181 protein-coding genes, 3 tRNA genes and 6 pseudogenes (2 of these 190 cut by a window edge) are annotated in these 230686 nt (G+C 74.0%); 71 read left to right on the top strand and 119 right to left on the bottom strand.

Annotation, left to right across the window (positions count from 1 at the left end; genetic code table 11):
- A protein-coding gene (locus STTU_RS23455) for a hypothetical protein (RefSeq protein ID WP_007827485.1) crosses the window boundary here: on the top strand, window positions 1–550 show its 3' portion. The gene continues 68 nt to the left of window position 1, outside the view; 550 of the gene's 618 nt are visible here — the last part of the coding sequence; the start codon falls outside the window, past its left edge; the stop codon is at window positions 548–550.
- 376 nt (window positions 551–926) lie between these two features.
- Here the strand turns inward: STTU_RS23455 and STTU_RS23450 are convergent, their stop codons facing one another.
- Entirely contained in the window at window positions 927–4673 is a 3747-nt protein-coding gene (locus STTU_RS23450; RefSeq protein WP_007827475.1) for a S8 family serine peptidase, read from the bottom strand.
- A 560-nt stretch (window positions 4674–5233) separates the two neighbouring features.
- On the opposite strand from STTU_RS23450, the gene STTU_RS23445 reads away from it, so the two are divergent.
- Both STTU_RS23445 and STTU_RS23440 read left to right on the top strand, forming a co-directional pair.
- Window positions 5234–6265 carry a rod shape-determining protein gene (locus tag STTU_RS23445; protein WP_029396752.1) on the top strand — a complete coding sequence of 344 codons (1032 nt, stop codon included), beginning with the start codon at window positions 5234–5236 and terminating at the stop codon, window positions 6263–6265.
- 156 nt (window positions 6266–6421) lie between these two features.
- The gene (locus STTU_RS23440; RefSeq protein ID WP_043256089.1) at window positions 6422–6928 is read left to right on the top strand and encodes a GNAT family N-acetyltransferase; all 507 of its coding nucleotides are present in this window, start codon (window positions 6422–6424) and stop codon (window positions 6926–6928) included.
- Window positions 6929–7098: 170 nt separating this feature from the next.
- On the opposite strand, the gene STTU_RS23435 is transcribed toward STTU_RS23440, so the two are convergent.
- Entirely contained in the window at window positions 7099–7659 is a 561-nt protein-coding gene (locus tag STTU_RS23435; protein ID WP_007827467.1) for a glycoside hydrolase family 25 protein, read from the bottom strand.
- Window positions 7660–8061: 402 nt separating this feature from the next.
- Here STTU_RS23435 and STTU_RS23430 point away from each other — a divergent pair, with 402 nt between their 5' ends.
- On the top strand, window positions 8062–9906 hold the full coding sequence (locus STTU_RS23430; protein WP_007827465.1) for an AfsR/SARP family transcriptional regulator: 1845 nt from the start codon (window positions 8062–8064) through the stop codon (window positions 9904–9906).
- A gap of 32 nt (window positions 9907–9938) precedes the next feature.
- Here the strand turns inward: STTU_RS23430 and STTU_RS23425 are convergent, their stop codons facing one another.
- Both STTU_RS23425 and STTU_RS23420 read right to left on the bottom strand, forming a co-directional pair.
- Window positions 9939–10448, bottom strand: a complete 510-nt coding sequence (locus STTU_RS23425) for a hypothetical protein (protein WP_007827463.1) — start codon at window positions 10446–10448, stop codon at window positions 9939–9941.
- A gap of 69 nt (window positions 10449–10517) precedes the next feature.
- Window positions 10518–11357, bottom strand: a complete 840-nt coding sequence (locus STTU_RS23420; protein WP_007827461.1) for a 4'-phosphopantetheinyl transferase family protein — start codon at window positions 11355–11357, stop codon at window positions 10518–10520.
- A gap of 182 nt (window positions 11358–11539) precedes the next feature.
- Here STTU_RS23420 and STTU_RS23415 point away from each other — a divergent pair, with 182 nt between their 5' ends.
- A complete protein-coding gene (locus STTU_RS23415; protein WP_007827460.1) occupies window positions 11540–12595 on the top strand; it encodes a TauD/TfdA family dioxygenase in 1056 nt (351 codons plus the stop codon).
- Window positions 12596–12771: 176 nt separating this feature from the next.
- On the opposite strand, the gene STTU_RS23410 is transcribed toward STTU_RS23415, so the two are convergent.
- The 24 genes from STTU_RS23410 to sbnA all read right to left on the bottom strand — a co-directional run bounded on the left by STTU_RS23410 (window position 12772) and on the right by sbnA (window position 48917).
- A complete protein-coding gene (locus tag STTU_RS23410; protein ID WP_007827458.1) occupies window positions 12772–15330 on the bottom strand; it encodes an ABC transporter permease in 2559 nt (852 codons plus the stop codon).
- On the bottom strand, window positions 15330–16109 hold the full coding sequence (locus STTU_RS23405; RefSeq protein WP_007827456.1) for an ABC transporter ATP-binding protein: 780 nt from the start codon (window positions 16107–16109) through the stop codon (window positions 15330–15332). Before STTU_RS23405 ends, STTU_RS23410 begins: the two co-directional genes overlap by 1 nt.
- Window positions 16110–16368: 259 nt before the next feature.
- A complete protein-coding gene (locus tag STTU_RS23400; protein WP_007827454.1) occupies window positions 16369–17217 on the bottom strand; it encodes a 4'-phosphopantetheinyl transferase family protein in 849 nt (282 codons plus the stop codon).
- A gap of 31 nt (window positions 17218–17248) precedes the next feature.
- Window positions 17249–18604, bottom strand: coding sequence for an alkaline phosphatase family protein (locus STTU_RS23395; RefSeq protein WP_007827452.1), 1356 nt, complete (start codon window positions 18602–18604; stop codon window positions 17249–17251).
- Between the two features lie 29 nt (window positions 18605–18633).
- On the bottom strand, window positions 18634–19794 hold the full coding sequence (gene eboE / locus STTU_RS23390; protein WP_007827450.1) for a metabolite traffic protein EboE: 1161 nt from the start codon (window positions 19792–19794) through the stop codon (window positions 18634–18636).
- Window positions 19795–19804: 10 nt separating this feature from the next.
- The gene (locus STTU_RS23385) at window positions 19805–20662 is read right to left on the bottom strand and encodes a TatD family hydrolase (RefSeq protein ID WP_007827448.1); all 858 of its coding nucleotides are present in this window, start codon (window positions 20660–20662) and stop codon (window positions 19805–19807) included.
- Between the two features lie 25 nt (window positions 20663–20687).
- Entirely contained in the window at window positions 20688–21377 is a 690-nt protein-coding gene (locus tag STTU_RS23380) for an EboA domain-containing protein (RefSeq protein ID WP_043256087.1), read from the bottom strand.
- On the bottom strand, window positions 21374–22321 hold the full coding sequence (locus tag STTU_RS23375; RefSeq protein WP_043256086.1) for a sugar phosphate isomerase/epimerase family protein: 948 nt from the start codon (window positions 22319–22321) through the stop codon (window positions 21374–21376). Before STTU_RS23375 ends, STTU_RS23380 begins: the two co-directional genes overlap by 4 nt.
- Complete coding sequence (locus tag STTU_RS23370; RefSeq protein WP_078519110.1) at window positions 22318–23460, bottom strand: SCO3242 family prenyltransferase; 1143 nt, start codon at window positions 23458–23460, stop codon at window positions 22318–22320. Before STTU_RS23370 ends, STTU_RS23375 begins: the two co-directional genes overlap by 4 nt.
- Window positions 23457–24674: an inositol-3-phosphate synthase gene (locus tag STTU_RS23365; RefSeq protein WP_007827441.1), complete on the bottom strand. Its 1218-nt coding sequence runs from the start codon at window positions 24672–24674 to the stop codon at window positions 23457–23459. The genes STTU_RS23370 and STTU_RS23365 overlap by 4 nt, the downstream gene beginning before the upstream one ends.
- 67 nt (window positions 24675–24741) lie before the next feature.
- Window positions 24742–25557, bottom strand: coding sequence for a hypothetical protein (locus STTU_RS23360; RefSeq protein WP_007827440.1), 816 nt, complete (start codon window positions 25555–25557; stop codon window positions 24742–24744).
- A 236-nt stretch (window positions 25558–25793) separates the two neighbouring features.
- A complete protein-coding gene (locus tag STTU_RS23355; RefSeq protein ID WP_052862404.1) occupies window positions 25794–27371 on the bottom strand; it encodes an MFS transporter in 1578 nt (525 codons plus the stop codon).
- Window positions 27368–28387, bottom strand: a complete 1020-nt coding sequence (locus STTU_RS23350; protein WP_009064949.1) for an ornithine carbamoyltransferase — start codon at window positions 28385–28387, stop codon at window positions 27368–27370. The genes STTU_RS23355 and STTU_RS23350 overlap by 4 nt, the downstream gene beginning before the upstream one ends.
- Window positions 28384–34947, bottom strand: a complete 6564-nt coding sequence (locus tag STTU_RS23345) for a non-ribosomal peptide synthetase (protein ID WP_043256085.1) — start codon at window positions 34945–34947, stop codon at window positions 28384–28386. Before STTU_RS23345 ends, STTU_RS23350 begins: the two co-directional genes overlap by 4 nt.
- Window positions 34944–40037 carry a non-ribosomal peptide synthetase gene (locus STTU_RS23340; protein ID WP_007827434.1) on the bottom strand — a complete coding sequence of 1698 codons (5094 nt, stop codon included), beginning with the start codon at window positions 40035–40037 and terminating at the stop codon, window positions 34944–34946. Before STTU_RS23340 ends, STTU_RS23345 begins: the two co-directional genes overlap by 4 nt.
- 39 nt (window positions 40038–40076) lie before the next feature.
- Window positions 40077–40334, bottom strand: coding sequence for an MbtH family protein (locus tag STTU_RS23335; RefSeq protein ID WP_007827432.1), 258 nt, complete (start codon window positions 40332–40334; stop codon window positions 40077–40079).
- A 188-nt stretch (window positions 40335–40522) separates the two neighbouring features.
- Window positions 40523–41818: an FAD-dependent monooxygenase gene (locus STTU_RS23330; RefSeq protein ID WP_043256083.1), complete on the bottom strand. Its 1296-nt coding sequence runs from the start codon at window positions 41816–41818 to the stop codon at window positions 40523–40525.
- A complete protein-coding gene (locus STTU_RS23325; protein WP_043256081.1) occupies window positions 41815–43266 on the bottom strand; it encodes a condensation domain-containing protein in 1452 nt (483 codons plus the stop codon). The genes STTU_RS23330 and STTU_RS23325 overlap by 4 nt, the downstream gene beginning before the upstream one ends.
- Window positions 43263–43967 (bottom strand): 2-hydroxychromene-2-carboxylate isomerase, encoded by a 705-nt coding sequence (locus STTU_RS23320; RefSeq protein WP_007827427.1) that lies wholly within the window; start codon window positions 43965–43967, stop codon window positions 43263–43265. The genes STTU_RS23325 and STTU_RS23320 overlap by 4 nt, the downstream gene beginning before the upstream one ends.
- A gap of 150 nt (window positions 43968–44117) precedes the next feature.
- On the bottom strand, window positions 44118–44861 hold the full coding sequence (fabG, locus tag STTU_RS23315) for a 3-oxoacyl-ACP reductase FabG (protein ID WP_007827425.1): 744 nt from the start codon (window positions 44859–44861) through the stop codon (window positions 44118–44120).
- Between the two features lie 129 nt (window positions 44862–44990).
- Window positions 44991–46085, bottom strand: coding sequence for a beta-ketoacyl synthase N-terminal-like domain-containing protein (locus STTU_RS23310; protein ID WP_029396779.1), 1095 nt, complete (start codon window positions 46083–46085; stop codon window positions 44991–44993).
- Window positions 46086–46118: 33 nt separating this feature from the next.
- Entirely contained in the window at window positions 46119–47420 is a 1302-nt protein-coding gene (locus STTU_RS23305; protein WP_043256079.1) for a beta-ketoacyl-[acyl-carrier-protein] synthase family protein, read from the bottom strand.
- Window positions 47417–47680 (bottom strand): acyl carrier protein, encoded by a 264-nt coding sequence (locus STTU_RS23300; protein ID WP_009064967.1) that lies wholly within the window; start codon window positions 47678–47680, stop codon window positions 47417–47419. The genes STTU_RS23305 and STTU_RS23300 overlap by 4 nt, the downstream gene beginning before the upstream one ends.
- Before the next feature lie 142 nt (window positions 47681–47822).
- Window positions 47823–48917: a 2,3-diaminopropionate biosynthesis protein SbnA gene (sbnA, locus tag STTU_RS23295; protein WP_043256077.1), complete on the bottom strand. Its 1095-nt coding sequence runs from the start codon at window positions 48915–48917 to the stop codon at window positions 47823–47825.
- Window positions 48918–49169: 252 nt separating this feature from the next.
- Between sbnA and STTU_RS23290 the strand changes: the two genes are divergently transcribed.
- From STTU_RS23290 to STTU_RS23280, 3 genes are all read left to right on the top strand, one after another.
- The gene (locus STTU_RS23290; RefSeq protein WP_043256075.1) at window positions 49170–50771 is read left to right on the top strand and encodes a tryptophan halogenase family protein; all 1602 of its coding nucleotides are present in this window, start codon (window positions 49170–49172) and stop codon (window positions 50769–50771) included.
- Between the two features lie 129 nt (window positions 50772–50900).
- Window positions 50901–51596 carry a flavin reductase family protein gene (locus STTU_RS23285; protein ID WP_007827418.1) on the top strand — a complete coding sequence of 232 codons (696 nt, stop codon included), beginning with the start codon at window positions 50901–50903 and terminating at the stop codon, window positions 51594–51596.
- Entirely contained in the window at window positions 51583–52926 is a 1344-nt protein-coding gene (locus STTU_RS23280; protein WP_234019305.1) for a cation:proton antiporter, read from the top strand. Before STTU_RS23285 ends, STTU_RS23280 begins: the two co-directional genes overlap by 14 nt.
- A 60-nt stretch (window positions 52927–52986) precedes the next feature.
- Here the strand turns inward: STTU_RS23280 and trpD are convergent, their stop codons facing one another.
- The 9 genes from trpD to STTU_RS23235 form a co-directional block, all read right to left on the bottom strand.
- A complete protein-coding gene (trpD, locus tag STTU_RS23275) occupies window positions 52987–54081 on the bottom strand; it encodes an anthranilate phosphoribosyltransferase (protein WP_007827414.1) in 1095 nt (364 codons plus the stop codon).
- A 29-nt stretch (window positions 54082–54110) separates the two neighbouring features.
- On the bottom strand, window positions 54111–54470 hold the full coding sequence (locus STTU_RS23270; protein WP_052862403.1) for a hypothetical protein: 360 nt from the start codon (window positions 54468–54470) through the stop codon (window positions 54111–54113).
- A 147-nt stretch (window positions 54471–54617) separates the two neighbouring features.
- Window positions 54618–55232 (bottom strand): anthranilate synthase component II, encoded by a 615-nt coding sequence (locus tag STTU_RS23265; RefSeq protein WP_010268395.1) that lies wholly within the window; start codon window positions 55230–55232, stop codon window positions 54618–54620.
- On the bottom strand, window positions 55229–56740 hold the full coding sequence (locus STTU_RS23260) for an anthranilate synthase component I family protein (RefSeq protein ID WP_043256074.1): 1512 nt from the start codon (window positions 56738–56740) through the stop codon (window positions 55229–55231). Before STTU_RS23260 ends, STTU_RS23265 begins: the two co-directional genes overlap by 4 nt.
- Before the next feature lie 201 nt (window positions 56741–56941).
- Window positions 56942–57979 carry a 2,3-diaminopropionate biosynthesis protein SbnB gene (sbnB, locus tag STTU_RS23255; protein ID WP_007827406.1) on the bottom strand — a complete coding sequence of 346 codons (1038 nt, stop codon included), beginning with the start codon at window positions 57977–57979 and terminating at the stop codon, window positions 56942–56944.
- Window positions 57980–58055: 76 nt separating this feature from the next.
- The gene (locus tag STTU_RS23250) at window positions 58056–61034 is read right to left on the bottom strand and encodes an AfsR/SARP family transcriptional regulator (protein WP_267881233.1); all 2979 of its coding nucleotides are present in this window, start codon (window positions 61032–61034) and stop codon (window positions 58056–58058) included.
- 674 nt (window positions 61035–61708) lie between these two features.
- Window positions 61709–61782: transfer RNA gene (locus STTU_RS23245), tRNA-Ile, on the bottom strand.
- Window positions 61783–61916: 134 nt separating this feature from the next.
- Window positions 61917–61989 (bottom strand) — tRNA-Asn (locus STTU_RS23240).
- 5 nt (window positions 61990–61994) lie between these two features.
- A tRNA-Asn gene (locus tag STTU_RS23235) sits at window positions 61995–62067 on the bottom strand.
- 224 nt (window positions 62068–62291) lie between these two features.
- Between STTU_RS23235 and STTU_RS23230 the strand changes: the two genes are divergently transcribed.
- The 4 genes from STTU_RS23230 (at window position 62292) to STTU_RS23215 (ending at window position 68083) form a co-directional block, all read left to right on the top strand.
- The gene (locus STTU_RS23230) at window positions 62292–62585 is read left to right on the top strand and encodes a hypothetical protein (RefSeq protein WP_043257680.1); all 294 of its coding nucleotides are present in this window, start codon (window positions 62292–62294) and stop codon (window positions 62583–62585) included.
- Window positions 62586–62856: 271 nt separating this feature from the next.
- Window positions 62857–64308, top strand: coding sequence for an FGGY family carbohydrate kinase (locus STTU_RS23225; RefSeq protein ID WP_078519030.1), 1452 nt, complete (start codon window positions 62857–62859; stop codon window positions 64306–64308).
- 113 nt (window positions 64309–64421) lie between these two features.
- Window positions 64422–66155 carry an ABC transporter ATP-binding protein gene (locus STTU_RS23220; protein WP_007827392.1) on the top strand — a complete coding sequence of 578 codons (1734 nt, stop codon included), beginning with the start codon at window positions 64422–64424 and terminating at the stop codon, window positions 66153–66155.
- Between the two features lie 20 nt (window positions 66156–66175).
- Window positions 66176–68083 carry an ABC transporter ATP-binding protein gene (locus STTU_RS23215; protein ID WP_007827390.1) on the top strand — a complete coding sequence of 636 codons (1908 nt, stop codon included), beginning with the start codon at window positions 66176–66178 and terminating at the stop codon, window positions 68081–68083.
- A gap of 163 nt (window positions 68084–68246) precedes the next feature.
- On the opposite strand, the gene STTU_RS23210 is transcribed toward STTU_RS23215, so the two are convergent.
- The 3 genes from STTU_RS23210 to STTU_RS23200 all read right to left on the bottom strand — a co-directional run bounded on the left by STTU_RS23210 (window position 68247) and on the right by STTU_RS23200 (window position 72621).
- On the bottom strand, window positions 68247–69263 hold the full coding sequence (locus STTU_RS23210) for an RNA polymerase sigma factor (protein ID WP_007827388.1): 1017 nt from the start codon (window positions 69261–69263) through the stop codon (window positions 68247–68249).
- A 398-nt stretch (window positions 69264–69661) separates the two neighbouring features.
- Window positions 69662–71575: a DNA primase gene (gene dnaG, locus STTU_RS23205; protein ID WP_007827386.1), complete on the bottom strand. Its 1914-nt coding sequence runs from the start codon at window positions 71573–71575 to the stop codon at window positions 69662–69664.
- Between the two features lie 272 nt (window positions 71576–71847).
- Complete coding sequence (locus STTU_RS23200; protein WP_007827385.1) at window positions 71848–72621, bottom strand: hypothetical protein; 774 nt, start codon at window positions 72619–72621, stop codon at window positions 71848–71850.
- Between the two features lie 137 nt (window positions 72622–72758).
- Here STTU_RS23200 and STTU_RS23195 point away from each other — a divergent pair, with 137 nt between their 5' ends.
- Window positions 72759–73199 carry an Hsp20/alpha crystallin family protein gene (locus STTU_RS23195; protein WP_007827383.1) on the top strand — a complete coding sequence of 147 codons (441 nt, stop codon included), beginning with the start codon at window positions 72759–72761 and terminating at the stop codon, window positions 73197–73199.
- Between the two features lie 184 nt (window positions 73200–73383).
- Window positions 73384–73803 carry a DUF2267 domain-containing protein gene (locus STTU_RS23190; protein ID WP_007827380.1) on the top strand — a complete coding sequence of 140 codons (420 nt, stop codon included), beginning with the start codon at window positions 73384–73386 and terminating at the stop codon, window positions 73801–73803.
- Between the two features lie 42 nt (window positions 73804–73845).
- Here the strand turns inward: STTU_RS23190 and STTU_RS23185 are convergent, their stop codons facing one another.
- The 3 genes from STTU_RS23185 to STTU_RS23175 all read right to left on the bottom strand — a co-directional run bounded on the left by STTU_RS23185 (window position 73846) and on the right by STTU_RS23175 (window position 77352).
- On the bottom strand, window positions 73846–74391 hold the full coding sequence (locus STTU_RS23185; RefSeq protein ID WP_007827379.1) for a hypothetical protein: 546 nt from the start codon (window positions 74389–74391) through the stop codon (window positions 73846–73848).
- 66 nt (window positions 74392–74457) lie between these two features.
- Entirely contained in the window at window positions 74458–75729 is a 1272-nt protein-coding gene (locus STTU_RS23180; RefSeq protein ID WP_007827378.1) for an NAD(P)/FAD-dependent oxidoreductase, read from the bottom strand.
- Window positions 75730–75999: 270 nt separating this feature from the next.
- Window positions 76000–77352, bottom strand: a complete 1353-nt coding sequence (locus STTU_RS23175) for a deoxyguanosinetriphosphate triphosphohydrolase (RefSeq protein ID WP_007827377.1) — start codon at window positions 77350–77352, stop codon at window positions 76000–76002.
- Between the two features lie 255 nt (window positions 77353–77607).
- Here STTU_RS23175 and STTU_RS23170 point away from each other — a divergent pair, with 255 nt between their 5' ends.
- From STTU_RS23170 to STTU_RS23155, 4 genes are all read left to right on the top strand, one after another.
- Window positions 77608–78243 (top strand): DinB family protein, encoded by a 636-nt coding sequence (locus STTU_RS23170; protein WP_007827375.1) that lies wholly within the window; start codon window positions 77608–77610, stop codon window positions 78241–78243.
- A gap of 137 nt (window positions 78244–78380) precedes the next feature.
- Window positions 78381–78851 (top strand): GNAT family N-acetyltransferase, encoded by a 471-nt coding sequence (locus STTU_RS23165; RefSeq protein WP_007827374.1) that lies wholly within the window; start codon window positions 78381–78383, stop codon window positions 78849–78851.
- A gap of 331 nt (window positions 78852–79182) precedes the next feature.
- Complete coding sequence (locus STTU_RS23160) at window positions 79183–80013, top strand: aminotransferase class IV (protein ID WP_007827373.1); 831 nt, start codon at window positions 79183–79185, stop codon at window positions 80011–80013.
- A 143-nt stretch (window positions 80014–80156) separates the two neighbouring features.
- The gene (locus STTU_RS23155) at window positions 80157–80714 is read left to right on the top strand and encodes a hypothetical protein (RefSeq protein ID WP_007827371.1); all 558 of its coding nucleotides are present in this window, start codon (window positions 80157–80159) and stop codon (window positions 80712–80714) included.
- 115 nt (window positions 80715–80829) lie between these two features.
- Here the strand turns inward: STTU_RS23155 and STTU_RS23150 are convergent, their stop codons facing one another.
- Window positions 80830–81612: a sulfite exporter TauE/SafE family protein gene (locus STTU_RS23150; protein WP_029396786.1), complete on the bottom strand. Its 783-nt coding sequence runs from the start codon at window positions 81610–81612 to the stop codon at window positions 80830–80832.
- A gap of 168 nt (window positions 81613–81780) precedes the next feature.
- Here STTU_RS23150 and STTU_RS23145 point away from each other — a divergent pair, with 168 nt between their 5' ends.
- The gene (locus tag STTU_RS23145) at window positions 81781–82740 is read left to right on the top strand and encodes an oxidoreductase (protein WP_043256070.1); all 960 of its coding nucleotides are present in this window, start codon (window positions 81781–81783) and stop codon (window positions 82738–82740) included.
- Window positions 82741–82866: 126 nt separating this feature from the next.
- Here STTU_RS23145 and STTU_RS23140 read toward each other — a convergent pair whose 3' ends face one another.
- Window positions 82867–83457 carry a hypothetical protein gene (locus tag STTU_RS23140; RefSeq protein WP_007827364.1) on the bottom strand — a complete coding sequence of 197 codons (591 nt, stop codon included), beginning with the start codon at window positions 83455–83457 and terminating at the stop codon, window positions 82867–82869.
- Between the two features lie 230 nt (window positions 83458–83687).
- On the opposite strand from STTU_RS23140, the gene STTU_RS23135 reads away from it, so the two are divergent.
- A complete protein-coding gene (locus tag STTU_RS23135) occupies window positions 83688–86027 on the top strand; it encodes an N-acetylmuramoyl-L-alanine amidase (protein WP_234019303.1) in 2340 nt (779 codons plus the stop codon).
- A 310-nt stretch (window positions 86028–86337) separates the two neighbouring features.
- Here the strand turns inward: STTU_RS23135 and ppdK are convergent, their stop codons facing one another.
- The gene (gene ppdK / locus STTU_RS23130) at window positions 86338–89133 is read right to left on the bottom strand and encodes a pyruvate, phosphate dikinase (protein WP_007827360.1); all 2796 of its coding nucleotides are present in this window, start codon (window positions 89131–89133) and stop codon (window positions 86338–86340) included.
- 612 nt (window positions 89134–89745) lie between these two features.
- Between ppdK and STTU_RS23125 the strand changes: the two genes are divergently transcribed.
- The 5 genes and pseudogenes from STTU_RS23125 (at window position 89746) to STTU_RS23105 (ending at window position 93869) form a co-directional block, all read left to right on the top strand.
- Window positions 89746–90444: a HemK2/MTQ2 family protein methyltransferase gene (locus STTU_RS23125; RefSeq protein WP_007827357.1), complete on the top strand. Its 699-nt coding sequence runs from the start codon at window positions 89746–89748 to the stop codon at window positions 90442–90444.
- Window positions 90428–90721: a CDGSH iron-sulfur domain-containing protein gene (locus STTU_RS23120; RefSeq protein WP_043256067.1), complete on the top strand. Its 294-nt coding sequence runs from the start codon at window positions 90428–90430 to the stop codon at window positions 90719–90721. The genes STTU_RS23125 and STTU_RS23120 overlap by 17 nt, the downstream gene beginning before the upstream one ends.
- Window positions 90718–91737 (top strand): iron-containing redox enzyme family protein, encoded by a 1020-nt coding sequence (locus STTU_RS23115; protein ID WP_043256064.1) that lies wholly within the window; start codon window positions 90718–90720, stop codon window positions 91735–91737. Before STTU_RS23120 ends, STTU_RS23115 begins: the two co-directional genes overlap by 4 nt.
- A 47-nt stretch (window positions 91738–91784) precedes the next feature.
- Window positions 91785–92239 (top strand): annotated as a pseudogene (locus tag STTU_RS23110) (SRPBCC family protein).
- Window positions 92239–93869 (top strand): annotated as a pseudogene (locus STTU_RS23105) (phytoene desaturase family protein). Before STTU_RS23110 ends, STTU_RS23105 begins: the two co-directional pseudogenes overlap by 1 nt.
- 142 nt (window positions 93870–94011) lie before the next feature.
- On the opposite strand, the gene STTU_RS23100 reads toward STTU_RS23105, so the two are convergent.
- Window positions 94012–95274 (bottom strand): ROK family transcriptional regulator, encoded by a 1263-nt coding sequence (locus STTU_RS23100; protein ID WP_199785037.1) that lies wholly within the window; start codon window positions 95272–95274, stop codon window positions 94012–94014.
- A gap of 382 nt (window positions 95275–95656) precedes the next feature.
- Between STTU_RS23100 and STTU_RS23095 the strand changes: the two genes are divergently transcribed.
- From STTU_RS23095 to STTU_RS23085, 3 genes are all read left to right on the top strand, one after another.
- Window positions 95657–96940: an MGH1-like glycoside hydrolase domain-containing protein gene (locus STTU_RS23095; RefSeq protein WP_007827343.1), complete on the top strand. Its 1284-nt coding sequence runs from the start codon at window positions 95657–95659 to the stop codon at window positions 96938–96940.
- Window positions 96937–98883: a glycogen debranching N-terminal domain-containing protein gene (locus tag STTU_RS23090; RefSeq protein ID WP_043256062.1), complete on the top strand. Its 1947-nt coding sequence runs from the start codon at window positions 96937–96939 to the stop codon at window positions 98881–98883. Before STTU_RS23095 ends, STTU_RS23090 begins: the two co-directional genes overlap by 4 nt.
- 298 nt (window positions 98884–99181) lie before the next feature.
- The gene (locus STTU_RS23085; protein ID WP_007827340.1) at window positions 99182–100363 is read left to right on the top strand and encodes a macrolide family glycosyltransferase; all 1182 of its coding nucleotides are present in this window, start codon (window positions 99182–99184) and stop codon (window positions 100361–100363) included.
- Window positions 100364–100483: 120 nt separating this feature from the next.
- Here the strand turns inward: STTU_RS23085 and STTU_RS23080 are convergent, their stop codons facing one another.
- From STTU_RS23080 to dusB, 4 genes are all read right to left on the bottom strand, one after another.
- Window positions 100484–100894, bottom strand: a complete 411-nt coding sequence (locus STTU_RS23080; RefSeq protein ID WP_007827338.1) for a VOC family protein — start codon at window positions 100892–100894, stop codon at window positions 100484–100486.
- 10 nt (window positions 100895–100904) lie between these two features.
- Window positions 100905–101390 carry a helix-turn-helix transcriptional regulator gene (locus STTU_RS23075; RefSeq protein ID WP_010268504.1) on the bottom strand — a complete coding sequence of 162 codons (486 nt, stop codon included), beginning with the start codon at window positions 101388–101390 and terminating at the stop codon, window positions 100905–100907.
- Between the two features lie 88 nt (window positions 101391–101478).
- Window positions 101479–102261: an SAM-dependent methyltransferase gene (locus STTU_RS23070; RefSeq protein WP_007827329.1), complete on the bottom strand. Its 783-nt coding sequence runs from the start codon at window positions 102259–102261 to the stop codon at window positions 101479–101481.
- A 238-nt stretch (window positions 102262–102499) separates the two neighbouring features.
- Entirely contained in the window at window positions 102500–103705 is a 1206-nt protein-coding gene (dusB, locus tag STTU_RS23065; RefSeq protein ID WP_007827328.1) for a tRNA dihydrouridine synthase DusB, read from the bottom strand.
- 97 nt (window positions 103706–103802) lie between these two features.
- Between dusB and STTU_RS23060 the strand changes: the two genes are divergently transcribed.
- Window positions 103803–105251 (top strand): MFS transporter, encoded by a 1449-nt coding sequence (locus STTU_RS23060; RefSeq protein WP_043256060.1) that lies wholly within the window; start codon window positions 103803–103805, stop codon window positions 105249–105251.
- Window positions 105252–105495: 244 nt separating this feature from the next.
- Window positions 105496–107022, top strand: coding sequence for an alpha/beta hydrolase (locus STTU_RS23055; RefSeq protein WP_007827324.1), 1527 nt, complete (start codon window positions 105496–105498; stop codon window positions 107020–107022).
- A 22-nt stretch (window positions 107023–107044) separates the two neighbouring features.
- On the opposite strand, the gene STTU_RS23050 is transcribed toward STTU_RS23055, so the two are convergent.
- Together STTU_RS23050 and STTU_RS23045 are read right to left on the bottom strand one after the other, a co-directional pair.
- Window positions 107045–109270: an APC family permease gene (locus tag STTU_RS23050; RefSeq protein ID WP_043256057.1), complete on the bottom strand. Its 2226-nt coding sequence runs from the start codon at window positions 109268–109270 to the stop codon at window positions 107045–107047.
- 166 nt (window positions 109271–109436) lie between these two features.
- Window positions 109437–110495 carry a helix-turn-helix transcriptional regulator gene (locus STTU_RS23045; protein ID WP_007827314.1) on the bottom strand — a complete coding sequence of 353 codons (1059 nt, stop codon included), beginning with the start codon at window positions 110493–110495 and terminating at the stop codon, window positions 109437–109439.
- A gap of 146 nt (window positions 110496–110641) precedes the next feature.
- Between STTU_RS23045 and STTU_RS23040 the strand changes: the two genes are divergently transcribed.
- Window positions 110642–112105, top strand: a complete 1464-nt coding sequence (locus tag STTU_RS23040) for an MFS transporter (RefSeq protein WP_199785086.1) — start codon at window positions 110642–110644, stop codon at window positions 112103–112105.
- A gap of 83 nt (window positions 112106–112188) precedes the next feature.
- Here the strand turns inward: STTU_RS23040 and STTU_RS23035 are convergent, their stop codons facing one another.
- A complete protein-coding gene (locus STTU_RS23035; protein WP_007827310.1) occupies window positions 112189–112467 on the bottom strand; it encodes a DUF6243 family protein in 279 nt (92 codons plus the stop codon).
- Window positions 112468–112670: 203 nt separating this feature from the next.
- On the opposite strand from STTU_RS23035, the gene STTU_RS23030 reads away from it, so the two are divergent.
- Window positions 112671–113858, top strand: coding sequence for an acyl-CoA dehydrogenase family protein (locus STTU_RS23030; RefSeq protein ID WP_007827308.1), 1188 nt, complete (start codon window positions 112671–112673; stop codon window positions 113856–113858).
- Between the two features lie 72 nt (window positions 113859–113930).
- On the opposite strand, the pseudogene STTU_RS23025 reads toward STTU_RS23030, so the two are convergent.
- Window positions 113931–115139: pseudogene (locus tag STTU_RS23025) on the bottom strand (ThuA domain-containing protein); the annotation flags it as partial.
- Between the two features lie 5 nt (window positions 115140–115144).
- Complete coding sequence (locus STTU_RS23020; protein ID WP_399046905.1) at window positions 115145–117607, bottom strand: PQQ-dependent sugar dehydrogenase; 2463 nt, start codon at window positions 117605–117607, stop codon at window positions 115145–115147.
- 484 nt (window positions 117608–118091) lie between these two features.
- Between STTU_RS23020 and STTU_RS23015 the strand changes: the two genes are divergently transcribed.
- Window positions 118092–122372, top strand: a complete 4281-nt coding sequence (locus STTU_RS23015; RefSeq protein WP_007827302.1) for a discoidin domain-containing protein — start codon at window positions 118092–118094, stop codon at window positions 122370–122372.
- A 107-nt stretch (window positions 122373–122479) separates the two neighbouring features.
- On the opposite strand, the gene STTU_RS23010 is transcribed toward STTU_RS23015, so the two are convergent.
- Together STTU_RS23010 and STTU_RS23005 are read right to left on the bottom strand one after the other, a co-directional pair.
- Window positions 122480–123268 (bottom strand): pentapeptide repeat-containing protein, encoded by a 789-nt coding sequence (locus STTU_RS23010; protein ID WP_007827300.1) that lies wholly within the window; start codon window positions 123266–123268, stop codon window positions 122480–122482.
- 84 nt (window positions 123269–123352) lie between these two features.
- Window positions 123353–124735: a glycine--tRNA ligase gene (locus STTU_RS23005; RefSeq protein WP_007827298.1), complete on the bottom strand. Its 1383-nt coding sequence runs from the start codon at window positions 124733–124735 to the stop codon at window positions 123353–123355.
- A 211-nt stretch (window positions 124736–124946) separates the two neighbouring features.
- Here STTU_RS23005 and STTU_RS23000 point away from each other — a divergent pair, with 211 nt between their 5' ends.
- The 5 genes from STTU_RS23000 to STTU_RS22980 all read left to right on the top strand — a co-directional run bounded on the left by STTU_RS23000 (window position 124947) and on the right by STTU_RS22980 (window position 129145).
- Window positions 124947–125918 carry a metal ABC transporter substrate-binding protein gene (locus STTU_RS23000; RefSeq protein ID WP_043256052.1) on the top strand — a complete coding sequence of 324 codons (972 nt, stop codon included), beginning with the start codon at window positions 124947–124949 and terminating at the stop codon, window positions 125916–125918.
- A gap of 117 nt (window positions 125919–126035) precedes the next feature.
- Window positions 126036–126851, top strand: a complete 816-nt coding sequence (locus tag STTU_RS22995) for a metal ABC transporter ATP-binding protein (RefSeq protein WP_007827294.1) — start codon at window positions 126036–126038, stop codon at window positions 126849–126851.
- 25 nt (window positions 126852–126876) lie between these two features.
- Window positions 126877–127827: a metal ABC transporter permease gene (locus STTU_RS22990; RefSeq protein ID WP_007827292.1), complete on the top strand. Its 951-nt coding sequence runs from the start codon at window positions 126877–126879 to the stop codon at window positions 127825–127827.
- Between the two features lie 11 nt (window positions 127828–127838).
- Entirely contained in the window at window positions 127839–128264 is a 426-nt protein-coding gene (locus tag STTU_RS22985) for a Fur family transcriptional regulator (protein ID WP_043256049.1), read from the top strand.
- Window positions 128265–128371: 107 nt separating this feature from the next.
- Window positions 128372–129145, top strand: coding sequence for a VOC family protein (locus tag STTU_RS22980; RefSeq protein ID WP_043256046.1), 774 nt, complete (start codon window positions 128372–128374; stop codon window positions 129143–129145).
- Between the two features lie 156 nt (window positions 129146–129301).
- Here the strand turns inward: STTU_RS22980 and STTU_RS22975 are convergent, their stop codons facing one another.
- The 4 genes from STTU_RS22975 to STTU_RS22960 form a co-directional block, all read right to left on the bottom strand.
- A complete protein-coding gene (locus tag STTU_RS22975; RefSeq protein WP_007827279.1) occupies window positions 129302–130144 on the bottom strand; it encodes an isoprenyl transferase in 843 nt (280 codons plus the stop codon).
- A 71-nt stretch (window positions 130145–130215) separates the two neighbouring features.
- Entirely contained in the window at window positions 130216–130965 is a 750-nt protein-coding gene (gene recO, locus STTU_RS22970; protein ID WP_007827277.1) for a DNA repair protein RecO, read from the bottom strand.
- A 24-nt stretch (window positions 130966–130989) separates the two neighbouring features.
- On the bottom strand, window positions 130990–131418 hold the full coding sequence (locus STTU_RS22965) for a hypothetical protein (protein WP_063894620.1): 429 nt from the start codon (window positions 131416–131418) through the stop codon (window positions 130990–130992).
- A 13-nt stretch (window positions 131419–131431) separates the two neighbouring features.
- Window positions 131432–132073: a TetR/AcrR family transcriptional regulator gene (locus tag STTU_RS22960; RefSeq protein ID WP_007827273.1), complete on the bottom strand. Its 642-nt coding sequence runs from the start codon at window positions 132071–132073 to the stop codon at window positions 131432–131434.
- A 75-nt stretch (window positions 132074–132148) separates the two neighbouring features.
- Between STTU_RS22960 and STTU_RS22955 the strand changes: the two genes are divergently transcribed.
- On the top strand, window positions 132149–133060 hold the full coding sequence (locus STTU_RS22955; RefSeq protein ID WP_007827270.1) for an aldo/keto reductase: 912 nt from the start codon (window positions 132149–132151) through the stop codon (window positions 133058–133060).
- 150 nt (window positions 133061–133210) lie between these two features.
- Here the strand turns inward: STTU_RS22955 and STTU_RS22950 are convergent, their stop codons facing one another.
- Together STTU_RS22950 and STTU_RS22945 are read right to left on the bottom strand one after the other, a co-directional pair.
- Window positions 133211–134149, bottom strand: a complete 939-nt coding sequence (locus STTU_RS22950; RefSeq protein WP_007827268.1) for a LysR family transcriptional regulator — start codon at window positions 134147–134149, stop codon at window positions 133211–133213.
- Between the two features lie 96 nt (window positions 134150–134245).
- Window positions 134246–134932, bottom strand: a complete 687-nt coding sequence (locus STTU_RS22945) for an SDR family NAD(P)-dependent oxidoreductase (RefSeq protein WP_043256040.1) — start codon at window positions 134930–134932, stop codon at window positions 134246–134248.
- A 121-nt stretch (window positions 134933–135053) separates the two neighbouring features.
- On the opposite strand from STTU_RS22945, the gene STTU_RS22940 reads away from it, so the two are divergent.
- The gene (locus STTU_RS22940; RefSeq protein WP_007827265.1) at window positions 135054–135689 is read left to right on the top strand and encodes a TetR/AcrR family transcriptional regulator; all 636 of its coding nucleotides are present in this window, start codon (window positions 135054–135056) and stop codon (window positions 135687–135689) included.
- 359 nt (window positions 135690–136048) lie between these two features.
- Window positions 136049–137284, top strand: coding sequence for an MFS transporter (locus tag STTU_RS22935; RefSeq protein ID WP_078519029.1), 1236 nt, complete (start codon window positions 136049–136051; stop codon window positions 137282–137284).
- 28 nt (window positions 137285–137312) lie between these two features.
- Here the strand turns inward: STTU_RS22935 and STTU_RS35640 are convergent, their stop codons facing one another.
- The 8 genes from STTU_RS35640 to STTU_RS22895 form a co-directional block, all read right to left on the bottom strand.
- The gene (locus STTU_RS35640) at window positions 137313–138713 is read right to left on the bottom strand and encodes an NADase-type glycan-binding domain-containing protein (RefSeq protein WP_420713560.1); all 1401 of its coding nucleotides are present in this window, start codon (window positions 138711–138713) and stop codon (window positions 137313–137315) included.
- 344 nt (window positions 138714–139057) lie between these two features.
- Window positions 139058–139630: a phage tail protein gene (locus STTU_RS22925; RefSeq protein WP_007827262.1), complete on the bottom strand. Its 573-nt coding sequence runs from the start codon at window positions 139628–139630 to the stop codon at window positions 139058–139060.
- 55 nt (window positions 139631–139685) lie between these two features.
- Window positions 139686–141644: a putative baseplate assembly protein gene (locus STTU_RS22920; RefSeq protein WP_007827261.1), complete on the bottom strand. Its 1959-nt coding sequence runs from the start codon at window positions 141642–141644 to the stop codon at window positions 139686–139688.
- Entirely contained in the window at window positions 141644–142078 is a 435-nt protein-coding gene (locus STTU_RS22915; RefSeq protein ID WP_007827260.1) for a GPW/gp25 family protein, read from the bottom strand. Before STTU_RS22915 ends, STTU_RS22920 begins: the two co-directional genes overlap by 1 nt.
- Before the next feature lie 60 nt (window positions 142079–142138).
- Entirely contained in the window at window positions 142139–144043 is a 1905-nt protein-coding gene (locus STTU_RS22910) for a VgrG-related protein (protein WP_007827259.1), read from the bottom strand.
- A complete protein-coding gene (locus STTU_RS22905; protein ID WP_007827258.1) occupies window positions 144043–144762 on the bottom strand; it encodes a LysM peptidoglycan-binding domain-containing protein in 720 nt (239 codons plus the stop codon). Before STTU_RS22905 ends, STTU_RS22910 begins: the two co-directional genes overlap by 1 nt.
- Before the next feature lie 22 nt (window positions 144763–144784).
- Window positions 144785–145210 carry a phage tail protein gene (locus STTU_RS22900; protein ID WP_007827257.1) on the bottom strand — a complete coding sequence of 142 codons (426 nt, stop codon included), beginning with the start codon at window positions 145208–145210 and terminating at the stop codon, window positions 144785–144787.
- A 145-nt stretch (window positions 145211–145355) separates the two neighbouring features.
- On the bottom strand, window positions 145356–146075 hold the full coding sequence (locus STTU_RS22895) for an extensin (RefSeq protein WP_234019302.1): 720 nt from the start codon (window positions 146073–146075) through the stop codon (window positions 145356–145358).
- 1884 nt (window positions 146076–147959) lie between these two features.
- On the opposite strand from STTU_RS22895, the gene STTU_RS22890 reads away from it, so the two are divergent.
- A complete protein-coding gene (locus STTU_RS22890; protein ID WP_043256037.1) occupies window positions 147960–148964 on the top strand; it encodes a hypothetical protein in 1005 nt (334 codons plus the stop codon).
- Between the two features lie 330 nt (window positions 148965–149294).
- Here STTU_RS22890 and STTU_RS35015 read toward each other — a convergent pair whose 3' ends face one another.
- From STTU_RS35015 to STTU_RS22875, 4 genes are all read right to left on the bottom strand, one after another.
- Entirely contained in the window at window positions 149295–149450 is a 156-nt protein-coding gene (locus STTU_RS35015) for a DUF6760 family protein (RefSeq protein ID WP_010271180.1), read from the bottom strand.
- Window positions 149447–149941 carry a hypothetical protein gene (locus tag STTU_RS22885; RefSeq protein ID WP_007827254.1) on the bottom strand — a complete coding sequence of 165 codons (495 nt, stop codon included), beginning with the start codon at window positions 149939–149941 and terminating at the stop codon, window positions 149447–149449. Before STTU_RS22885 ends, STTU_RS35015 begins: the two co-directional genes overlap by 4 nt.
- Window positions 149941–150384: a phage tail protein gene (locus tag STTU_RS22880; RefSeq protein WP_007827253.1), complete on the bottom strand. Its 444-nt coding sequence runs from the start codon at window positions 150382–150384 to the stop codon at window positions 149941–149943. Before STTU_RS22880 ends, STTU_RS22885 begins: the two co-directional genes overlap by 1 nt.
- Before the next feature lie 190 nt (window positions 150385–150574).
- Complete coding sequence (locus STTU_RS22875; protein WP_007827252.1) at window positions 150575–152155, bottom strand: phage tail sheath subtilisin-like domain-containing protein; 1581 nt, start codon at window positions 152153–152155, stop codon at window positions 150575–150577.
- 267 nt (window positions 152156–152422) lie between these two features.
- On the opposite strand from STTU_RS22875, the gene STTU_RS22870 reads away from it, so the two are divergent.
- A complete protein-coding gene (locus tag STTU_RS22870) occupies window positions 152423–153838 on the top strand; it encodes a hypothetical protein (RefSeq protein ID WP_007827250.1) in 1416 nt (471 codons plus the stop codon).
- A gap of 167 nt (window positions 153839–154005) precedes the next feature.
- Entirely contained in the window at window positions 154006–155448 is a 1443-nt protein-coding gene (locus STTU_RS22865) for a hypothetical protein (protein WP_007827249.1), read from the top strand.
- 83 nt (window positions 155449–155531) lie between these two features.
- Here STTU_RS22865 and STTU_RS22860 read toward each other — a convergent pair whose 3' ends face one another.
- From STTU_RS22860 to STTU_RS22850, 3 genes are all read right to left on the bottom strand, one after another.
- Window positions 155532–157532, bottom strand: coding sequence for an ATP-binding protein (locus tag STTU_RS22860; RefSeq protein WP_043256034.1), 2001 nt, complete (start codon window positions 157530–157532; stop codon window positions 155532–155534).
- Window positions 157529–158194 (bottom strand): DUF4255 domain-containing protein, encoded by a 666-nt coding sequence (locus STTU_RS22855; protein WP_007827246.1) that lies wholly within the window; start codon window positions 158192–158194, stop codon window positions 157529–157531. The genes STTU_RS22860 and STTU_RS22855 overlap by 4 nt, the downstream gene beginning before the upstream one ends.
- A gap of 185 nt (window positions 158195–158379) precedes the next feature.
- Window positions 158380–159033, bottom strand: coding sequence for a response regulator transcription factor (locus tag STTU_RS22850; RefSeq protein WP_050794888.1), 654 nt, complete (start codon window positions 159031–159033; stop codon window positions 158380–158382).
- Window positions 159034–159389: 356 nt separating this feature from the next.
- Here STTU_RS22850 and STTU_RS22845 point away from each other — a divergent pair, with 356 nt between their 5' ends.
- Window positions 159390–162206, top strand: coding sequence for an AAA family ATPase (locus STTU_RS22845; protein ID WP_007827243.1), 2817 nt, complete (start codon window positions 159390–159392; stop codon window positions 162204–162206).
- 291 nt (window positions 162207–162497) lie between these two features.
- Window positions 162498–163700 (top strand): M23 family metallopeptidase, encoded by a 1203-nt coding sequence (locus STTU_RS22840; protein WP_007827242.1) that lies wholly within the window; start codon window positions 162498–162500, stop codon window positions 163698–163700.
- A gap of 82 nt (window positions 163701–163782) precedes the next feature.
- Here the strand turns inward: STTU_RS22840 and STTU_RS22835 are convergent, their stop codons facing one another.
- The 3 genes from STTU_RS22835 to STTU_RS34720 all read right to left on the bottom strand — a co-directional run bounded on the left by STTU_RS22835 (window position 163783) and on the right by STTU_RS34720 (window position 165933).
- The gene (locus tag STTU_RS22835) at window positions 163783–165189 is read right to left on the bottom strand and encodes a DUF7507 domain-containing protein (RefSeq protein ID WP_007827235.1); all 1407 of its coding nucleotides are present in this window, start codon (window positions 165187–165189) and stop codon (window positions 163783–163785) included.
- A gap of 298 nt (window positions 165190–165487) precedes the next feature.
- Window positions 165488–165703: a hypothetical protein gene (locus STTU_RS22830; protein ID WP_043256031.1), complete on the bottom strand. Its 216-nt coding sequence runs from the start codon at window positions 165701–165703 to the stop codon at window positions 165488–165490.
- Window positions 165700–165933, bottom strand: coding sequence for a hypothetical protein (locus STTU_RS34720; protein ID WP_009065115.1), 234 nt, complete (start codon window positions 165931–165933; stop codon window positions 165700–165702). Before STTU_RS34720 ends, STTU_RS22830 begins: the two co-directional genes overlap by 4 nt.
- A 118-nt stretch (window positions 165934–166051) precedes the next feature.
- Here STTU_RS34720 and STTU_RS22825 point away from each other — a divergent pair, with 118 nt between their 5' ends.
- The 4 genes and pseudogenes from STTU_RS22825 (at window position 166052) to STTU_RS22815 (ending at window position 168227) form a co-directional block, all read left to right on the top strand.
- A complete protein-coding gene (locus tag STTU_RS22825) occupies window positions 166052–166918 on the top strand; it encodes a helix-turn-helix domain-containing protein (RefSeq protein WP_043256029.1) in 867 nt (288 codons plus the stop codon).
- Window positions 166893–167096 carry a DUF397 domain-containing protein gene (locus tag STTU_RS22820; protein ID WP_007827230.1) on the top strand — a complete coding sequence of 68 codons (204 nt, stop codon included), beginning with the start codon at window positions 166893–166895 and terminating at the stop codon, window positions 167094–167096. Before STTU_RS22825 ends, STTU_RS22820 begins: the two co-directional genes overlap by 26 nt.
- Window positions 167097–167255: 159 nt before the next feature.
- A pseudogene (locus STTU_RS35635) lies at window positions 167256–167429 on the top strand (aminoglycoside phosphotransferase family protein); the annotation flags it as partial.
- A gap of 27 nt (window positions 167430–167456) precedes the next feature.
- Window positions 167457–168227 carry a YqjF family protein gene (locus tag STTU_RS22815; RefSeq protein ID WP_007827226.1) on the top strand — a complete coding sequence of 257 codons (771 nt, stop codon included), beginning with the start codon at window positions 167457–167459 and terminating at the stop codon, window positions 168225–168227.
- A 10-nt stretch (window positions 168228–168237) separates the two neighbouring features.
- Here STTU_RS22815 and STTU_RS22810 read toward each other — a convergent pair whose 3' ends face one another.
- On the bottom strand, window positions 168238–168612 hold the full coding sequence (locus tag STTU_RS22810; RefSeq protein ID WP_043256025.1) for a hypothetical protein: 375 nt from the start codon (window positions 168610–168612) through the stop codon (window positions 168238–168240).
- 449 nt (window positions 168613–169061) lie between these two features.
- On the opposite strand from STTU_RS22810, the gene STTU_RS22805 reads away from it, so the two are divergent.
- From STTU_RS22805 to STTU_RS22790, 4 genes are all read left to right on the top strand, one after another.
- Entirely contained in the window at window positions 169062–169502 is a 441-nt protein-coding gene (locus STTU_RS22805; protein WP_007827223.1) for an SRPBCC family protein, read from the top strand.
- 74 nt (window positions 169503–169576) lie between these two features.
- Window positions 169577–170611 carry a hypothetical protein gene (locus STTU_RS22800; protein WP_007827221.1) on the top strand — a complete coding sequence of 345 codons (1035 nt, stop codon included), beginning with the start codon at window positions 169577–169579 and terminating at the stop codon, window positions 170609–170611.
- Between the two features lie 156 nt (window positions 170612–170767).
- Window positions 170768–171256: a DinB family protein gene (locus tag STTU_RS22795; protein ID WP_009065133.1), complete on the top strand. Its 489-nt coding sequence runs from the start codon at window positions 170768–170770 to the stop codon at window positions 171254–171256.
- An 88-nt stretch (window positions 171257–171344) separates the two neighbouring features.
- Window positions 171345–171764: a hypothetical protein gene (locus STTU_RS22790; protein ID WP_007827219.1), complete on the top strand. Its 420-nt coding sequence runs from the start codon at window positions 171345–171347 to the stop codon at window positions 171762–171764.
- Window positions 171765–171826: 62 nt separating this feature from the next.
- Here STTU_RS22790 and STTU_RS22785 read toward each other — a convergent pair whose 3' ends face one another.
- A complete protein-coding gene (locus STTU_RS22785; RefSeq protein ID WP_234019301.1) occupies window positions 171827–173122 on the bottom strand; it encodes an MFS transporter in 1296 nt (431 codons plus the stop codon).
- Window positions 173123–173177: 55 nt separating this feature from the next.
- Here STTU_RS22785 and STTU_RS22780 point away from each other — a divergent pair, with 55 nt between their 5' ends.
- Window positions 173178–173954, top strand: a complete 777-nt coding sequence (locus STTU_RS22780; protein WP_043256023.1) for an AraC family transcriptional regulator — start codon at window positions 173178–173180, stop codon at window positions 173952–173954.
- Here STTU_RS22780 and STTU_RS22775 read toward each other — a convergent pair.
- Window positions 173951–175216 carry an MFS transporter gene (locus STTU_RS22775; protein WP_007827216.1) on the bottom strand — a complete coding sequence of 422 codons (1266 nt, stop codon included), beginning with the start codon at window positions 175214–175216 and terminating at the stop codon, window positions 173951–173953. The two genes, STTU_RS22780 and STTU_RS22775, sit on opposite strands and share 4 nt — an antisense overlap.
- 76 nt (window positions 175217–175292) lie before the next feature.
- On the opposite strand from STTU_RS22775, the gene STTU_RS22770 reads away from it, so the two are divergent.
- On the top strand, window positions 175293–175676 hold the full coding sequence (locus tag STTU_RS22770; protein WP_007827215.1) for a MerR family transcriptional regulator: 384 nt from the start codon (window positions 175293–175295) through the stop codon (window positions 175674–175676).
- Between the two features lie 4 nt (window positions 175677–175680).
- Here the strand turns inward: STTU_RS22770 and STTU_RS22765 are convergent, their stop codons facing one another.
- Window positions 175681–176295 carry a histidine phosphatase family protein gene (locus tag STTU_RS22765; protein ID WP_007827213.1) on the bottom strand — a complete coding sequence of 205 codons (615 nt, stop codon included), beginning with the start codon at window positions 176293–176295 and terminating at the stop codon, window positions 175681–175683.
- 157 nt (window positions 176296–176452) lie between these two features.
- Entirely contained in the window at window positions 176453–177211 is a 759-nt protein-coding gene (locus tag STTU_RS22760; protein ID WP_007827212.1) for a DeoR/GlpR family DNA-binding transcription regulator, read from the bottom strand.
- Window positions 177212–177294: 83 nt separating this feature from the next.
- Here STTU_RS22760 and STTU_RS22755 point away from each other — a divergent pair, with 83 nt between their 5' ends.
- Window positions 177295–177957, top strand: coding sequence for an NUDIX domain-containing protein (locus STTU_RS22755; RefSeq protein ID WP_007827211.1), 663 nt, complete (start codon window positions 177295–177297; stop codon window positions 177955–177957).
- Window positions 177958–178016: 59 nt separating this feature from the next.
- Here STTU_RS22755 and STTU_RS22750 read toward each other — a convergent pair whose 3' ends face one another.
- From STTU_RS22750 to leuA, 4 genes are all read right to left on the bottom strand, one after another.
- Window positions 178017–178985 carry an SDR family oxidoreductase gene (locus tag STTU_RS22750; protein ID WP_007827210.1) on the bottom strand — a complete coding sequence of 323 codons (969 nt, stop codon included), beginning with the start codon at window positions 178983–178985 and terminating at the stop codon, window positions 178017–178019.
- Between the two features lie 156 nt (window positions 178986–179141).
- Entirely contained in the window at window positions 179142–180995 is a 1854-nt protein-coding gene (locus STTU_RS22745; RefSeq protein WP_007827209.1) for a S1 family peptidase, read from the bottom strand.
- 304 nt (window positions 180996–181299) lie between these two features.
- Window positions 181300–182052, bottom strand: coding sequence for a TerB family tellurite resistance protein (locus STTU_RS22740; RefSeq protein ID WP_007827207.1), 753 nt, complete (start codon window positions 182050–182052; stop codon window positions 181300–181302).
- 438 nt (window positions 182053–182490) lie between these two features.
- Entirely contained in the window at window positions 182491–184188 is a 1698-nt protein-coding gene (gene leuA / locus STTU_RS22735) for a 2-isopropylmalate synthase (protein ID WP_043257667.1), read from the bottom strand.
- 463 nt (window positions 184189–184651) lie between these two features.
- On the opposite strand from leuA, the gene STTU_RS22730 reads away from it, so the two are divergent.
- Genes STTU_RS22730 through STTU_RS22720 form a run of 3 tightly spaced genes read left to right on the top strand, consistent with a single transcriptional unit; the run spans window position 184652 to window position 186944 of the window.
- Window positions 184652–185701: a M4 family metallopeptidase gene (locus tag STTU_RS22730; protein ID WP_007827201.1), complete on the top strand. Its 1050-nt coding sequence runs from the start codon at window positions 184652–184654 to the stop codon at window positions 185699–185701.
- A gap of 60 nt (window positions 185702–185761) precedes the next feature.
- Complete coding sequence (locus tag STTU_RS22725) at window positions 185762–186037, top strand: protealysin inhibitor emfourin (protein ID WP_043257664.1); 276 nt, start codon at window positions 185762–185764, stop codon at window positions 186035–186037.
- A gap of 37 nt (window positions 186038–186074) precedes the next feature.
- On the top strand, window positions 186075–186944 hold the full coding sequence (locus tag STTU_RS22720) for a GNAT family N-acetyltransferase (RefSeq protein ID WP_043256022.1): 870 nt from the start codon (window positions 186075–186077) through the stop codon (window positions 186942–186944).
- A gap of 230 nt (window positions 186945–187174) precedes the next feature.
- Here STTU_RS22720 and era read toward each other — a convergent pair whose 3' ends face one another.
- From era to STTU_RS22705, 3 genes are all read right to left on the bottom strand, one after another.
- On the bottom strand, window positions 187175–188125 hold the full coding sequence (gene era / locus STTU_RS22715) for a GTPase Era (RefSeq protein WP_007827198.1): 951 nt from the start codon (window positions 188123–188125) through the stop codon (window positions 187175–187177).
- 288 nt (window positions 188126–188413) lie between these two features.
- Complete coding sequence (locus STTU_RS22710) at window positions 188414–188767, bottom strand: hypothetical protein (protein ID WP_043257662.1); 354 nt, start codon at window positions 188765–188767, stop codon at window positions 188414–188416.
- Complete coding sequence (locus STTU_RS22705; RefSeq protein ID WP_007827196.1) at window positions 188764–189759, bottom strand: helix-turn-helix transcriptional regulator; 996 nt, start codon at window positions 189757–189759, stop codon at window positions 188764–188766. The genes STTU_RS22710 and STTU_RS22705 overlap by 4 nt, the downstream gene beginning before the upstream one ends.
- A gap of 92 nt (window positions 189760–189851) precedes the next feature.
- Between STTU_RS22705 and STTU_RS22700 the strand changes: the two genes are divergently transcribed.
- The gene (locus tag STTU_RS22700; protein ID WP_007827195.1) at window positions 189852–191336 is read left to right on the top strand and encodes an MFS transporter; all 1485 of its coding nucleotides are present in this window, start codon (window positions 189852–189854) and stop codon (window positions 191334–191336) included.
- Between the two features lie 63 nt (window positions 191337–191399).
- On the opposite strand, the gene STTU_RS22695 is transcribed toward STTU_RS22700, so the two are convergent.
- The 4 genes from STTU_RS22695 to STTU_RS22680 are packed head-to-tail and all read right to left on the bottom strand — an operon-like array spanning window position 191400 to window position 194698.
- Window positions 191400–191756, bottom strand: a complete 357-nt coding sequence (locus STTU_RS22695) for an MmcQ/YjbR family DNA-binding protein (RefSeq protein ID WP_009065177.1) — start codon at window positions 191754–191756, stop codon at window positions 191400–191402.
- Complete coding sequence (locus tag STTU_RS22690) at window positions 191753–193075, bottom strand: hemolysin family protein (RefSeq protein WP_007827193.1); 1323 nt, start codon at window positions 193073–193075, stop codon at window positions 191753–191755. The genes STTU_RS22695 and STTU_RS22690 overlap by 4 nt, the downstream gene beginning before the upstream one ends.
- Window positions 193076–193109: 34 nt before the next feature.
- Window positions 193110–193607: an rRNA maturation RNase YbeY gene (gene ybeY, locus STTU_RS22685; RefSeq protein WP_007827192.1), complete on the bottom strand. Its 498-nt coding sequence runs from the start codon at window positions 193605–193607 to the stop codon at window positions 193110–193112.
- Window positions 193608–193621: 14 nt separating this feature from the next.
- Window positions 193622–194698, bottom strand: a complete 1077-nt coding sequence (locus STTU_RS22680; RefSeq protein WP_007827191.1) for a PhoH family protein — start codon at window positions 194696–194698, stop codon at window positions 193622–193624.
- 175 nt (window positions 194699–194873) lie between these two features.
- On the opposite strand from STTU_RS22680, the gene STTU_RS22675 reads away from it, so the two are divergent.
- A complete protein-coding gene (locus STTU_RS22675; RefSeq protein WP_007827190.1) occupies window positions 194874–195494 on the top strand; it encodes a hypothetical protein in 621 nt (206 codons plus the stop codon).
- Between the two features lie 49 nt (window positions 195495–195543).
- Here the strand turns inward: STTU_RS22675 and STTU_RS22670 are convergent, their stop codons facing one another.
- Complete coding sequence (locus STTU_RS22670) at window positions 195544–196653, bottom strand: carbohydrate kinase family protein (RefSeq protein ID WP_234019410.1); 1110 nt, start codon at window positions 196651–196653, stop codon at window positions 195544–195546.
- Between the two features lie 193 nt (window positions 196654–196846).
- Between STTU_RS22670 and STTU_RS22665 the strand changes: the two genes are divergently transcribed.
- Both STTU_RS22665 and STTU_RS22660 read left to right on the top strand, forming a co-directional pair.
- A complete protein-coding gene (locus STTU_RS22665) occupies window positions 196847–198148 on the top strand; it encodes a 6-phospho-beta-glucosidase (protein WP_007827188.1) in 1302 nt (433 codons plus the stop codon).
- Window positions 198149–198760: 612 nt separating this feature from the next.
- The gene (locus STTU_RS22660; protein WP_007827187.1) at window positions 198761–200086 is read left to right on the top strand and encodes an MFS transporter; all 1326 of its coding nucleotides are present in this window, start codon (window positions 198761–198763) and stop codon (window positions 200084–200086) included.
- 234 nt (window positions 200087–200320) lie between these two features.
- On the opposite strand, the gene STTU_RS22655 is transcribed toward STTU_RS22660, so the two are convergent.
- Window positions 200321–201328, bottom strand: a complete 1008-nt coding sequence (locus STTU_RS22655) for an adenosine deaminase (RefSeq protein WP_007827186.1) — start codon at window positions 201326–201328, stop codon at window positions 200321–200323.
- Between the two features lie 458 nt (window positions 201329–201786).
- Here STTU_RS22655 and STTU_RS22650 point away from each other — a divergent pair, with 458 nt between their 5' ends.
- Window positions 201787–202272 carry a hypothetical protein gene (locus tag STTU_RS22650; RefSeq protein ID WP_007827185.1) on the top strand — a complete coding sequence of 162 codons (486 nt, stop codon included), beginning with the start codon at window positions 201787–201789 and terminating at the stop codon, window positions 202270–202272.
- Here the strand turns inward: STTU_RS22650 and STTU_RS22645 are convergent.
- From STTU_RS22645 to STTU_RS22630, 4 genes and pseudogenes are all read right to left on the bottom strand, one after another.
- Window positions 202265–202836 (bottom strand): annotated as a pseudogene (locus tag STTU_RS22645) (transposase); the annotation flags it as partial. The gene STTU_RS22650 and the pseudogene STTU_RS22645 overlap by 8 nt on opposite strands.
- A gap of 567 nt (window positions 202837–203403) precedes the next feature.
- Window positions 203404–204309, bottom strand: coding sequence for a ribonuclease Z (locus STTU_RS22640; RefSeq protein WP_007827178.1), 906 nt, complete (start codon window positions 204307–204309; stop codon window positions 203404–203406).
- 9 nt (window positions 204310–204318) lie between these two features.
- Complete coding sequence (locus STTU_RS22635; protein WP_009065191.1) at window positions 204319–204675, bottom strand: histidine triad nucleotide-binding protein; 357 nt, start codon at window positions 204673–204675, stop codon at window positions 204319–204321.
- 199 nt (window positions 204676–204874) lie between these two features.
- Window positions 204875–208099 carry a S41 family peptidase gene (locus STTU_RS22630; protein ID WP_043256020.1) on the bottom strand — a complete coding sequence of 1075 codons (3225 nt, stop codon included), beginning with the start codon at window positions 208097–208099 and terminating at the stop codon, window positions 204875–204877.
- A 185-nt stretch (window positions 208100–208284) separates the two neighbouring features.
- Between STTU_RS22630 and STTU_RS22625 the strand changes: the two genes are divergently transcribed.
- Complete coding sequence (locus STTU_RS22625; protein WP_007827175.1) at window positions 208285–208677, top strand: pyridoxamine 5'-phosphate oxidase family protein; 393 nt, start codon at window positions 208285–208287, stop codon at window positions 208675–208677.
- Window positions 208678–208688: 11 nt separating this feature from the next.
- Here the strand turns inward: STTU_RS22625 and STTU_RS22620 are convergent, their stop codons facing one another.
- From STTU_RS22620 to hrcA, 5 genes are all read right to left on the bottom strand, one after another.
- On the bottom strand, window positions 208689–209474 hold the full coding sequence (locus tag STTU_RS22620) for a class I SAM-dependent methyltransferase (RefSeq protein ID WP_007827174.1): 786 nt from the start codon (window positions 209472–209474) through the stop codon (window positions 208689–208691).
- Window positions 209475–209534: 60 nt separating this feature from the next.
- On the bottom strand, window positions 209535–210290 hold the full coding sequence (locus STTU_RS22615) for a 16S rRNA (uracil(1498)-N(3))-methyltransferase (protein ID WP_007827173.1): 756 nt from the start codon (window positions 210288–210290) through the stop codon (window positions 209535–209537).
- Between the two features lie 113 nt (window positions 210291–210403).
- Window positions 210404–211465 carry a nitronate monooxygenase gene (locus tag STTU_RS22610; RefSeq protein ID WP_043256019.1) on the bottom strand — a complete coding sequence of 354 codons (1062 nt, stop codon included), beginning with the start codon at window positions 211463–211465 and terminating at the stop codon, window positions 210404–210406.
- A gap of 140 nt (window positions 211466–211605) precedes the next feature.
- A complete protein-coding gene (dnaJ, locus tag STTU_RS22605; RefSeq protein WP_007827171.1) occupies window positions 211606–212751 on the bottom strand; it encodes a molecular chaperone DnaJ in 1146 nt (381 codons plus the stop codon).
- Window positions 212752–213768, bottom strand: a complete 1017-nt coding sequence (gene hrcA, locus STTU_RS22600) for a heat-inducible transcriptional repressor HrcA (RefSeq protein ID WP_007827170.1) — start codon at window positions 213766–213768, stop codon at window positions 212752–212754.
- Between the two features lie 301 nt (window positions 213769–214069).
- Between hrcA and STTU_RS22595 the strand changes: the two genes are divergently transcribed.
- The 3 genes from STTU_RS22595 to STTU_RS22585 all read left to right on the top strand — a co-directional run bounded on the left by STTU_RS22595 (window position 214070) and on the right by STTU_RS22585 (window position 216541).
- On the top strand, window positions 214070–214798 hold the full coding sequence (locus tag STTU_RS22595) for an MBL fold metallo-hydrolase (protein ID WP_007827169.1): 729 nt from the start codon (window positions 214070–214072) through the stop codon (window positions 214796–214798).
- 152 nt (window positions 214799–214950) lie between these two features.
- Window positions 214951–215775, top strand: coding sequence for a DUF3097 domain-containing protein (locus STTU_RS22590; protein ID WP_007827168.1), 825 nt, complete (start codon window positions 214951–214953; stop codon window positions 215773–215775).
- Window positions 215776–215935: 160 nt separating this feature from the next.
- Window positions 215936–216541, top strand: a complete 606-nt coding sequence (locus tag STTU_RS22585; protein ID WP_007827167.1) for an HAD family hydrolase — start codon at window positions 215936–215938, stop codon at window positions 216539–216541.
- A gap of 41 nt (window positions 216542–216582) precedes the next feature.
- On the opposite strand, the gene hemW is transcribed toward STTU_RS22585, so the two are convergent.
- The 4 genes from hemW to lepA all read right to left on the bottom strand — a co-directional run bounded on the left by hemW (window position 216583) and on the right by lepA (window position 222497).
- Window positions 216583–217815, bottom strand: a complete 1233-nt coding sequence (gene hemW, locus STTU_RS22580; protein ID WP_007827166.1) for a radical SAM family heme chaperone HemW — start codon at window positions 217813–217815, stop codon at window positions 216583–216585.
- A 45-nt stretch (window positions 217816–217860) separates the two neighbouring features.
- Complete coding sequence (locus STTU_RS22575) at window positions 217861–218079, bottom strand: hypothetical protein (RefSeq protein ID WP_007827165.1); 219 nt, start codon at window positions 218077–218079, stop codon at window positions 217861–217863.
- A gap of 202 nt (window positions 218080–218281) precedes the next feature.
- Entirely contained in the window at window positions 218282–220171 is a 1890-nt protein-coding gene (locus STTU_RS22570) for an AMP-dependent synthetase/ligase (RefSeq protein ID WP_043256018.1), read from the bottom strand.
- Window positions 220172–220631: 460 nt separating this feature from the next.
- The gene (gene lepA / locus STTU_RS22565) at window positions 220632–222497 is read right to left on the bottom strand and encodes a translation elongation factor 4 (RefSeq protein WP_009065207.1); all 1866 of its coding nucleotides are present in this window, start codon (window positions 222495–222497) and stop codon (window positions 220632–220634) included.
- A gap of 256 nt (window positions 222498–222753) precedes the next feature.
- Between lepA and rpsT the strand changes: the two genes are divergently transcribed.
- On the top strand, window positions 222754–223020 hold the full coding sequence (gene rpsT / locus STTU_RS22560) for a 30S ribosomal protein S20 (RefSeq protein ID WP_007827162.1): 267 nt from the start codon (window positions 222754–222756) through the stop codon (window positions 223018–223020).
- A gap of 345 nt (window positions 223021–223365) precedes the next feature.
- Window positions 223366–223569, top strand: a complete 204-nt coding sequence (locus STTU_RS36105) for a hypothetical protein (protein WP_324607898.1) — start codon at window positions 223366–223368, stop codon at window positions 223567–223569.
- A 365-nt stretch (window positions 223570–223934) separates the two neighbouring features.
- Here STTU_RS36105 and holA read toward each other — a convergent pair whose 3' ends face one another.
- From holA to STTU_RS22525, 6 genes and pseudogenes are all read right to left on the bottom strand, one after another.
- Complete coding sequence (holA, locus tag STTU_RS22550) at window positions 223935–224915, bottom strand: DNA polymerase III subunit delta (RefSeq protein WP_007827159.1); 981 nt, start codon at window positions 224913–224915, stop codon at window positions 223935–223937.
- A gap of 102 nt (window positions 224916–225017) precedes the next feature.
- Window positions 225018–225278 (bottom strand): hypothetical protein, encoded by a 261-nt coding sequence (locus STTU_RS22545; protein ID WP_007827157.1) that lies wholly within the window; start codon window positions 225276–225278, stop codon window positions 225018–225020.
- 64 nt (window positions 225279–225342) lie between these two features.
- Window positions 225343–226227, bottom strand: a complete 885-nt coding sequence (locus STTU_RS22540; RefSeq protein WP_007827155.1) for a YceI family protein — start codon at window positions 226225–226227, stop codon at window positions 225343–225345.
- A gap of 205 nt (window positions 226228–226432) precedes the next feature.
- Window positions 226433–227226 (bottom strand): annotated as a pseudogene (locus STTU_RS22535) (SDR family oxidoreductase).
- A gap of 128 nt (window positions 227227–227354) precedes the next feature.
- Window positions 227355–229817 carry a ComEC/Rec2 family competence protein gene (locus tag STTU_RS22530; protein ID WP_007827144.1) on the bottom strand — a complete coding sequence of 821 codons (2463 nt, stop codon included), beginning with the start codon at window positions 229815–229817 and terminating at the stop codon, window positions 227355–227357.
- Between the two features lie 155 nt (window positions 229818–229972).
- On the bottom strand, window positions 229973–230686 hold the 3' portion of the coding sequence (locus STTU_RS22525) for a helix-hairpin-helix domain-containing protein (RefSeq protein WP_007827143.1). 255 nt of this gene lie beyond the right edge of the window; the window shows 714 of its 969 coding nt (coding positions 256–969); its start codon lies beyond the right edge, outside the window; it ends in the stop codon at window positions 229973–229975.

Raw genomic sequence — 230686 nt, 5'->3', positions numbered from 1 at the left:
GCTCGTCGAGCGCGCGCGGCGCGAGCTGGGCGCGGACGCCGCGCGGATGCGCGAGGCGAACCGGCTCTGGCAGGCGAGCGCGCACGGGCGGTACGGGCGGGGCGAGGCGGCCCGCTACCGCGCCGCGCTCGGCGAGCCCGCGACGCGTGCCCGCGTGCGCCTCGGCGACCTGGAGTGCGAGGCGCTGCGCTGGCCGCTCCCGCTCTGGCCCGGACTGCGCTTCGAGGTGCTGCTCGGCCCGGACGGCCGGGCCTGGAACGCGTGGCTCGTACGGGCCCCGGGGCACCCCGCGCCCGTCCTGCGCACCGCCGCCGACCTCGTCCCGTGGGCCGCGACGGTGGACGAGGTCGCCGCCGCGTTCCCGCCCGCGCGCCCGCTGGAGGGCACGGCGCCGACGCGGACGCGGCTCCTGGTCGAGGTCCCCGAGGACGGCGGCCCGGTCCCGTACCTCGTCGACTTCACGTGGGGCCTGCTCCAGACCGCCACGCGCCGGGGCCTAGGGGGCCCAGGTCGGACCGATTCGAACGCGGGGCCGGACACTCGCCCGTAAAGGTGATCAATCCCGTTCAAGTTGCCTCGGGCTACCGGTACGTCGGATGCTTACGGGGCGCGAGCGACGGGATGCATACCGTGAGCGAGCGCCGAAGTCCCCGGCGGACATGTCCCTTTGCGCACCGGGGAGTTCGTGTCCCAAGGGCCCCTGATCCACAGGGGTCCGACAGTCCCAAGGCAGTACCGAAAGAGAAGGCAGTAACACGATGAACTTCCTCACCGACATCCTCGCCGGCCTCGTCCACGTCGTGGGCTGGCTCGTCTGACGTCGGCCACCAGGCACAGCGCGGCGCCGTCTCCCCCGGTCCCACGGGGAGGCGGCGCCGCCGCGTTGCGCCCCGGGGGTGGCCGCCGCGCGCCCACCCCCGGGGGTCTCACTTCACGTTCAGGGCGTCCGTGAGGACCTGCGTCGCCGAGCCGCCCTTGTCGTCGCGGACCGAGGCCCGCAGCGAGACGGTCTTCGCGGCACGCGGCACGCTCAGCCGGCCCTTCCAGGTGTCGCCCTTCTTCGCGAGGTCGACCTGCTGCCACGTCTTCCCGGCGTCGTACGAGACGGAGAGCGCGCCGGTCGTGAGCCTCCCGGTGCCGCTCGCGCCCGCCACGTACGCGGCCGTGAGCGCGATCGGCAGCGCCTTGCCGGCCCGCACCGAGCCGTCGAGCGCGGTGTCGACGTCGTAGTTCAGGTTGATCATCGGCAGGGTCGTCTCGGTGTCGGCGGGCGTCTCGGCGGAGCGGACCTCCCAGGCGGAGTGGCCCTTGACGCCCGTGCCCCACACCTTCGGGTCGAGGGTCGTGTCGGTGATGACCTTGTAGGTGTGCTCGGCGGGATCGGCGTCCCAGACGTAGGCGCCGGAGCTGGTCGCCTTCGTGACGGTCTCGCCGTCGACCTGGACCTGCGTGGTCTGGGTCTGCGAGTCGTCGTTCCACACGTCGCCGAAGCCCGTGTGGTCGGGGCCCGAGTCGCCCCAGCCGGGTGTGTTGAAGGCGAGGTCGTTGCCCCTGCGGGTCTGGCCCCAGCCGAGCCCCGTGCCGAGGTAGGGGTGCAGGACCGGCTTGAACCAGTTCAGCTCCGTCTTCCTGCCCGCCGGGTAGTCGGCGAGTCCGCCGCGCTCCTCCAGGGTCAGTTCGGGCCCGGCCTGCACGGTCTCGTGCCAGCGCAGGTCCTTGCCCGTCGAGACGTAGTCGGTCCGCGTCCCGGGGAAGGAGGCCCGCTCCAGGAAGCCCACGCCGATCGGGAAGGCGTCGGCGATCGAGTAGCGGAACTCGCCGCCGGTGAGGGCCTTCGCGCCGTAGTACGTCGTGTCGACCGTCGCGAGGTCCTTGGCGCGCGGGGCGATCGTGAGGTCCTTGTCGGGGATCGCGCCGGGGTGTCCGGCCGAGAGGTCGTAGACGTACGGGGCCTGCGGCGTGCCCGTGAGCTTCAGCTTCCCGCCGCTCTTCGCCGCCCGCGCGAGCACCTTGCCGTCGGCGGCGTTCACGGTCGCGACCGGGAAAGAACGGTCGGTGCCGTCCTCGGTGCCGAAGGAGGCCATGAGCCGGCCCGGTGCGTCGTCGGTCACGAGCAGCGCGGCGGCGCCCGCGTCCTCCGCGTACCGCGCGAGATCCGCGGGGGCGACGGTCTTGTCCGCGTGGACGAGGACCGCGCGGCCCTTGGCGTCCTTGCCCTCGTACGCGGCGGCCGAGCCGTCGCCCACGTCGAGGAGCTTCGCGCTCAGCTTGCCGTCGAGGCGGCCGGAGCCGGGCTGGAGGGTCAGCTCCGAGATCTTCTTGCCGTCCGCCTTGCCGGTGAGCGGCGGCGTGCCGAGCCGCCACACCGTGCGGTACTCGAAGGTGCCGCTCCTCGGCTTCGCGGTGGGCGCGGCGAAGACGCTGTCGTACGTGAGCGGGACCTGGAGCGCGGCGGAGTACGTCGAGCCGTTCGCGGTGCGCGTGGCCTCCATGAGGAGCTGCCGGGTCTCCGCGGCGCGCGGGAGCTTCGTGCTGATCTCGCGCAGCGCGCGGCCGTCGAGGGTGACCTCGCGGTCGCGGTCGAGGGTGATCTCGGGCGCGGTGAGGTAGCCGAGGCCGAGCGAGTCCTTGCCGTGCGAGCCGCGCACGTCGAGGAAGGTGCTCAGCGCGTAACTGCCCGGCTTGAGGCGCAGCTCGACGGTGCCGGACGCGCCGACCGTCTCCGGCACGGTGTCGGCGCCCTTGCTGAGCGTCTGGAGGGCGAGGTTCGCGGGCGTCGCCGCTCCGTCGCGGTCCTTGACGTGGACCGTGAGCGTGTAGCGCTCCTCCTCCTTGACGAGGCCGAAGGCGGTGTGGGCGAGGAGCGTGCCGTCCGCGTCCTTCGCGAGGACCTGCCCGGAGAGCTGCCCCACGGGGGCGTCCGTGCCGTCGCCCGTGACGGTCGTCCGCGCGCTGCCGTGCGCGGGGACGGTCAGTTCGGTGTCCGCGAGCGTGACGGTTCCGGCGGGCACGTCGCTCGTGGAGAGGCGGACGGTGAGGGGGCTGCCGGAGTCGTTCGTGTACGTGAGGGTCTTCGTGACCGGCTTGTTGTCCTCGTACGGCCAGGAGTAGAAGCCGAGGTCGGCGCTCCCGGTCGCGGTGAGCGGGCTCGTCGTCGCGTCGGGGACGCTGACGCGGCCGGCGCCGAGGTCGTACGCGGAGGCGTCGAGGGTCTTCGACGTGGACATGAGCGCGTTCTTGAGCCGCGCGGCGTCCCAGTCGGGGTGCTCCTGGGCGAGCAGGGCCGCGACGCCCGCGACGTGCGGCGTCGCCATCGACGTGCCGCTCATCGTCGTGTACGCGCCCTCGCCGGCGACGAGCGAGGAGCGGGCCGCGAGGATGTCGACGCCGGGCGCGGAGATGTCGGGCTTGAGCCCGTTGTCGAGGTAGCGCGGGCCCTTGCTCGTGAAGTACGCGGCCTGGTCGGAGGAGTCGACGGCGCCGACGGTGAGGGCGTCGTCGGCGGCGCCCGGCGAGCCGATCGAACCCGGGGAGCCGTAGTTCCCGGCGGCGATGACGAAGAGCGCGCCGGTCTCCTCGGTGAGGGTGTTGACGGCCTGCGCCATGGGGTCGGTGCCGTCGCTGGGCTCCTGCGAGCCGAGGCTCATCGAGACGACCTTGGCGTCGATGTCCTTCGCGGCCCACTCCATGCCCGCGATGATCTGCGACTCGCTGCCCTCGCCCTCGTCGCTGAGCACCTTGCCGACGGCGAGGTCCGCGTCCGGGGCGACGCCCTTCTCCTTGCCGTCCGAGGCCGCGCCGCTGCCGCCGACGGTCGAGGCGGTGTGCGTGCCGTGGCCGTTGCGGTCGGCGACCTCCTGGCCCTCGATGAAGCTCTTGCTCGCGACGACACGGCCCTTGAGGTCGGGGTGGTCGGGGTCGATGCCCGTGTCGAGCACGGCGACCTTGACGCCCTTGCCCGTGAGCCCGGCCTCCCACGCCCGCGGGGTGCCTATCTGCTCGTTGGACTCGGCCATGTCGGCCTCGACCCTCGCGTCGAGCCAGACCTTGCCGACGCCGGTGCTCGCGGAGAAGGAACGCGTGGTGCCGCTCGTCCGCGCGTGCCCGGTGAGGCTCTCCCAGAAGGCCGCGGGCTTCCGCGCGGTCACGGCGGTCGCGCCGATGCTCGGCAGCGCGCGGACGCGGCTGGTACCGGCCGGAGTCGTCGGCGCGGTACGGGACCGGGCCTTCGCGGCCGTCCCCGTGACGATGAGCGGCAGCGGCGCGGGCGCCTTGCCGCCCTTGCCCGCGAGCCCCTGGGCGACCAGCTCGGTGACGTCGAAGAGCCGGGGGTCGAGCTTCCCCTGCGCGAGGTACGGTTCCGCCTCGGCCGGGACGACCCTGACGTGCCCGTTGACCTCCTCGGTGCGGACGGTGCCGGTCGCGCCGGGGGCGCGGTCCACGGTCACGGTCTGCTTGCCGCCGGGGAGCGCGGTGAGGGTCACCCGGTCGCCGGTCACGAGGGTGACGGTCGCGGTGGCCTGAGCGGTGCGGGTCCGGGCGGCGGCAGGCGGGGTGGTGTCCGCCGTCGCCGGGCCGGTGGCGTGGGCGAGCGCGGTGCCGGGGAGCAGGGCGAGCGCGAGCCCGGCCGGCAGCAGCCCGGCTCTGCGCCACAGGGGAGCGGATCTGGTCATGAAAGCCCTCTCTTCATCAGCGCGGCCAGGGGGTGGGACGCACTGCCGAAGAGTGTGAAGTGCACTGTGTTGCGAGAGAGTTGCCGAGCCCTGGCGGAAAGCGGCCATGGCACATTGCCGCCAACGGGCAGGTCAGCGGCGGTACGGGACTTTCGGCCATATCGCGCGGGGGCGCTCGTCGCGGGGTACGGGGACGCGCGTGGCGCCGTACGGGGCCGGTCGTGGCGGCGTGCGCGGGCGGCTTCCCCGGTGCGTACGGGTCCGGGACGGCCCGGCGGGCGCGGAGGCCCGGCCCGGACGGGACCGAAAAGATCAGGCCACCCGCGTCCCGTACCGCCGACGCGATCTTGACAGCCGCCCCGGGACCGGCAGGTAATGCCCGGTCACGGTACGGGCCCGTTACCGGGCCCCTCGTCCGGCGCAAGCCGGCCCGCTTCACCCCTTCCGTCGCGACCCGATCGGCGCAGTCCGGCGGGCAGCCGGGGCGGGGGGCGGCCACCCTCGTGCACAGGGGCGCCGACCGGTGGCTCCTTCCGGTCCGTACCTCGGGAGGCAAGGCCGTGACCGTCAGCCTGGAGCAATTGCGCCGCTGCCACATCGCCGTCGATCTGGGCGCCGCCCGGACGAGGGTGTTCGTGAAGGGCCAGGGCGTCGTGGTCGACGAGCCGAGCGTCGCGGCCGTCAACACGCGGACCGGGGGGCTCATCGCGGTCGGCGCCTTCGCCCAGCAGATGACGGGCCGCACCCCCGAGTACATCCGCGTCGTGCGGCCCGTGTCGGGCGGCACGGTCGTCGACGTCGACATGGCGCAGCGGATGCTGCGGCACCTGCTCGGCGACAAGCTGCGCCGGGCGCTGCGCCGCAAGCCGCGGCTGCGTGCCGCCGCATGCACCCCGCACGAGTCCGACCCGCTCGCGCGCCGCGCGACCGTCGAGACGCTGGTCGGGCTCGGCGCGCGGCGCGTCGAGCTCGTGGACACGCTCATCGCGGCGGCGGTCGGCTGCGGGCTGCCCGTGGAGCGGCCCGAGGCGACGATGATCATGGCGTGCGGCGCCGCGACGACGCAGATCGCCGTGCTCTCGCTGGGCGCGATCGTCACGGCGCAGCGGCTCCCCGTCGGCGGCGACGCGATCGACCACGCGATCGTCTCGCACCTGCGCCACCGTCACGACCTGCTGCTGCCCGCGCAGTCGGTACGGCCGCTGCAACTCGCCGTGGACGCCGCCGACCCGCGCACCGGGACCACGGAGATCCACGGCCGCGACGCGGCGACGGGCCTGGCCCGCTCGGTCACGGTGGACACGGCGGCGCTGCGCGAGGCGATCAGCGCCCCGTTCACGACGATCCTCGACGGCATCGGCCGCGTCCTGCGCACCTGCCCGCCCGACCTCGTCGCCGACCTCGCCGAGGGCGGCCTCACGGCGGTCGGCGGCAGCGCGCTCCTGCCCGGACTCGACCGGATGCTCAAGGAGGCCACGGGCATGCCGATCCGCATCGCGGAGAACCCCGGCATGTGCGCGGTCCAAGGGCTCGGCGCGATGCTGGAGGGCCGCGTGGGCCCGATGACGCTGAGCCCGCTCCCGGCACGCTGAGCGGGCGCGGGGGCGGGGGCGCGGGGGCGCGGGATGGTCGTAGCGGGAGCCCGGCGGGGCGCCGACCGTTCCCGGGCTGCCGAAAACCGCTGGTCAGCCCCCCGGTGGACGCGGTACAACGGCGTGCGACCGCCCGTCCCCCGCCCGGAGCCCGCCATGACCTGGTCCACCCGCCCCGAGACCCCCGCCGACGTCGCCGCCGTGCACGCGCTGAACGCCGCCGCCTTCCCGACCCCCGCCGAGGCCGATCTCGTCGACGCGCTGCGGGCCGACCCCGGCGCGTGGCTCGACGGGCTCTCGTACGTGTCCTGCGATGCGGACGGGCGGCCCACCGGGTACGCGCTGCTGACCCGCTGCCACATCGGCGGCACACCGGCGCTGTGCCTCGCGCCCTGCGCCGTACGCCCCGACCGGCAGCGGGAGGGCGCGGGCTCGGCCGCGATCCGGGCCGTCCTCACGGCCGCCGCGGCGCGCGGCGAGAAACACGTGGTGGTCCTCGGGCACGCCTCGTACTACCCCCGCTTCGGCTTCACGCGCGCCTCCGCGCACGGCATCCGGCTCGGCATCGACGTCCCCGACGACTCCCTCATGGCCCTGAGCCTCGACCCGGCGGTCCCGCTTCCCGCGGGCACGGTCCGCTACGCGGCGGCATTCGGCATCTGAGGCGACGGCACCCCGGGAACGGCACACCGGGTGCGGCCCGGCGAGGCGTCCGGCCGCGCGCGGTCACCGTCCGTCGTACGGGCCGTCATGGGCGCCGATCCGCCGACGACCACCGGTCCGGCCGGGCGGCCGGGGGGGTCGGCGGACCGGCTGACGGTCCGTCCGCCGGGTCAGTCCTTCGCCCACTTCTTGAGGGCGGCCCTGTCCTCCCAGTTGCCGATGTTCGTGTCGATGGGCTCGGAGGTGTACTGGTGGATGCGCCAGGGGGCCTTGATCCCCGGCTTGCCGGGCTTGCCGTTGTAGTCGGCGATCCACAGGCCGTCCGCCGCGAAGGACGTCGTGTCCCTGTTGAGCCAGAAGTCGCGGTTGCAGTAGAGCAGTACGCGGTGGTTGGACCCGCGCAGCTTCTGCACCGCCTTGAGGAACTGGTCCTTCTCCTTGTTGCTCGCCGCCGTCCCGTCGCCCGTGTACTCCCAGTCGCAGGCGAGCAGGTCGTACGGGACGCTCGCGCACTGCTCGACGAAGTACTCGGCCTGCGCCTGGATGTTGCCCGGCCACAGGAAGTGGTAGAAGCCGACGACGGCACCCGCGTCCCTCGCCCGCTTCGCCTGGGCCCGCTGACGCGAGCTGGTGTAGGTGCGCCCCTCGGTGGCCTTCACGAAGACGAAGGCCATGCCGTCCGCGTCGAACGACTCCTGGTGGCTGCTGACATCGATCCCTTTGACGGCCATGCGTACTCTCCCTGTCGCGGGCCCGCTCTCCGGTGGGCCCGGCGGGCGGCCCTCGGAGTCGCCCGCCGGACTGCTTAGCCTGCCCACGTCCGCCCGGGGCACTCCAGCCGGAACCCGGTCTTCAGCGATCCGGGCGACACCCCGCACGGGCGTACGAACAAAGCCCCCTGAAGTGGGGCGAGCGAGCAGGAATCGCGTACTCGGGGACCACCACCCCACCCGCCCCACCTCCACCGGGAGGGAGGCGGCCGGGCCCTTCAGGCCGTGAGCGCGCGTCCGGTCCCCGCCGGTACGCGCCCCCGGTCCCGCGCGGAGGGAGCGGAGGGAAGCGATAACCCATGGATAACTGCGTCTCCTACCTTCTGGACCGTGGAGCTGAACCGCGCCAGATGGGGGTGTCGCATGGAGTTCAGGGTCCTGGGGCCGGTCGAGGCCGTGCGAGCGGGCGAACGGGTGGCCCTGTCCGGGTCGAAGATTCACACGGTGCTCGCCGCGATGCTGCTCGACCAGGGCCGGGTCGTCTCCGACACCCGGCTGAGCGCGCTGTTGTGGGGCTGGCATCCGCCGGCCACCGCGAGCGCGCAGATCTACACGTACATGTCGCGGCTGCGCAAGCAGCTCGGGGACGAGGCCGAGATCGTGCGGCAGCCGCCCGGCTACACGCTGCGCGCCCCGCACGCCCGTATCGACCTCGTCGACTTCCGTGCGCTGGTGCGCGCGGGGCGCGCCGCGCTCGGCGAGCAGCGGCACGAGGAGGCCGCCGGGCTGCTCGGCGACGCGCTCGGGCTGTGGCGCGGACCCGCGCTCGCCAACACGACGGAGGAGCTGCGCGAGGCGGAACTCGCCCCGCTGGAGGAGGAACGCCTGCTCGCCCTGGAGGCGCGCATCGACGCGGACCTCGAACTCGGCAGGCACGACCTCGTGACCGCCGAACTGACCGGGCTCGTCGCCGAGTACCCGGTGCGCGAGCGCGTACGGGCGCAGCTCATGACGGCGCTGTACCGGGGCGGCAGGCAGGCCGACGCGCTCCAGACGTACTACGAGGGCCGCTCCGTCCTCGCCGAACAACTCGGCGTCGACCCGGGCGAGGCGCTCGGCTCGACGTACCAGGCGGTGCTCGGCGGCGCCCTCGACCTCGGGCGGGGCAGGCAGGCGGAGACGCACACCGTGCCGTCGACGCTGCCCGCGCCCGAGGGCGACCTCGTCGGACGGCACGCGGAACTGGCGGGACTGGCGCGGCGCCTGACCGACGCCTCGCCCGTACCGCGCCGCGTCCTCGTGACCGGGATGGCGGGCATCGGCAAGACGGCGCTCGCCGTGCGGGCGGCGGCCGAGAACGCCGCCTCCTTCCCCGACGGTCTCCTCTTCGCCGAGCTGTGCGGCTTCGACGGCACGCCCCGCGCCCCGCGCGCGGTGCTCGCGCAGCTCCTGCGCGCGCTCGGCGAGAGCGAACCCGTACCGGCCGCGGGCGACCTGGACGAGCTGGTCCGGCGCTACCGCGAGAGCACGGCGGGACGCAGGCTCCTGCTCGTGCTCGACGACGCGGCGGACGACCGGCAGTTGGCGCCGCTCCTGCCGTCCGGGCCTTCGGCCGTGCTCGTCACGAGCAGGCGGCGGCTCGCCAGGGTCGGCGCGCGGGAGACGTTCGCGCTCGGTGCGCTCGGCCACGAGGCGAGCTTCGAGATGCTCGCCGCGCGGGCGGGCCGCGCCCGGCTGCTCGACGACCCGGACGCGACCGACGACGTCATCGCGTACTGCGACGGGCTGCCGCTCGCGCTCGCCGTGGCGGGCGCCCGGCTCGCCGCACGGCCGCACTGGGGCGCCGCCAGGCTCGCCGCGCGGCTCGCCGCTCCGGAGCGCAGGCTCGCCGAGCTCTCCTTCGGGGACATGGACGTCGCCCGGGTCCTGCGCTCCGCGACCGAGGGGCTGCGCCCGGTGGAGCTCGCGGTGCTCGCCTCGCTCGCGGACACGGAGGGCGAGCCGTTCTCGGCCGCGTGGGCGGCGGCCCGCGCGGGGCTCGACAGGGACACGGCGGAGTACGCGCTGGAATCCCTCGTGGACGCGGCGCTGCTCGCGCTCCCGGGCGGGCTCGACGAGGAGGGGCTGCCGCTCTACCACTGCCACGCGCTGCTGCGCCTGTTCGCGGGGGCGGAGGCCGGGGCGGGAGCGGGGCCCGGGGCGGGAGCGGGGCCCGGCACGGGGCCGGAGTCCGGCTTCGCGCCCGCCGTCGTCGGGGCCGCCCGGTGAGCCGGGCCGCCGGGCGCCCCGCGCCGGGGCGCTCACCACGCGGAGCGGGCACGGGGCCGGTGAGCGGCCGTGCCCGGCTGCTCCGGGCCCAGCAGTTCCCGTACGACCGTCCAGGCGTCGAGCACGACGCGTTCGCGGGGCGGGCGGTGCTCCTCGGCGAGCGCGTGCCGGGTGACCGCCCAGACGGCGGCGACGGCGGCCTCGGCCCGTACGCCCGGCGCCGGGCGTACGGGGCGCAGCCCGGTGCCGTGGGCTTCGAGGCGCAGGGCGAGCGAGCGGGCCTGGCGACGTTGCGCCGCCCGGCCGCTCGCGCCGATGTCGCCGCCGAGCACGGCGGGCGCGAGGGGGTGCTCGTAGGCGGCGCGCACCCAGGCGGAGATCCGCAGGCGCTCCCTCGCCTGCCACTCGCCCGCCCAGCCGGGGCCCGGGTCGCCGCGCTCGACGGCGGCGTCCAGGCAGGCGTGGAAGGCGGTCACGGCGGTCTCGTCGGGGCGGGCGGTGTGCCGGGGGGCGGGCGCGTGCCCGGTGGCGTGCGGTGCCATGGTGACGGGGGTCCTTTCCGGTACGGGTGCACGGGGATGGTCCTGGGGCGGGCGCGCGGAGGCGCCGGGTCAGGCGGGCGGGTGGAGGTGGACGGGGCCGCGCGCGGCCGGGCCCTCGGGGCGGGCGAGCGCGACGGCGAGGCGCGCGTCGACAGTGAGGTCCTCGACGTGCCAGCGCGTCGTGCGCCCCGTGCCGTGGTGCGTCAGCCGCACCGGGCCCGCGCGCTCGGGGCGCGTCTCCAGGCGGTCCAGCGCGGTGCCGACGAGACCGACGCCGACGGCCTTGACGACCGCTTCCTTCCGGGTCCACGCGCGGTGGAAGGCGGCCTCGCGCCGCGCGCCCGCCGGGTGGGCCCGCAGGTGGGCGCGTTCCGCCTCGGTCAGGACGGAGCCGGTCAGGAGCGAGGCGCCGACCGGGCGCAGCGCCTCCGCGTCCACGCCGATGCCGGGGCCCGCGCCGAGCGCGAGAACTCCCCAGCCCGCGCTGCGGCTCAGGCTGATCGCGAGCGGCAGCGCGGGGCGGGCGAGCCGGGGCGGACCGTGGTCCTCGGCGCCGCAGCCGGGACAGCGGCCCCGGCCGAGGACGATGCCCTGCGGCGCGAGGCCGAGGAGCGCGCCGATGGCGCGGCGCGCGCGGGCGCGCGTCGTGACGAACTCGGCGGCGTCCCGCTCGGCGAGCATCGACAGGGCGCGCCGGAACTCCTCCGTACTGAGCAGCTCCAGGTCGGCCGGATCGACGCGGCTCCCGCAGCGCCACCACCACACGTGCGCGGCGCCCTCGGCGACGAGGTGCTCGGCGGCCGTCGCCGCCGCCGCGTCCGGTGTGTCCTCGTCCCTGCCGCGCGGCGGCGCGTTCCCGTACCGCGCGCGCGGCGGCGTGTGCTGGTGCTGTTCGCGCGGTGAACCCATAGTGCCTCCTCGGCTGCGCCCGGTGACCGGCGCGGGGCCGGGCCGGCCGTGCGTACAGTCACCGTCGTCAGCCTGCGCCCGCCCGCTATCGGGGGCCTATACGGAATTCCCATAGGGGAGAGATAGACCGGACCCGAACAATTTCCCGCGCCAGCAATCCGACAAGCCGGGGAATTCTTCCTATGCCACACACGCACACGCTGCCCGCCCTCGGGAACGCCACCGCGGGGAACGCTCCGTCAGAGAACCCTCCGTCCGGGAACACCCTGGCCGAGAACGCCGTCGAGGGGCACGAGACGCGGGAGCGCGACAGGGCGGACCTCGTCGCGCTCACCGAGCGGATCACCGGCGCGGGCCACCCGCTCATCGACACGCCCGAGTGGCTCGCGCACACGCTCGACGCCTCCTCGCGGCTGCCGCTCGCCCTCCGGGCCCTGTTGCGGTCCTTCCGCCACGATCCGGGCCCCGACGGGGTGCTGCTGCTGCGCGACCTGCCGGTCGCGGGCGCGGAGCCGCTGCGCGAGACGCCGACGGTGCCGGGTTCGGTGGAGCGCGTCCCGACGACGGCGGCCGCGGTCGTCTCGCTCCTGATGATCCACCTCGGCGAGGTCATCTCCTTCCGCAACGAGAAGGGCGGGGCGCTCGTGCAGAACGTCGTCCCCGTGCCGGGCAAGGAGGACTCGCAGAGCAACGCGGGGTCGGTACTCCTGGAACTCCACACGGAGAACGCGTTCCACGACAACCGTCCCGACTACGTGGGCCTGTTGTGCCTGCGCGGGGACCCGACGGGCGACGCGAAGCTCTGCACCTCGTCGATCCGGCGGGCGCTCCCGCTGCTCTCCGCCGCGACGCGGCACGTGCTCGCCGAGCCGCGCTTCCTGACCGAGCCGCCGCCCTCCTTCGGGCGGCTGGGCGGGGTCCGCAGCGCCCACCCCGTCCTGCTCGGCGCGAGCGAGGACCCCAACGTGCTCGTCGACTTCGCCGCGACGCACCCCCTCGACGAGGGGGCCAAGGCGGCGATGGCGGAGCTGCGCGAGGCGTTCGTCGCGACGATGACGCCCCACCGGCTGCGCGTGGGCGACCTCGCGATCGTCGACAACCGGGTCGCCGTGCACGGCCGTACGTCCTTCACGCCGCGCTACGACGGCGCGGACCGGTGGCTGGAGCGGGTGTACGCGCACCTGGACAATCGCCGCAGCCGGGTCTCGCGCACCGGTGGGGGCGCGGTCCTGGATTGAGCGCGGGCGGTGAGTGACGGGTGAAGGGCCGGCCCCCGGGGGCCGGCCCTTCACCCTTTCCCCCGTTCCCCGCAGGGACGTTCCGCCCGCGGACAGCGGAATGCCCGGCGCTTGCCTCGCGCCGGGCATGTCCCGCTGGGGTGCCCCCGGTCACTGCCGGTGGCTGGTGCCGGTGGTCACTGCCGGGAGCCGATGACGTCGGCGGGCCGCCCGGTGAGCGAGAGGCGGCCGGGGACGACGGTCGCGACGAGGGCGAGCAGGGCGGCGAGGGCGAGGACGCCCACGTACCACCACGGCTCGACGGCCGGGGCCGCCGCGCCCGTCATGCCGATGCTGAACGCGGTGAGGACGGCGAAGGCGATGCCGCTGCCGAGTACGGCGGCGGTGAGCACGACGACCAGCGACTCGGTGCGGAGCATGCTCATGACCTGGCGTCGGGTGGTGCCGACGAGGCGGAGCAGGGCGAACTCGCGGAAGCGGTCCGAGACGGACATGGCGAGGGTGTTGACGACGGCGATGGCGGTGAAGGCGATGATGAGGCCCATCGCGACGTAGTTGACCTCGGCGTTGGACTGCTGCACCTCGGCCTGGAGGTCCTCGACCTGGCCGCGGTCCATGACCCCGACCCCCGGGAACGCTTTGACGGCGGACTGGAGTTGTTCGCGGCCCGCCTTGCCGTCCCCCGCCGTCCTGACGAGGACCGAGGAGGCGAGCGGGTTGTCGACGTGCCGCACGACGAGCTGGTGCGCCATCGTGAGGTCGCCGAAGCCGAGGCCGCGCGAGTAGACGGCCCGCACCTCCAGAGTGCGCACCGTGCCGTCCCCGAGCGTCACCTTGAGGGTGTCGCCCGGCTTCTTGCCGAGGTGGTCGGCCGCGACCTCGCTCAGCGCGAGGCTGTCGGCGCCGAAGCCCGCCAGGGAGCCCTTGGTGACGTCCGGGTCCCAGTTCTGCCGCAGCCCTTCGGTCGACAAGCCCTGGGCCGGGTACTTGTCGAGGCCGACGCGGACGCTCGTGCGGACGACCTCGGTGACGGCCGTGACGCCCGGCGCGGAGCGCAGCTCGCTCGCCGCCCGCGCGGGGACACCGGGGCCCGCCGAGGCGACCACCCAGTCCGCCTTGTTGCCGTCCTCGGCCTGGTGCGACGAGGCGTTGTTCATCGTCGTCTGCACGAACAGGACCGTGCAGGCCATGCCGATGAGCAGCGCGAGCGGCGTGATCGCGGACGCCATGCGCTTGGTGTTGGCGCGCACGTTGGCCGCCGCGAGGTAGCCGGCGACGCGCGAGGCGCGCAGCGGGATGCCGAGCAGGGCGATCGCGAGGCGCGCGATGAGCGGGCCGAGGAGCGAGACGGCGACGGCGAGGACCACGACGGACAGGAACGTGACGGGGGTCGAGGCGGGTTCGGTCTTGAGGACGCTGAGCACGACGAGGAGGACGATGCCCCCGGCGAGCGTCACGACGCCCACGACGAGCCTGCCCCACGCGAAGCGCTGCTCCACCGCGGACTCGGCGAGCGCCTCGGCCGGCCGGATGCGGGCGGTGCGGCGCGCGGAGATGCGGGCGGCGGCCCAGGCCCCGAGCAGCGCCGCGCCGATCGCGGCGAAGAACGGGAAGACGCTGAAGGTCACGTTCAGGGTGTCGGGGATCGCCCCGAAGTCGATGAACTTGCCGTGCAGCCAGTACGCGATGGGCAGCCCGGCGACCGAGCCGACGAGGCCCGCGAGGAGCCCGACGATGAGGGCCTCGCGCCCGATGAGCTGGCGCACCTGCTTGGGGGTCGCCGCGATCGCGCGCAGCAGGGCGAGTTCGCGGTGGCGCTGCTGGATGGAGAGGGCGAAGGTGCCGACGACGACGAGGATCGCGACGAGCAGCGAGGTGCCGCCGATCGCCCCGCCCATCGAGACGAGCTTGACGCGCGCCTTGGAGGCGTCCAGGAACTCCACGGGGCCCCGGTCGCCGCCCGTGGCGACCTGCGCGGTCGTCCCGTCGAGCGCCTTCTTGACCTGGCCCGCGAGCGCCTCGGTGGAGACGCCCGGCTTCGGCAGCACGCCGAGCACGGTCACCTGGCCCTCGCGCCCGGAGAGGCGTGCGGCCTCGCCCGTGGAGAAGAAGAGCGAGGACTGCTGCTTGAGGTCGCCGCCACGCGGTGCGGCGATGCCGCTCACCCGGTACGTGCGCGGGGAGCCGGTCGACTGGACGGTGAGCTTCGCGCCGGTCGCGACGCCCGCGCGGCGGGCGAGTTCGCGGTCGAGGACGACCTGGTCGTCGGCCGTGGGCGCGGCGCCGTCGACGAGCGCGAACGGGGTCAGCGCGGCGGAGGCCCACGCGTGCCCGTAGGAGTCCTTGCCGTCGACGCCGTCCACGATCCGGCCGCCGGAGGCGACGGCGTAGGCGGGGAAGGTGATCTCGGGGACGACGGAGCGGACCCCGGGGAGCCCGGAGAGCTTCCCGGCGGTCGAGGCGGGCAGCCAGGCGCGCTCGGCGATGGGCTTCGCCTTGTGCTTGACCTTGGTCTTGCCCTTCTTCTTCTTGACCGTGGTCTGGTGGACGTTCTGGTCACCGCCGACGACGACGGGCGCGGCGGCGTACCGCTCGGTGCCGATCGTGCCGCGCAGTCCCGTCTCCAGGAGGATGCCGCACGCGGTGACGAGGGCGGCGGCGCACAGGAGCGCGAGGAACGCGCCGATGAAGCCGCCCTTGCGGGCCCGCAGGGTCTGGAAGGCGTAGCGCAGCATCAGGCCCACGCTCCGAGTCGGGTCATGCGGTCCGCGACGCGGTCCGCTGTCGGGTCGTCCATGCGGCCGACGAGCCTGCCGTCGGCGAGGAAGAGGACGGTGTCGGCGTAGGAGGCGGCGACGGGGTCGTGCGTGACCATGACGACGGTCTGCCGCGTGTCGTCGACGCAGGAGCGCAGGAGCGAGAGGACCTCGCGGGCCGTCACGGTGTCGAGCGCGCCGGTCGGCTCGTCGCCGAAGATGACGTCGGGGCGGGTGATGAGGGCGCGCGCGATCGCGACGCGCTGCTGCTGGCCGCCGGAGAGTTCGGACGGCCGGTGCGAGGCGCGCCCGGCGAGGCCGACGCGGGCGAGGATCTCCTCCAGCCAGTGCTTGTCGAGGTGTTCCCCGGCCAGGCGCAGCGGCAGCTCGACGTTCTGGCGCACGGAGAGCGAGTTGATGAGGTTGAACGCCTGGAAGACGAAGCCGATGCGCTGCCTGCGCAGCTTCGTGAGCTGGGTCTCGTTCATGCCGGTGAGTTCGGTGTCCCCGATCCAGGTGCGCCCCGACGTCGGCTGGTCGAGACCCGCGGCGCAGTGGAGGAAGGTGGACTTCCCGGAGCCGGAGGGCCCCATGACGGCGGTGTACGAGCCGCGTGCGATGTCGACGCCGACGCTGTCCAGGGCTTTCACGCCGCGGCCGTTCCTGCCGTAGACCTTGGTGACCGCGTCGAGCCGCAGCGCGGTGCTCCCGGCCTCGGTACCGCCGCGCGTCTCGGTGTGGGTCCGCTCGGTCCTCATGCGTGACCAGTCCTCTCCATCCAGCGTGTGTGGGGCCGTGATCCGTCCGCGCGGCGACGCGGACGCATCCCGTCGAACCTGAACCGGCGATCTATACGGTGCCTATGTGCGTCACTCGTCCGAGGGCACAAGCGCGTTTTTCGGCCGTGCGCGGCGGCAGAACGGCCGAAAAGGGGACCCACCGGCCGGAGGTGCCGGTGGGTCCCCGGGGCGGTCGGCGCCCGACGGGGGGCGGGACGCCGACCGGGTCGGGGGCGGGTCAGGCGGGGGCGTGCACGCGTACCTCGCCGGGTGCGGCGTCCGCCGGGCGGGCGAGCGAGGCGGACCAGGGGCCGGGGAGCGGGATGTCCTCGACGCGCCACCGCGTCGTACGCCCCTCGTGCACGTGCCCCACGGTGAGCGGGCCCGCCTCGCCGGGGGCGACGTCGAGCGCGTTGAGCGGCATCCCGAGCAGGCCGAGCCCGACCGCCTTCACGACGGCCTCCTTGCGGGTCCACGCGCGGTGGAAGACCTCCTCGCGCGCCGCTCCCGGCGCGACGGCGCCCAGTTGCCGCCGCTCGGCCGCGGTGAGCACGGTCTCGGCGAGCGCGTCGGAGCCCAGCGGGCGGTACGCCTCGACATCGACGCCCACCCAGTCCCCCGCCCGTACCGCCAGCACCCCGCAGCCCGTCGTGCGCGACAGACTGACGGCGAGCGGTACGGGGGGCCGCACCACGGCGGGCGGCCCGTGCTCGCTGTCACCGCAGCCGGGGCAGATCCGGCGCCCGAAGCGCACGCTGTGCGCGGGCAGGCCGAGCAGCGCGGCGACGGCGCGGCGGGCGCCGGCCCTCGTCGCGGTGAACGCCGCGGCGTCGCGGGCGGCGTGGAAGCGCCGGGCCCGGCCGCGTTCCACCTCGTCCAGGAGCGCGTAATCGGCCGGGTCGACCGCTTCGCGCAGTCGCCACCACCACACGTGGGTCTCGTGGTCCGCGCGCAGCCGCTCCACGGCGGCTCGCGCCGACGCGGGGACGTAGACGTCCCTGATGTCCGCCGCGTGATCGATGTGCGCCCCGTGATCGGTGTGCGCCGCGTCGTCGGTGTGCGTGCCGGGGCTCGCGGGTGTCGCCATCTTTCCTCCTCTCCACTCGTCACGGCCGGTCTCAGGCCAGTCCGTTGAGGCCGAGCAGCAGCTCCTTGACCTCGGTGGCGTGGTAGCGGTCCCGCTCCTTGGCCGGGTCCGAGCACAGCAGCAGCGGCCCGTCCCTGTCCTCTGCGGGCAGCCGTCCGTGGCTGCCCCTGACCAGTCCGGGATCGAGGGGCACGACCGTGAGGGGTGCCCGCATCCCGGCCTTCTTCCGCAGGACGCCCAGCGCGGCCTTCGCCCGTACCGCCGGTACCGACGGGTCGAAGAAGAGCTCGGCCGGGTCGTACCCGGGCTTGCGGTGGATCTCGACGCCGTGCGCGAAGTCGGGCGCGCGGGCGTCGTCGAGCCAGTAGTAGTAGGTGAACCAGGCGTCCGGCTCGGCGACGGCGACGAGTTCGCCCGCGTGGGGGTGGTCGATGCCGTAGGCGGCCTGCTCGGTGCGGTCCCAGATCTCGTCGACGCCGGGGAGCCGCTTGAGGAGGTCGCGCACGCGGGGCACGTCGGCCTCATCGGACACGTACACGTGGGCGGCCTGGTGGTCGGCGACGGCGAAGGCCCGCGAGGTGGGCGCATCGAGGTACTCCATGCCGCGCTGCGTGTACACCGAGAGCAGGCCCTCGCGGCGCAGCGCCCTGTTGATGTCGACGGGCCTGCTGACCGGCGTGATGCCGTACTCGCTGAGCGCCACGACGGTCGTACCGCTCGCCTCCAGGTCCGCGAGGAGCGGGGCGAGCGCGGCGTCGGCCTCGCGCGCCGCGGTGACGGCCCGGGGGCTGTCGGGGCCGTAGCGCTGGAGGTCGTAGTCGAGGTGGGGCACGTAGACGAAGGTGAGGTCGGGGCCGCGGCGGTCCAGGACGTAGCGGGCCGCGCCGGCGATCCACCGCGTGGCGGTGAGCGAGGCGGTCGGGCCCCAGTACTGGAAGAGCGGGAACTCGCCCTGCAGTGCGGTGAGTTCGTCACGCAGGGTAGCGGGGACCGTGTAGCAGTCGGGGGACTTGCGGCCGTCGTAGTGGTAGACGGGCCTGGGGGTGAGGATCGTGTCGACGTCGGCACCCATCGCCCACCACCAGCACAGGTACGCCGTGGAGTGCGCGGGATCGCGTTCGCGGGCCGCCTGCCACACCTTCTCACCGCGTACGAGAGCGTTGTGCTGGCGCCACATCATGACCTCGCCGTGGTCGCGGTGGTACCAGCCGTTGGCGACGGCGCCGTGCTCGCGCGGGAGGGTGCCGGTGGTGAACGTGGCCTGCACGGTCGCGGTGACGGCGGGGAAGACGGTGTCGAGCGAGGCCGTGAAGCCGCGCTCGCCGACGGCCTTGACGTGCGGCATCTCGTCGAGCAGGCGGCGGGTGAGGCCCACGGTGCACAGCACGGCGACCGGCCTGCGCCCGCTCCCCGCGCTCACGACTCCTCCTCTTCGAGGCCGAGGGCGAGCAGTTCGCCCCGCATCCAGTCGAGTTCGGCGGCGAGCCCCTCGACGAGGGAGTCCTCGCGCGCGCCGGGCAGGACCGACCACGTGTACGTCTCGACCTCGACGTGCCCCGTGCCCGCCCGTTCCCCGCCGAGGAGTCCGCGCAGCGTCGCGCGCAGGACCTCGCGGGTCCCGGCGAGCGGCGCCTCGGGCTCCTCGTGCAGCGGTACGTGGTAGTGGACGCGCCACGGTTCCACGCCCGGCAGTTCGCCCGCGAGGGCCCCGCCGAGGTCGTCGCTCGCGAGGACCGTGCCCCCGGGGCCCCGCTCGCGGGTCTGGTGCAGGAAGCGCGGCTCGGCGAAGGCCTCCAGGGCGGCGCGCTGTCCGGCGAGGGCCGGTTCGGGCGCCTCCAGCGCCGTGGACGCCTGGAGCTTGACGACGGCGCGCCCGGAGGAGCGGAGGAGGGCGAGCGCGCTGTCGGGGTCCTCGTGGGCGACGGCGAGGTGGCAGGCGTCCAGGCAGACGCCGAGCCACTCGGGGTCGGTGCCCGTGAGGATCTCGACGGCCTGCTCGACGGTCTCGGCGACGCAGCCCGGCTCGGGCTCGATGCCGACCCGGACGATCTTGCCGGTGTCGGCGGCGAGTTGCTTGAGTCCCTCGGTGAGGGCGGTGAGCTGGCGCGCGGCCGTACGGCGCTGCGCGGAGGTCCACACGGTGCGCCAGGCGAGCGGCAGCGTCGACACGGAGCCGTGCGTCACGTCGTCGGGCAGCAGACCGGCGAGGACGCGCGCGAGGTGCAGGGTGTACTCCAGGCGGGCGGGCTCCGACCAGTCCGGGTAGTACACCGCCCGCTTGACGACGGGCGCGTGGAAGCCGTGGTACGGGAAGCCGTTGAGGGTCACGGTCTCCAGGCCCCGGGCGCTCAGCTCCCTGCGCAGCCTGGCGACGGCGCCCTCGTCGGCCGCGAGCGTCGCCGCGGTCTCGGCGGGCAGCCACAGGCCGAGGCCGAGCCGCTTGCTGCCGAGCCGGACCCTGACGGGCTCCGCGTAGGCGTCGAGCTGCGCGGTGATGCCCTCGATGGTCTCCGCGGGGTGCACGTTGGTGCAGTACGAGACGTGCACGGTGCTGCCGTCCTTGTGGCGGAAGCGCATGGCGATGTCCTCAGCTCTCCCCGCGGGCCACGGAGTTGCCCGCGAACAGCCCCGCGGCCCGGGTCTCGTCGGCGCACTCGGTGCGGAGGCGCCCTGACTGCCCGTAGAAGGCGACGGGATTGCGCCACAGCACGCGGTCGACGTCGTCCTCGTCGAAGCCGGCCGCGAGCATGGCCTCACCGGTGGCCCGGGTCAGGAGGGGGTCGCTGTGCCCCCAGTCGGCGGCGGAGTTGACGAGGACGCGTTCGGTGCCGTACGCGCGCAGGATCTCGACCATGCGGCCGGGAGTCATCTTCGTGTCGGGGTAGATGGAGAAGCCCATCCAGCAGCCGGAGTCGGCGACTTCGCCGACGGTGACCTCGTTGAGGTGGTCGAGCACGACGAAGGCGGGGTCGATGCCGCTGTCGCGGACGACGCCGAGCGAGCGCCGGGTGCCGCCGGCCTTGTCGCGGTGGGGGGTGTGCACGAGGGCGGGCAGGCCGTGCTCGACGGCGAGTTCGAGCTGCCGTGCGAAGGCGTGCTCCTCGGCGGCGGTGCCGGTGTCGAAGCCGGTCTCGCCGACGCCGACGACGCCGTCCTTGACGAGGTAGCGGCCGAGGAGGTCGAGCACCGGGGCGCAGCGCGGGTCGTTCGCCTCCTTCGGGTTGAGGCCGATCGTGCAGTGGTGGCTGATGCCGTACTGGGCCGCGCGGTACGGCTCCCAGCCGAGCAGCGCGTCGAAGTAGTCGGTGAAGCTGACCGGACCGGTACGCGGCTGCCCGAGCCAGAAGGCGGGCTCGACGAGGGCCCGGACGCCGGCGGCGTGCATGGAGCGGTAGTCGTCGGTGGTCCGCGAGGTCATGTGGATGTGTGGGTCGAAGATGCGCATCGCCGTGGCTCCGCTCGGTGGGTGGTCAGTGCTCGTACGCGCGCGCGGCGCTCTGCTCGCCCGCGACGAGCCACAGGTCGTCGGGTACGGTCCGTCCGGCGGCCCGGCGCTCCGCGGCGAAACCGGCGGCCATCCGCGCGAGTTCGGCGTCCTTGCGCTCCTGGAGCCCGGCGACCCGGTGCAGCGGCACGCCGGTGAACAGGCACTTCAGGACGGCCTGGCGCCAGCGGTACTGGTCGAGGTGGGCGCGGGCGTAGGGGCCGAGGGCCGCCGCGATGAGCCGCGTGTCGTTGGTGCGCAGCCCGTCGTCGACGAGCGGGAGCGCGGCGTCGCCGAGCGGCAGGAACGGCAGGGCGCTGAGCACCCCGCGCCGTTCGGCCGCGTCGCCGCCGCCGTAGCGCGCGGTGGCCTCGGCGGCGAGCCGCCTGCCGCTGAGCGGGAGGGCGAGGAGGAGCAGGGTGCGCACGGCGTCGGCGACGTGCCACTCGTACCAGCCGGGGAGCCGGTCGCGTCCGTAGTGCCGTCCGGCGGCGGCGAAGGGCAGTGCGAGGGCGGCGGCGCCCCGGGCGCCGACGGCCTCGGTGTCGGCGCGGAGCCGCGCCTCGCGGTCCTCGTCGAGCGCGGCGGCGAGGGCCTCCTTGAGGGTGCGCAGGGTCAGCGCGTCGTGGACGGCCGCGTGGGCGGGGGCGGGCTGCGTCGTGGTCGTGAGGGTCATGTCGGGACGGCCTCCTTCGGCGGGGGTGCGGTCGGGGCGGTGGCGGGCGGGGCCGCGGGGGCCCGCGGCGCCGGGCGTGATGCCGCCTCGCGCAGGAACGCGATGCTGTGCCTGGCCTGGTCCACGGCGGCGTGACTGTGCCGGGGCAGTTCCACGGAGACGAGTCCCGCGTACCCGGACGCGCGCAGCGCCGCGAGGATCGGCGGGAAGTCCATCTCGCCCTCGCCGAAGGGAAGGTGCTCGTGCACCCCGCGCCGCATGTCCTCGATCTGCACGTGCGCGAGCCGCCCACCCGCCCGCGCGACGCACTCCGCCTCGGACCGCGGTTCCAGGCACCGGCAGTGCCCGAGGTCGAGTGTCAGGCCGAAGGTGCCGGGCGCGCCGACGGCCTCGGCGAGCGCCTCGTAGCCCGCGAGGTCGGCGACGAGCATGCCGGGCTCGGGCTCGAAGGCGAGCCGCACCCCGGCGGCGTCGGCGTCTTCGACGGCCCGCGCGCAGCCCTCCTCCAGCCGGGCCCACGCCTGGGCGCGCGTCGTGCCCGGCTCGGGGGTGCCGCTCCAGAAGTGCACGGCCTCGGCCTCCAGTTCGGCCCCGATCCGCACGGCACGCCGCAGCAGGTCCTGCCGGGCGGCGCGTTCCTCGGGCGCGGCGCTCAGGAGCGTCGGGCGGTGCTTGCGGAACGGGTCGAGCAGGTAGCGCGCACCGGTCTCGACGACGACGGCGAGTCCCGCCGCGCGCAGTGCCCTCGCCGTGCGCCGCGTGCGGGCGCCGATCTCGCGGTCGTACGGGTCCAGGTGGTGGTGGTCCAGGGTCAGCGAGACGCCCGCGTACCCGAGGTCGGCGAGTACCGCGACGACATCGCTCAGGCGGTGGTCGGCGAAGCCGTTGGTGCCGTAGGCGAAGCGCGGGCCGTCCGTGCTCGGGAGGGGCACGGGTGCGGTCATGTCGGGGACACCTTCCGCGCGAGGGAGAGCGCGGGCGGGAGCGCGGCGACGAGGCCGAGCGCGGCGCGCGGGGCGCCCGCGCGGGCCACGAGAGCGGCCTGCAGCGGTACGAGGGCGTGGATACCGGCGCCGACGGCCGCCCGCACGTGTGCCGCGTCGGGGGTGCGCAGCGCCGCCCACTGGGCGCGCCCGGCGAGGGCGAGCGCGCCCGCGGCGAGCGCGGGGGCGGTCCAGCGCGTACGGAGGCGACCGGCGCTCTCCCGCCCGGGGTGCCGGGCGGGCAGGGCCGCCGCGAGCGCGGACGCCGCTGTCACGGCGAGCGCGAGTGCCGGTTCGTCGCCCGCTTCGCCGTCCACCTCGTGGCGGCTGAGGCGCGTCACGGCGAGGGTGTGCGCGGCGACGGTGAGGGCGGCGCCGAGGGCGGGGCGCGCCGGGCCCGTACCCGTGCCGTGCAGGACGTCGAGCCCGCGTGCCGCGGCCATGGCGAGCGGTCCGAGGCGCGTGCGCTTGACGCCGAGGTCGTAGGCCCAGACGGCGGCGGCCAGGGGCAGGGTCCGGCGCAGCAGGACGCGCCGGCCGCCCGCGAGGGCGCCGAGTGCGAGGGCGCCCGCCGTCAGGCCGGTGGCCGTCGCGAGGGCGGCACCGGGCGAGAGGCGGCCCGAGGGGATCGGGCGTGCGGGCCGCTCGCGCGCGTCCTCGGCGCGGTCGGCCCAGTCGTTGAGGGCCATCCCCGCCCAGTACAGGGCGACCGAACCGGCCGCGAGGAGCGCGGTCCTGCCGGGGCTCACGCGCGCGGTGCGGGCGCTCGCGAGCGCCCCGGCGACGACGTCGCCCGGGACGGTGAGCGCGGCGGGCGCGCGGACCAGCTCGGCGAGGGTCTTCGTGGTCCTGCGCAGGGTCAGGGTCCTGGGCCGGTAGCCGGTGTCGAAGGCGCGGGCGCGGGGAGCGGAGGGCGCGGGTGCCCCGGTGGGCGGGGGCGGCGCGGCGGGCCGGGACGGCCCGGGGTGCGTGGGGGCCTCGCACAAGGGGGTGTCGGGGGCGGGGCGGCGCAAGGCGGGTGGCCGGGAGCCGAGTTCGGCGTGCGCCGCTCTCAGTCCCTCCCGGAAGGCGCGCCGCACCCGGGTCAGGGTGAGGGTCATCGCGCGACCTCTCGCGCGGGCCGCTCCGCGGCCTCGCGTACCGGCGTCCCGGCCGCCCACCGCGTGAGCGTCCCGTACTGGAGCGTCAGGTTGTGCTCCGTCGAGGCGGCCGGGTCCTTGAAGAAGAAGCCGAGGGCCGGGAGGGCGCCGCTCTCGCCGCGCGTGTGGGCGAGCGCCGCGAGGCGGACGAGGTCGAGGACGAGGGGTGCGGCGAGCGCGGAGTCGCAGCCCTGCCACGTGAACTGGAGCGACATCCGCACGCCGAGGAAGCCCTCGAAGGAGACGTGGTCCCAGGCCGTCTTCCACTCCCCCATCTCCGGCACGTTGTCGATGTGCACGTGCCCTTCGACGGGGTGCCCGACGGTGTCCTCCAGGGAGCGCTGCTTCGACTCCGTCTTGCTGCGCGCGGCGGCCGGGTCGGCGAGGGTCGCGCCGTCACCGCCGCCGAGCAGGTTGGTGCCCGACCAGGAGCGCAGCCGCAGGGCGCGCTGCGTGAACATCGGGGCGAGCGCGCTCTTGACGAGGGTCTCGCCGGTCTTGCCGTCGCGGCCGGCGTGCGGGACGCCGCGCAGGTGGGCGAGTTCTTCGAGCGCCGGAAGCGCCGCGCCCGTGGAGGGGGTGAAGTTGACGAAGGCGCAGCCGGCGTGGAAGGCGGCGTAGGCGTAGAGGCTGCTCGCGGGGAGCAGCGTCCCGGACGCGGCGAGGGCCTTGTCCAGCTCCGGGAGGGAGAGGAACGCGGGGTCGGGCGCGGGCAGCGGCTCGGTCGAGGAGACGTTGACGACGACGACCCGGTCGAGGCCGTGGCGCTCGCGGAAGGCGGTGATGTCGGCCGCGAGGCGGCGCGCGGTCGTGTACTGCGGCTCCCCGGCGGACGCCGCGCCGTCCCGTACCTCGCGCTCGGCGGCCTCCAGGGCCGGGCGGACGGCCTCGGCGAGCCCGGCGGGCAGGACGCCGTCGCGCACGAGCGCGGCGGCCCGCTCCACGAGGGGCGTGGCGACGACGTCGTGTCCGCCGAAGACGAGCCCGGCGAAGGGCGTGAGCCCGGCGTCGGCGAAGTCGGGACTCTCGGTCACGCAGCCGGTCGGCGCGGCGAGTCCGGCCGCGAGGGCGGCGGCTCCGGCGACGGCGGTGGTCGCGACCGAGCCGCGGGCGCCGACCAGCCAGACGCCGGTGCGCGGGGCGGGTGCCGTCTGGGAGCGGGCGGTGTGCTGCATGGCTGCGTGCCTCCTGGGGTGGTCGGGCGCGCGGGCCGCCCGCCGGGGGCGGCCCGCGCGGGCGGTGCTACTTGCCGAGGTCGGCGGGGTAGGGCCAGGCGTCGAAGGCCCTGTCGAGCGCCGCGCGGTCGCGGCGCAGCCACTTGACGGTGAGGCGGTCCACGGTGCGGCGCGGCAGCGGCGGGTTGTCGTCGCGGTCGATCTGCGGCTGTGCGAGGGACTGCAGCTCCCAGGCGGCGCCCGCGAGCCGGTTGATGTGCGTCCACCAGGCGGTGTCGATGCCGAGCAGGACGAAGCCGGCGAGGAAGGGGTGCCAGCGGTGGTAGGCGTGGGTCGGGTCCGGCGGCGTGAAGTTCATCATGTGCACGCGCTCGCCCTCGGGGCGGCGCGGGTCGTACAGCGTGCCCTGCCCGAACTGCTGGAAGGCGTCGACGAGTCCGCGCGGGTCGCCGCCGTAGTACTCGTCGTAGATCTTGCGCTGCTCGCGCGACAGGACGACGAACGCGTCCTTGTTGGGCTTGATGAGGTCGAGGTACGGGCGCGGGTAGGAACCGCTTCGGCGGGTCGCCTCCCAGGCGTCGTAGATCTTCTCGAAGCCGCCGAAGGGCGTGATGATCGCGCCGACGGCGGCGGTCATCTCCGGGGTCGGGTTGAAGTACGAGACCTCGTCGTACTGGTACCAGAACTCGTTGTGCCAGCGGTCGCCGGTCATGCCGGGCACCACGGGCAGGTCCGCCGCGTTCCGGCGCGGGGGGCGCGCCGGGCGCCCGCGGCCGTGGGCGGCGGCGGGGCCCGCTCCGGCGAGCGAGACGGCGGTCGCCGCGCCTGCCACGCCGAGGGCGGCACGCAGCACGCTCCTGCGGTCGATGGTGTTGAGCGACATCTGGATCTCCTTACGGGGAAACGGGGTTACGGGGCGGGCGGGGCGGATGGGGATGCGGTGCGGGAAGGCGGTGCGGCGGTCCGGTGCGGTGCTTCCCGGCCTTCGGACTCGGGGCCTCGGGTACGGGGCCTCGGCTGCGGGGCTTCCGGGGCGGTGCTGCCGGGGCTTCCGGTGCGGTGCTTCCGGCGCGGTGCGGATGCCGCGGTACGACTGTCGCGCGGCGCCCTATCGGTGACCTATACGGCGTCCGCGCCGTCCTCCGGCGGGGTGCGCAGCCCCGGCGCCACGCACGCGACGAGCGCCGTGAGGGCCATGACACCGCCGAGCACGAGCACGGCACGGCTCGCGTCCGTGGCCTCCAGGAGGTACCCGGCGGCGACGGGCCCGAGGGCCATCGCACCCGAACCCACCAGGTTGGCGAGCGAGTTGGCGCGTCCGCGCATCCGGTCGGGCGCCGAGCGCACGATGAGGACGCCGCCCGCCACGTTGAAGACGCCGCCGACGTAGCCGCTCGCGGCGAAGAGCGCGCCGAGCGCGAAGGGCTGGTGGAGCACGGCGGCGACGGGCAGCATGAGCGCCGTCCAGGCGAGGAGTCCGCCGAGTACGAGGGCGCGCAGCGAGACGCGGGTGTTCCACCAGCCGCCCGAGAGGGCGCCGACGAGGCCGCCGGCTCCGCTGAGCGAGAGGATGAGGCCGACCTGGAACTGACTGCCGTGGTGGTCCAGGACCGCCGCCATCACGGCGAGATTGAGGCCCTGGAAGAGGACGTTGGTCACGGCGACCGCGCTCATCACGGCCCGCAGGAAGGGCCGGTGCCACATCCAGACGAGGCCCTCGCGGATCTCCGCGCCCACGTGCGCGCGCGGACCGGTCCGCTCCTGCTGGAGCCTGCCCCGTACGCGCGAGAGCGAGAGCGCGGCGAGGAGGTGGAGGACGGCGGCGGTCCCGAAGGGCAGCGCGGAACCGGCGGCGGCCAGGCCGCTGCCCAGGGGCTGCCCCGCGATCGCCGCGCCCCGCGTGCGGGCCTCGTTGCCCGTGAGGGCCGTGGGGAGCTGGGAGCGCGGGACGACGGCGGGCACGGCGGCGCGTTCGGCGAGCTGCTGGAGGACGCCGAGCGCGCCCTCGACGAAGGCGGCGCCGAGCAGCGCCCACAGCCAGGGCCTGCCGGAGAAGAAGAGGAAGGCGACGAGGCCGCCCACGAGCGCCTGCCCGATACCCGCGAGCACCATGATCCGCTTGCGGTCGTAGCGGTCGACGAGCACTCCGCCGGGCAACTGCACGAGCAGTTGCGGCAGGAGCAGCGCGGTGCCGACGAGCCCCGCGTCGGACGGCGACCCGGTGGCCCACAGCACGACGATCGGGTACGCCACGGTCGTGGCCCGCCCGGCGAGCAGCGAGAGCCCGGCGCCGCCCCACAGCCGCGTGAAGTCCCGGTTCCCGCGCAGGGGCGGGGGCGGGGACGCCCCGTCCTCCGGCTCCGCGCCGGACGCCGGGTCCCGCGGGGGCGCGGGGGGCGCCGCTGCGCGCACGGACGCCGACGCGGGCACGGGGGCCGACGCGGGCACGGGGGCCGACGCGGGCACGGGGGCCGACGCGGGCACGGACGCCGACGCGGGCACGGGGGCCGACGCGGGTACAGAGGCCCCCTCACGTACGGCGGCCTCCTCACGTACGGGCGCCTCCTCGCGTACGGCGGCTTCCTCCCGTACCGGCGCCGCTTCCCGCACCGCGGCGCCCTGCTTCGCGCACGTCTCCTCGGCGAGCAGCCAGGGCACCTCGGCCGGGCTCGCCGGGGGCTGCCGTGCGGCGCTCATCGGGCGGCCACCGGGCGCGGGCGGGCGGCGACGCCCAGCGGGCTGCCCGCCGGGACGTCCACCGGGGTGTCCGCCGGGGCGCTGACGTGCTCCAGGACGGCCATCGCGCTGTGCATCTTGTTCTCGGCCTGCGCGAAGGCGATGCTCGCGGGCCCGTCGAGCACCTCGGCCGTGACCTCCTCGCCCCGGTGGGCGGGCAGGTCGTGCAGGAAGACGGCCCGCGGACTCGTGTCCCACAGCCGCCGGGTCACCTGGAACGGGGCGAAGATGTCCCGCCAGTTCGCGTCCGGCTTGCTCGTGCCGGTGGTCTGCCAGCGGGTCGTGTAGACGACGTCGTAGTCGCCGCCGAGCGCGGTCATGTCGTGGTGCTCGGTGAGCGTGGCGCCGCTGCGCTCGGCGTGGGCGGCGGCGCGCGCGGCGATCGAGGCGGTGAGGCCGTAGCCGGGCGGGGTGCGCAGGTCGAGGGTGACGCCCCGGTAGCGGCTGAGGGCGAGCGCGAGGGCGGCGGCGGTGTTGTTGCCCTCGCCGACGTACAGGACGCGCAGCCCCTCGATGCGCCCGAAGTGCCGGGTGAGCGTGGTGAGGTCGGTGAGCGCCTGCGTCGGGTGCTCCTCGGCGCTCATCGCGTTGACGACGGCCATGCGGTCCTGCCCGGCCCAGCCGCGCAGTTCCGCCTCGGGCCCCGCCGTGCGCGCGACGAGCACGTCGAGCATCCCGGAGAGCACCCGCCCCGTGTCCTCGGTCGTCTCGCCGGTGTTGAGCTGGAGGTCGCCGGGGCCGTAGGCGAGGAGCGAGGCGCCGAGGCGCAGCGCGCCCGCCGAGAAGGCGGTACGGGTCCTGGTGGAGGTGCGGGCGAAGTAGATGCCCGCGACGCGCCCGGCGAGCGGGCGGACGGGCCCGGCGAGGCCGGCCGAGAAGAGGGCGCCGCGCGCGACGACCGCGCGCAGTGCGGAATCGGTGAGGTCGTCGATCGAGACGAGGTGGCGCACGGGGCGCCCTTCGTGCGGCGTGCTCATGAGGTGGCCTCCAGCCTTGCGGCGGTGGTGTCGAGCGCGGCTGCCTGCCGCGCGACGGTCGGTTGGCGCAGGGCGGTCGTCAGATCGAGGGCGATCCCGGCGCGGTGGGCGGCGAGCAGCAGGGGCGGTACGAGGAGCGAGTCGCCGCCGAGGTCGGCGAAGTCGTCGTCGGCACCGACCCGCGTGAGTCCGAGCACTTCGGCCCAGACGGCGGCGAGCGCGCGTTCGGTCGGGGTGCGGGGCGCGGTGTACGGCCGGTCGGCGGCCTGGGTCGCGGACCGGGCCACGAGGGCTGCGCGGCCGCGCTTGCCGTGCCCGGTCAGGGGCAGCGCGGGCACCGCCGTGACCGTCGAGGGGACGAGCGCGGTGGGCACGACGGCGCGCAGGCGTGCCCGCAGCGCCCGCACGTCGACACGCGCGCCCGCGTCCGGGACGACCCAGGCGGCGAGCCGGTGGCCGCCGTCGGCCGCGGGCACGGCGACGACGAGCGCTTCGCGCACGGCGGGGTCGGCGGCGAGCGCCGCCTCGGCGGCGCCCGGCTCGACGCGGTGCCCCCGGACCTTGACCTGCTCGTCGGCGCGCCCGGCGAACTCCAGGGTGCCGTCCGGCAGGTGGCGCGCGAGGTCGCCCGTGCGGTAGAGGCGGGCGCCGGGCGGCCCGTACGGGTCGGGCACGAAGCGGGCGGCGGTCTCGCCGGGCCGCCCCGCGTAGCCGCGCGCGAGTCCGTCGCCGCCGAGGTGGACCTCGCCCGTGACGCCCTCGGGAACGGGGCGCAGGCGGTCGTCGAGAAGGCGCACGACGACGCCGGGGAGCGGGGCGCCGAGCGGCACGAGGGGCCGCTCCGGGTGCGCGCCGCGCTCGTCGTGCCCGCCGGTCGGCGCGGTGGCGCGCACCCGCGTGAACGTCGCGGCGACGGTCGCCTCGGTCGGCCCGTACTCGGCGGTCAGCGCCATCCCCTCGCCCGCGCCGCGTCCGGCCCGTACCCTGCGGGCGACCCGTGCGGCCTGCGCGGCCGGGTAGGCGTCGCCCGCGCACACCGCGAGCCCGGCGAGCGAGGCGAGTTCCTCGTCGGTCAACTGGCCCTCGAGCAACCGGAGGTGGCCGGGCGTGAGGCCGACGAAGGCGTACGGGGCGCCCGCGAGGAGCCGTGCGCCCAGGTCGCCGGGGGCGAGTTCCTGCGGCAGGACGCGGACGGCCTGCCCGGTCATCAGCGGGGCCCACAGCGCGGGCATCCCGAGGTCGAAGCCGACGGGGGTGAACCAGGGCGCGCCCCCGGTACCGGCTGTCGTGTAGCGCGTGACGGCCCAGTCCAGGTAGTGCGCGAGCGCCCGGTGGCTGATCTCGACCGCCTTGGGCCCTCCGGTGCTGCCCGAGGTGTGCAGGACGTAGGCGAGGCGGTCGGGGTCGAGCGGTACGGCGTCGAGCGCAAGGGCGTCGTGGTGAACGGCGTCGAGCGCAACGGCGTCGAGCGCGGCGCCCGGCCCGTCACCGGCCTCCTGGGTCTCCGCCGCCGGGACGTACGGCACCCCCGGCAGCCGTCCCGCGTACGCCGCCTCCGTGACGGCGAGCGCGATCCCGGCCTCCTCCGGCCGGGGCGCGGGCGTCCCGGGGTCGAGCGGGACCTGCGCCGCACCCGCCTTCCAGACGCCGAGCAGCGCGGCGACGAGATCGGGGCCGCGGTCCAGGAGAACGGCGACGCGTGTCTCCGGCCCGGCCCCGAGCGCCCGCAGGCGCTGGGCGATACGGGCGGCGCGCGCGTCGAGTTCGCCGTAGGTCAGCGCGAAGCCGTCGCCGTGCAGGGCGAGCGCGTGGGGGGTACGGGCCGCCTGCGCGGTGACGGCGCGGCACACGTCGAGCGGCGTCGTGGCGTGCGGCGCGGGGGGCGCGGTGAGCCGGTCGCGTTCGGCGGTCGTCGGGTAGGCGCCGGTGCTGTCGCCCTCGGCTCCGGTCCGGGCCATGTCACCGAGGACGGCGCGGTACAGGCCGAGGAGCCGGTCGGCGGCGGCGCGGCTCAGGGTGCGGGTGCGCGAGGCGAGCGAGAGGTGGCCGCGCACGGGCGTGCCGACGACGACGGGGAACTCGTTGGGGCTGTCGTCGCGGCTGGCCATGATGTCGATCAGCTCGGTGTCGACCTGGTGGAAGTCGAGGTAGTGGAAGAGGACGTCGATGAGGTGGCGTTCGCCCCCGGGGCGCCGCATCGCGGGCATCGGGTACCGGCGGTGCGGCCACAGCGCGACCTCGTGCGCGAAGACCTCGCGGGCCAGGTCGCCCCACGTGCGGGCGGTGTCGGCGCGGTAGGGGAAGGGCACCGAGTTGAGGTACATCCCCGAGACCGACTGGGCGCCCGCCTCCTCGGGCCGCGCGTCGGCGACCATGCCGCCCCGGAAGGCCGTGGAGCGGGTCAGGAGTGAGAGGACCTTGCTGTGGGCGGCGTGCAGGACGCTCTTGTACGGCACCCCGGCGGCGCTCGCGAGGGCGCGCAGTCCCGGTTCGAGCGAGGTGAGCGGGAGGTCGACGCGGTAGCGCTCGTCGGGCGCGGCCGGGTCGCCCGCCCACCCGGGCGGCACGGTGAACTTCTCGTATTCGTCGACGACGCCGCGCCAGTACTCCTGGTCGGCCGGGTCGGCGAGGGAGCGCACCTCGCCCGCGATGAAGTCGGCGTAGCGCACGGCGGGCGCGGGCGGCGCGGGCTCGGGCTCGGCGCCGATGCGCAGGGCGCGGTAGGCGCGGAGCAGTTCCATGAGCTGGGAGTGGTAGCTCCAGCCCTCGATGACGGGGTGGCACTCGGTGATGGAGAGCCACCAGCTCTCGTCGTCCAGGAGGTGCACGGCCATCCGCATGAGCGGGGCGCTGCCGAGGTCGAAGAGCTGGGCGCGGTCGCGGTCGGCGAACTCCCACAGGGCCGGTTTGCGGTTCTCCGGGGGCAGGTGGCGCAGGTCCTCGTGGTGGAAGGGCATGGTGCCCGCGGCGTGCACGAGCTGGAGGGGCTGGGAGTGGCCGGTGAGCGCGAAGGAGGTGCGCATGACCTCGTGGCGCTCGACGACGAGGTCGGCGGCGCGCTGGAAGCAGGCGGGGTCGAAGGGGAGTTCGTCGCGGATGCGGAAGGAGGTGATGTTGTGGTAGCGGTTCTCGCCGCTGTCCCCGTGCATCTCGACGAGCATCCCGGCCTGGACGCGCGAGAGCGGGTAGGCGTCGGTGACGTCGGCGGGGAGCGCCGCGCGGTCGGCCGCCGCGATCAGCGCGAAGCGGGCGACGGCGCGCGAGGCGGCCTCCTGGCCCGTACCGCCGCGCGGGACGGCCGCGGCGAGGCGTGCGACGGTGCGGTGCTGGAAGACGTCGCGGACGGAGGTCTCCCAGCCTGCCCCGCGCAGGGCGCCGACGAGTGCGACGGCGCGCAGCGAGTCGCCGCCGAGGTCGAAGAAGTTGTCGTGCACGCCGACCAAGTCGACGCCGAGGACGTCGGCCCACAGCGCGGCCATGGCCCGCTCGGTGTCGTCGCGCGCGGCGACGTGCTCCCCGACGGCGGTCGCGGCCCGCCCGGGGGCGGGCAGGGCGCGGCGGTCGAGCTTGCCGTTGGCGGTGAGCGGGAGCGCGTCGAGCGTGAGGTAGGCGGCGGGCACCATGTACGGGGGCAGGGCGGTGCCCAGGTGTGCGCGCAGCGCGGCGGGGTCGAGCGCTTCGGCCGGTGCGCCGGGCGCGGGCACGAGGTAGGCGACGAGCCTGCGACCGCCGGGGGTGTCGTCGCGCACCACCACGACGGCCTCGGCGACGGCGGGCAGTTGGGCGAGCGCGGCCTCGATCTCGCCGGGCTCGACGCGGTAGCCGCGCACCTTGACCTGGTGGTCGGCGCGGGAGACGAAGTCCAGGTCGCCGTCCGGCAGGACGCGCGCGATGTCGCCCGTGCGGTAGAGCCGCGCGCCCGGTTCGCCGTACGGGTCGGGCACGAAGCGCTCGGCGGTCAGCGCGGGCTGGCCCGCGTAGCCGCGCGCGAGTCCCGTGCCGCCGATCCACACCTCCCCGGGGACTCCGGTGGGCAGCGGGCGCAGTTCCTCGTCGAGGACGTACATCGTGGTGTGCGGGATCGCCTGCCCGATGGGCACGAGTTCGGTCGTGAGGGGGCCGTCGACGAAGTACGCGGAGTTGCCGACGGTGATCTCGGTGGGCCCGTACTCGGCGGCGAGCCGGGTGCCCGTGGGACCGGCCGCCTCGGCCCAGCGTTCGGCGAGGCGCGCGGTGAAGGAGTCCCCCGCCGCGATGACGAGCCCGGCGAGGTCGCGGATCTGCGGGGCGCTGAGCTGCTGCGTGAGGAGGTCGAGGTGGCCGGGCGTGAGCTTGATGAAGGAGTACGGGCCGCCCGCGACGAGGTGTGCGCCGAGGTCGGCGGTGTCGAGGTCCTGCGGGAGCAGGTGGACGGGCTGCCCGGTCATGAGCGGGGCGTAGAGGTCGGGGACGCCGAGGTCGAAGGCGATCGAGGAGAACAGCGGCGCGCCGCCGGTGCCGGCGCCCGCGTACGCCTGGACCGTCCAGCCGAGGTAGTTGGCGAGGCCCCGGTGGCTGATCAGGACGCCCTTGGGGCGCCCGGTGGAGCCGGAGGTGTGGATGACGTAGGCGAGCTGGTCGAGGTCGTGCGCGGCGGGGAGCGGTGCGTCGGCGGCGGCGAGCGCGGCGCGCTCGGCCGGGTCGTCGACGACGACGAGGTGCCGCCCGGCGAGCCTCGCGGCGTACCGGCGCTCGGTGACGACGAGGCGCGTGGGCCCGGTGGCGAGGACGGCGGCGACGCGCTCGTCCGGGTAGCCGGGGTCGACGGGGACGTACGCGGCGCCCGCGCGCCAGATGCCGAGGAGCGCGGCGAGCAGCTCGGGTCCCCGGTCGAGGAGCACTCCGACGGTCGTGTCGGGGCCCGCGCCGAGCGCGGCGAGCCTGCGGGCGTAGCGGTCGGCGGCGGCGTCGAGTGCGGCGTAGGTGAGGTGGGTGTCGCCGTGCCGGACGGCGATCGCGTCGGGGGTCGCGGCCATCTGGGCGCCGATGGTGTCGACGACGGGGCGCAGGGTGCCCTGGTCGAGCGGTGTGCCGGTGCCCACGGGCGTGGCGGGCCCGGCGAGGAGGCGGGCGCGTTCGGCGGGGCCGAGGCAGTCGAGCGCGGACACGGGGCTGTCGGGGGCTTCGACGGCGGAGCGCAGGAGCGTCGTCCAGTGCCGGGCGACGCGCTCGGCGGTCGCCGCGTCGAAGAGCGCGGTCGCGTACTCCAGGCTGCCGCGGAGGCTGCCGTCGGCGCGCTCGCCGAGGTGGAGGGTGAGGTCGAAGCGTGCGACGCGGGAGCGGGCGGGCACGGGAACGCTCGTCAGTCCCGGCAGTGCGAAGGGGTCCTGGTCCGCGTCGGGCGCGAGGTCGAACATGACCTGGAAGACGGGGGTCGTGGACAGGTCGCGGTCGGGCTCGACGAGGTCGGCGAGCCGGTCGAAGGGCGCCGACTGGTGGTCGAAGGCGCCGAGGACTCCGGCGCGTGTCGCGGTGACGAAGTCGCGCAGGCGCGTCGTGGGCCGCCATGTGCCGCGCAGGGCGAGCGTGTCGTAGGCGTACCCGGCCATGCGGCGCAGCTCGGGACGGGTGCGCGCGGACGCGGCGGTGCCGACGCAGACGTCCGTGGTGCCCGCGTACCTGCCGAGGAGCAGTTGCCATGTGCCGAGCAGGACCATGAAGGGCGTGCAGCCGCTCTCGCGGGCGAGTGCCCGCACGCGCTCGGCGAGGTCCCTGTCGACATCGAACTCCCAGGCGGCGCCCGCCGCGTCGCGCACGGCGGGGCGCGGCCTGTCGGTGGGCAGCGACAGGGGCGCGAGCGCGGCGAGCCGTTCCCGCCACCAGTCGAGGTCGGCGCGCGCCTCGGGGGTGTCCTCGCGGCGGGCGAGGTGGGCCGCGTAGTCGGCGTACTGGACCGGCAGCGGGGGCAGCGCGCTCCCCGGGTCGCGGCCGTCGGCGAGCGCGGTGTACAGGACGCGCAGCTCCTCCAGGAGGAGCGGGCGGGTCAGGGCGTCGCACGCGATGTGGTGGACGAGGACGACGAGGACGTGGTCGTCGGGCGCCAGTCGCAGCAGGCGCACGCGCAGCGGGGCCTCGCGCGCGAGGTCGAAGGGGCGCGCCGCGTGGAGCTCGGCGAAGGCGACGGCGGCGTCCGTGCGCCCGCCCGTGCCCGTGGGCGCGTCGGTGACGGTGAGGTCGACGCGTCCCGGCGGGTCGATGTGCTGGTGGGGCGCGTCCTGGTCGAGCCGGTAGCGGGTGCGCAGGATCTCGTGGCGTGCGGCGAGCGCGTCGAAGGCGCGGTGCAGCAGCCCGGTGTCCAGCGGGCCCTGGAGGCGGTGGACGAGCGGGAGCACGTACTCGGGGCTCTCCGGGTCGAGCTGGTGCACGAGCCAGAGCCGGCGCTGGCCCGGCGAGAGCGGGAGCGGCGCGGTGCGGTCGGCGCGGGGCAGGGCGGCGCTGCCGCGCCCGGCGCGGGCCGCGCGGCGGCGGCGCCCCAGCTCGGCGAGGAGTGCTTCCCTGGACGGCGCTGTGGGTGTGGTCACGGCTGGTACTCCCCCTGGGCGAGGACCTGTTCGGCCTCGGTGAGCGTGGCGATCTCGGCGCACACGGCCTCTTCGACGGCGGTGGCGAGGCTGCGGACGGTGGGCCGTTCGAAGACGGCGCTCAGCGGCAGGAGCACGTCGAACTCCTCCTGCACGCGGGCGATGACGCGGGCGGCGCGCGCCGAGTCGCCGCCGATGCGGAAGAAGCTCTGCCGGGCCCCGACGGGTTTCGTGGCGTCCCCGTACAGCTCCTCGGCCCAGATCTCGGCGAGTGCTTCCTCGACCGGACCCGTCGGTGCCGTCCACGGCTCGTCGGCGAGCGCGGCGGAGAGGTCGGGCACGGGCAGGGCGGCGGTGTCGACCTTGTTGTGCGCGGTGAGAGGCAGCGCGTCGAGGCCGACGAGGAGGGCGGGGAGCATGTAGTCGGGCAGCCGGCGCGCGCAGTGGTCGAGCAGTTCGCCGTCGGTGACGGGTGCGGCGCCCGGCGCGGGCGTCCAGTAGCCGACGAGCACGGCTTCTGCGCCGCTGCCGTGCGCGTTCACGAACACCTGGGCCACGGCGGGGTGTTCGGCGAGCACTCCCTGCACCTCGCCGGTCTCGACGCGCCTGCCGCGGATCTTGACCTGGCCGTCGGCGCGCCCCGCGAACTCGATCGTGCCGTCCGGGCGCACGCGCGCCTGGTCCCCGGTGCGGAAGAGCCGGGCGCCGGGCGGCCCGTACGGGTCGGGCACGAAGGCGGCGGCGGTGAGCGCGGCCCGGCCGTGGTAGCCGAGCGCGAGCCCTTCTCCCGCGACGCAGAGTTCGCCCGTCACGCCGTAGGGCACGGGCCGCAGACCGGCGTCGAGCACGAGCGTGCGCACGTGCGGGTAGGGGCGTCCCACGGGGACGACGGCGGCGCGCTCCTCGGCCTCCCAGCGGGTCGCCGCGATGGTCGTCTCGGTGAGCCCGTACTCGTTGACGAAGCGGCGCAGTCTCCTGGACAGCTCGTGGGCGAGCGCGGGCGGGCAGGGCTCGCCCCCGGTCTGGCCCACGAGGGGCCGCCGCCCGAGCCCCGCGTCGATGAGCAACTGCCAGTGTGTGGGCGCCACTTGCAGGTGGCTCACCTCGGCCTGCTCGATGAGCGCGAGCTGCGCGGCCGGATCGCGCTGCTCGGTCTCGTCGGCGAGGACGACACGGCCCCCGGCGAGGAGCGGCATGAAGAGTTCGGTGCAGGAGATGTCGAAGGTGACCTGCGCGAGCGCGAGCCACGCGTCGTCGGGTCCCTCGCCGAAGTCCAGGTGGGCCTGCGAGGCGCGCAGCATCGCGAGGAGCGCGCCGTGCTGCACCGCGACGCCCTTGGGCCGGCCCGTGGAGCCCGAGGTGTACATGAGGTAGGCGAGCCGCGCGGGGTCGTCGAGTGCCGGGGCGTCGTGCGGGAAGGACGCGGTGTCGGGGTGCGGCTGTTCCTCGGCGGTCCCGTCGAGGACGAGGACTTCGCCCGCGAACCGCCCGGCGAGGCGCCCGGCGCCCTCGCGGTCGGTGACGAGCACGCGCGCGCCCGCGTCCTGGAGGATGTGCAGGGAGCGCTCGTCGGGCGCGGCCGGGTCGAGCGGGACGTAGGCCGCGCCGGTGCGCCAGGTGCCGAGGAACGCGGCGATCAGCTCGGGCGTGCGGCCGAGCCGTACGGCGACGACGCCGCCCTCGCGCGCGCCGCGCTCGCGCAGGTGCGCGGCGAGCGAGGCGGCGCGGAGCGCGAGCCGCTCGTACGACCAGTGCTCGCCGCGGCTGACCACGGCGGTGTCCCCGGGGGCGCGCCGTGCCCTCGCGCGGATCGCCGCCTCGACGGTGCGCTCGGGGCCGCTGACGGTGCCGGGCTCGGGGCGGCCCGCGCTGTGCGCGAGGAGTTCGGCGCGCAGCGCGGGCGGCAGGAGGTCGGCGTCGGCGAGCCGGACCCCCGGATCGGCGGTGACCGTTTCGAGGAGCCGGACCCAGCAGGCGGTGAGGCGCTCGATGGTGGCGGCGTCGAAGAGCGAGGTGGCGTACTCGGTGAGGCCGATGAGCGAGCCGTCGGGGCGGCGCTGGAGCATGAGCGTGAGGTCGGTGCGCGCGGTGCGCCAGGCGGCGCGGAAGGCGTCCGCGTCGCCGTCGCCGACGGCCGTGCCCGTGCTGCCCTCCTCGTGGACGTCGAACATGACCTGGTAGAGCGGGGTCCGGCCGGGGTCGCGCGTGTCGTCGAGCGCGTTGACGAGCCGGTCGAAGGGCAGCGCCTGGTGCGCGAACGCGGTCCGCGCCCGCTCGCCCACGTGCTGGACGGCCGCGCGGAAGCTCTGTTCGGGCCGCGCGTCGCAGCGCAGCACGAGCGTGTTGAGGAAGTAGCCGGCGACGTCGGCGGTACGCGGGTCGTCGCGCCCGGCGACGGGGACGCCGACGGGGACGTCCCACTGCCCGGTGAGCCGGGCGACGAGCGTGGCGAACGCGGTGAGCAGCGTCTGCTGGAGCGTCGCGCCGCACGCGCGCCCGAGCGCGGCGGCCCGCTCGGCCAGCTCGGCCGGGACGGTGAAGACGTGCGCGGCCCCCACGCCGTCCCTGACGGCGGGGCGCGTCCGGTCGGCGGGCAGGTCGGCGGGCTCGCAGCCCGCCAGGACCTCCGTCCAGTGCGCGAGTTCGTCCCGCACCCGCTCGTCCGTGAGCCGCGCGCGCTGGTGCACGGCGTGGTCCGCGTACTGCACGGGCAGCTCGGGCAGCCGCGCCTCCGTACCGGTGTGGGCGGCCTCGGCGAGCGCGCGCAGTTCGCGCTCCAGGACGACGGAGGTCCAGCCGTCGCACGCGATGTGGTGGATGCTCAGGACGACGGTGAGGACGCCGCGCCCGCGCACGGCGAGCGCGCGACGCACGGGACCGCACTCCAGGTCGAAGGGGCGCGCGAACTCGGCCTCGACGAGGGCGTTCAGTTCCTCGGCCGTCTCGGCGCGCGCGCTCGTGAGCGGCCACGCGGCGGGCAGGTCCGCGAGCTGGACGGGTTCGGCGCCGCGCAGCGCGTAGCGGGTGCGCAGGATCTCGTGGCGCTCGGCGAGCGCGGTGAGCGCGGCGGTGAGCGCGGCGTCCTCGTAGACGGCGGGCAGGGTGAGGAAGAGCGGCGCGTTCCACTCGGCGCTCCCGGGGCGCAGCCTGTCCAGGAGCCACAGGCCGCGCTGGCCCGGCGAGAGCGGCAGGCCCTCGGGGGTACGGGGGACGGGCACCACACCCTGAGCGCCGGGCGCGGCACCGTCCGCCGCCTCACCGCCCGCCGTCCCGCCGGTCAGGAGCGCCGCCTGTTCCTCGACCGTCGTGGCGTTGAGCAGTGCGGTGGCCGGGATGTGCCGCCCCGCCGCCTGCGAGAGCCCGGCGGAGAGCCGGTTGAGCATGAGCGAGGAGCCGCCGAGCTGGAAGAAGTTGTGCGTGGCCCCGATCTCCTCGGCGGGCGTCCCCGTCAGGCGCGCCCACTCCTCGGCGACGGCGCGCTCGGCGGGCGTGCGGACGGGCACGAGCGGCCCCTCGGCGGCGGCGTCGGCCGGGTCGGGGAGCGCGGAGCGATCGATCTTCCCGCTGGGGGTGAGCGGGAACTCGGTGACGGGCACGAAGGCGCCCGGCACGAGCGGGTCGGGGAGCGAGCGGCGCAGGAAGGCGCGCAGTTCGCGCGCGCCGAGCGGCTCGCCGCGCGACTGCACCCAGGCGACGAGGCGGTGCCCGCCGCTCCCGTCGGGTGTCGCGGCGACGACGGCCGCGCGCACCCAGGGGTGCGCCGCGAGCGCGGCCTCGACCTCTCCGGGCTCGATGCGGACCCCGTTGACCTTGACCTGCTGGTCGAGCCTGCCCAGGTATTCGAGGACGCCGTCGGCACGCCAGCGCACCCGGTCGCCCGTGCGGTAGAGGCGGGCGCCCGGCCGGTGCGGGTCGGGCACGAAGCGCTCGGCGGTCTGTCCGGGGCGCCCGAGGTAGCCGAGCGCGAGACCGACGCCGCCCGCGTGCAGTTCGCCGGGGACGCCGAGCGGCACGGGGTGCCCCGCCCGGTCGAGGACGACGACCCGCATGTTGCCGATCGGGCGGCCGATCGGGACGGCGCCCGTGTCCCGCTCCGGGTCCCAGCGGTGTTCGGTGATGTCGACGGACGCCTCGGTGGGCCCGTAGGTGTTCCAGATCTCGGCGCCCGGCGCGCGCTCGCTCAGGGCGCGGCACAGCTCGGCGTGGAGCGGTTCGCCCGCGCTGAACAGGAGCCGCAGCGCCGTGGCGTGCTCCCAGCCGGGCTCTTCGACGAGCCGCCGGTAGACGGAGGGCACGCCCTGGAGGACGGTGACGCGGTGCTCGCCGACGGTACGGAGCAGGGCCGCCGGGTCGCGCTCGGCGCCCTCGGGCGCGAGGACGACGGTCGCGCCCGCGACGAGCGGGGCGAAGAGTTCGAGTCCGGCGGCGTCGAAGCCGACGGTGGTCTTGAGGAGCATCCGGTCGCCCGGCCGCAGTCGGCGGGCGAGCCAGCGCACGCGGTTGGCGATCCCGCCGTGCGGCACGAGCACGCCCTTGGGGCGCCCGGTGGAGCCCGAGGTGTGCAGGACGTACGCGGGCCGCTCGGCGTCGGCGTGGAACTCCACGGCACCCTCGGCGCCTCGGGACGCCGCGTCGGCGGGGTGCCCATCGGCGGGCGGGTCGGCGGGCGGCTCCGCGAACGTGTCGGTGAACAGCGGGCGCACCCCGCCGGGCAGGCTCGCCGCCGTCCCCGCCTCGGTCACGACGGGCGGCTGCCCGGTGTCCGTGAGGACGGCCGCGATGCGCGCGGCGGGGTGGTGCGGGTCGATCGGCACGTACGTACCGCCCGCGAGCCACACGCCGAGGAAGGCGGCGAGCAGGTCGGGGCCGCGGCGCAGGCAGACGCCGACGTGGTCTCCCTCGCGCACACCCGCGCGGCGGAGTCCGGCGGCGAAGCGGTCGGCGCGCGCGGCGAGTTCCGCGTAGCTCAGGACCTCGCCCCGCGCCCCGATCACGGCGGGGGCGTCGGGCGTGCGGGCCGCGCGGGCGCGGAAGAGCGAAGGGATGAGCAGGTGGCCGGGTACACGTCCCGACGTGGCGGGGTCGTTCACGAGTTCTCCTCCATCGGGATAGCGGGAGCGGCGGTCGGCTCAGCTGCCGGACACGGCCTCGGCCATCCGGCGCCGCAGGCTCAGCGGGCGCAGGTCGGTCCAGACGGTGTCGATGTGGGCGAGGCAGTCCTCACGGGTCCCCTCGGTCCCCTCGGCGTGCCAGCCGGCGGGCAGTTCGCGCCCCGCCCACCAGATCGAGTACTGCTCCTCGTCGTTGCGGACGACGCGGTACGCCGGCTCCTCGCCGGACGGCCCGTTCGCCTGCTCGCCCGCGGGTTCGCTCGTGTGTTCGTTCATGGAATGGCCCTTCTACTCGGTGGGACGGGCCCATGCTCCGCCGCGGCCCTATCGGCGGTTTATCGCTCGCCTATACGGGGGCGGCGCACCGGGCCCGGGACAGGGCGGAGCCCCCGGCGCGCGAGGCGCCGGGGGCTCTCCGGGTGCGGTCGGACGGACCGCCGCGGGGGGTGGTGGGGTGGCGGTGCTCAGGCCGCGACGTTGGCGGCGAGCGGGTTGAGGTTCGCCTCGACGTCGTTGGCGAGCACCCAGGCCGCGTTGTTCACCTGGTTGTTGAGGTTGTTGTTGTTCAGGTCGTTGTTGCGGTTGTTGTTGTTCCGGTTGTTGAGGTTGTTGACGTTGTTGTTGTTCCGGTTGTTGTTGAGGTTGTTCGCCATGGTGGTGTTCCCCTTCTCGGTGGTGTCCCCGCGCTCGGGTGAGCGCCGGTGGTGGGTACCGTCCCGCGAGCCGTCGCGCACCCGGGTGGTGTGCGGCCTGCGGACGCTTTCGTACCGGGCGAGTGCGGCGGCCACACCCGCCGCGCCCGGTCTCTCCTCATCGAGGCAGACGGCGAGTGCGACGCCGTCCTCGATGGCCTGGTTGGCTCCCTGCCCGTGGTGCGGGAGCATCGGGTGGGCCGCGTCGCCGAGGAGCGTCGTGCGCGCCGTGCTCCAGCGCTCCAGCGGCTCCCTGTCGTAGAGCGCCCAGCGGCGTACGTCGTGACCCGCGCCGAGGAGCGCGCGCACGGCGGGCGGCCAGGCGGCGAGCGCCTCGTCGAGCGCGGCGGGCGTGGCCCCGCTCGTCCACGACTCGGCGGGCCCCTCGGGCGTCGGGGCGACGACGACGTAGGTGAAGGCGCGACCGCCGTTCACGGGGTAGAGCAGCAGCTTCGTGGGGCCCGCGTACATGTACATGAGGCGCGGGTCCAGTTCGGGCACGTCGGCGGCGTCCACGAGGCCGCGCAGCGCGCTGTCCCCGGAGTAGACGGCCGGGGCGGCGCCCGCGAGGCGCCTACGGACGAGCGAGTGCACGCCGTCCGCGCCGATGAGCGCGGAGGCCCGCGTGAGGGTCCCGTCGGCGAAGTGCAGCGTCACGCCGCGCGCGCCCTCCTCGTAGCCGGTCAGCTCCCGGCCCGTGTGCACCCGGTGGTCCGGTACGAGCGAGCGGAGCACGCGGTACAGATCGCCCCGGTGGACGGTGAGGTACGGGGCCCCGAACTCCTCCTCCCAGGCGGCGCCCATCTCCTGGCGCGCGACGGTCCGCCCGTCGGGGAAGGCCCGTATCTCCAGGGCGTCGGGGCGCACGGCGACCTCGGCGAGCCGCTCGGCGAGCCCCATGCGGTGCAGGAGCCGGGTGGCGTTCGGGCCGAGGTGCATCCCGACGCCCTCCTCGCGCAGCGTCGTGGCGCGTTCGTACACGTGGACGTCGATACCGCGCCGGTGCAGCGCCGCGGCGGCGGTGAGTCCGCCGATCCCCGCGCCGGTCACCGCGATGGTGGTGGTCATCCGTGGCTCCATGCCGTCTCGAAGGAGTCGAAGTCGTCGTGACCGCCGAAGTCGTCCTGCCCGTCCGCCCCGCCCGCGCCGAGCGCGAGGAGCGCCTCCAGCTCGGCCGCGTCCGAGAGCGAGACGTCGGCGATCCTCGTGTCGGGGTCGTCGACGGCGGCGGCGAGCAGCACCGCGTAGCCGTCGGCGAGGCGTTCGACGCTCGCGCGGTCGAGGACGTCGGTGTCGTAGGAGAAGACGGCCGTGACGCCCCCGGGCGTCTGCTCGATGCGCAGCAGCACATCGAGCTGGCCCTCCTGCTGCGGTACGTCGACGAGGGCGATCTCGACGCCCCCGTACGCGACGAAGGGCCCGACCGCGCTGCCCGGCGGGACGTTGGGCACCGGCGGTTCCATCCGGTCCATCTGGACGAGGAAGAGCGCGGCGCGGAAGAGGGTCGCGCCCGGGAAGGCGACCCCGGCCGGGCAGCGCACCCCGAGCATCCCGCGCATGACCCGCTCCCCCGCCCGTTCGGCGGCGGCGCGGAAGGTCGTGGCGGGCGCGAACTCGGCCCGTACGGGGATGGTGTTGAGGAAGCAGCCGATGAGGTCGCGGGTGCCGCGCCCCGAGCGGCTGGACGCCGGGACCCCGAGCAGGAAGTCGTCCTGCCCCGTCCAGCGGTGCGTCAGCGCCTGGAAGGCCGCGAGGAGGTACGCGAAGGGGGTGACCCCCACCGCGTGCGCCGCCCCGGCCAGTCCTTCGGCCGTACGCCCGGGGAGCTCCCGTACGACGGTGTCGCCGCGCAGCGAGCGCACGGCCGGTCTCGGCCGGTCCAGCGGCAGTTCGGCCGGGGCCGAGCCCGCGACGGCGGCACGCCACTCCTCGGCGGCGAGCCTGCCCCGCTCCGACGCGACGAACTCGCCCTCGGCCTCGGCATGTTCACCGTAGGAGCCGCGCAGCGGACGCCACGCGGGCGCGGTCCCCGCGAGGCGCGCGGTGTAGGCGTCGAGGAGATCGCGGACCAGGAGCCAGCGCGAGGTGAAGTCGCTGACGATGTGGTGCGCGGAGGTGACGAGCGCCCAGTCGTCCTCCGCGCGGCGCAGCAGGACGACCCTGAAGGGCCCGTCCTCCAGGCGGAAGGGGCGGGCCCCCGCCTCGCGCGCCGCCTCCAGGAACGCCGCCTCGTCCGTGCCCGAGAGATCGGTGAACTCCAGGCGCACGAAGGGGGATGCGGAGGCGTAGCGCACCGGGCGCCCGTCCCGCTCGGTGAAGACCGAGCGCAGCAGTTCCTGGCGCAGGCCGACCGCCGTGACGGCAGCCGCCATCGCCGCCGGGTCGAGGGGGCCGCGGACGCGCAGCGGCATGACGACGTTGTAGGCGCTGGAGCCGGGGGCGATGCGGTAGGCGGTCCACATCTCTTCCTGGATCTTGGTCAGCGGCAGGGCCCGGGGCCCCGTGGCGGTGCTCATCCGCAGCCTCCCGCGTGGCTCAGGTCGAAGGAGCGCGGCTCGGCGGCCGGGACGCTCGCGGGCGCGGGCGGCGCGGGCGCCGCGGCCGGGCCGAAGGAAGCGGCGAACTCCTCGACGCGGTCCAGGCCCCAGAAGGGCTGCGAGCCGTTGACGAAGTACGGCACCCCGAAGACGCCGTCGCGCACGACGTCGAGCAGCGCCTTGACGCCCCGCTCCCGCAGCTCCGCGTCCTCGGGGGCGCCCGCGACCGCCTCGGCGTCCAGGCCGACCTCGGCGGCGAGTTCCCGTACGACCGCCGGGTCGCAGATGTCGCGGCCCTCCAGCCAGCGGGCCTCGGACGCGCGCTCGATCCAGGCCCGCCCGAGCCCCGCGTCCCGCGCGAGGAACCACGCCAGGTGGACGGGCTCCCACCAGGGCCCGGCGTCCACGGGCCACGTGAGCGCGATGCCCTCGGCCGCGGCGAGGCGGCGCACGTCGTGCAGGATGTAGAACTGCTTGGCACGGTTCATGGGCGTGTACGGGAACGTGGCACCGGCCTCGGCGAGTGCCTTCTCGCTGCGCGCGTCGGGCTCCCAGAAGGGCCGGAACTCCAGCCGGTCGAGCAGTCCTGGGTGCCGCTCGCGCAGCCGCTTGAGCGCGAGGAAGTTGTACGGGCTGCGGAGGTTGAAGTAGAACCGCGGCGGCCTGGGTGCGCGAGGCATGGCCGGCTTCCTTTCTCGATGCGTCTTCGTGCGGACGGACGGGCGTACGGGTGCGTACGGGGCCGTCCGGGCGGGCGTACGGGGGCTGCGTACGAGAGCGTCCGGTCGCCGCCGGAGGGGGCGTGTCCCGGGGTGCGGTGCGGTGGCCGGTCAGACGACGAGTCCGCCGTCGACCGCGAAGACCTGGCCCGTGATGTAGGCGGCGCGCGGCCCGGCCAGGAAGGAGACGAGTTCGGCGACCTCGCGCGCCTCGCCGAAGCGGCCGAGCGGGATGCGCCGCGTCATCTCCCCGATGTGCTTCTCGGAGAGCCCGCCCGTCATGTCGGTGCGGATGAAGCCGGGGGCGACCGCGTTGGCGCGGATGCCCGAGCGGCCCGCCTCCTTGGCGAAGGCTTGCGTGAAGCCGATGATCCCGGCCTTGGACGCGCTGTAGTTGGACTGCGTCGCGTGTCCCCGCGCGGCCACGGACGAGAGGGTCACGACGGTGCCCCTGCGGCGCTTGAGCATCGGGAAGGCGAGGGTGCGCACGACGTTGTAGGTGCCGTCGAGGTTGGTGCGCAGCACGGCGTCCCAGTCCTCGTCGGCCATCATCGCGAGGTGCGCGTCGCGGACGATCCCCGCGGCGGTGACGAGGACGTCCACCGGACCGAGGGTCTCCTCCGCCTCGGCCGCGAAGGCGGCCACGGCCGCGCGGTCGGTCACGTCGACGCGGCGGGCGAGCGTGCGCGCGCCGTGCGCGGCGGCCGACTTGGCGGCGAGCGCCCCTGCCTCGTCGTTCGACTGGTAGCACAGGGCGACGTCGTGGCCGTCGCGGGCGAGGGTCTCCACGACGGCCCGCCCGATCCCGCGTGAACCGCCGGTGACGAGGGCGACCGGCCTCGGTGTCTCGGACATCAGACTTCTTCCCTCTCCTGGGGTGGTGCGGGGTGCGTACGAAGGGCGTACGGGGTGGTGTGCGGGTGGGTACGGACGGGGTGCCGCCGTCGGCCGGGGTGGTGGGTGGTCGGGTGCCGTGGCAGGGTCTCAGGAGAGCCGGAGCAGGAGTGCGCCCACCGTGCCGTCCCTGTCGACGGCGGTGACGAGGGCGAGCCGGTCCACCAGGGTGGGGCAGGCCGCCGCCTCGGCGAGCGCGGCGGCGAGCTGGAAGGCGGCGGAGGCCGCGCCCGCGTCACCGATGAGGGAGCGCAGCGGGAGGCGGTTGCCGGTGAGCCCGTCGAGCGCGTGTTCCTCCTGCTTGCCGAGGAGCCCCGGCGGCGTGCCGGGCACGAGCAGTTCGACGTCGTCGGCGCGCGCACCGGCCCCTGCCAGTACGTCCGCGACGCACCGGGCCAGCACCGTGCCGGCCCGCCCCGTCTCCTGGAAGGCCCGGAAGCGGGAGCCGAGCACGCGGGCGAGCACGGGCCTGCCCGACTCGCGGGCGCCCTCCTCGTCCTCCAGGAGGAAGAGCGCGCCGCCCTCGCCGAGCGGCTGCGGGTCCGCGCCGCCGTGCTCGGCGACCCGCTCGATCCTGGCGCGCTGCACCGAGAACTCCTCGACGGCGCCCGCGAGCAGGGCCGTACCGTGACCGCCGCGCAGCAGCCGGGTGGCGTACTGGAGGGCGAGCAGGGCGGTGGCCGCGCCGCCCGAGACGGTGACGTTGGGGCCCTTGAGGCTGTGCCTGATCGCGCTCTGTCCGGTGGGGCAGTTCATGACGGTGTTGGGGAAACGCGCCGGGTCGACGAGGTAGGGCTTGTCGCCGGTGAGCGCGTCCCGCGTGAAGTCCATGATCGACTGGACGCTGCCCGAGGTGCCGAGGACGAGCCCGGTCGACTCGGGGGCGGCGGCGAGGCCGGCCCCGTACTCGTCCAGGAGCATCCCGACGGTCGCCGCCGCGATCCCCGTGACGCGGTCCATGGAGCGCGTGCCCTTGCGGCCGAGCACCGCCCTGACGTCGAAGCCGGGGACGAGCGCCGCCGACTCGTAGGGGACCGGCCAACTCGCCTTGTCCACGGGGGCGATGGCCCGTTGTCCGTGCCGCAGTCCCTCGGCGAACTCGTGTCTGCCGAGGCCGTACGGCGAGGACACGGCCCAGCCGGAGATCACCGGCCCTGGGACGGGCGCGCCCGCTGCTGCTGCCATGCCCTTCCTCTCCTCTCAGTTCCAGCGGCCTGTTCAGGCCGCCTGTTGCCAGGCGCCGAGCACCAGGACGGCGTTGTTGCCGCCGAAGGCCAGTCCGTTGTTCTGCACGACCTTCAGCTCGGCCGTGACGGCTTCGTTGGGTACGCAGTCGACCGCGCACTCGGGGTCGGTGGAGCGGTGGTTGATGGTGGGCGGGATGAAGCCGTCCCGCAGCGCCAGGGCGCACGCGGCCGAGGCGAGGGCGCTGGCCGCGCCCATGGTGTGGCCGATCATCGACTTGATCGAGACGGTGCGCGGCAGGTCCTCGCCGAAGACCTGCCGGATCGCGCCGACCTCGGTCACGTCGTTGGCCCGCGTGCCGGTGCCGTGCGCGGAGATGAAGTCGACGTCCGCGGGCTCGATCCCGGCGTTGCGGTGCGCGGCGGTGATGCAGCGCGCGATGGAGTCGCGGTCGGGGGCGACCGGGTGGCTCGCGTCGCAGGACAGCCCGTAACCGAGCACTTCGGCGTAGATCGTGGCGCCCCTGGCCCGCGCGGACTCCAGCGACTCCATGAGGAGGATGCCGGCGCCCTCGCCGGTCAGGATGCCCTGCCGGTCGGCGTCGAAGGGACGGCACACGTCGGGTGCGATGGTGCCGAGCCGGTAGAAGCCCGTGAAGGTCTTGCGGCACAGCGCGTCGGCGCCGCCGCACAGGGCCATGTCGACGTCTCCCGAGCTGATCGCGTCGTAGCCGTAGCCGACCGCGTAGTTCCCGGCCGCGCAGGCGGTGGGGACCGTGACGGTCTCGACGTCCTCCAGCCCCAGCTCCCTGACGATGCCCGCCGAGAGCCGGTTCGGCCACACGCGCCGCGCGGCGACCGGGTCGAGCGCGTCCTCGCCCTCGGCGACCTGGAGGGCCGTGAGGTGGTCGAGGTCGCGGGACTCCCCGTCGGTCGTGCCGACCGAGACGAGGGAGCGCACGGCCCGTACCCGCTCGGCGGTGAGCCCCGCGTCCGCGACCGCCATCCGGCTCGCGGCGGCGGCGAACTGCGCGGCCCGGCCGAGGTCTTCGGGCTCCTGCGCCTCGAGCCAGTCGGCCGGCTCGAAGTCGGTGATCTCGCACGCGTTGGCGTAGGCGAAGCCCGTCGTGTCGAAGGCGCTGATGGGCTTGGCGCCGCTGCGCCCGGCCCGCAGGCTGTCCGCGAAGGCGTCCACCCCGGTGCCCACGCTCGTGACGACGCCGAGCCCGGTGATGACCACCCGGTGCCTGGCCGCGCGATCCGCCCCCGCGCGCGGGGCCCCGGTCGCCGGGCCGTCCGCCGGGTGGTTCGCCCGGCCGTCCGCCGGGCTTCTCACTGGGCCTTCGCCTCGGCGACCACGGCGTAGACGCCGGTGAGGTTGACCATGCGGCTCAGCTCGGACTGCTTGAGCGTGATGCCGAAGGTGCGCTCCAGCGAGGCCAGGATCTCGATGGTGCGCAGCGAGTCCGCGTCGTGCTCCTCCTTGAAGAGGCTCACGTCGCTCACCTCGTCCAGCTCCAGTTCGAGGATGTCGCAGACGATGTCCTTGATCTCGGCCTTCTGCGCGTCGTTCAGGGCGGGAACCTGCGTGGTCATGGGTGCCTCCGTGCGTGACTGGGCCTCGGGGCCCGGGACGTGGTGCGGGGTGGGGTGCGGTGGTGCGGTGGTGCGGGGAGAGCGCGAGGCGGGGAATCGAAGCGGTGCCTCAACGTGCTTTCGATGGTGGGGGCTTGGGCTATCAACGCCCTATATCCGCCAAGGTGGCCCCCGGCGATCCCTGCTCGCCGGCCCACTCGTCCTGCCAGAGCTTCGCGACGTCGCCGAAGTGCGCGCTGACCCAGTCGTCGTCGTAGATCGTGTCGAGATAGCGGTCGCCGCCGTCGGGCAGGATCACGACGACGGTCGCGCCGGGCTCGACGAGGGGCGCGATCCGGTCGAGCGCGGAGACGACCGCGCCCGAGGAGCCGCCCGCGAGTATCGCCTCGCGCCGTACGAGCCTGCGGCAGCCGACGACGCAGTCCAGGTCGGTGACCCGGACGACGTGGTCGGCGTCCGCGGGCCGCAGCAACTTCGGCCGTACGGAGGCGCCGTGGCCCGGAATGAGCCGGGTGCAGGAGGCGGTGGCCCCGAAGAGCACGCTGCCGACCGCGTCGACCGCGTGGACCGTCGTACTGAGCCCGGCCTCGCGGATGTACTGGGCGCAGCCCCCGAGCGTGCCCCCGGTACCGGCGGCGAGGACGAGGTGGTCGACCTTGCCGTCGAGCGCCTCGGCGATCTCCCGCATGGTCGTGAGATGGGCCTGCCTGTTGAGCGGGTTGGCGTACTGGTCCGGCCAGTACGAGTCGGGTGTCGCGGCGAGGAGTTCGGCCACGCGGCGCAGCCGCATGGGCAGCAGCTCGCCGGTGGCCGGGTCGGGCGTGGTCACGACGTCGACCTCGGCCCCGTAGGCCCGCAGGATCGCGAGGTTCTGCGGGGTGGTGCGGCTGTCGACCACGCAGACGAGGCGCAGCCGGAAGTACGCGCAGATCTGCGCGAGGCCGATCGCGAGGTTCCCGGAGCTGGACTCGATCACGGTGGAGCGGCCCGGCACCAGCTCACCGGTGCGCACGCGGTGCAGCACCATCGAGAGCGCCGAGCGGTCCTTGACACTGCCACCGGGGTTGAACCGCTCGGCCTTGGCGACGAGCCGCACCGGCAGGTGGGGCGCGAGCCGTTCCAGCTCGATGAGCGGGGTTCTCCCCACGGTGGCGAGAATTCCAGGGAGTTCGGCCGGCGGCGTTCCGGAGAGTCCGCCCGGCCCCGGGACAGCGGAGTTCCCGTCTTCGTACGGCATCTGAATGCGGCCATCCTCTGCTGGGACTGTGCGGGGAGAATTACGACGCATCGAGAATGAACCGGCCATCTATACGGCGCCCATACGGCGAGTTAGCGCCGAAGTACCGGAAAACGCTTGCGCTCAGCGCTATAGAAATGGCATAGCGCGGCGTCCGAGTCTCTGTCTCATTCGCACCGCGGCCCCCGGGTGAAACAGCCCCGGAAAGTGCCGGTCAGGGACGACCCGACGAGTGAGACGAGAAGAACTCCCATGCCAGAAACCGACAACCGCATCCGCAAGGTCGTCATTCTCGGCGGTGGCACCGCCGGCTGGATGACCGCCTCCTACCTGGGCAAAGCGCTTCAGGGCACGGTCGACATCCAGGTCCTCGAAGCCCCCGCGATCCCCCGTATCGGGGTCGGCGAGGCGACCGTGCCGAACCTGCACCGCGTGCTCTTCGACTACCTCGGGATTCCCGAGGAGGAGTGGATGCGCGAGTGCAACGCCAGCTTCAAGATGGCGGTCAAATTCGTCAACTGGCGCACCCCGGGCCGCGGCGAACCGGACTCCCGCACCCGCCCCGACGGAAAGCCGGACCACTTCTACCACCCGTTCGGCATTCTCCCCGACCACGACAACACGCCACTCTCGCACTACTGGTTCAAGAACAAGTACGAGGGCGTCACGGACAAGGCGTTCGACTACTCCTGCTTCCGCGAGCCCCCGGTGATGGACGCCAAGAAGTCGCCGAAGTGGATGGACGGCGAGAGCTCCACGCGGTACGCCTGGCACTTCGACGCCGCGCTCGTCGCCGACTTCCTGCGCCGCTTCGCGACCGACAAGCAGGGCGTCGAGCACATCCAGGACGAGATGGTCCGGGCCGAGCAGGACGAGCGCGGCTACGTCACCGCGCTGCACACCAAGAGCGGCCGGGTCCTGGACGCGGACCTCTTCGTGGACTGCTCGGGCTTCCGGGGGCTGCTCATCAACAAGGCGCTCGGGGAACCGTTCATCGACATGAGCGACCACCTCATGTGCGACCGCGCGGTCGCCACGGCGGTCCCGCACGACGACGACGCGAACGGCATCGAGCCGTACACCTCGGCCATCGCGATGTCCTCCGGCTGGGCGTGGAAGATCCCGATGCTCGGCCGCTTCGGCTCCGGCTACGTCTACTCCAGCCGTTTCACGACGCAGGAGGAGGCGACGCGCGAGTTCTGCGAGCTGTGGAACCTGGACCCGGAGACGACGAAGTTCAACCACGTCCGCTTCCGCGTCGGCCGCAACCGCCGCGCCTGGGTCAACAACGTCGTCAGCATCGGCCTCTCCTCCTGCTTCCTGGAGCCCCTGGAGTCGACCGGCATCTACTTCATCACGGCCGCCATCCACCAGCTCGCCAAGCACTTCCCCGACCGCACCTTCCCGCAGGCCCTCGTGGACAGCTTCAACGAGGAGATCGAGGTGATGTTCGACGACACCCGCGACTTCATCCAGGCGCACTTCTACTACGCGCCGCGCGACGACAGCGAGTTCTGGCGCGCGCAGAAGACGCTGAAGCTGCCCGAGAACATCCAGCGGAAGATCGCCGCGTACAAGGCGGGGCTGCCCATCAACTCGCCGATCACCGACGAGAGCACGTACTACGGGAACTTCGAGGCCGAGTTCCGCAACTTCTGGACCAACGGCAGCTACTACTGCGTCTTCGCCGGTCTCGGCCTGGAGCCGGACGCCCCGCTCCCCGCGCTCGCCCACAAGCCCGAGTCGGTCGCGGGCGCCCAGCCGCTCTTCACCAAGGTCGCACAGGAGCAGCGGCACCTCCTGGACACGCTGCCCAGTGCCCACGACTACCTGCGCCGGCTGCACGCCAAGTGACGTCGCCAGTGACGCGCCCGGTGGCGGTCGGCCCGCCACGCCCCGCCACCGGGCCCCCGTCCCGCGCCCCCTCCCGCTCGCAGAACCGCGGGGAACCCTCCCGCACCGCCGAAAGGACCTCGTCCGCCCATGACGGACACACCCATGACGGACACCGCGGAGCCCACCGCCCACCGCGCCACGCCGCCCACCGCCGTACGCACCCCGGTGGCAGCACCTGCCGCCACCACCGCCACCACCGCTTCCGCCACCGCCCTGCCCGCGCAGCCCCCCGGCCCCGCCCCGCTCACGCCCCCGGCCGCCGACCTCCGCCCCCTCATGTCCGCGTTCCCCTCCGGGGTCAGCGTCGTCACGGCGCTCGACGAGAACGCCGTGCCGCGCGGGATGACGTGCAGTTCGCTCGCGAGCGTGGCACTCGACCCGGCCGTCCTCGTGGTCTGCCTGCGCGCGGGCGGGCCGACGTCCGACGCGGTGCTCGGCTCGGGCAGGTTCACGCTCAACCTGCTCCACGAGGACGCCCGCGACGTCTCCGACCTGTTCGCCTCGCAGCGCCCCGACCGCTTCGAACGGGTCGTGTGGCGGCTGCCGCTCGGGGCCTCCGGGCCCCACCTCACCGAGGCGGCGCTCGCCACGGCCGACTGCACGGTCGTCAGGGCCGTCCCCTTCGGCGACCACACGGCCGTCTTCGGCCACGTCACCCGCGTCGCGCACACCGACACCGCGGCGCCGCTCCTCTACGGCCGCCGCCGCTACGCCCGCTGGAGCGCCGCCGCCGCCGCGCCCGAACCCCGCCGCACCGAAGGAGAACCCCGTGTCCGCCCCTGACCCGCTGCCGCACCTGCTCGTCGCCGTGCCCGTCGTCATCGCCGCCTGCCGCGCCGGCGCGGTCCTCGTCCGGCGGATCGGGCAGCCGCCCGTGATCGGCGAGATCACGATCGGCATCCTGCTCGGCCCCTCGCTTCTGGGCTGGATCTCGCCCGGAGCGGCGGCGTGGCTCTTCCCCGCGCAGACGCTGCCCTATCTCTCCGTGCTCGGCAACATCGGCCTGCTGTGCTTCATGTTCCTCGTCGGGCTCGAGCTCGATCTCTCGGCGCTGCGCGGCAACAGCCGCACGGCCGTCGCGGTGAGCCAGGTCGGCATCTTCGTGCCCCTCGCACTCGGCGGTCTCCTCGCGGCGGGGATGTACGGGTCCTTCGCGCCACCGGGCGTCGGCAGATTGCCGTTCGTCCTCTTCGTCGCCGTGTCGCTGAGCATCACGGCCTTCCCCGTACTCGCCCGCATCCTCACCGACCGCGGCCTCTACGCGACCGGGCTCGGCTCGCTCGCGATGGCCAGCGCCGCCGTGGACGACGTCGCCGCGTGGTGCCTGCTGGCCCTCGTGACGGCGGTGAGCGTGAGCGGTTCCCCCGGCCAGGCGGTCGTGACGGTCCTGTGGTCGCTCGTCTTCGTCGCCGTGATGGCCTCCGTCGTGCGCCCGCTCCTGTCGCGGCTCTCGCGGCGGGCCGAGCGCCTCGCCGAGAGCACGGTGCTCGCCGCCGTCTTCACCGGGCTGTGCGTCTCCGCCTGCATCACGCAGGAGATCGGCATCCACGCCCTCTTCGGTGCCTTCCTCTTCGGCGTCGTCACCCCCCGCCACTCCCGGTCCGTCGAGGTCTCGGCCGCCCGGCTCCGCGCCTTCGCCGTCCCGCTGCTCCTCCCGCTCTTCTTCGTCAGCACCGGCCTCAACACGGACATCTCCCTGCTCGGCTCGGACGTGACGCAGTGGCTGTGGGCCGGTGCCGTGCTCGCCGTCGCCGTGCTCGGCAAGTTCGGCGGCGCCACCTCCGCGGCACGGCTCTCCGGCCGGGGCTGGCGGGACAGCCTCTCGCTCGGCGCGCTCATGAACTGCCGGGGCCTCACCGAGCTGATCGTGCTCAACCTCGGCCTGGAGCTGGGCGTCATCGGCCCCGACCTCTTCACGATCCTGGTCCTGATGGCACTCGGCACGACCGCGATCACCTCCCCCGCCCTCACCTGGTTCCGTCGCTCGGCGGAACCAGGGCCCGCCCCCGCGACGGGTACGGGTGGGGACGACGCCCTCGGGAAGGACGCCGGGCCCGCTCCCGGGGACGGCGATTCCCTGCCCGGGGACCGCGAGCCCGCCACGGCCGCTTGATCCCCGTACGTAGGAACCGGGCTCCGGGGAGGCGCGCGCCTCCCCGGAGCCCGGGGTCTGTCAGGCCGCGACGCCCACCGGCGGCACGGGGCTGTGCGGCGTGCCGCTCCGCGCGCTCCAGCGGGACAGGGTCTGCCGGGCGGCCCCCGAGTCGATCGCGGCACGGGCCGCCGGGAGCGCAGCGGCGATCCGTTCCGTCACCGTACGGTCCCCGGCCGGCTCGCCGACCGCGAGCGTCGCCGCCGCCGAGAGGAGTACCGCGTCCCGCACGGGGCCCCGCTCCCCCGCGAGGACCCGCAGCGCGACCGCCGCGTTCGTCCCGGCGTCGCCGCCGCGCAGCGCCTCCACGGGCGAGTACGGGATGCCCAGGGCACGCGGGTCGAAGCGCTCCTCGCGCACCGTGCCCCCGGTCACCGCGCACACCCGCGAGCTCGTCGTGACGGTCAGTTCGTCGAGCCCGTCGTCGCCGCGGAAGACGAGCGCCTCCACGCCGCGCCGGGCCAGTACCCCGGCGACGAGCGGCAGCAGCCGGGGGTCGGCGACCCCGACCGCCTGCGCCGAGGGCCGGGCCGGGTTGCTCAGCGGACCGATCGCGTTGAACACCGTCGGGATGCCGAGCGCCTTGCGGGCGCCGACCGCGTGCCGCATCGCCGGGTGGAAGTCCGGCGCGAAGCAGAAGGCGATCCCCACCTCGTCGACGGACCTGGCCACTTCCTCCGGCGTGAGCCGGAGCCCGACCCCGAGCCGTTCCAGGACGTCCGCCGAGCCGCACGCCGAACTCGCGGCCCGGTTCCCGTGCTTCACGACCCTCGCCCCGGCTCCCGCCGCGACGATCGCCGCCATCGTGGAGATGTTCACGGTGTGCGCCCCGTCCCCTCCGGTGCCGACGACGTCGACGGTCCGGCCCGGTACGTCCACCGTGACGGCGTGGTCCATGAGCCCCCCGACGAGACCGTCGAGTTCGGCGACCGTCTCACCCTTGGCCCGCAAGGCCACGAGGAACCCCGCGATCAACGCGTCGGGAACGTCGCCCCGCATGATCCGGTCCATGACCCAGGCGGTGTCCTCACCGTCCAGGTCCCGCCCCTCGATCACCGCACCGATCAGGCCCTGCCAGTGCCGCTCGGGGCGCCGCGCTTCCTGCCGCTGCTCCACGCTCCCTCTCCTTCGCTCGCCGTCCGGTGTCAGTTCCAGGGGTCCTGGCCGTCGGTGTGCCGGACGACGACCGTGAGGCCGGCCGTGGCCCCGACGGGGAGCAGGTTCCAGGGGTCCTGGTCGTCGGGGCCGCTGTTCCAGGGGTCCTGGTCGTCCGTGCCGTCCATGCCGTCCGCGGCCGGCGCGATGTTCCACGGGTCCTGGCCGTCCTTGCCGTCGCTCGCCCCGGCCACCACGCGCACCGTTCCCGCGCCCGCCGCCCCCGCGGCCCCCGCCGCGTGCGCCGTGCCGCCGACCGCGACCGTCGCGAGGAACGCGCCGCTCGTCATGACCGCGATCACGAGCGCCTGAACCGTGTTCTCTCTGGCGCCGAATACGATGCTCCGCATTTTTCTTCCCCCTGGAAATTCTGCTTCTCGCTGCTTGTCTTTCCGACACCGAGAAAATTACGGAGCAGCGGCTTCGCCTTGTTATCGCCGCGCTTCCCCCCTCCACCGGAAAACGATAACGACGATATACCCGCAGGCCGTGGACGCTTAACGTCGCACGGAATCTGTGAATCCGCCGCTCGGAATCGTTGAATCCGCCGCGCGCGCGAGGAAGTTCGCAAGAAGTTCCTCCCCCGATTGCGTGGTGATGGACTCCGGGTGGAACTGCATCCCCTCGACGGCGTGCTCGCGGTGCCTGAGACCCATGACGCAGCCGTCGTCCGTGGCGCGCGCCGTGACCTCCAGGGCCGCGGGCAGCGGCTCGCGGACCACGAGGGAGTGGTAGCGGGTCACCGTGAGGGGCCCGTCGAGCCCCGCGAAGAGACCGCGCCCGTCGTGGTCGACGGGGCTCGTCTTGCCGTGCCGCAGCCGCGGCGCGACCCCGGCCTCGCCCCCGTACGCGAGGGCGATCGCCTGGTGCCCCAGGCAGATCCCGAGGAGCGGCACGCGCCCCGCGAAGGCGTGGACCAGCTCCACGTGCCCGGAGTCCGCCGGGTGGCCGGGCCCCGGCCCGAGCACGACCGCGTCCGGTGCGAGCGCGAGCAGTTCCCCCGGCTCGCGGGTCCGCGAGCGCACGACGCGCGTGCGGGCGCCGAGCGTGCGCAGGTACTGGTCGATGAGGTGCGTGAAGCTGTCGTAGGCGTCGATGAGAAGGACGTTCACGGGGCCAGCTCCCGCCCGGTCAGCGCCCAGTAGGCGGCACCCATCTTGTGCAGCGTCTCGCGCCACTCGGCGGCGGGCTCGGAATCGGCCACGATGCCGGCGCAGCTCTGCGTGGAGTAGCCCGTACCGTCGTGCGTGACCGTCCTGATGCACAGCGCGAGCCGGGACCAGCCGCGTACGTCGACGAGGCCGACCGCGCCCGCGTACATCCCGCGCGGCGCGCTCTCCATGTCGGCGATCAGCTCCATGGCACGGATCTTGGGCGCCCCGGTGACGGTCCCCGCGGGGAAGGTCGCGCACAGCGTCGACCACGCGTCCTGACCGGCCGCGAGCCGCCCCTCGACGGTCGAGACGAGGTGGAAGACGTGCGAGTAGGTCTCGACGGTCATGAGCGAGGGAACCGCGAGGGAGCCGGGCACGGCGACCCTGCCGATGTCGTTGCGGCACAGGTCGACGAGCATGACGTGCTCGGCGCGCTCCTTCTCGCTCGCCCGCAGTGCCTCGATCCTGGGCCCGTCGACCGCGGGGTCGCCCGAGCGCGGCGCGGTCCCCGCGATGGGCCGCATCATCAACTGCCCGCCCTCGGTGCGGTACAGCACTTCGGGGCTCGCCCCGATGAGGGTCGTGCCCTCGCGCGGCACGAGGTACATGTACGGGGAGGGGTTGCGGTGCCGCAGCCGCCGGTACACCTGGAGCGGCGTCAGCTCGGTGTCGACCTCGATGCGGTGACCGATCTGGATCTGGTAGACGTCGCCGACGCCGATGTGCCGCAGGCAGCGCGCGACCGACTCCAGGTACGAGTCCCGGTCGGTGCTGTCGCGCACGGCGCGCGGCTCCGGTGCCCGCGGCAGCGGCCCCGCCGGGCGCAGCGCGGCGAGCCCCTCCTCGACCAGGTCCTTCGCTACGGGTGGGAAATGCTCGCTCGTCGCGGCGAGCCGTTCGGCCGTGCCCGCGTCGAGGTCGTAGCGCACGACGTCGCGGAAGAGCGCGAGCACGAGGTCGGGGCCGCTCTCGCCGGTGCGCTCGGGCAGCCGCTCCATGTGCCACGCGGCGCCGTAGCCGACGGTCGTGAGGAAGCCGAAGGCGTACGTGTCGGGCGCCGCGTCGGTCTCGACGCGGAAGACGGACTGCACCGCGCGCAGGACGTCCCACACGTCGGTGTCCGCGCCGAGCGCGCGCGAGCCGTCGGGCAGCGGCGCGAGCCCGGCCGTGTCGACGGCGGCGAGGAGCGGGGCGGCGAGTGGGGCGGGCGCGTCGACGGCGATCCGGTCGGCGTGCACGCGTATCTCGGCGAGCCGCCCGCAGCCCACGACGGCGGTGCCGCCGTCCTGTGCGGGCGCCTCCAGGCTCTCCAGGAGGAACACCTCGGTCTCGCCCGCGCGTTCGCGCAGCGCGGTGAACAGCTCCAGCGGGTCGTGCGGGGGCAGGGGCAGCGTCGCGACGCGGACGGCGACCGCGGGCGGCGCCGCCGCGCCCGCCTGGGCCGGTGAGTCGAGCAGGGTGGTCACGGTGATCCCATTCCTCTTCCTCGGGGGTGGTGGGGCGGTGCGGGGTGCGGTGGTGCGGCTGGGGGACACGGGGTGCGGTGGGCAGGACGGGTGCGGGCGCCGGTACGGGGAGTACGGCCGTACCGGCGGCGGGCCGGGGTGCCGGGCCCCCGCGCGCGGGCGCACGGGTCCGGCCGTCCCCGGCCCTTCGCCCGCCCGGCGTCAGCCGTAGCGCCGCATCTCGTGGAAGAAGTCCGGCACGACGGAAAGGGCCTCGCGCGCGGCGAGCGTGTCGTAGACGTGCCGGCCGACGGCGAGGTCCAGGACGCCGAGGCCGAACGGCGAGAAGAAGACGGGGCGCCCGGCGGGGACGGGCGCCTTGCCCGTCAGCACGTCGTAGAGCGTCCCGTCGATGAACTCCCGTCCCCCGGTGAGCTGTTCGGCCAGGTGCGGGGAGGTCTGCGCCTTGAGGCAGTGCTCGATGTCGTCCACGAAGTTCGCCCCGGTCAGGAGGACTTCGGGCGCCAGGTCGCGCAACGAGACGTGCAGGACGAGGGGGTTGTGGGCGAACCAGCCGGGCTCGGTGAGGTGCGGGCGCGCGGCGACGGTGGCGAGGACGAGGAGGTCGCTGTCGCGTACGAGGCTTTCGGCGCTCGCGTGCACGGTCACCTTGCCGCCGGTCCCGCTGCGGTCAAGGTAGTCGGCGAATCCGGCCGCGTGCTCGGCGGCCGTGTCGTGCACGCCGACTTCGTCGAAATCCCAGCCGGTCGCGGCGAGATAGTGGTGCACGAAGCGCGCGATGAGGCCGGTCCCGATGAAGCCGACGCGGCGCGGGCGGCTCCCGCGCGCCTCGCTCAGCCGCGCCGCCGCGAGCGCGGCGGACGCGGCGGTGCGGGCCGCGCTGATGACGGAACTCTCCAGGCAGGCGAGGGGGTAGCCGGTGCGCGGGTCGTTGAGGATCAGCACGGCGGAGGCGCGCGGGATGCCCGCGGCGACGTTGCGCGGGAAGCTGGAGATCCACTTCATCCCGTCGACGCCGTGCTCGCCCCCGAGCGAGGCGGGCAGCGCGATGATCCGCGAGTCGGGGCGGTCGGGGAAGCGCAGGAAGTAGGACGGCGGGTTCACGGTCTCGCCGCCCCCGTGCAGGCGGTACGCCGCCTCGACGATGCGCACCACCTCGCCCTCGTGGCCGTCCAGGACCTCGTGGACCTGGGCACCGGGGATCACGGCGAAGAACGGCGCCTCGGCAACAGGCGGCATGAGTCAACTCCACTTCGGGCTGAGGATTGTCCCGCCCGAAAGTAGGAGTCAGCCTTATCGCCGGATTATTGAGCTTCTACACCGAGTCCTCCTGGAGCGCCGCGAGAGCGGCCTCCGCCTGCGCCGTCCAGCGGCGCGCCTCGATCGTCGCGAAGGCCCGGTGCGCCGCGGCGATCTGCTCGCGCGCCTCGTCGATGCGGCCCTGCCTGCGCCGCGCCTCGGCGAGCGCGAGGTGGACGCGCCCGTCGACGAGCGGGCTGGCGATGTGCGCGACCTCGGCGAGCGCCGTGCTCAGCGTCCGCGCGGCGCCCTCGACGTCGCCCGCGCCGAGCCTGCTCTCGCCGAGCCCCAGCGTCGCGTACACGAGCCCGACCTGGTCGCTCTTGACCCGCACGAGTTCGATGACCCGCAGGAACGCCTCCTCGGCCTGTACGTGGCCGCCGAGCGCGAGGTGGACCTGACCGAGCCGGTGCAGGGCCTGGGCGAGGCCGCGCTCGTTGCCGCCGCCGAGCCGTACGGCCTCCTCGGCGAGCTTGAGCGCGTCGGCGTTGTTGCCCCGCTCCAGCTCGATCTGCGCCATGCCGCTGAGCGTGAACGCCTCGCCGGGGCCGTCCTGGGCCGTGCGGCAGATCTCCAGGGCGGTCTCCAGGCGGCCCATCGCGGTGTCGAGGTCGCCGCGGAAGCGTTCGAGCATCGAGAGGTTCCGCAGGTTCACGGCCTGGCCGGTCGCCTCGCCGAGTTCCCCGCACAGTTCCAGCGCCCGCGCGTAGTGCGCGTGCGCGGTGTCGAGGCGGCGGTGGGCCTGCTCGACCGCGCCCAGTTCGTGGAGCATCGCGGCCTGCCCGCGCAGATTTCCCGTTTCGCGGCACACGTCGAGCGCGGCGTGCGCGCAGATCCGGCAGTCGTCGAGGTAGTTGCGGGTGTCGAAGAGCACGGACGCCGAGGCCGTGATGCCCCAGGCCAGTTCGTCGAAGCCGAGTCGCGCGGCCTGCACGACGGCGGCGACGAGCGAGAGCCGCTCCGCCTCCAGCCATTCGAGCGGCGAGTCGAGCAAGCCGTCGAGCTGGACCGCGCCGATCTCGCGGCGGGGTGCCGTGCAGCGCAGGACGCCGCTGTGGTGCCCGTAGTCGCGCGCGTACGCCTCTTCGGCGATCGTCAGGAAGGAGCTGAACACCCGCTCGCGCGCCGCGCGTTGCTCCTCCTCGCTCTCCTCGGCGTAGACCCGCTCGCGGGCGTAGAGGCGCAGCAGGTTCTGGAGCCGGTAGCGCAGTTGCCCGGTCGCGTCGACGCCGACGACGTCGAGGAACTGGGCGTCGACGAGGCTCTCCATGAGCCGTTCGGCGTCCAGTGTGTCGATGTCGAGGAGCGCGCCGCCGACCCAGGCGGCGAAGTCGGGCACGTCGAGCAGGCCGAGCCGCCGGTAGAGCAGCGCGGCCTGCGGGGGCAGGTACCGGTACGACAGCTCGAAGCTCGCGCGCACCTGCGCGCCGCCCTGGCTCAGCTCGTCCAGGCGGCGGCGCTCGTCGGCGAGGCGCGAGACGAGGTGGCCGACGGTCCAGTGCGGTTTGGAGGCGAGGCGTGCAGCGGCGATCCGCAGGGCGAGCGGGAGCCGGTCGCACAGTTCGGCGAGGCGCACGGCGTCGGCGGGCGCGGCGGTGACGCGTTCCTCGCCGACGACCCGGCCGAGCAGGTCGACGGCCTCGGCGGGCGGGAGCACGCCGAGGTGCACGCGCGCGTTCTGCGGCCAGGCGACCAGTTCCTCCAGTTGCTCGCGGCTCGTGAGCAGCACGACACTGCCGCCGCTGCCGGGCAGCAGGGACTCGATCTGCGCGTAGCTGCGGACGTTGTCGAGTACGAGCAGGACGCGCCGCTCGGCGAGCACGCTGCGGTACATCGAGACGAGGTCGTCGACATCGGGCGGCAGTTGCTCGGGCGGCACCCCGAGCGAGCGCAGGAAGCGGCTGATGACGTCGGCGGCGGGAGTCGGCTCGTACTCCTCGTCGTAGCCGCGCAGATCGGCGAAGAGCCGCCCGTCGGGGAAGTGCGCGGCGGCCCGGTGCGCCCAGCGCACGGCGAGGCCGGTCTTGCCGACTCCCGCTATCCCCGTGATGATGCCCAGGGCGGGCCCGTGGCGACGCTCACCGCCCGCGAAAAGACCCTCCAGGCAGTCGAGTTCACGCTGCCTGCCGGTGAATCCCGGGATGTCGGGCGGTAGTTCGAAGGGTACGAGGAGAGGCGCGGAGCGCGCCGCCGGGCCGGGGGCGGGCGGTGCGGGGGCGAGCGAGGGGTCGTCGCGCAGGATCGCGTCGTGCAGCTCGCGCAGGTCGGGGCCCGGCTCCATGCCGAGTTCCTCGATGAACTGCTCGCGCGCCTCGCGGTAGGTGGCCATCGCCTCGGCGCGCCGCCCGGAGCGGTACTGCGCGAGCATGAGGTGGTACCTGGACCTCTCGCGCAGCGGCTGTTCGCGTACGAGCGCGGCGAGTTCGGGCACGAGCGTCTGGTGGTGGCCGAGGGCGAGCCGGACGGCGGTGGCGTCGTCGTAGGCATTGAGCCTGTGCTCCTCCAGGCGGGCCGCCTCGTCCTCGACGACGGTCCCGCCCACGCCGGCGAAGGCGGGTCCCGACCACAGCGCGAACGCCTCGTCGTACCGTGCGGCGGCCTCCGCGTACCGCCTGCCGCCCGCGTGGGCCTCCGCCTCCTTCAGGAGCCTGGCGAACTCCAGCGAGTCCACGAGGTGCCCCTCGGCGCGCAGCGCGTAGCCGGGGTGCGCCGTGACGATGACGTCTTCCCTCACGTTTTCGGCCTTGAGCGCCTTGCGCAGAGCCGCGATCACGATCGCGATCTGGGTGCGCGCGGTGGCCGGAGGCGCACTGTTCCAGACGGCGTCGACGAGCGTGTCCACCGGCACGATCCGGCCGGGATTGAGCAACAGGAGGGCCAGAACGGTACGCTGCCGTGCCCCACCGATCGGAACAGCCCGTCCGTCCACCGTCACGGAGAGCGGTCCGAAAACACGGAATCTGAGCCTCTCCCCCACAGGATGCTCCCCCTTCATCCACCGCCTCTTCCGAAGCGCCGGACCGACCCTACCGGAGCATTCCACCCTCCCCGGTGTCGATTTCAAGCCGCCCCGCCCACCCCCTCGCCCCTCCCGCGCGGAACTCCCCGGTCCCCTTCGCCTCCCCACCACGCGCAACACCGACTGGCGAGATCCCGCCCAACGATTTCCAGTCGACTCCCCCTCCCCCCGGAACCACCCTCTCCAGCCCCCACCGACACCCCCACCCCGGCCGAAGAAGGCCCCCTGAGCACGCCCGCCCACCGCGGCGCGACCCCCCGGGCGGCCACCGCGGTCCGGCGCCGGCCAACGAGGGACGGCTTCGCCGGAGAGCGTGGCCGCGAGCGCGGAGCGAGGCGGAAAGTCCAGGCCGCGCGGAGCGGACTGTCCGGTACGCGGGAAGGACCGGCGACCAGGCCACCGGCGCTCGGCTCCCCGGCACAAGCGGACCGCCGCCACGGAACGGCCATCACTGCCGCGCATGCGCCGCGTGGTAGCCGCCAAGCCGACCTCGGAGGAGGATCGCATCCCTCAGGGCGAGCGGAACACCGCACGTACGCGTCGGGAGAGCAGCGGGCGGGCGAACGGCCCTGGCGGTTCGGAGGAAGGGTTGCGCCGAGCGCACCCCACGCGAAAACCCGGGGCGAGAAAGTCCCCCGGCGACTTCACGGTGGGGCGGCTGGGACTCGAACCCAGGACCGACGGATTATGAGTCCGCTGCTCTAACCGGCTGAGCTACCGCCCCGTCGCGGCGCGTCGGGTGGACCCCGTCTGTGCCGTCTGCCGCAGCATAGCCGGTCATACGATCTCTCGCCTCGGATGGGGCCGACCTGCTGTGACACGCAGAAGGACCCCGGCGAACCGGGGTCCTTCGCTGTGCTCTCCCGACTGGACTCGAACCAGTAACCTGCCGGTTAACAGCCGGCTGCTCTGCCAATTGAGCTACAGGAGACCGAGCTCCCCCGACTGGACTCGAACCAGTAACCTGCCGGTTAACAGCCGGCTGCTCTGCCAATTGAGCTACAGGGGATCGACCTGCCGCAGCGGACACGGGGCCCGCTGTGTGCGGTGCGCGCTCGCTGCGACTCATACATTAGCGCAAGCAGGGGGGTGCTTTGCCAATCGGTTGGGGCTGTCGCCCGGCTCACGGGGAACCCTCTTCGGGACAGGCCGGTGCGCCGGGCGATGATCGGGCAAGATCACGTACGGGCAGACCGACGCAGACCGAACACGAGGGAAAGGGTGGCCGCCATCATGCGCTACCGGATCGCATTCGCCGCGGGCGCGGCCCTGGGCTACGTCCTGGGGACCAAGGCCGGACGCGAACGCTACGAACAGCTCGCCAAGTACGCCCGCCAGGTCTCGCACAATCCGGCGGTGCGGAACGTGACCGAGACCGCCACGCAGCAGGGCCGGGTCGTGGCGGGGAAGGCGGTGCACGTCGTCTCGGTCAAGGTCGGCGACCGGCTTCCCGACTCCGTCTCGCGGCGGGTACGGGCCTTCTCCGGCAACAACCACGGCGACGACTTCGGCTCCGGCACGGTCTGAGCCGGAGGTCCGAGGGGCGGCTTCGCAAGCGACTCACGCGAGTCGCTTGCGAAGCCGCCCCTCACTCGTACGCCGAACCATCCGCCGGACGCGTACGCCCGCAGGCGTATAGCCGGACTCGTCCGTCCCGGGCTCGTCCGCCGACCGCCCGCACGGCCGGACTCGTCCACCGACCGCCCCCGCCCCTGCCCCGTACACCGACAGGCCCCCGCCCCTTACGCCGTACGGCCGAGTGCCGCTCCGTCGGCCGCGTGCGGCACAATCCCCTGTCATGGGGATAGTCGCGGGACTGGACAGCTCGGCAGAGGCGACCCGGATCGTGGTGTGCGACGCGGACACCGGCGCCGTGCTCAAGCAGGGGTACGCCCCGCACCCCTCCGAGGGCGCCGAGCCGCACGAGACCGATCCGCAGTCCTGGCTGCTCTCGCTCGGTGAGGCGGCCGGGGGCGGGGTGCTCGAAGGGGTGCGGGCGATCGGGGTCTCGGCGCAGCAGCACGCGCTCGTGCCGCTCGACGCCCAGGGCACGACGGTCCGGCCCGCGCTCGTCGGCTCCGACAAGCGCATGCAGGCGACCGCCGCCGACCTCGCCGACGCGCTCGACGGCGGCCGGGCCGCCTGGGCCTCCGCCGTCGGCACCGTCCCCGGCCCCGCGCACCAGGTCACCAAGCTGCGCTGGCTCGCCCGCAACGAACCCGAGAACGCGGCGAGGACCGCGGCCGTGCTCCAGGCGCACGACTGGCTCGTGTGGCAACTGCTCGGGCGGCCCACGCGGCGTACGACGGACCGGGGCGGCGCCTCGGGGACCGGTTACTGGTCGGCGGGCGAGGGCGTGTGGCGTCCCGACCTCGCGGAACTCGCGCTCGGGCACCCGGTCGCGCTGCCCGAGGTGCTCGGTCCCTCGGAGGCGGCCGGGACGACGCCCGAGGGGCTGCTCATCGCGCCGGGGACCGGCGAGACGATGGCCGCCGCCTTCGGGCTCGGGGTCCGCGCGGGCGACGCGGTCGTCTCGCTCGGCGGCTCGGGCTCGGTCATGGCGATCCACCACGAGGCGATCGGGGACGCGGCCGTGACCGCGTTCGCCGACGCGACCGGGATGCACCTGCCCGTGGTGCGGCTGCTCAACGCCGTACGGGTCCTGCGCGGCACCGCGGAACTGCTCGGCACCGACCTCGACGGGCTCTCCGCGCTCGCGCTCAAGTCGACGCCCGGCGCGCACGGCCTCGTCCTGCTGCCGTACCTCGCGGGCGAGCGCACCCCCGACCTGCCGTACACGGCGGGCACGCTCAGCGGGCTGCGGCGCGAGTCGATGCGGCCCGAGCACCTGGCACGCGCGGCCTTCGAGGGGATGCTGTGCTCCGTCGCCGACGCGCTCGGCGTGCTGCGGGCGCGGGGTGTGGAGGTGGAGCGGGTCTTCCTGCTCGGCTCGGCGGCGGAGCTGCCCGCCGTACGGGCGGTCGCCGCCTCGCTCTTCGGCGCGCGCGTCGTCGTGCCGCAGCCGGCCGACTACGCGGCGCTCGGCGCGGCGCGGCAGGCGGCGTGGGCGCTCGGGGTGCACGAGGGGCGGCTCGACCCGGCGCGGCCACCGGCGTGGCAGGGGGCCGCGGCGCAGGTGATCGAGGCCGACGAGGAGGAGCGGCTCGTGGGGGCCGCCGTGCGCCAGCAGTACGCGGCGGTGCGGGAGGAGACGCACCCGGGGGCCTTCGGGGAGCGCGCGCCGCTGTGACCCCAAACCGGGGGCGGGCGGATTTGACCCGGCCTTGAATTAATCGGTTGGTCGTCACCCGGGCGTATCGCTCAGGATAGGGAGGCTCCCGACCCCTCTCCGACAGGCGCAGTGTGCTCATACGACTTCTGCGGGCCTCGCTGGCCCCCTACAAACGGCCCATCGCCCTTCTCGTCCTGCTCCAGTTCGTCCAGACCTGCGCCGCGCTCTATCTGCCCACGCTCAACGCCGACATCATCGACAACGGTGTCGTGAAGGGCGACACGGGCTACATCATGGAGTTCGGCGGGCTCATGCTGATCGTCGCCGTCGTGCAGATGGCGGGGAACGTCGGCGCGGTGTTCTACGGGGCGCGTACCGCCGCCGCGCTCGGGCGGGACGTGCGCGCGCGAATATTCGACCGCGTGCAGTCCTTCTCGGCGCGCGAGGTCGGCCAGTTCGGCGCACCGACGCTCATCACGCGGACGACGAACGACGTGCAGCAGGTGCAGATGCTCGTCCTGATGTCGTTCACGCTCATGGTCTCGGCGCCGATCATGTGCGTCGGCGGTGTGATCCTCGCGCTCGGCCAGGACGTGCCGCTCTCCTCGATCCTGCTCGTCGTGATCCCCGTGCTCGGCGGCTCGGTCGGGCTCATCGTGCGCAAGCTGCGCCCGCTGTTCCGTACGCTCCAGACCCGTCTGGACACCGTGAACCGGGTGCTGCGCGAGCAGATCACCGGGAACCGCGTCATCCGCGCCTTCGTGCGCGACGAGTACGAGGGCACGCGCTTCGACGGCGCGAACGGTGAGCTGACGGAGGTCTCGCTCGGCACCGGGCGGCTCTTCGCGCTCATGTTCCCGACCGTCATGACCGTCGTGAACCTCTCCAGCGTCGCCGTCGTGTGGTTCGGCTCGCACCGCATCGAGAGCGGCGGGATGCAGATCGGGGCGCTGACCGCGTTCCTCTCCTACCTCATGCAGATCGTGATGGCCGTCATGATGGCCACCTTCATGTTCATGATGGTGCCGCGCGCCGAGGTGTGCGCCGAGCGCATCGAAGAGGTCCTCGACACCGCGTCGAGCGTCGTGCCGCCGCGGGCCGGGATCACCGAGCTGCGCCGGCACGGGCGGCTCGAACTGCGCGGCGCCGGCTTCCGCTTCCCGGGGGCCGAGGAGCCGGTCCTGCGCGGGATCGACCTCGAAGCGCTCCCCGGCGAGACGACGGCCGTGATCGGCTCGACGGGCAGCGGCAAGACGACGCTGCTCGGGCTCGTGCCGCGCCTGTTCGACGCGACCGAGGGCGAGGTCCTGGTCGACGGCGTGGACGTGCGCGAGGTCGATCCCGCGCTGCTCGCGCGCACGGTCGGGCTCGTCCCGCAGAAGCCGTACCTCTTCTCGGGGACGGTCGCGAGCAATCTGCGCTACGGGAACCCGGACGCGAGCGACGAGGAGCTGTGGCACGCGCTGGAGGTCGCGCAGGCCAAGGGCTTCGTGGAGAAGCTGGAGCACCGGCTGGAGGCGCCGGTGGCGCAGGGCGGCTCGAACTTCTCGGGCGGGCAGCGGCAGCGGCTCGCGATCGCGCGCACGCTCGTGCAGCGCCCGGAGATCTACCTCTTCGACGACTCCTTCTCGGCGCTCGACTACGCGACGGACGCGGCGCTGCGCGCGGCGCTCGGCCACGAGACGGCGCGGGCGACGGTGGTGATCGTGGCGCAGCGCGTCGCGACGATCCGCGACGCGGACCGCATCCTCGTGCTCGACGAGGGGCGGATCGTGGGCGTGGGGCGGCACCACGAGCTGATGGAGACCAATGAGACCTACCGGGAGATCGTGCTCTCCCAGCTGACGGAAGCGGAGGCCGCGTGATGGCCGGTCCCGGTGGACGAATGGCGGCCGGAGCCGCCGCGGCGCAGGGTCTCGACGACTTCAAGGGAACGGCGAAGCGGCTCGCACGCCGCTTCGCCCCGTACAAGGCGCTCCTGACGGGGATGCTGGCGCTCGGGATAGTGAGCGTGGCGGCGTCGGTGTCGGGGCCGAAGATCCTCGGGCACGCGACCGACCTGCTCTTCGGCGGGGTGATCGGCGGGCAGTTGCGCGCCGGGCAGACCAAGGAACAGGTCATCGAGGCGGCGCGGGAGCGCGGTGACGGCGGTTTCGCCGACCTCCTCAAGGGGGTGCACTTCACGCCGGGCCAGGGCATCGACTTCGGGGCGATCGGCGAGGTGCTGCTCATCGCGACGCTCGTCTTCGCGGTCGGCGGCGTGCTCATGTCGATCTCGGTGCGGCTCTCGAACCGGGCGATCAACCTCATGATCAGGCGGCTGCGCGAGGACGTGCAGTCGAAGCTGTCGCGCCTGCCGCTGTCGTACTTCGACCGCCGTCAGCGCGGTGAGGTGCTGAGCCGCGCGACGAACGACATGGACAACCTCCAGCAGACGCTGCAGCAGACCCTCGGCCAGCTCGTCAACTCGGTGCTGACGATCATCGGGGTGCTCGCGGTCATGTTCTGGATCTCGTGGCTGCTCGCGCTCGTCGCGCTCGTGACCGTGCCGCTCTCCGCGCTCGTCGCGACGCGCGTGGGCAAGCGCTCGCAGCCGCAGTTCGTGCGGCAGTGGAAGTCGACGGGCGAGCTGAACGCGCACATCGAGGAGATGTACACGGGCCACACGCTCGTGAAGGTCTTCGGGCGCCAGGAGGAGTCGGCGGAGATCTTCCGCGAGCACAACGAGGCGCTGTACGACGCCTCGAACCGGGCGCAGTTCACGAGCGGTGTCATGCAGCCGCTGATGATGTTCGTCTCGAACATCAACTACGTGCTCGTCGCCGTCGTCGGCGGTCTGCGGGTCGCCTCGGGCGCGCTGTCGATCGGTGACGTGCAGGCGTTCGTGCAGTACTCGCGGCAGTTCTCGATGCCGCTCACGCAGGTCGCCTCGATGGCGAACCTCATCCAGTCGGGCGTCGCCTCGGCGGAGCGGATCTTCGAGCTGCTCGACGCCGACGAGCAGAGCGCGGACCCGGCCGAGCCGGAGCGCCCCGAGAAGCTGCGCGGGCGAGTCGCCTTCGAGCACGTCTCCTTCCGCTACCAGGAGGACAAGCCGCTCATCGAGGACCTGTCCCTGGAGGTCGACCCGGGCCACACGGTCGCGATCGTCGGCCCCACGGGCGCGGGCAAGACGACGCTCGTCAACCTGCTGCTCCGCTTCTACGACGTGACGGGCGGGCGCATCACGCTCGACGGCGTCGACATCGCGCGGATGCGCCGCGACGACCTGCGCGCCGGGATAGGGATGGTGCTCCAGGACACGTGGCTCTTCGGCGGCTCGATCGCGGAGAACATCGCGTACGGGGCCGCGCGCGAGGTCACCCGCGAGGAGATCGAGGAGGCGGCGAGGGCGGCGCACGCGGACCGCTTCGTGCGCACGCTCCCCGAGGGCTACGACACGGTCATCGACGACGAGGGAACGGGCGTGAGCGCGGGCGAGAAGCAGCTCATCACGATCGCGCGCGCCTTCCTCTCGGACCCGGTGATCCTCGTGCTCGACGAGGCGACCAGCTCCGTGGACACCCGGACCGAGGTCCTGATCCAGAAGGCGATGGAGCGCCTCGCGGCCGGGCGCACGAGTTTCGTCATCGCGCACCGGCTCTCCACGATCCGCGACGCGGACACGATCCTCGTCATGGAGAACGGCGCGATCGTGGAGCAGGGCTCGCACGAGGAACTGCTCGCGGCGGGCGGCGCGTACGCGCGGCTGTACGCGGCGCAGTTCGCGCAGGCGGTGGCCGAGGTCGAGTAGGGGCGCGGGGGGCGGGGCGTCTTCGCGGCGGTACGGGGTCCTCTCCTCGTACGGGCGCGGGGGCGACCCGTTCGCGTACGGGCGCCGAGGCGCCGGGCGGTCGTCCCTCCCCCGTACCGGGCGCTCCTCCTCCGTACCGGCGTCCCGTTCGCCGTATCGCGCCTCAGTCCAGGTAGCCCCTGAGCTGGTCGGCGAAGGCGTGGGAGCGGAGTTTGGCGAGGGTCTTGGCCTCGATCTGGCGGATGCGTTCGCGCGTGACGCCGAAGAGGGTGCCGATCTCCTCCAGGGTGCGGGGGCGGCCGTCGTCGAGTCCGTAGCGGAGCTGGACGACCTGGCGTTCGCGCTCGCCCAGGGTCGAGAGGACGTCTTCGAGGTGGCGGCGCAGCAGGAGCAGCGCGGCGGACTCGGGGGGCGAGGGGGCGTCGCCGTCCTCGATGAGGTCGCCGAGCGCGACCTCGTCCTCGCCGCCGACCGGGGTGTGGAGCGAGACGGGCTCCTGCGCGAGGCGCAGGACCTCGCCGACGCGCTCCTTCGTGAGGCCGAGGAGGGCGGCGACCTCCGCGTGGCTCGGCTCGTGGCCGCGCTCCTGGAGCAGTCCGCGCTGGACCCGTACGACGCGGTTGATCAGCTCGACGACGTGCACGGGCACGCGGATCGTGCGGGCCTGGTCGGCGAGCGCGCGGGACATCGCCTGGCGGATCCACCAGGTGGCGTACGTGGAGAACTTGAAGCCGCGCGTGTAGTCGAACTTCTCGACGGCGCGGATGAGGCCGAGATTGCCCTCCTGGACGAGGTCGAGCATCGTCAGGCCGCGCCCCGCGTACCGCTTGGCGACGGAGACGACGAGGCGGAGGTTGGACTCGATGAGGCGGCGCTTGGCGGCGCGGCCGAGGACGACGAGGCGGTCGAGATCGAGGGCGAGGCGGGTGTCGAGCGGGCCGGGCCCGGCGAGTTTCGCCTCGGCGAAGAGGCCGGCCTCGACGCGGCGGGCGAGGTCGACTTCGTCGGCGGCGGTGAGGAGCGGGATGCGGCCTATCTCGCGTAAGTACTGGCGGAAGAGATCGGGCGCGTGGCCGCCGGGAGGGGCGGGGGTGCGCTCGCGCGTGCGCTGCGGGGGGACGCCCGGGAGGGGCGGGGCGTCCTGCGGGGTGGACGTCGTGGCGCGAAGCTGCGTGGGCACGGAGGGGGCCTCCTGGGGGGTTCGCCGCCGCTGTCCGCGGGGTGGGCGGTTTTCAGTGTGGGACAGGGCGGGGACGGCCCACGAGGGGTGTGCGGGGACTTTTTGTGTCCGGCGCGTGACGGGCGGTCAGCGGGTGGGACGCGTGGGGGCGGGGCGACCGGTGGGGCGGAGGGGGCGGCTTCTGGTGGGGCGGAGGGGGCGGGACGTCGGGTGGGGCGGGGCGTCCGGCAGGAAGGGCGGGGCGTCGGGCGGGGCGCCCGGCAGGAGGGGGCGTCCGTGGGGCGGGGCCCCGTGGAGAGGCCGCGTCCAGGGGAGACCCCGCTCAGGGGATGCCGCTCGCTGGGAGGGCCCCGCTCAGAGGACCCCGCTCACGGGACCGCCGCCGGGAGGGCCGCCGTTCAGAGGGCTGCCGCGCCCTGCTGCTGGAGGGCGCGGCCGTACTGCTCCAGGACCCACAGTTCGCTCTGGACCTCGGCCGCGCGGGCCTGGTCGCCCTGCGCGGAGACGCGGGTGAAGGTGCCCTGGAGTTCGGTGACGCGGCGCTGGACGGCGCGGACCCGGACCCGGACCAGTTGCTCGCTCGCGTAGATCTCGTCGACGACGCGGCGGCGGATCGGTTCGACGGCGAGTTCGGTGACCATCGCGCGGACGCGGTCGTCGGGGGCCGCCTCGCGCACGGCGGTGAGGTAGGCCATCGCGTCGTGGACGCCCTCCTCGGCGCCGCCCGCGTCGGCGATGGCCTGGCGCACGGCGGCGTACGGCTCGGCGGTGAACTCGTCGATCTCGTACGCGTCGAAAGCGGGCGAGACCAGTTCGGGCCGCTGGAGAGCGAGTTTGAGCAGTTCGCGCTCGGTCATGTGCGCGGGGTTGCGCAGGATGAGCGCGGGGCCCGAGTTGCCGGGACGCTGAGGGGCGCCCGAGGTGGCCGTGGCGGGGCGGCGCGGGCCGCCGGGGAGGGGTTCGCCCCGGTGCTCGCGGGCCCAGCGGGCGACGGTCGCGACGCGCCGTACGACCTCCTGCTGGTCCATCGGGCCGTAGCCGAGCATCCCGGCGAGCTGGACGGCGACGGCGTGGCGCAGCGCGACGTTCTTGACGCTCGCGACGACGGGCGCCGCCTCGTCGAGCGCGGCGGCGCGGCCCGCGGGGGTCTCCAGGTCGTAGCGCGAGACGATCTGGCGCAGCGCGAACTCGAAGAGCGGGACGCGCGGCTCGACGAGTTCCGCGACCGCCTGCTCGCCCTTGGCGAGACGCAGGTCGCAGGGGTCCATGTTGTCGGGAGCGATCGCGATGTACGTCTCGGCGGCGAACTTCTGGTCGTCCTCGAAGGCGCGCAGGGCGGCCTTCTGCCCGGCCGCGTCGCCGTCGAAGGTGAAGATCACCCGGGCGCTGCCGTTGTCCATGAGCAGGCGGCGCAGGATCTTGATGTGCTCGGTGCCGAAGGCTGTGCCGCAGGTCGCGACGGCGGTCGTGACGCCGGAGAGGTGGCAGGCCATGACGTCGGTGTAGCCCTCGACGACGACGGCGCGGCTCGCGCGGGCGATGTCCTTCTTGGCGAGGTCGATGCCGTAGAGGACCTGCGATTTGCGGTAGACGGGGGTCTCGGGGGTGTTGAGGTACTTCGGTCCGTTGTCGTCCTCGCGCAGACGGCGGGCGCCGAAGCCGACGATGTCGCCGCCGATGTCCTTGATCGGCCACATGAGGCGGCCCCGGAAGCGGTCGATGGGGCGCCCGCCGCGGCTCTCCTGGGAGAGACCGGAGGTGATCAGCTCGCGGTCGGTGAAGCCTTGGCCGCGCAGGTAGCGGGTGAGGTGGTCCCAGCCCGCCGGGCTGTAGCCGACGCCGAAGTGCGCGGCGGCGCTCTGGTCGAAGCCGCGCTCGGCGAGGAACTTGCGGCCGATCTCGGCCTCGGGTCCGGCGAGCTGCTCCTCGTAGTACTTCGCCGCGGCGCGGTGGGCGTCGATGAGGCGGATGCGCTCGCCGCGCTGCTGGGTCGGGTTGTAGCCGCCCTCCTCGTAACGGAGGGTGATGCCCGCCTGACCGGCGAGGCGTTCGACGGCTTCGGAGAAGCTGAGGTGGTCCACCTTCATGACGAAGGTGATCGTGTCGCCGCCCTCTTGGCAGCCGAAGCAGTGGAAGAGGCCCTTCGCGGGGCTGACCTGGAACGACGGCGACTTCTCGTCGTGGAAGGGGCACAGGCCCTTGAGGTTCCCGCCGCCCGCGTTCTTGAGCTGGAGGTACTCCGCGACAACGGAGTCGATCGGGACCGCGTCCCTGACCGCCTTCACGTCCTCGTCCTTGATCCTGCCAGCCACGGGGGAAGTCTACGGGGCCCGGAGCGGTGGGTGGACGAGAGGAGGGACGGACGGGAGGAGGGGGTGGGGCGGGGGCGCCGATCCGGGCGGGCCCCGGGGGCGGGCGGGCGTCCCGGGGGGCCGTCCGCGGGGCGGGGTCCGGGGGGCTATCTGCGGGGCGGGGTCCGGGGGCCGTCTGCGGGGCAGGGCTTCGCGGCCGTCCGCGGGGCGGGGTCCCTGCGGCCGTCCGTGGGGCGGAGTCGGTCCCGGCAGCCGTCCGCGGGGCGGGCGCCTCAGGGGGCCGGGGCGGCGGGGGTGCCGTCGCCGGGCGGGGTGTCCCCGGGGCGGAGTGCCAGGGCGTCGACGCGGGCGGCGAGGGCGGGATGGCGGGCGGCCAGGTGGGGGCGGGCGGCCTTGAGCGGCGCGAGGAGGCGGGCCGGGTCCTGGTGGCCGAGGGCTTGGGCGAGGGGGGTACGGGCCGGTGCGGGCAGCGCGTCCAGGGCGACGACCTCGGCCGCGAGGCCGCGCAGCGTGGTGGCGTGCTCGCGGGCCCAGGCGGCGACGGCGCGGTCGGCGGCGCGGCGGTCCCGGGTGGCCTGGATGCGCTCCTCCCCGGTGCTGCCGGGGGTGCCGGGACGGCGGCGGAGGTAGCGGCGCTCGGCCGACTGCCGGTTGGCGACCCCGAGCGGTCCGGCCAGCTCGGCCCAGCTCGCACCGGCCTCCCGCGCGTCCTCGATCAGGCCGGTCTCCCAGCCGCCGAGCTGTTCGCGCAGTTGCCGCAGCAGGAGCAGCGCCGCGAGCGCCTGCTCGGCACCGGTGCCGGAGGCCGCCGGGGACGTCGGCGGGCTCGACTGGGCCGTACGGACCACGTCGGCGATGGTCTCCAGGGCCGCTGTCACGGCGGGCAGGGGTGCGGCGGGGGTGGCCGGAGCGGGCGGAGTGCCGTGCCCGGCAGGCGCGGACGGGTCCGGGGCGGAGGGCGTGCCGGGGGCGGTCCCCGGCGTCGGCGGGGTGCCGGACGGGGTCGGGGGCTGGTGCTGCCGAGGGTGTTCGTCCGCTGCGGCCATGAGCCACCTCCACTCAAGGTGTCATCCATCGGGTGACACCCTTGCTTGTCATCTCTTGGATGACACGCTATAACAGAGACAGGCAACCACGCACGGGGCCTGCGAGGGCCCGTCTCGACCATGGAGGTGTCTTCCCCATGCTGATGCGCACCGACCCCTTCCGTGAGCTGGACCGCATCACCCAGCAGTTCTTCGGCAACTCCGCGTCCGGCACGTGGTCGCGGCCGTCCCTGATGCCGATGGACGCTTACCGCGACGGCGGGGAGTACGTGCTCGCGCTGGACCTCCCGGGCGTCGACCCGGACGCGATCGACATCGACGTCGAGCGGAACATGCTGACCGTCAAGGCCGAGCGCCGTCCGGTCGGGCGGAGCAAGGAGGCCCAGGTCGAGCTGTCCGAGCGCCCGCTGGGCGTCTTCTCGCGGCAGGTGATGCTCGCCGACACCCTCGACACCGAGCGCATCCAGGCCGACTACGAGGCGGGCGTGCTGACGGTGCGCATCCCGATCGCGGAGCGCGCCAAGCCACGCAAGATCGCCATCGGCGCGGGCTCCGGGCGCAAGGAGATCAGCGGCTGAGGCCGGGACGAGGCCGGCACGGGCCGCGCGCCGGAGGACGGGCTCCCTCCCGTACCCGTCCTCCGGCGCGGGCCCCCGGCCGGCGCACCGGCGGTCCGCCGCGCACCGGCCGTCCACCGCAGGACGCGCTCGCAGAAGACGCGCTCACGGAGGACACGGACACAGGCAGGGGGCAGTCATGACGATGCGAGAGGAAGCGTTCCTGGAGCAGGTGCGGGAACGCGGCGAGTACGCGAGCCGGAGCGAGGCCGGACAGGCGGCCCGTACCGTACTGGCGCTGCTGGGCGCGCATCTGGCCGGCGGGATACGGGCAGAACTGGCGGCCCGGCTCCCGGAGACCTTCGCCCTGGTCCTCCTCGACCCGCTCCGGGCCGCCGGGCCCCTCTCCGCCGAGCGGTTCGTACGGGCCGCCGCCGCCTGGATCGAGGGGGCCACCGAGGCCACCGCGGCCTGGGACGTGAGCGCGGTGCTCAGCGTCGCGGCCGACGCGGCGGGCGAGGAGCTGACAGAGCGCGTCCTGCTCCAGCTCCCCCCGGGGTACGACCTGCTCTTCGGCCGCCCGCGGGCGGCCGGGGACGCCGGGGAGGAACAGCGCGCCGCCTGACCGAAGGCCGGGCCCGGCCGGGGGAAGGCGTCCGCGACGGACTCAGAAGTCCTCCTCGTCCGTCAGCACGCACCTCTTGATGCCCGTGGGGTCGAGGGGCTTGACCTTCACCGTCTTCGTCTTCCCCTTGGCCACGCTCACGTCGACGATGCCCTGGAGGTCGACGTAGCCGCCGTCCTTGTCGTAGAAGGTCACGCTGCCGGTGTAGCGGCCCGTCCTGGTGCCGGTGTTCTTCAGGCGCACCGTGGACCAGGGCTTGCCCGCGCTCACGCAGGAGACGAGGGTCGCCGTGACGGTCGAGGCGCGGGTGCTCCCGGAGCCGGTCCCGCTCGCGGCGGGGCCGGGGGTGGAGGTGTGGCGCCGGTTCGTCCCGCTGTTGTAGCCCCGGTTGTAGCCCGAGTCGTAGGCATCGTCGTCGTCGGAGGAGCTGGAGCCGTTCTGCCGCTGCGAGGAGCTGCTGCATCCGCCGCCGTGCCCGCCGCTCCCGTGCCTGCTGCCGGTGCCGTGTCCCCGCCCTGTCGAGAAGCCCGTCAGGGCGAGGACCGTTATCGCCGCCATCGCGGTCAGTTTGATTCCCCGTGTCTTCACGCGGGGCACCTTACGGATGCGGGCAGGACCGTGCCCCGCGTTCGAACGAATGCGCACACAGCCTTTTCAGGGTGACGGCAGGAAGGACTCCAGCGGGACGTTCGGGTCCGCGAGGGCCTCCGGGTCGGGGCGGCTGCCGGCGCGGATGAGCTTCTGGAGCGGTTCGGTCACGTCCCAGACGTTGACGTTCATCGCGGCCCGCACCTGCCCGTCGAGCAGCCAGAAGGCGAGGAAGCGGCGCTTGGCGGCGTCGCCCCGTACGAGCACCTGGTCGTACTGCCCCGGCGGCGCCCAGCCCGAGTACTCCAGGCCGAGGTCGTACTGGTCGGAGAAGAAGTACGGGACGCGGTCGTACGTGACGTCCCTGCCGAGCATCGCGCGGGCCGCGAGCGGGCCGCCGTTGAGCGCGTTGGCCCAGTGCTCGACGCGCAGGGGCGCGCCGGGGAAGAGGCCGAGCGGCACGGAGGCGACGTCCCCGGCCGCGTAGACGTCCGGGTCCGAGGTGCGCAGCCCCGCGTCGACCGCGATGCCGCCGCCGTGCTCGGGCGCGGCGAGCGTGAGCCCCGCGGACTCGGCGAGGGCGGTGCGGGGCGCGGCGCCGACGGCCGCGAGGACGTCGTGGGCGGGGTGCTCCTCGCCGTCGTCGGTGAGCCCGGCGAGGACCATGCCGTCCTGGCCGATGATCTCGGTGAGGCGGGCGCCGAAGTGGAAGCGGACGCCGCGCTCGGCGTGCAGGTCGGTGAAGAGCCTGCCGACCTCGGGGCCGAGCACGTGGTGCAGCGGGGTGGGCGCGGCGTCGACGACGGTGACCTCGGCGCCGTACTCGCGCGCGGCGGCGGCGACCTCCAGGCCGATCCAGCCCGCGCCCGCGATGAGCAGGTGGCCGTTGTCGCGGCCGAGGTTCGCGAGGGTGCGGCGCAGGCGCTCGGCGTGGGCGAGGCGGCGCAGGTGGTGGACGCCCGCGAGATCGGTGCCGGGGATCTCCAGGCGGCGCGGCTCGGAGCCGGTGGCGAGGAGCAGCTTGTCGTAGTGGAGGGGCGTGCCGTCGCCGAGCGTGAGGGTGTGGTTGGCCGCGTCGAGCGACACGGCGGGCTGGCCGAGGTGGAGTTCGACCTCGGCGCCCGCGTACCACCCGGGCTCGTGCACGAAGACGCTCTCGCGGGCGTCCTTGCCGAGCAGGTAGCCCTTGGAGAGCGCGGGGCGCTCGTACGGGTGCTCCCGTTCGTCGCACACCAGGATCACCCGCCCGGTGAAGCCCTCCGCGCGCAGCGTCTCCGCCGCTTTGGCGCCGGCCAGGCCCCCTCCGACGATGACGAACGTCTGATCCGCGTCGACCACGTGCTGCCTCCTCAGTACCCGAGCCCGCCGCGCACCGCCCTTGCGGCGGACGCGGACGGGGGCGGCGGTCCCCTGCGAGCGTCCCGCACGGGGGCGGGCGGGGGGAAGGGGGGTGACTCGATCGGGGGGGTGATCGAGTTCCTGGGTCCCGGTTGCCTCGGTGCGGGGGATTCCTGACGGTACAGCAGCTCAGGCGGGGGGCGCGGGGCGAGGGTTCCTCGTTTCCACCGGAGCGGCCGTGCGGGGGCTCCACGCCCGCGCCCCCGCTCCTCAGCCGCCGGAGGGGGCTTGAATGCGCCCCTGCTGGGTCAGTTCGGCGTGCAGTGAGCGCGCCGCCTCGTCCGTCAGGGAGGCGATCTGGTCGATCAGGACGCGGTGGCGGGCGGGATCGTCCCCGGCCTGGTCGAAGAGGGCGCGGAACTGGGGGTCCAGGCCGTGCGGGGCGCGGGCCGCGAGCGCGGCGCCGAGTTCGGTGAGGAGCACGCGCTGAGCGGCGCGGATCTCCTCCTGTTCCGCGCGCTGGATGACGTAGAGGTCCGCGACGGCCTTGAGGAGCCCGCACTCCAGGCGGGCGGTGCGCGGGACGACGAGGCGGGCCGCGTAGCGGCTGAGCGGCGCCGGTCCGTGGGCGGCGCGGGTCGCGGTCTCGGCGGCGAGGCAGAAGCGGCCGATGAGTTCGCTCGTGGCGTCCTTCAGGCGGGCCTGGGCGGTGCCGGTGCCGTCGTAGTGGTGCGGCCACCACTCCTCGGCGAGGAGGCGGTCGAGTGCCGCGTCGAGTTCGGCGCGCTCCGCGTCGGGCGGTACGTGGCCGCGGTCGAGCGCGACGCGGTGGATCTCGGCCCGCTCGGGCTCGGAGAGCAGCGCGTTGGGGTCGATGTGGCCCGCGTGCAGGCCGTCCTCCAGGTCGTGCACGGAGTAGGCGACGTCGTCGGACCAGTCCATGACCTGGGCCTCGAAGCACGTACGGTCCCGGGGCGCCTCGGCGCGGAGCCAGCGGAAGACGGGGAGGTCGTCCTCGTACACGCCGAACTTCGGGTGCGCGGGGTCCAGCGGGTGCCCGCCGCGCGGCCAGGGGTACTTGGTGGCGGCGTCGAGGGCGGCGCGCGTGAGGTTGAGGCCGACACCGATCCGGGTGTCGTCCGGGCCCGGCACGAAGCGCTTGGGCTCGATGCGGGTGAGCAGGCGCAGGGACTGGGCGTTGCCCTCGAAGCCGCCGATGTCGCGGGCGAGTTCGTCGAGGACCTGCTCGCCGTTGTGGCCGAAGGGCGGGTGGCCGAGGTCGTGCGAGAGGCACGCGGCCTCGAGGAGGTCGGGGTCGCAGCCGAGCGCGCCGCCGAGGTCGCGGCCGACCTGGGCGCACTCCAGGGAGTGGGTGAGGCGGGTACGGGGGCTCGCGTCCCAGGCGTGACCGCCCGTGCCGAGGGTGACGACCTGCGTCTTGCCCGCGAGTCTGCGCAGCGCGGAGGAGTGCAGGACCCGGGCCCGGTCGCGCTGGAAGGCGGTGCGGCCGGGGCGCTTGTCGGGCTCGGGTGCCCAGCGCTCGGTGTCCGCCGGGGTGTAGTCCGCCGTGTCGTGGGACAGCCGATTCGTCTCGCCATCGGCCTGCCGGGAAGTCGCTGCCATGGGACAGAGCCTAAGCGGAGGGAGGGACATCCCGGACAGATGTGCGGGGGCGAGGCAGGGCAGGGGCGGCGGGGCGGGGTACGGAGCGGGGCTCAGGGGCGGGGCCGGCCGGGGCGCGGGGCGTGCCCGGCCGGGTTCCGGGGAAGGCCGGCGGCGGGCGGGAGCGGGCCCCGACCGGCTTTCCGGGGCGTTGTCAGTAGTGGGTGCGAGACTCGGCGGCACGTGGCAAACGTAGGGATGAAAGCGGGGGCGATCATGTCGTTCAACGGGCCTGTGGCCGATCTGCACCGGTACCTCCAGGAGGCGCGCGAGGCCGTGCTGTGGAAGGCGGAGGGCCTCTCGGAGTACGACGTACGGCGCCCGTTGACGCCGACCGGGACGAACCTGCTGGGGCTCGTGAAGCACTTGGCGGCGGTGGAGCTGGGGTACTTCGGGGACACGTTCGGGCGGCCGTACTTCGCGAAGGGCGAGGAGCCCGACTTCCACTGGACGCGCGAGCCCGAGGACGACCTGTGGGCGCGCCCCGAGGAATCCAGGGCCGCGCTCACCGGCCTGTACCGGGCGGCGTGGGCGCACACGGACGCGGTCCTCGCGGAGCTGCCGCTCGACGCGGAGGGCCGGGTGCCGTGGTGGCCGGAGCACCGGGCCGTGACGACGCTGCACCACGTCCTGGTCCGCGTCCTCGCCGAGACGCAGCGGCACGCGGGCCACGCGGACATCACGCGCGAGCTGCTCGACGGGCGCGCGGGGGCGGGCCGCGAGGACGCGAATCTCCCCGAGTGGGACGGCGGGGAGTGGTCGGCGTACCGCGAGAAGGTCGAGCGCGCGGCACGCGAGGCGGACCCGGAGGGGGCGGAGCGGGCGGGTGAGCGGGAGGGGGCGGGGGCGTGACGGAGGGGCGAGGCGGTCCGCCCGCTGGGAGGCGGGGGCCGGAGGACCGGAGGGACGGGGCGGAGACGTCGGGGGGCGGGGCGCGGGCGTCCGGGGCGGACGTTCCGTGGGTCGGCGCGGCGGCTCGATCCGCCGGGGTGGAGCTGCGGGCGCTCGGGTCCGCCGACTGGCCGTTGTGGCGGGAGCTGCGGCGGGCGGCGCTCGCGGACGCTCCGCACGCGTTCAGGGCGCGGCTCGCCGACTGGGGTCCGCGCGAGGAGCGGCGCTGGCGGGACCGGCTCGTGCTGCCGGGCGCGTACCACCTGGCGGCCTTCGTGGACGGGACCGCGGTGGGGACGACGAGCGGCCTCCCCGCCGGGGACGGCACGGTCGAGCTGCACTCTGTGTGGGTGGCGACGGCGGTACGCGGACGGGGCCTCGGGGGCCTGCTGCTCGGCGCCGTGGAGGAGTGGGCGCGACGGATAGGCGCGGCGCGGCTGCGGCTCGGGGTGCTGGCCGGGAACGCGGAGGCACGGGAGATGTACCTGCGGCGGGGGTTCGTGGTCGAGGGGCGGGACGGGGAGGGGGAGGGCGCGGAGCTGCGGATGACGAAGCGGGTCGAGCGGTGAAAGGCGGGAAGCCGGGCGGGACGCTTGTGGGGACGCAGGGGCCCCGCCCGGCCGTCGGCGTGGCGGGGATAGCCGGGTGACGAGGCAACCCCTGGGGCTCGTCGAACGGATCACCTCAGGGTTTGGCGGGCCCCCGGTGGCTACAACGCCGGGGCGGGCGGCCGGGGTTCCCGAGAGGCGGGTCCGGGGCGGGGAGTCCCCGGACGGGACCCGGAAGGGGTTCGCGCGCCGGAAGGGCGCGCGGAAGGCGGCTCCCCGAGGGATTCGCGCCGGGATGGCGTGGGGGCGGCTCCCCGGAGGGGGGTTCGCGCGCCGGGCTAGCGTGGGGGGCATGGTGAACGAGGACGGCGCGGGCGTGTCGGGCGGGCTCGGGCCGCTGGCCCGGGAGCTGGGGATCGAGCTGGTCGAGGTGGACGGGCGGGCGGCCACCGCTGACGACCTGTTGTGGCGGGCCGTGCGCGGGGACGGGCACTTCACCGCCGCGCAGGTGCGGGGCGGGAGGGTGCGCGGGGTCGGAGTGCATCTGGAGCGCTTGCGCGCCGCCTCGCGGGAGTTGTGGGGGGAGGAGCTCGATCCGGGGCTCGTGCGGGAGCGGGTGCGGCACGCGCTCGGGGGCCGTGCGCGCGACGCCGCCCTGCGCGTGTACGTGCACCGGCCCGCCGGGGCGCTCTCGCTCATGGTGACCCTCGCCGCGCCCGGCGAGGTGGGCGACGAGCCGCTGCGGGTCCGCCCGGTCCCGTACGTACGGCCCTTCGCGCACGTCAAGCACCTCGGCGGCTTCGGCCAGACGCACTACGGTCGGCTCGCCGCGCGGGAGGGGTACGACGAGATCCTGCTCACCGGGCCGGACGGCGAAGTGGCCGAGGGCGGGGTCACGAACGTCCTCTTCTGGGACGGCGAGCGGCTCGTGCTGCCCACCGCGCCCGCGCTCGCCGGGACGACGCTCACGCTCCTGGAACAGGGGCTGCCCGCCGCCGGGCTCGCCCCCGTGCGGCGCCCGGTGCGCCTCGCGGACCTGGCCGGTTTCCGCGCGGTGTTCCTCGCGAACTCGCGCGGCATCGTGGCCGTCGGCGAGATCGGCGGGCACTCCTACGCGGTGGACGGGGCCCTGCTCCGGCGGCTGCGCGCGGTGTACGAGGCGGTGCCCTGGGAGGAGGTCTGAGCCCCGGGCCGCCTGATGGGCTGTCACCCGTACGCCCGCGCTGAGCGCGCGGCGGGGGGCGGGGCGGGCTTACCTCTTAGGCGGGGCGCGTTCGGCTTCGCGGCACGCAGAGGTCGCGAGCGGGCCCCCGCGGAAGGAGGACCATGCCCGCGAGGCGTACGCGGAACGGTGCGGTGGCCGCCCTTGTCCTGGCCGGGGGGTGCGCGCTGCCGGCGGTCGCCGTCGCGGCGGAGCCCGCACCGGCCCCCGCCCTGCGGCTGGTACCCGCCGCGGCGGCACCCGGAACGAAGGTGACCGCGCACGCGGCCGGCTGCCCCGGGCACGCCGCGACCGGCACGGTGCCCGCGCTGCGCTCGGGCGGCTTCGCGCTCAGCGGCGGCACGGAGGCGCCCGACGCGGTGGGGAGCTTCCGCGTGCCGGGCACCGCGAACCCGGGCACCTACGAGGTGGTGGTGCGGTGCGGCACGGGCGGCGCGGAGACCAAGGCCGACCTGCGGGTGGGCCTGAGCGGCGCGTACGGGCCCTCGGGGGTCGCGGCCGGTACGGCGGCGGCGGACACCGGCCGCGGGACGCAGCTCGCCGGCGGCCCCGGGCCGCTCGGCCGCGACCCGGTGCGCGTCGCCTGCGGCGTCGGGGTGCTCGCCTTCGCGACGGTGTGCGGGACGTGGCTCCTGCACCGGAGGACGCGGGGCACCGTGTAGCCAAACGGGGCCCCACAGCCCGGCACCCCGCTCCCGGCCCCGCGACCCGGAGCACGTGCGCGCGGCCCTGGACAGGGGCGGCCCGGGAGGGGCCGGGCCCCGGGGCTGAGTCCGTTCAGGCCACCCACTGGTCGTAGGCCAGCTTGGCCACGAGCCCGAGCACGACCACCACGAGCACCGTGCGGACGAAGCCGCTGCCCCGCTTGAGGGCCGTGTGCGCGCCCGTCATGCCGCCGATCAGGTTGCACGCCGCGAGCGGGAGGGCGAGGCCCCACATCACGTTGCCCTGCACCGCGAACGTGACGAGGGCGCCGAGGTTCGTGCACGTGTTGACGATCTTCGCCGTCGCCGAGGCCGAGACGAGGTCGAGGCGCAGCACGGCCGTGAGCGCGAGCACGAGGAACGTTCCCGTACCGGGCCCGAAGAACCCGTCGTACGCGCCGATCCCGAGCCCCGCGAGGAGGATCGCGGCGACCACCCGGCCCCGCCCCGCCGCCGGTCCCGCGGCCTGCGTGCCGAACGCGGGGCGCAGCATGACGAAGGCGAGCACCGCGAGGAGCACCACCATGATCATGGGCCGCAGCACGTCGCTGGAGATGCCCGCGGCGAAGAGCGCCCCGATCGTCGAGCCGAGCAGCGCGGCGCCCCCGATCCCCACCGCGATCCGCACGTTGACGGGCGCGCCCTTGCGTACATAGGTGAACGCCGCGCCTCCCGTCCCCACGATCGCGACGGCCTTGTTCGTGCCGAGGATGTGCGCGGCTGGTACGTGCGGGACGCCGAGGAGCAGCGCGGGCAGCAGGAGCAGGCCGCCGCCGCCCACGACGGCGTCGATCCAGCCCGCCGCGAGCGCGGCGAGGCACAGCACAAGAACCGTGGTCAGGGGTATGTCGGGCATGAGCATGACCTTATGCGCACGCCTGTACGGGGCACGCACGCCCGTCCCGGACCGCTCGCCGCGCGGGCGGGACGCCCACGGCTGACGGGGTAGAAGGGCCCGGACAGCGGCCCGTCCGGAGCCGCGCAGCACGACACACGACGCAGACACGAGGAAGGGAGCGGCGCGATGGCCGCCGGTACAGGAGGAAGCGGAACACGCACGCGGGGGTGGAGTGCCGCCCGTATCCCCGCCCAGGAGGGCAGGACCGCCGTCGTCACGGGGGCCAACAGCGGCATCGGCTACGTCGCCGCGCGCGAACTCGCCCGGCACGGGGCGCACGTCGTGCTCGCCTGCCGCAGCGAGCGGCGGGGCGCCGACGCGGTGGCGCGGCTGCTCTCGGAGGTGCCGGGGGCGCACGCGGAGTTCTCGCGGCTCGACCTCGGCGACCTGGGCTCGGTACGGGAGTTCGCGGCGCGGCACGTACGGCGGCCCGTCGACGTGCTGCTCGACAACGCGGGCGTCATGGCGCTCCCGTACGGGCGCACGGCGGACGGCTTCGAGCGGCAGTTCGGCGTCAACCACCTCGGGCACTTCGCCCTCACGGGTCTCCTGCTGCCCGCGCTGCTGCGCACGCCAGGAAGCCGGGTCGTGACGGTGTCCAGCATCCTGCACGTGCTCGGCAACCTGGACCCGCAGGACCTCGACAGCGCGCGCCACTACCGCCGCTGGCTCGCCTACGGCCGTTCCAAGACGGCGAACCTGCTCTTCACGCACGAACTCGCCCGCCGTCTGGACGCGGCCGGCGCGGACACGGTGGCCGCCGCGGCGCACCCCGGGTACGCGCGCACGAACCTCCACACGGCCGGGTCGCGGCTGGAGGGGCGCAAGGCGGCCGAACGGCTCGCCAGGCTCCGCACCCGGCTGGTCGGGCAGCCCGCCGAAGCGGGCGCGCTGCCCTCGCTCTACGCGGCGACGGCGCCCGGTGTCGGCCAGGACTCCTTCACGGGCCCCCGCTTCCTGATGTGGCGCGGCGCCCCGGGCCCGTCCTGGCGCGCCCCGTGGACGCGTGACGACGAGACGGCGCGGCGCCTGTGGGCGGCGTCGGAGGAGCTGACGGGGGTCCGGTACGAACTGCCGGAGGCGTGAGCCGCGCGGTTCACGCGCCGCCCCGGGGCCCGTACCCGATCGCGGGCTCCCGGGCCCGCGCGGTTCGCCCGCCTCCCCGGGCCCGCACGGTTCGCCGTCTCCCCCGGACCCGCGGGCCCGTACGGTTCACGCGTCCCCGAACCCCTCCCCCAGCACCTCCCTGTCCACCCGTTCCTCCAGCCGTTCCAGCAGCTCCGCGCCCGTGCGCAGGAGGCCGAGGCGGTGGGAGGTGCGGAGGTCGGTGTCGAGGCGGTGCCACAGGAGGGGGTTGGCGGTGAGGACGGCGGTCTCGCAGCTCAGGCGGTGGCCGCTCGTGTCGCGCAGGAGGAGGCGTGGGACGAGGCCGCCGGTCTCGGTGAGGGAGACGAGGCGGTCGGTGCGGACCGTGTGGCGGCGGATCAGGCCCCACGTGCGCAGTTCGCCGGGGCGGGTTCCGGTGCGTACGGGGTGCAGGGCCGCATGGAGGAGGACGGCGAGGCCGAGCCACAGCGCGGCGCGCGGGGCGTCGAGCGAGCCCCGTACCCCGTCGATGAGCAGCGCGAGCGCGAGGAGGAGCCCGGCGCAGAGCAGGGCCGTGCCCAGGTCGTGGCGCCAGCGGCGGTCCGTCGTCCAGCGCGCGGGCGCGGTCCCCGTACGGGGGAAGGCCCGCCCGCCCCGTACGGGCCACCCGGCCCGCGCGCTCCGTGTCCCCCGCGCTCCCCGTACCGCCTTCGTCATCGCGCGTACCCCTTCCTGTTCCTCGCCGGAGCGTAGGCCCCGCGCGCGGCGGCCTGCCCGCGCTCTGACGTGGTGCTGACGCGGAAGGGTGCGGTCCCTACGGCGTGTTGACGCGCACCTGACGCAACTTTGACAAAACGTTCGAGCCCTTCTGTCACAATGCTCACGGCACACGCCGGTCGAGAACACTCCCGGTGGGAGGTGCCCACGAAGCTAGGGGGGACGCCACGATGGCGATCCAGACCGTTGTGCGGAAACGAAGAGTGTGGGGCACGGCCGCGACAGCGACAGCGCTCGCGGTGGTGACCGGCGTGCTCGTGACCAACGGGGGGCCCGGGGGCGGCGGTACGGCGCAGGCGGCCAAGCGGCCCGCGCCGCACGCCGTGCGCACCGCGCTGCACACCGTCGCCGTGAAGGCCGAGGGCGACCAGGCCGCGCTCGGGAAGCGCGACACCGGGCCGTTCAGCCTGCTCGGCCTGTCATGGACCAAGCCGACCGCCGAACTGCCGGGGACGGTCCGGGTCCGGGCGCGCGCCACGGGGACGGGGACCTGGGGCCCGTGGCAGAGCCTCGGGACCGAGGGCGACGGCACGGCGCAGCCCGAGAGCACGCGCGGTGCGACGGAGCCGCTGTGGGTCGGGCCTTCGGACGGCGTGCAGGTCGACGTGGACGGGCGCGGCTCGGCGCTCCCCGCCGGGCTGCGGCTCGAACTCGTCGACCCGGGGAAGTCGCCCGCCCCGGCGTCGGACGCCGACCCGGCGGCCTTCGTCGCGGACGACGAGCCCGCGGGAGGGACCGGTGCTGCCGAGGGGGACGAGGCCGCCGACGCGGACTCCGGTACGGGGACGGCCGACCCGGCGTCCTCGCCCACCCCCGCCGAGAGCACCCCGGGAGCGGAGTCGAGCCCAGCGGCGGGCAGCCCCGCGCCCGGCGCGTCGGCGCCGGTCGCCCCCTCGGCCCCCGCCTCGCCCTCCACACCGGCCGCGCCGACGACGACCGCGACGACACCCGCCGCGGGCGCCACGACGACGCCTCCGCCGACCGCTCCCCCGTCCACGGCGCCGCGCCCGCCCATCGTGACGCGCGCACAGTGGGGCGCCGACGAGTCGATGAACGACGAGGCCCCCGAGTACGGCACCAAGGTGGAGGCGGTCTTCGTCCACCACACGGTGGACGCCAACTCGTACTCGTGCGACCAGTCGGCCGCGATGGTGCGCGCGATCCGCACGTACCACATCAAGACGAACGGCTGGAAGGACGTGGGGTACCACTTCCTCGTCGACAAGTGCGGCACGATCTTCGAGGGCCGCAAGGGCGGTGTGGACCTGCCGGTGATCGGCGCGCACACGTACGGCTTCAACACCGACACGACGGGCGTCGCCGTCCTCGGCGACTACAACAAGGCGGCGCCGTCCTCGGCCGCGAAGACCGCGGTCGCGCGGATCGCCGCCTGGAAGCTCGGGCAGTACAAGGAGGACCCGACCGGCAAGGTCGGGCTCGTCGCCGGGGCCGACGGCTCGGGCACGGGCGGGAAGTTCAAGAAGGGCCAGACGGTCACCCTCAACCGGATCTCGGGCCACCGCGACGGCTACGCGACGGAGTGCCCCGGTACGCAGCTCTACGCCGCGCTCCCCGAGATCCGCACCCTCGCGGGCGGTGCCGTCGCCGGGCTGAAGATCACCGGCTTCACCGGGGCGGGCGTCTCGGGCACGAAGGCGTGGACGAAGGGCACGGCGACGGTGCGCTGGTCGGCGACCACGCCGAGCACGCTGGTCAACCGCTACGAGGTGCTGGTCGACGGCAAGGTCTCCGTCACCGCGAAGGCCACGGCGACCTCCGCGGCGCTGACCTTCGCCTCCGGCACGCACACCGTCGCGGTGCGCGCCGTGCACGTCTCGGGCAAGGCGAGCACGACGGCGGGCACGACCGTCGTGGTCGACAGAACGGCGCCCTCCTTCGGCACCAAGCCGTCGACCGCGCTGCGCACGGGCACGGTGGGCAGCACGTCCGTGCCGGTCACCCTCAAGTGGGCGGCGACGGACGCGGCGGCGCTCAAGGAGGTGCGGCTCACGAAGCCGTCCGCCGTGACCTACGGGCCCACGACGAAGAGCGCCTCGCTCACCGCGAAGCCCGCCGCCACCACGACGTGGTCGCTCACCGCGTACGACCAGGCGGGCAACACCGCCTCGGCGAGCACCACTTCGGCCCCCGCGATCCTCCAGGAGAGCAGCGGCAAGAAGACGGGCAAGTGGACGACGAAGTCCTCGTCGAGCTACCTCGGCGGCACGTCGTACAGTTCCTCGGCGAAGAACGCCTCGCTCACCTACACCTTCACGGGGCGCGGCGCCTCGCTCGTCTTCTCGCGCGCGTCGACCTCGGGACAGGTGTACGTGTACGTGGACGGCGTGAAGAAGGCGACGGTCGACCTGAAGTCGAGCACGACCAAGTACCGCGACGCGCAGTGGACCACGGCCTGGTCGAAGAGCGGCAAGCACACGGTGAAGGTCGTCGTGGCGGCGACGAAGGGCCGGCCGACGATCACGACGGACGGCCTGGTGTACCTGAAGTGACGTACGGGGCCGCCCGGTGCACGCACCGGGCGGCCCGCACTCGTCCGGCGTGAACTCCGGGACGCGCCGGGCTCCCCCGTACTTGTACGGCGTGAACCTCGTGCGGCGGACCGCCCGGTTCGCACTCGCACGGCATGCACTCCCGTACGGGCACGCCCGGACGGCGAAGGAGCGGCACCCCCGCACAGGGTGCCGCTCCTTCTTCGTGCTCCGGGCGCTTCCCGTGCCCCGCCCCGGTGAGGGTGGGACGGGCGGGGGCGGGGGCCCGGGGCGGGGACCCCGGAGGGGTGGTCGGTGGCGGAACGGTGGCTCAGGCCGTCGTGTCCGTCCCGGGCTTCGCGGCGGCGCGGGCCGCCTCCAGGCGGGCGACCGGGATGCGGAAGGGCGAGCAGGAGACGTAGTCGAGGCCGACCTCGTGGAAGAAGTGGACCGACTCCGGGTCGCCGCCGTGCTCGCCGCACACCCCGAGCTTGAGGTCGGGGCGGGTCGCGCGGCCCGCGCGGGCGGCGTCGGCGACGAGCCTGCCGACCCCGTCGCGGTCAATGGTCTCGAAGGGCGAGACGCCGAAGATGCCCTTCTCCAGGTACGCGGTGAAGAAGCTCGCCTCGACGTCGTCGCGCGAGAAGCCCCAGACCGTCTGCGTGAGGTCGTTGGTGCCGAAGGAGAAGAACTGCGCGGCCTCGGCGATCTGCCCCGCGGTGAGCGCGGCGCGCGGCAGCTCGATCATCGTGCCGAGCGAGATCCCCAGGTCGGTGCCCAGCTCCGACTCGATCGCGGCAATGACCTCCTCGGCCTCCTCGCGGACGAGTTCGAGTTCCTGGACGGTGCCGACGAGCGGGATCATGATCTCGGCACGCGGGTCGCCGCTGTTCTCGCGGCGGTGCGCGGCGGCCTCCGCGATGGCCCGCACCTGCATCGTGAACAGGCCGGGGATGACGAGGCCGAGGCGTACGCCGCGCAGGCCGAGCATCGGGTTCTGCTCGTGGAGGCGGTGGACGGCCTGGAGCAGGCGGAGGTCGTTCTCGTTGGCGTCCCTCCGCGATTCGGCGAGGGCGACCCGTACCGACAACTCGGTGATGTCCGGCAGGAATTCGTGCAGCGGGGGGTCCAGGAGGCGCACGGTGACGGGGAGTCCGTCCATCGCCTCGAACAGCTCGATGAAGTCCTGCTTCTGGAGCGGGAGGAGTTCCGCGAGCGCTTCCTCACGCTCCTTGTCGGTGTCGGCGAGGATCAACGACTCGACGAGGGTGCGGCGTTCGCCGAGGAACATGTGCTCGGTGCGGCACAGGCCGATGCCCTGGGCGCCGAAGCGGCGGGCGCGCAGCGCGTCGGCGGCGTTGTCGGCGTTGGCGCGCACGCGCAGGCGGCGGGTGCGGTCGGCGTAGGCCATGATCCGGTGGACGGCGGCGACGAGTTCGTCCGCCTCGTCGGCGCCCGCGTGCATGCGGCCCTCGAAGTACTCGACGACCGGCGAGGGCACGACGGGTACTTCGCCCAGGTAGACGCGGCCCGTGGAGCCGTCGATGGAGACGAGGTCGCCCTCCTCGACGACGGTGCCCGCGCTCGTCGTGAGGCGGCGCCGCTTGGTGTCGACCTCCAGCTCCTCGGCGCCGCAGACACAGGTCTTGCCCATGCCGCGCGCGACGACGGCGGCGTGCGAGGTCTTGCCGCCGCGTGAGGTGAGGATGCCCTCGGCGGCGATCATGCCGTCGAGGTCGTCGGGGTTGGTCTCGCGGCGGATGAGGATGACCTTCTCGCCGGAGCGGGACCACTTGACGGCCGTGTACGAGTCGAAGACGGCCTTGCCGACGGCCGCGCCGGGCGAGGCGGCGATGCCGCGCGCGACCGCCTCGGCGCTCGACTTCTCGTCGAAGCGCGGGAACATGAGCTGCGCGAGCTGGTTGCCGTTGACGCGCTGGAGAGCCTCGGCCTCGGTGATGAGGCCCTGGTCGACGAGCTGGGTCGCGATGCGGAAGGCGGCCGCGGCCGTGCGCTTGCCGACGCGGGTCTGGAGCATCCACAGCTTGCCGCGCTCGATCGTGAACTCGATGTCGCACAGGTCCCTGTAGTGGTTCTCCAGGGTCTCCATGATGCGCATCAGCGCGTCGTACGAGGGCTTGTCGATGCCCTCCAGGTCGGCGAGCGGCACGGTGTTGCGGATGCCCGCGACGACGTCCTCGCCCTGCGCGTTCTGCAAGTAGTCGCCGTAGACGCCCTGGTGGCCGCTGGCGGGGTCGCGCGTGAAGGCGACGCCCGTGCCGGAGTCGGGGCCGAGGTTGCCGAAGACCATCGAGCAGACGTTGACGGCGGTGCCGAGGTCGTGCGGGATGCGCTCCTGGCGGCGGTAGAGCTTGGCGCGCTCGGTGTTCCACGAATCGAAGACGGCGTGGATCGCCAGGTCCATCTGCTCGCGCGGGTCCTGCGGGAAGGGGCGGCCCGCCTCGCGCTCGACGAGCTTCTTGTAGCTCTTGACGAGCTTCTTCAGGTCGGCCGCGTCGAGGTCGACGTCGGTCGCGGCCTTCTTCGCCTTCTTCGCCGACTCCAGCGCCTCTTCGAAGAGTTCGCCGTCGACGCCGAGGACGGTCTTGCCGAACATCTGGATCAGGCGGCGGTAGGAGTCCCACGCGAAGCGCTCGTCGCCGGCCTGCGCGGCGAGCCCCGCCACGGAGGCGTCCGAGAGGCCGATGTTCAGGACGGTGTCCATCATCCCGGGCATCGAGAACTTGGCGCCGGAGCGTACGGAGACGAGCAGCGGGTCGTCCGCCTGGCCGAGCTTCTTGCCCATCGTGGCCTCCAGCGCGTCGAGGTGCGCACTCACCTCGTCGCGCAGGGCCGCGGGCTCCTTGCCGCTCTCCAGGTACGTCTTGCACGCCTCGGTGGTGATGGTGAATCCGGGCGGGACCGGCAGGCCCAGGTTCGTCATCTCGGCGAGATTCGCGCCCTTGCCACCGAGGAGATCCTTCAGGCGACGGTTGCCCTCAGTGAAGTCGTAGACGAATTTAGGCGTCTCGCGCGGCGCGCGCGGCGTCTCGGGGACGGACGCGACGGACGTGCCCGCACCGGCACGGCCTGCGGCCTCGGGGTGCTGCTGCTTTGTGGACGACACGGGACTGACTCCTCGCGGCTGACTGCCCTGACGGCGAGGAACATACCCAGATCCAAGGTGGTTCGGCACCTGGACCTGGGGGTCATGCGGGCACAACGCGCCGCCCGCCAGGAGATCGAAAGTGTCGTCAGGGGCGGGGGCGGACCGGCGCGCGCTTCAAGCCCTGAAAACGGAAGATGCAGCTCCGGTACATTCCGCTCACATGAGCAGGGGTTGCCGTCATGTGCGTTCACTTCCTGAAATCACGGATGGTGGCACCGGGTGCCATTCTTCGGGAGCTGAAAACCCACCTATCTCGCTCATCTGAGTTAAACGACTCTCAGACGTGGCGTGAATCACGCGAAATCCAGGCCCCGAAGGGCCACGATGCGGACGCGCGTGCGAGCGCGGGGTACGGCCGTACGGGTGAGCGCGGGCCTGGCGGGCCACGTGCGACATCGAGTGCCGGAGCACCGGAGCGAGGCGGCCTGGGAGGCGTCGGCGATCACGGAGAGTCGTGAAATACGGGGCCGAGTGGCGGGAAGGGACGGCGGCGCCGAGGCTGGAGCGGTGGCGAAGATCCGCTCCCCGGAGGAGCGGTGGCGAGGCCCCACTCCCCCGGAGGTACGCGTGATGGCGGTTGCCCCTCCCCTCCCCCCTGGGCTCGACGGCCTGTGGACGCTGCCCGGCGTGTACGCGCCGCAGGCCGACACCCACCTGCTCGCCCGCGCCCTCGGCACCGAGCCGATCGGCCCGCACACGCACGTGCTCGACCTGTGCACCGGCAGCGGGGCGCTCGCCCTGCTCGCCGCCCGGCGCGGCGCGCGGGTCTGCGCGACGGACCTGTCCTGGCGGGCGGTGGTCTCGGCGCGGATCAACGCGGCACGGGCCGGGCAGCGCGTGCGCGTGCTGCGCGGGGACCTCTCCGGCCCGGTGCGCGGACAGCGCTTCGACCTCGTCGTGAGCAACCCGCCGTACGTGCCCGACCCGGCCGCGCGCACGGGCCCGCGGCGCGGCCGGAGCCACGCGGCCTCCCTCGCCTGGGACGCGGGCCCCGGCGGGCGCCACCTCGTCGACCGGGTCTGCGCCCACGCCGGCGACGTCCTCTCGCCGCGCGGGGTGCTGCTGCTCGTGCACTCGGCGATGTGCCGGGCCGAGGAGACCCTCCGGCGGCTCGGCGAGGCGGGGCTGCGCGCCGAGGTCGCCGAGCGGTGCGAGGTGCCGTTCGGCCCCGTGACCCGGGCCCGGCTCGCGTGGCTGCGCGCGGAAGGCCTCCTCGACGCGGGGGCGGGGACCGAGGAACTGGTGGTGATCCGTGCCGAACGCGCCTGAACACCCCCGCCGGAGCGAGGCCGAGCGCCCCCGCGGGAACGAGGCCGAGCGGCGCCGCAGGATCTCGGTGGACCGTGAGGGACCGCTGCTGGTCGAAGGCCCGGTCGAGGTGGTCGCGGACGACGGGACGGTGTCGGTCTCGGACCGCTTCGTCGTCGCGGTCTGCACGTGCCGCCGCAGCCGTACGTACCCGTGGTGCGACACGAGCCACCGCGGGCACCGCCGCCCGGCACGCCCCGCGACCCCGCCGCGCGAACGCGAAGGAGGCGGCGCATGACGACGACCACCGACCGCGCACCCCGCACGGGCCCCGCGCTCCCCGAAGCCCGCGGCCCCCTCTCCGCCCGGGTCCGCGCCGCGCTGACCGCGCCCGAGGTCCCGGCCGTGGACACGGCGGGGGCGGCGACGGCGGACCCGTACGGCGAGGACCTGCACGTCGCGCTCCACACGCTCTACGAGCTGCACTACCGGGGCTTCGCCGGGGTGCCCGAGGACCATGAGTGGCACCCCGCGCTGATGCCGCTGCGGCGGGCGCTGGAAGAACGGTTCCTCGGGGCGCTGCGGGCCGACGTGCCCGGCGGCCGGGACGTCGCCGAGGTCTTCGACGGGCTGCTGGTGGAGCCCGCCGACCACACCGGGAGCGTCGCGTACCACCTCGAACACGAGGGCACGGGGGAGCAACTGCGCGAGTACGCGGCCCTGCGCTCGCTCTACCACCTCAAGGAGGCCGACCCGCACCTGTGGGTGGTCCCCCGGCTGACCGGCCGCGCCAAGGCCGGGATGGTCGCGATCCAGTACGACGAGTACGGGGCGGGGCGGGCCGAGGGCATGCACGCGCGGCTCTTCGCGGACCTCATGACGGACCTCGGCCTTGAGACGCGGTACGGCCACTACGTGGACGCGGCCCCCGCCGCCGCGCTCGCCGTCGTCAACATGATGTCGCTCTTCGGCCTGCGCCGTTCGCTGCGCGCCGCGCTCGTCGGCCACTTCGCCGCCGTCGAGGTCACCTCCTCGCCCGGCTCCCGCCGCATCGCCGCCGCGATGCGCCGCACCGGGGCGGGACCCGCCGCCGAGCACTTCTACGCCGAGCACGTCGAGGCGGACGCGGTGCACGAGCAGGTCGTGCGCCGCGAGGTGATCGGCGGCCTCCTCGCGGACGAACCGGGCCTCGCGGCGGACGTCGCCTTCGGCGCGGAGGCGACGGACCTCCTGGAGGACCACCTGGCGGCGCACCTGCTGGGGGCGTGGCGGGAGGGCCGGTCGGCGCTCAGGGACACCCGGGACGCGCGCTGACGCACCGTACGGGGGCAGGCGGCGGAACCCAGACGACGGGAGCCCTCATGGCGGTCCGGCACAAACTGATCGAGCGCCCCAGGCCGAGGTGTGGGCGGTCCTCGCGGACGCCGCGCGCTACGGCGACTGGGTCGTGGGCACCGACAGGTCCTGGTCCCAGGAGGGGCACTGGCCCGAGGAGGGCGCGAGCATCGGGTACACGGTGCGGCTCTGCGGCCGGACGCTGTCCGGGCACACCTCCGTACGGCGCTGCGAGGCGCCCGCGATCCTGGAACTCGAAGTCGACAGCGGCCGGCTCGGCACCGCCCGTATCGCGCTCGACGTGCGGGAATGGGGCGCGGACACCCTCGTCGTCCTCGACGAGCACCCCCTGCGCGGGCCCGCCGGGCTCCTGCACAACCCGCTGGCGGACGCGCTGAGCCAGGTGCGCAACCGCCTCATGCTGTCGCGCCTCGCGAAGACGGTGGCGGCGGGTTCCCCGCGCGCGGAGGGGACGGGCTGATGGCGGACGCGGTGGTGATCGGCGCGGGCCCCAACGGGCTCGTCGCGGCGAACGTGCTCGCGGACGCCGGGTGGGGCGTGGAAGTCCTGGAGGCGAACCCGGAGCCGGGCGGCGCCGTCCGCTCGGACCGCGGCGTCGACCCCGCCTTCGTCTCCGACCTCGGCAGCTCCTTCTACCCGCTGGCCGCCGCCTCGCCGGTCCTCGCCGGCCTCGGCCTGGAGCGGTACGGGCTGCGCTGGAGCCACGCCCCGCGCGTCCTCGCGCACCCCTTCCCCGACGGGAGCTGCGCCGTCCTGGAGCGTCGGCCCGAGGACACGGCGGCGGCCCTGGAGGCGGCGGCGCCGGGCGACGGCGAGGCGTGGCTCGGCCTGTACCGGACGTGGGAGCGGGTCGGGCCCGGTCTCATCGGCGCGCTGTTCACGCCGTTCCCGCCGGTGCGCGAGGGGCTGCGGCTCGCGCGGCTGGTGCGGGCGGGCGGAGGGCTCAGGCTCGCGCGCTCGCTCGTCCAGCCGGTGCGGCGGCTCGGCGAGGAGGAGTTCCGGGGCGCGGCGGGACGGGTGCTGCTCGCGGGCAACGCGCTGCACGCCGATCTCGCCCCCGAGGCGGCGGGCAGCGGCGGCTACGGCTGGCTCATGTCGATGCTCGGCCAGACCTACGGCTTCCCGGTCCCCGTGGGCGGGGCGGGCGCGCTCACGGCCGCGCTGGTACGGCGCCTGGAGGAGCGCGGCGGGACGGTGCGCTGCGGGGAGCGGGTGACGCGGGTCCTCGTGCGCGGCGGTCGCGCGGCGGGGGTGCGGACGGCGGGCGGCGAGACGGTGCCCGCCGGACGCGCGGTGCTCGCGGACGTGTCGGCCCCGGCGCTGTACGGGGAACTGGTCGACGCGGGGGACCTGCCGGGTCGCGTGCACGCCGATCTGGCGACCTTCCAGTGGGACTTCGCGACCTTCAAGGTCGACTGGGCGCTGAACGGGCCCGTCCCGTGGACGGCGGGGGACGCGGCCGGGGGCGCGGGCACGGTGCACCTCGCGGACGGCGTGGACGGCCTCACGCGCTTCGCCGCGCAGCTCGCCATGGGCCGCGTGCCCGACCACCCCTTCCTCCTCTTCGGGCAGATGACCACCGCCGACCCCTCGCGCTCCCCGCCGGTACGCAGGCGGCCTGGGCCTACACGCACGTGCCGCACACGGTGAGGGGCGACGCGGGGGACGCGGGCCTGGACGGCCGGTGGACGCCGGGGCAGGGCGAGGAGATGGCCGACCGGATCGAGCGCGAGGTGGAGCGCTGGGCGCCGGGCTTCCGCGCGCGGGTCAGAGCCCGCCGCGTCCTCGCGCCGCCGACGCTCCAGGCGCTCGACGCGAACCTGAAGGGCGGCGCGATCAACGGCGGCACGGCGGCGCTCCACCAGGAACTCTTCTTCCGCCCGCTGCCGGGCAGCGGACGCCCCGAGACCCCGGTCAAGGGCCTGTACCTCGCCTCGGCCTCGGCCCACCCGGGCGGCGGCGTCCACGGCGCCCCGGGCGCGAACGCGGCGCGCGCGGCGGTACGGGGGCACTTCCCGCCCAGGATGCTGAGCCGCCTCCAGCGGCACCTGGCCCGGCGGGACCGGGAGGGGACGTGGGAGGAGGAGTGAGCGATGGGCGGGGCGGCGCGCTCCGTCCCGTACGGGCGGCGGACCAGCCGCGGGCGGCACGCCTCGTACGGACGGCGGGTCAGCAGTCGGCTGCACACCCGGCCTCGTACGGGCGGTGGACCAGCCGTGTCCGTCTTCCGTACTACACCCCCAGCGCCGTCAGGCGTTCCTCCGCCCGTCCCGGGGCGTAGAGGTGTTCCACCACGAGGTGGGCCGCGCCCACGAGGGCCGCGCGGTCGCCGAGGCGTGAGGTGACGACGTCGAGGTGGGCCGTGCAGCGGGGCAGGGCACGCTGGTAGAGGAGTTCGCGGACCCCGGTGAGGAAGGGGGTGCCCGCGAGGTCGCCCGCGATCATGAGGACGCCGGGGTTGAGGAGGGTCACGACCGTCGCGAGGACCTCGCCGACCTGGCGGCCCGCCTGGCGGGCGAGGCCCGCGGCCTCGGGGTGGCCCTCGGCGAGGAGGGCACGGACGTCGGAGCCCGAGGCGGCGGGGACGCCCGCCGCGCGGAGCCGCGCCGCGAGGGCCCGGCCGCTCGCGACGGCGGCGAGGCAGCCCTGCGCCCCGCACATGCAGTCGAGCCCCTCCCCCGCCGGGACCCTGATGTGCCCGATGTCGCCCGCGCCGCCGTCCACGCCCCGGTACACGGTGCCGTCCACGACGACCCCGGCCCCTATCCCGGTCGACACCTTGACCAGGGCGAAGGCGCGGCACTCCGGCCAGCCGGTGCGCTGCTCCCCGTACGCCATGAGGTTGGCGTCGTTCTCGACGAGCACGGGGACGGGCGGGAGGGCCCCTCCCTCGAAGCCGCCCGCCGCACCGCCCCCGGAGCCGCCCGCCGGACCGCGCACCGAACCGCTCGCCTCGGCGAAGGCGCGCGCGAGCCGGCCGCTCAGGTCGAAGCCGCCCCAGCCGGACATGATCGGCGGGTCCACGAGGGTGCCGCTCTCGCTGTCCACGGGCCCGGGGACGGCGACGCCGATACCGCAGACGGAGGCGGGGTCGAGGCCCTCGTCCCCGAGAAGGCGCGCGAAGCGGGCGCCGAGTTCGCCGAGGACGTGTTCGGGCCCCTCCGAGAGGAGGACCGGCCAACTCGTCTCGGCGAGCACGTCCCCCGTGAGGCTGAGCACGGCGGCGCGGGAGTGACGGGTCTCCAGGTCCGCCGCGAGGACGATCGCGTGCCGGTCGTCGAACTCCAGGCGGACCGAGGGGCGTCCCCCTTGCGGCGAGGGCGCGCTCGGCGCCGCGTCGCCCTCGCGGAGCCAGCCGGCGCGGAAGAGCCGGTCGAGGCGCTGGCCGACGGTCGCGCGAGAGAGCCCGGTGACGCGCTGGAGGTCCCCGCGAGTCGTCGCGGAACCCGTGCGCACCAACTGGAGCAGATCCCCCGCGCTAGCCTGGTTAGCCACCGTGTCCTACCCCCTTGCGTTCGCCGAGTTCGCATTACACAGTAAGTTCTGCGTGTTAAATAGACGTAACCCTACGGTACCCGGTACCGCGGGCCCGGGACCTCGTGTGCCCGGACTGTCCCAGGACCTCCCCGGGGAGCGCTACGTGGAACCCACATCCCGAGTCACCAGCCGTCCCAGCCGTATCACGCGGCATGCGGGGCCCGTTGAGCTCCCCCACCAGGGTGCGCCGGGCCCCGCGACGGCGGCTCCCCCGGGTTCCGCGCCTCCCCCGCACCCCGCCGCGCCCCTCGTTCCCGCGCCGCGGATCGCATCCCATCCGCGTCCCCGTACGGGTGAACGTACGCGTGAGCTGCGCCACCTGTGGCGAGGCGCCGCCGCCGTGCTCGCGGCGAACCGGACGGGCGCCTCGACCGTGCCCTCGCGCTCCCTGTACCCGCACCAGTGGTCGTGGGACTCGGCCTTCATCGCGATCGGCCTGCGGCGGCTCGACCCGGCGCGGGCGCGCCGCGAGATCGAGACGCTGTTCGCGGCGCAGTGGGCGGACGGCCGCGTGCCGCACATCGTCTTCAACCCGGCGGTCCCGCTCGACGCGTACTTCCCGAGCCCGGACTTCTGGCGCTCCTCGCACGCCCCCGCCGCCCCGGCCGCGCCCGAGACCTCGGGGATCGTGCAGCCGCCCGTGCACGCGCTCGCGGTGTGGCTCGTGCACCGCGCGGCGCCGCGCGAGCCGGGCTCGCTCGCCTTCCTCGCGCGGATGTACCCGAAGCTCGTGGCGTGGCACCGCTATCTCTCCGAGGCGCGCGACCTGGGCGGCGCGGGGCTCGCCGCGCTCGTCCATCCGTGGGAGTCGGGCATGGACAACAGCCCGTGCTGGGACGCGCCGCTCGCGCGCGTCGTGCCTGCCCCGCGCGACTCCTACCGGCGCGCCGACCTCGACCACGGCAGCGCGGAGGACCGGCCGACGGATCTCGACTACGGGCGGTACGTGCGGCTCGCCGCCGCCTACCGCGACAGCGGTTACGCGGACCGGGCCGAGCGGCCCGACGGGGCGCGGTTCGCGGTCGAGGACCCGGGCTTCAACGCGCTCCTCATCGCCTCGGAGTACGCGCTCGCGGCGATCGCGGCCGAGCTGGGCGAGGACCCGGGGCCGCGCACCCGGCGGGCGCGGGAGCTGACCGGGGTGCTGGTCGAGCGGCTGTGGGAGCCGGGGGCGGGGCTGTTCCTGAGCCGGGACCTGGAGGGGAAGGCGGCAAAGCCGCCGGAGTACGGGGCCGCCGGGCTGCTCCCGCTCCTGCTGCCCTGGCTGCCGGAGGGGATCGCGGGGGCGCTGCGGGCGAGCCTGCGCGGGCCGCGCTTCGGGCTCGGCACGCGCAGCCTGCTCGTACCGAGCCACGATCTGACGTCACCCGCGCAGGACCCGCGTCGTTACTGGCGTGGGCCCGCCTGGTTCAACGTCAACTGGCTGCTGCTGCGCGGGCTCCGGCAGCACGGGGACCCGGTGGGCGCCGCGGCGCTGCGGGACGCGTTCCTTCGGACGGCGGGTGCGACGGCATTCGCGGAGTACGTCGATCCGGCCACGGGGCGGGGGCTCGGGGCGCGTGAGTTCGGCTGGACGGCCGCGCTCTGTCTCGACCTGCTGGCCGAGGAAGGGGTTGGGGAGTGAACAGGGAAGACACCGCTCGGCGGACGCTCGTGCACGGGTCGAGCTTCGCCGCCGTCGACGCGGCGGGGGACATCACGGGGGCGCGGGGCACGGCCCCGGACGGGCTCTTCGTACGGGACGCGCGCCACCTCAGCCGCTGGCAGCTCACCGTGGACGGCCGGGTGCCGCAGGTGCTCGCCCCGGCCGCGGGCAGCGGAACGCTGCGCAGCGTACTGAGCCCGCACGGCAGCCGCACCGAGCCGCCCGCCTGCACGCTCTTCCGCGAACAGGCCGTCGTGGACGGCTCGTTCGTGGAGACGGTACGGGTCCTGAGCAATCGTCAGGGCCCGCTCGCGGTCCGGCTCGCGCTCACCGTGGACGCGGACTTCAGCGACCAGTTCGAGCTGCGCGCCGACCACCGCACGTACAGCAAACCCGGGGCGGTGCGGGGCCGGGAGCTGACCGAGGACGGGGCTCTCGAATTCCGCTACCGGCGGGGCGACTGGCAGGCCCGTACCGCCGTGACCGCCGAACCGCCCCCGGACGCCGTCGAGGAGACGGGCACGGGGGCGCGGCGGCTCGTGTGGCAGCTCGACTGCGAGCCCGGCGACAGCACCGAAGTGACCTTGCGGGTACGGGCTTCGGGGAACGGCGGTCTCGCCCCGCTCCTCGTGCCGGACTCGCCGCGCGAGGCGGCGCGACTGCTCGCCGAGGAGGCGGCGGACTACGCGGAGGGGGTGGCGCTCGCGGCCGGCTGGCCCGAGCTGGGCGCGGCGTGCACGCGGGGGCTCGCGGACCTCGCCGCGCTCCAGGTCCCGGCGGCGGGCCCGGACGGGGAGCCGCTGCGGGTCCCGGCCGCCGGGGCCCCGTGGTTCCAGACGCTGCTGGGCCGTGACGCGCTCTTCACCTCGCTCTTCCTCCTCCCCTACCGCCCCGAACCGGCCGCGGCGACGCTCGCCGCGCTCGCCGCCGCGCAGGCCACCGAGGAGACGGCCGCGCGCGTCGCGCAGCCGGGCAAGATCGTGCACGAGGTGCGGCACGGGGAACTCGCGCACTTCGGGCAGGTGCCCTTCGGCCGCTACTACGGCTCGGTCGACGCGACGCCGCTCTTCCTCGTCCTGCTCGGCGCGTACACCGAGCGGACCGGCGACAAGAGCGCGGCGCGGCGCCTGGAGAAGCACGCGCGCGCCGCCGTGACCTGGATGCTCGACCACGGCGGGCTCACCTCGCGCGGCTACCTCGTGCACCGCGCGGACGAGGGCGGTCTCGCGCACCAGAACTGGCGCGACACGCCGGGCGCGATCTGCGCGGCCGACGGGACGCGCCCGAGCGGCCCGGTCCTGACGGCGGGCGCCCAGGGGTACGCGTACGACGCGCTGCGCCGGACCGCGCGGCTCTCCCGGCAGGTGTGGGACGACCAAGTGTACGCGGACCTGCTCGACCAGGCCGCGACCGATCTGCGCGACCGTTTCCAGCGCGATTTCTGGATGCCGGAGCACTCCTTCCCCGCGCTCGCGCTCGACGAGGACGGGCGCAGGCTCGACGCGCTCGCCTCGGACGCGGGACACCTGCTGTGGTCGGGGCTGCTCGACAAGGAGTGGGGCGAGTCGGTGGGCCGCCGACTGCTCGCGCCCGACTTCTTCTCGGGCTGGGGCGTGCGGACGCTGGCGGCGGAGCAGGCCGCGTACCACCCGCTCGCCTACCACCGGGGCGCGGTCTGGCCGCACGACAACGCCCTCCTCGCCCTCGGCCTCGCCCGCTACGGCCTCCATGACGAGGCCCTCCGCGTCGCCCACGGCCTCACGGAGGCGGCGGCGCACGAGGACCACCGCCTCCCGGAGGTCCTGGCGGGGTACGAGCGGACCCGGCACCCGCTGCCGGTGGCGGCACCGTACGCGTGCGTGCGCGAGTCGCGGTCGGCGGCGGCACCGCTGGCGTTGCTGACGGCGGTGAGCGGGGGGTAGGGGGCGGGGGCAGCGGGGGGCGAGAGGTCGGGGTGCCGGGGAAGCGGGGGCGGACGGGCGTGAGCGGACGAGCGGGGCGGACGGGCGTGAGCGGACGGGGCGCGGGGCGGGAAAAAGGACGTGCGGCCACGCGCCGCGCCCCCTAGGGTCGTCCGCATGTCTTTCCGTCAGATCTACGGCTGAAGCGAGCGGGCCGCCACCGGCCCCCTCCCCCGCCACGTGCCGCCCGGCCCTGCGCGCCGGTGCGTCGGCACGCGCTGCCCCTGTAGACCCGTAGACCTGAAACGAGTGTGTTCCCATGCCACTTGCCCCCGCCCACCTCGCGATGGTGTGCGCCCCCCTCGTGAGCCACATGCGGCCGAGCCTGGACATCGTGCGCGAGCTGGTCGCCCGCGGCCACCGGGTGACCTACGCGACGGCGCCCTCCGTCGCGCACCTCGTCGAGCCGACCGGTGCCGAACTCGTCCCCGTCACCTCGGTGTTGCCGCACGTGGACAACGAGTGGCCCGAGGACCCCATCGGGGCCATGGGCCTCTTCCTGGACGACGGCGTCCAGTCCCTTCCGCAGCTGAGCGCCGCCTACGACAGCGACCCGGCCGACCTCTACCTCTACGACATCGGCGCCTACCACGCCCGCGCGCTCGCCGAGGCGCAGGGCAGGCCGCTCGTGCAGCTCTCGCCCGCTTTCGTCGGGTGGGAGGGGTACGCGGAGGAGGTCGGCGCGCGGATCAAGGCGTTGCCCGGCGCGGACGCGTACCAGGAGCGCTTCGCGCGCTGGCTCGCGGAGTGCGGGGCGACGACGCGGGACGTCGACACCTTCATGGGCCCGCCCGCGCGCTCGCTCGCGCTCGTCCCGCGCGCGATGCAGCCGCACGCGGACCGCGTGAACACGGATGTCGTGACCTTCGTGGGGCCGTGCTTCGACGCGGAGGCGGAGACGTGGGAGCGCCCGGCGGACGCCGAGCGCGTCCTGCTCGTCTCGCTCGGCTCCGCGTTCACCCGGCAGCCCGCCTTCTACCGCGCGTGCGTCGCGGCCTTCGGGGAACTCCCGGGATGGCACGTGGTGCTCCAGATCGGCAAGTACGTCGACCCTGCCGAACTCGGCCCCGTACCGGCCCACTTCGAGGTCAGCTCCTGGGTTCCGCAGCGCGCGGTCCTCGCGGCGGCCGACGCCTTCGTGACGCACGCGGGCATGGGCGGCTGCGGCGAGGCACTGCTCGCGGGCGTCCCGATGATCGCCGTTCCGCAGGCCGTCGACCAGTTCGCCAACGCGGACCGCCTCGTCGAGCTGGGCATCGCCCACCGCGTCGACACGGCCGAGGCAACGGCGGACCGCCTGCGCGAGGCACTGCTCGACCTGGTCGGCGACCCCGAGGTGTCCCGCCGTTCCGCACGCCTCCGCGAAGAGGCCCTGCGCGAGGGCGGGACCACGCGGGCGGCTGATCTCATCGAGGCGGAACTCGTGGCGCGCGGCCACTGAGGGACGCCGGGCGGTCGCCCGGGAGACCCCTCGCGGTGTCTCCCGGGCGACCCGCCGACAATCGTCACGCCGGTACGGGAGCACGCGGGAAGGCCGGGGCTCCAGCCGATGGGATGCGGCTCAGCCCACCTCCTGGATGCGGATCAGGTTGCCCGCCGGGTCGCGGAAGGCGCAGTCGCGGATGCCGTAGGGCTGTTCGACCGGTTCTTGGACGACCTCGGCACCCGCCTGCGAGAGCGACGCGAACGTGTCGTCGAGATCCTTCGTCGCGAGGAGAATCCAGCCGTACGTGCCCTTCGCCATCATCTCGGTGACCGTGCGGCGCTCCTCCTCCGTGATGCCGGGGTCGAGGGCGGGCGGGGCGAGGAGGAGGGAGATGCTGTCCTGGCCCTTCGGGCCGACCGTGAGCCAGCGCATCGTGCCCTGGCCGACATCGGTGCGCACCTCGAAGCCGAGGATGTCGCGGTAGAAGCGGAGGGACGCCTCGGGGTCGGTGTGCGGGAGAACGGTGGTGTGCAGTGTGAGGTCCATGCCCCCGACGTTAGGCGGGGCCGGGACCGGGCGCTTCTCGAATCCTGACCGGTCGGGTGACCTGCTTGGCGAGGCACGCGGGGACGCCTTCCGCCGCGCCCCCGCCCGCCTCCCCGGCCGCACGCGCGGCCCGCTCCCGGTAGACGCTCGGCGGCATCCCGACCAGTTCGGTGAACCTGGTACTGAACGTGCCGAGCGAGGCGCAGCCGACCGCGAAACAGACCTCGGTGACGCCGAGGTCGCCGCGCCGCAGGAGCGCCATCGCGCGCTCGACGCGGCGCGTCATGAGGTACGCGTACGGGGGCTCCCCGTAGGCGAGGCGGAACTGCCGGCTCAGGTGCCCGGCCGACATGTGCGCGCCGCGCGCGAGGGCCTCGACGTCGAGCGGGCTCGCGTACTCGCGGTCGATGCGGTCCCGTACCCGTCGCAGGACGGCGAGGTCGCGCAGGCGGCGCGCCTCGGCCCCGCCGTCCCCCGTGCGCGGTGAAGTGCTCATCACGCCAGCGTGCCACGGACCGCCGACAAGGGCGCCCGCTCAGGGCTCGCGGGCCGGGGCTCGCGGGCCACGGGTCACGGCTTGCGGGTCACGGCTTGCGGGCGACGAAGCCCCACTGCTCGATGGGCTCGCGGTCGAGCGGGGCCTCGGGCTTCCACAGGTCGATGGAGCCGAAGCCGGGCTCCAGTACCTCCAGGCCCTCCGTGAAGCGCTCCATGTCCTCGCGCGGCCGGGAGCGGTACGCCATCGCGCCGCCCTCCTCGTACTCCTCGGACGCCGCCTTCGACTCGGGGGTCTCGATGGTGTCGCACTGGACGAGGTAGCTGCCCGAGGGGAGCGCGTCGAGGTAGGAGCGGAGCAGGGCGTGCGCGGCGTCGCTGTCCGGGACGTGGCCGAGGGTGGAGAGGATGAGGACGGCGACGGGCCGGGTCAGGTCGAGGGTCCGCGCGGCCTCGGCGAGCACGGCCGGGGCGTCGGCGAGGTCGCCGTGCACGTAGTCGGTCGCGCCCTCGGGGCCGCTCGTGAGCAGGGCGCGGGCGTGCGCGAGGACGATCGGGTCGTGGTCGACGTAGACGATGCGTGCGGTGGGGGCGACGGACTGGGCGACCTCGTGCGTCGCGTTGGCGGTGGGCAGGCCCGTGCCGAGGTCGAGGAACTGGCGGATGCCGGCCTCGCCCGCCAGGTGGCGCACGGCGCGGGCCTGGAAGGCGCGCGAGGCGCGCGCTATCTCCTTGATCTGCGGGTACGTCTCGGCCATGTACTGGCCGAGCTTGCGGTCCGCCTCGTAATTGTCCTTGCCGCCGAGCCAGTAGTTCCACATGCGTGCGGAGTGCGGCACGCTCGTGTTGAGTTCCTGCTCAAGGCGCTGCATACGGTCGTCGAGGGGAGAACTCATCGGCGTGCCTTCCTCTGCAACTCAAGTCCCACGAGGTCGCGTTGATCTCGTGTCACCTCATGATCGCATCTGTCCGGCCAGGCACAATGCCCTTTCGGCGGCTCCTTGCGCCCGACCGCCTCTCGGGCGCCCCGTCTCCCTCCGCCCTCAGCCTCCCCTTCCGGCCCTCTCGCGGCTCCCTCTCGACCCCCTCGCGGCTCCCTCCCGGCCCCTCTCAGCCGCCCGAGGTCTCCGATTCGGCGTCCTCGCCGAGGGCCGCGCAGTCCCAGGGGTCTTCGAGCCAGCCGTCGGGGAGGGCGACCCTGTTGTTGCCCGAGGTGCGCCCGCGCGGGCCCTCGGCGGCGGCGGGCCAGGGCTGGTCGAGGTCGAGGCCGTGCAGGCCCTCCTCCAGTGCGGCGAGGGTCGAGGTCGTGGCGAGCGCGCGGCGCTTCTCGGAGCCGACCGAGAAGCCCTTGAGGTACCAGGCGACGTGCTTGCGGAAGTCGATCACGCCGCGTTCCTCGTCCTCCAGCCACTCGCCGAGGAGCGCCGCGTGCCGCAGCATGACGGCGGCGACCTCGCGCAGGCCCGGCGGGGTCGGGCGCAGGGCGCCCTCGAAGGCGGCGACGAGGTCGGCGAAGAGCCAGGGGCGGCCGAGGCAGCCGCGGCCGACGACGACGCCGTCGCAGCCGGTCTCGCGGACCATGCGCAGGGCGTCCTCGGCAGTCCAGATGTCGCCGTTGCCGAGGACGGGCAGCTCGGGGACGTGCTCCTTGAGGCGCGCGATGGCGTCCCAGTCGGCGGTGCCGCCGTAGTGCTGGGCCGTGGTGCGGCCGTGCAGGGCGATCGCGGTGATGCCCTCGTCAACGGCGATGCGGCCCGCGTCGAGCGCGGTGAGGTGGTCGTCGTCGATGCCCTTGCGCATCTTCATCGTGACCGGGAGGCCGTCCGCGCCCGCGACGGCCTCGCGCAGGATCGCGCGCAGCAGGTGCCGCTTGTAGGGGAGGGCCGAGCCGCCGCCCTTGCGTGTGACCTTCGGCACCGGGCAGCCGAAGTTGAGGTCGATGTGGTCCGCGAGGTCCTCGTCGCGGATCATGCGGGCCGCCTTGCCGACCGTGACGGGGTCGACGCCGTAGAGCTGGATCGAGCGGGGCGTCTCGGCCGGGCCGAACTGGACGAGCCGCATCGTCTTCTCGTTGCGCTCGACGAGGGCGCGGGTCGTGATCATCTCGCTCACGAAGAGACCCTTGCCGCCGCTGAACTCCCGGCACAGCGTGCGGAAGGGCGCGTTGGTGATCCCGGCCATGGGGGCGAGCACGACGGGTGGGGCGACCTGGTGCGGGCCGATGGCCAGGGGGGAGCCCGCCGGGGCGGGGGGCGGGGTGGGCCCGGTCGGTGCGGCGGGGTCGGCTGCGGTGGCGAGGGGGACTGCGGAGGACATGGCTCCATTGTCACGTACCGCCGCAGGAGTCCAAGCCGGTTGTCCACAGGCCCGGTCATTAGTTAGTAAAGCGTACTAATGATTTACGATACTGCTCATGCCCGAGCTGAGTCACCGGCGGCGCATGGCCGTCCTCGCCATCTGCTGCATGAGCCTTCTGATCGTCTCCCTGGACAACACCGTCCTCAATGTCGCCCTCCCCGACCTGCAAAAGGAGTTCGACGCGAGCGTCTCGGGGCTCCAGTGGACGATCGACGCGTACACGCTCGTCATCGCCTCGCTGCTCATGCTCTCCGGCTCGACGGCGGACCGCGTCGGCCGCCGCCGCGTCTTCCGCATCGGCCTGATCGTCTTCACGGTCGGTTCGGCACTCTGCTCGATCGCCCCGAACCTGGGGCTGCTCGTCGTCTTCCGCATGGTGCAGGCCGTCGGCGGATCGATGCTCAACCCGGTCGCGATGTCGATCATCACGAACACCTTCACGGACCCGCGCGAGCGCGCCCGCGCGATCGGCGTGTGGGGCGGCGTCGTCGGCCTCTCGATGGCGGCGGGCCCGCTCATCGGCGGGGTGCTCGTCGACACCGTCGGCTGGCGCTCGATCTTCTGGCTCAACCTCCCCATCGGCGTCGCCGCGCTCATCCTCCTGTCGCTGTTCGTGCCCGAGTCGCGCGCCCCGCACGGGCGCCGCCCCGACCCGGTCGGGCAGATCCTCGTCATCGTGCTCCTCGCCGCGCTCACGTTCGGCATCATCGAGGCCCCCGACGCGGGCCTCACCTCGCCGCTCGTGCTCGGCTGCGCCGTGCTCGCCGTCCTCGCGGTCGCCCTGCTCGTCCCGTACGAGCTGCGCAGGCCCGAGCCGCTCATCGACCCGCGCTTCTTCCGCAGCCTGCCCTTCAGCGGCGCGACCGTGATCGCCGTGTGCGGCTTCGCGGCGCTCGGCGGCTTCCTCTTCCTCTCGACGCTCTACCTCCAGAACGTCCGCCACTACAGCGCGCTGCACGCCGGGCTGTGGATGCTCCCGATGGCCGCCGTGACCTTCGTGAGCGCGCCGCTGTCCGGGCGGCTCGTCGGCTCGCGCGGCACGCGGGTGCCGCTGCTGATCGCGGGGCTCGGGATGACCGCGAGCGGGGTCCTCTTCGCGGCCTTCGACGGGCAGACCCACACCGTGACCCTCGTCGTCGCCTTCGTCCTCTTCGGCCTCGGCTTCGGCTTCGTCAACGCGCCCATCACCAACACGGCCGTCTCCGGGATGCCCCGCGCGCAGGCCGGGGTCGCCGCCGCCGTCGCCTCCACGAGCCGCCAGACCGGCTCGGCGCTCGGCGTCGCGCTCCTCGGCGCGATCCTCGCCTCGGGCATCACACCGCAGCGGTACGAGGCGACCTTCACGGACGCCGCGCGCCCGGCGTGGTGGGTCCTCACCGGGTGCGGAGCGGCCGTCCTGGTCCTGGGCCTCGTGTCCTCGGGACGGCGGGCCAAGGAGAGCGCGGTGCGGGCGGCGGCACGACTCGAAGAGGCGGGACACGTCCCGGTGGCGGCCAAGCGCTAGGGGCGCGTACCGGTGGCGGCCAAGCGCTGGGGGCGCGTACCGGTCGCGGCCAAGGGCCAGGGGCGCGTACCCGTCGCGGCCAAGCCCCAGGGGCGCGTACCGGTGGCGGCCAAGCGTTAGGGGCGCGTACGGGAGGAACCCGCGCGCCCCGGGCAACCTCCCTGCGAGCGGGGGGAGTTCCCCACCCCGAGGTCGGGCGCCCGCCGCATGGGCCCCGGCCCCGGGGCGGAGGAGGGTTCACGGTATGACGACTCCTCGGAAAGCCCGGCGCCCCGGCCGCTCGCGCGGCTCCGCCCCCCACCCCGCTCTTCGGTCGCCACAGGGGCTGCTGGTTCCCGCCCTCGCGCTGGCCCTCGCGCTCACCGCCCTCCCCACCGCCGCCCACGCCTCCCCCTCTTCCCCCGCCCTCACCTGGTCCCCCTGCGGCAGCGCCCGCCAGGAGTGCGCCACCCTCACCGTCCCGCTCGACTACTCCCGCCCCCACGGCCGTACCGTCCACCTCGCCGTCAGCCGTATCCGCGCCGAGGGCGCGCGACGCGGGACGCTCGCCGTCGTCCCCGGCGGGCCGGGCAGTTCCGGGGTGCGACGGCTCGCGGACAAGGGGGCCGCGCTCATGGCCGCGACCGGCGGGCGGTACGACCTCGTGAGCTTCGACCCGCGTGGGGTCGGCGGCAGCACGACGGCCGCTTGCGGACTGCCCGAGGAGGACCGGCGGCTCGCGACGGTCCGGTCCTGGCCGGGTGCGGGGGGCGGCATCGCGGAGAACGTGGCGCGCTCGCGCCGTACCGCCGAAGCCTGCGGGAAGAACGGCGGGGCGGTGCTCGCGAGCTTCACGACCGCCAACGAGGTCCGCGACCTGGACCGCCTCCGGGCCGCGCTCGGCAGCGCGAGGCTGTCCGTGTGGGCGACGTCCTACGGCACGTACGTGGCGGCCGGGTACGCCCAGAAGCACCCCGGGCGCACCGCCCGCGTCGTCCTCGACAGCAGCGGCGACCCGGACCCCGCGCGCGTCGAGCGCGGCTGGCTCGCGAACATGGCGCTTGGCGCCGAGGACCGCTTCCCGGATTTCGCCGCGTGGGCGGCGGACCCGGCGCGCGGGGCGGAGCGGCTCGCCGAGCGGCCCGCCCGGGTCCGTACCCGCGTGCTCGGCCTCGCCCGGGAACTCGACGCGCACCCGCGCGCCACCACGACCCCCGGACTCGCGCTCACCGGCGGCATGCTCCTCCAGGCGCTCCAGACCGCGCTCTACGACGACGCGGCCTTCCCGGAGTTCGCCGGCCTCGTGCGCGCCGCCGACGCCACGACGGCGGGACCGGTCGTTCTCCCTCCGTCCCTCGCGCAGCCCATGTCGCAGCAGGACGCGGCCGTCACCATCAGCGTGATCTGCAACGACGTCGACTGGCCCGGCTCGGTCGCGGACCACGCCCGGGGCGTCGCCGAGGACCGCGCGCGGTACCCGCTCACCGGGGGCATGCCCGTGAACATCACGCCGTGCTCGTACTGGAAGAACGAGCCCGCCGAGCCGCCGGCGCGGATCACGGACGAGGGGCCGTCGAACATCCTCATGGTGCAGAACCTCCGCGACCCCGCGACGCCCTACGCCGGTGCGCTGCGCATGCGCGCGGCCCTGGGACGCAAGGCGCGGCTCGTGTCCGTGGACAGCGGGGGGCACGGCTCGTACCTGGGGACGGGCAACGCCTGTGGGGACGCGGCGGTGACGGCGTTCCTCGTCGACGGGGTGCGGCCCGACCGTGACATCGCGTGCCCCTGAGCGGGCGGCCTCCCGCGCCTCCTCACGGCACGTGAAACGGCACCTCCGTGATCACGATCTTCGGGAGGGGCCGCAGGGCGCGGCGGAGGCGGGCCGCGTCGTGGCTGTGGAGGAGGCGGTGGTGGGGGTGGCGGGGGACGATCTCGGGGAGGACGACCGTGATCGTGAGGTCGGGGCGCTCGGCGTGCAGGGTCGCGATGTAGTGGACGAGCGGGGCGATGAGGGCGCGGTACGGGGAGAGGACGACGTGCAGCGGGACGTGGTCGCCCCAGCGGTCCCAGTAGTCGCGGAAGCGGTCGGCCTCGGCCTCGCCGGGGCTGATGTGGAGGGCGAGGAGCGGCTGGCCCAGGGAGGCCGCGTAGGCGAGGGCGCGCAGGCCCGAGAGGTCGAGCACGGCGAGCGCGACGACGGTGAGGTGGCGTACCTGCTGCGGCGTCTCCTCCTCCTCGCCCCGGCAGGCGGGTCCCTCCTCGCGGGCGCCCGTCTCCTCCGGCACCGTGTCCTTCACGGGGAGCCGCGCGTCCACGTGGGTCACCGCCTGCGGGCGCAGGCGCAGCGCCGCGCGGACCGTCGCGTAGTGCCCCCGTACCCGGGAGGCGAGCACGACGAAGACGGCGATGGCGAGGAGCGCGACCCAGGCGCCTTCGAGGAACTTCGTGATCGCCGCCGTCACGAGGACGAGCCCGGAGAGCACGCAGCCCGTCGCGTTGAAGAGCAGGTTCTTGCGGCGGTGCGGCTCGGTGCGGCGGCGGTGCCAGTGCGCGACCATGCCCGCCTGCGAGAGCGTGAAGGCGAGGAAGACGCCGACCGCGTAGAGCGGGATGAGCGCGGCGGTCTCGCCGTCGAAGGCGACGAAGACGAGCGCGGCGGTCGCCGAGAGCGCGGTGATGCCGTTGTTGAAGGCGAGCCGGTCGCCCTGGCGCTGGAAGATGTGCGGGGCGTGGTCGTCGCGCGCGAGCAGGTGCAGGACGCGCGGGCAGTCGTTGTACGCGGTGTTCGCGGCCAGGAGCAGCACGGCGGCCGTCGCCGCCTGCGTGTACCCGTAGAGGAAGCCCGGCCCGAAGGTCAGGCGCGCCATGTGCGAGAGGACCGTCTCGCCGCCGCCCGGGACGACGCCGCTGAAGTGCGCGCTCGCGACGACGCCCGCGAAGAGCGCGATGAGCAGGCCGGTCATCCACGTGAGGGTCGTGCGCGCGTTGCGCCAGCGCACGGGGCGGAAGGCGGGCACGGCGTTGGAGATGGCCTCGATCCCGGTCATCGCCGTCGAGCCGGAGGCGAAGGCGCGCATGACGAGGAGGACGCCGACGCCCTCGGTGGCGTGCGGGAGCGTCGGCGGCACGGGCACGAAGTCGCGGTGCGCCGCGTCGGCCAGGGAGGAGACGACGAGGGCGAGGACGGCGATCAGGAAGGCGTACGTCGGCGCCGCGAAGATCATCCCGGCCTGCCGGACGCCCCGCAGGTTGCCGAGCAGGAGCAGCGCGACGGCGGCGAGCCCGAGCGGCACGACCGCGGGGCGCAGCGCGGGCAGCGCGGAGGTGACGGCGGCGATCCCGGCCGAGAGGGATACGGCGACGGTGAGTACGTAGTCGATGAGGAGCCCGCCCGCGGCGAGCAGCCCCGGCACGCGCCCGAGGTTGTCGCTCGCGACGATGTACGAGCCGCCGCCGTGCGGATAGGCGCGGATCGTCTGCCGGTACGACAGTCCGACGGCGAGCATGAGGAACGCGATCGTCGCCGCGATCGGCAGCGCCCAGTCGAGCCCGGCCGTGCCCGCGAGCACGAGCACGGTGAGCAGCGCCTCGGGCCCGTACGCGACCGAGGAGAGCGCGTCGGCGGCGAGCACGGGCAGCGCGACGAGCTTGCGCATGCTCTCGTGGGCGAGCGTGGTGCTGCGCAGGGGGGCGCCGAGGAGGAGGCGGCGGGCGCGGTGGAGGGGCGTCGGGGCGCCCCCGGGGCCCCCGTCGGCGGTGTCCTCGGCTTCGCGGTCCTCGGTACGGGGCGGGGCGAGCGGACCGACGGGGGCGAGGCGGCCGAAGGGACCGCGGCCCACCTCGGCGCGGCGGAACTCGCCGAGGTCGGGGTCGACGGGCAGCGCTTCGTACGTCCTGGGGCGGTACGGGGCCAGGCGCGGCCAGCGCCGGCCCAGCTCGGCGAGCACGTCGAGCTGTTCGGGGTCGAGGGGTGGCAGGAGCTCGGAGGGGTGCGGGAGACCGGGTTCCTCGTCTCCGCCCCGGCGGGACGCGTTCACCCGGCACAGTGTGGCGACCGGGACGGGTGAAAGCGGGCGAAACGCCGCGCGCGTCCCGGTACACGTCGCGCCGGGGCGTCTCCGCGGACGTCACGCGGCGCGCGTCCCCGTACGCCTCACGCCGCGCGCGCCCTCGTACGCCCGATGCCGCCCGCTCCCGTACGCCTCACGCCGCGCACACCTCCGTGCCGTCCGCCTCCCGGTCCGCGCCCCGCTCGGCCGCCCGCCGGGCCTCGCGCTCCAGCGACATCTCGCGCAGCCGCTCCATGCGCCGCCGCGTCTCCGCGTCCGCCGGGGTGTAGGTGACGAGGCGGGGGCCGTGCGAGGGGCCGAGCCACAGGTCGGTGTGGATGACGGTGAGCAGGCCGACGTGCCGGTTGCGGAAGTGCTTGGTGCGCGAGGTGGAGTCGATGATCTCCTGCCGCTCCCAGTGCGCGCGGAACTGCGGGTTGCGCATGAGGCGGGCGTGCAGGGCGCGGTAGGCGGGCTCGTCGAGGTGGTCGGCCATCGCGGAGCGGAACTTGGCGGCCATGACGCGCAGGGAGCCCTCGCCGTCGGAGAAGGAGTCGCGCCACTCCTCGTTCACGCAGGACAGGACCATGCAGTTGCGGTCCTCGGGGGCCACCTCTTCGAGGTCGCACAGCATGAGCCCGTAGACGCGGTTGTGGGCGAGGATGTCGTAACGGCTGTTCTGCACGCAGGCGGCGAGGGGTTCGAGCTGGTCGAGCATGGCGCGGACCGCGTCGGTGACGACCGGGCAGCGGGTGCCGGGGGCGGGGTCCGTGACGTGCGCGAGGCCGAAGACGTGGCGGCGCTCGTGCGGGTCGAGGAGGAGGGCGCGGGCGACGGCGTCGAGCACCTGCGCCGAGACCTGGATGTCGCGGGCCTGCTCCAGCCACGTGTACCAGGTCACGCCGACGGCGGCGAGGGTCGCGACCTCCTCGCGGCGCAGCCCGGGGGTGCGGCGCCGGGGGCCGCGCGCGAGGCCGACCTGCTCGGGCGTGATGCGCTCGCGGCGGCTGCGCAGGAAGGCGGCCAGCTCGCGGCGCCGCTCGGCGGCGGTGTCGCCCTTCGGCGCCCCGGCGCTCGCGGTGGCGCCGACGGGGGCTCCGGCGCTCACGCTGCCGCCGCCCGGTGCCGTACCGCTCGCCGTGGCCGTTCGGCCGCTCGCCGTGGCCGTTCCGCCGCCCGCCGTCCTGGTGCTCGTTCCCTCGACCGTCCGCATACCGCAAGGGTGCCGCAGTCGGGGCGCCCGTGCCAGGGCCTCCGCACTCCCAGCCTGGTGCGCCCGGTACCCGTATAAGCAAGCTCTGGTACCCGTCTGGGAGCGCCCGCAGGGTGGGGGACGTGACAGACAGCGTGACACCCACCGTGACCCCGTCCACCCGAACCGGCCTCCCCTCCCCCACCACCCCGGCGACGGGAGGGCCGGGCCCCCGCCTCCACCCGCACGGCGCGGTGCTCGGCGCCTTCGGTCTCTTCTCCGTGCTGCTCGGCGCGGCGCTCCCGCTCGTGGACTTCTTCATCGTCAACGTCGCCCTGCCCGACATGGGCCGCGACCTGGGGGCGAGCGAGGCGATGCTCGAACTCGTCGTCGCGGGCTACGGCGTCGCGTACGCGGTGCTGCTCGTGCTCGGCGGGCGGCTCGGCGATCTCTTCGGCCGCCGCAGGCTCTTCCTGTGGGGCATGGCGGCCTTCGGCGTCACCTCGCTGCTGTGCGGGCTCGCCCCCGGGGCGGGCACGCTCGTCGTGGCGCGGGTCGCGCAGGGCGCGGCGGCGGCGCTCATGCTGCCGCAGGTGCTCGCCACGATCCAGGCGACGACGTCGGGGCCGCGCCGGGCACGCGCGATGAGCCTGTACGGGGCGACGGCCGGGCTGTCGATGGTCGCGGGCCAGATCCTCGGCGGCGTCCTCGTCACGGCGGACGTGGCGGGGCTCGGCTGGCGGACCGTCTTCCTCGTCAACGTGCCGGTCGTCGTGGTCGGGCTGCTGAGCGCGGGACGCGCGCTGCCCGAGACGCGCTCGACGGCCCCCGCGCCGGTCGACGGGGCGGGGACGGGGCTGCTCGCGCTGAGCCTCGTGACGCTCCTGCTCCCGCTCACGGAGGGCAGGGCGGCGGGCTGGCCGCTGTGGACGTGGCTGCTGCTCGGTGTCTTCCCCTTCGCGCTCGCGGGGTTCGTGGCCGTGGAGCGCTTCAAGGAGACCCGGGGCGGGGTGCCGCTCGTGCCGCCGAGCCTGCTGCGGCTGCCGTCGATGCGGCACGGGCTGCCGCTGCTCCTGCCGTTCTGCGTCGGCTTCGGCGGCTTCATGTTCGTCGTGGCGATCGCCCTCCAGGAGGGGCTGCGTCTGTCGCCGGTCGCGGCGGGAGTGGCGCTGGCGCCGATGGCGGTGGCCTTCTTCGCGGGGGCGCTCGCCGGGCCGCGCCTCGTGCGGCGCTGGGGCGGGCGGGTCGTGACGAGCGGCGCGCTGGTCCAGGGCCTCGGGCTCACGGTCCTCGCGGTGACGGTCTTCCGCGGCTGGCCGGACCTCGACGTGTGGCGGCTCGCGCCGGGCATGGTCCTCGGCGGCTTCGGCCAGTCGCTCCAGCTCCCGGTCCTGCTCCGGTCGATCCTCGCGGACGTCCCCGCCGAGCGGGCCGGGGTCGGCGGCGGCGTGATGTCGACGACGCAGCAGACCTTCATGTCCCTGGGCGTCGCGACCCTCGGCACCCTCTTCCTCTCCCTGACCCCGCACCTCGGCACGGGCGACGCCTTCGGCACGGCCCTCCTCGTCCAGCTGGGCCTGGTCGTGGTCATGGCGGCGGCGAGCCTGCGGCTGCCGCGCCAGTTGGACTGAGCGGGAGGCGCGGTGGAAACGCGGCGAGGCGCCCCGCGCAGGGTGCGGGGCGCCTCGGGCGTGCGTGCGGGGTGGGGCGGGGGTCAGGCGCGCGGCTCGGCGGCGCTCTGGTCCGTACCGGCCGCCGAGGGCTCCGTACCGGGCCCGGCGGCGTCCGTACCGGCCCCGGATGCCTCCGTGGCCGTCTCCTGCTCCGTTCCCGTCACGCGCTCGCGCATCCGGCGGGCCAGTTCCTGCTTGCGGGTCTCGGCCGCCTGGCGGTCGCCCGCGCCGTGCGGGCCGCCGGAACCGGGGCCGCCGTTCTTCGGCAGGTGGCCTCGCTGGCCGCCTACGCCCAGCAGGTTGTTACGGCTCTTGGCCATGACTGAACTCCGATCGTGTGGAAGGTGGGGTGGGGGGCGGGCGGTACCCGCGCGCGCTCACTCGTAGATCGGCGTCATGAAGAACATGGGGAAGACGGTAGCGGACCCGGAGCGTGCCGCGCACCACGTTTCCGGGGCCTGCCCCGCGGCGGCCCGGCGCGCGAGGATGGCGGACGCACGCATCCGGATCAGGAGGACGACGTATGAGCAAGAGGACCGCCCCGAAGTCCGACCCGCTGGACCTCGCCGGGATCGACGACCTGCTGAGCCCCGAGGAGAAGGCGGTGCGGCAGGCGGTGCGGCAGGTGTGCGACGCCTCCGTGGAGCCGAACATCGCCGAGTGGTACGAGAGCGGCGAGCTGCCCGCCGTGCGCGAACTCGCCAAGGAACTCGGTTCCTTGGGGCTGCTCGGGATGCATCTGGAGGGCTACGGCTGCGCCGGGACGAGCGCCGTCGAGTACGGGCTCGCGTGTCTGGAGCTGGAGGCGACGGACTCGGGGCTGCGCTCGCTCGTGAGCGTGCAGGGCTCGCTCGCGATGTACGCGATCCACCGCTTCGGGAGCGAGGAGCAGAAGCGGGAGTGGCTGCCGCGCATGGCGACGGGCGAGGCGATCGGCTGCTTCGGGCTCACCGAGCCCGACCACGGCTCGGACCCGGGCGGGATGCGGACGCGGGCGCGGCGCGCGGGCGGCGACTGGGTGCTCGACGGGCGCAAGATGTGGATCACCAACGGTTCGGTCGCCTCGGTCGCCGTCGTGTGGGCGCGGGCGGAGGAGGGCGTGCGCGGCTTCGTCGTGCCGACGGACACCCCCGGGTTCTCGGCGCCGCCCATCAAACACAAGGGTTCGCTGCGCGCCTCGGTGACGAGTGAGCTGCTGCTCGACGGGGTGCGGCTGCCCGCCGACGCGGTGCTCCCCGAGGTCACGGGCCTGCGCGGGCCCTTGTCGTGCCTCAACGAGGCGCGGTACGGGATTCTCTGGGGCGCCCTGGGCGCGGCGCGCAGTTGTTTCCGTACCGCCCTGTCGTACGCGAAGGAGCGCGAGCAGTTCGGGAAGCCGCTCGCGGGCTTCCAGCTCACGCAGGCCAAACTCGCGGACATGGCCGTGGAGCTGACCAACGGCACGCTGCTCGCGCTGCACCTCGGGCGCCGCAAGGACGCGGTGGGGCTGCGCCCCGAGCAGGTGAGCCTCGGCAAGCTCAACAACGTCAACAAGGCGCTCGACATCGCCCGCACGAGCCGTACGATCCTCGGCGCGAACGGCATCTCGCTCGAATTCCCGGTCATGCGCCACATGGCGAACCTCGAATCGGTCCTCACGTACGAGGGCACCGCGGAGATGCACACGCTGATGATCGGCCAGGCGCTGACGGGCGAGTCAGCGCTGCGCTGAGGCGGGGGCGGGCGGCCCGGTGTCCCGGACCGCCCGCCCCGTGCCGTTCAGTCGCCGTTCAGTTGCTGCTCAGTCCCCTTCCCCCGCCGGGGCCAGCGTGAAGCTGTCGATGTCGAAGAGGGAGCCGGCGCCGCCCGTGAAGCTCAGGTAGAGCGGGCCGGTGCCGCCTGCCGTGAGCGGCGTCGTCACGGACTGGAAGGTTTCCCAGGAGCCCGTGTTGGGGACGTCGGCCGTGCCGAGTTCGGGGCCGTCGGGGGCCCCGGCGCGCACGTGGATCGTGCCGCCCGCCCCCGCCGAGGAGACCTTCGCGGTGAAGGTCGCCGCGCCGTCGACCGGGACGTGCGCGTAGCCCGCCCAGTCGCCGTTCTCGATGAAGCCGAGGGTCTGGCCGCCGCTCGCCGCGCCGTGCCCGGCGGGCTGCACGCCCTGCCCGTCGGTGTAGGACTCGGCCTCGACGGGTGTGCCGCCGGGGACGCCGCTCGGGGCACAGTCGGCGTCCTTCTGCCCGGCCGCGTACTCCAGTCCGCCGAGGAGCAGTTGGCGGAAGTCGGGGTCCGCGTAGGACTCGTTGGTGTGCCCGAGCCCGGTGTAGAAGGACCGTCCCGTCTCCTGCGGGTGGCACCACGTGATCGGGTGGTCCTCGCCCATCTCGCCGCCCGTGTAGCTGGACTCGTCGAGGGTCTGGAGGACGTGGACCCGGCCGCGCGGGTCGGTGCGGTAGTTGTACAGCTCGTCGTTGTGGAGCCAGGTCGGGCCGAAGTGCGCGGTGGCCGGGTGCTCGTGGTCCTCGGTCTCGACCACGGCGTCCTGGATGGCGGGGTGGCTCTTGAACCACGCGCCGACGAGCTGCTGGTAGTAGGGCCAGTCGTACTCGGTGTCGGCGGCGGCGTGCACGCCCATGAAGCCGCCGCCGTCGTCCACGTACGCCTGGAGGGCGTCCTGCTGGGTGTCGTCGAGCACGTCACCGGTCGTGCTGAGGAAGACGACGGCGTCGTACCCGGCGAGGTTCGCCGGGGTGAAGGCGCTCGCGTCCTCGGTGGCGGTGACGGTGAAGCCGTGCTCGCCGCCGAGTTCCTGGAAGGTCGCGATCCCGGTGGGGATCGAGTCGTGCCGGAATCCGGCGGTCTTCGAGAAGACGAGCACGTCGTACGGTTCGGCGGCGCCGGCCTGGGCGACGGGGCCCGTGAGGAGGGCGCCGCCGAGGGCGAGTGCGGCGAGCGCCGCGAGCCTGCGGGGGTGCTTGCCGCCCTGCCTGCGGCCGGGCTTGCGCGCTGGGGTCATCGCGGTCACTCCCCGAGGGTGAAGGAGTCGAGGTCGAAGAGGTTGCCCTGCCCGGTGGGCCCGGTGAAGACGAGGACGAGCTTCGTCGTCCCGGTGGGCGCGTTCGACAGGTTCGCCTTCACGTCCTTGAAGGTGTCCCAGTCGCCGGTCGGGGTCACGTCCACCTTGCCGAGCAGCGTGCCGGTCGCGGACCCGGCCCGTACCTCCAGGCTGCCGCCCGCGCCCGCCGAGGCGACGCGCGCGGTCACGGTCTTGGCCTTGGACAGCTCGTACGGCGTGAAGGAGATCCAGTCGCCGTTGTCCGTGAAGCCGACCGTGGAACCGCCCTCGGCGTTGCCGTGGCCGGCCTTCTCGATGCCGGACATCTCGCTGTAGTGCTCGGCCTGGCGGTGGCGGGGCTGGAGCTTGTGCACGCTGTGCGTCGTGAGGCCCGCGCTGTCGGTGTACTCGGCGTCGAAGACCCCGAAGAGGTTCGCCGCCGCGTCGTGCTCGCCGTCGGTCGGGACGTTGATCTCGCCCGAGCAGCCGTTCTTGGAGGTGATGGAGTGCGTGTGGCTGTCGTGGCCGAGCGAGTAGGTGACCTTGACCTTCGCGCAGTCGAGCGGGCCGTCCTCGGGGTCCGAGCCCGTGACGGTGAAGGGCACGGTGTCGCCGAAGGAGAAGAGCGCGCCGTCCGCGGGGGCCGTCAGGTTGACGGTCGGGGCGGTGTTGCCCGCCGTGATCACGGTGCTCGCGGTGCCGGTCAGGCCCTCGGGGTCGGTGACGGTGAGGGTCGGGGAGTAGTCCCCGGCCTTGGTGTAGGTGTGGCTCGGGTTGGCGTCGGTCGAGGTGGCGCCGTCACCGAAGTCCCACTTGTAGGTGATCGCGCCGCCCTCGGGGTCGCTGCTGCCCTCGGAGGAGAACGTGACCGCGAGCGGGAGGGCGCCGGAGGTCTTGTCGGCGCTCACCTTGGCGACGGGGCTGCGGTTGCTGCCGGCCAGGTACTCGATGCGGTAGAGCGCCTGGTTGTCGCTGCCCGTGCCGTAGTCGAGGACGTAGAGCGCGCCGTCGGGACCGAACTCCATGTCCATGACCTGGCTGCCGCTCCAGGGGAAGTCCTCGATGGCGCCGGGCGAGCCGTCGCCCTTGACCTCGATGGCCTTGATCCATTTGCGGCCGTACTCCCCGGCGAAGAAGCGTCCGTCGAGGCTCTCGGGGAACTTCACGGCCGAGTCGAGGTCGGCGTCGTAGCGGTAGACCGGGCCGCCCATCGGGGACTCGGAGCCGCTGCCGAACTCGGGCGGGGAGCCCGCGTCACCGCCGTACTTGATCCACGCGGCCTGCGGGGCGGGGAGCTTGGTGAGCCCGGTGTTGTGCGGGGAGTTGTTCGTCGGGCCGTTCGCGCAGTCCGACTTGGCGCCCGAGGGGCCGTTCGGGAAGGTGTACGCGTTGTACGACTCGGTCTCGGTGTTGGTGCCCGTGCAGTAGGGCCAGCCGAAGTTCCCGGCCTTCGTGACGCGGTTGAACTCGACCTGTCCGCCGGGGCCCCGGTTGGGGTCGGTGACGCCCGCGTCGGGGCCGTAGTCGCCGAGCCAGACGGTGTCGGTCGCCTTGTCGACGCTCATCCGGAAGGGGTTGCGGAAGCCCATGCCGTAGATCTCGGGGCGGGTCTTGTCGGTCCCCGGCGGGAAGAGGTTGCCGTCCGGGATCGTGTACGTGCCGTCGTCCTGCGGGGTGATGCGGAGCAGTTTGCCGCGCAGGTCGTTGGTGTTCCCGGCCGAGCGCTGGGCGTCGAACTGCGGGTTGCGGTCGGTGCGTTCGTCGCGCGGGCTGTAGCCGGAGGACTCGAAGGGGTTGGTGTCGTCCCCGGTCGTCAGGAGCAGGTTGCCCTTGCTGTCGAAGGCGAGGTCGCCGCCGACGTGGCAGCACTGGCCGCGGTCGTTGTCGACCTCCATGACGACCTTCTCGCTCGCGGTGTCGAGCGTGTTGTCCGCCTTGAGGGTGAAGCGCGAGAGGTTCAGGTGGCCCTTGAACTTGTCGAAGTCGGCCTGGGAGCCCGTCGTCGGGGCGTCGCCCGCCGGGGTGTCGAGCTTCGGCGAGTAGTAGAGGTAGATCCACCGGTTCTGCGCGAAGTCCGGGTCGGCCGCGACGCCTTGGAGCCCTTCCTCGTCGTGGTCGTAGACGCTGAGCTTGCCCGCCTGCTTCGTGCTGCCGTTCGCGTCGGTGATACGGACCGTGCCGTCGCGCGAGGTGTGCACGACGGACTTGTCCGGCAGGACCGAGAGCGACATGCCCTCGCCGCCGATCTCGGCGGCGCCGCGGGCGAGTTCGACCTGCTGGTAGTCGCCCGCGGGGATGTCCTGCGCCGCCGCGCCCGCGCTGGTCGCGGTGCCGAGCGCGGCGGTGGGGGCGAGGAGCAGCGCGAGAGTCGTGAGCATGCGGAGCCCGCGTCTGCGGGGTCCGGAGCGGGAGTGGGGTGAGGGTGACATGAGGGGGGAGTTCCTTCCTGACCGAAGTGGGGGTCGTCAGGCAAGGCGCGCGCCGGCCGCGCTTGCTGGGCATCAACTGCCGCGAATCCGCAAGGGTTTCACGTGGTGTTAACAGCTTCGGAATCGTCACCAGCGCGGCGTGAATTTGTCAATGCCGTGTGCAAAAGAACGGCCCGAGGCCATTACGGCGGGAACCCGACTCCCTTGCCCACCGGCCCTCTTGACGACCGGCCAGGGCAAATTTCTCCGTCCCACCCGTAGACCGTCTTACAACTCTCTGCAATATTCCAATAATCGAGCGCAAGAACATGAGTTCACCCGCTCGGACCGCCGTGCCCTCCTCCGGGTCCGGCGGTCCGGCCTCGTACGGTCCGGACGGCCTCCCCGCCGCCCGCCGGACGGGGCCACCGCTCTGCCCCCTGTTCCATGAGCCGCCCTCGCGCGCCCCCGCGTACGAGGCCCCCCGCAGAGAGGGACCCCCGCAATGTCAAGATCCGCGTCCAGACGCTGGAGACGCCGCACGGCGACCGCCGTGCTCGCCTCCAGCGTCATGGTGCTCGGGCTGCCGGCCCTCGGCGCCCAGGCGGCCGGAGGACCCGACGCCGCCGCCCACGCCACGACCGAGGCAGGCAGCACCTTCGGCAAGCACTCCGCCGCCAGCGCGACCGACGGCGACGCGTCGACCTACTGGCAGGCCGGCAAGAAGTCGGCGCAGTGGGTGCAGACCGACCTCGGCAAGGCCAAGCGCGTCAAGCAGGTCGTGCTCAAGCTCCCGGCGGGCTGGGAGAGCCGCAAGCAGACGCTCGCCCTCCAGGGCAGCGCGGACGGCACGAGCTGGGCGACGCTGAAGACCTCGGCGCAGTACACCTTCGGCCCGGCCAACGGGAACACCGTCAAGATCTCCGTGCCCGCGACGCTCGCCCGGTACGTACGGGCCGAGTTCACCGCCAACTCGGTGACGGGGACCGGGCAGCTCGCCGAGATGCAGGTCCTCACGACCGCCGCCGCGAGCCCCAACCTCGCCCAGGGCAAGACCTTCAGCGAGTCGGGCCACTCCGACGTCTACGGCGCGGCCAACGCCGGGGACGGCAACAGGAACACCTACTGGGAGAGCAAGAACAACTCCTTCCCGCAGTGGGTGCAGGTCGACCTCGGCTCCTCCGTCAAGGTCAACCAGGTGACCCTGCGGCTGCCGAGCGGCTGGCCGAGCCGGCAGCAGACGCTCAAGATCCAGGGCTCGACGGACAACCAGAACTTCACGGACCTGTCCGCCTCGAAGGCGTACACCTTCGACGCGAACAACGACCAGTCGACGGACATCTCCTTCGACACGACGACGACGCGGTACGTACGGGTCCTCGTCACCGCCAACACCGGCTGGCCCGCCGGACAGCTCTCCGAGCTGGAGGTCTACGGGCCCGCGACCGGCGACACGCAGGCGCCGAGCGCCCCCTCGGGGCTCGCCTACACCGAGCCCGCCTCCGGGCAGATCAAGCTCGACTGGAAGGCCGCGAGCGACGACACCGGGGTCACCGGCTACGACATCTACGCCAACGGCCAGCTCCGCGCGAGCGTGGCGGGCAACGTCCTGACGTACACCGACAACCAGCCCGCCTCCACGGACGTCACGTACTACGTGCGCGCCAAGGACGCGGCCGGGAACGTCTCGTCGAACAGCAACAGCGTCACGCGCAAGGGCCAGGGCGGCGACACCCAGGCCCCGACCGCGCCGGGCAACCTCGCGTACACGCAGTCCGGTTCCGACGTGAAGCTCACCTGGCAGGCCGCGAGCGACAACGTCAAGGTCACCGGGTACGACGTCTACGCGAACGACAAGCTCGTCAAGTCGGTCGCCGGGGACGTCCTCACGTACACCGACACCCCCTCGGCCGCCGCGACCGTCACGTACTACGTCAAGGCGAAGGACGCGGCGGGCAACGTCTCGGGCGCGAGCAACAGCGTCACGCGCGCCGGGTCCCCGAGCGGCCCCGGGTCCAACCTCGCCCAGGGCAAGCCGATCGACGCCTCGTCGAGCACCTTCACCTTCGTCGCGGCGAACGCCAACGACGGGCTCACGAGCACCTACTGGGAGAGCGCGGGCGGCTCCTACCCGGCGACGCTCACCACGAAGCTCGGCGCCAACGCCGACCTCAACCAGGTCGTCGTGAAGCTCAACCCCGACACGGCCTGGTCCTCGCGCACCCAGAACATCCAGGTGCTCGGCCGCGACCAGGACTCCACCTCCTTCACGAGCCTCGCCGCCGCGAAGGACTACACCTTCGACCCGGGCAGCGGCAACACGGTGACCATCCCGGTGACCGGCTCCGCCGCCGACGTCCAGCTCAAGTTCACCAAGAACACGGGCGCCCCGGGCGCGCAGGTCGCCGAGTTCCAGGTCATCGGCACCCCGGCCGCCAATCCGGACCTCAAGGTCACCGGCATCACCAACGCGCCCGCCGCGCCGGTCGAGTCGGACGCCATCAGCCTGAGCGCGACCGTCACCAACAGCGGCACCAAGGCCGCCAAGGCGACGGACCTCAACTTCTCGCTCGGCGGGACCAAGGCGGGCACGGCGGACGTCCCCGCGCTCGCGGCCGGCGAGTCGAAGACGGTCACCGCGAGCATCGGCGCGCGGGACGCGGGCAGCTACCCGCTGAGCGCCGAGGTCGACCCGTCGAACAAGGTCATCGAGCAGAACGAGTCGAACAACACCTTCACGCGGTCCGACGCGCTCGTGGTCAAGCCGGTCTCCAGCTCCGACCTCCTCGCGTCCCCGGTCTCCTGGTCGCCCTCCAGCGCCACCGCCGGGCAGAACGTCAACTTCAGCGTCGCGATCAAGAACCAGGGCACCCAGGCCTCGGCCTCCGGCGCCCACAACGTCACGCTGACGATCCAGGACGCCTCGGGCACCACCGTCAAGACGCTGACCGGCGCCTACAACGGCTCGATCGCCGCCGGGTCCACGACCTCCGCCGTGAACCTCGGCTCCTGGACCGCCGCCAACGGCAAGTTCACCGTCAAGACCGTCATCGCGGCCGACGGCAACGAGCTTCCGGTCAAGCGGGACAACAACACCACCGAGCAGGCGCTCTTCATCGGGCGCGGCGCGAACATGCCGTACGACATGTACGAGGCCGAGGACGGCACCGTCGGCGGCGGCGCCAAGGTGGTCGGTCCCAACCGCACCATCGGCGACGTGGCGGGCGAGGCGAGCGGGCGCAAGGCCGTGACCCTCTCCGGCACCGGCCAGTACGTGGAGTGGACGACCCGGGCCGCGACCAACACCCTGGTCACCCGCTTCTCCGTCCCGGACGGCACCAACACCTCGCTGAACGTGTACGTGGACGGCCAGTTCCTCAAGGCCATCGACCTCACGTCGAAGTACGCGTGGCTGTACGGCAACGAGACCGCGCCCGGCAACTCGCCCGGCTCCGGGGCCCCGCGCCACATCTACGACGAGGCGAACCTCCAGCTCGGCAAGACCGTGCCCGCCGGTTCGAAGATCCGCCTCCAGAAGGACGCGGCCAACTCCTCCACGTACGCGATCGACTTCGTCAACACCGAGCTGGCGACCGCCGCCGCCAACCCGGACCCGGCCGCGTACACCGTGCCCGCGGGCTTCTCGCACCAGGACGTGCAGAACGCCCTGGACAAGGTCCGCATGGACACGACGGGCAAGCTCGTCGGCGTCTACCTGCCGGCCGGTGACTACGAGACGTCGAGCAAGTTCCAGGTCTACGGCAAGGCGGTCAAGGTCGTCGGCGCCGGGCCCTGGTTCACCCGCTTCCACGCCCCCTCCTCGCAGGAGAACACCGACATCGGCTTCCGGGCCGAGGCGAGCTCCAAGGGCTCCTCGTTCGCCGGGTTCGCCTACTTCGGCAACTACACGTCCCGGATCGACGGTCCCGGCAAGGTGTTCGACTTCTCGAACGTCTCGGACATCACCATCGACAACATCTGGGTCGAGCACATGGTGTGCCTCTACTGGGGCGCGAACACCGACAACATGACGATCAAGAACTCCCGCATCCGTGACATGTTCGCCGACGGCGTCAACATGACGAACGGATCGACGGACAACCACGTCGTCAACAACGACGCCCGGGCCACCGGCGACGACAGCTTCGCGCTGTTCTCGGCGATCGACGCGGGCGGGGCCGACGAGAAGAACAACGTCTTCGAGAACCTGACCTCCACGCTCACCTGGCGTGCGGCGGGCCTCGCGGTCTACGGCGGCTACAGCAACACCTTCCGCAACATCCGGATCGCGGACACCCTCGTGTACTCCGGCATCACGATCTCCTCGCTCGACTTCGGCTACCCGATGAACGGCTTCGGGACCGAACCGACGACCGTCGAGAACGTGACGCTGGAACGCACCGGTGGCCACTTCTGGGGCTCGCAGGTCTTCCCGGCGATCTGGATGTTCTCCGCGTCGAAGGTCTTCCAGGGCATCCGCGTCAACAACGTCGACATCAACGACTCGACGTACGGCGGCGTGATGTTCCAGACCAACTACGTGGGCGGCCAGCCGCAGTTCCCGGTGAAGGACACCATCCTCACCGACATCAGCATCACCAACTCCAAGAAGAGCGGCGACGCGTTCGACGCGAAGTCCGGCTGGGGCATCTGGGCCAACGAACTCCCCGAACCGGGCCAGGGCCCGGCGGTGGGCGAGGCGACCTTCAAGAACCTCAAGCTCTCGGGCAACGCGCAGGACATCCGCAACACGACGTCGACCTTCAAGATCAACATCGTTCCCTGACGAGCCGCACGGCTCACCGGCGGCGGGGCCCGCTCTCCTCGGGAGGGCGGGCCCCGCCCGTGTGTCCGGGCGGGGCGCGGAGGCGGGGTACGCCCGGTCCCCGCTCCTCACTCGCCGAAGGGGCTCGCTCTCGTGGCGCCGTCCGTCCGCGCCGCCCGGAGCCGGGACGGAAGGAGGAAGAGGGCGCCGCCGAGGTCCGCGCCCCGCAGGTCCGCCCCCCGGAAGTCCGCCCCCGTCACGTCCGCGCCGCGCAGGTCCGCCCCGCGCAGGTCCGCTCCGATCAGGTGGGCCCCGCGCAGGTTCGCCGCGCGGAGGTCGGCTCCGCGCAGGTGCGCCGCGAAGAGGTCGGCACCCCTGTGGTCCGTGCGGGGGCCGGGGAGGGCCGCGCGGATCGCCTCGCTGACGCGGGTCAGGACGGGGTTGGCGCGGGCACGCTCGGCGGCGATGTCCACGGCGGGGAGCTCGTCGGGGCCGTACGCGGTCAGGGCCGCCACCCGGGCGCGGGCCGCCTCCGTCTCCTCGTACAGGCTCCGCGGCGCGCGCTCCGCCGCCTCCGTGAGGTAGCGGAGGAGTTCGTGGAGGTGGAGGAGGACGGGGAAGGCCCGGAACATCGGGGCGCGCAGTTCGGGGTGGGCGCGCCAGTCGCGACCGCCGAAGGTGTGCTGGGTGAGGTGCTGACCGGCGCCGTGGCAGTCGAAGACCGTGCAGCCGCTCCAGCCGGAGGGGCGCAGGCGCTCGTGGATCGTGCAGCGGAAGTCCGCGGCGAGGTGCGTGCAGGGGGTTCCCGCCGGTTTGCTCGCGGCGAAGTCGGCGGACTTCGCGAAGGGCAGCGCGACGCAGCAGAGCCCGGCGCAGGAGGCGCAGTCGGGTGTGAGGGGCGGCGGGTCGGCGGGCACGGGCTGCCTTCCGGTGGGAGGGACGAACGGCACCGGGCCGCCCTCTCCCGTACGGACGGGGGAGGGCGGCCCGGCCCGCGTGGTTCAGCAGCCGATGAGGCGCGCCGAGAGGTAGCCCTCGATCTGGTCGAGCGAGACCCGCTCCTGCTTCATCGTGTCGCGCTCACGCACGGTGACCGCGTTGTCGTCGAGCGTGTCGAAGTCGACGGTGACGCAGAACGGCGTGCCGATCTCGTCCTGGCGGCGGTAGCGGCGGCCGATGGCGCCCGCGTCGTCGAAGTCGATGTTCCAGTGCTGGCGCAGCGCGGCGGCGAGGCTCTTGGCCTTCGGCGACAGCTCCGGGTTGCGCGAGAGCGGGAGCACCGCGGCCTTGACCGGGGCCAGGCGCGGGTCGAGGCGCATCACGACGCGCTTCTCCAGCTTGCCCTTGGCGTTGGGTGCCTCGTCCTCGGCGTACGCGTCGAGCATGAAGGCGAGCATCGTGCGGCCGACACCGGCGGCGGGCTCGATGACGTACGGCGTCCAGTTCTCGCCGGCCTCCTGGTCGCGGTAGGAGAGGTCCTGGCCGCTCGCCTTGGCGTGCGCGGAGAGGTCGTAGTCCGTGCGGTTGGCGACGCCCTCCAGCTCACCCCACTCGGAGCCGCCGAACTGGAAGCGGTACTCGATGTCGGCGGTGCGCTTGGAGTAGTGGGAGAGCTTCTCCTTCGGGTGCTCGAACCAGCGCATGTTCTCCTCGCGCAGGCCGAGGCCCGTGTACCAGTTCCAGCGCTGCTCCATCCAGTACTCCTGCCACTTCTCGTCCTCGCCCGGCTTGACGAAGAACTCCATCTCCATCTGCTCGAACTCGCGGGTGCGGAAGATGAAGTTGCCGGGCGTGATCTCGTTGCGGAAGGACTTGCCCATCTGCGCGATGCCGAACGGCGGCTTGCGGCGCGAGGTGAGCTTGACCTGGGCGAAGTTGGTGAAGATGCCCTGCGCGGTCTCGGGGCGCAGGTACGCGACCGAGCCGGTGTCCTGCGTCGGGCCGAGGTGCGTCTCCAGCAGGCCCGAGAACTGCTTGGGCTCGGTGAAGGTGCCCTTGTTGCCGCAGTTGGGGCAGTTGAGGTCGGCGAGGCCGCCGGGCGGGAGGTGGCCGTGCTTCTCCTCGTACGCCTCCTCCAGGTGGTCCGCGCGGTAGCGCTTGTGGCAGGAGGTGCACTCGGTGAGCGGGTCGCTGAACGTCGCGACGTGGCCCGAGGCCACCCAGACCTCGGTCGCGAGGATGACGGAGGAGTCGAGGCCCACCACGTCGTCGCGCGAGGTGACCATGTAACGCCACCAGTTGCGCTTGATGTTCTCCTTCAGCTCGACGCCCAGGGGCCCGTAGTCCCAGGCGGCGCGCTGGCCGCCGTAGATCTCGCTGCTCGGGTAGACGAAGCCACGGCGCTTGCTCAGGCTGACGATGGTGTCGATCTTGTCGGCGGCCACGGTGCTCTCTTCATTACGACGACGAAGCGGTCTTCTGGGCCCGGCGAGCCCGCCACTGCCCAGCGAATACCTCAGGTTACCGGCGGCCCCGTACCCCGGATCAAATCGGTTCCCCGGTAGGCGGTTCCGGGCCGGTGGTCACGGAGTGCGTCCGGGTGCGCACTGCTTTCGTAATTGACAATCGTTTCCAGTTTTGTTGAAAATGACTGTCATGAAGTCCAGCTCCCGCCGCCGCCCCCGCATATCCCTCCGCGCCGCCGCCGGCTCCCTCGCCGCCGTCCTCGGCGCGGGCGTCCTCGCCGCCTGTTCCTCCACCGCATCCGGCACGGGCGAAGACGGGAAGCTCAGGATCACCTCCGCGTTCTACCCGCTCACGTACCTCGCCGAGGAGATCGGCGGGAGCCACGTGGACGTCGACACCCTGACGAAGCCGGGGCAGGAGCCGCACGACCTGGAGATCAGCGCCAAGCAGACCGTCGAGGTCGAAAACTCCGGCGTCCTCCTCTACCTCAAGGGCCTGCAGCCCTCCGTGGACGACGTCGTCGCGCAGTCCTCGGTGAAGCACAAGCTCGACGCGGCCTCGCTCACGACGCTGGAGAAGCACGGCACGGAGGTCGGCGGGCACGCCGAGGAGCACGACCACGACCACGGCGGCGAGGCGGGCGAGGACCCCCACGTGTGGCTCGACCCGGTCCGCTACGCGCAGCTCGCGAAGGGCGTCGGCAAGGAGCTGGAGAAGGCCGACCCCGACCACGCGGACACGTACGCGAAGAACACGAAGACCCTCGTCGGCAAGCTCGGCGAGCTGGACACCGACTACCGCGAGGGCCTCAGGAACACGAAGACGAAGGTCTTCCTGACGACGCACGCCGCCTTCGGCTACCTCGCCGAGCGCTACGGCCTCACCGAGGAGGCCATCGCGGGCCTCAACCCCGAGAGCGAGCCGAGCCTCTCCCGCATGAAGGACCTGCGCGAGATCGCGAAGGCCGACCACGTCACGACGGTCTTCTACGAGACGCTCGTCTCCGACCGCACCGCCAAGACCGTCGCGGGCGACTCGGGCCTCAGGACCGACGTACTCGACCCGCTGGAGGGCATCACGGACACGTCGCGCGGCGACGACTACATCGAGGTCATGCGCGCGAACCTCACGGCGCTCCAGAAGGCGCTGGGAGCCTCCTGAGCGCCCGTACGGCGCAGGGCACCTCCCCGTACACCCCCGGCCGCCCCGCGCCCGCCACGCCCCGTAACCTCGCTCCGCCCCCACCGCACCCACACCTCGCCCCCAGGAGGCGCGCCCATGATTCCCGAACCCCGCTCCGGCGCGGACGACGGCGGAGAACCCGAGGACGGCCGGCAGACCGTGCTCGCGCTGCGCGAGGTCTCCGCGCGGCTCGGCGCCCGCCCCGTCCTGCACGGCGTCGACGTACGGGTGCGGCGCGGCGAGGTCGTGACGCTGCTCGGCGCCAACGGCTCGGGCAAGTCGACGGCCGTGCGGGTCGCGATCGGGCAGGTGCCCGTCTCCGGGGGCGGCGTCGAGCTGTTCGGGACGCCGCTGCGGCGGTTCCGCGACTGGGCGCGCGTCGGGTACGTACCGCAGCGCACGACCGCCGCCGGAGGGGTCCCCGCGACCGTCTCCGAGGTCGTCGCCTCGGGGCGGCTCTCGCGCGCGAAGCTGGGCTTCCTCGGCCGCGCCGACCGCGCGGCGATACGCGCGGCACTCGACGAGGTGGGGATGGCGGACCGTGCGAAGGACCCCGTCGAGGCGCTCTCCGGCGGCCAGCACCAGCGCGTCCTGATCGCCCGCGCGCTCGCCTCCGAGCCCGAACTGCTCATCATGGACGAGCCGATGGCGGGCGTGGACCTGGAGAGCCAGCAGGTCCTGGCCCGTACCCTCGCGGCGCAGGTCGAGCGCGGCACGACGGTGCTCCTCGTGCTCCACGAACTCGGGCCGCTCGAACCGCTCATCGACCGCGCGATCGTCCTGCGCGACGGCTGCGTGCGCCACGACGGCCCGCCGCCGCGCGCCGTGGGTCAGCACGCCCTGCCCGGCCACGACCACGTCCACCCCCACTCCGGCGCGGCCGAACCGGTCCGCAGCGGGCTGCTCGGCTGAGCGGCGAGGAAGGCACAGCGAATCCATGGACATGCTCCAGTCCGTCATCATGCAGCGCGCGCTGCTCGCGGCCGTGCTCGTCGGCATCACCGCGCCCGCCATCGGCATCTACCTCGTGCAGCGCCGCCAGGCGCTCATGGGCGACGGCATCGGGCACGTGGCGCTCACCGGCGTCGGCCTCGGCTTCCTGCTGTCGGCCTCGCCGCTGTGGACGGCGGCGGCCGTCTCGGTCGGCGGCGCGATCGTGATGGAACTCATCCGCTGGTACGGCCGCACGCGCGGCGACGTGGCGCTCGCGATGCTCTTCTACGGGGGCATGGCGGGCGGCGTCGTGCTGACGAACCTCGCCCCGGCCGGCTCCAACGCCAACCTCACCTCGTACCTGTTCGGTTCGCTCTCGACGGTCTCGCCGAGCGACGTCGTCGCGGTGTGCGTGCTCGCGGCCTTCGTCGTGCTCGTCACGGTGGGGCTGCGGCGGCACCTCTTCGCGGTGAGCCAGGACGAGGAGTACGCGCGCGTGACCGGGCTGCCCGTGCGGCTGCTCAACCTGCTCGTCGCGGTCACCGCGGCGGCGACCGTCACCGTCGCGATGCGGATCGTGGGGCTGCTCCTGGTGAGCGCGCTCATGGTGATCCCGGTCGCCGCGGCCCAACAGCTCACCCGCAGCTTCGCGTTCACCTTCGCGGGCGCGGTCGCGATCGGCGTCGTCACGACGCTCGGCGGTACGACGCTCTCGTACTACCAGGACCTCCCGCCCGGCGGCACGATCGTGCTCCTCGCGATCGCCGTGTTCGTCGTGCTCTCGCTCCTCGCGACGCCGCTGGCGCGCCGCCGGGCCAGGGCGAAAGCGGTTGCCGACCCGGTCGGATGCCCGTTGGAACCGGGCACGGACGTACGGTCGGAAGAGCCCGTCGCGGGCGTCGGCGGCGGTTCCGGCACCGCCGCACCTGGCACAATGACCAGCCAGCAGACGTGAGGAGGCAACCGGTGACCACCGCTGGACCCCCGGTACGGGGGCGTTCGACCCGGCAGCGCGCCGCCGTGGCCTCGGCCCTCTCCGAGGTCGAGGAGTTCCGCAGCGCCCAGGACCTGCACGACATGCTCAAACACCGGGGCGACTCGGTCGGCCTCACGACGGTCTACCGCACGCTCCAGTCCCTCGCCGACGCGGGCGAGGTCGACGTGCTGCGCAACGCGGAGGGCGAGGCGGTCTACCGCAGGTGCGCCACGGAGCAGCACCACCACCACCTCGTGTGCCGGAGCTGCGGCAAGGCCGTGGAGGTCGAGGGCGCGGCGGTCGAGGAGTGGGCGGCGACGGTGGCGGCCCAGCACGGCTTCGTGGAGGTCGCCCACACGGTGGAGATCTTCGGGACGTGCGGTGACTGCTGCGCAGAGGGCCCGGCCCGCGCGTAGGCCCCCGGGGGTGTGATGTGGGCCACCTCGTGGGTGATTCACATGATTGAGGCGCTCCCCGCCGGGTAGGCGGGGGTCACACATGTCCGGTCACCCCGGAGGTCCCCGTGACAGACAGCGTCGCCACTCCTGTGACGAGCCCGCTACCGCGCCCCGCCCGTGCCGTCGCCGCCACGCGCTCCGGCGCGGCCTGGGCCGCACTCCAGTCCCCGGCGCCCGAGCGGGCCCGCGCCTTCTACGCGAAGGTCCTCGGTCTCCGCTTCGAGCCGGGCGGCGGCCCCGGCGGCCTGTGGCGCGGGCTCGACGCGCACGGCTCCCAGGTCCTCGTGGTGGGCCGTGCCTACACCGGCACCGGGCCGGGCGTGTGGTCCCCGTGCCTCACGGTCCCCGACGTGCGGGGCGCGGCCGAGCAGGTGCGCGCGCTGTGCGGCACGGTCGCGGTGGGCCCGCTGCCGCTCGAAGGCGGCCGGGGTCTCCTCGCCGCCGACCGGCAGGGCCTCGGCCTCACCCTGTGGGAGCCGGGACCGGGCGCCCGGATCACCGAGGCGGTCCGCTACCGCCTGCACACCCACGACCCGGCCGACGCCCTCGCCTTCCACACCCGCGTCCTCGGCGCGAAGGCCCACCCGGCCCCGCCGGACGCGACCCTCCTCCTGCGCGGCACCCGCCCGCTGCTCTCCGTCTCCCCCCTGCGCACGGGCGCCAAGCGGCCACGCCCGCGCTGGCAGCCGGACTTCCTCGCGGGCGACCTCGACCGGGCGGTGGCCGCGGCCCTCGCGGGCGGCGCGACACTCCTCGTCGAGGACGCCCCCGCGGCACGCGCGGGCCGCGCGAGCCTGCGGGCGCCGGACGGCACGGTGTTCGGGCTCGTACGGGGGTGAGCCGGGGCCCTGGACGGGACTCGGGGGCGGGAACGGGGGGCACGGCCGGGACGAGACTCGGGCGCGGGACGGGGCTCGCGGCCGGGACGGGGCTCGCGGCCGGGACGGGGTGACGGGGCCGCCCAGGGAGGCGGCGCGCCGTACCCGTACCCGCGCCTACGCGCGCCCGCGCATCCCCTCTTCCATGGCGAGCAGTTGCTCGTTGGGGACCGCGCCGCCGAAGCGGCGGTCGCGCTTGGCGTACTCGACGCAGGCGCGCCACAGGTCGCGGCGGTCGAAGTCCGGCCACAGCACGTCCTGGTAGACCATCTCCGCGTAACTCGACTGCCAGAGCAGGAAGTTCGAGGTGCGCTGCTCGCCGCTGGGGCGCAGGAAGAGATCCACGTCCGGCATGTCCGGGTAGTAGAGGTAGTTCTGGAAGGTCTTCTCGCTGACCTTGGACGGGTCCAGGCGCCCGGCGGCGACGTCCTCGGCGAGGCGGCGCGCGGCGTCGGCGATCTCGGCGCGACCGCCGTAGTTGACACAGAAATAGAGCGTCAGGGCGTCATTGTCCTTGGTCTGCTCCTGCGCGATCTGGAGCTCCTTGACCACCGACTTCCACAGCTTCGGCATCCGGCCGACCCAGCGGATGCGGATGCCGAGTTCGTCCATCTCGTCGCGGCGGCGGGCGATGACGTCGCGGTTGAAGTTCATGAGGAAGCGGACTTCCTCGGGCGAGCGCTTCCAGTTCTCGGTGGAGAAGGCGTAGAGCGAGATGTTCTTGATGCCGAGTTCCAGACAGCCCTTCATGGCGTCCATGACGACCGTCTCACCGACCTTGTGGCCCTCGGTACGGGGCAGTCCGCGCTCCTTCGCCCAGCGGCCGTTGCCGTCCATGACGACCGCGACGTGGCCCGGGACCAGCTCGGCGGGGAGCTTCGGCGGGACGGCGCCGGAGGGGTGCGGATCGGGGGTCCGGTACTCGCGGCGCCGGCGTCCGAGAATCCCGCGTACTGCCATGTGTGCTGTCTCCGCATCTTTCAACGACGGTGCGTCTTGACCGGCGGTGTGCCGTACGGGCCGCCGCTGTCCTACTGCTTCTCGACGTAGCGCAGCGAGCGCAGCCCGCGCTCCAGGTGCCAGGAGAGATAGGCGGAGACGAGCCCGCTGCCCTCCCTGGCGTGCCGCGCCTCACAGGCGTCGGCCGTGGCCCAGTCCCCGGTCAGCAGCGCGCCGAGCAGGGTCAGGGTCTCCGAGGAGGGTACGACGCTACCGGGCACCCGGCAGTCGCCGCAGACCGCTCCCCCCGAGGAGACGGAGAAGAAGCGGTTGGGCCCGGGGAGCCCGCAGCGGGCGCAGGCGTCGAAGCTCGGGGCGTAACCGTTGACGGCGAGGGAGCGGAGCAGGAAGGCGTCCATGACGAGGGCGGGGGCGTGGCTGCCCTCGGCGAGGGTGCGGAGGCCGCCGACGAGGAGCAGGTACTGCTGGATCGCGGGCTCGCCCTCGTTCGCCGTGAAGCGCTCGGCGGTCTCCAGCATCGCGGTGCCGGCGGTGTAGCGGCTGTAGTCGGTGACGATGTGGCGGCCGTAGGGGGCGATCGTCTCGCTCTGCGTGCACAGCGGCAGGCCGCGCCCGATCAGCTCGCTGCCGCGCGCGAAGAACTGCACGTCGACGTGCGAGAACGGCTCCAGGCGCGCCCCGAACTTCGACTTCGTCCGCCGCACCCCCCGCGCCACGGCCCGCACCCGCCCCTGCCCGCGCGTGAGAAGCGTGATGATCCGGTCCGCTTCGCCGAGCTTCTGGGTGCGCAGCACGATGCCGTCGTCGCGGAACAGACTCATAGAGGCCATTGTCGCGCACGGCCCTCATGGCGTCGGCTTCGCCTCCGCGAGCGCCCGAACCGGTGTCCTTCCGCGCAGGGCGCGGGTGAGTGGCCGGGCCGTGGCGAGTACGAAGGCGCCGAAGAGGAGCAGGGGGGTCATTCCCGGAAGCGTTCTTGCCGGTGTCGCGGCGATGTCGGCCGCGTTGGCCGTCAGGTTCGCCGCGAGGTCGAGCGTCATCACCAGCGCCCCGGCCGCCACCCCGGCCACCGGGGCCCGCAGGAGCAGGAGGACGACGAGCGGGTCGAGTACGACGAGGGCCAGGAACAGGGCCCGCACAGGCGCGAACGGAAAGCTCTCGTACGCGTCGAGTCCGCCCCGCACCAGATCGACGACGTGCGCCGCGGTCCCCTCGGCGAACCCCACCACGTACACCGCCCGGCACCACCCCGCCGCACTCCCCCACCACCTCATGCGCCGACCGTACCTACCCGCGCGGCAGCAGGGCGTCCACCAGGAGGTCCAGGAGGCGCGGGGTCTGTTCGCCGCGGGGGCCTGCGGAGAGGAAGACGCCCAGGAGGAGGGCTGTCACGTCGTCCGGGCGGACGTCCGTCCGCAGGACGCCCGCCTCCGTGCCCGCCGCGAGGAGGACGCCGACCGCCTCGGTCACCCGGGTGCGGGTCGTGGAGGGGGCGAGGCGGCCCGCGTCGAACGCGGAGCGCAGCGTGTCGGCCATGCCGCGCTTCGCGGCGACGAACTCCCCGTACCGCCCGAACCAGGCCCGCAGCGCCCGCTCGGGGGGCTCGCTCGCGGCGAGCCCGGCGGCTGCCGCGACGATCGCGTCGAGTTCGGCCGCGTACACCGCCTCGACGAGTGCCTCGCGGTCGGGGAAGTGCCGGTACAGCGTGCCGATGCCGACGCCCGCGGCCTTCGCGATGCCTTCGAGGGTCGCCTCGGGGCCGCCCTCGCTGGCGACGGCGTAGGCGTGGCGGGCCGCCTCGATCAGCTTCTCGCGGTTGCGGAGGGCGTCGGCGCGGGGGGCGCGGGGCGCTCCGGGGGCGGCGGCGCGGGACGAGGAATCGGCGGCCAAAGCGGAGGCACCTCCGGTATGAGTGCTACGGTCGTCCATAAGAGCGGAGGGACCTCCGCTTCACTCCATGGTCCCACGTCCGCCTTCTCCGCACCCACTCGCAGGAGGACCCCCATGAACCAGCACTCCCCCACCCCCGGCGGCACGGCCGCGCTCGGCACCCACACCATCGCCCGGGTCGGCTACGGCGCGATGCAGCTCGAACGGCTCCACGCCGACCGCCCCGCCGCCGTCGCCCTGCTGCACCGCGCCCGCGAACTGGGGGTGAACCACGTCGACACCGCGCAGTTCTACGGCTTCGGCTTCGTCAACGAGATGATCCGCGAGGCGTTCGGCGACTCCGAGGACGTCGTGGTCGTGAGCAAGGTCGGCGCCGACCCGGAGCCCGAGGGGCCGGTCCCGCTCCGTTTCGCCCAGCGCCCCGAGGAGCTGCGCGCGAGCGTCGAGGACAACCTGCGCACGCTCGGCCGCGAGCGCATCGACGTCGTCAACCTCCGCCGCCCCGACACGGGCCCCGGCCTGCGCGCCGAGGGCGACCAGATCGTGCCGCTCGACGACCAGCTCGCGGTCATGACCGCGCTGCGCGACGAGGGCAAGATCGGCGCGATCGGCATGAGCAGCGTGACGGCCGAGGTGCTGCGCCGGGCGCTCCCGGCGGGGATCGTGTGCGTGCAGAACGCGTACAGCCTGGTCGGCAGGGACGACGAGGACGTGCTCGCGGTGTGCGCGGCCGAGGGCATCGCGTGGGTCCCGTACTTCCCGCTCGGCGGTTCCTTCCCGGGCCTCCCGAAGGTCTCCGAGGAGGCCACGGCGGTACGGATCGCCGACGAACTCGGCGCCACGGTCTCGCAGATCGGCCTCGCCTGGCTCCTGCACCACTACCCGGACACGCTGCTCATCCCCGGGACGGCGAGCGTCGCGCACCTGGAGGAGAACACGGCGGCGGGGTCCCTCGTCCTCGACGAGGCGGCGATGGCGGCGCTCGACGCGGTGGAGTCGCGGAGTTCGGACGTACGGATCGGCTGAGCGCGGGGCGGGGGCGGGGGGCGGGGCTCGCCTTCGGCGGGCTCTCCCTTCTCGGGCCGCCTTGTGGGGCGCGGCGAGAGTTGTGGCGGGGGGGCAGTGCGCCGAGGGAGCCGTCGGCGGCGGTACGCACCCGCCGGGCTCTCCCGCGTCCTACCGCGCCCACTCCGGCGCCCACCGCTCCCCCGCGCCTCCACTCCGCTCCGCCCCCGCGCCTCCGCCCCGCTCCTCCCGCGCGGCGCTCGCCGCCAGCCACTCGCGCAGGGTGGCGAGTGCGGGGTGGGGGTTGGCGCGGCGCCAGACGAGGGCGTGGGGGTAGACGGGGGTCGGGGCGGTGAGCGGGACGCGGCGCAGGCCGAGCCCCGGGGGCCAGTGGAGGCGGGTGCCCGCGCCGACGAGGGTCGCGAGCGCGGGCTCGTGGGCGAGGGTGTCGAGGAGGGGTTCCGCGCCGGGGCCCGAGCGGACGATCGTGAGGCCGAAGGCGGCGGCCAGGTCGGCGTAGTACGTGGCCCACTCGGTGCCAGGCACGAGGCCCGGTATCCACACGCGGTGGCCGACGAGCATCGCGGGGCTCACCTCGGGCGCGGTGGCGAGGGGGTGCGCGGGGCCCGTCACGAGTTCGACCGGCTCGTCGTGGACGCGGACGTGCGCGAGTCCCGCGAGCGGCGCGGGGACGGCGCGGAAGCTCGCGTCGACGCTCCCCTCGCGCAGCGCGGGCACGGCGTCCTCCAGCGTCACGACGTCGAGCACGACCTCCGGGTGCGCGAGCGAGAAGGCGTGCAGCAGTCCGGCGGGGGCGAGCCTGCGCCCGATCACGTCGACGCGCAGGGGGCGGCGTCCGGCCCGTACCGCGTCGAGGGCGCGCGTCTCGGCACGCAGCAGCTCGCGGGCGTACGGGAGGAACGCCGCCCCGTCCGGCGTGAGCGAGGCCCCCCGGGCGCCGCGCGCGAAGAGCCGCACCCCGAGCCGCGTCTCCAGCGCGGCGATCCGCTTGGACACGGCCTGCTGGGTCACCCCGAGCACGGCCGCGGCATCGCGGAAGCGCCCGCCGTCGACGACGGCGACGAAGGTGCGCACCCCATCGAGATCCATCCGCCGGAGCCTACCGGGGACAACCGGGGGTTGTGGCGGAGCCCGCCGGGACGGGGACCGGTGCCGGTCCGCCGCCGCCCCGGCCCCGTGCCGTGACTACCAGGGCAGCGGCCCGTTCTCGTCGCTGAACGTGCCCGTCGGGCCGTCCGCGCCGAGGGTCGCGAGCGGGACGACGACCGCCGCGCTCTCCTCGACCGGCCTGCCGATGCCCATCGCGGCGGTCATGTCGGTCGCCGTCGCGCCCGGCTCGACGGCGTTGAACTTGATGCCCGGGTGCGCCTTCGCGTATTGGACGGTGAGCATCGTGGCCGCCGCCTTGGAGGCGGCGTAGAGCGGCAGGGGGAGCGTGGACTCGACGCGCTCGGGGTTGTTGACCGCCCAGAAGGAGCCGAGGCTGCTGGTCACGTTGACGACGAGGGGGTTCGCGGACTTGCGCAGGAGCGGGAGCGCGGCTTCGGTGACGCGGACGATCCCGACCGCGTTCACGTCGAAGGCGCGCAGCGCGGAGGGGCCGTCGACGGTCTCGCTCGCGAGGATGCCGGCGTTGTTGACGAGGACGTCGAGGCGCCCCTCGGCCGCCTCGACCGTCGCGAGGGCGGCGGCCACCGAGGCGTCGTCGGTCACGTCGAGCCGCACGAAGCGCGCGCCGAGCGCGGCGGCGGCCTTCTCGCCGCGCTCGGGGTCGCGGGCGCCGACGTAGACGACGTGGCCCCGCGCGAGGAGCTGACGGGCCGTCTCGAAGCCGATGCCCTTGTTGGCCCCGGTGATGAGTGTGATGGTCATTCGTGTCCTCACAGGTGTGGACGAGCCGACTCGTCGACTTCCGGAACGGTCGTTGCGGAAGTCGTGGAAGCCGAACATAGCACTTCTGTAGTGGTCGCTGCGGAAGCGGTAGACTGTGCCCGTGGAGAAGACTTCGGGTACGGCGAAGAAGGAGCCGAAGGCGTGCGGCCCCCTCGGCAGGCCGCGGGGATTCGACGCCGAAGAGGCGCTCGAACGCGCCATGCTGGTCTTCTGGGAGCACGGCTACGAGGGCGCGGGCACGGCCCTGCTGACGCGGGCGATGGGCATCTCCACGACGAGCATGTACGCGGCCTTCGGCAACAAGGAGCAGTTGTTCCGCAAGGTCCTGGAGCGCTACAGCGACGGACCGGGCGGGTACTTCGCGCGCGCCATGGAGAAGCCGACGGCGCACGCCGTCGCGACCGCCGTCCTGAACGGCGTCGTGCGCACGACGACCCTCCCCGCCCGTCCCCCCGGCTGCCTCGGCGTCCAGAGCGCCCTGGCCGTGAGCTGCGCGGGGGAGCCGGTCCGCGATCTCCTGGTGGACTGGCGCGAGGACGCGTACGCCCAGCTCCGCGACCGCTTCCGGCGTGCGGCCGACGAGGGCGACCTCCCCCCGGGAACCGACCCCGCCCTCCTCGCCCGCCACCTCACCACCCTCGCCCACGGCCTCGCCGTCCAGGCCACGAGCGGAGTCCCCCGCGAGGAACTCCAGAACCTGGTCGACGCCTCCCTCCGCACCTGGCCCCCGTTCTAGCCGCACCCCGCCGGGGCCCCCACGGGGCGACCGGCGCACGCGGGGCCGTACGGGGCGTGCGGGGTCTGCCCGAGTCGTCCGCAGGGCCGTTGTCAGGGGCCCCCGGCCCCGCCGCGCGGAGCGCGCACCGGCATCTGCTCATGGCGTTGCGGGACGCCTGAGGGAGCCCCGGCCCGACCCCGCACCACCCGGGTCGTGTCCCCGCCGCAGCCTCGGCCCCTCGTCCTCGCGGAAGCCCCGCTCCGCGCTGGCGCACAACCCGCGGTTGTCCCCGCTCCCCCGGTGGTTGTTTGCCGTGCGGGTTCCTCGGCGGCTTGGATGCCGCTGGTCGGGACGGGTTGCGAGGGAGTGGGGCGCGGGTGAGGGGTCGGCTGGGGCGGTCGTTCGGGTGGTTGTGGGGGGCGTACGCGGTGAGCGCGTACGGGACCGGGGTCGGGTTCGGGGCGTTTCCCGTGCTCGCGGTGCTCGTGCTCGACGCGGGGCCCGGTCGCGTCGCGCTGCTCGCGGCGGCCGGGCGGGCGGTGGGGGCTCTGCTCGCGGTGCCGCTGGGGCCGTGGGTGGAGTTCCGGCGCAAGCGGCCCGTGATGGTCGCGGCGGATCTCGTGCGCTGCGGGGCGCTGCTGAGCGTGCCGCTCGCGTACGGCTTCGGGGTGCTCTCCTTCGGGCAGTTGCTGCTCGTGTCGGTCGTCACGGCGGCGGCCGACATCGGGTTCCGGGCGGCGAGCGGCGCGTACCTGAAGTGGCTCGTGCCCCCGGACGGGCTGCTCCTCGCCAACAGCCGCTTCGAGGCGACGACATGGAGCGCGACGGTGCTCGGCCCCCCGCTCGGCGGCGCGGCGATCGGCGTCCTCGGCCCGGTGACGACGGTGCTCGCGGATGCGGTCAGCTACCTGCTGTCCGCGCTCGGGCTGCGCGCGATCGGCGGCAGGGAACCGGAGCCCGTACGGGAGGCGAAGGCGCCCCGTACCACCGAACTCCTGGCGGGCTGGCGCCACTTGCTCGCGGAGCCCGCCTTGCGGCCCCTGTTCCTCAACACCCTCGCGGTCAACGGGCTGCTCATGGCGACCGAGCCGCTGCTCGCCGTGCTGCTGCTCGGGCGGCTCGGCTACGCACCCTGGGAGTACGGGCTCGCCTTCGCCGTGCCGTGTCTGGGCGGGCTGCTCGGGGCGCGCGTGGCGCGACCGCTCGCGCGGCGGTACGGGGCGCGGCGGGTGCTGCGTGTGACGGGGGTGCTGCGGGTGTGCTGGCCGGTGGGGCTCGTGTGCGTGGGGCCCGGGGCGGCGGGGCTCGCCGTGGTGATGGTCGTCGAGTTCGGGCTCATCACGTGCTGCGGGATCTTCAACCCGCTCCTCGCGACGCGCCGTCTCGACCTCACCCCGCAGCACCTCGTGGCCCGCACCCTCGCGGCCTGGACGGTGAGCACGAGCGCGGCGATCGCGGCGCTGACGGCGGCGTGGGGCCTGCTCGCGACCTGGACGGGCCCGCGCGCCGCCCTCGGCCTGGCGGGCCTCGCGATGCTGGCGACGCCCGTCCTGCTGCTGCCGGGGCGGGGACGCGGGCGGGTGCGCGGGGACGCGGTGGCCGCCGAGGGGTGACAGCCCCCCGGCGGCTCCCCGGAGGCCGTCAGTTGTCGCCGGAGGGGCCGAAGAACTCGATCTCCGCGATCGCGAGCTGCTTCTCCTTGGTGGCCCCGTAGGACGAGTCGACCGTGAAGCGGACCTTGGTCACCTCGCCGACGCCGAAGGCGCGGGTCTGGCCGCCGGGGCCCTGGTCGAGGACGAGTTCACGCGTCTTGATCTTGCCGTCCTTCATGGTGATGGTCGCGGTGACGCGGTGCGGAAGGGCGGATTCCCTGATGCGGTTGGACTTCGTCGAGACGCCCGGGGTGATGATCAGGTTGAGGAGGCGGGTCGGCTCGTCGAAGCGGGCCTCCACCCACTCGCCCTGCGCCGGTCCCGAGACCCCGGGCCCCCACCACGTGTTGCTGAGCCCGTCGAAGGCGAGGTCGGGCTTGTGGCCGGGGAAGTTGCGCGAGGCGGCGAAGTCGTCGGGGCTGACGAGGGAGCGCTTCGCGAAGTGGTCACGGGTCGCCTGTATCCCGGCGGGCGCCTTCATGCCGAGGAAGACGACGAGCCCGATGACGACGGCGGCGACGATCCAGCGCAGGACGCGGTCGAAGGTACGGCGCAGGCGCGGGCGTTCGCCCGCCCACGGGACCGCGTTGCGGCGGCCGTCGAGAATGCGGCGCCACCACGGCAGCCGGGCCTCGTCCTCCTCCTCGCCGCGCGCGAGCGGCATCGCGCAGCGGGCGCAGTGGTGCCGGTCGGGGCGGTTCGGGGTGCCGCACCAGGGGCACGGCGGGCCGCCCACGGCACCGGTCTCGGGCCCGGGGGCGCGGACGGTCGGGCGGTCGGCGACAGGGCGGCCCGGCAGGACGGGCGCGACGGAGGGCGTCGCGGGGGCCGGGTGCTCCTCGTCGGCGACGGGCACGAGCAGGTTGCGGGCCCGCGCGTGCGTCTCCGGGCCGGGGCCCGAGGGGAGCGGGCCGGAGGGGAGCGGGCCCGCGGAGAGCGGGGTGCTGGGGGTCGGGGCCTCGGAGGTGACGAGGGGGGTGTGCGGCGTCGGGGCCTCCGAGTCCGGGAGCGGGGCGTGCGGGGCCGGGGCCTCCGCGCCGTAACCCGCGCTTGAGCCCGTAGCCGTGCCCCTGCCCGCACCCGTGACCGCAGCCGGGGTGTGGGGCGTCGGGACCTCCGCGTCGGGGGCCGGGCTTCCGGCCACTTCGCCGCGCGCCCACACCCCGGTCCCCGTCGCCCCGCCGGACGGCTCCAGCTCCTCGGCGCCTATCTGGCGCCCCTGCGCCCCGGCCCGCGCGGGCCACGGGACCTGCTCGACTTGCCCGGTGGGGGTACGGGGCTGCTCACCGGCACCGGGGACACCCGCGCCCGTACCGCCGCCGGAGGTACCCGCACCGCCGGTCGCCTCCGCGCGTGGCCGCTCCATCCGCACCCCGCGCGACCGCGGCACCTCGGCCTCCCGGCCGGCCGCGCCGTCCTCGGAAGCGCCACCGCCGGAAGCGCCCCCAGCGGAAGCACCGGCGCCCGAAGCACCACCGAAGGAGTCACCTCCACCAGAGGCACCCGCGCCGGAAGCACCACCGAAGGAGGCACCCCCACCAGAGGCACCCGCGCCGGAAGCACCACCGAAGGAATCACCCGCGCCGGAAGAACCTCCGCCGGAAGCACCCGCACCAGCGGCACCCCCGCCCGCCGCGCCCGCGTCCTTCCACCGCAGCACAGCCCCGCAGCCGTCGCAGAACGACTGGCCTGGCTCCGCGCGCGTTCCGCACTCGGCGCAGTTCTGGGTCGTCGTCATGTCCGAGGAGTCCTTTCGGCCGTGGTCACCTTGACCGTGTACGGCATGTGCGCGGGGCGGGCCGCCGCGACGAGGGCGCTGAGGCGGTGAGTGTCGGTGGGTTTGGGATCGGCGAGGCGGAGGGTCACGTGCAGGTGGGGCCTGCGCTCGCCGGGGAAGGCGCCGAGCGGGCGGGCGCTCCAGTCGGCGCCCCCGCTCTCGCTGATCTCCGGTTCGGCGCCGAAGGCGAGCCGTACCGCCTCGGCGAGCCCGTGCCGGGTGCCCCGGACCCGGTGCAGGCGCGCGGCGGCGGCGACGGCGTCCCGCAGCCGCGCCTCCGCCTCCGCGTTCTCCGGCGCGTCGCCGTCCGTCTCGGCGCCGACCCACTCCGCGAGCCAGCGCGTGAAGTCGACGGGCGCGAGCGCGGGGTCGAAGTAGGCGGGCAGGCAGTCGAGGACGTTGAGGATCGGCGCGAGGACTTCGTCGAGCCCGCCGACGAAGCGCTGCGCGAGGTCGTCGTCGGCGAAGACGGCGGGCAGCATGGCGCCGAGCGGCGCGGACGAGCCGAGCCCGTCGATCGAACCCCTCACCGGCCCGTCACCTCCCCCGTCGCGAAGGACAACACTACGAACTGCGGCCGAGGCACTACGCGTTGCCCCCGATCACACGGACCCGGTGGTCGTACGAGAAGACGAGCGCCGGTTCGCGCAGGTCGATCCGGTCGGTGGCCTCGCCGCGCTTGCCCGTGAGCGGGTCGGCGGGGTGGAGGGTGACCTCGTCGACGAGTTCGACGCCCGGCACGCGCTGGAGCACCGCGAAGACCTCCCCGGCCTGCACGGGCCGCCCGAAGGGCCAGCCCTTGGCGTCCGCGCCGCCGGTGAGCGGGTCGAGGTGCCGGTAGAGGGCATCGTGGGCCTCGCGCCGTACGCGGTCGGTGTCGACGCCCCGGAAGGCGTGCACCGTCGCGACGACCGTCACGCCCTGGTAGTACGGCGGCCCGACCGCGATGCGCGTGCCGATGAGGCGCCGCTCGTCGAGGTGCCGCGTGATGCGCTGGAGCAGGGCGTCGCCCGGGACCAGTTGCTCGAAGCGCAGCCGCCCTCCCGGGTCGGGCACGGCCTGCGGGACGACGAGGACACGAACCGCGTAGGCACCGTGCTCGTTCTCCTTGCCCTCCAGGCACGTGATGCGCGCCGTCTCGGGCGCGGCGCGGCGGGCGAGTTCCTCGTAGTCGCGCAGGGTCACGGCGCGCTCCTGCGCGCGCAGGGTGATCGGTGCGCGGACCTTCGCCTCCTGCACGGTCTCGCCGTCCACGCCGCCGCGCGCGGCCTCGCGGTTGACGACCTCGGAGACGTACGGGACCGAGGTGCGCAGGACGCGGACCGCGCCGCGCGCCACGTTGCCCGCGCGCCCGCCGCCGATGCGGTAGCGGCGGGCCCGGATGACCGCGCCCTTGGGGGCGACGGCCCCGTACTGCCGCAGGGTCCCGTCCGGTTCGCGTACGGACGGGCCGAAGGCCACCTCGCCGGTCGTGGCGTCGACGGTGATGTGCCGGTCCTCGGGGCCCGAGGCGGCGAAGTGCGGGACGACGTGCCAGTCCTGCCAGCCCTCCTGCTCGGCGGTCTGGAGCAGGAGCGGCGGGGTGTCGCCGACGACGGGCGCGTGCGCGAGGCGCAGGTGCTGGCCGGGAAGGCCGGTGGACTCGCCGAGGGCCTCGTCGGTGACGGTGTCGGCGTGGACCGCGGGCACGGTGCCGCCGACGGTGCAGGCGGCGGCGGAGCGCACGGTCGGGGACGTCGTGTAGAAGGGCTGGTTGGCGAGGGGTTCGGTGACGCGGCAGCGCAGCCAGCCGCCGGGCTGCCCGCCCGAGCGCGAGACGACGTGCCCGCCGGGCACGTGCAGCACGACGTCCCCGGGGCGGTTGAGGCCGCCGGTCCCGTCCTCGTCGATCTCGCACTCCTGCCAGCCGTCCTCCGTCCACGCCTCCCACACGAGCGGGGGCTGGCGGGGGTCGACGCCGACGCCGTCGACGCGGCTGTCGAGTTCGAGCGCGACGACGCAGTGCGGCACGGCGGTGGTGAGGCCGAAGAGCATCGCGTCGCCGGGGCGCGGGGACTCGGCGAAGCAGAGGACGTCCTTCTCCTCGGCAAGGTCGGTGGTGCGGTCGCTGAAGGAGGCGCCCTGGCGCTGCGTGACGAGGTGGCCGAGCGCGCAGGGCACGACGGCGAGGTCCCGTTCGGTCGCGAAGACGACGGCCTCCTCGCTCTCGGTGCGCTGCGTCGCGACCTCGGTGCCCTCGGGCAGGCGGACGGTCTCCTCCTGCGGCGCGGAGAGCCGGAAGGTGACGTCGGTGCGCGCGGCGGCGGGCGGGAAGAGGGTGATGCCGACGAGGTCGAGGAAGGCCAGGTGGTTCTTCTCCGGGACGCGGTTGAGCCGGTAGACGACCTGGTCGGCCATGTGGGCCATGGTCTCCACGAGGGTCACGCCGGGGTCCGAGACGTTGTGGTCGGTCCACTCCGGGGCGCGCTGCTGGATGTAGCGCTTGGCGTCGTCCACGAACTGCTGGAAGCGGCGGTCGTCGAGGTGGGGCGAGGGCAGTGCCATCAGCGGTCGCTTTCGGGGGAGTCACCGGTCGTGCCCGGTTCCTCGTGGGAGGGGATGACGTAGAAGGGGAAGACGAGGCTGCGCGGGTTGTTGGTGCCGCGGATCGAGTAGCGCACGTCGATGAAGAGGATGTTCTGCTCGGCCCCGGCGGTGACGTCGACCTCCTGGACCTCGATCCGGGGCTCCCAGCGGTCGAGGCTCGCGTACACCTCGTGCTGGATGCGCCCGGCCGTCGCCTCGTTGACGGGCGAGAAGACGAGGTCGTGGATCGCGCAGCCGAACTCGGGGCGCATGGGCCGCTCGCCGGGCGCGGTGGCGAGGACGAGCCGGATTGCCTCCTCGACCTCGCGCTCGCCGCTGACGAGCGCGATGCCCCCGGTGGGGCTGATGCGCAGCGGGAAGGCCCAGCCGGAACCGACGAATTGTTCAGCCATGAGGGACGCACCTGCTCTCGTCGTGGGGTGTCGGGCGTACGGGGAAGGGGGGCCGGTGGCTCACGGGATCGGGTACGGCTTCCCGTTGACCATGACGATCCCCTGGACGAGCAGCGAGGCGGCCCGCAGCCCGAGGTTGGCGGTGGCGTTGACCTGGAGGGTGCCCAGGGAGCTGAGCGTGGCCACGCCCTTGGAGCTGAGGCTGAGCGCCGGTCCGCCGTCCACGTTGAGCGCGGTCAGGCTGCGGACGCTCACCGGCCCCTTCCCGTTGATGCTCAGCGGCCCGCCGCTGCTGATGCTCAGTCTGCCCTTGGCGCTGAGCGAGAGGTTCGTCCCGGCGTCCACGGAGACCGACTTGCTGCCCTTGATCTTCACCGTGCCCCTGCTGTCGACGGTGATCTCGGTCTGCGCGCGGTCGAGGTTGACGACGAGTTTGCCGTCCCCGCTCGTCAGGCGGACGCCCTGTTTGCCGCCGGTGCGCTGGCTGAGCAGGTCGAGCCTGTTGCCCGTGCGGTCGGAGAGGGTGTGGCGGGCGGCCTTCTGCCGCGCCCCGTCGTGCAGGGGCACGTCGGTCACCTTGGTCGGTTTGTCCTTGCCGTTGTAGAGGCCGCCGAGGACGTACGGGTGGTCGAGCGCGCCCCGGTCGAAGCCGACGAGCACTTCGTCGCCGACGTCGAGCGGGAAGATCGAGCCGCCGCGTACGCCGCCCCACTGCGTGACGCGGGTCCAGTCGCTGACGTAGGCGTCGTCGAGCCAGGGGAAGCGGAGCTTGACGCGGCCCTGCTTGAGCGGGTCCTGCGCGTCGGTGACGAGCGCGTTGACGACGCCGGGGAGCGCGAGCCCCTGCCGGTCGCCGCCGCCCCCGCCGGAGGCGAGCCCGTACAAGGAGCGCCACTGCCTGCCGCTGACCGTGACCCACGCCTCGTAGTGCTTGCCGTCGCCGAAGACGTGCCGCACCGAGGTCGCGGTGTACTTGCCCTCGAAGGGCGTGCCGACGTCGGCGAGTGCGACGGGAAGTCCCGGGCGCAGCTTGGGCGTTCCGCGGACCACGACCTCCAGCTCGGCGAAGGAGGAGGTGACGTCGTCGGCGAGCGCGTCGGCGGCGTGCTTGACCTCGGCCTGCCGGTCGTAGGGGACCTGCGCGTCGACGAGCTTGGCGCTCTTGAACTTCCCCGCCGCCTTGCCCGGCGTCGTCCCGATGCCGATGGCCGGGTTGCTCTTCGCGGGCGCGGTGGCGGTGAGTTCCTTCTTCGTCGTGACGTCCCAGCCGCGCGCCTCGACGGTCGCGACCTGCTCGGCGGCGGTCACGGAGGTGCGCAGCCGCAGGATGTCCGTGCCGGCCTCCAGGACGTACGGGCTCTTGTCGCCCGGCGTGCTCACGGGCGGCGCGCCGGAGGCCGGGTCCGGCGTGACGAACTGGAGCTTGCCCTTCGCGTCGACGGACATGACCATCTCGTTCTCGTCGGCGAGACGGGCGAGGAAGTCCCAGTCGGTGACGTTCGCCTGGCTGAGGAACTCGTAGACGGTGCGGGTCGATTCGACGCGGCCGATCGGCACGCCGTCGAGCCCGGCGAGCTTGCGCACGATGTCGGACGCGGACTGGTTGCGGTACGCGGCGACGCGGCGCTGGCGGAGCAGCCGGTGCCCGGCGTCGTAGCCGCGGATGACGGTGAAGGAACCGGTGCCGTCGTAGTCGGCCTCGAGCCCCGTCACCTCGCCGGTCAGCAGTGGCTCGGAGGCGCCTTTGCCGTCCGCGACGGGCGCGATGACGACGGGCGTGCCGAAGTCGGCGTTGACCTTGCCGAGGACGATGTGGTGCGGGTCGCGGAAGGTGAGCCGGAAGGCGGCGGGGACGCCGACGCCTTGGTCGACCCAGCCGTCGACGAGCAGCGGCGCGACGTCGCGGGGCAGCGGGGCGCCGCCGATCGTGACGTGGAGGACGGCGGAGTGGGCGGGGCGGGTCATCAGGAACGCACCTCCTCGGCGGCGGGCAGGACGAGTTCGGTACCGCTGGAGAGCCGGGACGGGTCGTCGATGTCGTTGGCCTCGGCGATGGCGCGCCAGGCGGCGGTGTTCCCGTACTCGTTCCAGGCGAGCGACTGGAGCGAGTCGCCCGCGACGACGCGGTGCACGCGGCGCGCGGTGAGGGCCCCCGACGTGGGGTTCTGGCCCTCGGTGGAGCCGGGTATCTCGTGCAGGGTCACCCGGCAGGTCGCGCGGATGGGCACGCCGGTCGTGCCGAAGAGCGAGTACGAGACGTCCACGGCGGCGACGTAGGCGATGAACCGCGCCGTCGAGAACGAGCCCCACTGGAAGACGACCCAGGGCGGCGAGGGCCGCTTGGCGGCGATGCTCTTGCTCGTCACCTCGCAGCAGTCGAGCAGCGACTCGACCTTGCGCAGCACGGTGTTCGAGCTGGGCTCGTCGGACGTGTCGAGGAAGATCTCGACGGTCATCTCGCGCGGCTCGGGCCCCATGAACTCGGGCGTCGCGCCGTCGCGCACGGCGGCGGTCGCGGTCGCCTTCCACACGGTGCGCCGCTGGAGCTGGAGCCCCGTGGGGTTGAAGTCGAAGTCGAAGGTCTTCATGAGCGCGCCGGGCGAGGTGCCGTCGCCGACGGGCGGCTCGTGGATGGCGAGGCTGGCGCGAACGAGACTCTTCCCGGCGCCACTGCTGGAAGCCATGACGTATGTCCCCTCAGTCCGTTCAGTCCGTGAAGCCGTGGTGGGTGATCTCCAGGACCTCGTTGGCGACGCCGGGGTTGGCCGGGTCGAGCGAGGGCCCCTGCCAGCTGACGGGCAGCACGTCGATGAGCCCCCAGCGCGCCACCTCGGAGCCGTCGGCGCGCAGCGCGGCGATCTGCGCGGTGGGCCGCTTGATCCCGGTGGTCACGGAGGAGATCCACTTGGCGACCTTGGTGGTGTCGGGCGTGAGCGGCCGGGTGAGCCGGATCGTGGAGAAGGTCACGCGGGAGGGAAGCTGCCACACGAAGCCGTTGTTCCCGCCCTCCTGGCGCGTCTCGACCTCGACGGTCGACGAAAGCCCCTCGCACCCGTTGAAGTAGCCGAGGCTCTCGCCGTCGATGGTGAGGGTGAAGAAGATGGTGGAACCCGGGTCGAGTTCGCGTGACATCGGGGGCCTTTCTGGGGCGGAGCGTCAGGTGCGGGACGGGCCTGCCGTCACGCGGTACGGGCACGGGGCGGGCCGGGCGGCGGCGGTGCGGGGGGAGCGGCCGGTGCCCCGTGGCGGACGGGGCGGGGACGGGGCGGGCGGGTGGTCATTGGCGGGGGTCGCGGAGTCGGCCGATGCGTTCGCGGTCGAGGCGCAGCTCGGTGCGGAGCAGCCGGGTGATGCGGCCCGTCAGGCGGTGGGTCAGCTCGTCGAGCTGGAAGTCGTTGAGCGCGCGCGGGTCGAAGGACGTCCCGGGGGCGGGCGCCGGTTCGCCGGTGCGCTTCGTCTCCGTCCGCGGCTCCCCGGGCGGGGGCAGCGACACGGCGCGGCGCTGCACGGTCGGGGACTGCGGCGGCGTCGTCGTACGGGCACTCGTGGGGAGCTGGGCCGCCGCGCGCTGGACGGCGAGGGGGACGGGCGTCGGGGCGGGCGGGGCGTTCTCCTCGGGGGCGGGCGGTGCGGGAGGTGCCGTGTTCTCCTCGGGGGCGGATGTCGCGGCGGTGCTCGATGGTACGGGCAGCGGCCTCGCCGGGAACGGGCGGGCGACCGCCGGCGGCGCGCCGGTCGTCCTCGCGGGCGCCCGGCGCAACGGGACGGCGGCGGTACGGCGCTGGACCGTGGGCGCGGTGGCGCCGGGCGCGGAGGCACGCACGGGAAGCGAGGGCGCGGCCGGGGGCGCGGCGGGGGTGTTGTCCGGGGCGGTCGCTGTCCGCGCGGTGGCGCGCTGGACGGCGGGGGCCGGGGCGGACACGGGCGCGGGCGTCCCGGCGGGGGCCGGGGCGGCGGTACGGGGCGGTACGCCCGGGAGCAGACGCCTGGCCACCACGGGCGCCACCGACGACGCGGAGGGGGCGGGAATCCCAGCACTGCGAGGGGTGGCTTGCGGCGCGGGTGACGGCGCCGAACGGGGCGGGTACGCGGCGCCGGGCGCCACGTCCGCGCGAGGCGGGGCCACCGGAGCGGTGGACGGCACGTCAAGGGGCGCGGTCGTGCCCCGGGGACGGGCAGCCGGGGCGGACGACTCGGCACGCGGCGCGGCCTCGGCGGACGGAACGACCCCCGTGGACGGCGTGCTTTCCGGACGCGTGGCGGCGCGCGCAGGGGGCACGGTCTCACCGCGCGGGACGACTCCCCCGCGCGGCCCACCCACGGCCCGCTGCACGGTGGCCCCACGCGGGCCCACCTCCGAGCGCGTCACCGCCCCCGCAGGGGAGGCGCCCTCCCCACGCGAGGCGCCCTCCCCACGCGGGGCGACAACGTCGCCGCGCGAGGAACTGGCTGCCGTGCGGGGGGCGGCATTACGGGAGGCGGTGGCATCGCGGGAGGCGGTGGTCCCAAGGGGGGCGCTGTCACCACGGGGTGCGTTGGCCCTAAGGGGTGCGGCGGTACCAGGAGGTGCGCTCTCTCCACGCGGCGCAACCTCCGTACGCCGCACCGACTCCGCGCGCTGCACGGTCTCGGGACGCTGCACGGATTCCGGGCGCCGCGATGTCTCCGGGCGCCGCACGGCCACCGCGCGCTGCACGGTCGCCGAACGCCGCGCCGCTTCGCCGGGCGCGGAAGCCTCGCCAGGCGCGGAACTCTCGCCGGGGGCGGAAGTCTCCCCCGGCACGGGGGCCTTCGCCCCCGGCGCGGGCTGTGCCGCCCCGGGCCTCACCGGGGTGGGTGTCGCGGGCGGGGTGGGCAGGGACGACGGTTCCGCGCCCGGCTTCCCGGGGTCCACCGGACGGGCGGGCAGCGGGGCGCCGAGCGCGGGACGCGCGGCCCTCGGGCGCGGCGGCGTGCTCGCGGCGGCCCGCTGCACGGGGTTCGCGCGCGGACGGGGGCGCGGAGGTACGGGGGCCGACGCCGACGGTGACGGCGGGACGTCCCCGGGGCCCGGCCGTACGGCGGGACGCGGCGCCGCGTCAGTCGGTGTCCGGCCCGCCTCCCCGCAGCGGACGGGCGCGGCCCCGTCTCTCCCTGCGGAGTGCTGAGCGGTGCGCCGAGTCCCGGTCGTACACGGGGGGTTGAGGCTGAGCGCGATACCGAACGTTCTCCCTCGGCCGGAACGGCAGCGCGCTGCGCTACCGACCGTTCCCCCTCAAGGGGAACGGGGCGTGACGGCGATACCGAACGTTCTCCCCCGCGCGCAACCGGCCCCAGCTCCGGCCGCGACTCCGGGCTCGGTACCGAACGTTCTCCCTCACGCGCTGCGGCACCCGGCACCGGCCCCGGTACCGAACGTTCTCCCTCGCGGCCTCCACGGGCCACAGGGCCGGAACGCGGTACCGACCGTTCTCCCCCACGGGCAGCGGCGGCGGAGGTCCCCGCGTCCGTCGCGGCCGTCGCGCGCTGAACCGGCGCCGAGGAGGAATCGGCCCGCCCCGCCCCACCGGAGTTCCGCACGGCGGACCGCGACACCGGAGTGGAGGACCCCGAAGGCCGTACGGGCGCGGAGGCACCGGACTCCCGCGCCGGACCGGGCACACCGGCGCCCGGCCGCGGACGTACCGGGCCGGGCGCACCGCCCGGCTCCCGTACCGGACCGCGCCCGTCGGAGTCCCTCACCGCGCCAGGCGCACTCGCTGCCCGCTCGGGCGCGGGCGCCCCCGGCCCCCCTGCGGAACCGGGCGCACCCGCTTCCCGCACGGGCGAAGGCGCACCAGTTTCCCGTGTCGGCGAGGGCACACCCGTTTCCCGTACGGGCGAAGCCGGACGCGGCTCGCGCATGCCCGAAGCGGCACTCGGCCCGCGTACCGGCATGGGCGCACCCAGCCCCCGTACCGGCGACGGCGGGGCCCCCGCTTCTCCTCCCGCCGAAGGCGCACCCGGTGCGCGCTTCACCGAAGGCGCGCCCGTAGGCGGCGTCGGCGGCGTCGGCGGCGTCGGCGGCGTCGGCGGCGTCGGCGGCGTCGGCGGCGTCGGCTTCGTGGCCCGTGCCGTTGCTCTCTGCACGGGCGGTGCCGCAGGGGCTGCGGAGCCCGTGGTGCTTCGTACCGGCGGGGTGGGGGTGGCGGCGGTCGGCGCGTCCTGTGCCGCCCGCGTCGTCGTCTTGTCGGTGGTGTCCCGCCGTCCCGCGTGCGGCGAAGGGCCCGAAACCTTCGCGGGGGCCGCGCCGCCGCCCTTCTGCTCGCCCGTGTCACGGGTCCCCTGGCTCGGGGCCCTCGTTTCCGTGGCCCGTACCGGGAGGACTCTCCGCTGCACGGGTGCCGTCGCCGAGGTGAGCCGCCCCTGGCGGGGTGCGGGGGCCGTGCCGCGCGCCACCGGGGCCGAGGCGGACCGGGCCGCCGCCGGGCGGGAGGCCGCAGCGGCCCCGCGCGGAGCGGACGCGGGCCGCGTCCCCGCACTCCGTGCCGCCCCCGGACCAGTTCCCCGGGGCGCCGGGAGCGGAGCCGGGGCCGGAGCGGATGCCGCGGCCGGGCCCGCCGCTCCCGCCGCCAGAAACGCCTCTTCCCCCGGGATCATCGGCAACGCCGCCCGCTGCACCGGCACCTGCGGCGCGGGCGCCTCGACGGGCGCCGGGGCAGAGGGCCCCGTCGGGCCGTCGGCCCTCGTCGTCCCGGCGTCGGCCGACCCCGGCCCGGACACCGAGAAGAGCGGCAGCGCGTTCTCCGACGTGTCGAGCACGCCGGGCCCGCTCCCCGCGCCCAGTGCGGGGCTCTGCCACGTCGCGAGCCGCCCCGCGAACCCCGCGTCGGCGACCCCGGCGGGGGCACCCCCGAGGGCACGCTGAAGCGGCGGCAGCGCACGCCACGCCACGACGGCGGGCCGCGTCACCCCACCCGAACCCGAAGCCGCACCCGAACCCGAGCCAGAACCCGAAGCCGAACCCGGGCCAGAACCCACACCCGAGCCCGAGCCAGCACCCGAAGCCGCACCCAAGCCAGAACCCGAGGCCGGACCCGGCCCCTCAGCGGCCGACACCCCCGCCCCGGAAGCACCCGCCCCCGAGTCACCCGCCCCGGCAGCCCCGCTCCCGGCGGCGCCCTCCCCGGCAGTCCCCGCCGCCGGGGCGGAGACTCCCCGGCCTCCGCGTCGCACCCGCTCCAGAAACCCCATGCGTTCAGCCCCCCGATCCCCGCGCCACCAGTCGTGCGATGTGTTCGGCGTAGCGGCGGCGGTCGTGGTGTTCGAGGTCGAGGATCTCGTCCTGGCCCCAGTGGAAGTGGTAGGCGACGTACGCGATCTCCTCGTGCAGCCGGTCGCTCGCGTACGTCACGATTCCCCCAGGCGGCTCCCGCCGAGGTCGATCTCGAAGGGCTCCGCGCAGTGCGGGCACTCGACCGCCGCGCGCGTGTGGCCCTCGGCGTTGATCTGCCGGTAGAAGTCCTGGAGGAAGGCGAGGTCAGAGGCGAACATGTTCTCCACGACCCCGTCGTGCACGAGCGACAGCGTGCCGAGCCGGGTGATGACCCGGCCGAGGAGCACGACCGACAGGTACGCGGGGTTCTCCTGGACCCGTACGTCCCGCAGCGGCACGAGTTCGTCGCGGGCCGTCGCGAGCCGCATGACGCCCTCGCGGTGGAGCGTGCCCGCGTCGTCCACGTACCCGCGCGGAAGCTCGAAGGGGAACTCGGTCTGGAGGCGGCGGGGTGCCGGGGAGGGCGCGGGGGCCGTGACGGGACCCGTGCCGAGCGGCTCCTCCGACGCCGCGGCGGCGGGCGGCGGGACGGGCCCGCCGCCCGCCGCCCGGGCAGCAGTGCGCCGCATTACTCGATGACCAGTTCTTCGAAGGTGATCGTCACGCTCTCGGTGAGGGCGCTGGCCTCGCCCGCCTTGACGGTGCTGGTGTCGATCTTGCTGCACCAGGCGTTGCGCATGTTGTACCGCTTGACCGGGTTGTTCTGGTAGTCCATCACCATGATCGTGGCGTTCTTGCGGGCGCTGCTCATCTCGCCGCGCACGGACTGGTTGATCCAGTCGTTGAACGCCTTGGACTGCGTCATGCCGCGCACGACGGTGGCGGTGCCGGCCTTCTGGACGCCCGGCATCTTCTTGACGACGGGGACGCCCTGCGCCGAGACCTGCTGGTACTCGATGACGTCCTGTTCCAGGCTCAGGCCGCTGACCTCGGCCAGGTACTCGACCATGACGCCGTCGATCTGGAGGCCGAAATTGTGCGATGTGAGGGCATCGCCCGGCTGGAGACTCATGTGCTCGTCCTTCGCGCTGCTGAGGCTGCTGGAGCTACGGGGACCACGGGGGTGGTGGCAGCCGCTCGGGCTGCTGGAACCGCTGTGGCCGCCGGAGCCGCTGGGGCTGTGGTGCGGGGAAAATCAGGGGGGTGTGGCAACCACGGGAGGGCCCCCGGTCGCGAGGGCCCTCGGCGTGACGCGTACGGCCCTACTCCTCCAGCTCGCCGCTGCCGCTGGAGAACTGGGCGAGGCGGAAGACGACGAACTCGGCGGGCTTGACGGGCGCGATGCCGATCTCGCAGATGACGCGGCCGATGTCGACGGACTCCGGCGGGTTCGTCTCCTCGTCGCACTTGACGTAGTAGGCGTCCTCGGGCTTCGCGCCGAAGAGGGCCCCGGAGCGCCACTCGTTGACGAGGAACGCGGAGACGTTGCGCCGGATGCGGGCCCACAGCTGGTGGTCGTTGGGCTCGAAGACCACCCACTGGGTGCCGATGAGGATGGACTCCTCCAGGTAGTTGAAGTACCTGCGGATGTTGAGGTAGCGCCACGCCGGGTCGGAGGCGAGGGTGCGGGCGCCCCAGACGCGGATGCCCCGGCCCGGGAAGGCGCGGATGCAGTTGACGCCGATGGGGTTGAGCAGGTCCTGCTCGCCGCGCGTGATCTGGAGCTCCAGGTCGACGGCGCCGCGCACGACCTCGTTGGCGGGCGCCTTGTGCACGCCGCGCTCGGAGTCGTTGCGGGCCCACACGCCGGCGATGTGACCGCTCGGCGGGACCAGGCGGGACTGGCCGCTCGCCGGGTCGAAGGACTTGATCCACGGGTAGTACAGGGCCGCGTACTTCGAGTCGTACCCGGCGGTGTCCTGGCGCCAGACGCGGATCTGCTGGGCGTTGAGGCCGGGCGGCGGGTCGATGATGGCGACGCGGTCGCCCATCAGCTCGCAGTGCGCGATGAGGCCGAGCTGGACGGCCTTGACGGCCTCCAGGTCGATCGCGCCGCGCTGGTAGGCGGCCATGAGGTCGGGGACGGCGACCATCGAGATCTCGTCGACGGCCTCCAGGCCGCCGAAGCCGGTGCGGTCGCTGCTGTCGCCGAGGTACTGGGCCGGGCCGGGTGTCGCGACGTCGTCGCGGACGGCGGGCGGGGCCGCGGGCTGGGCGGCGGGGAGGGCGAGCGACTGGTTCTCGGGGCGCGCGAGCTGTGCGGCGGGCGCGGCCTCGGTGACCGTGATGTAGCGGGAGTTCTCCTTGACCTGCGTCACGACGTAGGCGCGGTTGCCCTTCTTCGCGCTCACGTCGAAGGTCTCGACGGCCTTCTCGCCGTCCTTGACGATGAGCTTGAAGCGCTCGGCGGGGCCCTCGCCCTCGGGGTCGGAGACCTCGACGCTGAGCCGCGCGGCGGGCGTCTCGCCGCTCGCGGAGACGGAGAAGGTGCCGAGCTGGCGGGGCTCCCCGGCGGTCAGCGCGGCGGGGGTACGGGGCTTGGCGGCGTCGGTCGCGGACTCGGCGGAGGCGCCCTGCGGGGCACCGCCGACCCGTACGACGTAGGCGGCCGAACCGCCGTTGTTGAAGAAGCCGTAGACCGAGTGCGCGAGGTAGTAGTCCTCGGTGAACTCGCCGAAGGCCGCCGTGTACTGGGTCCAGTTGGTGACGAGGGTCGGCTCGTTGAGCGGCCCGGTCGGCGCGAGTCCGACGAAGGCCGCCACCGAGGTGCCCACTCCCTCGATCGGGCGCGATCCGCTGGCCACCTCCTCGACGTAGACGCCGGGCGACAGGTACGACGGCATGCTCTGATCTCCTCGGGGTACACGATGCTCGTCTTTCACCCTCACGCGCGCGGCGAGCCGGTCGAAACGTCCGCGGGTGCCTTGTCCGGGGCACTCCTCCTGCCCCCTGAGGCACGAGACGGGCACGGGGAGGGGCCGGGGGCCCGTCGGTGGCGTCCCGCCAATGGGGCGTACGGGCCGTACCGGCGCGGAACGGGTCCCCTTCGCGCAGCGGGGTGTGCCCTCACGCCCCCTGACGTGCTCGTACGTGGCAACTAGCCTGCCCGGGTGAGCCTGTGGACCTCCCTCGAACCAGCGTCGGCGACCGTCGAGCCCGGCAGCAGCACCCGCGTGCGGCTGCGCGTGCGCAACACGGGGGACGTGGTCGACGAATACCGCTTCGAACCCGTCGGCGACCTGGCCCCCTGGACCGTCGCCGAACCCGCCGTCCTGCGCCTCTACCCCGGCACGACCGGCACCGTCGAACTGACCTTCTCGCCCCCGCGCACCCCGGACGCGACGGCGGGACCCAACCCGTACGCCGTGCGCATCACGCCGACCGAGCACCCCGACGCGGTGACGGTCCCCGAGGGCAACCTCACGATTCTGCCCTTCACCGAGATGCGCGCCGAACTCGTGCCCACGACGGTCGCGGGACGCTTCCGCGGCAGGCCCAGACTCGCGGTCGACAACCTCGGCAACACCAAGCTGACGACGTCGATGAGCGGCGAGGACACGGGTGATCACCTCTCGTACGAGATCCGGCCGGGCAACGCGCAGATCGAGCCGGGGCGGGCGCAGTTCGTCGATCTGACGCTGCGGCCGAAGCGGATCATCTGGTTCGGTTCGAAGGAGCAGCACCCCTTCAAGGTCGCGGTGCAGCGCGCGGGGGTCTCGCCGGAGGCGGTCGACGGCACGTACGTGCAGCGCGGCTTCCTGCCCCGCTGGCTCGCCACCTTCCTCGGCATCCTCCTCGCGCTGGCCCTCGCCTTCGTCATGTTCTGGTTCGCGCACAAGCCGAACGTCACCACCCGCGCCGAGGAACAGATGGAGCAGGTGGGTTCCTCCCTCGCCCCCAGCCCCTCGGCACCACCCTCGCTCCCCGCCCAGCCCTCCGCCCCCGCCGAATCACCGGCCGCACAACCCCAGCCCTCGCAGTCGCAGAACGACGGCGGCGGGGGTGGTGGCGGGGGCGAGCCGAAGGAGAGCAAGCCTCCCGTGGAGACGGCGGCGACGGCGCTGCACCGGAAGGTCAAGGAGGACCCGGACGCGCCGCACATCTGCTACCGGCTGCGCTTCGAGGGCGGCAAGTGGAGCAAGCCGGTCTGCGAGAACACGCTCGGCGCCTTCGACAGGACGGGCCCGCCGATCACGGGCATGAACATCGCGGCGTCGAGCGTGGACGGCATCTCGGCGCAGGCGCACGTGACCGACCCCTCGGGGACGCCGAAGTGGCTGCCGTGGACCCCGGTGCGGGACAACCAGGACATCTACATCGGCGCCGGCGGGGACTACCCGCCGTTCATGATCGGGCTGAACATCACCGTCGGGAAGTTCGAGATCTGCCACGTGGCGCACTTCCACGTGACGAACAGCCGCGGTGACCTCGTCTGCGACAAGGCCAGGCCCGAGTCGCTCTTCATCGGGACCAACGACAACAGCAAGTCGATCGACGGGATGTTCCTGTACATCAAGTACGTGTGACGGCGGCGGCGGGCGCGGGGCTCCTGCTCGCGGAAGTACGGGTCCCGCGCCCGGAGTCGGGACGCATGGTGCGTCCCGTTCCTGGGTACGCATACATGGCCCTTTCGCGCACCGGGTGTGCCCTGCCGCCCCCTGACGCGTTCTCACGCGGCAACTAGCCTGCCCGGGTGAGCCTGTGGACCTCCCTCGAACCAGCGTCGGCGACCGTCGAGCCCGGCAGCAGCACCCGCGTGCGGCTCCGTGTGCGCAACACGGGGGACGTGGTCGACGAATACCGCTTCGAACCCGTCGGCGACCTGGCCCCCTGGACCGTCGCCGAACCCGCCGTCCTGCGCCTCTACCCCGGCACGACCGGCACCGTCGAACTGACCTTCTCGCCGCCCCGCACCCCGGACGCGATGGCCGGCCCCAACCCCTACGCCGTACGCATCACCCCGACCGAACACCCCGACGCGGTCACGGTCCCCGAGGGCAACCTCACGATCCTGCCCTTCACCGAGATGCGCGCCGAACTCGTCCCTCCGACAGTCGCGGGACGCTTCCGCGGCAGGCCCAGACTCGCCGTCGACAACCTCGGCAACACCAAGCTCACCACCTCGATGAGCGGCGAGGACAACGGAGACCAGCTCTCCTACGAGATACGCCCCGGCAACGCGCAGATCGAGCCGGGCCGCGCCCACTTCGTCGACCTCACCCTGCGCCCCAAGCGGATCATCTGGTTCGGTTCGAAGGAACAGCACCCCTTCAAGGTCTCCGTCCAGCGCGCGGGCGTCCCGCCCGAGGCCGTCGACGGCACGTACGTGCAGCGCGGCTTCCTGCCCCGCTGGCTCGCCACCTTCCTCGGCATCCTCCTCGCCCTCGTACTCGCCTTCGTCATGATCTGGTTCGCGCACAAGCCGAACGTCACCACCCGCGCCGAGGAACAGATGGAGCAGGTGGGTTCCTCCCTCGCCCCCAGCCCCTCGGCACAACCCTCGCTCCCCGCCCAGCCCTCCGCCCCCGCCGAATCACCGGCCGCACAACCCCAGCCCTCGCAGTCGCAGAACGACGGCGGCGGCGGGGGGAAGCCCAAGGAGTCGACGGCGCCCAAGAAGCCCCCCGTCGAGACGGCCGCGACGGCGGTGCGCAGACTCGCCACCCAGAAGCCGGACAAGAAGCACATGTGCATGCGCATCCGGATCGGGAAGGACCACTGGTCCAAGCCGAACTGCGAGGACAACTTCGCCGGTATCAACGCCGACGGGAAGACGTTCGGGGAGCCGTTCACGGCGATCAACATCGCCTCGTACGGCATGAACGGCATCAGCGCCGCCGCGCTGGTGAACAACCCCGGCGGGAAGCCCGTGTGGCGGCCGACGACGAAGGTGATCCCGGACGGTTCGGACCTCTACATCGGCGACCCGGGCGGCAAGGACGACCTGCAACCGCCCACGTTCGCGGGGATGAAGGTCACCGTGGGGACCGGCCAGGTGTGCCACATCGTGCACTTCCACCACACGAACAGCCTCGGGGACTACATCTGCGCCAAGCCGCGCCCCGAGTACCTCTTCATCGGCATCACGTCGAACGGCAACCCGCTCGACGGGCTCGCGCTGCTGCCCCGCGACTGAGCGGGAGCGTTCATGACGGTGCGCCGTGACCCCCCGGGGGGTCACGGCGCACCGTCATGTACGGGGCACGGTCCGTGCCCCGTTCACCAGCCCACGTCCTCCATCACGATGCGCCCCGCCTTGCGGTACTCGCGCACCGCCCCGGTCCGCAGGTCCGCCGCCGTCACCTTGTCCCCCCGCGCGGCGGCGGCGTACGCGGCGGTCACGACCGCGCTGCGGATCGCGCCGCCCGCCAGCTCGAAGTCCCGCGCGCACGCCCCGGGATCGAGGTCCGGGGCGTGCGGGACGTGCGTGAGGCTGTGCCGCCACAGCGCGCGGCGCTGCTCCTCGTCCGGGAAGGGGAAGTCGACGATGAGGTCGAGGCGCCGCGTGAAGGCGTCGTCGATGTTGGCGCGGAGGTTGGTGGTGAGGACCGCGATGCCGTCGAAGGCTTCGAGGCGTTGCAGCAGGTAGGCGCTCTCCATGTTGGCGTACTTGTCGTGGCTGCTCTTGACCTCGGAGCGCTTGCCGAAGACGGCGTCGGCCTCGTCGAAGAGGAGCACGGCGTCGGTGCGATCGGCCTCGGCGAAGATCCGCTCCAGGTTCTTCTCCGTCTCGCCCACGTACTTGTCGACGACGGAGGAGAGCTGGACGACGTAGAGGTCGAGGCCGAGTTCGTAGGCGATGACCTCGGCGGAAAGCGTCTTGCCCGTCCCCGACTCGCCCGCGAAGAGCGCGAGCACGCCGCGCCCCCTGCCGCCGCCCGCGCTGAGCCGCCAGTCCCCGAGCACCTGCTCGCGGTAGCGGCAGCGCAGGGCGAGTTCGCGCAGGTGGGAGAGGGGGTCCGGGGGCAGGACGAGGTCGTCCCAGCCGACGTCGGGGACGATGCGCCGCGCGTGCTGTTCGAGCCCCGAGGAGGTGTGGTGGCGGGCCGCCCGGCGCAGGTGCGCGGCGGTGAGCGGGGTGCCGTCGAAGGCGGCGAGTTCGAGCGCCGAGGCGGCGGCGCGGCGCACGCGGGCGCCGGGGAGCCGGTACGGGGCGACGGTCGCGGCGAGGTCGAAGTCCGGCTCCGTACCGAGCGCGCGGGCCCACAGCTCGGCAGCGCGGGCGTGCGCGGGCGGGGCGTCCAGGAGCACGGCGGCGCCCCACTCGGGGTCGAAGGCCGTCTGCCCGGTGAGGACGAGCGGCACCTCCCCGGCGCCGAGCGTGCGGACGAGCGCGGCGGCCTGCGCGGGCAGCGGCGAGACGACGAGGACGGCGTCGCGCAGTCGCGCTTCGAGGAGCAGGGCCTCGGCGGGGAGTTCCCCGTCCTCCGGCGGCGCGCAGTGCAGCGCCTCGCGCCCGGCTGCGGCGAGCGCGGCGCCCGCGCTCGCGAGCCCGTCGCCCTCGCGCCGCTCGCGCAGGTGCGTGAGCGGGGGCAGCGGACGGGTGAGGAGCGCGGCGAGCCGCTCGGTGAGCGCGTCCGGGGGCGCCGCGGGTACGGGCCCGAGCAGCCCGGCGAGCACGGGATCGGGGGTGTCGTCGCCGAGGAGGTGCGCGACGAGGCGGTCCGGTACGCGCAGGACGCGGCCGAGGAAGGGCGCCTCGGGCTCGTCGACGCGGAGCAGGCCGAGGCGGACGAGCGGGGCCGAGGCGTGGAAGCGGGCGCGGGCCCCCGGATCGGCGGCGGAGAGGCCGCACAGGTCGAGGGCGAGGCCGGTGGAGGCGCGGCGGCGGCTCACGTCGTCGTTGAGGTAGCCGTACAGCGTCTCGAAGGAGCGGTCGACGTCGGGCGCGAGCGCGAGGAGCAGGATCGCCTGCTCGGTGGCGGTGAGGCCGCAGCGCGTGGCGAGCGCGGCGAAGCGGTCGCCGCCGGGCGCGGACTCGGGCGGTACAGGCCGGGAGGGGGCCTCGGCGCCGTCCGGCAGGCCGTCGTCCTCGTGCGGCGGGCCGTCGAGGAGCCTGCGCACGGTGTCGGGCGAGATGTAGAGGCCGCGCAGCGGGTCGTCCGCCGTGGGGTCGCCGGCCGCCCGGTCGGCGACGAGGGCGGCCACGCGGTGCCGGAGGGCGTCGAGGCGGGCGGGAAGGCTCGCCCCGGGCGTCGTGGTGACGGCGGGAGCGGTCATCGTCCCTCCTCCACGGCTCCGCGCCGCGCCGCGCGCGCCGCCTCGATCTGGCGTGGCGTGTGCGCGCGCTCGCTCGTGACGGACGGCTCGCCGACCGCCCGTACGCGGACCGCGGCGCCCTCGGTGACGGGCGGGCCCGCGTCGTACTCGGGGTGGGCGGGGAAGGGGACCGTGAGGGCGAGGTCGAGCGAGGGCTTCAGCTCGCCGTCGAGCGCGGACCAGATCTCGGCGAAGGACCGCGCCTCGGTCTGCGCGCTCGCGACGCTGAGCGGCACCGAGAGGCCGAGCGCGGCGAGCGCGGGCGGCAGGGTCGCCGCGGGCAGGAGTTCGTGCGGCAGGAGGCTCGCGAGCACGGCCGAGAGCAGGCGGTGCTCGTCCTGCGGTGTGCGGGTCCAGGCGGTCACGAGGTACGAGAGGCGGAACCAGCGCGGGGGCTGCTTGCGTCGTACGACGATGTCACGCGCGTCCCGCACGGGCACCTGCCCGCGCTGACGCCGGTTCACGTCCTCGCGAATGTCGTACAGGTACACATTGACCGAGGGCCCCGTACGCCGTGCCGCCCAGTCCCGGCTGGGGGCCTCGAAGGAGATGTCGATCCCCGTGCCGGCCAGCGCTCCCCCGCCCAGGAGGCGTTTGACGACCTCGTCGACCTCGTGGATCACCGCGGTGCTCTCCTCGTCGTGGCACGCGTCTCACGTGCCCTTTTGCGTGGGCGGGTTGCGAGGGCTCTCCGTGGGCGGGACGCGCTGTTCCGCGCACCGGCGACCGTCAGACGGCCAGAGCCGCCTGATAAGTTACCGGTTCGGTCAAATTTTCACTCTCGCGAAAGGCATTGCCGTCTTTTCGGTCAGATATAGCCCTGCCGTAAGGCATAAGCCACGGCGTGTGCGCGGTTGCGCAGGTGGAGCCGAGTGGTGAGACCGTGCATCACGTTCTTCACGGTGCGCTCGGAATAGGAGAGCTTCCCGGCGATCTCACCGGTGTCCAGCCCTTCGGCGACCAGGCGCAGCACATCCGCCTCGCGCGGTGCGAGTCCCAGCGTCGTACCGCCCGCCGCGCCGTTCCCCCGGTGCAGCGTCCCGACCTGGCTGATGAGGCGTCCGAGCAGGTCGGCGGGGAGTTCCCCCTCGCCGCGCGCCGCGACCCGTACCGCCTGCACGAGACGCGGGCCGGTCGCCTCGCGGCGCCAGACGACGGCGCGTACACCGCACTCGATGAGGTCGAGGAGTTCGCTCTCGCGCACGGCCCCCACGACGAGCACCGCGCGCGAGCCCTCGCTGCGCACGGCGCGGCGCAGGCGCGCGAACGCGTCCTCGTCGAGTCCCTCCTCGATGAGCAGTGCCACGGACCCCGGGCCCGGTTCCTCGCGCAGTTCTATCTCGGGTTCACGCCGCAACTGGCTGACGGCGCCTTCTCGGGTGAGCGGGTCGGACGCCGTCACGGTCACGGCGATCCGCTCCCGTACGTCGTGCGCCGGAGTACCGGATCTCTGTATCAACAGGTATCCCCGTATCGGTCGTGCAGCCCCCGGCGGCAGCCGGAGGACGTCGTGGTCACCACCATCCTCACGAGCCGCACCCGCCCCGCGCAATCGTGGACGACCACGATCCGTACCACGAGAAGGCCGCCCGCCCCTCACGGTCCGCCGGACGCCGGTGGCCCGTTCGGGCCTCGTGATCGCGGGAACCGCGGAGGCGCCGGCCCCGTCTTCACCACTCGGCCCGACAGTACGTCACCACCCACCGTCGCCACACCCTCTTTCACGACCCCGGCCGCCCCGGCCACCGCACCCCCCGCCGCCCCCGCACCACCGCTCCCCCGAGCGGTCCCCCACCGGGCACCCCTCAGGAGGCAGCCATGACCCCCACGGAACCCGCCGCCTCCCCGGCACCTCGCTCCGGCTCCGGCTCCGGCACCACCGCGCCGGAGCCCACCGCCGCCCTCGTCGAGCGCGCCGAGGCCCTCGCCCTCCTCGCCGCCGAGACCGCCAGGGCCCGCGCGGGCCGGGGCCGCCTCGTGCTGCTGCGCGGAGCGACCGGGACGGGCCGTACCGCGCTGCTCGACGCGGTGGCGGCGGGCGCCGAGGGGCGCGGCGTGCGGGTGCTGCGCGCGCGGTGCGCCCCGGACAAGGACGGCGAAGCGCTCGGGACCGTACGGCAGTTCCTCGGGCGGGGCCCGGAGGGACGGCCGCCGTTCTACGGCGCGGACGCGCAGGCCGAGTCGGACCGCTGCTGGGAGACGCTGCGCGCCTACGCCGAGCGGGGTCCCGTCCTCGTGACGGTCGACGACGTGCACCACGCCGACGGGGCCTCGCGGCGCTGGCTGGTGGGCGCGGCGGAGCGGATCGACACGTTGCCCGTCCTCGTCGTGGCGACCGAACGCAGTCAGTACGACGTCGAGTTGCGTCCCGCCGGGCTCACGCACCGGCTCCCGCCCGACCTCGTCCGTACGCACACGCTCGCACCGCTCGGGCAGGAGGCCGCCGAGGCGCTCGTGCGCGCGGCACGCCCCGAGGCGGGCGCGGCATGGGTCGCCGACGTCGTACGGGCCGGGGCGCGCAACCCGCTGCTCCTGCACGCCCTGCTCGACGACCTCGCGGGCCTGCCCGCCGAGCGGGTCCCGGTGTCCTGCGCGGCGCTCTACCCGGGCGCGTACGCGGCGGCCGTCGCGTGGTGGCTGGAGAGCGCGGGCCCCGCGACGGGACGGGTGGCGCGGACCCTCGCGGCGCTGGAGGAGACGGACGGCGCCGGGACGCGGGCGGAGCGCGGCGGGGACGCGCGCGGTCCCGAGCTGTTGGCGGGCGCGGCGGGCACCGAGGCGCCGCGCACGGCGGGGTGGCTCACCGCGATGACCCACCTCGGGCCGCTCACGGGCGGGCCGGACGCGGTCCGCTGGGCCCACCCGCTGCTGCGGGACGCGGTCCTCGCGGGCTGGACGGACGCGCGCCGCCGACTGGCGCACCGCGAGGCGGCCGAGGCGCTGCTGCGGCGCGGCGACCGCGCCGAACCGGTCGCGCGGCGGCTCCTGCACGCGGGCACGGTCGGCGCCCCGTGGGCCTCGCGGGTCCTGGGCGACGCGGCGACGGCGGCGCTCGACGACGCGCGCCTCGACGACGCCGCCGCGTTCCTGCGCCGCGCCCTGCACGAACCGCTCCCCGACACCTTGCGGCGCCGGTTGCTCACCGAACTGGGCTCCCTGGAGTACTTCTTCGACGCGGCGGCGGACGGCATCCCGCGCCTCGTCGAGGCCGTGCGCCTGCCCGCCCCGGGGCACGAGCGCGTGCACGCGGCGATCGCGCTCGGCACCGCGCTCTTCGGGCGCGGCGAGACCCGTGCGGGCGCGCAGGTGCTGCGCACGGCCGCCGCCGAGGAGCCGGACTCGGCGCCCGCGCGGGCCGCCCGTGTCGCGCTCGTCCAGCTCTCGGACCGGGACCTGGAGCTGCGCAGGGAGATGTACGACTGGCTCGGCGAGGAGGCGGAGCGGTGCCCGGCGGCGGTCGGCCCGGCGGGGCGGGCGCTGCTGCTGCGGTACGAGGTGACGGCCGGGGTGTGCTCGGCGCGGGACGCGGTGCGGCGCATCCGCGCGCTGCTCGCGGAGCCCGCCGAACCGCTCGCGGAACCCTTCCTGCTCGGCACGCTCGCGGCGGTCGCGCAGTGGGCGGACGAACTCGACGAGGCGGAACGGCTCGTGGACCGCGCGCTGCTCGGCCGTACCTTCTCGGTGCTGCACCCGATGCACCACGCGCTGCACAACATCCGCACCGACCTGGCCGCCGCGCGCGGTGCCTGGGACTGGGTGCTCGCCGCCTCGCGGGCCCGCTCGGCGGCGCTGCGGCAGCCGGGTCCGGCGAACGGCGACGCGCACGCTCTCATCGCGCTCGTCGAGACGGGCCGCACCCGCGAGGCCCAGCACTTCGCCGAGGGCTTCGACCTGCGGGAGGCCCCGGACTCCTGGGAGTTGAACCGCTTCCTGTACGCGCGGGGGCTGCTGCGCGCGGCGAGCGGCGAGACGACGGCGGCGCTCCACGACTTCCTGGAGTGCGGGCGGCGGCAGGCGAGCCGCACCGTGGTCTCGCCGGTCGTGACGCCGTGGCGCTCGGCGGCGGCGCTGTGCCGCTTCGCGCTGGGCGAGCGGGACGAGGCGGTGGCGCTCGCCGAGGCGGAGCTGCGGCTCGCCCGGGTGTGGGGCACGCCGCGCCCGCTCGGCAGGGCGCTGCGAGTCCTGGGCGTGGTGACGGGCCGCATCGAACTGCTCCGTGAGGCGGTGGAGTTGCTGCGGGACTCCCCGGCGGACACGGAGCTGATCGAGGCGCTGCTGTCGTACGGGCGGGCGCTGCGCGCTGCGGGCGACGACGCGGCGGGCCTGCCCGCGCTGCGCGAGGCGGCGGGCCGCGCGGACCAGGCGGGGGCCCGGCGGCTGCGGGCCGAGGCGGAGACGGCGCTCGGCACGAAGGGCCCGGCGGGCCCGGCCGGTGCCTCCGGCGCGGTGCTCACGGCGGGCGAGCACCGCATCGCGCGGCTGGCCTCGGAGGGCCGCACGAACAGCGAGATAGCGGCGCAGTTGCACTTGGCGCTGCGCACGGTGGAGACCCATCTGACGCACGCGTACCGGAAGTTGGGGATACGGCAGCGGGGCGAGCTGACACGGGCACTGGGGCGGGGGGTGCGGGGGTGAGGGTGCGGGGCGGCTGAAGGGGCGGGGCCGGAGCGGGGGCGGAGTGGCTGAGAGGGCGGCGGGGAAGCGGGGCGGCTGAAAGGGCGGGGCGGCGGGAGCGGGGCAGGTGCGGGGGCGGAGTGGCTGAGAGGGCGGCGGGGCGGGGTGGCCTCGCGTACGGGGCGGTGCTGCCCGCCCGGTCACGCGGTGCTGCCTCCGCGGCTCCTGACATCCGCGCCGCGCTCCCGTAGCGTCCGGCGGGCAGCCGTGTTCCCACGGCCCGTGTGGCCCTCTTCCAGGAAGTCGCGACCGGTGAACGAGCCGTCCCCCGCCCCCGAGCCCGAGCAGCCCGCGCGCGAGCCCGAACACTCCGTGTCCGAGCCGGGGGACGCCCCGGCCGTGTCCGAGCCGGAGGACGCCCCGGCCGTGTCCGAGCAGGAGGAAGCCCGGAAGCCCGCGCGGAAGCGCCGCCGCCCCGGCCCCTTCACGCTCCTCGCCCTGCCCGGCCTCACCGTCCTCGTCGGCTCCGTCGTCTTCCTCACCGTGGCGGGGAAGCCTCCCGGCGCGGAGGACGAGGAGCCCGCGCGCACGCCCGCCGCCGAGGAGGCCGACGCGACGGCTCTCGTGGACGACTCGTTCGTGCCGTGGCTCAAGCAGGCGGCAGGGGCGTGCACGGTGCTGCGGCCCTCCGTCCTGGCCGCGCAGATCGACGCGTACTCGGGCTGGAACACCGACAGCGCGGCGCTGACCGGGCCCTCGGGGATCGCGGGCTTCGACGAGGCGGGCTGGAAGAAGTGGGGCAAGGACGCGGACGGCAACGGCACGTCCTCGCCGAAGGAACCGGTCGACGCGATCATGGCGCTCGGCCGCCAGGACTGCGCGCTCGCCGACGAGGTGACGGAGGCGCGCACGAGCGGCACGGTCAACGGCGACCTCCTCGACCTGACACTCGCGGCGTACACGAGGAGCACGGCGGAGGTCACGAAGGCGGGCAAGGTGCCCGCGAAGGCGACCGCGTACGTCAAGAAGATCGAGAAGCTCGCCAAGCACTACAAGACCTTCGACAAGGGTGACGCGAGCCCCGGCCAGGGGGCGGCGCCGACCTCGGCCGTCCTCGCCTGGCCCTCGGCGACGCACTCCGTCAGCTCCCCGTACGGCACCCGCGAGCACCCGCTCACGCACGTGACGAAGCTCCACACGGGCGTCGACTTCCCGGCCGCGCAGGGCACCCCGGTGACGGCGGCGCGCGAGGGCACGGTGGTCTTCGCGGCGCTGACGAAGGCGTACGGGAACCGGATCGTCGTCGACCACGGCACGATCAGCGGCGCCCACGTGCAGACGACGTACAGCCACCTCTCCGCGATGCACGTGACGAACGGCCAGCACGTGACGACGGGCACGCTCCTCGGCGACGTCGGCTCGACGGGCCTCTCGACAGGCCCGCACCTGCACTTCGAGGTCATCAGGGACGGCTATTACAACGACCCGATGCCGTGGCTGGGGGTGGGGGGCTGAGGGCGGAGGGCTCGTCCCGACGGCGCCCCGCCCCCTCGCTCCACCGGCCCCCGCGGCCCGGCTCCGTCTCGTCTCCCTCCGGTCAGCACCTCTCGCGCGGCACACAGGGATCGCAGCACAGCGGCGCCGGTTCGACGCACACGACGACGCTGTCCGTGTTGTTCCCGGGCGCCGGATCCAGCTCGCGACCGGTCACCGTGGCCGTGTTCACGAGGCGGCACGCGCGCGTCGCCTTGACCCGCAGGACGAGCGTCGCGCTCGCGCCCACCGCGAGATCACCGACCGTCCACAGCCCCGCTCCGGCGTCCCAACTCCCGGGGTGAGCCTTGGCGGAGAGGAAGGCGAGGCTCGCGGGCAGCCGGTCGGCGACGACGACGCCCGTCGCCCTGTTCGGCCCCGCGTTGCGCACCGTGATCCGGTACGTGACCGTCTGCCCCACGGTCACGCTCGTGAGGTCGGCGGACTTGACGAGGCCGAGGTCGGCGGCCGGATTGACCTCCGTGGCCGCCTCGTCGGAGGTCGCGGTGAGCGGTTCGGGCTGGTCGCCCAGCCGGTTCTCGTACGTCGCCCGCGCCGTGTTCACGAGCCGTGTGCCCCCGGCCGCGAGGTCGATCCGCACGCGGTACTCGATCGTCGAACCGTCCGGCAGATCGGCGGTGTTGGCGAGGCTCCCGCCCACCGTCGCGTTCGCGCCCGCGCCGAGGTGGTAGAACACGGTGCGCGCGGCGGCGTCGTAGTACGCCTGGTCGTCGCCCCGCGCGTCGGTCTTCGCCCCGGCCCCGGGCCCGTCGACGATCCGGAGCGAACCGGGCACGTACGTCGTGTGCTCCGGCAGTACGTCGGTGAGGACGAGGTTCTCGGCGGGCCCGCCGCCCTCGTTGCGCGCCGTGACGCGGTAGGTGAGCACGTCGCCGACGTCCAACGGCCCCTGCGGCACGGCGATCTTGGTCAGCTCGACGCGGGGCGCGGTGCCGAAGAAGATGCCGTCGAGGAAGTTCCCGATGCCCTGGTTGCCCCCGGCGGCCGAGACCGAGCGGAAGGCGAAGCGGGTGAGCGTCTGCCCGGCGGGGACGACGTACGTACCGGTGTAGCGGCCCCAGGCGGTGTTGCCGTCCGTGAACCTCCCTTGTTCCACGGGTGCGTTGACGGGTCCGATGTCGAGCGCCATCGTGTCGCGGCCCTGCCGCCCCCGGTGGAAGAGCCGCCAGTAGAGCTTCGTGCCGGGCGTGGTCGGCAGGTCCTGGTAGAGCGTGGAGACCTGGTTGGCGTTGAGTTCGGCGAACTGCTGCCCGTCGGTGGACGGGACGCCGTTGAAGCCGGTGCGCCAGAGCTCCACCATGTGGTCGGTGGCCGTCGTGCGCCACCCCGGCACGAACTTGCGCGCCTGCGGCTGCGAGGCGTCCGGCAGGATCTCGAACCCGCTGACGGCGGGCGACTCGAAACTGCCGTTGACGAGGCTGACGCGGAGCGGCGTGGACGGTGTGGTCATGGTGCTCCCCCTTCACTTCGGCGGCCGGGGGCCGCCACGGAGCAGCACTACAGCGCGCGAGTACGGCCCCGTACAGCGCGCTCCGCAAGCACTGGCCAAGTGTCGTGGCGCGGTTTCGGCCACGGTTCTCCGGTACGGGGGCGGGGCGGGCCCCTCGTCGGACGGCATCAGGCGTCCCGGGCGCCGCCCGCGCCCCGCCCGTCTCCCCCGCACTGACCGAAAACGGCCTGCTCCGGGGACCCGGAAGGACGAACGGGTGGGCGCGACATTGACCCCGCCCACCCGTGGGGACCCCTGCCTACAGCCGCTCACCCCGGCTGCGGGCGTTCAGGTACCGCGTCTCGGCCCGCAGCCGCTCCATCGTCTCGGCGAGCCGCACCTCACTCGTGTGCCGCCCCCAGAGCGCGCCGCCCCCGATGGGCCGCATGACGACGACCTCCGGCGCGGCGGCCTCGACGATGCCGACCGTGTCGGTGACGGTGTCCACGACGTAGGCCCCGGCCTTGAACGTCACGCGCCGACCGCCTTCCGCCGCAACACGGCGGCGAGCTTCGCGGCGAGTTCGGGCGAGCACCCACCGAGAGTGACGTGCGGGCACGGCGCCTCACGGGCGACGGAGGCGAGATCGAGCGAGAGCGAGGGCAGCCGGAGCCCGTTGGCGGCGAGAGCGGCCCGGAGTTCGGCCACGGCATCCTCGGCGTCGGAAACACAAGCGGGGGCGTGCTGGGGGGAGTTGGGGGGCATGGGTTCACCTCGTAGTTGGATCGGGTTGTTTCGCGGATTCCGCCCTTCAAGGCTCTTGCGCTCCGCTTACGTTGTGAAGTAGCCACCGCTTGACACCGGGACTGTAAGGAGCCAGCGCATGACGAACGTCTCTCCCGGCGACCCCCTCCGCCTTCTCACGTGGCAGTACTTCGGCGAGGAGCTGCGACGGCTCCGGGAGGCGGCCGGGCTCACACAGGCCGATTTGGCGGAGCGGGTATTCGTCTCGGCCAGCTACATCGCACAGTTCGAGGCCGGTCGGCGCAAACCGATGGAGGACGTGGCGAAGAGGCTCGACCAGGCGTTGAAGACGAACGGCACCTTCTGGCGGATCATCCAGAAACTCATCAAGGACCAGGGGCCGTTTCCCCCGTTCGCGCTTCCCTTCTTCGAGATGGAACGGGAGGCCGTAGCCGTAAACGCCTTCGAAGCCACGCGGGTTCCGGGCATCCTCCAGACGCGGCGGTACGCGGACGCCATCTTCCGGGCCTCTCGCCCGTTCGCCCCCGCCGACGACCCCGAGATCGAGGAACTCATCAAGGCTCGGGTGCAACGCGCGGCTCTCCTGAGCGGCCCGAAGGCCCTGCAACTGTGGGTGGTCATTCACGAGACCGCGCTGCATACGCCGGTGGGCGGACCAGACGTCTTGCGGGAACAGTTGCGCCACCTCGCCGACTGCGTTCTCACCAAGAAGGCCGTCATTCAGGTGCTGCCCTTCACGGCTGGAGCCATCGGCGCTTCGGTCAATCCCTTCTCCCTCTTCCGCTTCGAGGACACACCTTCCGTTCTCTATACAGAGGCACTGTCCAACAGCATCGCTCGGGACGAACCGGAGACCGTGGAGTACGCGTTCGAGGTTTACGCTGGCCTGCGGAGTGCGGCACTCTCGCCAGAGACTTCGCTCGAACTCATCTCGTCCCTCACGCAAGGAACGCACGCGGATGTACACGCAAAGCAACTGGGCTAGCAACTGGCGCAAGTCGAGCTACTCGGACACGCAAGGTTCGGAGTGCGTCGAGGTCGCCCCCTCCCCCACCGTGACCGCCGCCCGTGACAGCAAAACCCCCGCCGGTCCCGTCCTCACCTTCTCCACCCCCACCTGGTCCGCCTTCCTCTCCCACCTCGCCGTCCGCCAGGACCACTGATCAACACACCCCGCACGCGACTCAATTGAGGCGCACCGTTGGACGGCGCTCCGCTTCCCGCAGCGGGGCCGCACACGACCGAGGCGCCCCGTGCGCCGACGCCCCGGCCGACACCTCGCCCCGCCGAGCCGGTCCACGTACCCACCCAGCGGTCTACGGTCCCGTACGGCGGGCCCCCTGCGGCTGCTCGACGGCGGCTTCCCCGACCGGGCCTCCATGGCGGGAATCGCCGAGCACGATCTGACGGAGGCGCTGAGGCAGGCCGACGCTCCCCCGGGCGGCGGCCCGTCGTGCCCGGGAAGCGCCGACGCTCCGCGCGCCGTGCGGCGTTGATCCGGCCGGACGGGGAACGCTGCCGCCATGTCACCTGCCAAGCCCGCCGAGGAGCCGTCCGTGGAGCCGATCACGCCCGAGCCGGTGCGGCGGTTGTCGCGCACCCTGCTGACCCAGTCCTGGCTCGACGTGGCCTTCCTGCACTGGGCGGCGGACCCGGCCGACGTCGCTCCCCTCCTCCCGGCCGGCACCGTGCCGGACACGCACGACGGCCGCACCTACATCGGCCTGGTGGCCTTCCGGATGCACCGCGTGGGCTGGTTCGGGCTGCCGGGCGTCCCCTACTTCGGGACGTTCCCCGAGACCAATGTGCGCCTGTACTCGGTGGACCGGCACGGGCGCCGCGCGGTGGTCTTCCTCTCCCTGGAGGCGTCCCGGCTGCTGCCGGTCGCCATCGCCCGCGCCTTCTTCCAACTGCCCTACTTCTGGGCCCGCATGAAGGTCGCCCGCGACGCGGACACCGTCACCTACCGCACCCGCCGTCGCCTGCCCGGCCCCCGGGGCACGCACAGCCGGATCTCCGTGCGCGTCGGCGAGCCGATCGCGGAGCCCACCCCTCTGGAACACTTCCTGACCGCCCGCTGGGGCATGCACCACACGTTCTTCGGACGCTCGGGACACCTGCCCAACATCCATCCCCGCTGGCCCCTGCACCGCGCGGAACTCCTCGACCTCGACGACGCGTTGATCCCCGCCGCAGGGCTGCCCGCGCCCGGCGGGCCGCCGCTGAGCGTCCTCTGGTCCCCCGGCGTCAGGGTGCGCTTCGGCCGCCTCGCCCGAGCGGCGGCAAGGGCGTGACGGCGGCCGGTCACCCCGCCTCCGCCCCCTCGCTCCTCGCGGGCTCGGCCTCCAGGAACGCCGCGCGGCGCCGCAGCCCGGCGGCGATCTCGTCCCACTCGGGCCCGTGCATCCACAGGTTCCCGGCCGCCTCGCGGAGCAGGGCGGGCTCGTCGGGCCGCTGGAGGAGGACGAGCCGGTACGCGAGATTGCGCACCCAGACGGGGAGCAGCCCGTCCACGCCGTGCGGGCACAGCGCGTGCAGCATCCCGAGGATGTCGTCGGGCGCGGCGAAGGTCAGCTCCTCGACGAAGTAGTGCACCCGGTGTTCGAGCCCGCACTCGGGCACCTCCCGGTACTCGTCCCCGAACAAACACCGCGCGTGTTCCGTCAGGCCGCCGTGCACACCGCACCCCTCTCCGAGCCGAGCCGGGCCGCGCCGAGTGGCACCGGGCCGTGGGGCAGCCACGGTAGGACACGGCGCGGGGCGCGGGAGCGGCCCCCGGGGCGGGTTAAAGGGGCCGGTACGGGGCGCGGGCCGACCGGCGCGGGGGCGCGGGCGCTCGGGGGCCTCCGCGCGAATCACCCGGTCGTGGGACGGCGTGCGCCGGGTCATGGGCGGTCGCGCGCGGGGGCACGCGTGGTGGGGGTACGCGTGGAGGGGCCAGGCGCGGACGGGCCACGCGGACTCGTGCGGGTCCGGTGCGAGGGCATCCACGCGCCACGGCGTTCACCCCCGGGCGCGGGACCGGCCGCGGGACGGCACTCACGGACCGGAGAGTTCCGGGCAGGACGGGGTACCCGCCCGTGGACCGGCCGACCGGCCGGCGCCCACCCCGGACAAGGAGACCCCTCATGGCGTCCTCGCTGCTCGAAGCCGTCGACATCAAGGCCCCGGTGGCGGTGAGCTGGGGGCTGTGGGAGAACGTGGAGCGCTGGCCCGCCTTCCTCAGCCACGTCAAGCACGTCCAGCGCACGGACGAGGTGACCTTCGTCTGGCAACTCGCCCTGCCCGGCGTGGACAAGGAGTTCGTCGCCGAGCTGACCGAGGTCGTCCCGGGCGAGCGCATCGCCTGGCGCACGATCCAGGGCGTGCACCACGCCGGGGTGGTCACCTTCCACCGGCTGAGCGCCACCGAGAGCCGCGTCACGCTCCAGATCGAGTACGAGCCCGAGGGCTTCGTCGAGCACCTGGGCGCCCTCACCAATCTCGACGCGACCCTCGCCAACTACGACCTGGGCGAGTTCCAGAAGCTCGCCGAGCTGGAGGCGGGGCGGGTCCGCGACGACGTGTAGGACGGACCGGGGGCGTCCCGTGGAACCGGGCGCGCCCCCCTTCACTGTCGGTGCCCCTCCCTAAGCTCCCGCTCATGAAGATCACCCACCGGTCGCTCGCCGATGCCTGGCAGCGGACCGCCGCCTCGCACCCGCTGCTCCACGGCGTCCCGTTCCCCTTCCTCGCGGACACGGAGGACGAACTGGACGCGTACGCGGAGCACGCCGGGGAGGAGGGGACCGGCGGCCTGTGCCTGCTCCTGGAGGCGGACGGCACGGTACGGGGCCGGGTCGGCGCGTACGAGGAGAGCTTCACGAGCCGCGATCCGGGGGACGTCCTCTACCTCGTCGCCGAGACCGCGATACGGGAGCGGAGCGAGGACCTGGCGGAGGCGGCCGACACGCTGGAGCGGATCGAGCCGGAGTGGGGCAGGCGTTTCCGGGGCGGCGGCCTCGGCGCCCCGGGGGCGCTCGCCCCGTGCGGGCGGGACCCGCTCGACGGCTTCGCGTGGAGCGCGAGGTCCTGGCGGAACCAGGACCCGTACACGTGCCTCGCCTTCTTCCGCACGGCCCCCGGACGACCCGTCGACGCGGAGCGCCTGGCGCTGCTGTACGGGGCCGACCCCGCGCAGGTCGCCGAGGGCACCCGGCTGAGGGACCTCCGGGCCGTGGACGGCGGCCGGGCGCACGACGAGCGGGAGTGGGAGAGCTGCGCGTACGGGCAGGCGGGCGGCTGGGCGTACCTGCTCCACCACGAGACCCCGCCGGGAGCCTTCGCGGACACGGCGGCGTACACGGCGCTCGGCGTCAGGGAGAGCGTGTGGCTCACGGCCACGATGGCGAAGGCCATCTACACGTTCCAGTACGTCAAGGACGACCACGTCGTCGACGACGGCGACCTTGGCGCGATGGAACTGCGGGCCTACTCCTACGGCCGTGCCCCCTACCGGCGCGGCGGCGCACTGGACTTCCTCAACCGCGCGCTTCGGCGCGCCGAGTTCGACCACCCCGAACTGACCGACCCGTACGCGCTCTACTTCCACGCCTTGGAGACATCCCTCGGACTCACCCTGCCCCGCCGGGAGTTCACCGAGGGCACCGTACGGACGGCGTACTGGGCGGGGGGCTGAGGAGGGGCGGGAGCGCGAGGGACGCCGGAGACGCCAGGGACGCCAGGGACGCCTGGGACGCCCGGGACGCCTGGGACGCCGACAGCGCGATCGCGCCTCATTTGGCGTTGAATTGGCCTTGCGCCAGGGCCCGTTGTCAATGGCAGCATGCACCGCATGGACAAGGACAGCACGGAGAAAGAAGCTCTTTCGGTGTTTCTCGCGGCCCAGCGCGCCAGCGTGCTCGCCGTGGTGGCGGGATTGGACACGCAGGCGCTCACCACGGCGGTGCTGCCCTCCGGGTGGACACCGCTCGGGCTCGTGGAGCACCTCGGGTACGCGGAGCGGCACTGGTTCCAGGAGGTCATCCGCGGGAAGGCCGAACCGCTCGACTGGCCCGAACCCCCGGTTCGGTTGACGACCCCGCGACCCCCGGAAACCGTCTTCGCCTTCTACGCGGACCAGTGTCGTATCTCCGACGAGGTGCTCGCCTGTACTCCGCTCTCCTCGCTCACGATGGGCCGCCACCCCGAGCCGATGGGGGCGGAACTGGACGACGTGCGCGGCGTCGTCCTGCACATGATCGAGGAGACGGCACGGCACGCCGGGCACCTGGACGCCGTCCGCGAACTCATCGACGGGCGGACGGGTCTGGGACCCCGCTGAGCCCCGGCCGCCCGCCCGGCCCCACAACTCGCGTGCGAACCAGTGGGGTTACGGTGGCTGCCGGATGCGACGGATGGGGGCGGGCGGAATGCCCGGAGCGTGGGTGGAGCGGGACCGGCGCCGCACGGTGCGGCTGTACGGGGGCCTGCCGCTGTTCGCCGCCGGGGTGGTCGTCGTCGCCTTCGCGGTCAACGCGCTCCGCTCGGGACCTAGTTGCCACGGCGCCTGCGTCGGCTCGCCGAGCGGCGAGGCGACCACCGTGGGCCGCGCCGAGGACGGCGACCCCCTCGTCGTCCTCGTCCCCTCGCAGGAGGACGAGGGCTCGGACACGGCGGCGGTGATCTCGGCGGCGGGCGGCGCGGCGGGCGCGGTCCTCGGCGGCACCGCGATGCTCGTCTCCGTACTGCGCCGCCCCGGCACGACAGGCCGCGCACCGGAGACGGGGACGGGCGCGGAGCCGGGCGCCCCGGCCCCGCGCCCCGCGGAGGAGCCCCGCAGGGACGCGTAACCGCCCACGCCCCGGCGGGGCTTGTCGGACGCGCGGGCCCTGCCCCCGCTGACCCTGTCCCCTCAGGACGCCAGGACGTGGCGGTCGCGGCTCGCGCCGAAGGCCGCGGCGGTCTGCGCGACGAGCACGGCGAGCAGCACGGCGACGGGCAGCGACCACCCGCCGCTCAGGGAGTGCAGCAGGCCGAGTCCGAGGGGACCGAGGCAGGCGATGAGGTAGCCCGCTCCCTGGGCCATCGTCGAGAGCTGGCCGGTGTGGTGCGCGTCGGGCGAGCGGGCGACGATGTAGCCGAGGGCGAGACCGATGGCGAGGCCCTGGCCCAGGCCGAGGGCGGTCATCCAGACGTAGGCGCCCGACACGGGGGACGTGAACAGGCCGACGAAACCGGTCGCGCACAGCAGGCCGGACGCCAGGGGCGCGACGAAGGCCGGGCGCAGACGCTGTTGCAGCCAGGGCGCCGCGAAGGACGCCGCCATGCCGGGGAAGCTGGAGAAGGAGAGCATCCATCCGGCCTGACTGTCGCTCATGCCGTGGTCCTGGAGGAGCGTCGGCAGCCAGGACAGGATCGCGTAGTAGCCGAGGGACTGCAGGCCCATGTACAGGGTCACCGCCCAGGCGGTCCGGTCGCGCCACAGCGCCCTGAGCGCGGGTGCGGCGGGATCGGTACCCGCGCGCTCCGCCTGATCCCGCCGCCGGTCCGGGGAACGCCGGTCCGGGGAAAGCCGGTCCGGCACGAGCAGTTCGGGGAGCCGGGCGAGGGCGGCGACGAGGGCCGGGACCGCCCCCAGCGCGAGCACCTGCCGCCAGCCCCAGCCGGTGGCCGACTCCAGCGGGACGACCACACCGGCGGCGAGCGCGGCGCCGCCGGACAGGGCCAGGGAGTAGCAGCCGAGCATCAGCCCGGCGCGTCCGGCGAAGTCGTGCTTGATGAGCTGCGGCATGAGGACGTTGCCGACCGCGATCGCCGCGCCCGCGATCAGGGTGCCGCCGAACAGGGCGAGGACTCCCGGCACCGAGCGCAGCACGATGCCGCCCGCCAGCGCGAGCAGCGCGCACCACAGCAGGCGGTGGGGGCCGAAGCGGCGGGTGAGCCGGGGCGCGAGGAAGGCGAACGCCCCGAAGCAGACGACCGGCACCGTCGAGAGGGCTCCGCCGCCGAACGACGAGAGGTGTTCGTCGCGCTGGACCTCCGTGAGGACGGGGGACAGGGACGCGACGGCGATGCGCAGGTTCAGCGCGGCCAGGCCGAAGGCGAAGGCGGCTTGTACGGTGCGCGCCCCGGCCGGTCCGGGGAGGGAGGGCCGCCGGGACGGCGACGGGAGGCCGACCGGGGCCTGAGGGGTCACTGGGCTGTTCATGCCGTCCACTCTCGGACGACACCCCGACGGCGGGCTACCGATAGGATGCCAATCCATGAGGGAAACCCGCCATCTTGGCTCCGCGGCACGCGGGCGCATCGTCCTGGCGCACGGGCAGCGGCTGCCCACCCATGCCCACGACCGCGGCCACCTGGTCTATCCGGCGACCGGCGTGCTGTCCGTGACCACCGCCGGGGGTACGTGGATCGCTCCGCCGACCCGGGTGGCGTGGACGCCCGCGGCCTTCGAGCACCACCACACCGCGCACGGCGACGCGGACATGCGGATTCTGTTCCTGTCCGGCGCGCTCGCCGCCCGGCTGCCCGCGCATCCCGCCGTGCTCACCGTCTCCCGGCTCGCCCGCGAAGCCCTGCTCGCGCTCACGGCCGAGGAGGCGGAGACCGGCGGGCGGGCTCCGGAGGCGGTCGACCGGCTCCGGGCGGTCGTCGTCGACGAGCTCACGGCGGCGCCCGAACAGCCGCTGCATCTGCCCGAACCGGCCGACGACCGGCTCCGGGCGCTGACCGGCATCCTCTACGCCGACCCCGCCAACCAGCAGACGCTCGCCGAGCTCGGCGCGCGCGTCGGGGCGAGCGAGCGGACACTCAGCCGGCTCTTCGGGCAGGAACTCCGGATGAGTTTCCACCAGTGGCGCACCCAGCTGCGCGTCCATCACGCGCTCGCCCGGCTCGCGGCGGGGAAGTCCGTCACCGACACCGCTCTCGCCTGCGGCTGGGCCAATGCGACGAGCTTCATCGAGGCTTTCGCCGCCCTCGTCGGCGAGACCCCCGGCCGCTACCGCAACCGTCAGCTCCACACCGAGGGCGGCTAGGGCCGCCCCGCGTCGGGCGCCGTCCGAGCCCGTACCGGGAACCCGTGCCGCCGGGCGCCCGCCGCCACCGCGAGCGCCGGGACGAGGAAGGCGAGGACGCTCCACGGCAGCGCCCCCGTGCCGAGCCCGTCGAGGAGGAGACCGCCCGCGAGGCCGCCCCCGGCCGTCGCCACGTTCCACAGCGTCACGAGCCACGCCTGCGTCGCCTCCGCCGCGCCGCCGCCCGTCTCGTCCTCCTCCTCCGCGCCGTCGCCCGCGTCGCCCGCCGCCGTCTGGAGGAGCGTCGGCGTACCGCCCCAGCCGAGCCCCCACAGCGCCGCCGCCGCGTACACGAGCGCCGCGCTGTGCGCCGGTACGGCGAGGAGCGCCGCCGCGCCCGCGACGAGGAGCGTGGCCGCGAGGGTGAGGGCGCGCAGGCGGCGGTGGATCAGCGCGCCGACCAGCCAGATGCTCAGGAGCGAGGCGAGGCCGAAGACGAGGAGGACGCGGTCGGTCGACCCGCCCATGCCGACGTGGTGCAGGTAGGGCGCGAGGTAGGTGTAGCAGAGGGTGTGCGCGAGCACGAAGAGCAGCGTCACGGCGAGGACCGGCAGGACACCGGGGATCGCGAGGACGCGCGCCACGGGGGTACGCGCGCCCGCGGGCCGTCCGGGCCGGTCGGGGACCACGAGGGTGATCCAGCAGAGGAGGACCACCGTGAGTGCCGTCATGGCGAGGAAGGCCGTGCGCCAGTCGGCCGTGAGCCCGAGATACGTACCCGCGGGGACGCCCACCGCGAGCGCGACCGGGATGCCCGCGAGGGCCACCGCGACGGCGCGGCCGTGCAGGCGCGCGGGGACGAGGCTGCGCGCGTACCCGGCGAGGAGCGCCCAGGCGAGACCGGCGGCGACCCCGGCGACGGCGCGGGCGGCCAGGGTGAGGGGGTAGCTCGACGAGAGCGCGGTCACCGTGTTCGCGAGGCCGAAACCGGCCATGGCGGTCAGCAGCAGCCGCCTGCGCGGCCACGGGGCGGTCGCGCTGGTGAGCGGGAGCGCGGTGAGGGCGATGGCGAGCGCGAAGACGGTGACGGTCTGGCCCGTCGCCGACTCGCTCACGCCGAGGTCCGCGCTCATCGCGGGCAGCAGCCCGGCGGGAAGGACCTCGGTGAGGCACGTGAGGAAGACGGCGGTCGACAGGGCGAGGAGCGCGGGCAGCGGAAGCCGCTCCTTCGCGGGCTCAACGGGACGCTTGTGTACGGGAATTGCTCGGTCTGTGCTCGACATGCCCCGTATAGTCGAACCCTCACACCGGTGTGAGGGTCAAGCGGGACCGGGTTGCCGGTCGGACGAGGGGGCCGGGATGCGGATCGGTGAGCTGTCGGAGCGTACGGGGACGCCGCGACGGCTCCTGCGCTACTACGAGGAGCAGGGGCTCATCCACGCCGACCGCTGCGCGAACGGCTACCGCTCCTACGACCCGCGCACGGAGGACCGCGTCCACCAGATCCGGGGCCTGCTCGACGCGGGCCTGCCGACCCGCGTGATCAAACAGCTCCTGCCGTGCCTCGACAAGCCCCGCGAGATCCACTTCTCCGACGCGACCCCGGAGACGCTCGCGACGCTGGAGGCGGAGCGCGCGAGGATGGACGAGCGCATCGCCTGCCTGACGCGCAACAGGGACGCGATCACCGCCTACCTGGCCGCCGTCCGCGCCCAGCCGTGCACCGCGCCCGCCGGGCCTTGAGCGCTCACACGTGCTCCTCCGGCGGGGCGTCCGTCCAGCGCGACTCCGGCGTGAGGTGGCTCATGTCGTTCTGGACGTGGAGGCACGGGGCGCGGCCCGGGGTGTGGCGGATCGTGGTGAGCGAGGCGTGGGAGTGGTTGATGCCGAGCCAGCGCCAGCGCGGGGCGTGGAGGGCTTCCCGGACGAGCCAGGCGACGAGGAAGTTGTGGGTGACGACGACGTCGTGGCGGACGGTGTCGCCTTCGGCGGGTCCGGTGTACAAGTCGGTCGCCCGGCGCGCGAGTGCGCGTCCGGCTTCGGCCTCCTCGGGGGTCGTGTCCGCGAGGAAGCCGAGGTAGAAGTCGGCGAGGTGCGGCGGGAGTTCGTCGCGCCGCGGCAGGTGCGGTACGTAGTCGCCCGCCGTCTCGGCGGGCTCGGGCCGCACTCCGGCGCGCTCGCCGACGATCCGCGCGGTCTCGGCGGCACGGGGAAGCGGGCCGTGGTGGAGCGAGGTGAGGGGCAGCCGTTTCAGCCGCTCGCCGAGGAGTTCGGCCTGCCCGCGCCCCCGCGCGGTGAGCCCGCTGCCGTCGGGCGCGGGTTCGGCGTGGCGGACGAGATGCACGAAGCGGGTGGCGGGCAAAGGGAACCTCCGGGGCACGTGATCACGACGGGGAGAGGGACGCCCGCACCCGTGGGGCGGTTCCGTGCGACCGGCCAGGGGACGGGGGCGCCGCTCCCGTACCGCCCGAACCGCCCTCCCCGTCACCGCTGTTGATGCCCCCGCTCCCCCCGCGCCCTCACTCCGCCCGCAGGATCTCCACACCCAGGCGCACGAGTTGGGCGAGGACCGGGTCGTCGGGTGCGGCGTCCGTGACGAGTCCGGTGATCTTCTGCCAGGGCAGGACGCGGAAGCGGGACGCGGTGCCGATCTTCTCGGAGGAGGCGAGGATGTAGGTCTCGGCGGCGCGGGAGGCGAGGGCGCGTTTCATGGCGGCCTCGTCGGCGTCGCCCGTCGTGAGCCCGACCTCCGGGTGGACCCCGGTGACGCCGAGGAGGCACAGGTCCGCCGAGACGTTCTGCGCGGCCTCGACGGCGGCGGCCCCGCACGTGACCGCCGAGTGCTTGAAGAGACGGCCGCCGAGGAGGAAGAGTTCGGCACGCGGGTGGTCGAGGAGCGCGGCGGCGATCGTGGGGCTGTGCGTGATGACCGTGCAGGGCAGTTCGTGCGGGAGGGCGCGGGCGAGCGCGAGCGCGGTCGTGCCGCCGTCGAGGATGACCGCGCCGCCCGGACGGATGAGCCTCGCGGCGAGCGCGGCGACCTTCCGCTTGCCGTCCGGGGCGACGGCCTGCCGCGCGGTGTACCCGGCGACGGCGGGCGAGACGGGAAGGGCACCCCCGTACACCCGCTGGCACAGGCCCTCGGCGGCCAGGTCGCGGAGGTCGCGGCGCACGCTGTCCTCCGAGATGCCCAGGTCGGCGGCGACGTCCTTGGCGATGATCTTGCCCTCGTTCGTCAGCAGACCGAGGAGGTGATCGCGGCGTTCAGCAGCAAGCATGCATAGTCCCTCCTGTTCTTGCACGTTCCTGCGGGTAGTCTACCGCTCGTCCCCCCTTCCCCCCTACCCCCAGGAGCCCCCTCGTGGCGGATCGCCCCGGCATCGAGATCCCCGACCACCGGGGCCGCACCGGCCTCGACGAGGCCGGGCGCGGCCTCGACCGCAACCCGGACGTCGTGGTCGAGGACGTCGCGCTGACCTCGCAAGGGTGGCACGTCCTGCGCCGTACGAGATTCGCGTACCGCCGCAAGGACGGCCGCTGGCAGACCCTGGAGCGCGAGACGTACGACAGGGGCGACGGCGCGGTGGTCCTGCCGTACGACGCCGAGCGCCGACGCGTGCTGCTGACACGCCAGTTCCGCTACCCGGCCTACGTGAACGAGCACCCGGACGGCATGCTGGTCGAGGCGGCGGCGGGGCTGCTCGACGCGGACCGCCCGGAGGCGGCGATCCGCCGGGAGGCGGAGGAGGAACTCGGCGTCCGCCTGGGCCCGTTGACCCACGTCTACGACACGTACATGAGCCCCGGCTCGGTCACCGAACGCCTCCACTTCTACGCGGCCCCGTACACTCCCGCCGACCGCGTGAGCCGGGGCGGCGGCCTGGCGGAGGAGGGAGAGGACATCGAGGTCCTCGAACTCCCCTTCCCGGAGGCCCTGTCGATGATCCGCGACGGCCGCATCGCGGACGCGAAGACGGTCATGCTCCTGCAATGGGCGGCGCTGGAGGGCCCGTTCCGGCAGTGAGGGCACGGGGAGGGCGGGCGCTCCTGCCCACCCTTGCCGCCGCCGCGCCCCCCCTCACCTCATCGGTAGTCCTCCGGCACCCCCTTCTTCCCCCCGAACACCACGTCCTTGAAATACGCGAACGAGTCCGGGCGGCTGCCGTCCACGTCCGTCAGGTCGTAGGCGCTCGCGAGCTCCGCGCTCGACGCGGATGTGCCCGACCAGCGGGCGCGCTGGGGGTCGGCGGCGAGGGCGGCGAGGCCGCGGGCGAGGTAGTGGGGGGACTCGGCGATCGCGAAGTGCGGTTCCTGGGCGACGGCTTCGCGCCAGTTCTCCTCCGTGACCCCGAAGAAGGAGAGCATCTGCTCGGAGCGCAGGAAGCCCGGACTCACGCTGAGCGCGGTGCCGTTGAAGGGGGCCAGCTCCTCGGAGAGGGCGAAGGCGATGCGGTGCGGGGTGGTCTTGGCGATGTCGAAGTACAGGTTGTCGCGGAAGCGCTCGTTGAACTCGGCCGTGCCGTCGGTGACTTCGATGTGCACGGGGCCGTCCGAGCGGATCAGGAGCGGGAGCGCGAGACCCGCCGTGATGACGTGCGAGCGGACGCCGAGGTCGAGCATGCGCAGGCCGTCCGCGAGCGGCGTCTCCCAGCTCTTCTTGCCGAACACGTGCTCCGCGACGAGGTGTTCACCGCCCCAGAGGTCGTTGACGAGGATGTCGAGCCGTCCGTGGTCCGCCTCGATCCGCGCGAAGAGCGCACGGGCCCGCTCCTCGTCGAGATGGTCGGTCGGTACGGCGATCCCGGTACCCCCGGCGGCCGTGACGAGTTCACCGGTCTCCTCGATCGTCTCCTGCGGTCGCCCGACCTCGCTCGTGTGCGCACGGGTCGTGCGACCCGTCACATAGACGGTCGCCCCCGCCGCGCCGAGCGCGACGGCGATGGCCCTGCCGAGCCCGCGCGTCGCTCCGGCGACGAGCGCGATCCTGCCGGCGAGGGGACGTTCGTCCGCCGTCCGCCGCTGTTCCCGCGTGGTGTGGTCCATGACGTCCATCGTGGGCGCCCATCCCGTCAGAACCTGTCACCTTTTCCGGGAACCCGTCCCGTGTTCCCCGCGAGTGACCCGGCCGGGCGCCCGTGGGGGCCGAGCGGGCGGTGGCAGGGCGGGCGCCGGGGGTGGCCGGGTGGGCCGGCCCCCGGCGCCGCGGGCTCAGGACAGGGGGCTGTACCAGTCGCGGACGGGCCCGCTCACGCCGAGACCCGTGCTGGTGAACCGCCACAGGCCGTAGGTCTGGCGCCCGTCCGCGCCGATCCCGTTGTCGTACAGGGTGCCGACGTCGTCCTTGCCGTCCCCGTCGAAGTCACCGCCGAAGGCGAGCGACCGGCTCGCCGTCCAGCTCATGGGACTCGTCCACACCTTCTTCGGGGCCGCGAAGCCGGAACCCGTGCTCGCGAAGGTCCACAGGCCCGTCTCCTGGAGGCCGGTGCTCGCGTTCTTGCCGTAGTCGTAGAGGACCCCGGCATCGGTCTTCCCGTCGCCGTCGAAGTCCCCCGCGAGCGGCTGGCTCGCCGCCCAGCTCCAGCTTCCCGTGCTCTGCCAGACCCGCTGCGGGGCGGCGAGGCCGGTGCTCGTGCCCGCGAAGGTCCACCAGGCCGTCTTGAAGGCCCCGTTGGCGTCCTTGCCGTTGTCGTAGAGGACGCCGATGTCGTCCTTGCCGTCCCCGTCGAAATCGCCCGCCGTGGACTTGATGGAACTCCAGGTCCAGCTCGTGGTGCTCGTCCACACCTTCTTCGGGGCCGCGAAGCCGGAACCCGTGCTCCGGAAGTCCCACAGCCCCACTTCCTGAAGGCCGGTGCTCGCGTTCTTGCCGTAGTCGTAGAGCACGCCGACGTCGGTCTTCCCGTCGCCGTCGAAGTCACCCGCGACCGGCCGGCTCGCCGCCCAGCTCCAGCTCCCCGTGCTCTGCCAGACCCGGCGCGGCTCCGCGAAGCCGTCTCCCGTGCTGGTGAAGGTCCACAGCGCGCTCACGTTCGTGCCGTCGGCGGTCTTGCCGTTGTCGTAGAGGACGCCGATGTCGTCCTTGCCGTCGCCGTCGAAGTCGCCGGGGACGAGCTTGACGTTGCTCCAGGTCCAGCTCGTCGCCTCGCTCTGCCAGACGACCCGGGGGGCCGAGAGACGGCCGCCCTCGCTCGTGTGGAGCCACAGCGCGACCCGGCGCCTGCCGCTCGCGCTGTCGAGACCGTAGTCGTACAGCACGGCGGCGTCGTCCTTGCCGTCGCCGTCGAAGTCACCCCCGACCGGCAGGCCCCGCTGGGGCAGGGAGGCGACCTGCTGGACCCAGGCGGTGATGTCGTCCAGGCGCGTCGACACCGCGCCGGTACGGGTCTCCGTGCTCTCCGACCCGTAGCAACCGCCCTGCCAGGAGCGACTGTTGACGGCGACCAGCCGCAAGGTCCCAGCCACCTCGCGCAGCACGGGGCCGCCCGCGTCACCGGCGCAGACCGCGTCCGACGCGCTCGCGCCCTCGGTGGCCAGGTCGGGGCCGTCCACGGACCGCGTGACGCCGGAGGCGGTGTGGAGCGCGAGCGGCGCCCACTCCTCCCGCGTACGGCCGTAGCCCGCCGTGGTCAGCTTCTCCCCCGCCGCGGGCGGGGTGAGCGCCAGCGGCGCCGGGGCGATCCCCGTCGTCGGGGTGTCCAGGCGGGCCATGACGAGATCACGGTCATTCCTCGGGACCAGCTCGACGACCTCGCGGACCTGTCCGGACGCGGTGGAGAGATCGGTGCGCCCGATGCTCGCCGTGGTCTTCCACTTCGGCTTCCCCGCGGTCACGTGCCCCGGGCTCTGCGCCAGGTCGTCCGCGAAGCAGTGGGCCGAGGTCGCGAGCCACTGCGGGGCCACCAGGACGGCGGAGCAGCCGCGCAGGCTGTCGCCGACGACGAGCCGCGCGGTGAAGGCGAGGGAGTCCTTCGCCGCCGGGCCGCCCGTGGTCGCGGCGGCCGGGACCCCCGCGAACGAGCCCGCGAGGAGGGTGGCGGCGAGAGCGGCACCCGTGAGTGCCATGGGTCTGGTGAGGCGCACGTGAGTCATCCCAGGGTCGAGGAACCATCGGCGGACGCCGGGTGGGGCCTCACTGCGCGCGGACGGCGACCGACGTGTCCCCCGACCCAGCCGTCACACCAGCCATGTTTGCGCACACAAAGAGCACACACAAGGTCCACGGAGGACACCGTGCACGCACATTCAGGCGGCAAACCCGCCCTTGCGTACGGGAACTGACATGTTCTCCGCAAGCTCCGGGATTCCCGGCAATGTCACGCTTCCTGCGCCCGGACCCTCTCGGGACGGACCCCTCAGGAGAGACCCCTCAGGACGGTGTCTTCGCCTCCTCCAGCAGCCGCCCGACCTCCTCCGTGTCCAGGAGCAGCGCCGCGCCCACGACGTTCAGCGCCTCGCGCTCGGCGGAGGTGTAGGGGCCGTCCGCGAGGGCGACGCGGGCGCCCTGGAGGAGGATCGAGGCGCGGCCGAGTGCCGCGAGGTGGGGGGCGAGCGGGTCGAGGGACTCGTGGAGCTCTATGGCCAGCGTGAGCGCGGCGGTCTCGGCCTCGGCCGGGTCGTCGGGGCAGACCGGGGAGCCGGGGTCCTCGGCGAGGGCGCGCATGAGGGCGTAGAGCTGGTCGTCCTCGCAGTCGGTCCAGCCGGCCGCGCGGACGGTCGCGACGGCCGCGTCCATCGTGGAGCGCGAGGCGGTGCCGCTCGCGGCGAGCACGGCGACGACGACGGTGTGCACGGCGTCGCGCAGGAGCGCGCCGAAGCGGGCCGTCGTGGGGTGTTCGAGCGCTTCGACGCCGTACTCGGCGGTGCAGGCGCCGCACTCGACGACGGGGCCCGTCGTGCCGCGCGGGAGGAGCGGGACGCCGAGGAGGGCGACGTACTTGCTCCCGGTCTTGCGCACGTAGGCGCGGTCGCCGCCGCAGTCGGGGCAGAAGAACTCGCCGTCGCTCTCGACGTTCCAGCGCGTCCGCAGCCGCAGCGGGCCGTAACGGGCGGGCGGCGTGCGGTGTGGTCCGGTCCCCGACCGCTGGTGACGGTCCTCGCCCCTGCCTCCGGCTCGTGCCACGGCGCACCTCCCTATTCGGCGCGCGTGCGTCCTCGCACCGCGCTCGTCCTGCCCACGGGCGAACCCGCTGTGCGCACGGGGACTGGGATGCCCCGCACGGTGGCGCCGGGTGTCCGACGCCTTGGCGTGATGTTAGCCACATCGCCGTGATGACGTCAGTACCCCGGCGTTACTCGGTCGATACCTGGCCGAGAGTGACCGCAGGCCCCGACAGGGAGTGAACCCTGCGGGGCCTGCGTGGTCATGACAGCGCGAACTCCCGCGCGAGGGGTGAGGCGTGGGGGAAGGCGGTTGACGGCCGAGGGGGTCGCCGGCCGGGTTCCGGGCGTGTCGTACGGGGGCGGTCGGCGGCCCGTGCGGCGCGCCCGGCGCGGGGGTGGCGGGGGTACGGGGAGGTCGTCCCCGTACCGCCCGGTCACGCCCGTACGGGCAAGTGCCTCAGCGGCCCGCGCGGTTGACCGCGGAGACGACCGCCTTGAGCGAGGCGCGCGTCGTGTTGGCGTCGATGCCGATGCCCCACAGGACGCGGTCGCCGACGGCGCACTCGATGTACGAGGCGGCCTGGGCGCTCGCGCCCTCGCTCAGCGTGTGCTCCTGGTAGTCGAGCAGGCGGGCGTCGATGCCGACGCCCTGCAGCGCGTCGAAGAACGCGGAGATCGGGCCGTTGCCGCTGCCGGTCAGCTCGGTGTCGACGCCGTCCACGACGGCCTGCACGGTGAGCTTGTCGAGGCCGTTCTCGGTCTGCGCGGTGGTCTGCCCGGCGCGTACCTGCACGCGGCCCCACGGGTCGGCGGAGTTGGGCAGGTACTCGTCCTGGAAGACGTTCCAGATCTCGGCCGGGGTGACCTCGCCGCCCTCGGCGTCCGTGCGCGCCTGGATGATGCGCGAGAACTCGATCTGCATGCGGCGCGGCAGGTCCAGCTTGTGGTCGTTCTTGAGGACGTAGGCGACACCGCCCTTGCCGGACTGCGAGTTGACGCGGATCACGGCCTCGTAGGAACGGCCCACGTCCTTCGGGTCGATGGGCAGGTACGGGACCGCCCACTCGACATCGCCGACCTGCTTGCCCTCGCGCGCGGCGCGCTGCTCCAGGGCCTCGAAGCCCTTCTTGATGGCGTCCTGGTGGGAACCGGAGAAGGCCGTGTAGACGAGGTCGCCCGCGTAGGGGTGGCGCGGGTGCACCTCCATCTGGTTGCAGTACTCGGCGGTGCGGCGGATCTCGTCGATGTCCGAGAAGTCGATCTGCGGGTCGACGCCCTGCGAGAAGAGGTTCATGCCGAGGGTCACCAGGTCCACGTTCCCGGTGCGCTCACCCTGCCCGAACAGGCAGCCCTCGACGCGGTCCGCGCCCGCCATGACGGCGAGTTCGGCGGCGGCGACGGCGGTGCCGCGGTCGTTGTGGGGGTGCGCGGAGAGCGAGACGTGCTCGCGGTGGGACAGCTTCCGGGACATCCACTCGAAGCGGTCGGCGTAGGTGGAGGGGGCCGAACGCTCCACGGTGGCGGGCAGGTTGAGGATGATCTCGCGGCCGGGGCCGGGCTGCCACACCTCCATGACCGCCTCGCAGACCTCCAGCGCGAAGTCCAGCTCGGTGTCCGTGAAGATCTCCGGCGAGTACTGGTAGCCGAAGACGGTCTCGGGGCCGAGCAGCTTCTCCGCGTACGCGACGACGTGCCGGGTGCCCTCGACGGCGATCTTCTTGATGTCGTCCTTGCTGCCCCGGAAGACGACCTCGCGGAAGACCGGCGCGGTCGCGTTGTACAGGTGGACGTTGGCGCGGCGGGCACCGACGAGGGACTCGACGGTCCGCTCGATCAGCTCCTCACGGGCCTGCGTCAGCACGGAGATCGTGACGTCCTCGGGGATCGCCTCGGGGTCCTCGATGATGGAGCGAACGAAGTCGAAGTCGGTCTGCCCGGACGAGGGGAAGCCGACCTCGATCTCCTTGTAGCCCATGCGTACGAGCAGGTCGAACATCTCGCGCTTGCGGGCGGGCGACATCGGGTCGATCAGGGCCTGGTTGCCGTCGCGCAGGTCGGTGGAGAGCCAGCGGGGCGCCTTGGTGATCCGCTTCTCGGGCCACGTGCGGTCGGGGATCTCCACCTGCTCGTAGCGGCCGTAGCGGTGGAAGGGCATCCCGGAGGGGGCCTGGAGGTGAGCGGTGTTGCTGAGGGGCTTCCGTCCGGAGCCGTCCGCGGTGCTCTGCTGCGCGGGAACGGTGGCGGTGGGCTCGCTGGTGGTCATGTGCGTGGGCTCCTCTGAAGTCCGCTGAGGCTGAGGTGGCCGACGGGGCGGAAAAACCGCAACACCTCACTCCGCGGGGAGGGGGTCGGCCTACGACTACAGACCCTCGCCGCGGCAGCTAAGAAGAAGCAGCCCGAAACGCATGATGCTCCGCACCTTAGCCGAGTCCCGCGAGGCGCGAGATTCCGTATCACCATGCGGGACGAGGCATGACTCCATCGTCCGGCTCCGTCGGTCCCATTATCTGCTGTCGGGCGGGAGACGATCTAAACCTGCGTACGTGATATGTCCCTCGTTCGTACGAAAGTCCCCCACAGCTCGTGACAGTGCGCATGTACGGGGTAACCGTGTGTGCATGAACACACACCCGCACCTCCCGCACCAGACCTTCTGCACGATCGTCCCTCCGCACCTGCTCGACCACCTCGCGCGGGCGGGCCACGCCGCCGCGCGCCGCACGCTCGACGAGGACGCGGGCCGCCGCCACCAGCGCCGGCAGACGGCGCTCGCGCTCACGCTCGCCGCCCCCGCCGGGGCACCGACCGACTCCGAGACCCCGGACCGCACCATCTACGACGCCCGGCACGGCATCCGCCTCCCGGGCCACAAGGTGCGCGCCGAGGGCCAGGAGCCGACGCGCGACGCGAGCGTCAACCGCGCGTACGCGGGGCTCGGCGCGACCTTCGACCTCTACCGCAAGGTCTTCGGCCGCGACTCCATCGACGGGCGCGGGCTGCCCCTCGTCGCGAGCGTCCACTACGACCGCGAGTACAACAACGCGTTCTGGGACGGCGACCAGATGGTCTTCGGCGACGGGGACGGCGAGATCTTCCTCGACTTCACGCTCCCGGTCGACGTCATCGGCCACGAACTGACCCACGGCGTCACGCAGCACACGGCGAACCTGGAGTACCAGGACCAGGCGGGCGCGCTCAACGAGTCGATCTCGGACGTCTTCGGCTCCCTCGTCAAGCAGTACGCGAAGCAGCAGCGCGCCGAGGACGCGGACTGGCTCATCGGCGACGAACTCCTCGCCCCCGACGTCCAGGGCACCGCGCTGCGCTCCATGAAGGCCCCGGGCACCGCGTACGACGACGACGTGCTCGGCAAGGACCCGCAGCCCGCCTCGATGGACGACTACGTGGACACCGAGGAGGACAACGGCGGCGTCCACATCAACTCGGGCATCCCCAACCGCGCCTTCTACCTCCTCGCGACCTCCCTCGGCGGATACGCGTGGGAGCGGGCCGGGCGCATCTGGTTCGACGTGCTCACGGGCGGCGAGCTGTCCTCGACGGCCGACTTCGCGGAGTTCGCGGCGCTCACGAGCACGGCGGCGGACGGCGCCGACGAGAAGGAAGCGGTCACGAAGGCGTGGTCGGAAGTGGGGGTTTCCCTCTCATGAGCGGCGGTTCGACGAGGCCCGGACGGTGCTCGGCACGGCGGACGGGGTAGATCCATGGGTATGCGTATCGAGGTGACACGGACGGGCGGCTTCGCGGGCGGACGGCGTACGGGGGTGATCGACACGGACAGCCCGCAGGGCGCCGCGGACGCGCCTCAGTGGCGCACCCTCGCCGAGCAGGCCCTGCGCGAAGGTGCCGCCGAGCCCCCGAGCGGCGTCCCCGACGGCTTCCGCTACACACTCACCGTCGACGGCCGCACCGTCCACGCGGCCGATCCGCGGCTGGGCGAGGCGCAGCGGGAGCTGTTCCGGAGGGTGCTCAAGGAAGGGGCCTGAGCGGGCGGGTCCGGCGGCGGGGGCTTGAATGTCCTCCATGGCCTCAGGACCCGTACCACCGAGCGGCGCCACCGATCCCGTCGTCGCGCGCGTCGAGTGGTTCCACGAGACGGTCGCGCGCGAGTGCTGCCGCGTCCGAGAGCGGTACGGGCCCTTCGTCCTGCACCTGCAACCCTTCCAGGGCGCCTTCCCCGCCCGCCCGCACCCGGCCGAGCGGGAGCGGGCCTTCATGGCGGCGGAGGTACGGGACCTGCTGCGCACCCAGCGGGAACGGCAGGCGCCGCGCGGCCTGGAGTGGCTCGCGGAGACGGCTCCGGCGCTGCGGGCCGCCTGCGAGGAGGCGGGCCTGGTCGTGCGGGAGCACCCGGTGCTGCTCATCGATCCCTGCGAAGACGGTTCCGGCGAGGCGGCGTGCGCTCCCGCACCCGGCGCCCGGCTCCTCGCGGCGCACGACTGGCGCGTCGAGCACGCGATCGCCGTGGCGCACGTCGGCTTCGCGTACCCCGGCACGGGCCGGGGTCCCGAGGGCCGCGGCTCCGTCGCCGAACTCCTCGCCTCGGGAGATCTGCGCCGCGAGGCCGCCGAGGCGGCCCGCCGCATCCACGCGGGCACCCGCGCCCTCGCGATCGCCGAGACGAAGGAAGGCCCCGTGGCCACGGGCCAGTTCAACACCCTGGACGACCTCGCCGAGATCATCGCCGTCGCCACCCTCCCCGAGGTCCGCCGCAGGGGCCACGCCTCCGCCGTCCTGCGCACCCTGATCGCGGAGGCCCGCTCCCGCCGCCTGCGCACGATGTTCCTCACGGCGGCGGACGAGGAGGTGGCCCGGATCTACGAGAGCGTGGGGTTCAAGCGACTGGCGACGGTGCTGGAGGCGGGGGAAGGGGGGCCGACAGGGGGCGCGTGACGGGGGGCGGGTGGTGTGGTGGCCCAGGGAGCCCGGCGTGACCGAGCGCGCGAGACCGAGGGACGACACGCTCACGGCAGCGGAGAGGCCACGGGACGGCATGCCCGCCGGGGCGGAGAGGCCACGGGACGGCATGCCCGCTGAGTCGGAGAGGCCGTGAGAGGACCCGCCGCTGCGGAGGGGCCCGGGGAGGCCCCGCCGCGCTGCGTCCGTCTCGTCCCGTAGCGGGTCTAGAACCCCAGCCGCCGGAGCTGCTTCGGGTCGCGCTGCCAGTCCTTGGCGATCTTCACGTGCAGGTCCAGGAAGACCGGGGTGCCGAGCAGCGCCTCGATCTGACGGCGCGACTTCGTGCCGACGTCCTTGAGGCGCTGGCCCTTCGGGCCGATGACGATGCCCTTCTGGCTGGAGCGCTCGATGAAGAGGTTCGCGTGGATGTCCAGGAGCGGCTTGTCGGCCGGGCGGCCCTCGCGCGGGTTCATCTCCTCGACGACGACCGCGATCGAGTGCGGAAGCTCGTCCCGTACGCCTTCGAGCGCCGCCTCGCGGATCAGCTCGGCGACCATGACCTGCTCGGGCTCGTCGGTGAGGTCGCCCTCCGGGTAGAGCTGCGGGCTCTCCGGGAGGAGCGGCACGAGGAGGTCGGCGAGGAGCGAGACTTGCTTGCCCTCGACCGCCGAGACCGGCACGATCTCGGCCCACTCGAAGCCCAGCTCGCGGCCGAGCGCGTCGATCGCCATGAGCTGCTCGGCGAGCCGCTTGCTGTCGACGAGGTCCGTCTTCGTGACGATCGCGACCTTCGGGGTCCGCTTGATCCCGGCGAGTTCCTTGGCGATGAAACGGTCACCGGGGCCGATCTTCTGATCGGCGGGAAGGCAGAAACCGATCACGTCGACCTCGGCCCAGGTTGCCCGCACGACGTCGTTGAGCCGCTCGCCGAGCAGCGTGCGGGGCTTGTGGAGCCCGGGGGTGTCGACGAGGATCAGCTGCGCCTCGGGGCGGTGCACGATGCCGCGCACGGTGTGCCGCGTGGTCTGCGGGCGGTTCGAGGTGATGGCGACCTTCTGCCCCACCAGTGCGTTGGTCAGGGTCGACTTCCCCGCGTTGGGACGGCCGACGAAGCACGCGAAACCCGCGCGGTGCGGGGCGGCGGGGGCGGTGGAGGGTTCGCTCATACGGGCCATTCTCCCCGATCCGCCGAGCGCCGCCGACCCGGGCCACCGCGCGGCCCCCGCCGAGGCCGCCCGGCACACCCCGCCGGAGCCGCCCGAAGCACGCGGGCAAAGCCGTCCGATGCCACTCCGGGGATGCCGCCCGGCACACCCCGCCGGAGCCGCCCGCCCGCCACTCTCCGCCGGACCGCCCGCGCCACCCGAGCCGCCCCGCGACCCCCGCGCACCGCCCCCCGCCCGGCCTCGTACCGACGCCCCGTACCGGCGGCCTCTCCCCGCCGCCCCGTACCGCCGCCCTCCTCAGCCCGCCGCGAGCCGCTCCCGCACCACCGCGTCCGGGCCCGCCAGGAAGACCGGTGTGCCCGCGCCGCCGAGGTCGGCGACGGCCGCGAGGTCCTCGGCCGGAAGGGACGCGGCGGCCGTGACCACCGCTGCCGCCTCCAGCGACTCCGCGCCGCTCGCGACCGCCATCGCCACCGCCGTGCGCAGCGCGCTCAGCGCGAGGCTCGGCAGGGCGACGGCCCCGGCCACGTACGTGCGCCCCGTCTCGTCCCGTACCGCCGCGCCCTCCGGCACCTGGTTGCGGGCCCGCGCGGAACGGGCGAGCGTGATGATCTTGGCGTCCTCGGGGTTCAGCGCGCTGCTCTCACTCATGGCGCCGAGCATACGGAGCCGACCGGCGCCCCCGCCCCCGCCCCCGCCCCGTCCCTCGCCCCCGGGAGCGGGCCCCCGACGCGACCGCGCCCGCCGCCCCTCGGACCCGCCTCGGTCCCCCGCCCCGCGAGCACCCGTTCGAGGGCCGCCTCCGTCCCCGTCCCCGGCACCGGCATGTGCAGGACGATGACCAGGTCCGGGCGGGCCGGGATCTGGAGCGTCGTCGCCTCCATGTGGAGCCGCCCGCCGCGCGGGTGGTGCAGTTCCTTGCGCATCTGGCCGCTCGGGCACACGTCCCCGCGGCTCCACAGCTCGTCGAACTCCGCGCTCGCCCGCCGCGCCTCCTCGATGACGTACGCGAAGCCCGGGTCCCCCGGCCGCTCCGCGCACAGCGCGCGGAACTGCGCGACGACGACCGGCGCGACCTGCGCCCAGGTGACGGCGCGGGAGCGGTAGGCCGGGTCGGTGAAGAAGGCGATGAGGCAGTTGTACGGGAGCCCGGGGTGCATCCCGAGGACCTCGGTGGCGGCCTCGTTGGCCATCACGAGGTTCCAGTACGTGTCCATGATGTGCGCCGGGTACGGGAGCCAGTGGTCGATGAGCCGCTCCAGCCCCTCGCTCATGTGGAGGTCGGCGGGGGCGACCTCCAGCGCGGGCGGGTTGAGCCCGGCGAGGCGGTAGAGGTGGCGGCGCTCGGCGCTCGACAGGCGCAGCACCCCGGCGACCGCGTCGAGCACCTGCGGCGAGACGGAGATGTCACGGCCTTGTTCGAGCCACTGGTACCAGGAGGGCCCGACCCCGGCGAGCACCGCGACCTCCTCGCGGCGCAGACCGGGCGTGCGGCGGCGACCGCCCGCGGGCAGGCCCACGTCCTCGGGGCGTACGCGGGCGCGGCGGGCGGTGAGAAAGGCACGCAGTTCGCGCAGCCGGGCGTCCTTGGTGCCGTCCTGGGCCTGCGCGGCCGTCCCCGGCGGTGTGAACGTGTCCGTCATTCCGGTCCCCCTCCGGTGCCTGACTGGTGGTGCGGGAACCAGCATAAGTACGGGCTGCCCACGGTTGTTCCCGTCATCGGAAGCTCTTTGCCATGACCACGGAACTCCCCCTCGCTCCCCCGCCCGCCCGGCCCGCGCTTCCCGAAAACGCCACGGACAGCGGGAAGTTCGCGCCCGGCGCGGCGTCCTCGTCCGCTCGTCTGGAGCCCGCCGCTCCCCGTTTCACGCCGCGCGACGCCCTCGTCCTCTTCGTCCTGTGCGCGGCGCAGTTCATGGTGGCGCTCGACTTCTCGGTCCTGAACGTCGCGCTGCCGGTGCTCGGCCGCGACCTCGGCATGGGCGACAGCGCGCTCCAGTGGGCCGTCACCGCCTTCGCCCTCCCCTCCGGCGGCTTCCTGCTCCTGTCGGGGCGGCTCGGGGACCTGTACGGCAGGCGGCGGCTCTTCCTCGGCGGCCTCGCGCTCTTCGGCGCGGCCTCGCTCCTCGCGACGCTCGCGTGGAACCCGGTGGCCTTCCTCGCGGGCCGTGCCCTCCAGGGCCTCGGCGCCGCCGCGATCGTGCCGACCGGGATGGCGCTGCTGACCACGACGTTCCCCGAGGGCCCGCGCCGCGACCGCGCGCTCGGCATCAGCGGCACGCTCCTCTCGCTCGGCTTCACGCTCGGCATGGTCGGCGGCGGCACACTCACCGATCTGCTCGGCTGGCGCTCCACGATGGGCCTGCTCACGCTCTTCGCCGTCGTCGTCCTGCCGCTCGCCCCGCGCCTGCTCGCCGAGTCCCGCGTGCCCGCCCGCACCCGCCTCGACATCCCGGGCGCCCTCTCCGTCACCGGGGGCCTGCTCGCGCTCATCTACGCGCTGTCCACCGCCGCCGCACAGGGCTTCGGCCGCCCCGACGTCCTCGTGGCGCTCCCGCTCGGCCTCGTACTCCTCGCCCTCTTCGTCCGCGTCGAGTCCCGTGCCGCGCACCCGCTCGTCTCGCTGGGGATGCTGCGCAGGCCCACGGTGGCCTTCGGCAATCTCGGCGGGCTCGTGACCTTCTCGATGATGAGCACGATCGTCTTCGTCCTCACGCTGTGGTTCCAGGAGGTCCAGCACCTCTCGGCCTTCCGCACCGGGCTCGCCTTCGGCGTGCAGGGCGTGCTCTCGGTGCTGGCGGGTCTCGTCGCGGGCCGGACGGTGAGCCGCTTCGGCGCGCGGCGCGTCCTCGTCGGCTCGCTGCTCCTCCAGGGCCTCACGACGCTCGCCCTGCTCGCTCTCGGCGCGGGAACGGCCTCGGTGTGGCTCGCGACGGGCGCGGTCGCGGTGGCGAGCGCCGGGCACCTCGGGGCGATCGTCTCCTACGGGGTGACGGCGACCTCGGGCGTCCCGGACGCGGAGCAGGGGCTCGCGACGGGTCTCGTGACGAGCACGCAGCAGGTCGGTATCACCATCGGCATCCCGCTCCTCGGCGTCCTCGCCACGACGACGGCGGGCGGCCTCGCCTCCGGCGTCCGCCTCGTGGTCCTCGTCGACACCTGCGTCGTCCTGGCGGCGGCGGTGCTCATCGCGGTGGGGCTGCGGTCCCGGCGCTCTTGAGCGGGTACGGGGACGGGGCGGTGCCCACATGGGCACCGCCCCGTCCCCGTACCGGAACCCGGGTCACGGCCGGTCCAGTCGCAGCCTCTCCGCCCTCGGCAGCTTCGCCACCACGAGGTCGTAGGAGTCCTCCACCATCTCCCGCACCCGCGCGGCGGGCAGCTCCCCGACCGTCACCGTGTTCCAGTGCCGCTTGTTGAGGTGCCAGCCGGGCACGACGACGTCGGGGTGGGCCTCGCGCAGCCGTACCGCCTCCTCGGGCTCGCACTTGAGCGAGACCGTGAGCGGCTCGGCTCCGAGGTCCGTGAGGGCGAAGACCTTCCCGTTGACCTTGAAGACCGAGGTCTCCGGGTTGAACGGGAACTCCTCGACCGCCGCGTTGAACGACAGGCACAGGGCGCGCAGCGCCGCCGGTCTCATCCCGCGTTCTCCTTGCTCAGCGCCTCGTCCGCACGGGACCCGGCGTCCTCGCCGACGGGCTCGACGAGCACCGTGACGATCTTGTTGCGGCGGCCCGCCGAGGACTCCGCCGTCAGGCGCAGCTCCCGCCCGTCGGGGAGCGCGACGACGGCCGAGGACTCCGCGATGGGGACGCGGCCGAGCGCCTTGGCGAGGAGCCCGCCGACGGTCTCGACGTCCTCGTCGTCGTACTCCTCGATGCCGTACAGCTCGCCGAGGTCGTCCGTGCCGAGCCGGGCGGTGACGCGGTGGCGGCCCCCGCCGAGGTCCTCCACGGGCGGCAGTTCGCGGTCGTACTCGTCGGTGATCTCGCCGACGATCTCCTCCAGGATGTCCTCGATCGTGACGATCCCCGCCGTGCCGCCGTACTCGTCGATGACGACGGCGACGTGGCTGCGCTCCTGCTGCATCTCGCGGAGCAGGTCGCCCGCGTTCTTCGTGTCGGGCACGAAGGTCGCCGGGCGCATCGCCGTCGAGACCAGCTCGGACTCGGCGTCGCGGCTGATGTGCGTCTTGCGGGCGAGGTCCTTGAGGTAGACGATCCCGACGATGTCGTCCTCGCTCTCGCCCGTGACGGGGATGCGCGAGAAGCCGGAGCGCAGCGCGAGCGTGAGCGCCTGCCGGATCGTCTTGAACCGCTCGATGGACACGAGGTCGGTGCGGGGCACCATGACCTCGCGCACGAGGGTGTCGCCCAGTTCGAAGACCGAGTGCACCATGCGGCGCTCCTCGTCCTCGATGAGCGATTCCTTCTCGGCGAGGTCCACGAGCGCCCGCAGTTCGGCCTCGGAGGCGAAGGGCCCGCGCCGGAAGCCCTTGCCGGGCGTGAGCGCGTTACCGATGAGGATGAGCAGCGGGGGCACGGGGCCCATGACCTTGGCGAGCGGTACGAGGACGTAGCTCGCGGCGGTCGCCGTGTTGAGCGGGTGCTGACGGCCGATCGTACGCGGCGAGACGCCGACCGCGACGTAGCTGACGAGGACCATCACGGCGATGGCGACGAGCAGCGCGGACCACGTCTCCTCGAACGCCTTCAGGCAGGCGTAGGTGACGAGGGCCGCCGCCGCCATCTCGCAGGCGACCCGGACGAGCAGGGCCACGTTGAGGTAGCGGGTGGGGTCGGCGGCGACCTGGGCGAGGCGCGCGCTGCCGCGCCGCCCGGACCGTACGGCCTCCTCGGCGCGGAAGCTGGACACGCGCGCGAGCCCGGCCTCGGCGCAGGCGGCGAGCCAGGCCACGACGACGAGCGCGACGGCGCCGCTGATCAGCTGGTAGCTCACGCGAAGCCCCCCGTGCGGGCCGGTTTTCGGCGGTTCATGACACCGTCGGGGCCGGCGAGGGCCCGGTGAGCCCGCGCTCGCCGCGCCAGCCGTCCACGATGGCCTGCTGGAGGCCGAACATCTCGGCCTTCTCGTCGGGCTCCTCGTGGTCGTAGCCGAGCAGGTGGAGCACTCCGTGGACGGTGAGGAGCTGCAGCTCCTCGTCCGTGGAGTGCTCCGTGGGGGCCTCGCGGCCTTGGCGCTCGGCGACCTCGGGACACAGCACGATGTCGCCGAGCAGTCCCTGCGGGGGCTCCTCGTCGTCCTTCGCCGGGGGACGCAACTCGTCCATCGGGAAGGACATGACATCGGTGGGCCCCGGGAGGTCCATCCACTGCACGTGGAGCTGTTCCATCGCGGGGCCGTCCACGAGGATCACGGACAGCTCGGAGAGCGGGTGGATGCGCATACGGCCGAGGGCGTAGCGGGCGATGTCGAGGATGGCTTCCTCGTCGGCCTCGGTGCCGGACTCGTTGTTGACGTCGATCGACATGGTGCTGGTCCGGTCTACTTCCCGTTTCCGTCATGGCCGCCCCGCGCGCGACCGCCGTGACGGCGGCCCTGGTCCTGCTCGCGCTCGTGGGCATGGTCGTACTTCTCGTACGCGTCAACGATCCGGCCCACGAGTTTGTGCCGGACGACGTCCTGCGAGCTGAGCCGCGAGAACGACACGTCGTCCACGCCCTCCAGGATCTCCTGCACCTGCCGCAGCCCGCTCTTCGTGCCGCCGGGCAGGTCGACCTGCGTGACGTCGCCGGTGATGACGATCTTGGATTCGAAGCCGAGGCGGGTGAGGAACATCTTCATCTGCTCGGGGTTCGTGTTCTGCGCCTCGTCGAGAATGATGAAGGCGTCGTTGAGCGTACGGCCGCGCATGTACGCCAGCGGCGCGACCTCGATCGTCCCGGCTGCCATGAGGCGCGGGATGGAGTCGGGGTCGAGCATGTCGTGCAGGGCGTCGTACAGCGGACGCAGGTAGGGGTCGATCTTCTCGTAGAGCGTGCCGGGCAGGAAGCCGAGGCGTTCGCCGGCCTCCACGGCCGGGCGGGTCAGGATGATGCGGCTGACCTGCTTCGACTGGAGGGCCTGCACGGCCTTGGCCATCGCCAGGTACGTCTTGCCGGTACCGGCGGGGCCGATGCCGAAGACGATCGTGTGCTTGTCGATGGCGTCGACGTAGCGCTTCTGGTTGAGCGTCTTGGGGCGGATGGTGCGCCCGCGCGAGGAGAGGATGTTCTGGGTCAGGACCTCGGCGGGGTGCTCCTCGCCACCGGGCTCGCCCGCGCCGCTCGCGCGGAGCATCGCGATGGAGCGCTCGACGGCGTCCTCGGTCATCGGCTGCCCGGTGCGCAGCACGAGCAGCATCTCGTCGAAGAGGCGCTGGAGGAGGGCGATGTCGGCGGCGGGTCCCTGAGCGCTGATCTCGTTGCCCCGGACGTGGATGTCCGTGCCGGGGAAGGCGCTTTCGATGACGCGGAGCAGCGAATCGCCCGAGCCGAGGACCGTCACCATGGGGTGCTTCGCCGGGACGGTGATGCGAGCGGTGGAACGCTCGGGGCTGTGGGCTGTGGGTGTCTGAGTCATGGGCCGGCACTGTGGCCTGCGCATACCTCCTGTGTCAGGTCCTCGCCGGTCGAAAACCTCTTGGGCCAAGCCTACGACCCCCCGCCGACAACACCGCAGGGCTTTTCCCGCGCGGGGCGCACCGTTTTCCGGAAGGGGGAGGGGGTACCCGCGCGGACCGGACGGGGGGGTGGGCGTGGGCGACGGGCGGCGGGAGCGGACGAGGGGGCGTCGCTGGGCGGCGTTCGGGCTGAACCTGGGCATCGCGGCCCTGCTCTGGCTGCTCGCGGGGGTGTGGCTGGGCTGGGGGCGAGCGGCCTGGTGGGCGGTGTACGCACCGTTCTGGGCCGTCTTCCAGACCTTCTTCGCCGACCGGCTCGCCGCACGTGCCGCCGGGGTCCCCCGCGAGGAACACGCGCGACTGGAACGGGCCCTCCGGCGGGGCGAGTCGACCGCGTGCCCGGAGCGGCTCGCGCGGGTCGCGGCCCGGCGCCGCGTGCTGCTGCGCAACCAGGCGTGGTGCGCCCGGGGTTGCGCGGCCCTTGCGGTGGGCGCCGGGTGCTGGGGACTGGTGAGCGGGGCGGTGTCCGGGTGGTGGGCGCTCGGCGCGCTGCTCGTGGGGGTGGCGCTGCCCGTGCTGACGGCGGCGCGGGCGCGGTACTGGGAGCCCCGGCTCGTACGGGCCGAGACGGGGGCGCGGGAGGGGGCCGGGACGGGGACGCGGGAGGGGGCCGGGACGCGGGCTGAGACCGGGGCGCGGGAGGGGGCCGGGACGAAGGAGGCGGGAGGCGGCGCGGGGCGCGGACCGTGCGCGTAGGCCGCCCCGGCCCCGTACCGTCGCGTCTCCGCCCCGTACCGCCCGCCGCTCAGCCCGCTCCCCCGCCTCCCGCCCGGAACCCGATCGTCGGCACCGCGCGGCGCCGGGGCCACGGCGCGCTCGTGCCCGCGCCCGGCAGGAGGGCGTCCAGGAAGGCGTAGCGGCGCAGCGCCGCCGGGTCCTGGTCGTCGTACGCCTGGACGTGGCGCCACCACGTGGCGACCTCCGCCCAGCCGGGGGCCGAGAGCGAACCGCCGAACTCCTGCACGGAGAGCGCGGCGGTCAGGCCCGCGAAGGCGAGGCGGTCGGCGAGCGGCCAGCCCGCGAGGCTGCCGGTGAGGAAACCGGCGACGAAGACGTCCCCGGCCCCCGTCGGGTCGAGCGCCGGGACGCGGATCGCGGGGACCTCGGCGCTCTCGCCGGTGCGCCCGTCGACGGCGTACGCGCCCTCCGTACCGAGCGTGACGACGGCGAGGGGGACGTACTCGGCGAGCGCGTGCGCGGCGGCGCGCGGGCACGAGGTGCGCGTGTAGCGCATCGCCTCCTCGGCGTTCGGCAGGAACGCCTCGCAGTGGCCGAGGTCGCCGAGCGCCGCGAGCTCCCAGCGCCCCGACTCGTCCCAGCCGACGTCGGCGAAGACCCGGGTGCCGCGCGCGGCGGCGTGCGCGATCCACGGCGCGGGCCGCCCGGGGGCGAGCGAGGCGACGGCGGCGCGCGCGGGCGGCACGTTCTCGGGGGCGGGCGCGGGAATCGGCGCGTCGTGCCCGTGCGAGACCATCGTCCGCTCGCCCTCGTACGCCATCGAGACCGTCACGGGCGAGTGCCAGCCCGCGACGCGCCGCGAGGGCGTCAGGTCGATGCCCTCGCCCTGCGCGAGCGCGTCCCAGCAGTACTCCCCGTAGTGGTCGTCGCCGAACGCCGCCGCGAGCGAGGTGCGCAGCCCGAGCCGGGCGAGCGCGGTCGCCATGTTCGCGACGCCGCCGGGGCTGGAGCCCATGCCGCGCGCCCACGACTCGGTGCCCCGCACGGGAGCGGAGTCGAGCCCGGTGAAAATGATGTCGAGGAAGACGGTCCCGGTGAGGTAGACGTCGCAGACGGGCCCGGCGGGGTCGCGGATCGCGGCGAGCGGGTCGATGCGCGGGGCCGCGGACGGGTCCACGCGGGCGCCGGGCGGGTCCTCGGTACGCGGAGCGACGGGCGGGGCCGCGGACGGCTCGCTGCGGGGGGCGGCGGGGCCGGTTCCGTACGGATCGGTGCTCACGGTGCGTGCCTCCCCTGGTCGGTGCGATTGCGGCCAGTGTGCCCGATGGGCGCGAGGTGCGAGCAGCGCGCCGTGGGGTACGTTCCGGATCATGAGGCTGACGATTCTGGGCGGTGGCGGCTTCCGGGTGCCGCTCGTGTACGGGGCACTGGCGGGCGGCGAGGTCGACGAGCTGACGCTCCACGACAGCGACCCGGTGCGCCTCGGCGTGATCCGCGCGGTCCTGGAGCGACTTCCCGGCGGCGGCCCCCGCGTCCGTACCGCCGAGGACCTGGACGACGCCCTGCGCGGTGCCGACTTCGTCTTCTCCGCGATCCGCGTGGGCGGCACCGCCGGGCGTGTCGCCGACGAGCGGGTGCCGCTCGCCGAGGGCGTGCTCGGCCAGGAGACGGTCGGCGCGGGCGGCGTGCTGTACGGGCTGCGCACGGTGCCGGTCGCGGTGGAGATCGCGGAGCGGGTACGGGCCGTGGCCCCCGACGCCTGGGTCATCAACTTCACCAATCCGGCGGGGACGGTGACGGAGGCGATGGCGGGGGTGCTCGGTGAGCGCGTCATCGGGATCTGCGACTCGCCCGTGGGCCTCGTCCGGCGCGCGGCACGGGCGGCCGGGGCGGCGCCCGGCTCGGTCTCGTACGCGTACGTCGGGCTCAACCACCTCGGCTGGCTGCGCGAACTGCGCGCGGCGGACGGCACGGACCTGCTCGAAGCGCTGCTCGCGGACCGTACGGCCCTGGAGTCCTTCGAGGAGGGGCGGCTCTTCGGCGCGGACTGGCTGCGCGCGCTCGGCTCGCTGCCCAACGAGTACCTGCACTACTACTACTTCCGCCGCGAGGCCCTGGCCGCGGTGCGCGCGGCGGGCGCGACGCGCGGGGAGTTCCTGCGCGAGCAGCAGGAGGCGTTCTTCACGGCCGCGGCGCGCGAGCCCGCCCGCGCGTACGAGCTGTGGGAGGCGACGCGCCGGGAGCGCGAGGAGACGTACATGGCGGAGAGCCGCGAGGCGAGTGGCGGCTGGGAGCGCGACGAGGAGGATCTGGCGGGCGGCGGCTACGACCAGGTGGCGCTCGCGCTGATGCGGGCGATCGCGGGCGACGCGCGCGGCACGCGGCTCATCCTGAACGTGCGGAACGGGACGACGGTGCCTCAGCTCCCGCCGGACGCGATCATCGAGACGGTGTGCGAGGTGGACGCGCGGGGCGCGCACCCCCTGCCGTGCGCCCCGCTCGGCGAGGCCGAACTCGGGCTGATGCTCCAGCTCAAGGCGGTCGAGCGGGCGACGATCGAGGCGGCACTCTTCAAGGACCGCACGGCGGCCCTGCGCGCGCTGGCCCTCCACCCGCTCGTGGACTCCCCGGCGGTGGCGGCCCGGATTCTGGAGCGCACGGCGAAGGGCTGACGCGGGGGCGGGCGGAGGAAGGCGCCGGGAACGGGGCGGGCCGATGGGGGCCGGGTCCGGGGCGCGCGGCGCGGGACGGGGGCCGGAGTTCGCGGCGAGGGACCGGTGGCCGGGTTCGGGGCGCGCGGCGAGGGGCCGGTGCCGGAGTCGCGGCGCAGGGCCGGGCCCGGTGGTACGTGAAAGGCCGGCGGCGGTGGTGCGTGTCGCGGGTCATCGAGGCACGTGGGAGCGGAGCAGCGCACAAGGGCTCTCACACCCGGCGCACTTCGGGCGCATCCGGCAACTCCGGCCTGCGCGAGGAGAGTTGACGGCCCCTCTCGCGCGCTGCCCACAACAGACGAATCGGCATGGTTACCCGCCCTGCTGCATACCAAACATTAAGTGACCCAGCTCACACCCGCTCGGCTTTTCGGGTGACGAAGCGGCTTGATACAAATTGCCTCGCGCACCCGTCGCACAGCCCCGGCACCGGCCCTTCCACCGGCTCGGAGGCCCCGGCGTTCGGTGGCGAACCCCCTTTTCCCGTACCGCCCTTCCGGGCTGCCTCGCGCTGCCCCGAACCGGCGGGAAGGGCCCTCCCCCCATCGCTTCGCACCCGCTCTGGAACCGCCCGTGCCTCCGCGCCCCGCCCGGCCCCTCGTCGCCCTCTTCACGGCCGGCTATCTCGCCTCCTACCTCCTGCCCACCGTCGTCTCGCGCATCGGTTCCGGGCTCGGGCTCACCCCCGCGCACGCCGGGCTCGTCGGCAGCGGGCTGCTGCTCGGCTCGGCGAGCGCCGGATTCACCCTCGCCTCGCGCGTCGAACGCTTCGGGGCGCGCCGCGTCGCGCGCGCCGGGCTGCTCCTCGCCGCCCTCGGCTACGGGCTCGCCGCGCTCAGCGGCGTGCTGCCGCTCGTCGTGCTCGGGGTCGTCCTCGGCGGCTTCGGCTCGGGCACGGCGACGACCGTCGCCGCCTCGGGCATCGCGGCGCTGCGCGACCCGCACCGCGCCTCCTCGGCCGGGCTGCTCTCGGTCTCGGGCGTCGCGGGGGCGCTCTACCTGACGCTCCCCCACTTCGGCCCGGGCCACCGGCTCCCGCTCCTCGCGCTCGCGGTGGTGCCGCTGCTCGTGTGGCCGGCGACGCGGGGCCTCGCGGACTCCCGACCCGGCGCCGTCCCCGGGGAAAGCCCCGTCCCCGTGGCCACCGGGCGGCTCCCCTACCGCCGCTCGGGACTCGTGCTCGCGCTCTCCGTCGCGGGCTGGTCGCTCGCGCAGAACGCGCTGTGGGGCGTGAGCGGACGGATCGGCATGGAGCAGGCCGGGCTCGGCGAGGTCGCGGTCGGCGTGGTCTTCGCCGTCGCGCTCGGCGGCGGGCTCCTCGGGGTGCTCGGCGCCGGAGCCCTCGGCTCGCGGGCCGGACGCGCGGCGCCCATCGGGCTCGGCACGGTGGTCATCGCCGCGTGCATCGCGGTGAGCGCCTCCGCGCACGGGCTCGGGAGCTTCGCGGGTGGGGAGGTGCTGTGGAACACCGGCTACCCGGTCGTCCTCTCCTACCTCATCGGCCTCGCCGCCTCGCTCGACCCGCGCGGGCGCTGGGCAGTGCTCGTCGGCTCGGCGTCCTCGCTCGGCGTGGCGTGCGGCCCGGTCACCGGAAGCCTCCTCGTCGAGTCGGCGGGCTTCACGGGCATGGGCCTCGTCCTCGCGACGGCACTGCTCGTCCTCGCCGTACCGCTCACGGCCGTCGCGCTGCACACGGGCGGGCGCCCGCTCGTGCCGGGCGCGGTACGGCGCCGGGGCGGCGCGAGCGCGGCCCTCGTCGCGGCCCGCGCCGGCGCTCCCTCGGGCACGATCCCGCGGATCGGCGCCCCCGAACAGACGGTCACGGAGATCGCGGTCCCGACGGCCGACCCGGACCGCACGCACTTCGGCGCGGCGGGACCGGAACGGGTGGGGGGCTGAGGGGCGGGGCGGCGGGACGGGGGCGGGTGCCGCGGTACGGGGCGGCGGGACGGGGGGTGCTCAGGTGCGGGGCGGCGGCACGGGGGCGGGCTCGTGCGCGACGGTGCGGGGACGGGCACGGCGGGACGGGGACGAGTCGGCCGGGGACGGGCACGGCGGGACGGGGACGAGTCGGCCGGGGGCGGGGCGGCCCGTACCCGTGGAGGCCGCCCGCCCCGCACCGCCGCCGTCTCCTCAGCCCTGGAAGCGGTGTGCCTCGACGGCCTTGAGGTACCGCGTGCGCAGTTCCTCGTCGTCCTCCAGGAAGGCCGCCTCGAAGGAGTTGCGCGCGAGGGTGCGCTCCTGGTCCTCGGTGAGGCCGAGCGCGGTGCGGACGGCGTCGAAGTTGTCCTGCGCGTAGCCGCCGAAGTAGGACGGGTCGTCGGAGTTCACGGTGCACTTCAGGCCCGCGTCGAGCATGTCCCGCAGCGGGTGCTGCTCCATCGTGTCGATCCCGCGCAGCCGCACGTTCGAGAGCGGGCACAGCGTCAGCGGGATCTGCTCGCGCACGAGCCGCGCGACGAGCGCGGGGTCCTCCAGCACCCGGCGGCCGTGGTCGACGCGCTCCACACCGAGCGCGTCGAGCGCCTCGGTGACGTACTCGGGACCGCCCTCCTCGCCCGCGTGCGCGACCCGGTGCAGCCCGAGCGCGGCGGCCCGCTCGTAGACCTCGCGGAAGGGCCCCGGCGGGTTGCCCAGCTCGGCCGAGTCGAGGCCGACGCCGGTGATGCGGCCGAGATACGGCTCGGCCTCGGCGAGCGTCGCGAGCGCGGAGGCGACGGGCTGGTCGCGCAGGAAACACATGATGAGGCGGGTGCTGATCCCGTACCGCTCCACCGACCGGTCGAGCGCCCGCCCGAGCCCCTCGACGACGGTCCCGAACGGCACGCCGCGCGAGGTGTGCGCCTGCGGGTCGAAGAAGATCTCCGCATGCCGCACCCCCTGCGCGGCGGCCCGCGCCAGATACGCGTCGGCAAGCTCCTCGAAGTCACGCTCGGTGCGCAGGACCGCCATCAGCTCGTAGTAGAGGTCCAGGAAGGACTGAAGATCCTGAAAGGCGAAGGCGCTGCGCAGCGCGAGCGTGTCGTCGTGGCTGAGCGTGACCCCGTTGCGAGCGGCGAGCGCGAAGGCAAGCTCCGGTTCGAGGGTGCCTTCGATGTGAAGGTGCAGCTCTGCCTTGGGGATGGGTACAGAAGTGGGCATCCGAGAATCCTACGTGAATCACAGGCCCCCGAGACGTGGCGTGAGCCACGCGGGAAGGGAGCGGCCGGCAGGGGTGAGGCAGGTCGCGTGACGAAATGAGAGGCGAGGCACAGGACTACGGCCACGTCGGCAGCCGGGCGGCAGGGGGCGGGCCCGGCGGCCGGAGACGGAGCGGATTCCAGGGCCCAGCGCGGGAGGCGGCCCCTCGATGACCGGCGCGGCAACGGACCACGGGACCACGATCCGGTCTCGGCAGCGGCCGGGGGCGGACAACCCAACGACCGGGGCGGAGCCGGTCCCGCGGCCCGGGGCGGGATGCGACCCCTCGGCAACCGGAGCGGCGGCGACGAACGACCAAGCCGCAGGTTGGATTCGGCGACGCCCGGGGGCTGCCCCTATGTCTTTGGTCAAGGGAAACGGGGGTGCGTTGGGGTCAGCGGTCCAGGCAGCATGGCTGGGTGAGCGACCTGCTGTGGGATGACGTGCAGTGCTTCTTCGACCTGGACTTGATGGGGTCGTTGCCGGACGTGCGTGTCCCGAATGCCTCGGTCGAGGACTGGCAGATGGTCCTCGATCTTGTCGCGGAGAAGGGCTGGAAGTGCCAGTACTCCGAGGGAGAGACGGTGCTTCCGGTGCCTCGGGCGGAGGCCGTGCTGTCCCGTCCGGTGGAGACCGAGTGCCCGGGCCTGCGGGTCTGGCCGGCTGCCGATGTGTTGGTGATCTTCAGCTTCCATGCCGTCGACGAAGTCGACTTCGACATCGACCTGCGGGAGCTGCAGAGCCAGGACCGACTTGATGTGCTCTGCGGCTTGTTTCGGGAGATCGGGCGTCGGCTGGGCAAGCCGGTACTGATGGACCCGGAGGGCGAGTACGGCCATCCGGTGATCGGCTTCGACGTCGAAGCCGATCGAGTCGTTCTCCTCGCAGGCCCGCAGCTCAGGTGACGGGGATCCACGGCCGCAGTGCATAGAAGGTGCCGTCGCGAAGCATCGCGAAGAGGACGTCGGCCCGGCGCCTGGCGAGACAGAGCAGGGCCTGGGTGTGGCGCTTGCCCTGGGCAAGCTTCCTGTCGTAATAGGCCGGCGAGGTCGGGTCGCCCAGAGCGGCGAACGCGGAAGGAAGAAAGCTCGCTTGAGCTGCTTGTTTCCGCTTGTGGAAGGCTGTTCGCCACGGATCGATGAGCCCGAGCTCCGGGTCGCCGGGGGCGAGACTCGCATAGGCGGCGAGATGGCTGGCCGTCGGGAAGGTGCTGCCGTCGCCGACCTCGATCAAAATCCTGGCTCCGGTTCTGACACCGACTCCCGGCATCGAGGCCAGGACCTTCGAAAGAAGGTGGGCATCCAGCAGTTCCTCGATCCGCCCGGCCAAGAGTTTGCGCTGGTCGAGCACGGCCGTGAGTGAGGCGGCCAGGCTCGGGACGACAGCGTGGCCGCGTCGGTCCCGGGGGCAGTCACGGTCTGCTCGTCCAGGGCAGCGAAGATCCACTCGACCAGTCGCTCTGGACGTCGATGTCACCGGTGTCGATCACGTGCAGGCCCCTCCATCACGCTTTTCGTCCGGCCCTGGCACGGCACCGAGCTGCCGCATCCACGTCACGGAGGGCTCTTCCGACTTGGGTGAAGCCGGTGCTCAAGCCCCTCATCAGCGGTCCGTCGGACCCGGTGACACGACCCCAGGATCATGAACAACAAGGGGGGAAGTCATGCCGGACCCGAAGGGCGGAGGCCCCGTTGCGCAGCCACGAAGAAGGTGACCGGGGGGGCAGCCCGGCGACCAAGGCAGAGCTGGCTCCGGAGCCCGGCGCGGGATGAGCCCCTCGGCGACCGGAGTGACGGCGACGAACGACCAGTCTGCGGTTCGGACTCAGCAACGGCAGGGGCGGACAGCCCGGCGACCGAGGCGGAGCTGGTTGCGTGGCCCTGCGCGGGATGCGGCCCCTCGGCGACCGGGGTGGTGGCTGCGGGCGTCGTGCGCGCGTTCGCGATCGTTGGCACGAGCGCGACCAGCGCGAGGCCGACCTCGGTGGTCCCGCCGGGCGATCCGTACTCGCCGCCCGTTGTCCTCCTCGGGGAGAGTCAGAGGCGTGGGGGTACGGGCACGCGGTCGAAGTCCTCGGCGATGGTGAGGCCCCCTTCGTAACCGGCCGCGCGGGCCTGGCACGCGAACACGGCGGGGTCCTCGTAGCGCTGCGAGAAGTGCGTCAGCACCAGATGCCGCACCCCGGCGTCGCGGGCGAGCGCGGCGGCCTGTCCGGCGGTGAGGTGGCCGTGTTCCTCGGCGAGGGCCGCGTCCTCGTCGGCGAAGGTCGACTCGATGACGAGCAGGTCGCAGCCCTCGGCCAGCTCCTCGGCGCCCCGGCACATGCGGGTGTCCATGACGAAGGCGAAACGCTGCCCGCGCCGCACCTCGCTGACCTCTTCGAGCAGTACCCCGCGCAGCTCGCCCGCGCGCCGCAGCCGCCCCACGTCCGGCCCCTCGATACCGTGCGCCGCCAGCGCCTCGGGCAGCATCCGCACCCCGTCCGGCTCGGTGAGCCGGTAACCGAAGGACTCGACGGGATGGCTGAGCCGCCGCGTCTCCAGGGTGTAGCCGGGGGTCGTGACGAGCACGCCCTCCTCGTGCACGGGCACGGGAGTGATCCCGACGCTCTCGTAGTACGACGTCGCGTACCGCAGCCGCCGGAAGTACTCCTCGCCGCTCGCCGGGTAGTGCGCGTACACCGGGTGCGGGACCCGGTCGAGGTTGATGCGCTGGATCACCCCGGCGAGGCCGAGCGAGTGGTCCCCGTGGAAGTGCGTGACGCAGACACGGTGCAGCGCCGTCGCGGAGATCCCCGCATGGGTCATCTGCCGCTGCGTGCCCTCGCCGGGATCGAAGAGGAACGCCTCCCCGTCCCAGCGCAGGACATACCCGTTGTGCCCACGCCGCCGCGTGGGCAGCTGACTCGCGGTCCCGAGAACGACAAGCTCACGCCCTGCCATGGGCCCACCCTAGCCGGGGGGCCACTGCAGCCCGCGGCCCCCGAGGACGTGCGCGTGCACGTGGAAGACGGTCTGCCCCGCCCCCGCACCGGTGTTGAACACGATCCGGTACCCGGACTCGTCGATCTTCTCCTGCGTGGCGACCTCACCGGCCGCCGCGAGGAGGGCGGCGCTGAGCCCCGGATCGGCGGCGAGCGCGGCGGCGTTGGGGTAGTGCGCCTTGGGCACGACGAGCACGTGCGTGGGCGCCTGCGGATTGATGTCCCGGAACGCGACGGTGTGCTCGTCCTCCCGCACGACGGTCGCCGGCACCTCCCCCGCCACGATCTTGCAGAACAGACAATCCGCCTGCGGCTCACCAGCCATGAGGGGGACTCCTCTCGGAGGGACGACGATGCTGCAGGAATGGTATCGGGCAGCCAAATCGACGCTCCGGCCCAGAACTTCCGGCACCGGGAATCCAGCCGCCGCAGATCCAGCGCCGCACGCACATCCAACCCCTCCGGCGCTTGAGGAGCGGGGCCCGGGGCGGAGCCCCGTGAGGCTCGCCCCCGGCCCGGTTCGCCTACTCCGCCTCACCCCCGGGCAGGGCGGGAGCCCTCTTCGCCGGGGTCTCCTCCAGGTTGGCCAGTGCCAGGCGGATGGCCTCGTCGAGCTGCGGGTCCTCCCCGGCCGCGTACTGGTGCGGCGCGACGACGACCTCCACGTCCGGGTCCACCCCGTGGTTCTCGACGCCCCAGCCGACCGTCTCGAACCAGAAGGCGTACTTGGGCTGCGTCACCGACGTCCCGTCCACGAGCCCGTACCGGTTGTCGATGCCGACGACGCCGCCCCAGGTCCTCGTCCCGACGACGGGGCCGATCTTCAGCGCCTGGATGGCCGCGTTGACGATGTCGCCGTCCGAGCCGGAGAACTCGTTGGCGACCGCGACGACGGGGCCGCGCGGGGCCGCCTCCGGGTAGGTGCCCGGCCGCATGCCGCGTGGCACGTCCCAGCCGATGACGCGCCGGGCGAGCTTCTCCACGACGAGCTGCGAGGTGTGCCCGCCCCGGTTCTCACGGACGTCGACGACGAGCCCGTCCTTGGCGATCTCCACCCGCAGGTCGCGGTGGAGCTGCGCCCAGCCCGAGCCCACCATGTCCGGCACGTGCAGGTAGCCGAGCCGTCCGCCGGACTTCTCGTGCACGTAGGCGCGGCGGTCGGCGACCCAGTCGTGGTAGCGCAAAGCCTCCTCGTCGCGCAGCGGCTCCACGACGACGTGTCGCGGCTCGCCGCCGTCCGCCGGGCCGATGGTCAGCTCGGTGACGTGACCGGCCGTCCCGGCGAGGAGCGGCCCGGGGCCGAGCAGCGGGTCCACCGGACGGCCGCCGACCGCGAGGAGCGTGTCCCCGGCCCGTACCGCGATGCCGGGGCCCGCGAGCGGGGAGCGGGCGTGCGGGTCGGAGGTCTCGGAGGGCAGGACGCGGTCGACGTGCCACTGCCCGTCCTCGTGCCGGGATATGTCCGCGCCGAGCAGCCCGGCGCGCAGGTGACCGTGCCCGTGGCCGGGCGGGGTGACGTACGCGTGCGAGGTGCCGAGTTCGCCCTGCACCTCCCAGAGCAGGTCCACGAGGTCGTCGTGGGTCGCGACGCGCTCCAAGACGGGCCGGTAGCGGTCGAGGACGCCGTCCCAGTCGATGCCGCCCATGTCGGGGCGCCAGAAGTTGTCCCGCATGAGACGGCCCGCCTCGTCGAACATCTGCCGCCACTCGGCGGCGGGGTCGATGAGCTGCCGGACGCGGCCGAGGTCGACGGCGACGTTGTTCTCGTGGTCGTCGTCGCCCGGGGCGCGGCGGTCGCTCGGCACGACGCGGAGCTTGTCACCGGCGCGGAGCAGGACGCGCTTGCCGTCGCCCGTGACCGCGTACGACTGGGCGTCGCCGGAAAGTTCCTCGATGCGCTGCTGCGGGAAGTCCCAGCGCAGCAGGCTCGACTTGGCGCCCTCGTCGTCGGGTCCCGCGCCGGAGGTGCCGAGGACGCCGGAGACGGGGTGGCTGAGCCAGAGCACGCCGTCCTTGGCGGCCCGGAGCGAGGAGTACTCGCCGGCCTCGACGGGGAAGGGCACGATCCGGTCGGCGAGGCCCTCCACGTCGATACGGGTCTGCGGACCGCCGCCCTCGCCGCTCTCCGGGGTGCCCTCCTTGTCGGGCGTCTCGAAGGGCTTGCCGTGCCGCTGCGGGCCGAAGGGCGAGGGGGTCGTCGCGGCGAGCGTGATGAGGTGCGGGCGGGTCGTGCCGATGAAGGCGAGATCGAAGTTGTGCGCGTCGTACAGCGGGTCGAAGGCGCGGTCCGAGAGGAACGCGAGGTGCTTGCCGTCCGGCGTGAAGGCGGGGCTGTAGTCCTTGAAGCGCAGCGGGGTCGCCTCGACCGGGGCGAGGTCCGAGACGTGTGCGAGCTTGAGCTGGCGCAGCGGGTCGGGACCCGGGTGGGACCAGGCGAGCCACGTGGAGTCGGGCGAGAAGACGAGTCCGCTCGCGTCCCCGTTCTCACTGCGGTCCACCTCGCGCACCTCGCCGGAGGAGCGCTCGACGAGCAGTACCCGCCCGTCGTGGCTCGCGACGCCGAGCCGCTCGCCGTCCGGGGCGACCGCGAAGGAGAGGACGCGGCCGAGCTTGCCGCGCGCGATGCGGCGCGGGGCGGTGCCGGGGGCCGTGCCGGTCGCGGGCGCGAACTCGATGGCGTCCTCGCCCTCGGCGTCGGTCACCCAGGCGACCCACTCCTCCCCATCGAGCCGGAACGTACGCGGCAGCCTGGCCCGCACCCCCTGCTCGCCCGCGAGGACGCGCGCGGGTCCGTCGCGGTGCGTCACCCAGTGCACGGCGCCGCGCACCAGGACCGCGCTGCCGCGCCCCGTGTGGTCGGGCCGGGCGGCGGAGAGCCAGCGGGACGCGGGGATCGCGAAGGGCTGGAGATCGGCGCGCTGGCCGCCGAGACCGATGTCGAGCGGGCGCGGCTCGGCGCCCTCCAGGTCGTCGATGATCCAGAGCCGGCCCGCGCTCGCCCAGACGACGCGGGTGCCGTCGGTGGCGGCCTGGCGGGCGTAGAAGCCGTCCGGCTCGACCGGCGAGTGGCGGCGCAGGTCGCTGCCGTCGGGGAGCGAGGAGTAGAGCGCGCCGACACCTTCGTGGTCGGAGAGGAAAGCGATGCGACCGCCTACCCAGAGCGGGTCCTCGATATTGCCGTCGAGGTCCGCGTGCACACGCTGCCAGGCGCCCTCCGCGTCGGGCCCGAGCCACAACTTCCCCGCCGTACCGCCCCGGTAGCGCTTCCACCACGCGGCCTCGCGGCCCATGGAGACCGAGCCGAGCAGGACGCGTTCGCCCTCCGGTTCGTGGGCGAGCGCGCCGATCGGGCCGTACGGGAGGCGGCGGGACGCGGAACCGTCGAGGGGCAGCGCGTGCGCCCAGGTCCGGCGCAGCGAGGGCTGGCCGTGCGAGGTGATCGCCACGACGTCGCCCTCGGCGGTCCAGCCGCGCACGGACGTCTTGTTGCTGCCCCAGTAGGTGAGGCGGCGGGCCGGGCCGCCCTCCAGGGGGGCGACGAAGACCTCGGGGGCGCCCTCACGCTTGGAGGTCCAGGCGACCGTGGCGCCGTCGGGAGATATCCGCGGGTGCTGGACGGGAACGTTGTCGGCGCTGACGCGCCAGGCACGCCCTCCGTCGAGCGGGGCGATCCAGACGTCGTCCTCGGCGGTGAAGGCGATGAACTCGCCATGGATGTGCGGAAACCGTAGGTAGGCAGGCTGTGTCACAAGAGCCACCCTAAGCACGGCGAAGGACAGGGGACAGGGCCTGCCGGGCAAGCTGTGGATAACTCCGGCGAAGTCGCGACGGCCGTTACTCGTTCGAGTGAGGGAATTTATTGATTACCCGGAGTTGTCCACAGATCCGCGCCGAAGGCTTCCGCGCGGGCCTCACAGGGGTTGGGATTGATGTCGTGACGACGACGGAGAACAACCCCGCTCAGGAACGGCTGCGCACGGCGCGGACCGTGTGGCTGTGCGCCGCGCGGGCGGAAGGACCGCCCCTCGTGCGCGCCACATGGTTCGTCTTCCTCGAAGGCGTGTGGTGGATCGGCGCGGCAGCGGGCGGCACCTTGGTGCGCCTGCTCGAACGCCGGCCGCGTGCCACGCTCGCCCTCGACGGGCCCGAGCCACTGGTCGCGGAGGGCGACGCCCGCCTGCGCCGCACCGGCTTCCCCGCGCGGGTGCGCGAGTCCTTCCTCGCCAAGTACGGCTGGGACCCGGCGATACCGGCCCGCCCGGGAGAGCGCCGGGTGCTCTTGGAGATAGCGGTACGGGACTGGGTCCCGGCCTCGCTCGCGAAGTAAGGCCCCGGGGGTCAGCGCACGGCGACGGCGAGGCTGACCACGTACTGCTCCCGGACCGTCCCGCCGGGGAAGACCCCGGCAAGGATCTCCCGCTCCTCGGCGAGGAAGCGGTCCGTCCCTTCCCTGCCGAGGAGGAGGAAGTCGGAGTACGTGGCGAGATTGGCGAGGTGCGCGTCGAGCGAGACGTCCCGGCTCCACCGCACCTGCCGCCGTACGAAGGGCAGTTCACCCGGGAGCCGCCGGAAGCGGGCCTCGGGGTCGTACGAGGCGTCGCCGCCCGCGAAGAGCCGCCGTAGCCGGGCGTCCTGCTCGGCGACCCACGGCACCCCACCGTCAGAGTCGTTCCACCAGAGTGCGAGCGCGCCCCCGGGCCGCAGCACCCGCAGCGCCTCCGGAACGGACCTGCGGGGATCGGTCCAGTGCCAGGACTGGGCGTAGGTGACCACGTCGAGAGAGGAGGAGTGCAGAGGCAGAGCGTTCCCGTCCCCGAGCACGAGCGGAACCCCGGGCAACCCGACCCGGAACTGGGCGGCCATCCCGGCACCCGGCTCCACGCCCACCACCCGGGCCCCGCGCTCGACCAGCACGCGCGTCCCGAGCCCGGTCCCGGCCCCGACATCGGCCACGCGGGCCCCGACGAGCGAGAACCCGCCCAGCTCCTCGACGGCCTCAAGGAGAGCGGACGGATAGGAGGGACGGTGCGCGGCATAACCGGCGGCAGCCGAATCGAACGAAAGCCCCTGCGAGGAAGCGCGAATCATCCCCTCATGCTCGACCCCCGCCCCCCGATCCGCCATGCCCGCCCGGAAGTTCCTCCACCAGCGAAGTCAACCGCCCCGAGCGCGGCACACCCGGGTCTACCCCCACCGCCCCGTACGCCCCGACAGCAGCGCGACGGCCGCCGTGCCCGCTGTGGAGGTGCGCAGGACCGAGGGGCCCAGGCGGCAGACGTGGGCGCCGGCCGCGGTGAAACTCGCGATCTCCTCGGGGGCGACACCGCCCTCGGGGCCGACGACGAGGACGATGTCGCCCTCGTCGGGGAGGGGGAGCGTCGCGAGCGGGGTGCTCGCGGTCCCGGTGTCCTCGTGGAGGACGACGGCGAGCGCCGCGCGCGAGAGGAGGGCCGCCGCCTCCTTCGTGGAGACGGCCTCGGCGATCTCGGGGAAGCGGGGGCGGCGGGACTGCTTGCCCGCCTCGCGCGCCGTCGCCCGCCACTTGGCGAGGGACTTCGCACCCCGGTCGCCGCGCCACTGCGTCACGCAGCGGGCCGCCTGCCACGGCACGATCGCGTCGACACCCGTCTCCGTCATCGTCTCGACGGCGAGTTCCCCCCGGTCCCCCTTGGGCAGCGCCTGGACCACGACGAGCCGCGGGCTCGGTACCGGCTCCTCGCGCAGCTCACCGACCTCGACGCTCAGCCGGTCCTTGCCCTCGGCGGCCTTCACGACGCACGGTGCCCACCGCCCCTCCCCGTCGCTGAGCACGATCTCCTCACCGGGACGCAACCGCTTCACGGAGACCGCGTGCCGCCCCTCGGGCCCGTCGAGGACGAAGGCCCCGCCGGGTACGGCCTCTTCGGCGAGCCGGGGGGCGAGGAAAACGGCGGCGGTCATGCCGGTCCTTTCAGCGGTACGCGTTCAGCGGCGCGGGTTCTGGAGAGCAAGGGTCAGGGGCACGGGTGTCAGGGGCACGGGGTGCAGAGGCACGCGGTTCACGGGGAGGGGGTTCAGCGCGTCAACGGTGTGAGCGCCGCGCGCGTCTCGGCGGCGAGCGTCTCGACGAGGCGCCCGGCGGCGAGCGTACGGGCCAGCCGGTGACCCTGCCCGGCCCAGAGTGCCATGCCGTCCGCGTCCCCCGCGCCCGCCGCGGCCCGCCGCAGCCCCGCCGTGAGGTGGTGCACCCGCGGGTACGCGGCCGGAGCCTCGGCCGAGTGCGCCCGTACGAAACGGTTGACGAGCCCGCGCGCGGGACGGCCCGAGAAGGCCCGCGTCAGCGTCGTACGGGTGAAGTGCGGGCTCGTCAGCGCCGTCTTGTGCACGGGGTGCGCCCCGGATTCGGGGCAGGGCAGGAAGGCGGTGCCGAGCTGAGCGGCCTCAGCCCCCGCCGCGAGCACGGCCGCGATCTGCGTACCGCGCATGAGGCCGCCCGCCGCGAGGAACGGCAACGGCACGGTGTGGCGGACCTGTTCGAGGAGGCTGAGGAGCCCGAGCCCGCAGCCGTCGGTGGCGGGGTCGTCGAGGTGCGTGCCCTGGTGGCCCCCCGCCTCGACGCCCTGCACGCACAGCGCGTCCGCCCCCACCCACTGCGCGGCGCGCGCCTCCTCGGGGGTGGTCACGGTGACGACGGTGAGGGTGCCGACGCGCTGGAAGGCGTCGAGCACGTCGCGGCTGGGGCAGCCGAAGGTGAAGGAGACGACGGCGACGGGCTCGGCGAGCAGCACCGCGACCTTCGCGTCGAAGAAGTCGTCCAGCGCACCGTCCGGAAGGCCCCCGAGCGGGGCCCCGTACCGCGCGCTCTCCCCCGCAAGCCCGTCCGCGTACGCGTCGACGGCATCCGCGTCCGCTTCCGGCTGGGGCAGGAAGAGGTTGACCCCGAAGGGCCGCCCGGTCAGCTCCCGGGTCCGGCGCGCCTCGTCCCGTACCGCCTCGGCACTCTTGTACCCGCCGGCGAGGAACCCGAGCCCCCCGGCCTCCGACACGGCGGCGGCCAGCTCGGGACAGGAGGCACCACCGGCCATCGGAGCCTGCACAACGGGATGGCGCAACAACTCGCCGAACACAGAGGACATCCCGAAATCGTCCCACGAGCCGCACCAGCGGCACGCACGGGACCCGCTCCTACGGCGCTGGAGGAGCGCGGTCCGGGGCGGAGCCCCGAGAGGCCCGCCCCGGACCGCGACGACTACCGCTCAGCCGCCCGTGGAACGCGTCAGCTCCGCCCGTTGAACGCGTCCTTGAGCCGCGAGAACAGCCCCTGCTGGCCCGGCTGGAACTGCCCCGTGGGCCGTTCCTCGTTCCTGAGCTTCGCCAGCTCCCGCAGCAACCGCTCCTGCTCCGCGTCGAGCTTCCCCGGCGTCTGCACCTCCACGTGCACGATGAGGTCACCGCGCCCGCCGCCCCGCAGGTGCGTGACCCCGCGCCCGTGCAGCGGCACGGACTGGCCGGACTGCGTACCCGGCCTGATGTCGACGTCCTCGGTCCCGTCGAGCGTGTCGAGCGGCACCTTCGTACCGAGCGCGGCGGCCGTCATCGGGATCGTCACCGTGCAGTGCAGGTCGTCGCCGCGCCGCTGGAAGACGGAGTGGGCCGTCTCGTGGATCTCGACGTAGAGGTCACCGGCGGGACCGCCGCCCGGCCCGACCTCGCCCTCGCCCGCGAGCTGGATGCGCGTGCCGTTGTCGACCCCGGCCGGGATCTTCACGGTGAGCGTGCGCCGCGAGCGGATGCGGCCGTCCCCGGCGCACTCGGGGCACGGGTTCGGCACGATCGTGCCGAAGCCCTGGCACTGCGGGCAGGGCCGCGAGGTCATGACCTGTCCGAGGAAGGACCGCGTGACCTGCGAGACCTCGCCGCGCCCGCGACACATGTCGCAGGTCTGCGCCGAGGTGCCCGGGGCCGCGCCCTCGCCGTTGCAGGTCGAGCAGATGATCGCGGTGTCGACCTGGATCTCCTTGGTGGTGCCGAAGGCCGCCTCGTTGAGGTCGATCTCCAGGCGGATCATGGCGTCCTGGCCCCGGCGGGTCCGCGAGCGCGGGCCGCGCTGCTGGGACGTGCCGAAGAAGGCGTCCATGATGTCCGAGAAGTTGCCGAAGCCCGCGCCGCCGAAGCCGCCACCGGCCCCGCCACCGCCGCCCGCCTGCGAGAGCGGGTCGCCGCCGAGATCGTAGACCTGCTTCTTCTGCGGGTCCGAGAGCACCTCGTAGGCGGCGTTGATCTCCTTGAACCGCTCCTGGGTCTTCGGGTCGGGGTTGACGTCAGGGTGGAGTTCCCTGGCCAGCCGGCGGAAGGCCTTCTTGATCTCGTCCGGGGAGGCGTCGCGGCGCACGCCGAGTACGGCGTAGTAGTCCGTGGCCACTTACGACTCCGCCAGGATCTGTCCGACGTAACGAGCCACTGCGCGTACCGCTCCCATCGTTCCGGGGTAGTCCATGCGGGTCGGTCCGACCACGCCGAGCTTGGCGACTGCCTCGCCGCCCGAACCGTAACCGACCGACACCACCGAGGTGGAGTTGAGCCCCTCGTAGGCGTTCTCATGACCGATCCGGACCGCCATCCGCGGGTCGTTGACCTCGCCGAGCAGCCGCAGGAGCACCACCTGCTCCTCCAGCGCTTCCAGCACCGGACGGATCATGAGGGGGAAGTCCTGCCCGTACCGCGCGAGATTCGCCGTACCGCCGATCATGAGCCGTTCCTCGGTCTCCTCGACGACCGTTTCGAGCAGCGTGGACAGGACGACGGCGACCGTGCCGCGGTCCTCCTGCTCGAAGGAGTCGGGGAGATCCTGGACGAGCTGCGGGACGTCGGCGAAGCGACGCCCCGAGATCCGGCTGTTGAGCCGGGCCCGCAGATCGGCCACGGAGGTCTCGCCGAACGGCGCCGGGCAGTCGATCATCCGCTGCTCGACGCGGCCCGTGTCGGTGATCAGCACGAGCATGACGCGCGCGGGGCTCATCGAGAGCAACTCGACGTGCCGCACGGTGGAGCGCGTCAGCGAGGGGTACTGCACGACGGCGACCTGCCGCGTGAGCTGCGCGAGCAGCCGTACGGTGCGGCCGACGACGTCGTCCAGGTCGACCGCGCTGTCCAGGAAACTCTGGATGGCGCGGCGTTCGGGCGCGGTCATCGGCTTGATGTCGGCGAGCTTGTCGACGAAGAGGCGGTAGCCCTTGTCCGTCGGGATACGGCCCGCGCTGGTGTGCGGCTGGGCGATGTACCCCTCGTCCTCCAGCGCCGCCATGTCGTTGCGCACGGTGGCAGGGGAGACCCCGAGCCTGTGCCGCTCGGTGAGCGCCTTGGAGCCGACGGGCTCCTCGGTGCCGACGTAGTCCTGGACGATGGCGCGCAGGACTTCGAGTCTGCGTTCGCTGAGCACGCCGCCACCTCCCTGGCCTCCGGCCGGAGCCTCCGGTCCGGGCCTGGCACTCGCCCTGTCTGAGTGCCAGAACTTCCCCGGCCAGTGTACGGCCGTACGGTGGCCCCCGGGCAAGGCCGGGCAGCGCTTTGTGGCACTTCACCGGCGGCCCGCCGCACGCGCGCGGGGCCGTACCGGGGTGAGCGGGACGGAACGGGGCAGGGTGTCGGCAGGGACAGCGGGGTTGTGGCGGAGACGGCGGGTGCGGAGCGGTGGCGGTCCGCCGCGCGCCCCGGACCGCCACCGACGAGCGGGGAGCGCGATGGAGTTGACCGAACTGCCGGAGTGGGAGCACCCGGCGCCGGGCGTGGCACGGCTGCGGCTGCCCGGCTGGGACTGCACGGCGGGGCTCGTACGGGGCGAGGATGCGGCCCTCCTCGTGGATCCGGGCGCGGGCCTCGCGCAGGGCGAGGCGGTGCGGCGCGCGGCGGAACGGCTCCTCGGCGACGGCTCGCGCGTGACGCATCTCGCACTCACGCACCCGCACTTCGACCACGCGCTCGGCGCCCCGGCCGTGGAGGCCCCGGTGTACGCGGCGGTGGGTGCCGAGTCGCTCCTCGGTACGGAGGCGGGCCGCGCCGAGCTGCGCGAGGACGCGGTACGGCACGGGCTCGACCCCGCGGAGGCACGGCGGGCCGCCGCGTTGCTGCGGGGGCCCGACCAGCCGGTGAGCGGCGAGTTCGCGCTCGACCTCGGCGGCGGGCGGCGCGTACTGCTCGCCAATGTCGGGCCCGGACACTCGGGCCACGACCTCGTGCTCGTGGTGCCGGGCGAGCGGACGGTGGTCTTCTGCGGAGATCTCGTGGAGGAATCGGGTGAGCCGCAGGCGGGCCCCGACGCGGTCCCCGCGCGCTGGCCCGGGGCCCTGGACCGGCTGCTCGGACTGGGCGGCGACGAGGCGGTGTACGTGCCGGGGCACGGCGCACTGGTGGACGCGGCGTTCGTACGGCGTCAGCGGGACACCCTCGCGCGGCGGTTCGGCGTGTCGTGAGCCGAGGGGGGTGGGCGGCGCGGGGTTGAGGGGGCGCGGGGTGAGCGGCATGGCGTGAGCGACGCGGCGGGGCCGTCGAAGTGAGCGGCGCGGCAGGGCCGTACGGCGTGTCGTGGTCGCCCGGACGGCCGTATGTTCCTATCGTCCTGGGAATGCGCGCGTACTCCCCCGACCTCACCCCGCCCTGGAAGAAGCGGCGGACCGTCCCCCAGGTGCCGCTGGAGCGGGATCTCGTCGTGGAAGAGGTGACGAGCGGCTTCTGCGGGGCGGTGACCGGCTGGGAGAAGTCGGCGCAGGGGCTTGTCGTGTCACTGGAGGACCGTTTCGGCAAGACGCGGGTCTTCCCGCTCACGGAGGGCGGTTTCCTCCTGGAAGGCCACGCGGTCACCCTCGTACGGCCCGCCGCCGCGACCCCGGCGGCCCCCTCCCGCACGGCCTCCGGCTCTGTCGCGGTCCCCGGCGCGCGGGCGCGCGTGGCACGGGCGGGGCGGATCTACGTGGAGGGGCGGCACGACGCGGAGCTGGTGGAGCGGGTGTGGGGCGACGACCTGCGGATCGAGGGGGTCGTGGTCGAGTACCTGGAGGGGGTCGACGATCTCCCCGCGATCGTCGAGGAGTTCGCACCCGGTCCCGACGCGCGGCTCGGCGTGCTGGTCGACCACCTGGTGCCGGGCTCGAAGGAGGCGAGGATCGCGGCGGAGGTCGCGAGCCCGCACGCGCTGGTCGTGGGGCACCCGTACATCGACATCTGGGAAGCGGTGAAGCCGTCCTCGGTCGGCATCGCGGCCTGGCCCCGCGTCCCGCGCGGGCAGGACTGGAAGACGGGCATCTGCCGCGCCCTCGGCTGGCCGGAGAACACGGGCGCGGCCTGGCAGCACATCCTGTCCCGCGTCCACTCCTACAAGGACCTGGAACCGGAACTACTCGGCCGCGTGGAAGAACTGATCGACTTCGTGACGGCTCCCGACCAGACCTGACCGCCCCTCAGGGGCCGCCGACCGGCTACCGCCGGTTTCTTCCCTGCGCGTGATCGCTCCCGCGCGCTCGGCTCCGTCGTTGACCTTCCCCCTGGGGCAGACCCCAGCCTGCCCCCACGAAGGGGCGACCGTCGCCCCGTCCAGAGGGAGGAACCCCCGTATGAAAGCGCTCGTGCTCGACATCGGCGGCGTCCTTGAGTACACGCCCGCGACAGGGTGGGCGGCGCGGTGGGAGGAGCGGCTCGGGCTGGCGTCCGGGGCGGTGGAGGCACGGATGGCGGACGTGTGGGAGGCGGGGGCGCTCGGGCGGATCGGCGAGGGGGCGGTACGGGAGCGGGTGGCCTTGCGGCTCGGGCTCGACGCCGCCGGCCTCGACGCCTTCATGGACGACCTGTGGGCGGAGTACCTCGGGACCCCGAACACCGAGCTGATCGCCTTCGTCCGGGGTCTGCGCGGTCGCTGCCGCCTCGGCATCCTGAGCAACAGCTTCGTCGGGGCGCGCGAGCGCGAGGCGGCGCTGTACGGCTTCGACACGCTGGTCGAGCACCTCTCGTACTCGCACGAGACGGGCCTCGCCAAGCCCGACCCGCGCGCCTACGCGGCCGTGTGCGAGGCGCTGGGGGTACGGCCCCGGGACTGCCTCTTCGTCGACGACGCCCCGCCGAACATCGTGGCGGCCGAGGCGGCCGGGATGAGTGCACATCTGTTCACTGACAACGCCGGGACGCTCGCCCGCATACGCGCACACTTGTACACCGAAGCCTGACGCCCGGTCGGTACAGCCGTGCACCGAGCAGGGCGGATCGCTCAGTCCACGAGGTCGCGCACCACCGCGTCGGCGAGCAGCCGCCCCCGCAGCGTGAGAACGGCCGCGCCCTTCGCGTACGCCCCGGGATCGAGGAGTCCGTCGCCCAGATGACGCGCCGCCGCCTCGCGACCCGCCGGGAGGAGGAGATCGAGGGGGCAGCCCTCGCTCAGCCGCAGCTCCAGGAGGATGCGCTCGACGCGGCGGTCCTCCTCGCCGAGGAGTTCGCGCCCCGCGCCCGGGGAGCGGCCCTCGGCGAGCGCGGCGGCGTAGGCGCCGGGGTGCTTCACGTTCCACCAGCGGACGCCGCCGACGTGGCTGTGCGCCCCCGGCCCCGCGCCCCACCAGTCGGCGCCGCGCCAGTACAGCTCGTTGTGCAGGCAGCGGGCCGGCTCGCTGGTCGCCCAGTTGGAGACCTCGTACCAGCTGAAACCGGCCTTCGCGAGGAGTTCGTCGGCGATGAGGTAGCGGTCGGCGTGCTCGTCGTCGTCGGTCATCGGGATCTCGCCGCGCCGGATGCGGCGGGCGAGGCCCGTGCCCTCCTCGACGATGAGGGCGTAGGCGGAGACGTGGTCGGGCCCCGCGCCGACCGCCGCTTCGAGCGAGGCGCGCCAGTCCGCGTCGCTCTCGCCGGGGGTGCCGTAGATGAGGTCGAGATTGACATGCGCGAACCCGGCCGCGCGCGCCTCGGCGACGCAGGCTTCGGGACGGCCCGGGGTGTGGTTGCGGTCGAGAACGCGCAGAACATGCGGCTTGGCGCTCTGCATCCCGAAGGAGATCCGGTTGAAGCCGCCCTCACGGAGGGTTTCGAGGTACGCGGGGTCGACGGACTCCGGGTTCGCCTCGGTCGTCACCTCGGCGTCGGGCGCGAGGCCGAACTCGTCGCGTACGGCGGCGAGCATCCGGACGAGGTCGGCGGCGGGCAGCAGCGTGGGCGTACCGCCGCCGAAGAAGACCGTACGGGCCGGCCGCGGGTCCTCGCCGAGGACCCGGCGCGCGAGGCGGATCTCCTGGGCGAGGGTGTCGGCGTAGTTGTCGCGCGAGGCGAGCACACCGCCGGTGCCGCGCAGCTCGCTCGCCGTGTACGTGTTGAAGTCGCAGTACCCGCAGCGGCTCGCGCAGTAGGGGACGTGCAGGTAGAAGCCGAGCGGGCGCCCGGCGGCCCCGTCCAGGGCCTGCGCCGGAAGCGCCCCGTTCTCGGGCACGGGCTCACCGTCGGGAAGTGCGGAAGGCATGGGGTCCATTGTCCCAGGCCCGGGCCGGTCACCGAGCGTGAGCCCCTAGGCGATCCACTCCCCGGGCCCCTCGCCCCGCCACTCGATGAATCCCTCATCGGCGGCGACGGCCCCCTCGGCGTCCTCCAGCCCCGCCCGCCGCAGGAACTCCACGAGGTCCGCGACCCCGTACGCCACCCCCAGCACCTGCCCGTCCACCTGCACGCGCCGCCCCCCGTCGCTCCCGGGAGGATGGACGACGACGGGCGCGGAGGAGGAGTTCATACGACGATCATGCAGCGAATCGTTTCCTCGCGCACGCGCGCCGACCCCCGAAGCAGCCAACCTCAGCCACGAAACCAGCGTCTTCGGCGTTCCGAGGCGCGGGGGCGGGAGCGGGGCGCGGCACGCGGGGCGCGGAGCGCGGCACGCCACAAGGACCGGCCCGGCAAGGGGGCATCCTCCGCGGGGAGGGCGCCCCCTCCCGTCACGCCTCCCGCGCTCCCGCGTACATCTCGTCCAGCAGGTACTCGTACTCCCGCTCCACCACCGGCCGCTTGATCTTGAGGCTCGGCGTCAGCTCCCCGTGCTCGATGTCGAGGTCCCTCGGCAGCAGCCGGAACTTCTTCACGGTCTCCCAGCGCTGCAGCCCCTCGTTCAGCTCCCGCACGTACCCGTCGACCATCTCGACGGTCTTCGCGTCGGCCACGATCTCCTCGTAGGGCTTGCCGTCGAGCCCGTTCTCCTTCGCCCAGGCGAGCAGCGCGTCCTCGTCGAGCGAGATGAGCGCGGAGCAGAAGTTCCGGTCGCCGCCGTGCACGAGGATGTTCGACACGTACGGACAGATCGCCTTGAACTGGCCCTCGACCTCGGCCGGGGCGATGTACTTGCCGCCGGAGGTCTTGATGATGTCCTTCTTGCGGTCGGTGATCCGCAGGTAGCCGTCCACGGACAGCTCGCCGATGTCGCCCGTGTGGAACCAGCCGTCCGGCTCCAGGACCTCGGCGGTCTTCTCGGGCAGCCCGTGGTAGCCGGCCATGATGCCGGGGCCGCGCAGCAGGATCTCGCCGTCCTCGGCGATCCGCACCTCGGTGCCGGGCAGCGGCTTGCCGACCGTGCCGGTGCGGTACGCCTCGCCCGGGTTCACGAAGGAGGCCGCGCTCGACTCCGTGAGCCCGTACCCCTCCAGGATGTGCACCCCGGCCCCGGCGAAGAAGAAACCGATCTCGGGGGCGAGCGCGGCCGATCCGGAGATCGCGGCGCGCAGCCTGCCGCCCATCGCCTCGCGGATCTTGCCGTAGACGAGGCGGTCGGCGACGGCGTGCTTCGTGCGCAGGCCGAAGGGGACGGTCGCGGTGCCGGTGCGGCGGAAGTTGTCCTGCGAGGTCTTCGCGTACTCGCGGGCGATCCCGGCGGCCCACTGGAAGATCTTGTACTTGGCGTCGCCGCCCTCGCGCGCCTTCGCGGCGACGCCGTTGTAGACCTTCTCGAAGATGCGGGGCACGGCGGCCATGTACGTGGGCCGGACCACGGGCAGGTTCACGATGATCTGGTCCACGCGGCCGTCGACGGCGGTGACGTGCCCGACCTCGATGTGCCCGGAGGTGAGCACCTTGCCGAAGACGTGCGCGAGCGGCAGCCACAGGTACTGGACGTCCTCCTCCAGGATCATCCCCGTCGCCTTGATCGCTTTGGCCATGTAGGACCAGCACTCGTGCGGCAGGCGTACGCCCTTGGGGCGGCCCGTCGTACCCGAGGTGTAGATCAGCGTCGCGAGCTGGTCCTTCGTGATCGCCTCGACGCGCTCCTTGATCGCCTCGGGGTGCGTCGCGAGGTGCTCCTCGCCGCGCTTCTCCAGGTCGGCGAGGGTGAGCAGCCAGCCGTCCGGGTCCGCGGCGTCCGCGGTGACGCCCTCCTCGTCGAGGACGACGACGTGGTGCAGCCCGGGAAGCTCGGCGCGGTTCTCCCGGACCTTCGCGAGCTGCGTCGCGTCCTCCACGAAGACCACGCGGCTGTCGGAGTCGGCAAGGATGAACGCCGACTCCGAGGTGTTCGTCGAGGGGTAGACGGTCGTGGTCGCGGCGCCCGCGCACATGATGCCGAGGTCGACGAGAATCCACTCGACACGGGTCGCGGAGGCGAGCGCGACGCGCTGCTCGGGCTCGATGCCGAGGCCGATGAGTCCGGCCGCGATCCGCTCGACGCGCTCGGCGGCCTGCGCCCAGGTCAGCGAGGCCCAGTCGGACGGCCCCTCGCCGGAGGCGGGCGGCACCGGGTAGCGATACGCCTCCGCGTCCGGGGTCGCGGCGACGCGCTCCAGGAAGAGGTGCGCCACGGAGGGCGGACGGTTCTCGATCATGGTCTGTGTGTCGCTCACGACATCCTCCGGGCCCGCGACTCTGCGTGCGACTGGTAGTGAATGGTTCGAGACGTGTGCTGAGCGTTCCTGCGCGTTGTTTAACTGGTGAGTAACTAAGGGACGGTGATCAGAGTAGAACGAGCCTGGCCTGCGCGTAAGGGCCTGACACCCGCTCTGTTCACGACATCCGCCCCTCACGCCCCTTCCGCCCCGGCTCCGCTTCGGGTACGGGGGCTCCCCGTACGGGGCCTCCGGCACGCGGCCGGCAAGCGCGCCCGCAGGGGCCGGGGACCCGTGCAGGTCGGGGGCCTCTGCAGGCCGGAGACTCCCGCAGGCCGGGGACCCCTGCAGGCCGCGGCGGTCCGCGTACGCGTCGGGGACGCCGCGTACGACAACGGGCCCCGCGCCGCAAGGCGTACGGGGCCCGTCGGGCCGGAACCGGTTCGGCGACCGCCCCGATGGGGGCGGTCGCGCGCGGTTACTTCTTCTTGCCGCTCGGCTCGTCGCTGGAGAGGACGGCGATGAAGGCTTCCTGCGGAACCTCCACGGACCCCACCATCTTCATGCGCTTCTTCCCCTCCTTCTGCTTCTCCAGGAGCTTCCGCTTGCGGGAGATGTCGCCGCCGTAGCACTTGGCGAGGACGTCCTTGCGGATCGCGCGGATCGTCTCGCGCGCGATGACGCGGGAGCCGATCGCGGCCTGCACCGGGACCTCGAACGCCTGGCGCGGGATGAGCTCGCGGAGCTTGGCGACGAGCCGCACCCCGTAGGCGTACGCGGCGTCGCGGTGGGTGATCGCCGAGAAGGCGTCCACCTTGTCGCCGTGCAGGAGGATGTCGACCTTGACGAGCTGCGCGGTCTGCTCGCCCGTGGGCTCGTAGTCGAGCGAGGCGTAGCCGCGCGTCTTGGACTTGAGCTGGTCGAAGAAGTCGAAGACGATCTCGGCGAGCGGCAGCGTGTAGCGAATCTCGACGCGGTCCTCGGAGAGGTAGTCCATCCCGAGGAGGACACCGCGCCGGCTCTGGCACAGCTCCATGATCGAGCCGATGAACTCGCTCGGCGCGAGGATCGTGGCGCGCACGACCGGCTCGTAGACCTCGTCGATCTTCCCCTCGGGGAACTCGCTCGGGTTCGTGACGGTGTGCTCGGTGCGGTCCTCCATGATCACGCGGTAGACCACGTTGGGCGCGGTCGCGATCAGGTCGAGACCGAATTCGCGCTCAAGCCGCTCACGGATGACGTCGAGGTGGAGGAGCCCGAGGAAGCCGACGCGGAAGCCGAAGCCGAGGGCGGCGGAGGTCTCGGGCTCGTAGACGAGCGCGGCGTCGTTGAGTTGGAGCTTGTCGAGCGCGTCGCGCAGCTCGGGGTAGTCCGAGCCGTCGAGCGGATAGAGGCCCGAGAACACCATGGGCTTCGGGTCCTTGTAGCCCCCGAGCGCCTCCTCGGCACCCTTGGACTGGCTGGTGATCGTGTCACCGACCTTGGACTGACGGACATCCTTCACGCCCGTGATCAGGTACCCGACCTCGCCGACGCCGAGCCCGTCCGCCGCGAGCATCTCGGGCGAGTTCGTACCGATTTCGAGCAGCTCATGGGTCGCGCCGGTCGACATCATGCGGATGCGCTCGCGCTTGTTCAGCTGACCGTCCACGACACGTACGTACGTGACGACGCCGCGGTACGAGTCGTACACCGAGTCGAAGATCATCGCGCGGGCCGGGGCGTCCTTGACGCCGACCGGGGCCGGGATCTGCGCGACGACCTGGTCGAGCAGCGCCTCCACGCCCACGCCGGTCTTCGCGGAGACCTTGAGCACGTCCTCGGGCTGGCAGCCGATGAGATTCGCCAGCTCCTCCGAGAACTTCTCGGGCTGCGCGGCCGGGAGGTCGATCTTGTTGAGGACCGGGATGATCGTGAGGTCGTTCTCCATCGCCAGGTAGAGGTTGGCGAGGGTCTGCGCCTCGATGCCCTGGGCCGCGTCGACGAGGAGGACCGTGCCCTCGCAGGCGGCGAGCGAGCGCGAGACCTCGTAGGTGAAGTCGACGTGACCGGGGGTGTCGATCATGTTGAGGATGTGGGTGCTGCCCTGCCCCTCGCCCTCGGTGGGGGCCCAGGGCAGCCGCACGGCCTGCGACTTGATCGTGATGCCGCGCTCCCGCTCGATGTCCATGCGGTCGAGGTACTGGGCGCGCATCTGCCGCTGCTCCACCACCCCGGTCAGCTGGAGCATCCGGTCGGCGAGCGTGGACTTGCCGTGGTCGATGTGCGCGATGATGCAGAAATTCCTGATCAGCGCCGGGTCGGTACGGCTCGGCTCGGGCACATGGAGAGGGGTCGCGGGCACGCGGGGTCCTGATTCTTGAGGCGTCCGGCACGGAGCGGCCGGCCGCCTCTGGCTCGGGCTTCGGGCAGTCGGTCGGATATGTAAGGACCCATCGTCCCATGCGCGACGGGCGACAGGCGGTTTGGGCCGCTCAGGGAGCGGCTGCTAGCCTGGTGCACTGTGTGTCTCCCAGCCCTCTCAGGTTCGGGGACACGCGCACTCAACCGAAACATTCGCGCGGTTCCGGCCGCGCGCTTGCAGCTGAAAAGGCTCTTTCGTGGCGAACATCAAGTCCCAGATCAAGCGGAACAAGACGAACGAGAAGGCGCGCCTGCGCAACAAGGCCGTCAAGTCCTCGCTCAAGACCGCGGTCCGCAAGGCCCGCGAGGCCGCTGCCGCCGGTGACGTCGAGAAGGCCCAGGAGCTGACGCGTGTCGCCACGCGCAAGCTCGACAAGGCCGTCTCCTCCGGCGTCATCCACAAGAACCAGGCCGCCAACAAGAAGTCGGCGCTTGCTTCGAAGGCCGCCTCCCTCCAGGGCTGAGCCTCCTCCGCCTTCCGGCACCGACCGTCGTCCCCGGGACGGCGGGGACCCAGCGGGCCCTCTCTACCGCTCCCCGTCCCGTCCCGACAGATCCCGTATGCGGCCTAGCGTTCGCCACGCGGGTGCGGGATCGCGCCGGCCCACCGCCGCCGAAGGCACACAGGACTCGACCGAGAACCCCGCCACCGTCCTTGCGACGGGGCGGGGTTCTCGGCGTCAGCGGCAGCCTCACCACGGGGGTACGGGCATGGCGAACCGCTGGGTCGGGGTGACCGTCGACTGCCTCGACGTCGAGCGCGTCGCGGCCTTTTGGAGCGCGCTCCTCGACCGGCCCCGGGGCCCTCGATGCCCGGCTGGATCTACCTGGGCCACGTCGGCGACGCACAGCCCCGCCTCGTCTTCCAGCCCGTGCCGGAAACACGGCGGGACAAGGTTTGCCCGCACCTCGATGTCGCGGTGGACGACATCACCACGGGCATCACCCAGGTCTCGCCCTCGGCGGCGGGGAGACGGGCGAGCGCCACGAGTAGGCGGAAGGGGTCGTCGTGATCATGACGGACCCCGAGCGACACGAGTTCTGCTTGTCGCAGTTCTACTGGGGGCCCGCTGCTTGGGTACCGGGACGGCGTTCCGAAGGGCGAGGGCTGTACGGGGCGGGGGGCTGTATGGGGCGCGGTGGGGCGGGGCGGCGCTCCGAACGGCGGGGGCTGTACGGGGCGAGGGCGGGGCGGAGCCACGGCGGGCCGGGCGGCAGCGCGGCGGGGTGGGCGGCAGCACGGCGGGGTGGGCTGCGCGGAGCCGGGGACGGGTCAGCGGGGCCGGGACGGGGCGAGCGGGGCCAAGGCGGGAGCACGGTGGACCGGCACGCGAGCCCGGCGGGCCCGCCCCGCAGCCCGGCGGGCCGGAGCCCGCTCTCAGCGGGAGCGGGCCGCGCGGGCGACGGTCACGATGGCCTTCTCCAGGGCGTACTCCGGGTCGTCGCCGCCACCCTTGACTCCCGCGTCGGCCTCGGCGACGGCACGGAGGGCGATCGAGACGCCGTCCGGGGTCCAGCCACGCATCTGCTGCCGCACCCGGTCGATCTTCCACGGTGGCATGCCCAGCTCGCGGGCCAGGTCGGCGGGCCGCCCGCCCCGCGCCGAGGAGAGCTTGCCGATGGCCCGTACGCCCTGCGCGAGCGCGCTCGTGATCATGACGGGCGCGACGCCCGTGGAGAGCGACCAGCGCAGCGCCTCCAGCGCCTCGGCGGCCCGGCCCTCCACGGCCCGGTCGGCGACCGTGAAGCTCGACGTCTCCGCGCGGCCGGTGTAGTAGCGCCCGACGATCGCCTCGTCGATCGTGCCCTCGACGTCCGCGGTGAGCTGCGAGACCGCCGCGGCCAGCTCGCGCAGATCGCTGCCGATCGCATCCACGAGCGTCTGGCACGCCTCGGGCGTCGCCGAACGCCCCGTCGTACGGAACTCGTTCCGCACGAAGGCCAGCCGGTCGGCCGGCTTCGTCATCTTCGGGCAGGGGACCTCGCGCGCCCCGGCCTTGCGGGCCGCGTCGAGCAGCCCCTTCCCCTTGGCCCCGCCCGCGTGGCACAGGACGAGCGCGACCTCGTCCACGGGCGCGGGCAGATAGCCCTTGACCTCCTTGACCGCGTCGGCGGAGAGGTCCTGCGCGTTCCGCACGACGAGGACCTTGCGCTCCGCGAAGAGCGAGGGGCTCGTCAGCTCGGCGAGCCCGCCGGGCTGGAGCTGCTCGGGCGTGAGTTCGCGCACATCGGTGTCAGCGTCGGCCGCCCGCGCGGCGAGCACCACCTGCCGCACCGCGCGGTCGATCAGCAGCTCCTCCTGCCCCACGGCGAGCGTGAGCGGAGCGAGCGGGTCGTCGTCAGCGTTTTTCCTGGCCATCACCGGCAAGCATCCCACGCGCCACCGACAACGGTCCCGGCCCGCCGCCCCCCGCCCGCCGGGGTCTCTCGCACCGGCCGCCGCGACGTCCCGTGCCCGCTGTCAGGGCGTCTCGTGCCAGCCGTCCCACTCGCTCGCGAACTCGTCCAGTTCCCCGGCGCTGAACTCCCCGGCCTCTTCGGAGAGCACGATCAGCCACTGCGCGTCCTCGGCGTCGTCCTCGCCGGCCAGGGCCTCGCGGACGATCTCCGGCTCGGCCCCCAGCTCGTAGCGGCGGGCCAGTTCCTCGGCCGCCTCCTCGGCGGCGTCGCGGTCGGGCAGCACCAGCACGTGCGCCACGTTCAGGTCGTTCTCGTCGTTCACGCGGAGATCCTGCCGTATGCGCCAAACCGTCCCGACCACGGGGTCCGCCGCCGGGCCCGGAGGCTCAGCCCTGTTTGGGGACGACCTGGACGTCCAGTTCGATGGTGATGCTCGGGCCGACCACGGCGATCCCGCGCGCGAGCATGGTCTGCCAGCTCACGGTGTAGTCGTCGCGGTGCAGCTCGGTCGTCGCCCGGCACGCCGCCCGCTGCTCGCCCTCCATGCCGTTGCCCTGGCCGAGGTAGTCGACGTCGAGCGTGACCGTACGCGTCACCCCGTGGAGTGACAGCGCCCCGGTGACACCCCAGCGGTTCCCGCCCCGGTGCGTGAACCGTTCGCTGTAGAACTCCAGCGTCGGGTACGCCCCCACGTCGAGGAAGTCAGAGGAGCGCAGGTGGTCGTCCCGCATCTGCACGTTCGTGTCGATCGAGGCCGCGTCGATCAGCACGTGCATCGCGAAGTCCTCGATCCGCTCGCCGATCCGCACGACCCCGGCGAAGGTGTTGAACCTCCCGTGCACCCGGGCGAGCCCGATGTGCCGAGCGGTGAACGCGATCGACGAGTGCGTCGGGTCGATCTCCCAGTCCCCCGGCCCCGGCAGCGCGGGCGGCGCCGCCACCTGGAGGGTGAGCGCCCCGAGGTCGGTGTGCTCCCCGTCCCGGACGAGGACGTCGCCCCGGTGCGGCGTGTACCCCTCGCTCCCGATCGCGAGCCGGTACTCGCCCTCCCGGACCGAGACCACGAAGGAACCGAAGGGATCGGCCTCAGCGGTGGCGACTTTCCGTCCCCGCTCGTCGGTGAGCGAGCACTCCGCCCCGGCGAGCGGCTCACCCACCGGATCAAGCACCCGGCAGCTGAACAGCCCGGCTCCGTCCGGGAGAACCGCCTCCGCGAGCGCCGTTCTCCCCCGCCCGCCACTCACACGGTTCTTCGTCCCCAGGCCGAACATCTACCGGACACCCCTGCTTTTCGTGATCGATTTTGAGCCTTCAGGCTTAAACATTCGACCACTGCTGAGGCTTTCGAGGCAACACGGGACCACATCGCAGGAATGCCGGAGACCCCCCAAGCTCCCCCGTTTGACCTGAATTTGACATTCCGGTTGTCGTTCCCCCAGCTCACTTCCGTTACGCGAGGTAAGCACGGCCTCCCTCTCAAGCGAATCCCCCGTTACTCATGAGCACCTGCCCGCTGACCCACTGCCCGCGCGGCGCACACAGGAAGTCCGCGAGGTGCGCCGTGTCGTCCGGAGTACCGAGCCGCCCGAGCGGCGTCGCCGCCCGCACGTGCTCCCATGTCTCCCCCGGCATCCACCCGTGTCGACCGGCCCCGGATTGACCACGTTCGCCGTGACGCCGAGCCCGGCCAGCTCCCGCGCCGCCGCGAGCGTGATCCTGTCCAGCGCCCCTTTGCTCGCTCCGTACGGCAGATTGCCCGCCGTGTCGTCGCTCGTGAGCGCCACGATCCGCCCGCTTCCGTGCGGGCCCCTGAAGCGCTGCCCGAACTCCCTCACCATCAGCCGGCTTCCCCGCGCGTTCACCGCGAAATGCCGGTCGAACCTTTCCACCGTCGTGTCGAGCAGCCCCGAGTCGACCGATTCGCAGTGGCACAGCACCAACGCCGTCACCACGCCGAGCCGGCTCTCCGCCTCCGCGAAGACCCGCTCCGGCGTCCGCGAGGTCCGCGAGGTCCGCGAGGTCCGCCTCGATCCCCGCGCACGCCGCCCCGCTCTCCACGAGTTCCGTCCGGATCGCCTCGCTCGCCCCTTCCTCCTCACCCCACTCCATCCGCGCGTCGCACGCGTTCCAGCGGGTGAACGCGTGTCCCACCCCGAGACCGCCAGCCGCCGCACCACCCCGGCCCCGATCCCGGCCGTGCGCCCCACCCCGGTCACCAGCGCGACAGGCCGCCCACCGGAAGCGTCCCGTACCTCTCCCTTCGCAGTCATCCCCCCATGCTTGGCTCCCCCCGCTCCCGCCTTTCACCCCTTTTCCGTTCCACGGTGCTCCCCGCACCGCGCCGACCCGCAGACGCTCCCCGCACCGCGCCGACCCGCGGACTCTCCGCGCGCGGCCCTCACCGCTCGCTGACGACCCCCAGCCGTACCGCCCCCTCCCCTTCGCCGTCCCGCCCTGCCGAGGGGCCTCCCGTTACCGCCAAGTCCCCACGCTGATCGGTCCGTTCGACAAGCGCACCCGTAGCGCGCAGGGCGTCGAGGGTACGAGGGGCCGGGTGCCCGTAGCCGTTGTCGGCTCCGACCGAGACCAGCGCGACCCGGGGCGCCACCCGCCGTACCCACTCCCCCTCCTGGTACGCCGAACCGTGGTGCGGCACCTTGAGCACGTCGACGTGCGGGGCCCCACCCGGTCGCCGCAGCAACTCCCGCTGCACAGCGGGCTCCACGTCCCCGGCGAGCAACAGCCTCACCCCGCCCGTCCGCACCGACAGCACGAGACTCGCGTCATTGGGCCCGTCGTCGCCGACCGGCCCGCCGCCCGCGGGCGGCCACACCACCTCCCAGCTCACCCCGCCGACCTTTCGCCGCTCGCCCGCCGCCGCGGTGAGCACCGGCACCTCGTGCTCCGCCGCGGTACGCCGCACCGCGGCTGCCTGACCCGCCGGTTCCGCGAGGGCCGTCGTCTGCACGGCCCCGACCGCCCGGCCCCGCAGAACCCCTTCCAGCCCCGCCACGTGGTCCGCGTGGAAATGGCTCAGCAGCACGAGCGGCACGCGTCGCACCGCGAGCCGGTCGAGGCACCCGGCCACCCGGTCCGGATCGGGCCCCGCGTCGACCACCACCGCTGTCCCCGCCCCGGCGGCGAGGACGGTCGCGTCCCCCTGCCCCACGTCGCACATGACGAACCGCCAACCGGTCGGCGGCCAGGCCCCCAGCACGCGCGTCACCGGCACCGGCCGCACCACGGCAAGCACCAGGAGGAGCACGCACCCGCACACCAGCCACCGCGAGCGCAGCACCATCCTGCCGAGCGGTACGAGCACCAGCACCGCCCCCGCGAGCAACCCGGCCCCCGCCCAGCCGCCCGGCCACGCGATCCCCGACCCCGGCAGAGCGGCACCCGCGCGCGCCACCCCCGCCACCCACCGCACCGGCCACCCCGCGCACCAGGCCAGCGCCTGGGCCGGAGCCTGTCCCAGCGGCGCGAGCACGAGCGCGCCGAAGCCGAGCACCGTCGCCGGGGCCACGAGAGGCCCCGCCAACAGGTTGCACGGCACGGCGACCAGGCTCACCCGCTCCGAGAGCAGCACCACCACCGGAGCGCACACCGCCTGCGCCGCGGCCGCGGCCGCGAGCCCCTCCGCGAGCCGCGGCGACAGCCCGCGCCGCCGCAGTGCCGCGCTCCATGACGGCGCCACCATCAGCAGGGCACCCGTCGCGAGAACCGAGAGGACGAAGCCGTAACTCCTCGCCAGCCACGGCTCCCACAGCACCAGCACGAGGACCACCGCCGCGAGCGCCGGCACCATCGACCTGCGCCGCCCGGTCGCGAGCGCCACCAGCGCCACGGTTCCGCACCCCGCCGCCCGCACCACGCTCGGCTCGGCCCCGCACACGACCACGAACCCGGCGCACAGCACGCCCCCTGCCACCGCCGTCCCCCGCAGCGACAGACCGAGCCTGGGCGCGAGCCCGCCCCGTTCCGCCAGCGCCGCCCGTCCCGGTGGTCCGAGGAGCAGCGCGAGCAGGACCGCGAAGTTCCCCCCGCTGACCGCCAGGAGGTGGGTCAAGTCCGTCGCCTGGAAGACCCGTTCGAGTTCGGGTGTCAACCCGGAGGTGTCGCCCACGACGAGGCCGGGCAACAGAGCCCGCGCGTCCGGGTGCAGCGGCGCCACCGCCCCGCGCAAGCCGTCGCGCAACTCCCCGGCGAGCCGCTGCGCCCGAGACGGCCGTCCCGCCACGACGGGCCCCGCCTCGCCGTGCACCCGCGCCACCGCGGCCGCCCGTTGCCCGCGCGCCCACGGGGAGCTCCACCGGAAACGGGCCCGCACCCGCGTCGTCGGGAGCAACCGCAGCCACTCCCGTGCCCTCTTCTCCCGCCCCGGCTCCATGACGCCGTCCACCACCACGAGCACCGGCGTCCGCACCCGGACCACCCGCCCGCCCCTCACCTCGATCTCCCGCACCTCCCCTTCCCACAGCAGTTGCCCCGGCAGTTCCCTGCCTCCCCGCACCGCCGAAGGCCGCGCCCGGGGCTGCGCCGTCACCTCGACGACCGCCTCCGTCACCGCGCCTTCCCGCACCAGCCCCGGCACGGGCCCCCGCTCGATGTCGGCCCTTCCCACAGCCGCCGACGCCGCCCCCGCACCCGCACACACCAGCAGGGCCGCCACCACCCAGCGCCGCCCAGCGCCACCGTGTCCCGTCCGCCGCCTCCTTCCCACCCTCCCGCCGAGCAGCAGCGCCCCGCCGAACACCCCGCACACACCCGCGATCCAGACCCCGGCGCGAGCCGACAGCCCCAGCACGAGGGCAGCCGCGCCCCAAGCCCCCAGCGCGGGCAGCACGAGCCGCAGATCCACACCCTCCGGCCGGTCCGCGTCCTTGTCCGGGGGATTGGACGACGCCTGACGGGAAGGCTCCTCCCCGGACGCAGACGCGCATGCCCGCCTGTTCCGCCCGGCCCTCGCCGCTCCTCCCGCGACGGCCTCCTCCCGCCGCCGCTGCTCCACCCCGTTCACAGCCGCACGTACTCCCGTAGTTCGGCGAATCGTCGTTCCCCGATACCGGTCACCTCGCGCAACTCGTCCAGCGAGCCGAACCCGCCGTGCGCGACGCGGTGATCGAGGATGCGCTGGGCCAGGACCGGACCGACTCCGGGGAGTCCGTCGAGCTGATCCAGCGAGGCCGCGTTGAGCGACACGGGCGTCACCGGAGCCGCGCCCGCTCCGGACGGAGTCGCGCCCGTATGCGCAGCGCCCGAGGCCGACGCCTGGCCCGGCGTCGTCCCCGTACCGGCTGCGGCGGCGAAGCCCCCGGGCGGCGGGGAGCCGACCCAGACCAGCTCACCGTCGACCAACGGGCGGGCACGGTTGAGCCCTTGGAGATCCGCACCCTTCCGAATCCCTCCGGCCGCCCGCAGCGCGTCCTCGACGCGCGAGCCCGGGGCCAGCCTCCGCACCCCTGGCTCCCGCACCTCCCCGCCGACATCCACGACCAGCGCGCCGTGCGCCGCACCGGGAGCGAGGCCGGCACCCCCGCCACCTTCCGCGCCGCCGCCCTCGCCCGTACCAGCGCTCCCTTCCGCTCGGGAACCGGAAGGCACGGCCTTCGCCTGTGCCGCCTCCACCGATGTCTTCTCGACCGACGCCGCGCGCTCGGCCGCGGGCACGGCGACCGGCTGCGGACGCGAGGACCACCAGTGCTGTCCCGCGAAACCGAGGAGGCCGAG

It is taken from the genome of Streptomyces sp. Tu6071, assembly GCF_000213055.1.
Lineage (GTDB): Bacteria > Actinomycetota > Actinomycetes > Streptomycetales > Streptomycetaceae > Streptomyces > Streptomyces evansiae.
The sequence above is the reverse complement of the archived record's forward strand: the minus strand, read 5'-3'. Positions and strand labels throughout refer to the sequence as shown.

What these genes read in the sequence shown, in the direction of transcription:
- STTU_RS22835 (WP_007827235.1), bottom strand. Translation starts at nt 165,189, where the DNA reads ATGACCACACCGTCCACGCCGCTCCGCGTCAGCCTCGTCAACGGCAGT.
- STTU_RS22785 (WP_234019301.1), bottom strand. Translation starts at nt 173,122, where the DNA reads ATGAACAGCCCAGTGACCCCTCAGGCCCCGGTCGGCCTCCCGTCGCCG.
- STTU_RS23365 (WP_007827441.1), bottom strand. Translation starts at nt 24,674, where the DNA reads ATGCAGCACACCGCCCGCTCCCAGACGGCACCCGCCCCGCGCACCGGC.
- recO (WP_007827277.1), bottom strand. Translation starts at nt 130,965, where the DNA reads ATGAGTCTGTTCCGCGACGACGGCATCGTGCTGCGCACCCAGAAGCTC.
- STTU_RS22610 (WP_043256019.1), bottom strand. Translation starts at nt 211,465, where the DNA reads ATGTCCTCTGTGTTCGGCGAGTTGTTGCGCCATCCCGTTGTGCAGGCT.
- STTU_RS22960 (WP_007827273.1), bottom strand. Translation starts at nt 132,073, where the DNA reads ATGGACGACCGTAGCACTCATACCGGAGGTGCCTCCGCTTTGGCCGCC.
- STTU_RS23285 (WP_007827418.1), top strand. Translation starts at nt 50,901, where the DNA reads ATGACGGACACACCCATGACGGACACCGCGGAGCCCACCGCCCACCGC.
- STTU_RS22825 (WP_043256029.1), top strand. Translation starts at nt 166,052, where the DNA reads ATGACGAACGTCTCTCCCGGCGACCCCCTCCGCCTTCTCACGTGGCAG.
- STTU_RS23175 (WP_007827377.1), bottom strand. Translation starts at nt 77,352, where the DNA reads ATGGCAGCGACTTCCCGGCAGGCCGATGGCGAGACGAATCGGCTGTCC.
- STTU_RS22595 (WP_007827169.1), top strand. Translation starts at nt 214,070, where the DNA reads ATGGAGTTGACCGAACTGCCGGAGTGGGAGCACCCGGCGCCGGGCGTG.
- STTU_RS23145 (WP_043256070.1), top strand. Translation starts at nt 81,781, where the DNA reads ATGGCCGCCGGTACAGGAGGAAGCGGAACACGCACGCGGGGGTGGAGT.
- STTU_RS22795 (WP_009065133.1), top strand. Translation starts at nt 170,768, where the DNA reads ATGGACAAGGACAGCACGGAGAAAGAAGCTCTTTCGGTGTTTCTCGCG.
- STTU_RS23000 (WP_043256052.1), top strand. Translation starts at nt 124,947, where the DNA reads ATGAAGTCCAGCTCCCGCCGCCGCCCCCGCATATCCCTCCGCGCCGCC.
- STTU_RS22860 (WP_043256034.1), bottom strand. Translation starts at nt 157,532, where the DNA reads ATGACCGCTCCCGCCGTCACCACGACGCCCGGGGCGAGCCTTCCCGCC.
- STTU_RS23150 (WP_029396786.1), bottom strand. Translation starts at nt 81,612, where the DNA reads ATGCCCGACATACCCCTGACCACGGTTCTTGTGCTGTGCCTCGCCGCG.
- STTU_RS23215 (WP_007827390.1), top strand. Translation starts at nt 66,176, where the DNA reads ATGGCGGCCGGAGCCGCCGCGGCGCAGGGTCTCGACGACTTCAAGGGA.
- STTU_RS23070 (WP_007827329.1), bottom strand. Translation starts at nt 102,261, where the DNA reads ATGCAGCGCCTTGAGCAGGAACTCAACACGAGCGTGCCGCACTCCGCA.
- STTU_RS23290 (WP_043256075.1), top strand. Translation starts at nt 49,170, where the DNA reads ATGCCAGAAACCGACAACCGCATCCGCAAGGTCGTCATTCTCGGCGGT.
- STTU_RS23160 (WP_007827373.1), top strand. Translation starts at nt 79,183, where the DNA reads ATGGTGAACGAGGACGGCGCGGGCGTGTCGGGCGGGCTCGGGCCGCTG.
- STTU_RS22955 (WP_007827270.1), top strand. Translation starts at nt 132,149, where the DNA reads ATGAACCAGCACTCCCCCACCCCCGGCGGCACGGCCGCGCTCGGCACC.
- STTU_RS23200 (WP_007827385.1), bottom strand. Translation starts at nt 72,621, where the DNA reads ATGGCCGCAGCGGACGAACACCCTCGGCAGCACCAGCCCCCGACCCCG.
- STTU_RS23195 (WP_007827383.1), top strand. Translation starts at nt 72,759, where the DNA reads ATGCTGATGCGCACCGACCCCTTCCGTGAGCTGGACCGCATCACCCAG.
- STTU_RS22905 (WP_007827258.1), bottom strand. Translation starts at nt 144,762, where the DNA reads ATGGCTTCCAGCAGTGGCGCCGGGAAGAGTCTCGTTCGCGCCAGCCTC.
- STTU_RS23230 (WP_043257680.1), top strand. Translation starts at nt 62,292, where the DNA reads ATGCGCTACCGGATCGCATTCGCCGCGGGCGCGGCCCTGGGCTACGTC.
- STTU_RS22640 (WP_007827178.1), bottom strand. Translation starts at nt 204,309, where the DNA reads ATGGCAGGGCGTGAGCTTGTCGTTCTCGGGACCGCGAGTCAGCTGCCC.
- STTU_RS34720 (WP_009065115.1), bottom strand. Translation starts at nt 165,933, where the DNA reads ATGCCCCCCAACTCCCCCCAGCACGCCCCCGCTTGTGTTTCCGACGCC.
- STTU_RS23405 (WP_007827456.1), bottom strand. Translation starts at nt 16,109, where the DNA reads ATGAGGACCGAGCGGACCCACACCGAGACGCGCGGCGGTACCGAGGCC.
- STTU_RS22975 (WP_007827279.1), bottom strand. Translation starts at nt 130,144, where the DNA reads ATGGCAGTACGCGGGATTCTCGGACGCCGGCGCCGCGAGTACCGGACC.
- STTU_RS22890 (WP_043256037.1), top strand. Translation starts at nt 147,960, where the DNA reads ATGCCCGAAGCGGCACTCGGCCCGCGTACCGGCATGGGCGCACCCAGC.
- hemW (WP_007827166.1), bottom strand. Translation starts at nt 217,815, where the DNA reads ATGCCTTCCGCACTTCCCGACGGTGAGCCCGTGCCCGAGAACGGGGCG.
- STTU_RS23450 (WP_007827475.1), bottom strand. Translation starts at nt 4,673, where the DNA reads ATGACCAGATCCGCTCCCCTGTGGCGCAGAGCCGGGCTGCTGCCGGCC.
- STTU_RS23085 (WP_007827340.1), top strand. Translation starts at nt 99,182, where the DNA reads ATGCCACTTGCCCCCGCCCACCTCGCGATGGTGTGCGCCCCCCTCGTG.
- era (WP_007827198.1), bottom strand. Translation starts at nt 188,125, where the DNA reads ATGGCCCGTATGAGCGAACCCTCCACCGCCCCCGCCGCCCCGCACCGC.
- STTU_RS22845 (WP_007827243.1), top strand. Translation starts at nt 159,390, where the DNA reads ATGACCCCCACGGAACCCGCCGCCTCCCCGGCACCTCGCTCCGGCTCC.
- leuA (WP_043257667.1), bottom strand. Translation starts at nt 184,188, where the DNA reads ATGCCCTTCCACCGCTACGGCCGCTACGAGCAGGTGGAGATCCCCGAC.
- STTU_RS22885 (WP_007827254.1), bottom strand. Translation starts at nt 149,941, where the DNA reads ATGCGGCGCACTGCTGCCCGGGCGGCGGGCGGCGGGCCCGTCCCGCCG.
- STTU_RS22730 (WP_007827201.1), top strand. Translation starts at nt 184,652, where the DNA reads ATGAACACACACCCGCACCTCCCGCACCAGACCTTCTGCACGATCGTC.
- STTU_RS23360 (WP_007827440.1), bottom strand. Translation starts at nt 25,557, where the DNA reads ATGTCGCTCAACACCATCGACCGCAGGAGCGTGCTGCGTGCCGCCCTC.
- STTU_RS23155 (WP_007827371.1), top strand. Translation starts at nt 80,157, where the DNA reads ATGCCCGCGAGGCGTACGCGGAACGGTGCGGTGGCCGCCCTTGTCCTG.
- STTU_RS22700 (WP_007827195.1), top strand. Translation starts at nt 189,852, where the DNA reads ATGACCACGGAACTCCCCCTCGCTCCCCCGCCCGCCCGGCCCGCGCTT.
- STTU_RS23435 (WP_007827467.1), bottom strand. Translation starts at nt 7,659, where the DNA reads ATGGCCGTCAAAGGGATCGATGTCAGCAGCCACCAGGAGTCGTTCGAC.
- STTU_RS23035 (WP_007827310.1), bottom strand. Translation starts at nt 112,467, where the DNA reads ATGGCCAAGAGCCGTAACAACCTGCTGGGCGTAGGCGGCCAGCGAGGC.
- STTU_RS22945 (WP_043256040.1), bottom strand. Translation starts at nt 134,932, where the DNA reads ATGACCATCACACTCATCACCGGGGCCAACAAGGGCATCGGCTTCGAG.
- STTU_RS22615 (WP_007827173.1), bottom strand. Translation starts at nt 210,290, where the DNA reads ATGACCGCCGCCGTTTTCCTCGCCCCCCGGCTCGCCGAAGAGGCCGTA.
- STTU_RS22680 (WP_007827191.1), bottom strand. Translation starts at nt 194,698, where the DNA reads ATGACTCAGACACCCACAGCCCACAGCCCCGAGCGTTCCACCGCTCGC.
- STTU_RS22705 (WP_007827196.1), bottom strand. Translation starts at nt 189,759, where the DNA reads ATGACGGACACGTTCACACCGCCGGGGACGGCCGCGCAGGCCCAGGAC.
- STTU_RS22725 (WP_043257664.1), top strand. Translation starts at nt 185,762, where the DNA reads ATGCGTATCGAGGTGACACGGACGGGCGGCTTCGCGGGCGGACGGCGT.
- STTU_RS23270 (WP_052862403.1), bottom strand. Translation starts at nt 54,470, where the DNA reads ATGCGGAGCATCGTATTCGGCGCCAGAGAGAACACGGTTCAGGCGCTC.
- STTU_RS23225 (WP_078519030.1), top strand. Translation starts at nt 62,857, where the DNA reads ATGGGGATAGTCGCGGGACTGGACAGCTCGGCAGAGGCGACCCGGATC.
- STTU_RS23375 (WP_043256086.1), bottom strand. Translation starts at nt 22,321, where the DNA reads ATGACCGCACCCGTGCCCCTCCCGAGCACGGACGGCCCGCGCTTCGCC.
- STTU_RS22780 (WP_043256023.1), top strand. Translation starts at nt 173,178, where the DNA reads ATGAGGGAAACCCGCCATCTTGGCTCCGCGGCACGCGGGCGCATCGTC.
- STTU_RS22900 (WP_007827257.1), bottom strand. Translation starts at nt 145,210, where the DNA reads ATGTCACGCGAACTCGACCCGGGTTCCACCATCTTCTTCACCCTCACC.
- ybeY (WP_007827192.1), bottom strand. Translation starts at nt 193,607, where the DNA reads ATGTCGATCGACGTCAACAACGAGTCCGGCACCGAGGCCGACGAGGAA.
- STTU_RS22655 (WP_007827186.1), bottom strand. Translation starts at nt 201,328, where the DNA reads ATGCCCACTTCTGTACCCATCCCCAAGGCAGAGCTGCACCTTCACATC.
- STTU_RS23325 (WP_043256081.1), bottom strand. Translation starts at nt 43,266, where the DNA reads ATGAGCACCGCCACGGGGCCCCGGGCCCTGCCGCTGACCAAGATCCAG.
- STTU_RS23075 (WP_010268504.1), bottom strand. Translation starts at nt 101,390, where the DNA reads ATGAGCACTTCACCGCGCACGGGGGACGGCGGGGCCGAGGCGCGCCGC.
- dusB (WP_007827328.1), bottom strand. Translation starts at nt 103,705, where the DNA reads ATGTCCTCCGCAGTCCCCCTCGCCACCGCAGCCGACCCCGCCGCACCG.
- STTU_RS23330 (WP_043256083.1), bottom strand. Translation starts at nt 41,818, where the DNA reads ATGACCACCACCATCGCGGTGACCGGCGCGGGGATCGGCGGACTCACC.
- STTU_RS23440 (WP_043256089.1), top strand. Translation starts at nt 6,422, where the DNA reads ATGACCTGGTCCACCCGCCCCGAGACCCCCGCCGACGTCGCCGCCGTG.
- STTU_RS23370 (WP_078519110.1), bottom strand. Translation starts at nt 23,460, where the DNA reads ATGACCCTCACCCTGACCCGGGTGCGGCGCGCCTTCCGGGAGGGACTG.
- STTU_RS36105 (WP_324607898.1), top strand. Translation starts at nt 223,366, where the DNA reads ATGCCCGGCTGGATCTACCTGGGCCACGTCGGCGACGCACAGCCCCGC.
- STTU_RS23135 (WP_234019303.1), top strand. Translation starts at nt 83,688, where the DNA reads ATGGCGATCCAGACCGTTGTGCGGAAACGAAGAGTGTGGGGCACGGCC.
- STTU_RS23425 (WP_007827463.1), bottom strand. Translation starts at nt 10,448, where the DNA reads ATGGCACCGCACGCCACCGGGCACGCGCCCGCCCCCCGGCACACCGCC.
- STTU_RS23300 (WP_009064967.1), bottom strand. Translation starts at nt 47,680, where the DNA reads ATGACCACGCAGGTTCCCGCCCTGAACGACGCGCAGAAGGCCGAGATC.
- STTU_RS22750 (WP_007827210.1), bottom strand. Translation starts at nt 178,985, where the DNA reads ATGGACGTCATGGACCACACCACGCGGGAACAGCGGCGGACGGCGGAC.
- sbnB (WP_007827406.1), bottom strand. Translation starts at nt 57,979, where the DNA reads ATGCCGCCTGTTGCCGAGGCGCCGTTCTTCGCCGTGATCCCCGGTGCC.
- STTU_RS22805 (WP_007827223.1), top strand. Translation starts at nt 169,062, where the DNA reads ATGGCGTCCTCGCTGCTCGAAGCCGTCGACATCAAGGCCCCGGTGGCG.
- STTU_RS23045 (WP_007827314.1), bottom strand. Translation starts at nt 110,495, where the DNA reads ATGCGGACGGTCGAGGGAACGAGCACCAGGACGGCGGGCGGCGGAACG.
- STTU_RS23015 (WP_007827302.1), top strand. Translation starts at nt 118,092, where the DNA reads ATGTCAAGATCCGCGTCCAGACGCTGGAGACGCCGCACGGCGACCGCC.
- STTU_RS22695 (WP_009065177.1), bottom strand. Translation starts at nt 191,756, where the DNA reads ATGAGACCGGCGGCGCTGCGCGCCCTGTGCCTGTCGTTCAACGCGGCG.
- STTU_RS23125 (WP_007827357.1), top strand. Translation starts at nt 89,746, where the DNA reads ATGGCGGTTGCCCCTCCCCTCCCCCCTGGGCTCGACGGCCTGTGGACG.
- STTU_RS22920 (WP_007827261.1), bottom strand. Translation starts at nt 141,644, where the DNA reads ATGGCACTGCCCTCGCCCCACCTCGACGACCGCCGCTTCCAGCAGTTC.
- STTU_RS22585 (WP_007827167.1), top strand. Translation starts at nt 215,936, where the DNA reads ATGAAAGCGCTCGTGCTCGACATCGGCGGCGTCCTTGAGTACACGCCC.
- STTU_RS23410 (WP_007827458.1), bottom strand. Translation starts at nt 15,330, where the DNA reads ATGCTGCGCTACGCCTTCCAGACCCTGCGGGCCCGCAAGGGCGGCTTC.
- STTU_RS23415 (WP_007827460.1), top strand. Translation starts at nt 11,540, where the DNA reads ATGCCACACACGCACACGCTGCCCGCCCTCGGGAACGCCACCGCGGGG.
- STTU_RS23385 (WP_007827448.1), bottom strand. Translation starts at nt 20,662, where the DNA reads ATGCGCATCTTCGACCCACACATCCACATGACCTCGCGGACCACCGAC.
- STTU_RS22540 (WP_007827155.1), bottom strand. Translation starts at nt 226,227, where the DNA reads ATGTTCGGCCTGGGGACGAAGAACCGTGTGAGTGGCGGGCGGGGGAGA.
- STTU_RS22620 (WP_007827174.1), bottom strand. Translation starts at nt 209,474, where the DNA reads ATGGCGGATCGGGGGGCGGGGGTCGAGCATGAGGGGATGATTCGCGCT.
- eboE (WP_007827450.1), bottom strand. Translation starts at nt 19,794, where the DNA reads ATGCGCTTCCGCCACAAGGACGGCAGCACCGTGCACGTCTCGTACTGC.
- STTU_RS22590 (WP_007827168.1), top strand. Translation starts at nt 214,951, where the DNA reads ATGCGCGCGTACTCCCCCGACCTCACCCCGCCCTGGAAGAAGCGGCGG.
- STTU_RS22915 (WP_007827260.1), bottom strand. Translation starts at nt 142,078, where the DNA reads ATGGCTGAACAATTCGTCGGTTCCGGCTGGGCCTTCCCGCTGCGCATC.
- STTU_RS23190 (WP_007827380.1), top strand. Translation starts at nt 73,384, where the DNA reads ATGCGAGAGGAAGCGTTCCTGGAGCAGGTGCGGGAACGCGGCGAGTAC.
- STTU_RS22720 (WP_043256022.1), top strand. Translation starts at nt 186,075, where the DNA reads ATGGCCTCAGGACCCGTACCACCGAGCGGCGCCACCGATCCCGTCGTC.
- STTU_RS22820 (WP_007827230.1), top strand. Translation starts at nt 166,893, where the DNA reads ATGTACACGCAAAGCAACTGGGCTAGCAACTGGCGCAAGTCGAGCTAC.
- STTU_RS23055 (WP_007827324.1), top strand. Translation starts at nt 105,496, where the DNA reads ATGACGACTCCTCGGAAAGCCCGGCGCCCCGGCCGCTCGCGCGGCTCC.
- STTU_RS23140 (WP_007827364.1), bottom strand. Translation starts at nt 83,457, where the DNA reads ATGACGAAGGCGGTACGGGGAGCGCGGGGGACACGGAGCGCGCGGGCC.
- STTU_RS22575 (WP_007827165.1), bottom strand. Translation starts at nt 218,079, where the DNA reads ATGAACTCCTCCTCCGCGCCCGTCGTCGTCCATCCTCCCGGGAGCGAC.
- STTU_RS22875 (WP_007827252.1), bottom strand. Translation starts at nt 152,155, where the DNA reads ATGCCGTCGTACCTGTCGCCCGGCGTCTACGTCGAGGAGGTGGCCAGC.
- STTU_RS22950 (WP_007827268.1), bottom strand. Translation starts at nt 134,149, where the DNA reads ATGGATCTCGATGGGGTGCGCACCTTCGTCGCCGTCGTCGACGGCGGG.
- STTU_RS22910 (WP_007827259.1), bottom strand. Translation starts at nt 144,043, where the DNA reads ATGACCCGCCCCGCCCACTCCGCCGTCCTCCACGTCACGATCGGCGGC.
- sbnA (WP_043256077.1), bottom strand. Translation starts at nt 48,917, where the DNA reads ATGCCGTACGAAGACGGGAACTCCGCTGTCCCGGGGCCGGGCGGACTC.
- STTU_RS23350 (WP_009064949.1), bottom strand. Translation starts at nt 28,387, where the DNA reads ATGAGCACGCCGCACGAAGGGCGCCCCGTGCGCCACCTCGTCTCGATC.
- STTU_RS23420 (WP_007827461.1), bottom strand. Translation starts at nt 11,357, where the DNA reads ATGGGTTCACCGCGCGAACAGCACCAGCACACGCCGCCGCGCGCGCGG.
- STTU_RS23060 (WP_043256060.1), top strand. Translation starts at nt 103,803, where the DNA reads ATGCCCGAGCTGAGTCACCGGCGGCGCATGGCCGTCCTCGCCATCTGC.
- STTU_RS23115 (WP_043256064.1), top strand. Translation starts at nt 90,718, where the DNA reads ATGACGACGACCACCGACCGCGCACCCCGCACGGGCCCCGCGCTCCCC.
- STTU_RS23400 (WP_007827454.1), bottom strand. Translation starts at nt 17,217, where the DNA reads ATGGCGACACCCGCGAGCCCCGGCACGCACACCGACGACGCGGCGCAC.
- fabG (WP_007827425.1), bottom strand. Translation starts at nt 44,861, where the DNA reads ATGTCCGAGACACCGAGGCCGGTCGCCCTCGTCACCGGCGGTTCACGC.
- STTU_RS22745 (WP_007827209.1), bottom strand. Translation starts at nt 180,995, where the DNA reads ATGGCACTCACGGGTGCCGCTCTCGCCGCCACCCTCCTCGCGGGCTCG.
- STTU_RS23020 (WP_399046905.1), bottom strand. Translation starts at nt 117,607, where the DNA reads ATGTCACCCTCACCCCACTCCCGCTCCGGACCCCGCAGACGCGGGCTC.
- STTU_RS23380 (WP_043256087.1), bottom strand. Translation starts at nt 21,377, where the DNA reads ATGACCCTCACGACCACGACGCAGCCCGCCCCCGCCCACGCGGCCGTC.
- STTU_RS22800 (WP_007827221.1), top strand. Translation starts at nt 169,577, where the DNA reads ATGAAGATCACCCACCGGTCGCTCGCCGATGCCTGGCAGCGGACCGCC.
- STTU_RS23080 (WP_007827338.1), bottom strand. Translation starts at nt 100,894, where the DNA reads ATGGACCTCACACTGCACACCACCGTTCTCCCGCACACCGACCCCGAG.
- STTU_RS23430 (WP_007827465.1), top strand. Translation starts at nt 8,062, where the DNA reads ATGGAGTTCAGGGTCCTGGGGCCGGTCGAGGCCGTGCGAGCGGGCGAA.
- STTU_RS22710 (WP_043257662.1), bottom strand. Translation starts at nt 188,767, where the DNA reads ATGAGTGAGAGCAGCGCGCTGAACCCCGAGGACGCCAAGATCATCACG.
- STTU_RS22790 (WP_007827219.1), top strand. Translation starts at nt 171,345, where the DNA reads ATGCCCGGAGCGTGGGTGGAGCGGGACCGGCGCCGCACGGTGCGGCTG.
- STTU_RS23250 (WP_267881233.1), bottom strand. Translation starts at nt 61,034, where the DNA reads ATGAAGGGGGAGCATCCTGTGGGGGAGAGGCTCAGATTCCGTGTTTTC.
- STTU_RS22775 (WP_007827216.1), bottom strand. Translation starts at nt 175,216, where the DNA reads ATGTCGAGCACAGACCGAGCAATTCCCGTACACAAGCGTCCCGTTGAG.
- STTU_RS22995 (WP_007827294.1), top strand. Translation starts at nt 126,036, where the DNA reads ATGATTCCCGAACCCCGCTCCGGCGCGGACGACGGCGGAGAACCCGAG.
- STTU_RS23335 (WP_007827432.1), bottom strand. Translation starts at nt 40,334, where the DNA reads ATGAACGAACACACGAGCGAACCCGCGGGCGAGCAGGCGAACGGGCCG.
- STTU_RS23030 (WP_007827308.1), top strand. Translation starts at nt 112,671, where the DNA reads ATGAGCAAGAGGACCGCCCCGAAGTCCGACCCGCTGGACCTCGCCGGG.
- STTU_RS22990 (WP_007827292.1), top strand. Translation starts at nt 126,877, where the DNA reads ATGGACATGCTCCAGTCCGTCATCATGCAGCGCGCGCTGCTCGCGGCC.
- STTU_RS22965 (WP_063894620.1), bottom strand. Translation starts at nt 131,418, where the DNA reads ATGAGGTGGTGGGGGAGTGCGGCGGGGTGGTGCCGGGCGGTGTACGTG.
- STTU_RS22770 (WP_007827215.1), top strand. Translation starts at nt 175,293, where the DNA reads ATGCGGATCGGTGAGCTGTCGGAGCGTACGGGGACGCCGCGACGGCTC.
- STTU_RS23310 (WP_029396779.1), bottom strand. Translation starts at nt 46,085, where the DNA reads ATGGCAGCAGCAGCGGGCGCGCCCGTCCCAGGGCCGGTGATCTCCGGC.
- STTU_RS23320 (WP_007827427.1), bottom strand. Translation starts at nt 43,967, where the DNA reads ATGCCTCGCGCACCCAGGCCGCCGCGGTTCTACTTCAACCTCCGCAGC.
- STTU_RS23355 (WP_052862404.1), bottom strand. Translation starts at nt 27,371, where the DNA reads ATGAGCGCCGCACGGCAGCCCCCGGCGAGCCCGGCCGAGGTGCCCTGG.
- STTU_RS23170 (WP_007827375.1), top strand. Translation starts at nt 77,608, where the DNA reads ATGTCGTTCAACGGGCCTGTGGCCGATCTGCACCGGTACCTCCAGGAG.
- STTU_RS22815 (WP_007827226.1), top strand. Translation starts at nt 167,457, where the DNA reads ATGTCACCTGCCAAGCCCGCCGAGGAGCCGTCCGTGGAGCCGATCACG.
- STTU_RS22635 (WP_009065191.1), bottom strand. Translation starts at nt 204,675, where the DNA reads ATGGCTGGTGAGCCGCAGGCGGATTGTCTGTTCTGCAAGATCGTGGCG.
- STTU_RS22760 (WP_007827212.1), bottom strand. Translation starts at nt 177,211, where the DNA reads ATGCTTGCTGCTGAACGCCGCGATCACCTCCTCGGTCTGCTGACGAAC.
- holA (WP_007827159.1), bottom strand. Translation starts at nt 224,915, where the DNA reads ATGGCCAGGAAAAACGCTGACGACGACCCGCTCGCTCCGCTCACGCTC.
- STTU_RS22880 (WP_007827253.1), bottom strand. Translation starts at nt 150,384, where the DNA reads ATGAGTCTCCAGCCGGGCGATGCCCTCACATCGCACAATTTCGGCCTC.
- STTU_RS22665 (WP_007827188.1), top strand. Translation starts at nt 196,847, where the DNA reads ATGAGGCTGACGATTCTGGGCGGTGGCGGCTTCCGGGTGCCGCTCGTG.